The following is a 230,686-nucleotide window of genomic DNA, read 5'->3' as shown; positions in this document are numbered from 1 at the left end:
ATACAGGTTTTTTTGGTGCAGCAGCACCAGCATGATCACAGTGCATAGCACCGTCACCAGTCCGGCGGCACAGATACCGTCTGCCGCCAGCAGGCGCTGGAGCCGCTTGGCAGCGCCGCTGCGCCTCAACAGCCATACCGCCAGTGCCACGCCGCAGCAGGCGATCACACCCCCTGCCGCAGAGGCTCGCATACTCAGATTTACAAAGCTTTGCAGATCCGCCGCAAAAACCAGCGCCATACGGCCACCCATATAATCGGTAAATGCCTTGCCAAAGTCCTGCACCTGCGCCGTAGTGGCGCCGGGAGCTGCCTTGGCTGCCGCCGTTTCTAATGCGGTACGCACCTCTTGGAGCGCCGGCGCCAGCTTGGCCGAGCGATCCTTGCTTTTTAACATAACCCCCGCATAGGTCTGCACCGCCGTGCGCACGCCGTCCTTAGTGACTGCATCTGCCACAGCTGTGTCCAGCCCGTACTCCAGGCAAAGATCCGCCGCATACTGGTGGACCTCCGTATAAAGGCCGTCCACATAAGTATCGCCGCCAAGGCTGCGCACCATACGCGCCGGGTTGCCGAAAAGCGCGCCCACCAACACAGACAGGGTCAGCACGCCGGTAAAAACAAACAGCAAAAACGCACTGCAACAAGCGCGTCGATCGTGCTTTTTGATCTTAATCATCGGTGCTCACCTCCACAGCCGGGCCGGAGGCCTTTTCACAAAACACATACAGCCGCTGATCCGCCAAGTTGCCAAAGGGCGACTGGGGATAGGTACAAAAGAGGATCAGCTTTTCCTTGTCCACCACAGACACATCTACGGATTCGTCCGAGGTGAGCACCTGGCGGGCCGTAACCCGGTAGGAGAAGTGCCCCCAGTTGGTGGAAAAGTCGATGAGATTGCCTTTTTTCAGCTGTGCCAAGTTCCGGAACACCGTTGTATTGTACCCGGTGACAACGGTAGACTTGCCGTAACCCGGCAAACCATAAGCCGTAGACGCGGCCGCACCGGCACGCAGGCACACCCGATTGGCGCCATAATACACCGGGCAATCCAGCCCAATTTGGCTGCATTCCAGCCGACCGAAGTGCATACCGCCGGTCACCGTGGCACCCTCTACGATTCCAAAGGTATTGGGCTGGGGGTCGTACTGCTCCGTCAGCTGCAAGTCGCTGTCTGCCCGGGGCAACTTGGCCTGCACATCATGCACGGCAGACACCGCATAGCGCCCACCCAACACCCATATCGGCGTAAACACCAGCGCAGCTGCCAGCACAAACACCAGCACCACCGCCAGGTGGCGCAGCAGCGCACGCCCTTTACCGGCCGTCCCGTCTTTTTTCATACTCAGTCCTCAAACACTGCGCCCTTAGCGCCGCTGGTCACATGCTGGGCATACCGCTTCAGGTAGCCGGTCAGGTGCTGCTCCGGCGGCTGCCAGGTGGCCTTACGCCGCTCCAACTCCGCATCGGACACATCTACCCGCAGCACGCGCGCAGGAATATCAATCTCGATCATATCGCCGTCCTGTACCAAAGCGATGGTACCGCCCATAGCCGCCTCCGGACTCACATGGCCAATGGAAGCGCCGCGGGTGGCACCGGAGAACCGGCCATCCGTCAGCAGTGCAACCGAGGAACCAAGCCCCATGCCGATAATGGCAGAGGTGGGAGACAGCATCTCACGCATACCGGGGCCGCCCTTGGGTCCTTCATAGCGAATGACTACCACATCACCGGCAACCACTTTGCCGCCGGTAATGGCCGCAATGGCCTCTTCTTCGGAATTATAGCACTTGGCCGGGCCTTTGTGCTGCATCATCTCCGGTGCAACAGCGCCCTTCTTCACCACAGCGCCGTCTTCTGCCAGGTTGCCGGTCAGCACAGCGATACCGCCGTCTGCAGAGAACGGTGCCTCCAGGGTGTGAATAATCTCACCGTCGGCGTCCGGCGCGGCGTCCAGTCGATCCTGTACCGTGCCGCTGACGGTCAGGCAATCGGTATTGATCATACCGCCTTTGGCCAGTTCTTTCATCACTGCGGAAATACCGCCCACATCGTTCAGATCCGTAATAAACACGGAGGAGGCCGGATTCAGCTTGCAGATCTGGGGGGTCTTTCTGCCGTAAGCGTCCAGCCGGGCCAGGTCAATATCATGGCCTGCCGCATGGGCAATGGCCGTCAAATGCAAAATGGTGTTGGTGGAGCAGCCGATGGCCATATCTGTGCGCATGGCGTTCTCAATGGCTTTCTCCGTAATAATATCCGAGGGCTTAATGTCCTCTTTCAGCAGATCCATTACCCGCTCACCGGCCTCTTTCGCCAGGCGCAGACGAGCGCTCATTACAGCCGGAATGGTACCGGAGCCGGGCAGGGACATGCCGATGGTCTCCGTCAGGCAGTTCATGGAATTGGCGGTGTACATACCGGAGCAGCTGCCGCAGGTGGGGCAGGCGGTATAGGCACAGCTCTCCAAAATCTGGTCGCTCATTTTGCCCACTGCATTGGCGCCCACATACTCAAACTGCTCGGACAGGCCGATACGCCCGCCGGTGACGGCGCTCTTGCCGGGCAGCATGGGACCGCCGCTGATGAAGATACAGGGCAGGTTCAGTCGGCAGGCAGCCAGCAGCATACCGGGCACGATCTTGTCACAATTAGGGATAAACACAATGGCGTCCAGCGGGTGCGCGGTGAGCATCACCTCAATGCTGTCAGCGATCAGCTCACGGGAGCACAGAGAATACTTCATACCCTTGTGATTCATGGCGATACCGTCGCAAACGCCGATGGTGTTAAATTCAAAAGGCACGCCGCCGGCGTTGCGGATACCCGCCTTCACCTGCTCGGCGATCTTGTCCAAGTGCATGTGGCCGGGAATGTAGTCGCTCTTGGAGTTCACCACGGCAACGAACGGCCGCTTCATCTCCAGATCATCAATACCCAGAGCACGCAGTAACGAACGATGGGGGGCTCTGCTGGGTCCCTCTTTGATCAAATCAGAACGCATAATTTCACTCCTATGTGTTATATATAAAATACTAATATGGTATTCGCTTTATTATACTCATTTTTCATCCGGTAGTCAAGCCCTGCCGGGGCAGCAAAAAGCGCGCCGCACACCCCGGTGCAGCACGCTTTTTTCAGCTTGATCAAAAATCAAAGGTCAGCGGATCGTGGCTGGTACGACGGTTTTGATCCATACCGCTCAGTGCCGCCATATTCTCCCCTTCCGGCGCAAAATCAAACACGGCAATATTCTCCGCCAGGCGCGCCGGGTTCTTGGACTTGGGAATGGGAATGATCCCCTGCTGCACATTCCAGCGCAGCAAAATCTGTACTGGGGTCTTGCCGTACTTGCGTGCCAAATTCTGTGGCAAAAGCGATCCTTTTTACTGCTTTTTTTGCCGTCTTGGCGCAGGAGCAGTGGAAGCATAGCTTTGATCCAGCAAATCCTGCACCAGCACACGCGGCACACGATCGTCCATCGCAATGGAGATCCAATGGGTTTTATTCATATGGTACGCAGGATAAATACCTTCCATACTGCACAAGGATCCGATCATCAATGGGTCGCATTTTACATTCAGGATCCACACCGGAGCTGTACCCGGACATCCTAATTTATCCCCGGTGACACGCAGCAGCAGTGCAAACCACTTCTTATTTTCGCGATGACGAAACACAGCATTCTCCGGACTGACCGCCCAGGGATATTCTGCCGAAACGCCGTACTGCCTACTTATCCATTGCTCCAATTCCTTTGGTTGCATGCTTACGCCCACCTTATCGATCTTACATCGTTTACAATGCACAGTATACCACAGCCCGCTGCTATTTTCAATGCCAGCCAAACAAACGAATTTGGATATTCTTGTTGACAAACGGTCTGTACCGTGGTACAATTCTCCCACCATCGTTCTAAATAGAACATACGAGAGGGGCTGTTCCTATATATTTTCGAGATCGGCACAAGACCATCACCTGCTGCTATGAATCCTTGATGCGCACCATTTGCAACAAATATGAATTAACACAAATGGAATGTGACATTCTGATGTTTTTGCACAGCAATCCGGAATACAATACCGCTGCAAGCTTGGTACGGATTTGCAAGTACACCAAGTCCCATGTATCCACCTCTCTAAAGAGGCTGGAGCAACGCGGATTGGTAGAACGGCAGCAAAGCCCAACCAATAAAAAGCATATTGAACTGCATTTAACGGCTGACGCGCAGCCGATTCTTGCCGACGGCATTGCCATTCAAAAGGAATTTGCAAAGCATGCACTGGCAGGCATTTCACAAAAAGAAATCGCTGTATTTAAAAGCGTATTTGACCAAATATGTAACAACGCAGAAGCGTATTTGCAGCAAAATAAATAGAATGAGCAAAAAGCACACCAAGCGAATTTTAGGCTATGAGGGCGACCGCCCCTTTTGGCATTTTTTTGACTTAAAAGCGTATTTGATGATGGCCTGTATGATGATCGGCGGCATCGGTTTGCGTGCGGCAGGCATATTTCCGAACACATTTATTGCATTCTTTTATACCGGTCTCGGGTGTGCGCTGGCGTCTGCCGGCATCCTGTTTCTGAAAAATCACATCATCTACCATAAGCTGATTAAAAAGGAGTTTTAATAGAATGAAAAACAATGGGTATAAACCTCGTGTGCCGGACATTATGGAGGCTGTTTTTGACATCGGCTATCTGCTGTTTGACTTGATTGCAGCCGTTTTGTTCTTTGCTTTTTCTAAGGGAAACAGCTTATTTGTGTTGTACGGCATTCTCACCTTGACCCTATGCGGCGGTGATGCATTCCACTTGGTCCCTCGTGTGATTCGTGCATTCCGTGGCAGCAGCGACAAAATAAAAAAACAGCTGGGTATGGGGTTGCAGATTTCCTCTGTCACGATGACCGTTTTTTACATTCTGCTGATGTATATTTGGAAAAATACATTCCCGGAAATGCAAATTCCCGTCGCATTGGAAATCATCATTTGGGTATCCGCATTGGTGCGTATTATCGTATGCCTGCTGCCCCAAAACCGTTGGTGCTCGGATAACGGCAACCAAAAGCTGTCCATTATCCGCAACACGGTATTTGCCGTAACCGGTATCGGCGTCATCATTCTGTACGCCCTGTCCGGCAATGCCCACGATTATCACCTGACCCGTATGGTAGCTGCCATTCTCATTTCCTTCGGCTGCTATCTTCCGGTTACCTTGATGAGTAAGAAATATCCTAAGGTTGGTCTGTTGATGATTCCCAAAACCTGTGCCTATATTTGGATGATTGCAATGGGTCTGGAACTGCTTTTCTGAAGTCTTTTCACCGCACAAAAAACCGCTTGCTGTTGTGATACACAGTAAGCGGTTTTTATTATGGCTATTTACATTTGTACAGCGCAGACAGCCTCTTGCAACCGTTGCAGATCCTGCTCATCCGGATGGGTCAATGCACGGTCAAAATTGGCAATCAGCATATCCAAATTAGGAGCCGGATTCGGTTGTTTTTTCATTTTCTCATACCGTTGCCGCACGGACAAGGGCATTTTGCCTTGGCACATAAATGTGCCAATCACTTGATTGCCGGCATCCAAATTTTCCTGCACGCGCAACAGAATTTTTTGAAAATACGCAGCACTTCCGCCAAATCCGGCGGTACCAAACAAAAAAATCTTTTTGTTCTTTACGGTTTTCAACAATTCCAAGGTGGCGGCATCTGCCGTACCCTTATCGGTCCAAAAGCCGACAAACAATACCGGCGACGACGGCACACGGCCTTGGTAATCTCCAAAATAGTCGCAGCCCGCTGCCGGCAGCGCTTGCGCAATGGCCTGCGCCAGTATTTTTGTGTTGCCGGTTTGACTGCTGAATAGAACAGAATAACGCTCTTGCTCCATACCTGTTTCGCTTCCTTTCTGCTAAGAAACCCCGGAGGGATTCACCGCTTTTATTATACTGCGTTTTTGCTGTTTTTCAAGCGCCGGCCGGCGGCAATCACGAACACAACGCGCTGACCAGTGCCGTGTACCTGGCAGAATGATTTTGTATATCCGCTGCGCTGACGCCGTAAAAGCGGTACAAATCCTCGGCTGTTTTCTTGAATTTTCGCATAGCCGCCCGATTGCCGGAATAAGACAGGCTAAGATCCTGCCAAATGTAGTCGATCCCCATTTGGAGAAGACCGTCGCCCATTTTTATCTTGTACAAATGAAAATCCATAGGGACCGCATCATCGGGCAGTTGGGCGATTTTTCGACTGCGTGCTTCCAGCAGGTCCAAAAACGCCTGCACGGCAGTTTCGTCCGTAAGATCCGGCTCCGGCAGTTCCCCCAGCGAGCCTAAAAGCTCCGGCTTCTGCCGCAAAACCAGGTTCTCTTTTAAGCACCGCATTTGCTCTATGTAGTCGCTATCTGTGGCAGCCGCTTCGGTCAAGCCATACTTATCTTTTGCGTACTGCACGGTTTCTGCAAGAGAATGGGGCGCAACCACGATCCGCTTTTCCGCTCTTTTCCTTTTATATCTATATATGCTGTCCCTGATCCTGGCTTTGAGCGCGCGCTTTTCCCCCGGCCCGGCAACAAAAATGCTTGTAGGACCATCTGCACCGCCGATCACAGAAACAGAAATTGCATTTCCACTGTGCTGCTTCATCGCTTCTCCTCACCAATGCCGCATTTGCCGCAATGCAACAAATCGGCATATATCATACACTATTTTTTCCTAATCCGAGGGGCGGGCAGGTCGTCCACCATGACGTCAAACAGGCCGCAAAGATACGCGCGGTCGTCTACATTGTCCACCAGCAGCATAGGCTTAGCGCCGGGATACGGCAGTTCTTCCGTGGCCGACGGCATATAGGCTGCGGCGCCGGGGGTAGCCTTTACCAGCAGGCGGTCGTCATAGATCCCGCCGATCACCCTGTCCCGATAATAGAGAATGTACTCCCCCATCATCGCCCGGGCGCGCACCCCGTCCAAATCCGCCAGCTGCTCCAATATAAATTCCAAATACCCACGATCCGATGCCATAGTTACTGCTCCTTTTTGTCATTCAATGGACTATGCTTTGCTGCCTAAATCCACCGCGCATTAAGATGATGGTCAAGTAACACAAAAGGGCGCCCTAAAAAGGGTGCCCCTGTTTTGTGGTGATTTATTTGTCCAAAGACTTCATGGTGGGGAACAGCAGCACATCGCGGATAGCGGGGCTATCTGTCAGCAGCATGCACATCCGGTCAATGCCAAAGCCGATGCCGCCGGTGGGGGGCATACCAATCTCCAGTGCCTGCAAGAAGTCCTCGTCCGTATGGTTGGCCTCCTCGTCGCCCTGGGCAAACATCTCCTCCTGGGCGGCAAAGCGGGCACGCTGGTCGATGGGATCGTTCAGCTCGGAATAGGCGTTTGCCATCTCCCAGCCGTTCATAAAGAACTCAAAGCGCTCCACATAGTCCGGATCCTCCGGCTTCTTCTTGGTGAGGGGAGAGATCTCAATGGGGTGATCCATCACAAAGGTGGGCTGGATCAGGTGCTCCTCTACATACGCCTCAAAGAACAGGTTGAGAATATCGCCCTTCTTGTGGCGCTCCTCATACTCGATCTCGTGCGCGTCCGCCGCAGCGCGGGCCTCCTCCAGGGTGTGTATCTCCTTAAAATCAACGCCGCTGTACTGCTTGACCGCGTCTACCATAGTGATGCGGGTAAAGGGCTTGGACAGATCCATCTCAATGCCGTTATAAGTAATCTTGGTGGTGCCCAGCACAGCCTCGGCCACATAGCGATACATCCGCTCAGTCAGGTCCATCATACCGTGATAATCGGTATATGCCTGGTACAGTTCCATCAAGGTGAATTCCGGGTTATGGCGAGTATCTACACCTTCGTTACGGAACACACGCCCGATTTCATACACACGCTCCAAGCCGCCTACAATCAGCCGCTTTAAGTACAGTTCCAGAGAAATGCGCATTTTCAAATCCTCATTGAGCGCATTAAAATGGGTCTCAAAGGGACGGGCCGCAGCGCCACCGGCGTTGCTCACCAGAATGGGGGTCTCTACCTCCATAAAGCCCTCGCCGTCCAGGAACTTGCGAATTTCACGGATAATGGCGGAGCGCTTCTCAAAGGTGTCGCGTACATCCGGGTTCATAATCAGGTCCAAATAGCGCTTTCTGTACCGGGTGTCGGTATCTTGCAGGCCGTGGAACTTCTCCGGCAGGGGCAGCAGGCTCTTGGTGAGCAGCTTCAGCTCCTTGGCGTGAACAGAGATCTCGCCGGTGCGGGTCTTAAACACAAAACCGGTCACCTGGAACAGGTCGCCAATGTCCCACTTCTTAAAGGCACGGAACACATCCTCGCCCACATCGTTCATCCGCACATAGATCTGCATACGCCCGGTGCGGTCGCTGAGATCCACAAAGTTGGCCTTGCCCATATCCCGGCGAGACATCATTCGCCCGCACAGAGTCACATCCGTATTCTCCAGCGCGTCAAAATCGGCGCGCACATCGGCGGTGTGGTGGGTCTGCTCTGCCTTGGTGATCTGGAACGGATCCTGCCCGGCCTCTTGCAGCGTCTGCAACTTGTTCAGGCGGATCTGGCGCAGTTCATTCTCGCTGAGCACCACCTCTGCCATGGCCATCTGCGCGGCGTTGGCATTATTGCCGATCTGTTCGATCACGGCCAGGGCGGCAGCCTCATCCGCAGCCGTACCGGTCAGACAAGCCTCCCCGGTCTGCAAAAACAGGGTAAAGCGGGCGCCGTTCTCCGCCGGTTCCACCAAATACTTGGGATTGGTTTTTTCTTCGTCACCGGCAAAGGCGTTTTGCACCTTCATGCGGCTATTCTTCTTTACGGCCTTTACGCCACGGCGGCAAGCGTCCTCTTTCTCAAACACAGGGCTTTGCGCCACCGGGGTGCCATCAATTAAAAATTCAAAACTGAAAGTACCGTCACCGGCCTTGGTGATCTCAAACTTTCCTGCCATAGTCATTCCTCTTCTTTAGTCAATCTCTTCAATCAAATAATCAATGTTGCCGATGGGAGCCTCCACCGTTACGGTCTCGCCGATCTTAGCGCCCATCAGTGCACGGCCCACCGGGCTTTCATCAGAGATCTTGCCTTCTGCCGGGTTAGACTGGGAAAAGCCCACAATCTCATAGGTCGCGCGCACATCGTCGGACTTGCGCAGCACGGTGACCTTGGAGCCCATGCTCACACTGCCCTTCTCGGTGGCGCCGATAATCTCGGCGTGCTCCAGCTGATACTCCAGCTCGTTGATGCGTGCCTCAATCTTAGCCTGCTCACTCTTGGCCTCATCATATTCGCTGTTCTCGGACAAGTCGCCATAAGAGCGAGCAACCTTCAATTTTTCAGCAATATCAATACGGCCTTCGGTTTTCAGGGAATCCAGTTCCGCTTCCAGCTGGGCTTTGCCTTCTGCGGTCATCTTAAACACTTTTTCTGCCATTTGGAACGACTCCTTAAATCAAGATTTATTCGTTATATTATATATTATAATTTATGCAGTGTCAAGTCATACCTGCAAAAGGCCAAAATCGTTGACCCGCGCCCCGGGGCAAGGTATAATATAGGCAGAAAGAACAGGAGGGAACCCTATGGAGGTTGCTGTCATCACCCGTCACGCCATTGCCAATTACGGCTCACTGTTGCAAGCCGCTGCTACCCAAAACGCCTTAGAGGCGCTGGGGCACAACTGCCGCATCATCGACTATGTGCGACCGGGCGAGGTCTGTACCCAGCTGCATAAATGCCAGTTGCAACAAAGTCCCCGGTGGAACCGCACGCCCCTGCGCCGCCGGGTGTACGGCACCCTGCGCTATACGGAGAATGTGATGGCCGGCCGGCTATTTGAGAGCGCCCGGCGGCAGATGCTGCACTTGACAGCGCCGTACAGCACGGCGCAAGAACTGACTGCCAACGGACCCAAAGCCGATGTGTATATGACCGGCAGCGACCGGGTGTGGGGTCCTATGGAGGACGGCACCTATGACCCGGTCTATCGTCTGACCTTTGCGCCGGAGGGTGCGAAAAAGGTGGCCTACGCCGCCAGCTTTGGATGCACGGAGCTGTCCAAACCCCTGCGGGGGCAGTTCTGCCGGGATCTGCGGCAATATGCCACCATCACCGTGCGGGAAAACAGCGCCATTGCGCTGCTGCACCAACTTGGACTGGAGGGCAAGCAGGTGATCGACCCGGTATTTTTGCCGGATAACGCCTTTTGGCAGAGCCTGCTGGAACCCATCAACGCAGCGCCCGGCAGCTACTTTTTGGTTTATCAAATGCACAAAGACCCGGCGCTGTGCGCCTACGCCAAGGCGGCGGCCAAGGCGGCAGGCAAGCCGCTGCTGCGCCTTTCTGCCAGTGTGCACCAAGCCACCTGGGGCGGCAAGTTTATCTACGCCCCCACCCCCGGCCAGTTCCTGCACTACATCAAAAATGCCGCCTGTGTGATCACAGACAGCTTTCACGGCACCGCCTTTTCTCTACGCTTTGGGGTGCCCTTTGCGGAGGTGCTTCCCACCAACTGTACCGGTACATGCAATCATACTTTACTTACCCTGACCGGACTGCAAAGCCGCCTGGTCACGGACCCGGCCGACACGACCCTCACCGCTACACTCATCAACTACGCCCCGGTGCATAAAAAAATTGAAACGGCTCGAACCGCTTCCCTATCCCTACTGCAAGAGATGATCGAAAAATAAACACAGAAAAACCAACTTTCGTTTGCCCACCGGCGCACTGCAATACGGCCTGTACAATAAAGAAAAATAAGGCAAAAACCACAAAAACGCGCGCATCTGCAACAGATACGCGCGTTTGCTTTTGCTGTTTTGCACAAAAATCAGTCGTTGGGAATGAACTTAGCGTGCACGGCAGAAACCGCCTTGTCGGCATCCTCCTCGGCAACCAAAACGGAGATCTTGATCTCAGAAGTGGAGATCATCTGAATATTGATGTCCCGCTCATACAGAGCCTCAAACATCTTGGAAGCCGTGCCCGGGTGAGACTCCATACCGGCGCCTACAATGGAAACCTTGGCCACCTGGGTGTCGCACACAACATCCTGGAAACCGCCCACTTCGTCATTCAGGATCTCCACTGCCAAGGGACCGTTGTCTTTGCTGACGGTAAAGGTAATGTCCTTGGTGCCGTCGCGGCCGACAGACTGCAAAATAATATCCACATTAATGTTGCGCTGGCTCAGCTTGGAGAAAATCTTAAAGGCAACACCGGGGGTGTCCTTCAGGCCGATCACAGAGATACGGGCCACATCTTTATCCTTGGTTACGCCGCGAATGAGCATTTTTTCCATTTTTGCTACCTCCTTAACAATGGTGCCGGGAATGGGATTCAGCGAGGAGAGCACCTCCAGCTCCACGCCGTACTTCTTTGCCATCTCTACGGAGCGGTTGTTGAGCACCTGTGCACCCAAGGTGGCCAGCTCCAGCATTTCGTCATAAGTGATTTCTTTCAGCTTCTGCGCATTCTCCACCTTGCGGGGATCGGCAGTGTATACGCCCTCCACATCGGTAAAGATCTGGCACTTGTCTGCATTCAGTGCAGCAGCGATAGCCACCGCAGAGGTATCGGACCCGCCGCGCCCCAATGTGGTTAGGTCGTCATAACGGTTCAACCCTTGGAATCCGGCTACCACCACAATATTGCGCTTAGCCAGCTCCGCCTGCAAACGGTTGGGCTTAATATTCTTGATCCGCGCCGCGCCGTACACCGCGTTGGTGTTAAATCCGGCCTGCCAGCCCAGCAGGCTGATCACCGGAAAGCCCATACGCTCAATGGCCATGGCCAGCAGCGAAATGGAGATCTGCTCCCCGGCGGTCAGCAGCTGATCCATTTCTCTGGCTGCTGCGTGGGGGTTGATCTCTTTGGCCTTTTCAATCAAATCATCGGTGGTATCGCCCTGCGCGGACACCACGACAACCACATCATTGCCGGCCTTATAAGTGTCCGTCACGATGCGTGCCACATTGTTTACACGCTCGGCATTGGCTACTGAGGAGCCGCCGAACTTCTGTACAATCAGTCCCATAGTCTATCTATCCTCCGAATTAGTAACTTGCCACCTTGATGACAGCCTCTACCTGGAACCCGGCCAGGCGGCGCTCCAGCTCCTCCTCTGTCATCTCGTCGGTGATAAAGGCTTTTTCGTCAGCAGGCTGCCCTCTGCGAGAGAGGAACTTTACATTATCAAAGGCCTGCTTAATGTGGGTCTCATCGCCCTGTACCCGTACATAGAAGGGCATTTTGATGGCGGTTTTGTAGTCCACCACATAGTCCTCCTCACCGGCGCCCCAGCCAAAGATGCGGCGCTGCTCGGTGTGTGCGGCACAATCCGCCATATCTGCCACCACAGCAGAAGCGGTAGGCAGCTTACCAGCACCCTGTCCGTAGAAGCATACATCGCCCACGGCGTCGCCCCGCACCAAAACAGCGTTGAACACGCCCTTAACGGAAGCCAGCTGAGAGCCGTTATACACCACGGCCGGACCAACAAAGGCAGCGATCTTATCGTTGCCCAGATCCTTGATCTGACCCAACAGCTTAATCACGCCGCCGGCAGAGGCCACATAGGCCACATCTTCCAGGGTGATCTTGGAGATACCTTCCGTCTCCACCTGAGAGGGATACACATGCTTGCCAAAGGCCAGGGAAGCCAAAATGCACACCTTGCGGCAGGCGTCATGCCCCTCCACATCGGCGGTGGGATCCTTCTCTGCAAAACCGTTGGCCTGGGCCAGCGCCAGTGCATCCGCAAAGGACATATCCTCCTCGATCATCTGGGTCAAAATAAAGTTGGTGGTGCCATTGAGAATACCGGCAATGCCCTCAATATGATTGGCCGCCAGGCACTGAGCCATGGGACGAATAATGGGAATACCGCCGCCCACGGACGCCTCAATCAGATAATTTACATTGTGCGCTTTGGCACAGGCCAGCAGCTCCGGTCCCTTCTGCGCCACCAGCTCCTTGTTGGAGGTGACCACGCTCTTGCCGCTGGCGAGCAGCTTCATGGTAAAGTCAAAAGCCGGGTTCACCCCGCCCATGGTCTCTGCCACGATCTGGATCTCCGGATCATTCAAAATATCGTTAAAATTCTTGGTAAAGAGCGCCTCGTGCTTGTCGCCGGGGAACTCCCGCAAATCCAAGATCCGCGCCAGCTCCAGCGCCTTACCGCCGGTGCGCTTGGCTAAGGTGTCCTGGTGGGTTTCAATCACTTCACACACGCCGGAACCGACGGTTCCGTACCCCATAACTGCTACTTTCATTTGAACCTCCTGAAAGAGAAATTTTGCTGCCGGGCAGCAATCCTATAAATTTACTGAATAAATGCGGCGCCAACAACACCGTTCAACTGCTCCAAAAGCGCCGGTAAACGGGCAGGCTCCACAGACAGATCGGCAATGCGCACGGTCACGGTCACATCCGCCGCCCCGTCCTGGGGCAGGCTCTGGTTCACGGAGAGCACATTGCCCCCCACCCGAGAGATGGCGCCGATAAAGCTGGAGAGCACGCCGGCGCTGTCCTGCAACCGGGCCTTGACGGTGGCCACCTCGTCTGATGCAGAGGTGCCGTACTCAAAGATGGCATCCTTGTATTTATAGTATGCGCTGCGAGAAATCCCTGCCAGCTGCGCCGCCTCCTTGACAGAAGCCGCCTTGCCGGTAGCCAGGTACTTTTTGGCCGTTAAAACCTTGCGGTAAACCTCCGGCAAAATCCCGGCGTCCACCAGCACATAACCTGCTTTACTCATTTGATGTGTTCACCACCCGTGCACAAATGTACGCTTGTCAAAAACATTTTGAATATAGTAGCACGATTTCCGCCCATAATCAAGACCTAAATTCAGATTTTTGCAATATTTACAAAAATCCCTTGCAAGAAAGGGCAAAATACTATAAAATGCTTAGTAATGGGTATTGTTTTATAATAATATATAAGGACGGCTCTATGAACGAAAAAGTAGCAAAGCGACGCGACGCGCTGATCAATCTGGCCTATGCAGCAGTGATCTTCGGACTGCTGTTTCTGTTTTTCCGCTACTGCTTTTGGGTGGCGGCTCCCTTTTTGCTCACCTTTCTTTTTGCGGTAATCAATCAGCGCCCCCTGCGCTGGCTGGACAAAAAGACACACCACAAGTGCCACGGCCTGTGGAGCGTGCTTTTGGTTCTCCTTACCATTCTCATTATCCTGGTTCCGGTGGGTCTGCTGATTCAAAAGCTGTTTCAGGAGATCGGCAGTTTCATCTCCTATGTGGGAGACCAAATGAACGATCTGCCCGGCTTTTTGACCACCCTGCAAAAGAATGTGCTTCACTTTTTGCAGTTTTTGCCGGATGGCATTTACGCCTCTGTCTCCACCTCGGTTACGGATTTCTTTAACAACCTGATTCAGGATTTTGATTTGAGCAAGATCGGACTGGATTTGGAAACAGTCAAATCCGGGATCTCCAACGGCGTCAGCGGCGTGGTCAATGTGGTCAAGAGCCTACCCTCTGCCCTTTTGGCCGTCGTCATCGGCATTATCGCCTGGATCCTGTTTACCAAGGACTATGATAAGGTGGTACACTTTATCAAGTTGCAGCTGCCGGCAAAGCATAAAAACCTGCTGAGCGAGACCAAGCAGCTGTTCTCCAAGACCATTGTCAAGATGCTGCGGGCCTACGCGCTGATCATGTTTATTACCTTCTGCGAGCTGTTTTTGGGCTTTACCGTTATGAACACCATAGGCGTTATGCACAATGCCTATGCGGTGGTCATTGCCATAGGCATTGCCATCTTTGACATTTTGCCGGTGGCAGGCTCCGGCGGCATTCTCATTCCATGGGCACTGATTAGCCTGCTGCTCGGCAACACCAAGCAGGGCATCGGTCTGCTGGTGCTTTATGTGGTGATCACCGTGATCCGCCAGTACATTGAGCCAAAGATCGTGGGTCAGACCTTGGGAGTCAACCCGCTGGTAACCCTAATGGGTCTGTACTTTGGTCTGAAGATCTTTGGATTTATCGGTATGTTCTTAGTACCGTTGGCGGTGATGACCGTTAAGGCCTTTAATGACACCGGGCGTATTCATCTGTACAACCCGCCGGCACGGGAACGGGCCGCAGCAGAAGCGACGCTGCGTGCCGCTGACCAGCCGAAAAAGCCATTGTCCAATCCCTTTAAGAAAAAGAAATAATTTGCAATAGGAACAAAAACCGACGGCGTCCATAAGGGGCACCGTCGGTTTTTCTTTATGGCATTGAGCAACTGCTTTGCTGTCTTTTGCCGCACAGCTGCCTCCTTTGCCATAATAAGAAAAGGCACATAAAACAAGCGGCGCAGAAACTGCGCCGCTTGGACCGCGCTCGGTTAGAGTGCGGGTGGCAGACAATGGCCAGTCTGCCGAGAAAGGAGAAGACTCTTTTGCGCCCAAAGGGCACGGAAAAGAGCGTTACCGCAGGGAGCCGGAAGGAGAAAGTACAGGGAGGGGTGTTATCCGTGCAGGCGGGGTTTTGCCCGCCTACTGTGTATTGTAGGCTCCCACTGCGGGTCAAACAAAATCCACAGGGGATTTATTTGTGTAGGGAGGCTTAGTGACCAAACAGGCCCTTTTTCTTGTACGGCTCCGTGTGCACATCCGTCACCATGTAGCCGGTGTCGCCGATGGCCTTACGCAGGGCCGCCTCATCTAAAGGCTCTGCCGAAATGATCTCAGCCTGTTTCTTTTTATGGGAGGCCTTTACGCTCTTTACATGAAAGTTGCGGCGCACGGTATCGTTTACATGGTTTTCGCACATACTGCAAGCCATGCCGTCAATGCCAACAACGGTTCTTGTCATAAAGCATACCTCCTATCTCTTTTTCTTCTTAGGCTGCTGGTGGCAGCAGCCGGCGTTGGCGCAATGGGCGCAGTTGGCGCCGCAGGTGTTGCGCCCGGCTTTTTTGTCTTTCACAATGGAGCAGATGATCCCCACTACGATAGCCACCAGCACAAGAATGATCAGAATGGTTAAATAATTCGCTTTCAGAAAGGCAAGCATAAACACACCTTCTTGTTTTATTATTTGGTTGCCTTGCTCTTCGCTTTCTTTGCGGTCACGGTCAAGGTGTTATTGTCATACTTGTTCTTACGGAACAGCATATACACGATAGCGGCAATCAGCAGGATCGCAACGATCAGGCCGAAAATGTTGCCGTTGCCCATGAACATAGCGCCGATCTGGTTTACAATCAGAGCAATCACATAAGCAAAACCGCACTGGTAACCGATGGCAAACCAAGTCCACTTGGCATTGTTCATCTCTCTGCGGATGGCACCGATGGCTGCAAAGCAAGGTGCGCACAGCAGGTTGAAGATCAGGAAGGAATAACCTTGAACGCCGTTGAATGCGTCAGCAATGGCAGTGTACACATCGGCACCGCCGCCACCGTACAGGATACCCAAAGTGCCTACGATGTTCTCCTTTGCCACCAGGCCGGTAATGGAGGCTACAACGGCCTGCCAATTGCCCCAGCCAAGGGGAGCAAAGATCCACTTGATGGCGCCGCCGATGGCAGCCAGGATGGAGAAGTTAATCTCTTCCTCAGACAGCATACGAAACTGGCCGTCAACCACACCGAAGTAAGAGGTGAACCATACAAAGATGGTGGACAGGGTGATGATGGTACCGGCCTTCTTGATGAAGGACCAGCCGCGCTCCCAAGTGGAGCGAAGCACATTGCCCAAGGTGGGCACATGGTAAGCCGGCAGCTCCATAACGAAGGGCGCCGGATCGCCGGAGAACATTTTGGTTTTCTTCAGCATAATACCGGACATAATAATGGCGGCCATACCAATGAAGTAAGCGGAGGTGGATACGATAGCAGAGCCGCCGAAGATGGCGCCTGCGATCATGGCGATAAAAGGCACCTTTGCACCGCAGGGGATAAAGGTGGTGGTCATAATGGTCATACGGCGATCGCGCTCATTCTCAATGGTACGGGACGCCATAACGCCGGGGATACCGCAACCGGTACCGATCAGCATGGGGATAAAGGACTTACCGGACAAACCGAACTTCCGGAAGATACGGTCCAGTACGAAAGCGATACGGCTCATATAACCGCAGCCTTCCAGGATCGCCAGCAAGAAGAACAGCACCAGCATTTGCGGTACAAAGCCCAGCACGGCGCCAACACCGGCGACAATACCGTCCAGCAGCAAACCGGACAGCCATTCGGGAGAATTGGCCTTCTCCAGCAGGTTACCCAGCAGAACCGGGATACCGGGCACCCAAACGCCGTACTCGGAAGCGTCCGGCGCACCATAGCCCTCTTTATAATCGGTGTTCTCATAGTTGGCAACGGCCTCTTCCAGGGCAGCCTTCTTGGTGCCGGTGTGGTCCGTTTTCTCCAGCGTTTCCTCATCCTCGGTGGTGTAGGTCACGCTTGCATCCGCAGGGGTAGCGGCAACCAGCTGATCCAAAGCGGCCTTTGCATTGGCGTCATTGTAATTCTCGTTCTCCGTATCAATGGCGTTTGCCATATCTTCTGTGCCGTAGGCGTCAATAAAGCCGGCCAGAATATCGTCTGTGTCGCCATAGGTCTTCTCAGCATCCGCAGCCTGGCTGGTGCCGATCCAAAGCAGGTGCCAGCCGTCGCCAAACACGCCGTCGTTGGCCCAATCCGTTGCGGAGGAGCCCACGGTGACCATGGAGATATAATACACCAGGAACATGACCACTGCAAAGATGGGCAAGCCCAGCCAACGGTTCGTCACAATCTTATCGATCTTATCGGAGGTGGACAGCTTACCGGCCTGCTTTTTCTTGTAGCAGCCTTTGATGATAGAGGCGATATACACATAACGCTCATTAGTGATGATGCTCTCCGCATCGTCGTCCAGTTCCTCCTCGGCAGCCTTAATGTCCTCTTCAATATGAGCAGCCACCTGGGCGTCCAAATTCATCTTAGCCAGCACCTTGTCGTCCCGCTCAAAGATCTTGATGGCGTACCAGCGCTGCTGCTCCTCCGGCAAGTTATGTACGGCAGCCTCTTCAATATGGGCCAGCGCGTGCTCTACCACGCCGGTAAAGGTGTGCTGGGGAACGGTGTGGCCGTTCTGCGCAGCCTGTACCGCAGCTTCGGCAGCCTCTTGAATGCCGGTGCCTTTCAGCGCGGAGATCTCCACCACCGGGCAGCCCAGCTCTCGAGACAGCTCCTGGGTGTTGATTTTGTCGCCGTTCTTCTTGACCACATCCATCATGTTGATGGCAACCACCACCGGGATACCAAGTTCCACCAGTTGGGTGGTCAGGTACAGGTTACGCTCCAAGTTGGTACCATCGATGATGTTCAAAATGGCATTGGGGCGCTCACCGATCAGGTAGTCACGGGCAACCACTTCCTCCAAGGTGTACGGAGACAGGGAATAAATACCCGGCAGGTCGGTAATCACAACATCGTTGTGCTTCTTCAATTTGCCTTCTTTTTTCTCCACCGTTACGCCGGGCCAGTTACCTACGAACTGGTTGGAACCGGTCAGCGCATTAAACAGTGTGGTCTTGCCGCAGTTCGGGTTACCGGCAAGTGCGATTGTTATTTTCATCGGTCACATTCCTTTCTGTGCTTAACAATTAGTTATAACTAATTAGTGTCGACTAACGCATTGGGCGAAATAAAAGAGCCTCCGCCCTCTTATTCCACCTCAATCATCTCTGCATCCGCCTTGCGAATGGAGAGCTCGTAGCCGCGCACACTTACCTCAATGGGATCGCCCAGGGGAGCGACTTTGCGCACATGCACATCCACGCCTTTGGTGACGCCCATATCCATGATGCGGCGCTTCACTGCGCCCTCGCCGTGGAGTTTAACCACTTTGGCGTTGCCGCCTACCGGAACATCTCTGAGTGTTTTCATTGCTGTTTCCTCCTCACCTATACGAAAAATTATACACAAAGCAGATGGCTCTGCTCCTTATACCATGATCTTGGCGGCCATTTCTTTGCTGATGGCCACACGGGTCTCCTTCACATTGACGATCAGGTTGCCCATCATATCCGTGATCACCTGCACATCGCCCCCGGCCACAAAGCCCAGGTCGTTCAGATGGGCACGAACCTCCGGCTTGCCGCCTACCTTTAAGATGGTGTAGGTCGCGCCGGTATCTGCTAAAGTTAAAGGCATCATAATACTAAATCCTCTTTTTCTCCCCGGCAAGCTGCCGGGGTTAGCTCTTTCTAACCGTCTATATGTTAGCACTGGCTAACTCATTTGTCAAGCCTTTCCGCCTATTTTTTGGAAAGCGAAATCCACTCTTGCAGATTTGCACAGATTGTTGTATAATATGTTCAATTAGTCTAAACAAATTACACAAAAAATAACGGTGATTTTATGAAAATTCAAGAATCCGCAGAGAACTATTTAGAGACGATTTTAATGCTCAGCCAGCGGGGCACGGACGTGCGTTCCATCGATATTGCCAATGAGTTGGATTTTTCCAAACCCAGCGTGAGCATTGCCATGAAGAACCTGCGGGAGAACGGCTATATTGAGATGGACGACAATGGGCACATCACGCTGCTGCCCCCAGGGGAGGAGATTGCCCAGCGTATGTATGAGCGCCACACCTTTCTTTCCCGCTGGCTTACCGGCCTGGGGGTAGACCCAAAAACCGCTGTGGAGGACGCCTGCCGCATTGAGCATGTAATCAGCGCCGAGAGTTTTGATGCGCTCAAGCGCGCCTGCGCCACGCATACAGAATTAGATTTTGACGCCAACCGAGAATAATGCAATAAGAATAGGAAAGGCACCCCATCTCCTAATGAGATGGGGTGCCTTTTTGTTTGTAATGCAGAAAAGAACCGGTAGGGGCCGATGCGCTCATCAGCCCGTGGGCGGCAGGTTGCCGCCCCTACGGGTATTGAAAAACCGAAACAAAACTTATTTCTTGGTGGTCACGCTCTTCGCCTTGCTCCACCCGGAATAAAGTTTTACATTTTTGCCGTTCACTTTCACGGTCTTGTAGGTGCGTACCCGCACATAATACTTTTTCTTGGCGGACAGCTTGCTGACAGACTTGGAAGTGGTCTTATTTTTGCTTACTGTCACGGTCTTATTGCCCTTTTTGAAGTTAGAGGCTGTGCTGTACTGTACCTCATACCCGGTGGTTTGGGTAGCCTGCTTTTTCCAAGTGACCTTAAAGCCTTTTTTAGCAGCGGTCACTTTAGACACGCTGGTGCCCTTGGGCTTGATGGTAAAGGTCTTGCGCATAGAGCCGCTGTATCGGTTCTTAAACTTCACGGTCACTGTGTACTGCCCCACATTCTTACAACCGCCGGAATAAGAAATGTCGTAATTCGATGCACTGATTTTCTTGCCTTTGCTGTCTTTTACTGTTACCGTAGGCTTTTTCACCTTTCCGTCATAGGTATAAGAGGTAGCAGACAAGGTCATGCTCTTTGCCGCATAAAGAACGGTCTCCTTGGTACCGGCTTTTAAGTAGCCGCAAGCAATGCAGCCGGTTGCCTCATAACCGTTGGCCTTCGTCGTGGCCTTTTTCAGGTAATACTTATAGCTATGGGTATGATCCTTCACGGTGATCACGCAGTCCGTATCCTTGACCGGGCAGCTCATAAAGGCCAAATAGTAGGTCTTGCCTTTTTCCATATATGCGCCCAATACAGCCGTACCGCTCTCCTTGTCCTGCTCATAGCTGTTTTTATAATTCGGATTGTCTGCAATCAAAATTCCACCGTCAACGCAGTTGGTCATACGGAATTCATAGAATTTTGTCTCCGTAGCGGTCATGGTTGCGAACATCAGCCGATGATCTTCGCCGGGCTGAAAAGTCACAGTCAACTTGTCGCCATAATGCAACTCATAAACTCGGTCGGTAGCCGTAGCCGCCTGGGCGGACAGACTGACGCTGCATACGGTGGTAAGCACCAACAGCAGCGCCAAGGTGGTGGATAAAATCTTTTTCATAAGAAGAACTCCTTTCAAAATTCTTTTCCTAACTTTAACTTAACTATATCAAATTCCACTGCGAAACGCAATAAAATCCACAACGGCATAAGATAATAGACAAAAATAGAGGGGGGTGGCGATGAACCACTCCCCCATTGTCGTTTTTTTACAGACCGGCGACCTCTTTAATGTACTTGCGGGCCTTGACCGCGTAGGCAAAGGGATTGGCCTTGGCCGGGTCCTGCTCGGCCTCGACCACCACCCAGCCCTCGTAGCCGGTACGGTCCAAAATATCAAAGATGGGCTTAAAGTCCACATCGCCGTCGCCGGGCACGGTAAACACACCGGCACGCACGGCATCCAAAAAGCTCATGTGCTCCGGCACCACCCGGTTATTGTACACATCCAGGCGCACATCCTTCAGGTGCACATGCTTGACCCGATGGGCGTACTTCTCCAGTACCGGTACCGGGTCAATCCCGGCAAAGGTCAGGTGACCGCTGTCAAACAGCAGGAACACCAGTTCCGGATCCGTCAATTCCATCAAGCGGTCGATCTCCTCCGCCGTCTGCACGCCGGTACCCATATGGTGGTGCACGGTAAAGTACATGCCCTTGGACCGGGCGTAAGCGCCCATCTCGTTAAATCCCCGCGCCACCGTCTGCCACTGCTCTTCGGTGTACACCGGCTTTTCGTCCAAAATGGATTTGTCCAGGCAACCTTGAATGGAATTGCCCTGCTCGGAAGCGCCGATCACCTTGGCGCCCAAGGCGTGCAGCTTGTCGCAGTGCTGCTTAAAGGCGGCGATGGTCTCCTCATAAGGCTTGGAAGTCAGGTAAGATGAGAACCAAGCGTTGCAAATTTGCAGCCCGCGAATGTCCAAATACGGCTTGAGCACCGCCGGATCGGACGGATACTTGTTGCCGATCTCCGAGCCGGTGAAACCGGCCAGCGCCATCTCGCTGATGCACTGCTCAAAGGTATTTTCTGCGCCCAGGTCGGGCATATCGTCATTGGTCCAGCCGATGGGGGCAATGGCCAATTTTACTTTATCCGGGTTTAGCATAGGCTGTGCTCCTTAATAATCAAAAGTCTTGGCGATATTCGCCTGCATATCCGCATAGGCGGCGGCCACGGTCTCGCTCTTCGACACCTCCGCCACGCCCACGCGCCACCAGCTCTCAAAGCCGGGGGTCATGGTCTTGGGCAGCACCTTAATATCAAACAGGCACGCCCGGTCCTGGGTAGCTGCGTCTGCCAGTGCGGCGCGCAGCTCCTCCGAGGTGCGGCAGGTGTAGCCCTTTGCACCGTAGCCCTCTGCGATCTTGGCAAAGTCCACGGCGATCTCCGCCCCGTCCAGCATACCCGTCTTAGGGTTGCGGGCGCGGAACACGGTGCCAAAGGTATCGGTGCCCTGGTTGTTTTGCAAATTCTCAATGCAGCCCCAACCCATATTGTCAAACAGGCACACATTGATCTTCAATCCCTCTTGCAAAGCGGTATACAACTCGCTGTGACCCATCAGGAAAGAGCCGTCCCCGCAGAAGGTGTACACTTCTTTGTCCGGGCAAGCCAGCTTAGCGCCCAGCGCGCCGTTGACCTCATAGCCCATATTGGAGTAGCCGTACTCCATGTGGTAGGTGCCGCGGTCCTTGGGACGGAACAGACGCTGCATATCCCCGGGCAGAGAACCGGCAGAGCCAAGAGCAATGGCGTCGTTGGGCATAAACTCGTTGATAATGCCCAGAGCCAAAGTTTGGTTCAGCCCACCGGGCAGCTCTTTGGTATAGTAATCGTCTACAATGGCTTCCCACTCGGCCTTGGCGGCTGCAATCTCACCGGTATAGGCAGTCTTGTATCCGGCCAAAGCAGGCAGCAGAGCCTCTAAGGTCATCTTCGCATCTGCCACAATGGCCTCGGCATCCATTTTATACGCGTCAAAGGGACAAATATTGATTCCCAGCACCTTGCGGTCCTGGTTAAACAGCCACTTGGAAGAAGTGGTAAAATCGGAGAACCGCGTGCCCACGCCGATGATCAGATCAGCATCCCGACCGATCACATTGGCAGCCTTGCCGCCGGTGACGCCGATACCGCCCAGGTTCAGCGGGTGCTGCCAAGGCACCAAACTGCGCCCGGCCTGCGTCTCCGCAATGGGAATATTATAGGTCTCCGCCAACTTTTGCAGGGCAACCTCTGCCCCGCTGTAACGCACACCGCCGCCGCAAATCAGAATGGGCTTTTTGGCCTGCTTGATCGCAGCCACTGCCCGCTGCAGCTGGCTCTCCGCCACCGGGCGACGATCCAGGTGCCACACCCGCTTTTGCAGGAAGTGCACCGGATAGTCGTAGGCCTCGCCCTCCACATCCTGTGGCATGGCCAAACAAACGGCGCCGGTATCCGCCGGGTCTGTCAGCACCCGCATGGCATTTAGGCAGGCGGTCATCAACTGCTCCGGCCGATTGATCCGGTCAAAATAATGGCACACGCCCTTAAAAGCATCTGTTACCGTGCGACCGTAGTTGTCAAAAAACTCGGCCTGCTGGAGCACCGGGTCCGGCTGGCGGCAGGCAAAGGTGTCGCCGGGCAGCACCAACAGCGGAATGCGGTTGGCAGTGGCGCAGCCGCAAGCGGTAACCATATTGGTCGCGCCCGGGCCGATGGAGGACACGCAGGGAATAATAGCCTTGCGATCCATCTGCTTGGCATAAGCCACAGCAGCCAGCGCCATATTCTGCTCATTCTTGCCCTGATAAAATTTCAGGTTATGGCCCCCCTGCTCCAGCGCCTGGCCCACGCCCACCACGCACCCGTGACCAAAAATGCCAAAGATGCCGCTGACGAACTTGCTTTCTACGCCGTCACATTCGATATATTGATTGTCCAGGAACTGTACTAGTGCCTGGGACATGGTCAGTCTAACTCGCTTCATATACTCAAAGTCCTTTAGATTGAAATTATGCTTCGATCTCGCTGAGCTTTACCGGGCGGTGCTCGGCCAGCGACTTTTTGGCAGCCAGACCCATACGCAGCGCCTGCAAGCCGTCCTCCACCGTGGTCTTGGTGGGCTTATCGTGGAGCACACAGTCGATAAATTCGGTCATCTCGTCGGTAAAGGACTGCATATACCGCTCTAGGAAGAAGTACAGCGGCTTATCCGTCACCTTGCCGTTCTCATCAATAAACGCCACATGGGTGGGGGTGTCGTTGGCAGCGGAAGCCTGGGCCTTGGATCCAAACACCTCCAGCCGCTGGTCGTAGCCGTAAGAGGCCTTACGGCAGTTGTCAATGACACCAATGGCGCCGTTCTTGAATTTCAGGCTGACCAGCGCCGTGTCCACATCGCCTGCTTCACCGATGGCCGGGTCTACCAGCACGGCAGCGTTGACGAACACTTCCTCCACCTCGCCGCCGATAAAGCGAGCCATATCAAAGTCATGGACGGTCATATCCAGGAAGATGCCGCCGCTGACTTTTACATAAGAAACCGGGGGCGGCTCCGGGTCGCGTGAAGTGATCTTAATGGTCTGGAGCTGGCCAATCTTGCCGGCGTTTGCCAAATCTTTAATGGCGGCAAAGTTGTGGTCGTACCGGCGGTTAAAGCCGATCTGCAGCTTTACCCCCGCCTCTTTTACAGCCGCTTCCACTGCCTTGATCTTAGCAACGGTCAGATCCACCGGCTTTTCGCAAAAGATATGCTTACCGGCCTTGGCTGCCTCCACAGCAATATCCGCGTGGGTATCGGTAGAGGAGCAGATCAGCACTGCATCCACCGTAGGATCCTTGAGAATTTCGTGATAATCCTGCACCGCTTTGGGAATACCCAGGTCGTCCGCCACCTTTTGGGCGTTCTCCGGGAACAGGTCGCTAATGGCCACGATCTCCGCCTGGGGAATGTGGTAAGTAATGGATTTGGCGTGCACCTGGCCGATCCGACCGGCGCCGATGATGCCAACGCGCAGTTTTTGCATAAACAGTACCTCTCTTAAAAGCAATTCCGGGCGCCCGCACGAGCGTACCCTATATCAAATTTTAGTTTAACACAGGGCTGATTTTTATGCAATAGAACAAAACTGACAAAGATAAGGGCATGTTTTTAGGCAATGTGCCGATTATTGGACATTCGGGGCAAAACTGTCCTGTGCCTCCGGCGGGATTTACAGAAATGTCACAGACCCTATATTGCAATCCCGAGCAAGAGTATGTATAATAGAGAGTGCAGATATAATAAAGTAATATAGTATCTTAAAATACAGGAGAAACCAAATGAGCTACACTTATAATACCCACGGTACCTGCTCCCGGCAGATCACCTTTGATTTGGACGAGGCGGGCAAGGTACGCAATGTAAAATTCCTTGGTGGCTGCAACGGCAACCTGCAAGGTATCGCCGCACTGGTAGAGGGTCAGCCGGCAGAAGATGTGATCCAAAAGCTGCGTGGCATCAACTGCAACGGCAAGGGCACCTCCTGCCCGGATCAGCTGGCAAAAGCCATTGACGAAGTTCTGTAAAATCCTGCAAAAGGAGCAAGTATATGTTCAGATTGAAGAGCAACGCCCTGCAACGGGAATTTAAGGTCAACGAGGGGTATCTGTACGCCTCCCGCATTCGCAACACCCGCTCCGGTATGGACCTGGTGCCGGACGGCAACAGCACGGAATTCACCTTTCACTTTACGGACGGCACCGAGTTCTCCTCCAAGGGACTGAAGGTGACGGACTCCGCCGAGCGGGACGGTAAGCTGGTGTTTACCTTTGAAGAATTTGAGGGCATCACCGTGACCATGCGCTACTGGGTGGGCCGGGACGGCAACACGCTGAAAAAGCAACTGCAATTTATCCAAGCCACCGAGGACAAGGTGATCGACTACATTGCCCTGGAACACATCGGTGTGATCAACTCACAGACCCACTTCTCTATTCCGGACGACGTGGAGACCAGCATGCAGATCCCGGACGCTATGGCGATCCTGGGTCAGCCCTTTTACATTGACAGCCTGTTCTTCGGCTGTGAGTTTCCGGCCACGGACAACCGTATTCAGTACGGTATCGGTCAAGTCAAATACTATGTAGGTCACCCGGTACACGGCCGCTTTACCTGCCCTGCTACTGTCATGGGCGGCGCCACCGGCAACACCATGGCAGAGGTGCAGGGCGCGTTCTTTGACTACATTGAATACATCAGCACCAAAAGCGACTTCCGCGTGCAGTACAACAGCTGGTACGACCACATGCTGAACATTGACGCGGACAATATTGAGCGCTCTTTTTATGAGATCGAGCAGGGGCTTAGCGATCACGGCGTGCCCCCACTGGACGCCTATGTGATCGACGACGGCTGGAACAACTACAAAGCACCGTTTTGGAGCTTTAACAAAAAATTCCCCAACAAGCTGACGGACGCCACCGACCAGTGCCACAAGCTGGGCTCCACCTTTGGCCTTTGGCTGGGTCCTCGCGGCGGCTACACGGCCGCCACTCCACGCTTTGCCAAAAAGATTGAAAAAGGCGGCAACGGCTACCTGAACAGTGACAGTATGGACATTTGCGTCGGCTCGGAGAAATACCTGCAAAATCTGGAAAAATTTCTCACGGACACCTGCACGGAATTTGACATTCAGTACCTGAAGCTGGACGGCTTTTGCCTAAAGCCCTGCACCAACCCAAAGCATGACCACATCACCGGCGGCGAGAACGATATGTATTTTGTTACGGAAATGTGGCAGCGGTGGATCGACCTGTTCACCCGCCTGCGGGAGAGCAGAGCCAAGGACAACAAGCCCCTGTGGATCAATATGACCTGCTATGTGAACCCCTCTCCCTGGTGGCTGCAATATGTGAACAGCGTGTGGCTGCAAAACTCCATGGACATCGGCTTTGCCAAGAACCTGGAGCAGCAGGCTCAGGTGGACGCGGAGATCACATACCGGGACTCCATGTACTACGACTTTATGTGCACCCGCGCACTGCAATTCCCGGCCAAGAATATTTACAATCACGAACCAATCTACGGCAACACCGCTAAGGTGGAGTATACCGACGAAGAATTTGAAAAGTTCCTGTTTTGGAATGCTTGTCGGGGCCAGGCCTTTAACGAGCTGTACCTGAGCTACAATAAGATGAACAGCGCCAAGTGGCGCATTCTCGCCCGTATGCTCCGCTGGCAAAAGGCCAACCATCACATCTTAAAGAACGCCATGCTGCTGGGCGGCGACCCGGCAGAGAACAACATTTATGCCTATGCCGCCTGGACAAAGGCGGGCGAAGGCATCATTGCCCTGCGCAATCCCACAGACGAAAAAACAGATCTGACCCTGACCCTGAACAAGCTGATGGGCTGCCCGGAGAATCTGCGGGCGGTAAAGTGCTACAATGTGTACAACACCACCGGGGCGGACAGCCTGGATCTGTTCTCTTATGGGGATAAAATGCAGATCACCCTGGCGCCCTTTGAAATGAAGATCTTCCAGTTCGGCGACCGGGACAACCGCTGCCTGGCACCGGAGAATACAAACGACTTCACTTTATCCTTTACGGTGAGCAGTAACGCAGACGCCAATATCTGCAGGGGCAAGGACGCGGCAATTTGGATCGCAAACGGCGTCCTGCACGGCACGTTCGGCGGCTGTAAGATCCAAGCGTCCCTTGAGGACGGTGCCCACTACATCACCTTTGTACGGTACAAAAACAAAATGGTCAGACTCTTTATGGACCGGCAGTTGGTGGACAGCGCGTACGCACCGGAGGCAGCCCCACAGATTGCCACCGACGACCTAGCCTCCAGCGCAGCGGACTTTAGTGTGGCTGACGGCTCCACCCCCTTTGAGGAGCTGATGGACTTAAAGGCGGTACTGTCCGGTTCCCGCAAATTCAAACGAAAGCGTAAATAACCATGGCAAACGAAGAAAATAAAAAGCAAAAAAGCAAGCTGCGGGAGGTCATAGACTTTCTGCTGCCCATTCTCATTGCGGTAGCGGTGGCACTGGTGTTAAAATATTGCGTCATTGCCAATGCCGTGGTGCCCACCGGCTCTATGCTGAACACCATTCAAGAGGGCGACCGGGTGATTGCCAGCCGCCTGGCCTATGTAAAGGACGACCCCCAGCGGTACGATATTGTCATTTTTAAGTACCCGGACGATGAGAAGCAGTATTATGTAAAGCGCATTGTGGGCCTGCCCGGCGAGACGGTGGAGGTGGTCAACGGCGTAGTCTATGTGACCAAGACGGATGGCAAGACCGTTCAGCTGGACGACAGCTTTGTGACCAAAGAGACGCCAACCGGCAACTACGGGCCCTACACCGTACCGGCAGACAGCTACTTTATGATGGGCGACAACCGCAACCACAGCGAGGACTCCCGCTTTTGGCAAAACAAATTTGTCAAGAAGAATAAGATCGTTGGCAAGGTGGAGTTCCGCTACTATCCCAAGTTCTCCACCATTGACTGATAAGGAAAGAATGCAATGAAGTGCACCAAATGCGGCAGCGATGCCGTAATGAAAGACGGCGACTGGCTCACCTGTCTAAACTGCGGCAATGTGATGTTTGACACCCGCCGCCCGGAAGAGACGGCGGCAGAGATCAGCCCCACCAAGCTGCTGGAGCAGATGGAAGCCGCTGCGGCACAGGAAGATGCACCGCCTCTGCGCCGCACCCGCCCGGAGAAAAAGCGCAAGTCCCGGCGCAAGACCAAAGCCAAGGCTGCCGCGGACAAGGCGGAGGAAAAGAACCCGGTCAAGGATATTGTGGACTTTATGCTGCCCATTGTGATTGCCGTGATCCTGGCCCTGCTGCTAAAAACACTTGTGTTTGCCAATGCGGTAGTGCCCTCCGGCTCCATGCTCAGCACCATAGAGATCGGCGACCGGATCGTGGCCAGCCGGCTGGCCTATATCACCAACGACCCCCAGCGGTACGATGTGGTGATCTTCAAATACCCGGACGATGAGCGCCAAAATTATGTAAAGCGCATTATCGGACTGCCAGGCGAAACGGTGGAGATAAAGGACGGCACCGTCTATGTGACCCAAACAAACGGCAAAACCATTCAGCTGCGCGATGACTTTGTCACTTACTGCACCCCGGTGGGCGATTATGGCCCCTACAAGGTGCCGGAGGACAGCTACTTTATGATGGGTGACAACCGCAACGACAGCGAGGACTCCCGCTTTTGGGACCACAAGTTTGTAAAGAAAAAGAAGATCGTGGGCAAAGTCGTCTTTTGCTATTACCCCAGCATCCATAAAATCAAATAGACAATTCGCATGGCGGGAGCTTGCTCCCGCCCCATTCTTTACCATAAAGCTAAAAAAAGGACCTGTTCGTGTGAACAGGTCCTTTGCTTTTATATTCGGAAAAATTATCTGGGATAGCGCTTGACGACACGCAGGCGCTCCATGGCGCGAGCCAGGTTGGCCTGGGAGTGATGGTACTCCATTTGGCTGTGGTGCTGGCGCATTTCTTCCTCTGCTCGCTCCTTGGCTTCCTTAGCACGGCGGGCGTCGATCTCATTGGGCAACTCCGCAGACACGCACACCAAGGTGGCCTCATTGTTAACAAACTCCAAAAAGCCGCTGCCAACAAAGGCGTGAATGATCTTGCCCTGGGTATCCTTAATGCGCATTTCGCCCACTTCCACCGGGGTTACGCAGTTCTCGTGCTGGGCCAGGAAGCCCACCTCACCGCCGTCGATAGCCGGGATCACCAAGGTCTGCGCCCGGCCGTCATAGAACACACGGTTGGACGCCACAATTTTCAATTTGAATGTATTGTCTGCACCCATACGGGCACCTCCTTGCTACAAGGATCACTTCTGCATTTTCTTGGCCTTTTCCAGCACATCGTCCAGGGTGCCTACATTGAAGAATGCCATCTCCGGCACATCGTCTACCTCGCCGTTGATGATGGCCTTAAAGCCGCGGATAGACTCCTTCAGCGGTACAAACACACCGGGAATACCGGAGAACTGCTCGGCCACATGGAAAGGCTGGGACAGGAACTTCTGGATCTTTCTTGCACGGTAAACAGTGACCTTATCCTCGTCGGACAGCTCCTCCATACCCAGAATAGCAATAATATCTTGCAGCTCTTTGTATTTTTGCAGGTACTCCTGTACCTTACGAGCCACCTCATAGTGCTCCTCGCCCACTACATCGGCCTCCAGAATACGAGAGCTGGACTCCAGCGGGTCCACAGCCGGGTAAATACCCTGCTCCACGATCTTTCTGGACAGCACGGTAGTGGCGTCCAAATGGGCGAAGGTGGTGGCCGGTGCCGGGTCGGTCAGGTCATCCGCAGGCACATACACAGCCTGTACGGAGGTGATAGACCCGTTCTTGGTGGAAGCGATACGCTCCTGCACCTCGCCAACATCCGTTGCCAGCGTGGGCTGGTAACCTACTGCGGAGGGCATACGACCCAGCAGAGAGGAAACCTCGGAACCTGCCTGTACAAAACGAAAGATGTTATCAATAAACAGCAGCACATCCTGGTGCTCCACATCACGGAAGTACTCCGCCATGGTCAGCCCGGTTTCTGCCACACGCATACGGGCGCCGGGCGGCTCGTTCATCTGGCCAAAGACCAGGGCTGTCTTTTGCAGCACGCCGCTCTCGCGCATTTCGTTCCACAGATCGTTACCCTCACGGGAACGCTCGCCTACGCCGGTAAAGATGGAGTAACCGCCGTGCTGGGTGGCTACATTGGTGATCAGCTCCTGGATCAGCACCGTTTTACCTACGCCGGCGCCGCCGAACAGACCGATCTTACCGCCCTTTTGATAGGGGGTCAACAGGTCGATAACCTTGATACCGGTCTCCAAAATCTCCACATTCGGGGACTGGTCCTCAAAGCTGGGGGGCTGCCGGTGAATGCCCCAGTGCTTCTCGCCGCTTAGGTCCTCCAGACCGTCCAGGGTATCGCCTACCACATTGAACAGGCGGCCCAAAGTCTTTTGGCCCACAGGCACGGAGATGGAGCTGCCGGTGGCAACCACTTCCATATCCTTGCACAGACCGTCAGATGTTGCCAGCATAATGCAGCGCACACAGTTGTTGCCGATGTGCTGGCTCACTTCCATCACCAGGCGCTTGCCGTCCAGCTGCACCTCCAGCGCCTCCTTAATGGCGGGCAGTTCGTCCGGGAACGCCACATCCACAACGGGGCCCATGATCTGAATGATTTTGCCCTTATTCATAGGATTGCCTCCGATTGTTAGTCAGTTTTCTTCTTTTGCGCCTTGGCGCCGGCGATCACTTCCGTGATCTCCTGGGTAATGGCAGACTGCCTTGCCCGGTTATAATCAATGGTCAGCTGATTGAGCATATCCTTGGCCGCGTTGGTAGCCGTCTGCATGGCGGTCATACGGGCATTATGCTCGGAGCAATAGGACTCCACCAGCGCACCATACACAAACCCGGCCACATAGTTGGGCACAATGTGCTCAAACACTTCGTCCGGCGACGGCAAAAACGCCACCTGATCGTAATATTTCCGATCCCGGTGCACAGAGATCTGTTCCTGCTCCAAAGGCAGCAGTTGGTGACACTCGGCCTGCACATTCAGGGAGTTGATCATCTTGGTATAGATGATATACACCTCGTCCAGCTCACCACTGACAAACAGCTCCGTCACTTGCTCCGCAATATACCGTGCCCGGTTCATATTCGGGTTCTGGGCCGTGTACTTAAAGTCTATGTCAACGGGAATGTTCTTGGTCTCAAAATACCGGCGGCCCACTTCGCCCACCACAAAGAGTTTGTTATGGTTCTCGTTCTCTCCGGTGTGGGTGGCCTCCTCGGCGATCTTGATCACATTGTGGTTGTAGGCACCGGCCATGCCCTTGTCGGCGGTGACCACAATATAGCCTTTTTTTCGATCCTCCGGCGCCAAATCGGGCCGCTGGTCAAAAAAGCGGTTACCGGCATCCGGCGATTCCATCAGGATCTTAGCCAAAGCGTCCTGCATGGTGAAGAAGTACGGCTCCGTATTCTTCAGGTCCGTTCTGGCCTTTGAGAGCTTGGAGGACGAGATCATATACATGGCGTTGGTGATCTTCATGGTGTCCTTAATGCTCTTCATCCGGCTTTGGATCTCTCTTGCATTAGCCATGGTTTACCTTCTTATATTCATCGGTTGCGGCCAGGATCTCCTCCCGCAACTCGTCGGTGAGCACCTGATCCTTTTCGATGGTCGCCACCAGTTCCGGGTACTTGGCGTTTACGAACTCCAGCAGTCCGGACTGGAACGCCTTAATCTTTTTCGGTTCCACATCCATAAACTTATGGCCGATGGCTGCCACCAAAGACACCACCATATCCGACAGGGACAGCGGGTGACACAGTGGCTGCTTTAACAGCTCCATCAAGCCCTTGCCGTAGGTCAGGCTGGCCTTGGTTTCGTCGTCCAGATCTGAGGAGAACTGGGTAAACACTTCCATCTCACGGAACTGAGCCAGGTCGATACGCAGAGAACCGGCGGCCTTCTTCATAGCCTTGGTCTGGGCTGCGCCACCTACACGGGATACGGACAGACCTACATTTACAGCCGGGCGCTGACCGCTGAAGAACAGATCGCTCTCCAAGAAAATCTGGCCGTCTGTAATGGAAATCACATTCGTGGGAATGTAGGCGGAAAGGTCGCCTGCCTGGGTTTCGATAATAGGCAGAGCGGTAAGCGAGCCGCCGCCCAACTTGTCGGACAGTCGGCTGGAACGCTCCAGCAGCCGGGAGTGCAAATAGAACACATCGCCGGGATAAGCCTCACGGCCGGGACTTCTTTCCAGCAGCAGGGACAGTGCACGGTAAGCTACTGCGTGCTTACTCAAATCATCGTACACGATCAAGCAGTCCTTGCCCTTGTACATAAAGTATTCTGCCATTGCGGTGGCGGAATAGGGAGAAATATATTGTAGAGAGGACGGGTCGGAAGCAGTGGAGCACACCACGATGGTATAATCCAAGGCACCGTACTTATCCAGCGTATGCACCAGCTTTGCCACGGTAGACGCCTTTTGACCGATGGCGTTATAAACGCAGATCACATCCTTGCCCTTTTGGTTCAGGATGGTGTCAATGGCAATGGAGGTCTTACCGGTCTGACGGTCGCCGATGATCAGCTCACGCTGGCCACGCCCAATGGGGAACATAGAGTCAATGGACAGAATACCGGTAGCCAAAGGGGTATCTACCGACTGCCGATCCACAATGGAGGGTGCCGGTTCTTCAACCGGGCGGTAGTCATCGGACTGGATCTCGCCCTTGCCGTCGATGGGCTCGCCCAAAGCGTTGACAATACGGCCAATAAAGCCCTCGCCCACCGGCACGCCGGCACGCTTATGGGTACGCACAGCGGTAGAACCCTCGTGGATCTCGCTATCCTGGCCAAACAGGATACAACCGATCTGGTTCTCCTTAATATCCTGGACCATGCCCTTGACCCCGGAGTCAAACACCACGATCTCGCCGTACATGGCGTGGTTCATACCGTAAATGGTGGCAATGCCGTCGCCTACGCGAACGACCTTGCCCACTTCCTCGTCATTTTGGTTAAAGTCGTAATTGGTGATCTCCTCGCGGAGAATGGATACGATCTGATCCGAACTGATTGCTGCCATTACTTCACTTCCCCAGTCAGTTTTTGCTGTAATTTATCTAACTTGCCCTTTACGGAGCGGTCATATTCACAGTCGCCGCAGCGCAGAATAAACCCACCCAGCAAGTCCGGCTGTACCGCAATGTCCAGCTCCACATTGGCGGCACCGAATTTCTTTTTCACAAACGCGCGCATTTTCTCTGTCTGTTCCGCACTGGGCGGCTCCACGCAGAGCAACTGCGCCTGAACCGTGCCCGCTTTTTGGCGGCACAGATCCTGATAGGCCTCAAAAATCTCTGTCAGTGCATACACGCGCTCATGTTTGCAAAGCACCTTCATAAAGGAGGAAAAGGGCGGCGTAAAAATACGGTCCAGGCACTTTTCCTTCTCTGCAAAGCGCACTCTGGGATCAGAGAGCACCTGGGTGAGCAGCGGATTTTCACGCAGCAAGGTTTCTGCTGCTTTGATCTGCTGTTTGTCCAGATTCAGTTCCCCCAGCACCAGCGCATAATTCTGTGCGGTTACGGTCATACCGGATCACCGCCGTCCTGCCCCGCCAGAAAATCGTCATAGATCGCGCTGTTATCCAGCTCAGACGCCTCTTTAGACACCACCTTGGCCGCAGCGTCCATTGCCAGTGCAGCAATGTCATGCTTAACGGACTGGAGTGCCTCATTGCGCTCATGCTCGATGGTCTGGTGCGCATCGCGTACCATCTTGTCGGAGGTGAGCTTGGCCTGGTCTACGATCTTGTCAGCTTTGGCTTTGGCAGTGACCTTTGCGTCTGCAATCAAGCGTGCCGACTCCTCGTCTGCACCGGCTAAGCGACCCTCATATTCTGTTTTCAGAGCGCCTGCGGCTCGACGATCCTCGTCGGCGTCTTTGAATTGTTGGTCTATCTTGGACTGCCGTTTATCCATGGCACCCAGCACCTTGTTCCAGACAAATTTCTTCATCAGGATATAGAAGATCACCAGGTTGATCACGGTAAAGAGCAGATTCCAGTCTAATGACAGCATAGACACTGCTTCCTTTCTGCTTGTGGATTTTCTCGGTTATTTCATAATGAAGATGATCAAAATACCGATAACCAGACCGTAAACAGCCGTTGCCTCTGCCAGGGCGCAGCCCAGGATCAGAGCGGTACGAATGTCACCGGCAGCCTCGGGCTGACGAGCGATGGCGTCTACTGCCTTACCGGTTGCAAGGCCGATGCCGAGACCTGCTGCTACACCTGTAAGTACGGCGATTGCCGCTGCGATTGCTACTGTCATGATAAATTTCTCCTTTTCTGTAAAAGTTCTATTTAATCTTCAATGGCTTCCTGAATGTACAGTGAGGTCAAAAAGACGAACACATACGCCTGGATAAAACCATCGAAAATATCAAAGTAAAGGCTCAATGCCACCGGAATTGCTACCGGCACCACCGATTCGATCAGCTTCATAATAATGAAAGCGCCGATGATGTTGCCGAAAAGTCGGAAGCAAAGAGACATGGGCTTGATGACCAGCTCCAGCAAATTGATGGGCAGTACGATGGGTACCGGCTTAGCAAAGGACTTAAGCCATCCCTTCGTACCCTTTTTATGAATGCCGGCGTACTGAACCAGGATAATGCTGGTCAGCGCCAGACCTACGGTTACATTCAGTTCCTTGGTAGGAGACTTAAATCCGAAGATGCCGCACATATTGCAGGCACCGATATAAACAGCTACCGTCATCATCCAAGGAATGTAACGATCCCCGTCCGGGCCCATAACGTTGTGGAAAAATGTACGCATTTTGTCTACGCACATTTCAATAAACAGCTGGCGTTTGGAGAGCTTGCCCTCCACCTTCAGTCCACGGGTGAGCAAAATACCGGCGATCAGGAACACCGCCATAATGATCCAGCTGACGACTGTGCCCTCGTCGATCTTGAGCTTGCCGCCAAACAGACTGAACACCGTTTCCGTATTCAGTTCTTCGATCAATTTACTTGCCACATCGGTTTTCAGCAGCAACGCCGTCACCTCCAATCAATCCTTATTTCCATTGCTCATTTTACACCCCCGTTTCTCAAAAGTAAACAGGGTTCCGGCGAATTTGAAGACCAAAATGTAAAAAAATCGTCTAAAAAGCGCAAGGAATTTGGTTAAAATTTCCGTACATTTATTACTCTTTGTAAAACGCACTTATACTTTTTGGCGTTGCGTCGGGCTTTTTGCGCATTTTCGCCGGTGTACAAGTTGTATAATTGGCTTGACAAGATCAAAGCCGAACAAAAACCGCCCATGCCACAGAGAAAACTGAACTTTCTTATTTACTTTGGCGGCAAAGGGGTATATAATGAAGTTTCAAGAAAGAACCCCACAACCAAGGAGGAAAAAAGATGGCTGTACTTGTAACAGGCGGCGCCGGTTATATCGGCTCTCACACCTGCGTGGAGTTAATCAACGCAGGCCAGGATGTGGTAATCCTGGATAATTTTTACAACTGCAAGCACTCGTCGCTGGATCGGATCCGCGCGCTGGTGGATCGGGACTTTAAGTTCTACGAATGCGACATTCGGGACCGAGAGGGTTTGAACAAAGTCTTTGAGACAGAGGACATTGACTGCGTCATTCACTTTGCCGGGCTGAAGGCCGTGGGCGAGAGCGTACACAAGCCCCTGGAATACTTTGATAACAATGTAAACGGCACCCTGGTACTGCTGGATGTGATGCGTCAGCACGACTGCAAAAAGATCATCTTTAGCTCCTCTGCCACGGTGTACGGCATGAACAACATTGCCCCCTTTACCGAGGATATGGAGATCGGTGGGGTCACCAACCCCTACGGGCGCACCAAGTATATGATCGAGTGCATTCTCCAGGATCTGTATGTGAGCGATCCCAGCTGGAGTATTTGCCTGCTGCGGTACTTTAACCCCATCGGCGCCCACAAGAGCGGCACCATGGGCGAGGATCCCAACGGCATTCCCAACAACCTGATGCCCTACATTACCCAAGTGGCTGTGGGTAAGCTGAAGAAGCTGGGCGTGTTTGGTAACGACTACCCCACCCCGGACGGCACCGGCGTACGGGACTACATTCATGTGGTAGATCTGGCACTGGGTCATGTAAAGGCAGTGGAAAAGCTGGAAAAGGATCAAGGCCTGTTTATCTACAATCTGGGCACCGGCATCGGTTACAGTGTGCTGGATGTGGTCAAGGCCTTTGAAAAGGCCAACGGCGTGGAGATTCCCTATGAAATCAAACCCCGCCGGGACGGCGATATTGCCACCTGCTACTGCGACCCCTCCAAGGCTAAGCGTGAACTGGGCTGGCAGGCTACCCGCTCGCTGGAAGAAATGTGCGAGGACTCCTGGCGCTGGCAAAAGCAGAATCCCAACGGTTACCCGGACTGATTTTATAATAGTATATAGAAGAAGCGGAGGTGCAAAACGCACCTCCGCTTTTCTTAATGCCTTAGATCATTTGAACTTGGCATACAAGATTGAAGCCAGGATCACATCAATCACAAACAGCACCAAAGATACCACGCCCATGATTTGCGCTCTGTGGCACAGCTGTTGATTTTCCTCTGTCAGCTTCGCGCCCTTTTGCTTAAACACTGCCGGCACTACCATAGCCATAATGCCAAATGCGGGACAAATGCCCAAAAGGCACAGACCGATAATCGCACTGGTCTGGGCAAAGCGTGCCAGCTTATCAATAATCGTTTTATTCATGGCAATTCTCCTTATCTCCTGTGGTGGCTTTACGCTCCAACAGGCCATATTTTCGTTGCAGACGGGTAATTTTTTGCTCCAATGGCGTACCAAACAGCACCAAAAAGACTGCGGTAGACCCGCCAAACACCAAATCAAAAGGTGCGCCGGAGGCATACACCGCCAGCACCGCAGGCCAAGTAAAGTCCGTCACCGTCATTAAAACCGTGCTCAAATCCACCACCAGGCCGTACACCACTGTGGCTAAAAAAAAGCCCACCAGCGCCAGCACCCAGCGGTTCACCCGTCCGGGACGCAGCAGCATGCCGGCCAGCAGCCCCACCAATCCCAGCGCCACCATTTGAAAGGGGGTCCATATGCCTTGTCCAAACAGGAAGTTAGACAAAAAGGCGGACAGCGCCCCCACCATATAACCGGAAAAGGGACCAAGACACATACCGGCCACGATCACCACCGCAGCAATGGGCTTCACCTGAGGGATCAGATAAAACACGGCCCGGCTGACCACCGCCAGCGCCGTTAAGACGGACAGCAGCGCCATCTCTCGGGCAGAGATCGGCTTCCGCTCCAGGTGCAAAAAGAACGGCAGCGCACTGAGCAGCAGCAAAACCGCCGCCACCAAGTACCAAGAGGTCGTGTCTGCAAAGCACACCTGCCACACCACCAGCAGCACCGGCAAAACCAAAAACAACAGGGTCAGCAATACCCGCTTCATAGAACCAGGTCCTCCGGCGATACGGCATCCGGCAGTGCACGGCAGGTCACCCGGCGCACACCGGTGGTGTACAGCTCCATGCCGGCAAAGAAAGCCCGCCGAGGCCGAGGCGGGGTCACCACCCGGTTGCACAGGAAGGCCGCTTCATCGCTGTAAGTACCGGCAAAATCCAGATCGTGCGTCACCAACACCACCGTTTTACCGGCAGCGCACAAGTGGCGTAACCGGGCGCCCAGCTGCGCTTTTGCACCGGCGTCCAACCCGGCGGTAGGCTCATCCAGCAGCAGCGTATCGGCGCCGGTATCCAGCACCATGCCCAACCCCACCAGTCGACTTTCGCCGCCGGACAGATCCAGCGGGTGCCGGGCGGCCAGGTGCGCAATGCCCAGGTGCTGCAATGTTCCCGCCTGCACCAACTGATCTACCCGGTCCCGGGTAAACAGATACTGCACCGTTTGGGGCAGCAAGGCCGTGGGCACCGGGCGCTGCACCTTGCCTGCGTAGGGCTTCAACACACCGGCCATCACCCCCAGCAGGGTGCTCTTGCCGCTGCCGTTGGCGCCTACAATACCATAGCACTTGCCTGCCGTTAAGGTCAGGGACAGGCGAAAGAGCACATCGGCGCTCTTTTTCTCATAAGCAAAGCAAATCTCTTTTAAGGTCAATACCGACTTGCCTGCAGGTTGGGGTGCAGGCGCCGGCTTGCACCGCAGATGGGCGGCCAAAGGCTGAGCCTCCCGCACCGTCAGCGGTACTTCGTCAAACAGGATTGCCCCCACCGGCAGCGCCTGCAACATGGGGTCGCCGCTTTGCCGCAAGGCACGAGCAAAGGCATGGGGATCATCATAACAGGTGCAGCGCCCGGCACGGAGCAACAGCACGCCGTCCGCCTGTGCCAAAGCTGCGCCGGGGGTATGGGTACTCATCAGCACCGTTACGCCCAACTCGCGGTTCAGCCGCAGCAGCACCTGCAAAAATTTTTCTTCCGCCGCCGGATCCAGCGCCGCACAAGGCTCGTCCAGCAAAAGCACCCGAGGCGAGCCGGTCATAGCTGCCGCCAGGGACAGCAGTTGCTGTTCCCCACCGGACAAAGAGGCAGTGGTGCGCTCCATCAACGGCTCCAAATGGAAGAATGCGGCACACTCCCCCACCCGCCGCGCTACGGCAGCACCGTCCAGCCCGGCATGCTCCGGTGAGAACGCCAGCTCCCGCTGCACACTGTCCGTGACTAAACTGTCCTGTGGATTTTGAAAAACAAAACCTGCCGGGCTGTCACAGTGGAGCTGCCCGCGCAAAGCACCGTGAGGCGCGATCTCCCCTTGCAGCAGCCGCAGTAAAGTGCTCTTGCCGCTGCCTGATGGCCCCATCAGCAAATAAAAGCCGCCGGACGGAATGGAAAAGGTTACATCGGAAAGTGCCGCTCTGTCGGCGTCCGGGTAAGTAAAATTCAGTTTTTTCGCTTCAATCGCCGCCATTGCAGTGCCTCCCCTACATTTGAGATCGTCGGGCAAAAACAAAGCAAGCCCGCTGCCGCCGCCCCTAAGGGAGACAGAGTGACCCATTCCAGCTGCGGATCAAAATAAAAAGTAAGGCCGCCGGTGAGCGCCACTGCCAGCACCGTGATACTCAGCAGGAGCACCACTGCCAGCTCTACGCCGTCCGCCACACCGAATGTAAACGGATCGTACACCCGACGACGCCCCTTGCCGTAGCCCCGGGCGCGCATAGCGTCCGCCGTGGTCATACTCCCCTCCAAGGACAAGGTGACCAGCGTAGAAAACTGATCCAGCGCCTCGTGCAGGGGCTTTTCTTTCGCCAGTCCCGCACCGGCACGCGCCAGGCGGATTTGCCGTGCATTCTCCCGAAAGCGGGCAATACACCCTAAAGTCATAGAAAACAAAAGAGAAAAGCGGGGCGCCGCTCGACCGGTAACCGCCAGCAGCCGATCGCTGCCCAGCACGCGGCCAAACACCGCCAGCCACAGCACCACCCCGGCGAATATGCCCCCCTGGAAGCAGCCGTAAATCAGGCTTTCCAAAGTAAACTGGGTGTCGCCCCGGCTAAAAAGGACCGTAACGCCCCAGTGGGCAAACAAAAAGTTAAAACCGCCCACCAGCGCCACCAGCACCGGCACGCACAAAAGACTGCGCAGACTGCGGCGGCCGTCCGTCAGCAGCAGGTACACCGCCGCGCCCAGCAGAGACAACGCCACCGGCACCGGGTGTCGGCTCAGGCAAGTGAGCAGCAATACGCACAAAAGAAAACAGAACTGCACCAATGGGTGCCACTTGGCAAACCGAACCATCAGCGAATATGGGCATCTTCTTTGGTCTGATACCGATAGCCGTACTGATCCAAAAGATGCATTTTTTCCAGTGCCACCACGCAGCCCTTGGCCACGCAGTGCATTTCGTCCGTGGCCTTACGCACCGGCACGCCGCCCAGTGCGTCCGAAAACAAACGATCCATATTGCAAATATTGGCACCGCCGCCGGTCAGCAATACGCCGGTATTGCCGATGTCTGTTACCAACTGGGGTGAAGTGCGCTCAAACAGCGCCCCGGCGTGCTCCGCCACCGTCTCAAAATACGGTTGCAGCGCCAAATACAGAGCGTTGCCGCTGATCTCCACCTCCCGAGGCAAACCGGTAAGCAGGTCCTGCCCCTTCGCATAGGTGGTTACATCTTCCTCTCTGGGCAGAGCACAGGCCACCGTGCGCTTGATCTCCTCTGCGGTGCGCAGACCAACCGCCACATTGTGCACCTCTCGCAGGAACTTGACAATCTCCGCATCCAGGTCGTTGCCCCCGACTTTCAGGGACTCGGACTGGCTCATGGCGCCCTGGCTGATCACAGCCATGTCCACCGTGCCGCCGCCCAGGTCAATCACAAAGGCGCCAGAGGGCTGCATGGGGTCGATCCCGGCACCAAAGGCAGCGCACAAAGGTTCCTCCACCAGGCACACGGAACGGGCACCGGCGTGGATCATCACGGACACAATAGTGCGCTTCTCCACATCCGTGTGCATGGCCGGCACAGACACCACCACACGCGGCTTAAACAGGCTGTTGCCAATCACTTTATTGATAAAATGGCGCATCATCTGCTGGGCCAGCTCATAGTGACCCACCACGCCGGAGAGAATGGGCCGCTCCACACGCAGGCCCTCTGGCTCGCGCCCCTCTAAGAAATAGGCACGCTTACCGGCGTACAGTACCTTCTCTTTTTCCTCATCATAGGCCACATAGGCCGGCTCGTCCAGCCGTATGCCCTTGCCGGGCACACCAATGACAATATTGGTGGTACCCAGATCAATGCCCAAATCATATCCAAACATAAACATCCGTCCTAAACAAAAATCGCTTTTCTATATGCTACTGTATCCCACCGTCATTGTCAACAGATAAAAAATGAACAAGCCCGCTGTACCGCAACATTTTTTTATCATTCTCCACCATGGCCTGTATGCTCTCCCGCGTACCCACCAGGATCAGCAGGGACTTGGCACGGGTCAGGGCGGTATAAAACAAATTGCGATAGCACAGTTTGGGCGATGCACCGATGGTGGGCATCACCACGGCGGAAAACTCCGAGCCCTGGCTCTTATGCACAGTCATGGCGTAGGCCAAATCCAGCTGGTCCGCATTTTGCAGGGAATACATGGCCTCCCGGTCGTCAAACCGCACATTCAGAATATCCTGCCCCCGATCTATGCGGGTAAGAATACCAATATCGCCGTTAAACACCCCGGCACCGCTGTCGCCGTTTTTCTTAAACCAGGGCACATCATAGTTGTTTTTGATCTGCATTACCCGGTCGCCCTCCCGCAGCGTGCGACCCATGGTCACCAGCTCCGTCTTATGCTTGTCCGGCGGGTTCAGCGCCGCCTGCAATTGGGCATTTAGGTATGCGGTACCGGCAGCCCCTTTGCGAGAGGGGCACAGCACCTGAATATCCTTTATGCTGTCCATGCCGTAACCGGCAGGAATTCGCCGGGTCACCAGCTCCACCACCTTGCGAGGCACTGCATAAACGGACGCTGTATTTAAGAAAAAGAAGTCCGAGTCCGGGGTATTGCAGTCCAACTCCGGCATTTTACCGGCCACCACCCGGTGGGCATTGGTGACGATACGGCTTTTCTGCGCCTGGCGAAACACTTTATCCAGGCTGATCACATCGATCCGTCCACCGGCGATCAAATCGGACAGCACATTGCCTGCCCCTACCGGCGGCAGCTGATCCACATCGCCTACCAAAATCAGGCGGCAATGCAACGGCAGCGCGTCTAAAAGCGCGGAAAAGAGCAGCACATCTACCATGGAAAGCTCATCCACAATCACTGCGTCCAAATCCAGCGGATTGCGCAAATTATGAACAAAGGTCGGCTCCGGCTCCCCATCCCGTCGCTCGGTCTCCAGCAGGCGGTGAATGGTCTTGGCCTCGCTGCCGGTGAGCTCCGTCATGCGCTGGGCAGCCCGACCGGTAGGCGCCGCCAGCGCCACCCGCAGCCCCCGGTTCTTCATCATGGCAATAATGCCTTTTACGGTTGTGGTCTTGCCGGTACCCGGGCCGCCGGTCAAAATCAGCAGACCCTTTTGGGTAGCGATTTCAATGGCTCGGCGCTGCTTCTCGTCTAGCTCAATGCCATTAGCGCCCTCATAGGCCAGGATCTCAGAAGTGAAGATCTCGCACTCCCGGGGCGGGTACTGGGTCATCACGCGGATCCGCTGTCCAATCCCCTGCTCCGCCTCATAAATATGGGGCAAAAACAAAAACGGCTTTCCGTCCATCTGTTCTTGCACCAATTGGCGTGCCTCCAAGGCGTTGTCCAACGCCATCTCTGCCCGTTCCTCGGTCATATCCAACCCGGTCACCGCTGTCTGGATCACCTTGCGCCGGGGGAGGCAGGTATGGCCGTTCTTCAAATTATACTGCACCACATAGATCACCGCTGCCTGATCCCGATAGGATGGGTCCGGCGCCTGGGGCAGCTCCTCTGCGATCTCCTGGGCCCGCTCAAAGGGAATGCCCTGATCGTTGCCGGTGATCACAAAGGCATAGGGATTCTCCGCCAGGATCTCCGGTGCTTCCGGCCCAAAAAAGGAAAAAGCCTTAAACGCCTCTCCCTGTGTAAAGCCCATCCCGGCCAGCGCTTCCAGCGCCTGGCGGGAGGCAAACTGATTTTTGTACTCCCGGCTGATCTTCTTGGCCATACTACGGCTGATACCCTTTAGCTCTGCCAGTCGCTCCGGCTCCTTCTCGATCACCTGCAAGCTTTCGGCACCAAAAGCCTCTACAATCTTAGTGGCCGTAGAGGGACCGATGCCCTTAATAATCCCGCCGGACAGATATTGCAAAATGCCGGAGGCATCCTTAGGCAGAGTTACCGTTACCTGTACCGCCTTAAATTGGCGGCCAAAGCGAGGGTGCATGGTCCACTGGCCGCGGAACACCGCCTCCTCCCCCTCGCTGATGGGGGGCATTTCACCGGCCACGGTCTCGCCGTCCCCGTTGGCCTCGCCTGTATTCAGTTGCAGTACGGTATAGCCGTTGTCCGGGTTGCGGTAAACGATCTCCTCCACCCGACCGGCCAAATTCTCATACGCTTCTGCCATACCTTGCTCCAAAGTCTCTGAATTTCATCTTTCAGTATAGCATATTTTCGCAGGAATTGCCACCGCAGAGCACAAAAAAGCCGCAGGTTTTCACCTGCGGCGAAGATCGTAATTACCGCGCCAGCACAAAGTATAAGATCACAGCTGCACCTAAAACAATTCGATACCAGCCAAAAGCCTTAAAGTCGTGCTTTTTAATATACCCCATCAGGAACTTGATGGTCAAAATGGATACTACAAAAGCCACAATCATACCCACGGCCAGCAAGATGGCCTCGGCAGAGGTAAAGTGGAAGCCGAACTTGACCAGCTTCAGCGCACTGGCGCCGAACATCACCGGCACCGCCAAAAAGAAGGTGTACTCTGCCGCCACCGTGCGGGACACGCCAATGAGAATGGCGCCCAAAATGGTAGCGCCGCTGCGGGAAGTGCCCGGGAACACAGCTGCGATCAACTGAAAAGCACCAATGATCAGCGCAGAAGTATAAGTCAACTCGCCAATGGAATGGATCTTGGCGGTTTTGCCTTTGTTCCAGGTTTCCACCACCAAAAAGAAGATACCAAAGAGAATGAGCATAATTGCCACAGTCTGCCAGTTGTAAAACAGCGCGTTCAGCTTATCGTCAAAGAGCACGCCCACTACGGCAGCCGGCACGCAGCTGACCAACACCTTGAACCACATTTGCCAAATGTCTTTCTTGGGCACAATGCGTTTGTTTTCTATACCAAAAGGCCACAGCTTGTGCCAGTACAGCACCACCACGGCCAAAATGGCGCCCAGCTGGATCACCACCAGGAACATCTCCTTGAACTGAGGTGTCACATTCAGGTGCAAAAATTCGTCCACCAGGATCATGTGGCCGGTGGAGCTGATAGGCAACCACTCGGTAATGCCCTCTACAACACCCAGCACAATGGCCTTGAGTATTTCAATAATCAAATTCATATACTGTATTGCCTCCCCAATCGTTTTTTCTATTGTAACAGACCCGCAGCTTCTTGTACAGAAATCTTATGAGATTTAGCACAAATTTATCCTAACAAAAGCGCCGCAGTTGCCCGCAGCGCTTTATGCTCAGAAATTAAAGTTGTTGTAGCCCCAGTGATCCACCTCTCGGTAGCGCACATAGGTACGCTCCGGCGGCACCTGCAAATACTGCTGGGCAATGGCGCACAGCCGGCAGGTCAGGTCATCGTAGGCGTCGTCCGTTGCCGTACCGAAAATGGACACAGAGAACAGGGCGCAGGGCGCGTCACTGCCCTGAAAGTACATTTTTTGTTCGCCTACCAGGTTCACCATCAGCCAACTTTCGCTTTTGCCGGGAATGGCGGTAATGGCGTCGCCCAATGCGCTTTTCAGCTCCGCTGCCACGGCGGACAAATCCTCTGTGGTCTTTACTTCAATAAAAGGCATGGCTTTACTCCTTTACGCCGGACAGCGCTTTCCAGTGAATCTTACAGTATTCCTTGCCGTCAATAGGCGGATACTTCTCATCGTCCACCTTGGCGGCGTTGTAGCACTTGTAGTCCCCTACATAGGCGCAACGCTGGGTGTCTGCGCCTCCTTCGCTGAGGGAGGGAATAAACGCATACAGGAAAATACCAAGAACCGCCACACCGATGCAGGCAAAACCCACCTTGCCGGGCACCTTCTTGAACAGCTTGGCGGCATCCACCTTCTCCAGGCCCTTGCTCTTCATCACCAGCTTCATCAGCAGATAGCCCAAAACGGCGGCGATCACGCCCACCAGCAGACCGCCCAGCACATCGGTGGCGTAATGCACCATCAAGTACACACGGGAGCCCATGGTGCACAGAGCCACACAGGGGAACAACCAGGCAATTTTCTTTTTATCGCTCTTAAAGCACAGGAACAGCGCGGTAGCTACCTCTACGGCAGAGGTGGTGTGGCCGGAGGGAAAGCTGTAATCGCTCTCGCTCAGCGCCCCGGCGCCGATATACCAGGACCAGTAATCCGCGTTCTGCTGCAAAGTGTTGTACGGTCTGATCCGCAGTACCATCGGCTTGGCGATCACATTGGTAATCAGCGTACCGATGATCACGGCAAATAAAATGGAAAAGCCATACTTGCGGGTGCGCTTAAAAAAGCACAGTACCACAGACAGCACCACAATGGGAATGGTGAAATTCTCGTCCCCAAAGGCGGTAAAGAACTTGGCAACGCCGGTCAAAAACCCGCACTGCATGGAGCCGAAGAACCGAAACACCCACAGATCGAAGGCATAAAACGCCTTGTCTATGTTGTCACCGATGGTCAGCAAAATCGGACTGAACATAGAAAAACCCCTTTTCTTTAATTTACACCCCCAGTTTACCAAATTTTGGTCCCAAATACAAGACAAACCGGGCAAAAACAATCCCTTTTTCCATGCGGGTTTACAAATCCTTTACAAGTGGGAGGATTTTCTTCTTCATTTGGTCACAAATTCGTCAAAAATCCGTGGTATAGTAGAAGCAATCTAAGAAAATAAGCGAGGCAGTATGACACAAAATCCTTATCAGGTGCTGGGCGTGCCCAACGGTGCCGATTTGGCGGAATGCACCCGAGCCTACAAGCGTCTGGCCAAAAAATACCACCCGGATCTAAACCCGGGGGATCATGTGGCCGAGGCCAAGATGGCAGAGGTAAACGCCGCCTTTGACGCCATTAAGAACGGCAACACCGCCGACAGCACCTCTACCGGCAGTCGCCGCAGTGCAGACGCCGGCAGCGATTACTATACCGCCGTGGTGAACTTTATCAACCACGGTCAATATGCACAGGCCATTAACCTGCTGGGCAATATGGACAAGAGCGATACCCGCTGGTACTATCTGGCCGCTTTGGCCTATATGGGCTACGGCGATCAGGAAAAAGCTATGGCAAACATTCGCATTGCCGTAAACCGAGAGCCAAATAACGCCAATTACCAAAGCGCCTACAACAGCATTCGCCAGGGAATCAACCCTATGGGCTTCGGTTTTGACCCATTCTCGTTCATTGACTTCTCCGCCTACACCGCCGGCGCAGGCAACACCGGCACCCATCGGCAGCAAAGCCGCCCTGTGCGCCGGCAAGGGGGCTGCCTGCTGACCATTCTGCGCATAGCGCTGGCGATCTTTATCATCCGCCTGGTGATTTTGGGAATCACCTCCTTGGTGAGTTGGAGCACTCAATACCAGCACTACGATGTATCGCCGGGCAATGCGTACAGTTACAGCCAAAGCGCAGACGGCAACCAAAGCAATGACCAAAACGACGACCAAAGCGAAAACGGTCAATATGGTTACAGCAACGGTCAAAACGGCAACAGCGCCTTTGGTCAGGCCCACGGTTCCGCTGCCGGCGCATAACTGTAAAAAGTTTGAAAGGACAATCCGGTTTATGAAAGAAAAACTCAAGCAAATGGGCTATAAAATGCAGCAGAGCATGATCGGCCGCTACGGCATAGACGCCCTGTATAAAGCTCTACTGGTCATCTACCTGATTTTGGTGGTAACGGGCAGTGCCTTGGCCCGGGTGTCCCGCCCGGTCTATACCGTACTGTGGGTGCTCTCCCTGGCGGTGCTGATCTATGCCATTTTCCGTTCCTTCTCACGCAACATTGCCGCTCGGCAGCGCGAGAACGCCCGCTGGCTGGCACTAACCGCCCCCATACGGCGAGAGGGCCGTCTGCTGCGAGACAAATGGACGTTTCGCAAAACCCATGTGTTTAAGAAATGTCCCAGTTGCAAAGCGGTGCTGCGCTTGCCCCGCAAGAAAGGCAAGCACACCGTCAACTGCCCCCATTGCCATAAGAATTTTACCGTGCATGTACACGGATAAAACAAATGCCCTGCCAAGCGGCAGGGCTTATTTTTACAAAATTATACCAAAAAACAAGGACCCAAGGCGGCAAAACCGCTTCGGGTCCGTTTTTTCTGCTTAGATCAGTCCTGATCGGCGTCCTCGTCCTCGTCTTCGTCGTCCTCACAGCTGACCTCAAACTCCAGGGTCTCGCCGCAGGCGGGGCACTCCATAGAGCCGTCCAGCACGGTGTCCTCATCTACCACAAAGGTCTCGTGGCAAGCGGGGCACTCGATCTCAAACTCCTGGCACTCGTCCTCGTCGTCATCGCAGCAACCGCAGTCGCAGTCATCGTCGTCCTCGTCACCGTAGAGGTACTCCTCCACATCGCCCAGATCCTCATCCACAGCGTCCAGCTGATCTGCCATCATCTCTACGCCGTCGGTCAGGTCGTTCACATCTTCTGCCAAGTTCTCCAGTACGCCGATCATGGCTCTGTAAATCTTGGTCTCTTTTTTGGACTCATCCAAGTCCATGCCGTCCAGCAGGCCCTTCAGGTAGCCCAGGCTCTCCGTTGTATCCATCGTGCGATCTCCTTTACTAAATATTGTTATTGGGGTTTATGCTCTTTCCATATACTCGCAGGTGCGGGTATCTACGCGGATTTTGTCGCCCTCGTTAATAAACAGCGGCACGCGGATCTCCGCGCCGGTCTCAACGGTGGCGGGCTTCAAAGTGTTGGTGGCGGTGTTGCCCTTAATGCCCGGCTCGGTCTTGGTAACCTCCAGCACCACAAAGGTGGGCGGCTCCACACCGAACACCTTGCCCTTGTAGGACAGGATACGGCAAATGTCGTTCTCCTTTACGAACTTGAAGTTATCGGACAGATCGGAACCGTTCACCGGCACCATATCAAAAGTCTCCTGGTCCATAAAATAATACAGGCCGTCGTCGTTGTAGGAATACACCATTTCCTTGCGCTCAATATAAGCGGTGGGGAACTTGGCGGTGGGGTTGTAGCTCTTCTCCACCACGGAACCGGTAATCACATTCTTTACCTTTGTACGAACAAAAGCGGCGCCTTTACCGGGCTTTACATGCTGGAACTCCACAACCTGGAGCACATTGCCGTCCTCTTCAAAGGTTACGCCGTTTCTGAAATCACCTGCTGATACCATATAAGTTTACCTCCAAAAGTAATCTGTAATACATAACAAAGATATTTTACAGTATTTCCAATAATAAATCAATACCCATTTTGTAACTGTCTTTGCCAAAACCGCAAATTTGCTTCACGCATACCGGGGTCAGCACGGAAATCCGGCGAAAATCCTCCCGCTGGTGAATATCGCTCATGTGCACCTCCACATAGGGGGTAAAGTCCTGCACCGCCTCAATCGCGTCCCGAATAGCATAAGAATAATGGGTGTAAGCGCCCGCATTGAGCACCACGCCGTCATAGTCGGTGCGGCTGGCATGGATCTTGTCAATCAGCGCGCCCTCGTGGTTGCTCTGGTAAAAATCCACCTGCACGCCCTTGTCCTCGCCATAAGCGGCCAGCTCCCGATTAATATCCTCCAGGGTCTCGGCGCCGTACACATTCTTTTTGCGAATACCGGTCAAGTTCAAATTGGGGCCGTTCATCACAAGAATTTTTTTCATTATCTTACCTCCGTAAAAAAGAAACGGGAGCGTAACACACGCTCCCACAAATAATATGTAGCTTATTTGTACTTTCTTTTACGAGCAGCCTCGCTCTTCTTTTTGCGGGCAACAGAGGGCTTCTCATAATGCTCTCTTTTGCGGACTTCCTGGATGATACCGTCACGAGAAGTCTGACGCTTAAAGCGACGCAGTGCGCTGTCAAGAGATTCGTTCTCTTTAACTCTAACCTGGCTCATTAAATTCCCTCCCTCCGACCTGTTTGGCAGGGGTATTTGAATACTCTTTTCATATCCGCAAAGATTATAAACAATAACCGACGGATTGTCAAGCATAATATCAAAAAATGTCTAAATACTTGCAAAAAGGCCATGTCTCACCGCCTTTTTTGCCGCAAAATCAGATTTTTACGCTGACTGTCTTGGAATAGCTACCGCCGGTCTTGCCGGTATAGCGACAAACCTTGTAATAATAGCGGGCACCCTTTTTCACGGATTTGTCTGTATAGCTCAGAGTCTTGTTGCTCTTCACAGTGATCTTCTTTACATTCTTCTTGAATTTCTTGTCCGTGGAACGGAGAATGTAATAGCCGGTAAAGCCCTGGGACTTGCTCCAGCTGACCTTGGCAGACTTGGCGCTGATCCGCTGCACTTTCACACTGCCGGGGGTTGGGGGCAGCGCTTGCTTGGACACCGTGGCACTGTATGCGCCGGCGCCAAAGGGGCTGACGGCCTGTACCCGGAACTGATAGGTGCTCTTGACCTTCAAATTCTTAAAGGTATAGTTGCAGGCGGTGGTGCTGAAATAAGTCCACTTTCTGCCGCCCTTTAACCGATAGGCAACGGTATAGCGCACCGCGTGCTCCGTGGGATTCCAGTTCATCCGAATGGCAGTGGTGCCGGTGCGGGTGGTGGTGATATGGCCGGGCACACCCAGCTGCAAGCCTACGCCGTCCGTTACAGTTGAGCGATTGGAATAAGCAGCGTTGCCGTCCTTGATATGCACATAACGGCGCACCTTATAATAATAGGTGGTATTCACCTGGATCTCATCGTCTACATAAGTATTCTGTGCAGGATCCGTCACCGTGGCAATCAGGTCAAAGGTGCCGTTCTTCCCAGTGCTGCGAAACACCTGATAACCGTTCACATCGGCACGGGTGGTCCAGCTGACAGCCATGCCCTCGTCTCCGGCGCTGACCCGTGGCTTAGACGGAGCCGGCGGCAGGCAGGTGATGGTTTTGCTGGCGCTTTGACCGCTGCGGTCTGTGGCATTGGCAGCCAGAGTAAAGGTGTACTTCTCTCCGGTGGTCAGGCCGGTAACCGTGGCAGCCGTTTCGGTGGTGGTGCGGGATTTAACCACCTTCTTACCCTTGGTGTCCGTTACGGAATATGTATAGCTCTCCGCACCGTCCACTACGCCCCAGGTGTAGCGAATGGAGGTACAGCTTTTCCGCTCGGTGGAAATGGTCGGCGCCGCCAAGGTGCACTCGTCCAAATAATACTTGCCGGTCAGCTTGCTGTAACGGTTTAAGGACAGGCCCATACCGTTGCCGCAACTCATGGGCGCACCGAAAAATTTATTCAGCGAGGTCACATCTCCGTCTTTCTCCCTGATATTGGTGTTGGGACTGTCCAAAAAGCTGTCCCAGTACACGGTGTCCACATGACAGGCGGCAGGGGTGTAATTGCCACTGGCGTAGTTGGAATGGTAAAGGAGAATTTTCTCTGTGTCTACATGCTGTACCATGGCGGTATGCATGTGGCGGGTGCTGTCGTTGGCACAACCGTAAGAGATCACGTCACCGGCGGCCGCATTGTCCACAATAAAATCCATCACTTGCCGCGCCACCGTCTTTTGCTTGGCAGCAGTAGTGGCGGCAGAAAAGGTCTTGCTGGCCACAGTATAATAATTTCCCGTATGATTATAGCGATAGGAGCCGCGCATTTGCTCATTATAGTAGGTCACGCCGTACAACTCTTTGCACACGGCGGACACAAAGCCAAAGCAGTTACCCACCACCTTGGCAGACTTGCCGGGAATATAGCCGTTCTTGGTCTGCAAGGTCTCCAGCGCGTTCTCCACATGCTGCCGGGCGGCGGCAGAGGCGGTCACAGGCACGGCAAACGCAGTACAGATCACAAATAAAGCGGCCAAAAATACGCTTAGTATTTTCTTCACACACTCACATCCTGTAAAAATCTGCAGAATAGTATAGCACAAATCCCCTTTTCGGTCAAATTCGGCAAAAAATACAGGACGACCGGGGCAGTTCTGCACTGCCGAGGCCGTCCAAAGTCTGTGATTTATTACAATGTGTAATTGCCGTTAGATGGCAACAAAGTTCACCAGCTTGCCGGGCACATAGATCTCTTTTTTAATGGTCTTGCCCTCCAGCAGTGCGGCGATCTTGCTGTCTGCCTTGGCGGCGGCCAGCACTTCCTCCTTGGGCGTATCCGCGCTGATGGTCATACGGGAGCGCACCTTGCCCAATACCTGAAGCACGATCTCCACCGTGTCCTCCTTGGTCTTGGCCGGGTCAAATGCAGGCCACTGTGCCTCGTGCACCATACCGCCGAACTGCTCCACTTCCCACATTTCTTCCGTTACATGGGGGGCAAAGGGGTTCAGCAAAACGGTCAGCGTGCGCAGCTCGCCGCGGGTGATGCTGCCCTTGTCGTACACTTTGTTCAGGAGCGTCATCAGCGCCGCAATGGCGGTATTGCACTTCAGCTGGTCAATATCCTCCGTCACCTTTTGAATGGTCTGGTGCATCAGGGTCTCCAGATCATTGCTGTAAGTCTCCTCCGGAGTGACCATGGTTTGCAGGTTCCAGTACCGCTCCAAAAAGCGCTTGCAGCCCTTAATGGAGTCACTGTTCCAGGGAGCAGCCTTTTCAAAATCGCCAATGAACATCTCATACAGGCGCATGGTGTCTGCACCGTACTGATCCACGATCTCGTCCGGGTTGACCACATTGCCGCGGGACTTGCTCATCTTCTCGCCGTTTTGGCCCAGGATCATACCGTGGGAGGTACGCTTTTGGTACGGCTCCTTGGTCGGCACCACGCCAATGTCATACAGGAATTTGTGCCAGAAGCGGGAGTACAGCAAATGCAGGGTGGTGTGCTCCATACCGCCGTTATACCAGTCCACCGGCGCCCAGTAATTCAGGGCTTCCGGCGATGCCAAAGCATCCGGATTGTGGGGATCCATATAGCGCAGGAAGTACCAGCTGGAGCCGGCCCACTGGGGCATGGTATCCGTCTCTCGCTTAGCCGGACCGCCGCAGCAGGGGCAGGTGGTGTTCACCCAGTCGGTCATTTTAGCCAAGGGGCTTTCGCCGGTGTCCGTAGGCTCATAGCTGTCTACCATAGGCAGGCGCAAAGGCAGTTCGCTCTCCGGCAGCGGCACATAGCCGCACTTGTCGCACTTGACGATGGGGATAGGCTCGCCCCAGTAACGCTGGCGGCTGAACACCCAGTCACGCAGCTTGAAGTTCACTTTCTCATGGCCCTTACCCTCTGCGGTCAGCCATTCAACAATCTTCTTCTTGGCTTCTTCCACGCTAAGGCCGGTGAGGAAGTCGGAGTTGACCATGGTGCCGGTGGCACAGTCGGTGAACGCCTCTTTTTCCACATCGCCGCCTGCAACCACTTCAATAATGGGCAGGTCAAACTTCTTGGCAAATTCCCAGTCGCGGGTATCGTGAGCCGGCACAGCCATAATGGCGCCGGTGCCGTAAGAGGTCAGCACATAGTCGGAAATAAAGATCGGGATTTCCGTATCGTTGACCGGGTTGATGCCCATCACGCCTTGCAGGCGCACGCCGGTCTTATCCTTATTCATCTCGGTGCGCTCAAAGTCGGACTTATGCGCCGCCTCCTGCTGATAGGCGCGCACTGCGTCCAGGTTCTCCAGCTTGTCCGCCCACTTTTCAATCAGCGGGTGCTCAGGAGAAATTACCATATAAGTGGCGCCGAACAAGGTGTCCGGCCGGGTGGTGTACACGGTCAGGGTGTCGCCCATCGTGGTGCCAAAGTCCACCTCTGCACCGGTGGAACGGCCGATCCAGTTCTTCTGCTGCACCTTGACCCGATCAATAAAGTCGAGGTCGTCCAAATCATCCACCAGCCGCTGGGCATAGGCGGTGATCTTCAGCATCCACTGGCTCTGGTTCTTGCGGATCACCTCGCTGCCGCAGCGCTCGCACACGCCGTTGACCACTTCTTCGTTGGCCAGCACGCACTTACAAGAGGTGCACCAGTTCACGGCCATTTCCTTCTTGTAAGCCAGGCCCTTTTTGAACATTTGGAGGAAGATCCACTGGGTCCACTTGTAGTATTCCGGATCGGTGGTATTGATCTCCCGGGTCCAGTCAAAGCTAAAGCCCAGAGACTGGAGCTGCTGCTTAAAGTGTGCAATGTTGTTCTTGGTCACAATCTCCGGGTGAATGTGGTTCTTAATGGCGTAGTTCTCGGTAGGCAGGCCAAAGGCGTCCCAGCCCATGGGGTACAACACATTGTAGCCCTGCAAACGCTTTTTGCGGGCCACAATATCCAGCGCCGTGTAAGAGCGGGGATGACCCACATGCAGGCCCTGGCCGGAGGGGTACGGGAACTCCACCAGGCAGTAATACTTGGGCAGGGAAAAATCCTGCTTGGCTGCAAAGGTGTTGTTGGCATACCAATAGTCTTGCCACTTCTTTTCGATCTGCTTAAAATTATACTCCATTATTCTGCCTCCAATAAACTTGTAATATCCTGTTTTTCGCCGTCGCCCCACAGACGCTCCAGCTGGTAGTAATCCCGCTGCTTGCGCTCCAGCAGGTGAATGACCACCGTGCCGTAGTCCAGGCACAACCAGCCGGTGGCCTTGCCCTCCACGTGGTGTGGCTCTACGCCCGCCTGGCTTAGCTTATACTCCACCTCGTCACCCATGGCCCGCAGCTGGGTGTAAGAAGTGGCAGTGGCAATGACGAAATAATCCGCCAGCACCGTCAGATCCGTAATGCGGATCACCTCTGTGTCCAGCCCCTGCTTGCTGTCTATGGCGCGCACGGCAGTTTTTACAATATCTAAAATTTCCATTAAAAGATCCTTTCTCGCTATTTGATACAGGTACCGGCAAAAGCAGACGATCTTGCCGCTGCCTGCATTATCCCCGGCGCTCCAGCACCCAGTTGTAGGCGTCTACCGTGTCCGGGTGAATGGGCCGACCCTGCCGGGCCAGGTCCGTAATGGTATAAGTCAGGGCGTAGAACATACCCGGCTCCAGCCCCTCGTCCACCTTGGCGCGCATGGTCTCCACATCTTTATAATGCCGATCGGCAGAGATGAAATCTGCCAAGTAAATAATCTGTTCCAGCAGGCTCATACCCCGGCGCGCGGTGGTGTGATACCGAATAGCATGCAGAATATCCGGGTCCGTAATGCCCAGCTCCAGGCGCGCATAAGCGGCGCCGCTCATTTGATGATACACCTTTCCAATGCGAATTTCAAGGTCTGACATCCGTTCGCCGGCTTTTTCTATATATGCCCGCTGCACAGACGGCTCCTCCTCTTTCATCACATCGTGCAGAATACCGGCCACATACGCCTGCTCCACATCGGCGCCAAAGCGCTCTGCCAGCTGCACCGCCGCCTCTGCCACACAGACAGAGTGGTAAAAGCGATAGTCGGACAGTCGACTGCGGATCAACTCCACATATTGCTTGTATTTTGCCTTATCCACGGTAAAGCCCCTTTTCCTGAATATAATCTGCCACGGCTGCGGGCACCAGATCGGCAATGCGCTCGCCCTGTGCCACCCGCTGCCGAATTTGGGTGGACGACACCACCACCGGCTTGGCTACCAGTACACTGATCCCGGCCAAGTCCTTGTTCCGGGTCAAAAAATCCGCCACCGCCTGCCGCTGGCATTCCTGCCGGGTAATGGCTCGCACCTGGGCCAGCTTTAGAATATCTTGATACCTGTACCACTTTTGGAAGTCAAAAAGCTGATCGGAGCCAATGAACAAAACGAATTCCCCATTCGGATAGATCTCTTTCAATTTTACCAGCGTGGTATAAGTATAGCTTTTTTCCCTGCTTTCCAGTTCAATGGTGGAGATTTCAATTTTGTCCGCGCAGGGCAGCGATTCTACCGCCAAGCGAATCATAGCGATCCGGTGCGTCGCCGGGATCAAATCCCCGGCGCTCTTATGGGGCGGATTGGCTGTGGGCACAATCAACAACTTGTCCAGGCCGCCGAAAGGCGTTTGAGCACGATAGAGCGTGTCCAGCAAATGCAGGTGGCCGTTATGGATGGGATTAAACGCCCCGCCGTAAATGCCAATGCGCATTTTATCTGCCATAATACTTGGGTCGGTCATACTTGGCGTAGGGATTTTTTTCTTCTTTCTCCCGCTGCCGCTGGCGCATACCTTTAATGTGCACCTTTTTCTTTTTCACTTTCTTGTCTCCGGCGCGGGCAGCTTTCTTTGCGCGCACCTTTTCTTCATCAATGGGGCGTTGCAGCACGATCATGCCGCCGATCACCTGGATCACATTGGCACCCAGCGCCTCACCCAGCGCCTGCGCCAACGCCTTGGGAGACTGGGGGGCAGACTCCAGGTGCACTCGCACCTTGATCAGCTCCCGCACATCCAGTGCGTCGTCCAGCTGGGCGATCAGGTTGTCAGAGATTCCCTCTTTGCCGATTTGGAAGATGGCCTCCAGTCCGTTGGCCTTGGCACGCCACGCGGCCCGTTCTTTACTTGTCATATCCGTTTCTCCAATTCTGCCGCCAGGGTACGCAGCGCGCGCCCTCTGTGGCTGATTTTATCCTTTTCTTCTGCGGTATAGCGGCCAAAGCTGCGGCCCTCTACCAAAAACAGCGGGTCATAGCCGAACCCGGCGTTGCCGTCCCGCTCAAAACCGATGTGCCCGTGGCATTCGCCACGCACCGTCAGCTCTTCCCCATCCGGGAACACGCAGCAAATGGCGCACACATAATAGGCGGTGCGCTGCTCCATAGGCACGCCCTCCAGCTTTTGCAGCAGCAGGTCGTTGTTGGCCTCATCGTTCCCGTGGCCGCCGGAGAACCGGGCGCTGTAAATGCCCGGCGCGCCGTCCAGATAATCCACGCACAAACCGCTATCGTCTGCAATGGCCGGCAGACCGGTAACCCGGCAGGCACTGCGTGCCTTTAAGGCGGCGTTGGCCTCAAAGGTGTCGCCGTCCTCCACCACATCCGGCAGTTCCAGCCCCAGCATGGCGGCGGTTTTCACCTCGATGCCCAGGGGCGAGAGAATGCGCTGCATCTCTGCCAGCTTCTTTTGATTATTACTTGCTAAGATAAATTCCATTTTAATTTTGCGACCCTTTCTCCGCTTTTTCGTCCGCTGCCGCTTCAGCGCTGCCGATAAAGGAGGCGATTTCCTCCTCGTCCACCTCTGTGGGCGCCTTGTCAAACAGCCCGGCGGCAAAGGCGTCTGCGTCAAAGGGCTGTAAATCGTCGATCTGCTCACCTACGCCTACAAACTTCACCGGCACATCCAACTCGTTATTGATGGCCAGCACCACGCCGCCACGGGCGGTACCGTCCAACTTGGTGAGCACAATACCGGTAATGCCCGCTGCGTCCTTAAAGTCCTTGGCCTGGTTCACGGCATTTTGGCCGGTGGTGGCGTCCAGCACCAGCAGCACCTCCTTAGAGGCCCCCGGCAGCTCCCGCTCAATGACTCGGCTGATTTTGTTCAGCTCATCCATCAGGTTCTTTTTATTATGCAGTCGGCCGGCAGTATCAATAATAATCACATCCGCACTTCTGGCCTTACCGGCGGCAATGGTGTCAAATACCACGGAGGCCGGGTCTGCCCCCTCGGCGTGCTTGATCAGCTCCACATCTGCCCGCTTGGCCCACACTTCCAGCTGCTCAATGGCAGCGGCACGGAAGGTGTCTGCCGCGCCCAGGATCACCTTACGGCCCTGATTTTTCAGCCGCAGAGCCAGCTTGCCGATGGTGGTGGTCTTGCCTACACCGTTCACGCCGATGACCAAAATCACAGAGGGCTTGGTGCGCAGGGACAGATAGCTGCCGCCCCACACGATACCGGACACAATGTCCTTCATCGTCTCTCGCACCTGGGGCACACTGGTGATCTTGTCGTTCTCAATTTTCGCTTTCAGATCCCGGATCACTCGCTGGGCAGTGGGAATACCCACATCGCCCATAATGAGCACTTCTTCCAGCTCGTCGTACAGATCGTCCGTGATCTCCTGATGGCTCTCCATCACATCGTCCAGCTGGGCGGTTATGCCCTCGGTGCGGGTCTTTTTCAGACCCTTTCTGAATTTAGAAAAAATACCCATTCTTTATTCCTCCAATCCCATTTTGGCTGCCAGTTCCGCCGTTTGCAGCTCCAGCAGCTTGGACACGCCCTTCTCCTGCATGGTCACGCCGTAGAGCACATCCGCCTCTTCCATGGTGCCCCGACGGTGGGTAATGCTGATAAACTGGGTTTTGTCCGTCATACGGCGCATATACTTAGCAAAACGCTCCACATTCACATCGTCCAGCGCCGCCTCCACCTCGTCGTAAATACAAAACGGAGAGGGCGTCACCTTCAGCACACTAAAGAGCAGTGCCAGCGCCGCCAGCGACTTTTCGCCGCCGGAGAACAGGTTAATGTTCTGCACCGACTTGCCCGGGGGCTGAATTTTAATTTCAATGGCGGACTCCAAACAGTTGTCCGGTTCCTCCAAAATCAACTCGCCCTTGCCCCCGCCGAAAAAGTCTGTAAAGCAGGCGGCAAACTCGGTGTTGATTTTCTGAAACTGGGTCAGGAACTTCTCGCTCATGGAGGCGGTCAGATCCTCAATGATCTTGTTCAGCTCTGACTTGGAGCGCTCCACATCGTCGATCTGTTCTTTCAGGAATGTGTAGCGCTCGGACACCTCTTTGTATTCCTCAATGGCGCCCACATTGATGGAGCCCAGCTTTTTGATCGCCACTTTGATCTCATGCAGACGCTTTTTGGCCTCGGCCATATTGTCAATTTGAATGTTCAGTGCCTGGGCCTCTCGGCGGGTCAGCTCGTACTGCTCAAAGAGCATATCGCCCAACTCGTCATATTCCTTTTGCATCGCGTTTTTGCGCTCTTCCAGCCGTACCAACTCGGCAGACAGCTGCTGGCGTTCCTGGCTCTTGGCCCGCTCGGCGGCGCGCAGGTCGCCGGTGGTCTTTTCGCCATCCGTTCGGGCAGCGATCTTTTGCTGTACCGCCTCTTCCGCTCGGGCTGCACGTTCCCGCAGTTCCCCAGCCTCTGCCTGCAACTGCTCCGTTTGGGCGGCAAAGCCGGTTTGGGCGGCGCGGATTTGGTCAATCTCTCGCCGGGTGGCAGCCACCCGATCCGCTGCGCTGTTCTTCCGGGCAAGCAGATCCTCAATGCTCATTTTGCCAGCGGCGCTGTCCTTGGCCAAAGTGACCAGATCCAGGTTCAGCTGCTCTGTTTGACGGCGGGTCTCTTCTCGCTGTGCGGTAATGGCGGCTGCCTGGCTGCCTGCCTGCTCCAAGGCGGCGCGGGTGTCTGCAATGGCACTTTCAAACTCGGCGGCCTTGGCGTTGGCAGCGTCCAGGTCCTGCTGCAAGGCCTGCACACGATCGGCGGCATTGTCCTTTTCTTGCTGCAAGGCCTGCTGCTGGCTCTCGGCGGCAGACAATTTCTCGCAAATTAGCTTGTCGTCGCCCTGGGCGCGGATCAGATCCTCCTGGGCCTGTTTCATATCCGCCTGGGCACCTTGCAGCTTGGCAGCGGCAAAGTTGGCCTCCTCCACGGCGGTTTTATACTCTGCTTGCACATCATGCATCTGCCCCTCCAGGGCCTTGACCTCGCTGTGCAGCGCTTCAATCTGATTGGCACGGGACAGCACCCCGGCGCCCTTGGCACGGGAACCACCGCTCATGGAGCCGCCCGGGTTCATCACCTGGCCGTCCAGGGTCACAATGCGAAAGCGGTTGTGGTACTGCTTGGCCATACCGATGGCAGAGTCCAAGTCCTCCACAATCACCGTGCGCCCCAGCAGGTTAGAGATGATCTGGCTGTACCGATGGTCGCAGTCTACCAGCTCCGGCGCCAGCGCCACATAGCCAAAGCAGTCCTCCAGACCCCGCTCCTCTAACCGGCGGCCCTGAATGTTGCTGATGGGCAGGAATGTGGCTCGCCCGGCGTTGTTCTGCTTGAGGTACTGCATAGCGCGCTTGGCATCTGCCTCGTTATCCGTCACAATATTCTGCATGGCGGCGCCCAGCGCCACCTCAATGGCCGTGGAATGGGCGTCCTCTACGGTGATCAGCTGGGACAGCACCCCGTGGATTCCCCGCAGCGCACCGGCTCTGGATTGGCGGATCACCGCCTTTACCGCACCGGAAAAGCCCTCCATATTCTTCTCTAAATCCGACAGCAGATTGGCCCGCTGCCGCTTTTGCTGCACGGCGGCGGCCAGTTCGTCCAGTTTGGACTTGATTTTCTCCGCTGCGGCGGTTTTGCCCTGCAACTTCATTTGATAGCCGGACAGCGCGTTGCTGTTCTCATCAATGCGCTGCTGCAAGAACGCCAGATTCTCCCGGCTCTCCTGCTGCTGGGCAAGGATTCGCTGGGTCTCCTTGCCGCAGGCAGCCAGCAAGTCGTCCACGGAGCCGGAGCGCTGCCCGATCTCCTCCATAGAAGAAGCGGCGGCGGAAGCCTGCACCTTGGCGTCAGACAGCTGCAAGGTCAGGTCACTGAGCTTGCGGTTCAGTTCCGTAGTCTCTTTTGTATTGCTATCGCCGGAGTCCAGCAGTGCCTGGCTCTGGCGGGTGATCTCCTCCAGTTGGCGGCGCTTGTCCGCTCCGGCAGCATCGTTATCCCCAATGGTTTGGCGCAGCCGAGCCAGCCGTTCCTCTAAGGTGGCGCCGGTCTGGTCCGCATCACGGATCTCCTGTTCCAGGCGCTCCACAGTCTCGGTTTGGTGCTGCAAATTGGTCTCCAATACCCGGATCTCTGCATCCTTGCGCAGCGCCTCCTCCTCCAGCTTTTGGGATGCCAGGCGCTGCTCCTCAATCTCCACATTCAGCTGCGCAGCACCGGCGGCGGCTTCTTCGATCTTCTTCTCAATCTCTGCCAGATCCGCCTCACAAATTTGGTAAGAGGCACCGGCGGCGTCAATGCGGTGCTCCTGCTCCCGCAATTCATCTGTAAAGCGGTCCAGCTTTTGCAGCCAAACGCCGATCTCCAGTTCTTTCTTTTCCGCACTCAGGTCTAAAAAGGCAGCCGCCTTTTCGCTTTGGACTTTCAAGGGACCTACTCGGCTCTCCAACTCGCCCAAAATATCCAGCAGGCGCACCAAATTCTCTTGTGCCTGCTCCAGCCGCCGCTGGGAATCTGTGCGCTTGTGGCGGAAGCGAGAGATTCCCGCCGCCTCTTCAAACAGTTCCCGACGGTCCTCATTCTTGGCAGAAATAATCGAATCGATCTTGCCCTGACCAACCAGAGAATAGCCGTCGGCGCCCAAGCCCGTGTCCATAAACAGCTCGCGAATGTCCTTGCGCCGCACCTGCTCGCCGTCAATTTTGTACTCGCTCTCGCCGCTGCGGTAATAGCGGCGGGTGACGGTGACAATCTCGCCCCGGTCCTTTAAGGTGCCATCGCTGTTGTCCAGGGTCAGCTGCACCTGGGCAAAGCCCAGTGCCTTACGGGCGGAGGTGCCGCCAAAGATCACATCCTCCATCTTAGAACCGCGCAGGGACTTGGTGCTGGTCTCGCCCAGTACCCAACGCACCGCGTCGGAGATATTACTCTTGCCGGAGCCGTTAGGCCCTACCACGGCGGTGATGCCCTTGCCAAAGTTCAGCACCGTTTTGTCCGGGAAGGACTTAAACCCCTGCATTTCAAGTGTTCTTAATACCATATTCGATCCTCATTTCGCCCGCCAGGGCGGTATCTGTTTGTAACCGGATTTGATACTGCCTTGCGGCCAGTTCATCCAGATTTTGTTTTTTATTTCCCACAAAGCGAGAGTAGTACCGGGGGTGCACCGTCACGGTGTACGCGCCCGGCGGATACGCCAACACCCGGCGCAGCAGCATACGAGAATACACCAGCTCGCCAAAGCTGTCATGAAAGGCACCGGCCACCATTTTTTCCTTCACCTCCGGGCTGCTGTGCAGTCCCAGGCGAATGATCCGCACCCCTGCCGCAGTAAACAGCGGCACCAGCCGGCTGCACAGGTCCACCGCCTGCGCCACCGTTTGGGGCACATAGTCCCCGCTGCGGTATTGGCGTTCCAGCTCCGTACCTGCCAGCACCACCGTTGGGTAAATCCGCACGGTGGCCGGGCGCAAGGCGATCAGCTGCCCAGCCGTTTCCAAGGCGGTATCGTCCGTATCGCCGGGCAGGCCGGTCATCATCTGCACGCCCAGTTCCAGCCCCGCTCGGTGCACGCACTGGGCGGCGGCAATACTGTCCGCTGCCTTGTGACCCCGGCGGCACCGGGTCAGCACCCGGTCATCCATACTCTGGCACCCCAGTTCCACAGCAGTCACGCCGTAGGATTTTAGCAGTGCCAGCACCGCGTCGTCTACGCAATCCGGCCGGGTAGACACCCGAATGCCTGTGGCCTTGCCGGCCTGCACATACGGTGCGGCGGCAGCCAGCAGGGACTGCATATACGCCGGGTCAATGGCGGTAAAGGAGCCTCCAAAAAACGCAATTTCATAGCTGAAACCGTCTTTTTCAAAGGCTTTCTCACAAGCGGCGCGCACATCTTCCGGCGTAGGCGGCGCCGTTTGGCCGCTGATGGTGCGCTGATCGCAAAAGGTGCACCGGCACGGGCAGCCGATATGGGGCACAAAAATGCTGATATTGCCCTTTCTCATAGGCCCATCAGGTGCAGCGCCTCTTTGGCCGCCTCCTGCTCCGCTTCCTTTTTGCTGCGACCCACACCGGAGCCGATCACATTGGAATTGAGCCGCACCTGCACCTGAAAGCGCTTGTCGTGGTCCGGGCCGCTCTCTCCCACCAGCACATAGGTCACATTCTCCCCCGGGTTCTGCTGTACCACCTCTTGCAGGGTGGTCTTATAGTCCTTAAAGGCGGTGGTGTGATTCTCCAACGCCGGTACTAAAAAGCGGAGAATGTGCCGCTTGGCCGGTTCCATACCGCCGTCCAAATAAATGGCGGCAATCAGCGCCTCAAAGGTATTTTCCAGCGTGGAGGGGCGCTCCCAGCCCTTGGTGTGGATCTCACCCTTGCCCATACGCAGGTAGCTGCCCAGGTCGATCTGGGCGGCAAACCCGGCCAAGCTTTGGGTGCACACCAGCGCCGAGCGCAACTTGGACAGTTGACCCTCCGGCATATCCGGGAACCGGGTGTACAGCAGCTCTGCAGACACAATGGACAGCACCGCGTCCCCCAGGAACTCCATACGCTCGTTGCAACGCACGCGGCCGTGGCGCTCGTTGGCGTAGCTGGAATGAGTCAGTGCCTCCTGCAACAGGCTGCGATCCTGAAAGGTATATCCAATCTTATGTTCCAAAGATTCCATAACCGAACTTCCTCTTATTCTGCCGAGGCAGCAGGCGCTGCCAGGGCGGTTTCTATATGGCCGATCAGGTCGTTTTGCAAAAACCAGACCGCCTGTTTGATGGCATTCTTAAAGGTGCGGGCGTCTGCGGAGCCGTGGGCCTTGACCACCGGCTTTTGTACCCCCAGCATTACGGCGCCGCCGTATTCCTTATAGTCAAACTTGGCTTTCATATTCTTTAGCCCGCCGGACACACCCAGGGCAGACAGCAGCGTAAAGGCGTTCTTCTTGAACAGGCCCTTCATCTCGTTCATCAGCACCTTGGCCACGCCCTCGTAGGTCTTTAAGATCAGGTTGCCGGTAAAGCCGTCGGCCACCACCACATCCGCATCCCCAAAGGGAATTTGGCGACCCTCGATATTGCCCACAAAATTGTACGGTGCGGCAGTCATCAGGTCATAGGCCGCCCGCACGGTTGGGGTGCCTTTGGTGGGTTCTGTTCCGTTATTGGCCAGAGCCACCCGCGGGTTCTTCACATGGAGCACATGCTGCATATACAGGGAACCAAGCAGCCCAAATTGGCACAGGAACTCCGGCTTGCATTCTGCATTGGCACCGCAGTCCATCATCAAAAAAGGCTTGCTTGCAGAGGGCATAACCGAGGCAATCGCCGGTCGCTTAACCCCTTTAATCCGCCCGGCGATCAGCGTAGCGCCTACGGTCACGGCACCGGTATTGCCGGCGCTGACCAACGCGTCCCCCTCCCCGGCTTTCAGCAGTTGAAACGCCACGCCCAGGGATGAGTCTTTCTTACTGCGCAGCACGCTCTTGGCGTCATCCTCCATGGTGATCACCTGGGGAGCGTCCACAATGCGGGTGCGTCGCAGCTGCAAGCGGTTCTCCGCTGCACAGCGGCGAATTTCTGCCTCTTTGCCGGTGAGGATAATGTCCACATCATAGGCGTCCACCGCCTGCATGGCGCCCTTTAGAATCTCCAAGGGTGCGTGGTCACCGCCGAATGCGTCTACAATGATCTTCATGCTCATTTCTCCAAAAAGCGGTCCAGTGCCGCCAGCGCCCGGTTAGACAAAGCCGCATAGCGCTCTTTTTTATCTCGAATTTTCGGCTCCATGGGGGGCAAAATGCCAAAATTGGCGCCCATGGGCTGAAAATGCTTCACACTCTCGTCGCTGATATAGCGGGTCAAAGCACCGCTCATCGTCTCGCCGTTCGGGCAGCCGGTGGGCTTGCCCTCTGCCCGGCGCACTGCATTGCGCCCGGCCAAAATGCCGCTCATGGCGGACTCCATATACCCCTCCACACCGGTGATCTGACCGGCGAAGAAAATGTTGGGGTGGCTGCGCAGCGCGTAATCCGCACCCAGCAGCCGGGGCGAGTCAATAAAGGAATTGCGGTGCATCACGCCGTAGCGCACAATCTCTGCCTGCTCCAGTCCGGGGATCATACGGAACACCCGCCGCTGCTCCGGGAACTTCAGGTTGGTCTGAAACCCCACCAGGTTAAACAGGGTGCCGCCGGCGTTCTCCCGACGCAACTGCACACAGGCCCAAGGACGGTGTCCGGTAGCCGGGTCAATGAGTCCAACCGGCTTCATGGGGCCGAACCGAGGTGCGTCCGCACCACGCTTTGCCAACTTCTCAATGGGCATACAGCCCTCGTACACATCAAAATCATGGGTCACTGCACCCTCGGCATGCACCAGCGCGTTTATAAATGCCTCATATTCCGCCCGATTGAAGGGACAGTTCAAATAGTCGCTGTCGCCGCCACGGTCGTAGCGGGAGGCGCCGAACACCTTGGTATAGTCCACGCTCTCCGCTGTGATAATGGGCGCCGCCGCGTCATAAAAGGACAGCCGACCGGGGCAAAGCCGCTCAATATCCGACGCCAAATCGTCCGCCGTCAGCGGACCGCTGGCCACCACAGTGATCTGATCTGCCCCGCGGGGTACTTCCGTCACCACCCGATGCTCTACGGTGATATTGGGGTGCGCCTCCACTGCCGCCGTCACCCGAGAGGCGAACTGCTCCCGATCCACGGCCAGGGCACCGCCGGCAGGCACAGCGCACTGCCGAGCAATGGGCACCGTCAGAGAGCCAAGCCGAGCCATTTCCTCCTTGAGCAGCCCCGCCGCACTTTCCAGCCGGGCGGCCTTTAAGGAGTTGGAGCACACCAGCTCCGCAAACAATGGCGATGTATGGGCCGGTGAATACTGCACCGGCTTCATCTCCAGCAGGGTGACCGGGTGGCCGGCATTGGCAATCTGCCACGCCGCCTCCGTACCGGCTAAGCCTGCACCGATTACTGTAAATCTCATTTATTCCTCTGCCTGTTCTTTTTTCTTCTTAGGTGCCGGTTTGCTAAAGCCACACTTCTCGTCCAGGCATACCAGCACATTGCCCCGCTTCTTAAACAGGGACTTGCCGCACTGGGGGCACACCTCGTCGGTGGGCACATCCCAGGTCATAAAGTTGCAGTTGGGATAAGCGGAGCAGCCGTAGAAAGAAGTACCCCGGCGGGTCTTTTTCTCGATCACATCGGCGCCGCACACCGGGCACTTGGCCTTGGTCTTAAACACCAGGGGCTTGGTATTCTTACACTCCGGGTAGCCGGGGCAGGCCAGGAACTTGCCGTAGCGGCCTACTTTGATGACCATGTTGCGCCCGCACTTTTCGCAGACCACATCCGTCTCTTCCTCTTTCAGCTTGATCTTCACGCCCTGCATTTCCTTCTTTGCCTTTTCCAGCGGGGCCTCAAAGTCCTCGTAATAGTGGCGAATCATATCAATATAATCCCGATCACCGGAGTCGATCTTATCCAGATCCGCTTCCATCTTGGAGGTGTACTTTACATCCACAATGTTGGGCATACGCTCCTCCAGCAGCTTGGTCACTGCCTCACCCAGCTCCGTGGGCACGAACTGCTTGCCCTCGCGCTTCACATACTCCCGACCCACAATGGTAGAGGTGATGGTCACATAGGTGGAGGGACGACCCACGCCGTTCTCCTCCAGCGCCTTGGTCAGGGATGCCTCCGTGTACCGGGCGGGGGGCTGGGTAAAGTGCTGATTGCCGAGAATACTCTTGAGCCGCAGCTTGTCGCCGGCCTTTACCGGCGGCAGGGGCGCTGCGCCCTCGGTTTTGCCGTCGTCGCCTTTCTCCTCATACAGCACGGTAAAGCCGTCAAACTTCACCGTGTAGCCGGTGGCGTTGAACACATAGCCGTTGGCAACGATCTCAATTTTCATGGTCTCTTGCAGGCAGTTCTCCATCAGGGAGGCAATAAACCGCTCCCACACCAGCTTGTAGATTTTGTACTGGTCGGTGGTAACGCTGCCCTTCACCATCTCCGGGGTAATGGAGGGGGTGGTGGGGCGAATGGCCTCGTGGCCGTCCTGAATATTGCTCTTGGACTTAAAATACCGGGGCTTCTTAGGCAGGTACTTCTCGCCGTAAGTCTCTGTAATAAAGGCGTTGCCGGCAGCCCGTGCCTCCTCGGAGATCCGCAGGGAGTCCGTACGCATATAAGTGATCAGACCCAGTGTGCCGTGACCGGCTACTTCCACGCCCTCATACAGCTCCTGGGCGGCTTTCATGGTCCGCTTGGCCTGGAAGGACAGGCGGCGGGAAGCCTCCTGCTGCAAGGTGGAGGTGATAAACGGCGGGGTGGGGCTCTTCTTGCGGGTGCCCTTCTTCACCGACTGCACCATGTACTCGGCGCCCTCTAAATCGGAAAGGATCTTGTCGCTCTCCTCCTTGGAAGTGATCTTGATCTTTGCCTTATCATCCACCTTACCGGCCAGGGCGGCGGCAAAGCTCTTGCGCTCCGGCGGGTTGGTAAACTTAGCGTCAATGGACCAGTATTCCTCCGGCTTAAAAGCACGGATCTCCTCTTCCCTGTCCACCACCAGCCGCAGCGCCACGGACTGCACACGACCGGCAGACAAACCCCGTCGGATTTTTTGGCTGATAAAGGGCGACAGCTTGTAGCCGATGAGCCGATCCAAAATTCGCCGGGCCTGCTGAGCATTTACAAAGTCAATATCAATGGCGCGGGGGTGCTCCATACCGGTAAGCACGCCGTGCTTGGTAATCTCGTTAAAGGTGACCCGGTTTTTCTCTTTCATATCCAGCCCCAACAGCGTGGCCAGGTGCCAGCTAATGGCCTCGCCCTCCCGATCAGGGTCCGTTGCCAGGTACACATAATCGGCGGCCTGGGCCTTTTTTTTCAGGTCCTTTACAAAGTTCTCCTTGCCGGCGATTACCGCATACTTAGGGGCAAAGTCATGGGCAATGTCCACAGACAGCCGGGCGGCGGGCAGATCCCGCACATGGCCCATAGAGGCCACCACATCGTACCCCTTGCCCAAATAGCCCTTAATGTTCTTCGCCTTGGCCGGCGACTCCACAATAACCAGTTTTGACATTTATTCTATATCCTTTCTCTCTCGAGCTGTTATTTCTTCCGAAAGCGGCTGCCGGGGGCGCTCTCCGCCAGATCCAGCAGTTCCAGTTTGGTCAGCGCCGCCAGCAGCTGCCCCTGGGGCATAGCTGCCTTGGCTGCCACCTGATCTACCGGGGTGAATACCTCCGGCAGTGCAGCAAGCACCGCACTTTCCGCAGCTGTAAGCAGCGCCTGATTTTCTCGTCGCTGTTTCAGCCGCTGCCGCCCCTCCTCCAGCCGTTCAAAATCGTACTCCTTAGAGGTTTGGGGCAAGTTGGCGCCCGGGTCCTGCTCCGCCGCCAGCAGCTGCTGCACGCTGGGCACCCGGTCCAAATCCAGGTGGTAGCGCTCCGCATAACCGGAAAGTAGCTGGACCGGCTGGGTCACCACATAAGCACCGTCGTTGATTAGATCGTTTGTGCCGGCAAAGTCCGTAGACAACACGGAGCCGGGCACTGCGTACACATCGCGCCCCTGTTCCAGCGCGCAACGGGCGGTGATCAAAGAGCCGCTGTGGCTGCCGGCTTCTACCACCAGCAAGCCCTCGCTCATACCACTGATCAAGCGGTTACGCAAAGGGAAGGTGTGCTTCCCTGCCGGGGTAAAGGGTCGAAATTCCGTTACCAGCGCACCGTGGCTGCGAATTTCTGCCCGCAGCGGCTCATTTTGCATCAAATACCGGGTGCCCAGACCGCAGCCCAGCACCGCAACGGTGGTGCCGCCGGCCAACATCGCGCCCTTATGGGCGGTACTGTCGATTCCCAGCGCGCCGCCGCTGACCACAATGGCTCCGGCGCCTGCCACGCCCTTAGCCATAATGTCGCACACCTGCACCGCATAAGCGGACGCCTGGCGGGTACCCACAATGCCCAGGGTCAACTGCCGGTTCCAGTCCGGCACGGTGCCGTCCACATACAGCACCAGCGGCGGGTCCGGCAGATCCCGCAGCAGGCGGGGATAATCCGGATGGTCATAGGGGAGTATCTGCCAGCCCTGCTGCTTGCAGGTGGAAAGCACTTTGTCCGCAGCGGACAGAGGCGTGCTCTCCAAGTGCTGCACCTGATATTTTGTCAGCGCCGGGGTCATGCGCCACTCCATAATGTTGGCGTCGTACACCGCCTTGGCGCTGCCGAATTCTTCTAACAAAGGCTGTACCGCCGCGCCCTCTCCCAGGGCACATTGGAGCCATACCCAGTAGGCCGTCTCGCTCATCGCATCATCTCCCACATGGTAATGGCCGCCGCAACGGAGGCATTCAGGCTCTCGGCCCGCCCTTTCATGGGAATGGTCACCAGATCGTCGCACACCTGCTTGACCCCCTGGCTGATTCCGTTGCCCTCATTACCGATCACACAGATGGAGGACTTGGTAAAGTGGGTCTCCGTAATTTTGGCTGCCGTATCCACCGGCACGGTGCCAAGCACCTGGAACCCCTCTGCCTTATACAGCAGCAGATCCTCCCGCAAATCGTGACTGACGGTCACCGGCAGCCGCAGCAGGCTGCCCATAGAGGCGCGCAGCGCCTTGGGATTATACACATCGCAGCAGTTATACGCCAGCAAACCGGCTATGCCCAACGCCTCTGCGCTGCGGGCGATGGCGCCCAGATTGCTGGGATCCTGCACCCCGTCCAAAGCGATAAAGCGCCCGGTCTCAATGGTAGGGTTCTCCGCCGGCATTTTGCACACACAGAAGATGCCTTGGGTGTGCTCCGTCTCCGCCAGTTTGTCCGCCACCTCGCTGCTGATCTCCACCGCCCGATCGGCCCGATCACACAACCGGGCACATTCCGCCGGGTAGCGCGCCATACAGTCGGCGGTGACCAACACCAGCGCAACGGTATAAAACGAATGAAGGACATCAAAACAAAGCCGTGCCCCCTCCAGCACAAAGGAGCGAGCGTCCCGGCGTGCCTTGGCGGAGGCCAACAATTTTTTGGTGTCCTTGATCAGTTGATTCTGTTTTCCCGTGATTTTATCCATACACATCTCCGTTTTGGCGTGCTACTATGCAGTCGGCACCGGGCCGACCCCTATCTGTTTAACCAAACCACTGGCTTTATTTATTAAATTAAGTCTTATATTACATTATATCGCAAAAAAGTGCAACACCCAAAGACAAAAAATTTTGACTTTTTGAAAAAAACAAAACGGACCGCACCCAAAAGGGTACAGTCCGTCATTGGCAAATCTTACAGAGCAGCCTTAGCGGTCTCGGTCAGAGCGGTGAAGCCCGCCGGATCAGCAATGGCAATCTCAGACAGCATCTTTCTGTTCAGGTCCACGCCGGCCTTCTTCAGACCGTTCATAAAGGTGGAGTAATTCATACCGTTTGCCTTGCAGGCAGCAGAGATACGGGTGATCCACATTCTGCGGAAATCTCTCTTCTTCTGCTTACGGCCGATGTAAGCGTACTGGCCGCTCTTCATCACAGCCTGCTTAGCAGTCTTAAACAGACGGTGCTTGCCGCCGTAATAGCCCTTTGCAGCCTTTAATACTTTCTTTCTTCTCTTGCGGGTCGCCATAGCGCCTTTAATTCTAGCCATTCTTTCTTACCTCCGATATTCTGATAAAACGCGTTGTCTCTTATTTGTAGGGCACCAGGCGCTTGCACTGCTTCTGGTTGGTCACATCTGCAACGGCAGTCTTGCGCAGGTTTCTCTTACGCTTGGTGGACTTCTTGGTCAAAATGTGGGAGGTGTAAGCGTGAGCACGCTTTACCTTGCCGCTTTTGGTGGTCTTGAAGCGCTTTTTTGCGCCGCTGTGCGTTTTGATTTTAGGCATAATCTATTCCTCCGTTTTGTGAATTTACTTTGCTGCCTTGGGGGACATAAACATCAGGATCTGTCTGCCCTCCAGTTTGGGTTGCTTGTCAACAGAGCCCAGCTCGCCGATCCCCTCGGCAAAGCGCTGCATGGTGGCAACGCCCAGGTCAGAGTGGGCCATCTCCCGCCCGCGCAGGCGGATAGATACCTTCAGCTTGTTGCCGGCCTCTAAGAACTTCTTGGCATGGTTGAGCTTGGTGTTGAAGTCACCGATGTCGATCTTCAGGGACAGACGAATCTCTTTCGTTTCCACCGTCTTTTGATTCTTGCGGTTCTCTTTCTCCCGCTTGGCCTGCTCATAACGGTACTTGCTGTAATCCATGATCTTGCAGACCGGGGGCTTGGCCTGGGGAGCGATCTTCACCAGATCCAGACCGCGATCGTCGGCAATCTTTTGCGCGTCACGGGCGCTCATGATCCCCAACTGCTCGCCGTCGGCGGAGACGATACGAAGCTCTTTATCCCGAATTTGTTCGTTGAGTTGGACTGTGTCCTTTTCTCTGCTGATAAATAACACCTCTTTGATAAAGTTGCACCGGCTGAAAAGCCAAAAAGTGCGGACGCAAAACGCCCGCACTTCTCTCAAATCTTAGGAATTGAAGATTGCCCTCTTTGCCGCAGCGGGAGGGGAGAACAGGGTCGTTCTGCTTTGTTGTGGCAATAGTTTACCACACCCGCGCGGATTTGTCAACGGTTTTCTTATTTTTTCACGGTGACAGAGCTGCTCTTGCTCCAGCCGGAGTAGAAATTGGTCTTGTTCACCGTCTTATAGGTACGCACCCGCACATAGTATTTCTTGCCCTTGGTGAGCTTGGAAATGGTCTTGGCGGTGGTCTTGGCGCCCTTTACAGTCACGGTCTTGTTGCCCTTTTTGAAGTTCTTGTCCGTGCTGTACTGCACCTGGTAGCCGGTGGTCTGGGCAGCCTGCTTCTTCCAAGTCACTTTCAGCTGGGCTTTTTTGGGGCTGGTCACCTTGCTCAAAGAAGTGCCCTTGGGATTGATGGTAAAAGTGCGCTTTTCCGTGCCGACATAGTGGTTCTTAAACTTGATGGTCACGGTATATTTGCCTACATTCTTGGCGCTCTTGGGATAAGTCACGGTGTACTCACTCTTGGAGATAGGATCGCCCAACCAATCCGTAACCGTAACGCCCGGTTTTTTCTCTTTGCCGTCATAGGTATAGGAAGTCTTGCTCAATGCGACGGTCTCATAGGCATTGTAATCATTCATGTAGCCCTTATACTCATCGCAATACTTGCACAGCTTATAGTTCTCGCCATCATCGTGATGCGTGGCTTTAATATTGCCCTCTATAACGTCATGTGTGTGCATACCCACATTCACATTAAAATCCACCGGGCGCTCCCATTGCTCCTGGTTATAAGCAGTAAAATAAATCAAATAACGCTCACCTGCTTGTAAAGTCATTGCAGTCGCAAGCGTATCTGAAACACCTCTGTAACGCGCCGCATCTACCTCTCCTGCAGAAGTTAACATCATTGCATAATTGTCCATTATGCCAAAATCCACATCTACATCTTTCAATTTTCTATTTTGAATACGGAATTCGTAGCATCCCGTGGTTTCCGGTGTAAAAGAAAAGAAGGCAGAACTTTTGGTTTTGCTGATGGTAAAAGTACGGCTGCCGTCCAGTTCCAGCACGCCGGGGTTGAAAATGTCGTTCTCCGCTGCCTGGGCAGGGATCGCCATGCCGGTGAGCATGGTTACAGCCAGCATCACAGCCAGCAGGGTGGAAAGTAATTTTTTCATAAAATCCTCGCTTTCTTTGTTTCTTTGTATGAAGGTAAAAATATAAGTGCGCCCCACAAGGGACACACTTATTTTACCATATTTTCAATTTTGCCGTCAACGAAAAGGCCTTTGGCACTTTCTCCAAACTTTGGCTCCGTTCTTTGGTGATAATCGCCAAAAGTCCATTATTTCCAGGGATACTTGGCCTTTAAACTTTCAAATTCACCATAAGTAGCGGCAAAGTGGAAGTTCCCTTTCAGGTCCGAGAAGAAATACAAATAATCGGTACTGGGGTGCTCCACGGTGGCAGTCATAATTTCCGTACCCGGGTTGGCAATGGGACCGGCAGGCAGGCCGGGGCAACGGTAGGTGTAATAAGCGTCATACACCGACTGGGAAAAGCCATGGTCCCGCAACGCCTTGGCGTAGTAATAGGTCACATCGCACTCGATCTTCATGCCCTTGTCCAGCCGATTCTCCAAAGTAGAGGCAATATTGCCTTGACTGGATTTGCTCAGTGCCTCCTTTTGCACAATAGAGCACAGGGTCACAAACTGGTACAGCGTGTAGCCCCGCTGCTTGCAATAGGTTTTCACCTCATCGGTAATCCGCTGGTCAAAGGCCTCTAACATCGCATCTGCAATATCCGTAGCCTTGGAATTCTCCCCAAAGTCATAAGTAGCCGGGAACAAAAAGCCCTCCAAAATATAGCCCACATGGGGGTCATTCTTGGGAAAGTCCGCCAGCCAGTCATAATCGTAGCCCTCGGTGGTGCTGCACGCCTTTAAGAAATCCTTGGCGCTGCACACATTCTTTTTTTCCAGCGTAGAGGCAATATCAAACACCGTGTAGCCCTCGGGAATGGTGACCTTCACCTTCTTATGGCTAATGTCCGGGTTTTGCAGCTTCTCCGCCAGATCCTGATAGCTCATGCCGGCGTTTAGGTAATACTCGCCGTTATAGTATGTAAAATCCGGGTAATTGCGGTCCATCCACCAGGTCCACACCGTATCGCTTTTGATCATACCGGCGTTTTTCAGCTTGGCGCCGATTTCGTAAGCAAAGTCGTTGTCCTCAATCACCAGAGTGTACTTGGCGCTGCTGCCCCGCTCCCCGGCCACATCCGTGCGCACCAGATTGTAGGCATACAGCCCGGCAGCCACCAGCGCCACGATCAGCAGCACCGGCAACAAGATTCGCAGGGATTTATTTTTCTTCTTCGTCATGGTCGTTCTCTCCCAACAGGCGGCGCAGTGCCGCCCCGGTCAATTCCATTGGCAAATGGCGCATACCCCGCTGCTCAAACGGCTGGCCGCAGGGCACAAACCCCAACTTCTCATAAAAGCCCACAGCCTCCAGCCGAGCGTCCACCGGCACACGGTGCGCGCCCTGTTCGGCGGCACGGCGCACCAGCGCCGTTACCAGTCGGCAGCCGCTCCCCTGCCCTCTGGCAGCGGGTAAAAAGGCAATGCGCCCGATTTTATAGTTCTCCGCCGCCCCTTGCAGGCGACCGGTGCCCAGAGGGCTGCCCTCTGCCGTCAGCAGCGCATAAACGGTATCTGCCCCCGGCAGATCCGCCGCGTCAAACTCCTGCTGCTCCGGCACGCCCAAGTCCTGCACAAACACCTGTCGGCGAATGGCACGCACCCGGGCCATATCCGGATCCTCGGCGGTAAAAAAGCGCAAGGGACTCATCGCACCGTCTGCACTTTCAGCATATTCGTTGTGCCGCTGGCACCCAGAGGAATACCGGCGGTAATGACCACAATATCGTCCGGGTGGATCAGGCCGGTCGTACGGCCCACCTCCACCGCGTGGTCAAACAGAGCATCCGTATTATCCTGGCGCACGCAGCGTACCGGCACCACGCCCCAACTGAGCATCAGCTGGTGCAGCACCTTCTCCTCCGTAGTGGCGCCGATAATAGGTACATCCGGGCGGTACTTGGAGATCATGCGGGCGGTGGTACCGCTTTGCGTAACCGTTACGATGGCGGCAGCGCCCAGGTCATGGGCGGTGGTCACCGTAGCGTGACCGATAGCAGAAGTAATATTTTTCGTCAGCGGCGCCGGATACACATTGGAAAAGCGCACCTTGTAGTCAATGTCCTCCTCCGTGGTAGCAGCAATGGTTGCCATGGTCTGCACTGCCTCTACCGGATGGGCGCCCATAGCGGTCTCGCCACTGAGCATAATGGCGGAGGTGCCGTCATAAATGGCGTTCGCCACATCGGTGATCTCTGCCCGGGTGGGGCGGGGATTGGTGATCATAGACTCCAGCATTTGGGTAGCGGTCACCACCACTTTGCCGGCAGAATACACCTTGCGAATGATCATCTTCTGAATAGCAGGGATCCGCTCAAAGGGGATTTCTACGCCCATGTCGCCGCGGGCCACCATAATGCCGTCCGCTTCTTCAATAATCGCGTCAATGTTATTGACGCCCTCCATATTCTCGATTTTAGCAATAATACGCACATCGTTCCAGCCCAGCGCCTGGCAGAAGTTGCGCAGATAGATCACATCCCCTGCGGTACGCACAAAGGACGCAGCGATAAAATCGAAATCATGAGACGCGCCGAATTCCAGATCCTGCATATCTGCCGGAGACAGGTAAGGCATATTCAGGCTGATGTCCGGCACATTCACGCCCTTTTTGTTGGTAAGCAGACCACCGTCCGTTACCCGGCAAACGATCTCGTCCCGGCGCAGCTCCGTCACCTCCATGGCGATCAGGCCGTCGTTAATGAGGATAGAGGTGCCCACTTCTACATCTTCTACCAGCCCGGGGTAGTTCACATAGCAGTGCTTGGCATCACCCAGGCATTTTTTTGTGGTAAGCGTAAAAGTATCACCTTTGTGAATCACAACACCGTTTGGATCTTCAAAGTCCCCGGTGCGAATTTCCGGACCCTTGGTATCCAGCAAGGTAGCCACCGGCACACCCTGCGTCTCACGCACACGTATCAACTGCTCCAGCCGCTTGGACTGGGCATCGTAATCACCGTGACTAAAGTTGAACCGTGCCACATCCATACCGGCCTTAATCATATCCGCCAACACCTGATCGTCATCCGTTGCCGGACCGAGGGTGCAAATAATTTTTGTTTTTTTCATTGATCAAGACTCCTTGTTTCTATGATTCCAAAATTCATTTTACCACAAAACCGCCAAAAGGCAACACCGGCAACCGGTTTTTTACATAATCTTAAAATAACCGGGTTTGGAAGTAAAAATACTGGTAAAAAGCACAAAAATTCGGCGGCAGAATTGTGGAAAATCCCATAATCCGCCGCCGATAAAAGGCTGTTATTTGCGTATTTGTCGATTATTTTTTCTTAGAAGTGCTCTCGTGCTTCTGGGTACTGGCCTGGGTGGTGGTCACTTGATCCAGCCGTGCCTTGTCAATCTGCAGGGTTTTGTACTTGCCGTCGCCCTGGTCGATAAGCAGCGTCTTGCCGTCATAAGCAATATAAAAAGTCTTGTACGACTTCATTTGGTACACCGGCTTGCCGTTCTCATCCTTGCCGGTCTGGTCCATATAGCCCGCCTCGGCGCGAATATACTTCTTGCCCTTGATTTCCGAGCCAATGGTGCTGAGCATAAACTCATATTTTTTCTTGCCCACATTGTCCAGACCCAGTTCTTTTTTAGAATAGCTCTCCAGCAAACGGATCGCCGTATTGCCGGTAATGGCTGCGGACTTGGTCTCTAAGGGAGATGTGGTGGTCTCTGCCGTAGTGGTCTCGCCGCCGGATCCGCCTTTGGTACAGCCGGCAAACACGCCCAGCAGCAACAAAACAGCCATACAAAGGGTAAACCATTTTTTCATGAAAAAAGCCCTCACTTTCTTTATTTGCATTATACTTTAGACACCGGGCGTTGTCAACGCCGCAGACACAAAAAAGGCAAGTTTTTACATCTCGTCCGGACCGTACAGCAAAAGCAAGCGGGCAATGGTCTCCTCGCTGAACAGCTCTACCCCGCGCCCGGCCAGCAACGCCGCTGTCATGCCCTGTCCCGGCACCACCGTTCCGGTAAAGGTGCCATCATAAACAAAGTGGCTGCCGCAGGAGGGACTGCGCTCCTTAAGAAGCGCCAGACCGCAGTTTTCCTCCTCAGCAATATACAGGGTTTTTTCCGCCCCGTCCGCAAAGGCAGCGGTCACATCCACACCGCTTTTGCTCACCACGCAGCCGTCCCGAATTTCACTTGGTTCCCGGGGAATAGGCAGTCCGCCAAAGCACTCCGGGCACACCGGAATCAGCTGAAAATATCGTTCCAGCGCCCGCACCTGCTCATTTCTGTTATTGCCGCCGCTGTACTTGCAGTTCTCCCCCAGCAGGCAGGCGGAGACCAGTAGCTTAGGCTTCGTCATAGTCATAGGTACATACCTCGCTTAAATAAGTCTTGGTCATAACACCGTTGGTATAAGTGATATAAAACCGGGCGCTCACCTGCCCGGTGGCAGAGGAGGAGCCGTACAGCAGCACCTTGCGCCCGGGGGTACAGGCCGCAGGCATTCGCTTAACCGCATAGCCCTGGGCGTTGGTTGTGCCTACCCGCTCCGGCACCAAATCCGTCTCAGCCATATTCTTACCGTACAGGAAGCCGCAGTCCACGACCCGGTACTCGTTAAAGGCGCGCACATTCACCTCAAATTGGCGGCGGTAGGTATCATCCTCCTCTGCCGACTGGCGAATATACAGCACACCGATCTTGGCCTGCACGCCATAAATTCGATCCAGCGTCACCTTCGGCAGCACCCGGTTCACCGACAAGTTGGCACCATCGCTTGGACTGACCTCTTGCCGCTGAGCCAGCACATCGTCCCGTGCGTTTACATAACCGTCGCCGTTCAAATCACCCACCAGTAACAAAACAGCCGTCGGTGCGGTGGTGTTGCCGCCGCTGACAGACAGGGGCACACGGCGGGGCACGCAGCCGTCGCCGCAAAAAGTCAAAGTATAATCCCCGCACGATACGCCCTCAAACAGAAACACGCCGTTCTCGTTGGTCACCGCCACCGGCGTGCCGTCCAACGATACGGAGATGTTTTTCAGCGGCGCACCGGCCTTGTCCGTGACCGTGCCCTTGACAAAATGCCCCTCCGGCTGGGTGGGCGACAAAATGTTCGTTTCCTCCGTACCGCAGCGGGCACAGTAGCGCTGCACACGGCCTGCCACACAGCAGGTGGGCGCCGTATAGGCGCGCTGCACCCAATTGTGACCCAAAGCCGGGGTGTCTGCGGTGTAGCTGTCGCCGCACACGGTGCAGGTGTAGTTGGAACACCCGGTTGCTGTACAGGTAGGCGCCGTTTGCACCGTCTCCGAATAAGTATGACCATTCGGGGGCAGCTCTACCGTGCCCAGGTCTGCACCGCAGCGGGCGCAGGTGCGGCTGTGGGTGGCGCCTGCCGTGCAGGTGGGCGCCGGTCCGCTGTCCGTATAGATTCGGTGCAGGCAGCCCAGCGCCACAAAGGTCAGTCCATGCTGGCGGGCATAGTCCATCACCGAAGTGTCATAGTAACCGTACAGGGTCAGACCGTCCCCCACCCCTGCAAAGACAGCAGCCGGGAACACCGTGTCCGTAGCGGTAACCGTCAGTTCTGTTAAATCCCGGCAATGGGCAAACCAGTTGGCGTCCATTTTTTCTATACCGCTGCCCAGGGTCACCCGGGTCAGGCCGGTGCAATTGGCAAAGCTGCTTTCCGGCAGGGCGGTCACGCCGTCCTCCACCGTCACTTGCCGTATCTCTGCACCAAACAGTGCCCAGGGCGCCACATCAGCAGCAAAATCCGCCACCGGTCCGCTGCCGCTGATCGTAAGCGCCGCTGTGTCCAAATCATACTGCCAAGCAGTTTCCGCACCGCAGGCGCCGCTGTTCACCGGGTAAAAAGGAATCGCCGTGCCGCAGTAGGTCTCCAGCACAGAGCCGGGCAAGCCGTACACCGTCAGCGCCCGGCGCACAAAGCCATCAGAAAAGGCAGTCCCCAGTCCATGGGGCTCCACGGACACGGCGGCCGTGGCGTACACCGTACGCAAGGTATGATTCAGCAAGAACGCGCCGCCGGCGATCAGCACCGCCCGGCGCAGCACAAGGGTATCTTGATGGAATTGAGGCAACGCCATCCACAGAGTGCGCCCATTTTTGCCGTACAACAGGCCGTCTGCCGTAACAGTCAGAACAGCAGAGGCGCTCTCCACCTGTTGCAGCTGCCAGGCAGACAGAAACGCCGCCGCATACACGGCAGTCACCCCATTGGGAATCGTAAAGTCCGTAGCCACCCGACCACCGGGGTAACAGATCAGCTCCGTGCCGTCCCCGCTGTACAACACACCCTCTGCCACCGTATAATCATCGCCGGTGACAGAGAACGCCGTCACCCGCCGCATATCCGCAAAGGCGTAACCGGTTACACCGGTGACGCCCTGGCCGATGAACACGCTGCTCACCGTATCCGCATAGGCAGCCCAGGGCGCAGCGCTGCTGCTGTAAGCAGACAGCCGCCCGGCGCCGGTGATCTCCAGTTGCCCGGTGGCATAGCAGGTCCAGTTCACCCCACGGCCGCAGCTGCCGCTGCCCAGCACCTGCGGCTCCGCAAAAGGCTCTGTATAAGTATCGCCGCACACGGCACAGGTGTAGGTCAGGCTGCCCGGATCCGTATCTGTGGGCCGCAAAATCTGACACACATAGTTATGCACGCAACCCAGGGGTAAGAACGCCGCCCCTGCCGCAGCCGCAGCCCGGGGCGCAGGGGTGTTGCGCCAGCCCCGCACCGTCAGATCGCTACAACCGGAAAAGGCGCCGGTGCCCACCTGCACCACATTGCGGGGCAATGTGATGGTGTGCAGGCCCTTGCAGTTTTCAAACACATAGGCCCCCAGCCGCTGCAAAGTCTCCGGCAGGGTAAACGCTGCATTTTGGCAGCCGGAAAAAGTAAAATTGCCCAGCCCGGTGACCGTATCCGCCACCGTAATCTGCTGTAGTTCTTCCGCCCACAGCGCCCAGGGCGTGGCTGCCGCACGGTCATAATCTGCGCCGTCACCGGTGCCGGTGAGAGCCAGCGTACCCTCCGGCAGAGTCAGGGTATAGGTTAGGTTGCCTTTGGTGCCGGTTTGAGTCAGGTTATCCAGCCGCAGCAGACCGTTGCCGTAAATGGGATCAAAGCCCGGGTCACCCAGATCCTCTGCACTCCCTTGCAGCAGCGCGTTCAGCTGGTCCAGGGTCAAATCCGGGTGCAGACTCAGCAGCAGCGCACAACAGGCCGCCCCATAGGGGCAGGACAGAGAGGTGCCGGAGGCAGTTGTAGCAGCAGGTGCACCGCCGCTGTCCATGGTGGCCACGGTAATGTGGCTGCCGGGGGCGCAGTAATCTACCAGGTCGCCGTAATTGGAAAAACCCGCCACCGTCTTGTCCGCTGTCACTGCACTGACGGTAATGGCCTGGGGCAATGCCGAGGGATAGCGGTTGCTGATCTGTGCACCCACATTGCCGGCAGAGCAGCACACAGCCACGCCCAGTGCCGCAGCCTTGTCCATCATGGCTGCAAAGCCCGCCCGATTTTGGCTGGTGCTCAGGCTCATATTCAGCACCCGTGCACCCTTCGCCACAGCGTCCTCCATGGCGGCCAAAACCGCCGAGGCAGTGCAGGTGTCCGTACCGAAGCGCACCACTTTATAGGGCAATATTTTTACATTCTCATCTGTATTCCCGGCCAGCACCGAGGCCACCGCCGTGGCGTGCCAATAAGTGGCGCCCCGCTGCCGGGTGTCATAGGCCGCATTGGCTCTACCGTCGCCGGACAGATCTATGCCGTCAGACGCCAGCCGCCCTTGCAGCGCCGGATGATCCAGCATAAAGCCTGTATCAATTTGAGCGATGACTACCCGGTGACTCGGGATCTGTCGCCGGGCGCAAAAAGCGGTGGTACCCACCATCTCCCCCGCCCAGGGGCAAAGGTTGCCGGTCAGGTTCGTATCCGTCTCTAATTGGCACAGGCTGTCCGGCTCCGCCGTGGCGCCGTCCTGTGCCAGCTGTGCCGCCGCCTTGCGGGCAGCCAACGGTGTGTCATATTGCAAAATCGCCAAGCCGTCCGTCACTGCCGCTGCCACAGCACCGTAGTCCTTGCCGCCATAGCCGGTAACTACCAGGCGGCACAGACCATAAGGATCACGCTCTAAATCCGCCTGCGCCACCGGGGCTTTCTCCAACAGAGCAGTATAGGCAGCTGCAAAGGTGCCGGAAGCGGCACCCGATTTTTGCATCACAGGCAGAGCCGCCCCCAGCATACTCACCAGGAGCGTCAGTACCAGCAGCAGCGCCGTGCCCCGCCGGGTGTATCTGTGATTCATCGGTTTCGTCTCCCGGCCAGCCAAAAGAACACCACGCAAAACACCACCAGCAAACAGGCCAGCACAAAGGCGATCCACTTGCCGATCAGCGGAATGGCACCAAAAAAGCCGATCCCCAGTACCAGTACCAAAAACAGAATCACAAATATCAGCACGATGGCGGCGATTTTTTTGTTATTCATCCACATTCTCCTTCAGTATCTCTTGCCGAACCACGCGGGCAACACCCTCCCGATCATTGGATGGCGCCAAAAAGCGGGCAGCCGCCTTGGCCGCGTCCGTACCGTTCTCCATGGCATACGACCAGCCGCAGTAGCGCAGCATATCCACATCGTTACCGCCGTCACCAAAACACATCACCTGGGCCGGGTCATAGTCCAGTTGCCCGCACAAGGCAGCCAAGGCCGTGGCCTTGCTGGTGCCCACCTTGCCGGCCTCCACATTGCACCCGATGGAGGAAGTGATCTCCACATGGCCCATGGTCTGCAAAAACGCGCGCAGGGCTCGGTTTTCTTCCATCGGTATAGTAAAGAGATTGAGCTTTTCCACCGTCATACCGACCAGCGCGTCTGCCACACTGTCCCGGTACACCACTTTCTCCAGCAGTTCGTCCACAAAGCTGTCCGGCACTCCGTCCAGCTGCGCCATGCCCTTGCGCCGGGCAGGTGCCACCGGCACCCCATCGGCATAGAATTCATAGTACACCGGACGGCTGTCCAAATAAGCGCAGATCTGCCGCGCGTCCGCCAGCTGCATCGGGTCACTGTGGATCCGCTTTTTGTTCTGCACATCCCACACACCGGCGCCGTTGCTGAATACAATATAATCTAAAAAAGGCAGTTGGGCCTGTACCGGCTCCGTCAGCGCCAAGGTGCGACCGGTGGCCAACGCCAGGCGCACACCCTGTTGGCGGCAGGCGGCCAACGCCCGGCGGGTGGTCTCGCCTACCCGCTGATGGTCCGGCAGCATTAAAGTGCCGTCCAGGTCCATTGCAATGAGTTTGATCTGCATACAAATTCCTTCCTTTGATGATCTTATCAAACCCATTGTAGCATATTTGCGCAGTGTTGACTACTTCCATTCTATGTAAAAATCCGGTTATTTTTATGCAGATTTCTGTACATTTTCATTGACGGCAGGCAGGTGGCTATGGTATCTTAGTATTGGAATATTCTGTTCTAAAAATAAAATACAGAGGGGGGACGGTCACATGAATCATACAAATCATGTGCCGAAAAAAGAATGGATGGCCTACTGCGTCGGAGCACTGGGTCAAGGCATGGTCTATGCCATTATGAGCAGCTATATCTCAGACTTTTACATTAGCGTGCTGAAGCTCACGCCTTTATTTGTGCTGCTGCTGATGCTGCTGGCGCGGGTGTGGGATGCCATTAACGACCCGATCATGGGCTATATTATGGATCACGCCAATCCAAAGAACGGCAAAATGAAGCCGTATCTCATTTACACACCCATTCCCATTGCCATACTGACGGTGCTGCTGTTCTACGCACCCAATATCAGCGACACAGCCAAGATGATCTACGCCGCCGTTACCTATGTGGCCTGGGGTATGATCTACACCGCCTCGGATGTGCCCTTCTGGGCACTGCCCAATGCCTTAACGCCCAATGCAGACGAGCGGGGCGGCATTATCAGCAAGGCGCGCACCGCCAACGGCGTGGGCTCTGCCGTACCTACCGCTTTCTTTATGGTACTGGGCTTTATTCTGCCCAAGTTCAATTTGTCCGGCACGGAGCTGGAAAAGACGAAGTATATGTGCATTGCCCTGTTTTGCGCCATTGTGGGCAATCTGCTGTTTATCCGGGTATATTTTAAGACCAAGGAACGGGTGAACATTCCGATTCCGCCTAAGAAGGACAAGAATCAGCCCTCTGCGCTGAAGCTGATCTTCACCTGCAAGCCCTTAATGCTCACAGCACTGATGGGTATTCTCTCCGCCGCCCGGTATATGTACCAGGCCGGCGCAGTGCACGCCGCCCGTTACAGCTTTTATATCGGCAAGGACCTGACCGGTCTGTCCGCCGCGGAGCAGGAGGCGGCACTGCAAGGCAATATCTCGCTGGTGAGCACCGTGTTTAGCGTGGCCAGCGCCGTGGGTATGTTCGGCGCCATGCTGCTGATGCCGGTGCTGTTTAAGAAATTCAACTACAAACAGATCATTATTGCCACCAGCCTGCTGGGCGCCGTATCCAGTCTGATTATGTGGTGCATCGGGTATCAGCATTTCTGGGCCTGCGTGCCGTTTTTGGTACTCAGCTGCGTGCCCTGCGGCGCCATCAATGTGTGCGCCTTTGCCATGATCGGCGACTGTTTGGACTACATGGAGTGGAAGACCGGCACCCGGCTCACCGGTATGGGCTCTGCCATTCAGAGCTTTGTCACCAAACTGGGGGCGGCGCTCTCCACCTCCTTTATCATTCTCATGTACATTATTGTAGACCTGGATGTAGGCTCCATTAACGCCTCCGTCACCGCCAACCCGCTGCTGATGAGTCACGGGGTGCGGAGCGGTATATTCAGCGTGGTATCGCTGATCCCCGCCATCAGTCTGCTGGTATGCACCATTCCCATGTTCTTCTACAACCTGACCGGCGACTTTAGGGAAAAAATGGAAACGGAACTGGCTGCCCAGCGGGAGAAAAAAGGTATTACCATTACAGACTAAATTCACATAAGGACGAAAAAAATGACGACATACACCAAACGCTTACAAAAAGTGACCGCTGTTCTGTGCACCACTGCTCTACTGGCCGGGTGCGCCGCCGGCACCTCCGACAACACAGAGCCTGCCGCCACCACCGCACAGGTCAAGGCCATCACCATTGAACCAACCGCTGTCTATCAGACAATGAACGGCTTTGGTGCTTCTGCCTGCTGGTGGAGCCAGGAGGTAGGCAATTGGGAGAACGCCAAGGATATTCTCTCCCTGCTGTATGACGAGAACAGCGGCATTGGGCTGAATATTTACCGCTACAACCTGGGCGCCGGTTCCAAGGATGACGCCACCATCACCGACCCGGACCGCCGGGCAGAAGCCTTTATAGACAAGGACGGCAGCTACCACTGGGAGCGGGACGCAGCAGCACAAAATGCCCTGGCCCTGGCAAAAAGTATGAACAAAGACCTGCGGGTGACCCTGTTCTCTAACAGCGCCCCGGTGTTTTACACCGCCAACGGCAAAGCCTACTGCGACTACCTGCCGGACGATGAAAACTATGTAACCAACCTGGAGCCGGAACGGTACGCAGACTTTGCCAAGTACGGCATTGCCTGCGCCAAGCACTTTACGGAGGCCGGGTATCGGGTCACCGGCCTGTCTCCCATCAACGAGCCGGAATGGAGCTGGCGGGGTTATGAAGACGGCACCGCCAAGCAGGAGGGCTGCTACTACTCTAAGACCCAGTGCCGGGATCTGTACAAGGTATTTTTGAAGCAAATGGCGCAGGAAGACGCGCTAAAGGGCTGTCAGCTGGAAGGCTGGGAAAGCGGCCACATCGGCACGGACACCTGTATGGCATACCTCCAGACCATGTTTGGCAAAAGTGGTGTCAACGGACTGAAAAGCAACGCCCTTCGCAAGGGCATGCCCACGCTGGCACTCCATTCCTACTGGGCCAGCCCGGAGGAGAGGCAGGCCTTCGCTGACGCCATAGCCACCACCTACGGCAGCAATTACAAGTTGGCGCTGACGGAATACTGCCAAATGACCGAGGACCAAAACAGCGGCGTGTACGACCTGATCCAAAAGAACGGTATGGACAGCGGCCTGGGCATGGAATACGGTCTGGCACTGGCCGGGATCATTCACCAGGATCTGACGGTGCTAAACGCGGTAGAATGGGACTGGTGGACCGCCTGCGCCTTTGGCGGCTACACCGACGGACTGGTGTATCTGGACAAAGACAGCCATCAAGTCGAGACCTCCAAGCGGCTGTGGGTACTGGGCAACTTCTCCAAATTCACCGACGAGGGTAGCGTACGCATTTCCATTACCCTACCGAAGGAACTGAGCGATGTGCAGTCCGTGGCATTCAAAAACCCCAACGGCACCGTTACCGCCGTGTTCATCAACAACACGGATAAGGCCCGCAGCACCACCCTGGCGCTGGACGGTTACACCCGCCACACCACCTATGTGACCGACAAAGACAACGACTTGGCAAAGACAGACAGCGGCACCGCCGCCGATGCCTTTGCCCTCCCTGCCCGCTCCGTCACCACCCTGGTGCTGGAAAAGTAAAAGCAAAGCAAAAAGGAGCCTCGCTTCATCAGCGAGGCTCCTTTTTTTGCGCGTATGTATGGAGAAGCAGGCGGCAGATTGCCGTCCCTACGAAAGCCTTATTATAACCAGATGACCGTAGGGGCGGATAGCATCCGCCCGCCCTGTGTGTCAACGATGCAGAATACAATACACATCGCACCGCGGCCGATATGGGCATTTGGGTGGCCTGCAATCCATAAAAAAGCCACCCACTGCAAGACAATGGGTGGCGGTGGTGCAAAGCACCTTACTTTTTATTGATCTCTTTGGAATACTTAGCCAAATACACGGTGCGCATCAAGAAGCACTCCACCTTGGGCACATAATGGGGGCGATTGAAAATATCCGTGTCAATCACGGCCTCACAGCCCTTATCCATAATGATCTCCAGCGCCTGCATATCCCCATCGGAATTGCCGGTGATGATGGCGCCGTTGCCCTGAATCAGGATTGCATTGCGGCTGTCCATGGCCTTAGCAATATCTTTGGCACAAGCGTCTGTATCACCGTCGATCCACGGGCGGTTTTTCACATCCACGCCGGCGATCTGTGCAAAGTCGTCGATCATAGGAATCATATCTTCACCTGTGCAGGACACAGCGATCACATCCGGATCGGTCACATGCTTGATGATGGAGCAATCCTGGCTGTCATAAATGGCCTTATGGATCTTGGCGCACTTGGGTGCAATGCCGGTAATGCCCAGCCCAGTCTCCAAATCCACATCAATGGTCTCTCCGCCAACGGTCAAGCTAAAGGTCTTGCCGTTGCGAACGGAGGAGCCCAGATCACAAATGCTCTCCGGCATAGCCACAGCGCCATTCTTTTTCAGGTAAAAGTTGCGCTTACCTTCGTCAGAATATGTCTCTGCCCAGGAATGGCGCAGATAGTTGTCCTTGATCACCCGCTGGCAGCACTTCTCCAGTGCGTCTGCAATCTCAAAGGCCTGCTCATAGGTATCGCCCATGCACAGAGTGCCATGGTGCATCAACATAATGGCACGGCAACCCGGGTTCATCATAATGCACGTCTCTACCTTCTTGCGCAGAGAATTGGTGGTAGACATAGCATAATCGGCGCAGGGCACCTTATTGCCCAGGACCGGCTGAAAATCCTTGTAAACATTGCGGATCTCCATGCCGGTAATGCTGACGATGGTGGCCGCCTTCTGGTGGGTGTGGATCACAAAATCCACGGTGGGATGGTGGCGATACGCCGCAGCGTGCACACCCTTCTCGGAAGAGGGCTTAATATCGCCCTCGTAGGAGCAGTCCTCAATATTAACCACAACCACTTCTTCCGGTGTCAGCGTTTCATACGCCCGACCGGAGGGTGTGATCACAAACTGGGTGTCAGAAATACGGGCGGATACATTGCCCCAGGTACGGGCGATCAGACCGCTTTCCACCAGCTTTTTGCCGGCCGCAACGACCAGCTTTTTTGCTTCTTCTAATTCGTAAGCCATGTGTTTTCCCCTTAAAATCGTATTTTTGCCCCGGGGGCAAAAGCACCAAAAGGACGGCCGGGCATCACTGCCCGGTACCGCCCTTGGTAAAAAATCTTACGCCTCGATGCAAACGCAGTTCTTGAACACATTCTCAAATCTGTTCAGGCAGTCGTCAATCATCTCTTCCGTATAAGCGGCGGAAGTGTACAGACGAGAACCGGCCAAAGTTACCAAGCCCTCTGCCATGTAAGCAGCGCCCATGTGCTCCATCTCGGACTGACGCTTGCCGGTCTCCTTCAAGGTGTGCGGAATGGTCCACGGATGCTTCCAGTCCACCTTAAAGTGCATGGTGCCAACGGTATCCAAGTGGCATACAGAACCCTGGTTGAAGCACACGAAAGGCAGGTCATACTTCTTGATCAGCGCCTGCAAGCCGTGTACCAGACGATCCGCCATCTTACCGGCTACCTGGCAGGCGTTACGCTTCTCGATCTCGCAAATGGCAGTGTAACCTGCGCAGCAGGAGATGGGGGTGGCAGCCATGGTGCCGCCGCACATTGCCTTATGAATCTTCTTGCCGGAGCCGTTGCCCTTATCCAGGCCGGCGCCTAAGTATTTCATAACCTCTCTGTGGCCGCCGATGCCGCCTGCACCCGGGTAACCGCCGGCAATCACCTTACCGAAGATGGTGATGTCGGGATCAATGCCAAAGTAGCCCTGCGCACCGGACACGCCGATACGGAAGCCGGTTACAACCTCGTCGCAAACCAGCAGAGCGCCGTACTTGCGGCACAGTGCCTGTACGCCCTTGGGGAAGTCCTTGTCTACCGGACGGGTACCGGACTCCGGACCAATGGCCTCAATGAACACGGCAGCGGTACCACCGCGGAACTTATTCAGGATCAGCTTGTGCTCCAGGCTCTTCAGATCATTGGGGAAGAACTCCTGGGTGTGCTTGAATACGAACAGCGGTACGCCGTGAGACTGCAAATTCATGGTACCGGGCACACGCATGCCCCATGCCAGCTGATCGGACCAGCCGTGATAAGCGCCGCCCATCTTGATGATGTTCTTATGGCCGGTAGCCAGACGGGCCACACGCACAGCGCACATGCAGGCCTCTGTACCGGAACCCAGCATACGGAACATCTCTACGGAAGGAACACAGTCGGAGATCTTCTTGGCCAGCTTGTACTCATATTCATGGAACAGACCGGTGGAAGGACCGCAATCGTCCAGCAGTTCCTTAACCTTCTCCTTCACCACATCGTCGTTGGAGCCCAGGATGGTGGGACCGCCGGCCTGCAGGAAGTCGTAATACTCGTTGCCGTCAATATCATAGAGTTTAGCACCCTTGGCCTTGGTCATCACGATGGGGAAAGGATAGTTAAACGCCAGGTTGTGCTGCACACCGCCGGGAATGATCTCTTTCGCCTCGGTGATCATCGCCTTAGACTTCGCGCACTTCTTGTCGAAGTATTCTTCTTCATACTTCTTCAGTGCAGCCGGGCTGATGGAATAAATAGGCTTTTTGATGAGCGCGTCCAGCTGAGCGGTGACCTGCGCTGCATCAAGATACTCAGAAATTGCAAATCGGGTATCCATAATGGTCGTTCCTCCTTAAAATTCATGAGTCGTCGCTCACCCCAAAGGGCGTGAGCCATCGCTCACATAAAATACACCTTTAGTATATCACTTTTTAATGATTTGTCAAATAGATACTTGTAATAATTTGTTCAATTTTCCCGCATTTTTATTCAGATTTCTTGCAATAATGGATAAATAATGATAATATAAGGAAAGTGAATTGCGGTTCACGCTTTACAGAGAGGGAGTATTTGTACGGATTGCACAAAGGGCTTTTCCGTTCTTTGTGCAAGGCTACAAAATTTTTTGAAATGGTAAATAAACATCACAAGGACGCATTTGACCGCATTTCCGAGGAGCGACGGGAGCGCATACTGGAAGTGGGCACCGAGGAGTTTTCCTCCAAAGGGTACGAAAACGCCAACATCAATGTGATCGCCAAGAACGCAGGGATCAGCATTGGGCTGATGTACAAGTACTTTGCGACCAAAGAGGATCTGTTCATCACCTGCATTCAGCGGGGCATGCGTATTCTGACCCAGGTGATCGAGGCGATTATGGCCAGCGACGACAAGCTGCTGGTCAAGGCAGAAAAGCTCATTCGCGCCACCTGCGTCCATTCCAAGCGAAATGCCAATTACATTCGGCTGTATAATGAGATCGCCTCGGAGAAGGACAGCGCGCGCACCCAAATGCTGGTGCGGGAGATTGAGAGCGAGACCAGCGGCATCTACACCACGGCCATTGCGCAGGCGCTGGCCAAGGGAGATGTGCGCCCGGATCTGGACCCCCGGCTCTTTGCCTTCTTTTTGGACAATCTGCTGATGTCCCTGCAATTCTCTTACACCTGCGACTACTACAAGGAGCGGTTTAAGTTCTACACCGGCGTAGATGTGGAGGAAATGGACGAGGAGCGGGTGATCGGTCAACTGCTGAAATTTGTGGAGAGCGCATTTACATTTGAAAAGAAGTGACGGTATTTACCGCGTACAACACCATGGGAGGATATTTTATGAGCAAATATGTAATCACCTACGATGTGGGCACCACCGGGGTCAAGACCTGTCTGATTGAGATCGGCGACACCATGCGCATCCTGGCCTCTGACACCGCAGGCTACGGTCTGTATGTGGATGATGAGACCGGCGTAAAGGGCGGCGCCGAGCAGGACGCCGATGAATGGTGGAGCGCCATGTGCAGCACCACCCGCAATGTGTTCAATAAGTGCGTAGGCGTGACCAAAGACCAGGTAGAGGGCATCAGTTTCTGCTCTGCCATGCAGGGTTTGGTCCTGGTAGACAAAGCGGGTAATTGCATTCGCCGCCCCATGACCTATATGGACCAGCGAGCCGGCAATGAGCTGAAGAAGGGCATTGCCCACGGCGTACAAATCGCCGGTGCGGAAGTGACCAAGCTGCTCAAGTACCTGCGCTATACCGGTGCCGTATCCTCCTCTGTTAAGGACCCCATTTGGAAGTACCGCTGGGTGCGGGAGCACGAGCCGGAAAACTTTAAGAAAGTCTATAAGTGGCTGGATGTGAAAGAGTATCTCATCTGCCGCCTGACCGGTGAATTCGTGATGACCCAGGATTCTGCATTCGGCACCCTGCTGTATGACACCCGCAAGGGCCACGAGGGCTGGTGCAAGCCCATTTGCGATATGGTAGGCGTGGATATGAAGCACCTGCCGGAGATTAAAAAGTGCACCGATAAAGTGGGCGAAGTCACTGCCAAGGCTGCCGAGGAACTGGGTCTGGCTCAGGGCACCGCTGTGTACGGCGGCGGCGGCGACGCCTCTTTGATCGGCGTAGGCGCCGGAGCGGTAGAGATTGGCGACGCGCACATTTACAGTGGCACCTCCGGCTGGGTGGGCACCGTTGTGCCGGAACAGATGGTTGATACCGGTGCGATGATGGCTGCCATTGTAGGCGCCAATCCGGAGACCTTTAACTACTTTGGCGAGCTGGAGACCTCCAACAAGTGCGTAGGCTGGGTCAAGGATCATCTGGCGCTGGACGAAATTGGCGTGTTCTTAAAGCGCTACGGCAACGCTACTGACAGCCTGGAGCAGGTAGAATTCAATATGTACGACTACCTGGAAGAAGTGATCGACACCATTCCCGCCGGTTCCAACGGCGTGATCTTTACCCCCTGGCTCCACGGCAACCGCTGTCCCTTTGAGGATCCCAATGCCGCCGGTATGTTCTTTAACATTCGGCTGAATGTAGGTAAAACAGAGCTGATCCGCGCCGTTGTGGAGGGCATCTGCTTCCACATGCGCTGGATGCTGGAGCGCCAGGAGTTAAAGACCGCCAAGTATCAGAAGTCCAAGACCGTGCGCTTCTGCGGCGGCGGCGCTTTGGGCGAAACCACCTGCCAGATTTTGGCCGATATTCTCCAGCGTGATGTGGTGGTGGTAGAGTCCCCGCAAAACATCGGTGCCGTGGGTGCAGCCGCTTGTATCGCCGTAGGTATGGGCGCCATCCCCTCCATCTTTGATGTAAAGAAGCTGATCCCGGTAAAGACCACTTATAAGCCCAACCCGGCCAACAAGGCAGTCTATGACCGCAACTTCAAAGTGTTTAAGAACCTGTACAAGGCCAACAAAGAGAACTTTGCCATTCTCAACGGCTAAGCCCTTACATAAAGGAACAACCCCTGCACCCGGTGTGCAGGGGTTGTTTTTTATCACAAAGCAAAAGCGCCGCGGAAGAACCGCAGCGCTTTGTTTTTTATTTGGCTTTACTCACCCTTGGGTGCGTAGAAGTCTACCAGTGCAGCCAACTTGTTGTACTTTTCAATAGAGTTCTCCGCCGCAATGCTAAACAGCTGCTCCGCCTTGCCGGGGAAGGAACGCTTCAGCGCAGAGTAACGGGTCTCGCCCTCGATGAACTGTACATAATCGGCGCTGGGTGCCTTGCTGTCCAGGGTAAAGGGATTTTTCCCTGCCTTGGCCAGATCCGGGTTAAAGCGGAACAGGTTCCAGTACCCGGCGGCAACCGCCTTCTTCTGCTCTGCCTGGTTAAAGGGCATCTTAATGCCGTGGTTAATGCAGGGGGCGTAGCAGATGATGATGGACGGACCGTCATAAGCCGCGGCCTCCTGGAACGCCTTTAAGCACTGATTGGCATTGGCGCCCATAGCCACCTGAGCCACATACACATAACCGTAGCTCATCGCAATCTGCGCCAGGTCTTTCTTCTTGACCACCTTACCGGAGGCAGCAAACTTGGCCACAGCGCCGGTCTGGGTGGCCTTAGAGGCCTGACCGCCGGTGTTGGAGTACACCTCCGTATCAAACACAACAATGTTCACATTCTCATTGGATGCGATCACATGATCCAGGCCGCCAAAGCCAATGTCGTAGGCCCAGCCGTCGCCGCCAAAGATAAACTGGTACTTCTTGGCCGCATAATCTGCGTCTTTCAGGAAATCGGCAGCCGCCGCCTTGGCGTCACCCTCCAGCGCTGCCGTCTGCAATGCAGCAATCAGTGCCTGGGCAGGCTCCGTATTGGTAGCAGCGTCCTCATAGGTGTCCAGCCAAGCCTGGGCTTTGTCCGCCACCGGGGTATCCAGCAGCTGCTGGGCGTCCATAGCCAGCCGCTCGCGGATCTGCTTTTGTGCCAATAGCATACCGTAGCCGAACTCAGCGTTGTCCTCAAACAGAGAGTTGGACCAAGCGGGGCCGTGGCCGTTCTTGTCTACCGTGTAAGGCGTAGAGGGTGCGGAACCGCCCCAAATGGAGGAGCAGCCGGTGGCGTTGGCAATGTACATACGGTCGCCGTACAGCTGGGTGGCCAGCTTGGCATACGGGGTCTCGCCGCAGCCTGCGCAAGCGCCGGAGAACTCCAAATACGGCTTTCTGTACTGCACGCCGATGGTATTGTTGGTAAGCAGCTCCGGTTTTTCGGAGGTGTCCACCAGCGCATCATAGATCTTTTGCCGATCCAGCTCGCTGGCAATGGGTTTCATGGTCAGGGACTTGGTGGGACACACGTTGGCGCAGGAGGCGCAGCCGGTGCAGTCCAGTACGGACACAATCAGGGCGTACTGATAATCCGCTCTCTTGTGCTTCACCATGGTGGTACCCTCCGGCGCGGCAGCCGCTTCCTCTGCATTCATAGCAATGGGACGAATCACTGCATGCGGGCAGACCATGGCACACAGGTTACACTGGGCGCACTTGGTGCCGTCCCACTGGGGTACGGTAATGGCAATGCCCCGCTTCTCAAAGGCGGCAGAACCGGCAGGATATACGCCGTCCGCCCGATCAGCAAAGGCAGATACCGGCAGATCGTCGCCGTGCAGGCGGCCAACCGGATCCAGAATTTCCTTGACAAACTTCTTCATCTCCGGACGATCGGTGGGTACTTCCAGCCGGCGGGGTGCGTCTTCTGCAGTCTTCCAGCTGTCCGGCACATCCACCTTCACGATCTCCTGGGCGCCACGGTCAATGCCGGCAAAGTTGGCATTCACCACCGCCTCGCCTTTTTTGGAGAACTTCTTAACCACGGCGGCCTTCATCAGCTCAATGGCCTTCTCTACTGGCAAAATACCGGAGATGGCAAAGAATGCAGACTGCAAGATGGTGGAAGCACGACCGGGCAAGCCCACTTCCTCTGCGATCTTAATGCCGTTAATGATATAGAAATGGATATTGTTCTCTGCAATATAGCGCTTCATGGACGCAGGCAGCTGGCTGTCCAGCTGATCCGGGGTCCAAATACAGTTGAGCAGGAAAGTGCCGCCGGGCACCAGATCCTGCACCATGTCATACTTGGTCACATAGGACGGGCAGTGGCAGGCCACAAAGTTGGCCTTGTTGATCAAATAGGTAGAGGTAATGGGTGACGAGCCAAAGCGCAGATGGGACACGGTAATGCCGCCGGACTTCTTGGAGTCATAGAAGAAGTAGCCCTGGGCAAACATATCCGTATTGTCGCCGATGATCTTAATAGAGTCCTTGTTGGCGCCAACGGTGCCGTCGGAGCCCAGACCCCAAAACTTACAAGAAGTGGTGCCTGCCGGGGTGGTGTCCGGGTTCTCGGTCACCGGCAGGGACAAATGGGTCACATCGTCCTCAATGGACAGAGTGAACTCCGGCTTGGGCTGGGGCGCAGCCATATTGTTGTACACAGCGATAATATGCGCCGGTACGGTGTCCTTAGATCCTAAGCCGAAACGACCGCCGTACACCGGCACATCGTTAAAGGCAGAGCCTTTCAGCGCAGCCACCACATCCAGGAACAGCGGCTCGCCTAAGGAGCCGGGCTCCTTCGTTCTATCTAACACGGAAATGTGCTTCACCGTCTCCGGCAGGGCAGCCAGCAGATGCTTGGCGCTGAAGGGGCGATACAGGTGCACCTTGACCATGCCCACTTTTTCGCCGCGGGCGTTCAGAAAATCTACGGTTTCCTGAATGGTGTCGCACACAGAGCCCATAGCCACAATCACACGGTCTGCGTCCGGCGCGCCGTAGTAGTTAAACAGCCGGTAATCCGTGCCCAACTTCTCGTTGATGGTGTTCATATACATCTCAGTAGTGGCAACCGCGTCGTTATAGTAGCGGTTGCATGCCTCTCTGTGCTGGAAGAACACATCACTGTTCTCCGCAGAGCCGCGCAACACCGGCTTCTCCGGGTTCAGGGCGCGGGCGCGGAACGCCTGCACATCGTCCATATCCACCATAGACCGCAGGTCCTCGTAGTCCCAGGTCTCAATCTTCTGCACCTCATGAGAGGTACGGAAGCCGTCAAAGAAATGCAAGAACGGCACACGGCTCTTTAAGGTAGACAGGTGAGCCACAGCGCCCAGATCCATTACCTCCTGCACATTGGCAGAGCAGAGCATGGCATAGCCGGTCTGGCGGCAGGCCATCACATCGGAATGGTCGCCAAAGATATTCAGCGCGTGGGTAGACACGCAGCGGGCAGACACATGAATGACGGACGGAATCAGTTCGCCGGCGATCTTGTACATATTGGGGATCATCAGCAGCAGGCCCTGTGACGCGGTGTAAGTGGTAGTCAGCGCACCGGCAGACAAAGAACCGTGCACGGCGCCGGCGGCACCGGCCTCAGACTCCATCTCCGCCACCTTGACCGTTTGGCCAAACAGGTTCTTGACCCCGCGGGCGGCCATGGCGTCCGTCTCCTCCGCCATGGTGGATGAGGGGGTGATGGGATAAATGGCGGCAACTTCTGTAAATGCGTAGCTGACATGAGCAGCGGCGCTGTTACCGTCCATGGTTTTTTTCTTTCTGTTCATGGAATTTCCTCCTGTATTTTATCTTACAGATAACAACCTCAGTTTGGGCGCAAGCCCACAACTATACCAATTATAGCACTCCGGCATGCGAAATTCAACACAACAATTTAGTGTTTCTGTATAATAATAACAAAAAGCAGCGCATAGACACTGCTTTTTTGTCGATTATTTCGTTTTTTTCACCAATTGTCGCTTAGTCGTCGTCGCCCAGCAGATTCTCAATATTTTCAAAATTGAATTTGGCGGTGTCCGTGCCTTTCTTCACTGTGACTTTGGCGCTTTTTTTCGTATGTTCCAGTTCCACCTGCACCTTTACATCCCCCCGGTACTTTTTCTCCGTGGTGTAGTTAAAGGCGGGGCCGATCTCCAAGGTCACTTCTTTCTCGTCCACCTGCTTGCCGTTAATGGTAATGCGCAGCTTGTCCGTGCGGGTATCTGTGCCGGCAGGCAGAGAAACGGAAATGTGAATTTTTCGATTGGCGGCTACGGTGGTTGTGGTGGTCGTGGTCTTTTTCGTGGTGGTTTCGTTCTTCTTGGTGGCCTTTTCCGTCTTGTCCTTGCCGTCCTTTGCAGCCGAACCGCCGTTACCGGCGGATTTGCCGTCGGCAGCGCTCTCCCCTGCCGCCACGGTGTTGCCCTTGGCGTCCGTTTGGGGTATGGTAACCACCCGGGTTTGGGCTTTGCCGTCCTTATCCGTAACGGTCTTGCCGTTCTCATCGGTCACATCCACCACAGCTGTGACCTCCTGTTCTGTATGTTGCTTTTTGCTGCAAGCAGCGAATGCCAGTACCATGCTGCAAGCCAGCAGCAATGCCATTGCTTTTTTCATTATAACAGCTCCTTTATATCTGTTCATCCGGTTGTAAAAACGCCTGCATCGCCGCATCGCTGGGCATACGCCAGTCGCCCCGGGGGCTCAGCGACACAGAACCCACCTTGGGCGAATCCGGAATACAGGAACGCTTAAATTGACTGATAAAGAACCGGCGCAAAAATTCCGTCAGCCACCGGTCAATGGTGGGGCGATCGTACCGGCCGTCAAAGGCTTTCTCCGCCAGCAGGGCCAGCTTTTCCCGGTCAAAGCCGAAGCGCACAAAGTGATAGAGGAAAAAGTCATGCAATTCATAGGGGCCGATCTTCTCCTCCGTTTTTTGGGCAATCTTGCCATTGGCGTCCGGGGGCAGCAGCTCCGGCGACACCGGCGTGTCCAGCACATCCCGCAAGATTTCTTCCGTGCGGCCACCCAACTCCCCGGCCACATAATCCACCAGGTATCGCACCAGCGTCTTGGGCACGGAGGCATTCACGCCGTACATACTCATGTGGTCGCCGTTGTAAGTACACCAGCCCATGGCCAGCTCGCTCAGATCGCCGGTGCCCACCAGCAGGCAGTTCTCTTTATTGGCCAGGTCAAAGAGGATTTGGGTGCGCTCTCTGGCCTGGGTGTTCTCATAAGTAATGTCATGCACCGACGAGTCGTGACCAATGTCCGCCATGTGCTGCACACAGGCGTCTGCAATGGAGATCTCTCGCCGGGTGACCCCCAGCGCTTCCATAAGATCCAGCGCGTTGCGATAGGTGCGGTCCGTGGTGCCAAACCCGGGCATGGTCACACCCAGCACGGCGCTGGCCGGTTTACCCAGCAGCTCCATGGCGCGCACAGCCACCAGCAGCGCCAAGGTGGAGTCCAAACCGCCGCTGATCCCCAGCACACAACCCTTGGAGCCTACATGCTCCAGCCGCCCGGCCAAACCGCTGGCCTGGAGCAGGAAGATCTCCTTGCACCGTTCTCGGCGCTGGGCGTCCGCTGCCGGCACAAAGGGGTGAGGGTCCACCATGCGGTACGCCAAATCATTCTCTGCATTGGGCACCGGGCAAGACTGTACCGCCGCGCCGGGCCGGTTCTCAAAGGACATATTTTGCCGCCGCTGGGCATTCAATTTCTCCACATCCACATCGGCAACGGTGAGCACGCTTTCCCGGGCAAATCGCTCCCCCTCTGCCAAAATGCCGCCGTTCTCCGCCACTAAGGTGGCGCCGCTGAACACCAGGTCCGTGGTACTCTCATGCACCCCGGCGCCGGCATACACATACCCGACCACGCAGCGGGCGGACTGGCCGGCCACCAGGTCCCGACGATAGGCCGCCTTGGACACATACTCGTCGCTGGCAGACAGATTGGCGATCAAATTGGCGCCTTGCAGCGCCAAAGCACCGCTGGGAGGCTGAGGCACCCACAGGTCCTCGCACAGCTCCACACCCAGCAGCACGCCGCTGCCCAGGTCAAACAGTTGACTGCCCATGGGAACGCCGTTCACCATCTGTACCGTATCGAAATCCGCGCCGGAGGCGAACCAGCGCTTTTCGTAAAACTCATTATAATTGGCCAGATGCACCTTGGGCACCATGCCCTGCACCTGCCCGTCCCGGAGCAATAGGGCACAGTTATAAAGGCTATTCTTATAGGGCACCGGGGCGCCGATCAGCACCGCAATGTCCTTGCCCGCCGTATAGGCAGCCAGCCGCTGCACCGCCCGATCCGCCGCCTGCTGGAGCGCAGCGGTAAAGAACAGATCGGCGCAGGTGTAGCCGGTGACGGACAACTCCGGGGTCACCAGCAGGCGTACCTGCTGCGCCACAGCCCGGTCGATTACTGTCTCCAGCTGTCCGGCGTTATAATCCGGGTCTGCCACGCGCAAACGGGGCGCTGCCGCCGCCACTCTGAAAAATCCGTAATTCATTTCATCTCTCCGCTCAGCATGGTAATTTTATAACCAAAGGTGGCTGTCTCCCCCGGCTGCAAAACGGTCACGCCCCGACGGTGTTCCAGGGTGCCGTCCTCGTCCGTACAATGAGAAATGCCGCTCCATGGTTCCAATGCCACAAAGGGGGCGTCATTCTCAGCGGACCAAACCAGCAAGTTGGCCATATCCTGGTACTCCACCCGCACGCCGTAGCCCATCGGGCCCAGCAAGGTAGCCGCTTTGGCCTCCACCTGATCAAAAATCAATGCGTCGTCATAAAACAGATCGTGCCGCAGGGGCAGCTCCTGCCCATTCACCAGCACATTGTACCGACGCGCCGGATCCACGATCCCGGTTTGGTGATCCGGGCGCAAAGGCGCCTTCGTCACAGGGCGATCAAAGCGCACCTTGTAATCCTCAAACCGCTCCCCTACTGCCAGCGGGCAGTTAAAGGCCGGATGGCCGCCGATCACAAAGGGCATAGGCTCCCCGCCGCTGTTAATAATATGATAAGTCACGGCAACGGTGCTGTCCACCAGCTCATAGCGAATCTCCAACCGATAATCAAAGGGGTACGCCGCCAAGGTGTTGTCATCTGCCACTTGGGTAAAGGTGGCGCCGTTGCGGTGGTGCTCCGTCAGTGTAAAGGGGTTAATGCGGGCCACGCCGTGGCGCTTCATACGGCAGGGCTTGCCAAATGCGGTAGACGCCCCCTTGGGCAGCACCCCCACAATGGGAAAGCAAACCGGCGCCTGACCGGCCCAGTAAGCCGGGTCCCCCTGCCAAAGATATTCTCGGCCGTCCCGCACCAGGGAGCGGAGCATCGCCCCTGCGTCCGTAACGGTGACGGCACAGTGTTCATTTTTTAATGTCAGTTCCATAAGAACCCTCCAGTCCCCTTTATTATAGCTTATCCCTACCGGCATTGCAATAAAAACAGGCGGGGTTTTCAGAGTTTACAAAAAAGCCAAAATCTACCTGCAAAATGTTGCAAATCCCCTGCATATAGTATAGAATATGAGTAGCCTTGCGCAAATGCGACAGACAGAGGAGAACGGCAATGGATATTGATACCTTTATTCACGAAGCCATTTTTGGCGAGAAAGAACAGCACCGCATTTTTTACTACCTGATGTGGGAGAACCTGCAGGAGGTGGGCTATGTAATCACCGATGAGAGCGGCTACGAGATTGACAGTGTGTTCAAGGCGGTGGCACTGCAAAATCTGGTAGGCGAGTTTGCCTACCGGTTATATGATACAGTCAACGAAACCGGATATGAGGATGTACTGGAGTACCTGGGCACCCTGGCTATCGGCGAGGGCGATATTCTGCAATACTGCGAGAGCGACCCGGAAATTCTGGTCGAGCCGGAGGATTTCGAGCTAACGGTAAAGAACGCGCTGGACACCATAACAGAGCGCACAGCGGACAAGCTGTTAGAGGAATTCTCTGCCGATGATCTGTTTGACTACCTGTTTACCGCCACTTATGACTTTGAGCAAGACTTTACCTACGAGTTTGAGGACACGGACGAATTTCAGGCCTTTGTGGACTCCAACGCAGACCAGCTGGATAACTATAAAGAGGAATACCCGGCTGTTATGCGCTGGGTGGAAGGCGGTATGGTCTGCTGAGCGAATGACAAATATCTATAAAAGGGACCTGGATTCAGGTCCCTTTTGCTTTGTATCGTCTGTTATTTATTGCTCTTGTTTCCATTGCCGACTTTGTTCCCGGCAGCGTGTAGCTGCTGGGCAATCTCGGCCAAGCCGGCAGACATGGCGGAGATCATGCGCACCGTCTCTTCCTTGGTATAATCATTGCTGCAATAATCGTTGAGCGCACCGAAAAAGCCAAAAGCCAAAAAGCTCTTGCTCACGGAGGAGCGCTGACTGCGAAAATCCAAAAATTTGTTTTTGCCGATATGATCCGCAATCACATCCGTAATGGCAGCAATATCCAAATACGGCTCAATATTTCGGCTGCGAAACAAGATCCGATATTTTTTCTTGATCCGATTGGCGCTGACAAAAATCGTTAAGAAATACTGGTTAAAGGTGGCTGTGTCCGGCTTCTCCGCCTGGTCGATCACCTTTAATGCCTGCTGGGACAGCTCTTGCACAAAGTCAATTAAAATAGAATTGACCAAATTGAATTTATCGCTGTAATGCAGGTAAAACGTGTTTCGGTTGATCTGGGCTCGCTGGGTAATATCCGTAACGGATACCTTGTCAAAATCGCTCTCCTCCAGCAGTTCAAAGAAGGCGTCCCGAATGGCGCGCTCGGTCTTCACATACCGCAGATCGGTCTCTTTCATTACTTATATCCCCCGTCTCTAATGATCGTATGATGATTATACACCACCATACCAATAAAAGTCAAGTTGGGCGATCTGCTGATTAACTGGTAAGAATGCGGTCTGTTATTTGACCCAGCCTTTCTTAAACATCAGGTGGGCAGACAGCAGCGATACCACCACGCCCACAGGGATCAGTACGCCTACCGCCAAGTCGCCCTTAAAGAGCAACATCAAGCAGACGACGGCAACAGGCACAACAGTCAGCTTAAAGTGCTTGGCAAAATAGCTCATACCCAGCGCGCCGAACAGTGCGGGCACCACCTGCTTAAAAGCAGGGGCAAAAACAGAGTCGTCATTTGTCAAGTACGGCAGCACCGGACTGAACAGCAGCACCCCTGCGGCAATCACCAGGGTGGTCACAATAGAGGATGTGGCGCAGGCAATGGTGGAGAGTACCTCGCCCTCCTTGCTCTGGGCGCGCACCTGGGCAGAGTCCAGGGCAGAGAGCACACAGGGCAGCTTTAAGTTATTAATATTCCCGGTTACAAAAGCCAGGTAGGTTGCCCCGGTACCCAGGAGCGGCGTGTAGGTCATCACTTCAATCACCGCGGTGGGATAAAACAGCAGGGCAATAGGCGCCAACCCCTTAAACACCACCTGGGCGGAGGGAAAAGCATGCAGATGGGCGCTGATCGCAACCGGCAGCATTAAGAAAATAAACAGGGCGGAGATCACCCAAAAGCGACCGTACAGGTGGGTCTTTTCATTATAATCTTTCATATTAGCCCCTCCATTCCAGCCAAGCAATGTGGGTGGGCAGCACCTTGGCCAGCAGCATCACCGCACCCATACCGATAAACATCGCCAGCGGCATAGCCATACTTTGCAGCCAGGCAATCTTTTTCTTTTTCTCAATCTGCATAAACAGCAGCATAGACAGCATAGACACCGCCAAAGCGGTAATGCTCATGATCCCGGCGCCGTCGCCCAGCACCGCCTTGTCGCCCTGGCCCACAATGGCACGGCCCACAAAGGCACTGATCAGACCGATAAACGCCGCGGCGCTCATTACATCCGCCCAGGCAGTATTCTTGCTCACCGCCTTGCCGATACTGTTTTGAATTTTCTTCATGGCAAAGGGAATGATCACAAGAGGCATCACAGAGCCCAGAGTCATCACCCACGCGGCGGTAGAAAAGCCCAGGGGATCCGTGATCTCCGCGGACAGGCCGCCGGTATAGCCCAGTGCCTCCATGGCCGACTCCGCTGCCGGCACCTCATAAGAAATGGCGCCGATCACTGTCAGCCGGATCCAGGGCAGCACAATGCCCAGCGCACCGGACAGGGTAAGGATGGTTGCCACAATCGAGATGGCAGGCGCCAGGCTGAACAGCGCTGACTGGGTCACCGTGCCTCGCATGATGGCGGTGGACAGCCCCAGCTTTTTGCCCTGCTTCCAGGCACGAATGAGAAAAAACAGCGACTGGGCCAACACAAAGACCACAATAAAGCCGCCCAGAACATACATAAATCCGCTTTCTTTAAAATCCATATCACTTTCCCCCTTTACTCTGCGGTCATCAACCGAATATAGCGCTTAAAGAAGGTAACGCCCTGGGTCATCTGACCCACAGGAATGCGCTCATTGGTGGAGTGGGTGGTGAGCAGCAGCGCCGTGTCCACCGTAAAGGGCGCAAAGCGATAAATATTGCTGCACACATTCTCGTAATTATAAGCGTCTGTGCCGCCCATCACCAAATAGGGCGCCACAATATTTTTTTCGTCCAGATGGACGGACAGCCGACGCAGGGTATCAAAAGCCCGGGTGTCCGTGGGTGATACAATGCTGGGCTCCTTGCCCTTGATGAATTCAATCTCCACATTGTCGCCGCCCATATATTTCTCAATATGCCGCTGCACATCCGCAATGGTCTGGCCCGGCATAATGCGGAAGTTTACCGTTACGCTGGCCTTTTGGGGCAGTACATTGGCGGCAGGTGAACCGCTGGCCATAGTCACACCGGTAGTGGTGCGGATCAAGGACGCAGCCGGCGGGATCTGCTTCATCACCAGCTTCAGCACCGGGCGCAGCAGCCACAGGTTGCACAGTACCACCCGCCCCGGGTAGGTGGCGTGGCGGCCGATGTCCGTAAACATATTATAAACAAAGGGCAAAATGGTGCTCTTAAATTGGTGGTTCTCCAGTCGCTCCACCTTCTTTGCCAACTGGCCGATGGCGGTGTGTTTGGGTGGTTGAGAAGAATGGCCGCCTTTGGACTTTACAGTAATCTTAAAGTCCGCATAGCCTTTCTCTGCCACGCCCACGCCGGTCAGGTTGGCGTCCAGCAGCCCCTTTACATGCGCCGGCAGCATAGCGCCGCCCTCGTCTACCACGCTGTCCAGGTGCACGCCCCGGCGTTCCAATTCCCGCGCCAATTCCCGGGCACCGTTATTGCCGCCGCTGACGATCTCCTCATTATGCCCCAGGCACAGGTACACCCCGCGCTTTGGGGTATAGCCCTCCTCCAGCAGCGTCTCCACGCTCTCCATCAGGCAGATCAGGTGGTTCTTCATGTCCAGCGCACCGCGACCCCAAATAAACTGGCCGTCATTTACGCCTTCAAAGGCCGGGTGTTCCCAGTCCCCCTCGGTGCCTTCGCTGATGGGCACCACATCCTGATGAGCCAAAAAGGCAATAGGATCCAGGTCTGGATCCGTCCCCTCCCAGTAAAACAACAGACTGGCAGTGGAAATATGATCCAGTTTCAGATTTTTGTGAATCAGCGGGTAGGACTGTTCCAAAAACGCATGGAAGCGGTCAAACGCACCCCAATCCGTTTGGCTCTCATCCTCGCAGGAGATGGTCTTGATCTGAATCGCCTGACTGAGTCGGTCGCACGCCCGCTGCCCGTTCACCTGCTCCGGCGGGAATTCCTCCCGCTGGGGCTTGGGCGCCGTAAAGAACGCTGCACGGATCAGCGTGATCACGATAAACGCAGCCAGCAAGCCTAAAATAATGTACAGAGCCGTCATTTTCTTTTCCCCTTTCCGTAAAAAACAGCCTTAATCTGCAAAGCGGCACCCAAACCCGGGTACCGCTTATACATTTGTATTGGACTTACACGCTTATTTTGCTGCGCCCAGCCCTTTCTCATCAAAGTTCAGAATGGTACTGAGCACTACCTCGTAACCGGTCTTAAGAGCCTCCGGTACCAGGCGCTCCGCCGTATCCCGGCGATTATGGTAATAGTCGGCCGGTTTCGGGTCCATAGCAGCCAGGCAGGTGGCGTGAATCCCCGCCTGGGACAATGCCGCTGCGTCGGAAGAACCGAAGAACACGCTGGCGAACTTCAAATCGTTATGACCTGCCTCAATGGCACTGTCCATCACCAGCTGGCTGAAGGGCTTAGAGTTCTTCACCGTACCGGTCATATCCTTGCTATACACATTCAGGTATTCCAGATCCGTTAAGGTATCTACACACAGCACGGCGGTCTCAATCTCGTCGCACTCTTTTTTATGGTCCTTGGCCCACTGCTTGCAGCCACGCAGACCGGCCTCCTCGCCGTCTGTGATCATGCAGCACACCTCGGTATTTTCAAATTCCACACCGGCCATATCCAGCATACGCAAAGCACACACCGCCGCATAAGTACCGGTCAGGTTGTCATTGGCGCCGGGAGAAATGGTCTTAAAGTCCACAAAGCAGAACAGGGTGATCATAAACAGCGCGGTGACAAAGTGGAAATAGTAGCTGTAATTCAGCATGAAATCGCCGAAAGCGCCCATATCCGCAAAGTGAGCAATCAGGCAGATCACTGCGATAATAAAGGAGATGATCGCGCAGACAATGGTACCGCCCATAAAAATTCCCATCAAGGGCAGCTTGCCCTTGGCATAGTACAGATGACGCCATTCATAGGCTGCGTCAATATGGCCGCTGATTACAATGCGGCGCTTAACCTCACCGGTGGGCTTGCGGGTGGCGCAAAAGTTGTGGCCCTCTACCTTCTTATAAAGCGGATCCATAAACTGCTTGTAAAACAGGAACTCCATTACGGTGATAAACAGCCCCACAAAAGTCACACCGCCAACAATACACTGGGCGATCCACCAAGGCAGCACACTGGTAAACACCAGAGCGGCACACACCACCACAGCCAGAATGATGGCTACACTGACGATTTTTGTAAAGTGCAAAAAGGCCTTAGGTGCCATTTTGTAGCTTTCAAAGTGGGTCTCGTCACAGAAGGGGTCCATCTCTTTTTTGATGTGCTTCTCGGCAGCCAGGCAGTTGCTGTTGCCGGACTCCCGGGGACCGTACTTCTTAATGATGTTGGTGATCTCCTTGACTGTGTAATCCACATTTTCGTCGATCACCTGCTGGGGAAATTGGCTAAATTTCATACTTATTTTTCTCCTTTTGCTTTGCGTTCTTCGTTGAGCTTCAACTCATAATGGGTATCGCCGCAGTAGAACAAACGGCGGGGCTTTTGCCGCTGGAAGGTGCCCGGCTCCGCCACGCTGGTTACAGCATAACCGATTCCCAAGGCGTCCAGCGTAGGCTTAAAGGCCTCCAGTCGCTCTTTGAAGTCCGCGTATTTTTTTCTCTCTTCGGCCGACCAGGCAACCTCTGCCAGAGCCTGCATACGGGGGTACACATTCAGATCCAGTTTTGGACGCTTGTCGATCCACTCGGTCCATACCTCAGCCTCTACGCCCAGCACATGGTCATAGGAACGAGGCAGAATATGATAACGACCCGGATCGAAATCGTATGTATAGCTCAATGGGTACTGCCCGTAGGTCATATCAAAGTAAAAACTGCGGTGATTGCTCAGGATCACATCGCCGCCGCGGGCAATGTGCCGCTCCACATTCTTATCCCGCTTGGGGGTCCAGTATTGACCGATCACAGACGGGTCCAAATTGCCGGCGGCCAAAATCTCATTCCAGCCGATCAGGCGCTTACCCTTCTGCTTTACATATTCCAGCACCCGGTTGTTGAACCAGCCTTGCAGCTCTTCCACATCGTTTAGGTGCATCTCTTTCATCTTCGCCTGGCAGTGGGGACACTTTTTCCATTCGTCCTTGGGCGCCTCATCGCCGCCAATATGGAAGTAAGGCGCGTCAAACAGTTCGCACACTTCATCAATCACATCAAAGATAAACTGGAAGGTACTCTCTTTGCCCAGGCAGGCAGAGCGGTTCCAGTCCATTACGCCATGCAAGGTAGGCACACGACCGCCAAAGTAGCCGGGCACCTCGCGTTCCAGTTCCCGACAAGCCAACCAGGGATACGCTGCCTGCGCCGCCGCAAAATGGGCAGGCATGTCAATCTCCGGCACAACCATAATGCCCCGGGCGTTGGCATAGGCCACGATCTCCCGAATATCCTCCTGGGTATAAAAGCCCTCATGAGGCTCGTTGACCATATGAGAAGTATGCCAGCCGTCCACCTGGGTGCAAGTGCGCTTAGAGCCGATCTCCGTTAAGCGCGGATATTTTTTGATCTCAATGCGCCAACCCTGATCGTCCGTCAGGTGCCAGTGAAACACATTGAGCTTCATCATAAAGAGCATATCCAGCAGTCGCTTGACTTCTTCTTTGCCAAAGAAGTGGCGGCTCTCGTCCAGGCTCATACCGCGCCAACCCCAACGGGGGGCATCGTGAATGCTGCAGCAGGGCACCGTACGCCCGCCGATATCATAATCCGCCAAAATACGCAGGGATTGCAGCGCATAGTAAGCACCGATAGGCGTAGCGGCAGTGATGTGCACCTTCTCCGCGGTCACATTCAAGGTATATGCTTCCTTTTGCAACGCCGGGTTGCGGGTGACAATAATCCGTGCCTCCCGGGTGGTGGTGCGTACCAAAGGAATACGCAGTTCGCTCTTCACCTTCTCGCCATCCTGCAAGGTGAAGGCGCCGTCCAACGCCTGATATGCGCGGGGATTGGGAATCAAATGCATACTCATTCTCCATTTCTGAAATTCCGACCGGGCGCAGCGCGTCGGATCGGGTAAAGAGTGAAATAAAAATATGTGCGTTTTCACGCCGTCTATTTTACCATATTTTCACCATAATGTAAACGCTTTGAGCCGCGCAAATTGTGAATTTTGTATGTTCGACACATTACTGCATTCGCCGCATAAGAGACCCATGTTCAAAATCCGCGCCTTGACACCGCCGTTCATCGTGTTATAATTAAGTACGTTTAGATTACAGAAATGAGTTGACGACGATGGAACAAAGCAAAGATTTTTTAGCCACCCGGCCCATCGGACGACTGCTGCTCCAGCTGTCCCTGCCCACAGTAGCCGCCCAACTGATCAATATGCTTTACAATGTGGTAGACCGCATTTACATCGGCCACATTCCCGGCGAGGGCGCGCTGGCGCTTACCGGGGTGGGCGTGTGTATGCCGCTGATTCTAATCATCTCCGCCTTTGCGGCATTGGTGGGCAACGGCGGCGCACCTCGGGCCTCCATCGCCTTAGGCAAGAAGCGAACGGCAGAAGCTGAGCAGATTCTGGGCAACTGCTTTGTCACGCAACTGCTGGTGTCTGCGGTGCTGACAGCGGTGGTACTCATCTGGAACCGACCGCTGCTACTGGCATTCGGCGCCAGCTCCAACACCATTGATTACAGTGCGGCCTATATGAACCTTTACGCCTTGGGCACCGTATTCGTGCAGCTGACCCTTGGCATGAACGCCTTTATCACCGCCCAGGGCTTTGCTAAGGTAGGTATGCTCTCGGTGCTCATCGGCGCCGTTGCCAATACAGCACTGGATCCGCTGTTTATCTTCGGCTTCCACATGGGTGTGCGAGGTGCCGCGCTGGCTACCGTGCTGTCCCAGGGACTGTCCTGCCTGTGGGTGCTGTCTTTCTTACTTGGCAAAAAGACTTTTATCCGCATTCGCCGGTGCAATCTGCGTCTGCACGCCAAGGTCATTCTCCCCTGTCTGGCGCTGGGCAGTGCCCTGTTCGTCATGCAGGCCAGCGAGAGCGTAATCTCCGTATGCTTTAACACCTCACTGCTGAAATACGGCAGCGATCTGGCAGTGGGTGCCATGACCATTCTCACCAGTGTCATGCAGTTTGCTATGCTGCCGCTGCAAGGACTGGCACAAGGTGCCCAACCCATTATCAGCTACAATTACGGTGCCGGAAACAGCAACCGCGTACGCCGCGCGTACCGACTGCTGCTCACTTACAGCGTTTGCTACGCCATGCTCTTTTGCCTGCTGATCCAGCTGTTCCCCGGCGTGTTTGCCGCCATCTTCACCTCTAACGCAGAATTGCTGGCCTTTACCAAGCCGATGTTGCGCATTTACACTCTGGCGCTGGGGCTGTTTGGTATTCAAATCGCCTGTCAAATGACATTTACCGCCCTGGGTAACGCCAAGGCGTCCATCATCGTGGCGGTGATGCGCAAGTTTATTCTGCTGCTGCCGCTGATCTACATTATGCCCCACCTGTACACTGCTGACCTAACCAAGGCTGTCTTTATGGCGGAGCCGGTGGCAGATGTGCTGGCCGTGGCCTTCACCGGCGTTCTTTTCTTCTTTGAATTCCGCAAGGCCCTGCGTGCCATGCCAAAAAGCGAGAAAAACAACTAAAAGTAAATGTCGGCTGTACCAGGCAGCGCCATTTCTCTGTCCTATAATTCTCCCTGTCATTTGCACCCGGTGGCTTTTTGTGTTACAGTAAGAGTGCAAGGGAGGTCATGGTATGAAAAAGCAACAGGACAAAAACAACCCGCCGGAGGAATGGGAATTGACCCTGACCCTGGAGCCGGAGGAAGAAGAACAACCGGTACCCGGCAACGGCAGCGCCTTAACGGACGAGGACATTCTGCTGCTGGGCTACTTAGGCCGCCACTTGGGCGGCAAAAAATAAAAAACTGTCCCCCTTTGGCGCTTTGTGCTATACTGAAAGTACCAAGGGGGATTTTTATGCGCGTATTTGATTTTGACAATACCATTTATGACGGTGAGAGCGTCATTGACTTTTACCTGTTCAGCCTGCGCCGCAATCCAAAGGTAGCACGCTATGTGCCGGTGGTGCTGTATCACCTGCTGCGCTATAAATTGGGGCGCACCACCATGGCAGACTTGGAGCAGGCCGGACGCAAGTACGCCGCCCAATACCTCAGCAGCTTTGATGACCCAGAGGGGCTGGTCCGGGACTTTTGGGACGGGCATATGCGCAAGATCAAAGCCTGGTATCACCCGAAAAAAGACGATGTGATCGTCACCGCCTCGCTGAATTTGATCATGGACGAGGTGTGCCGCCGCCTAGGGGTGCAGCACTGTATCTGCTCCGTGGTGGACCGCCAAACCCTGACGGTGGAGTATATCAACTTCAACGCCAATAAGGTGTCCGCTTTTCGCAAATGCTTTGGAGCAAGCGCCGTACCGGACGCATTCTATACCGACAACGCCGCCGACCTGCCCATGATTCATCTCTCCCGCACCGCCTACAAAGTCCGCCACAACCGCATAACCCGAATGAAATAGCGCAACAAACTATTTTTGGTATTGCAAATAGACGGACTGATCGCACCGTCTGTGTTCTTTCAATATTCGGATATTGATAAATGCTTTTATTTCTGAATCCAACAATAAAAACGCAGTGGAAAGATTGACTTTTTATTCAAACTTTCCACTGTGTTTTTCAGCATATCCATCGTCGATCATCAAGTTTTTCTGCCTTATGGATTTACACTATTCTCAAACAAGAGCGGACTGAATGTGAAATATGGAATTGTTTCACTACCTTATAGATTTACACTATTCTCAAACTCTGTCTGTCTCCTTTACGCTTATGCCGTGGTTTCACTACCTTATGAATTTACACTATTCTCAAACAAGGTTCCGGTTGAGGGCGTCAGTTTCAACGTTTCACTACCTTATGAATTTACACTATTCTCAAACAGACATGGGCGAGGCAATGAAGTATGCCGCGTTTCACTACCTTATGAATTTACACTATTCTCAAACCTTCTGCATATCAGCCGGAAGAAGACTTATGTTTCACTACCTTATGGATTTACACTATTCTCAAACGAAAAAAACAAATACACTTCATCATCGGAAGTTTCACTACCTTATGGATTTACACTATTCTCAAACATAAGTCGGCGGACTGAAAACGCAAAGGAGGTTTCACTACCTTATGGATTTACACTATTCTCAAACAGACTTGATGATTTTGTAGGAGTTGCAGACGTTTCACTACCTTATGGATTTACACTATTCTCAAACTTGCGTCGTCGATCACGACAGACCGCTGCGGTTTCACTACCTTATGGATTTACACTATTCTCAAACCGTACCCGTCATATAGTTTTTGAACGGTTTGTTTCACTACCTTATGGATTTACACTATTCTCAAACGATAAATTTGGTTTAATTGTGTCGCAGTTAGTTTCACTACCTTATGGATTTACACTATTCTCAAACTATTATAAAGTGACCGCCGTGGCCACTGTTGTTTCACTACCTTATGGATTTACACTATTCTCAAACAAACACAGCGTCCATATCATCTACGACTTTGTTTCACTACCTTATGGATTTACACTATTCTCAAACCTATTGTTTAATTTAATATGCTGGATTAGGTTTCACTACCTTATGGATTTACACTATTCTCAAACATGTTTTTTTCTTCTCTGGTGGCTCGGCTTGTTTCACTACCTTATGGATTTACACTATTCTCAAACACCCGGCAGCATTTGTTCACCAACTTGTCGGTTTCACTACCTTATGGATTTACACTATTCTCAAACTGTAGTTTGTAGCGGCTCAAAAGTCCAAAAGTTTCACTACCTTATGGATTTACACTATTCTCAAACGGACGACGATACTTATACTGGTCAGATCGCGTTTCACTACCTTATGGATTTACACTATTCTCAAACCATCAACTCGTACACTTCAAAGTGTATGTGTTTCACTACCTTATGGATTTACACTATTCTCAAACCGGCCGTCTTTGCTTCGAGAACCGGCACAGTTTCACTACCTTATGGATTTACACTATTCTCAAACAAAGTGGGGCAATGGTTAGATACGCTTAACGTTTCACTACCTTATGGATTTACACTATTCTCAAACACCGCCGAATATTCAAGCGCAGGTGGCTTGTTTCACTACCTTATGGATTTACACTATTCTCAAACTAAAATCATCATATAGCCGTGCCTTGATTGTTTCACTACCTTATGGATTTACACTATTCTCAAACCTGGCTTTGTTTCATTGGATGTTGAAATTCGTTTCACTACCTTATGGATTTACACTATTCTCAAACGAAAACAAGGGGGGCACCCCCCTAACAACGTTTCACTACCTTATGGATTTACACTATTCTCAAACCTCAAATAAGCTGCGCCCACTATACAGCGCAGGGCAAATCCACAAGATCTAGTACCATAGTACTATGGCGAAACGGAATTGTCAAGGGTACACAAATCCCGATCCAGCACATAGAGTTTGGCGCGCACATCTACGCACGCCGGTGCCTGGCACTCTAAGTCTAAAATCCGAATTTGATGCAAAGATAGAGTATGTAGCAGCTGGCTCACCTCCTCCGACTCAAAATATAAATACAAATTGGATATAGCAAAAATGCGTACCTTTAAATACCGGGAAGTTAAAATCAAAAATCGCGCCAGGCGCTCGGCTGCTGTACTTTCTTCCCGCCGCAAACGGAACTGCAAAAGCTTCACAACGGCAGCCGCTTCTAAATCATCCTGGTAGGCTACATCATAATCAAACCGGGCGGTAAGTGCATCTCCTAACTGTAATAAGTCCTGGCGCACAAGCGCCAAAGGCTCTGCCAGCTCGGTGTTGAGTGTCTGTTCCATAGCAGATGCCACATGGTTCATCAGCTTTTTGGCATCCGCATCCGGCTGCAACGGATTCGCAATATAAATCCCTTGTTTGGAGAAAGCAAAAGGCTTCCACTCCTGGGAAAAGGTCAACACTTCATCTGCACAGTCCTCTAAAAAGGCGTTGACCACCCGGCGAAAAACCGTTTTATTTTCCAGCGTCAAAACTATGGCCGTTTGGTTTTCAAAAGCCAACGGCTCCGGGAAATAGTCCAAAGCGATCCTCATAAAATCAGCAACCTTTCATCCGTGACCACCACATTGCTGTCGTTGCAGCCTACCACCAGTTCCATTTTGGCGTACTGCTTCTCCGTTACGGTCAAGATCTGCACTACGCCGGCCGGGGGCTTACACTTCCGCACCCCGGCACAAATACTGGCTGCGTTATTTTGGTTCAAAGCGATCTTGGAGTACACCGACTGCTGCATCATGATAAATCCGCTCTTGACCAGCTTCTTGCGAAAGCGGGCATACTCACGCCGGTCCTGGGCAGTCTTTACCGGCAAATCAAAAAACACAATCACTCGCATAAATCTATAACTCATACGCAGCTACCGGGAAATGAATTTCTGCCACATCCTGGGCAGCCAAAGCGCGGAACACGCTGGCTGCATACAGGCGAATGGCATTGAGTACTGTTTGCACCCGGCCGTCCAACTGCACCTCTTGATTTAAGAGGGACAGCACGGCCACTTTCTCCGCCTTTTCAAACTGCTTAGGTGCTAACTTATGTACGCACGCATCCACCAATGGGCGGAAAGGCTCCATTAAATCGCAGCTTAAATTATAAGTATTGAACATATTGTCATGGAACAAGCCCAGCTGGGTCAAATACCCGGCTGCCACCACCTCGCGGTTAAAACAGGATAAAATCAAGCTATACCCATAATTTAATGCCGCGTTGGTGGGACAGTCGTCACTGCGGCTGAAATGGGAACCAAAAAGGGCATTAAAATACACCTTGGCCGCATGACCCTCTCGATTGGTCCGGTCCCCAAACTCCAGTTCGTCCAAATACCGGCAGAGCTGATCTGCCCGCGGGGACTGGACCGCTCGGAGCACTAACATTTGGTTCTTGATTTTTTCGCCCACAATGGCGGTCCAAATCAACTGTTTAGCGTCCCGGGTCCAGCTAAGCTGATCCTTGAGCTTTTGGCTGCAATCATGGCAGCCGTAATAGGCCGTCAATTCGCCGCAGGGATTGCGTTTCTCATCACAAAAAATCACCTTGATCTTATGCTGCAGCAGCTGACTCATCAAAGCGGTGGTGATTGCACAGGCGGTATTCTCGATCAAAAGCACCGAAATGTCACCAAGGTGCACCTTGGTGGTGCTCTCTGCATCCCGCACCACCAGGTACTCCATACTGTACTCCAACTTGGCGGACTTGGTCACCACCACAACGCGCCAACTCATGGCAAGCCCTCCTTACGGCAACAGTTCGATTTGCTGCTCAAACAAGCCGGTAATGGATTGGTGAATGAGTTTGACGGAGGTTACGCCTTTGATTTCGGAGAGCTTGCTATTTGTTTTCATAGAACCTGCACCTTTAGCCAAACCAATCAGTGTAAGATCTGCGGTTAGTACATTGGCGTGTAACATCTTCAACAATTCAGACAGCACTACACATTGTTCTTCATCAGTTAAATCAATAAACCGCTCTCTTTTATCAACAATTTTTTCATACATATCAGCAAACCGAAGATGAAAGATCGTGTTGCACATCTTGTCCATCAACGCATTAAACAGCGTAAGGTTTTCATCAGCGGAAATTCCATCATACTTGTTCAACGGCCGATCCTTGTTTTGGCTCAAATACTTGGTGATATTACGCACGTACTTTTCTTGTTCATAACTAAGTACCAGTTGTACACCCGGTTTATATACTATTTGTTTTCCCTTTGAAGCTTTGCTGCTAATATGCATCCGAAAACCGTCAAAAGACAGACAGGCGTTATACTTGATACACGGAATCAGCACTTTCGCCGGAGCACCTACATAACTGCTTACATACCTGTCCGGATCTGCCAAATAAGCCTTTTCCGTTACCGCATCAATGGGCACCAACTGGCGCACCTCTTTGCCCTTTTTGTCCGAATAAGAGATTAGGGCAAAATATTTGGACATAGCGCTATTATATGCGCCGTACTTGGCCATATCGCTTTTGGGTCCATCCTGCTTTAGCGGGATTTGGCCCTTACCCTTCTTCACCGGCATCTGGTCAAACAAACCACCGTGCTGGCAAAACGCATACCGTGTATAGCGAATATTGTTCTTGGCCATCATTTGTTTTACAATCTCCAGGCTCTTGGTTTGTGTTTTCTGGAGTTCGCCGCCCTCTGCTACCCAGGCGCCGGGAATATCCCACTTGAACATGGCGTTCATACTGTAACCCCGCGAGCCGTTTTCCTGCAAGCCGCGGATGAAATTGCGCAGATTATGGGTGCACCGTACATTGTAAACATTGCCCACCACCACATTCAAGTACGCGTCCTTAGCGTGGTGAAAGTCGTTGACCTCACGGCACTTAAGCATATCATAGGTATGGCGAAAATCGGAAGCCAGCGCAGCCTTGACATACACGATCTCTGTCTGCTCTTTGTCATATAGCTGCTCCATAATTTGGGCAACCGCCTTGGTGGATTGACGGGTCTCGACCAGTTGGCGGGAGATAAAGGCACCCAGTTCTTCATCGGTCAAGGGCGTCGTCCGGATCAGGCGTTGGTATTTAACCTTGCTGATCAAGTTCTTAGACAAAAGCAGCTGCCAAAAGCCGTGCATTTTGGCCTGCGTTTCTCGATCCAGAGGGTACACATCCGTTTTCTTTGCATTGTCCACCTTCTTTACCAACACTCGGTTATTCAGACTATCGTCCTTTACCTTAGAGCGCGGAAAAATATGGTCAATATCATAAACATTGCCACTCAGCAAACTGTTCAGGTCAATATGCTCGCCGGTGTACATGCACCGGCCCATTTGGGTATAATATAGGTAAAGCTTATCGCTACGCAATCTGTCCTCCTCGGTCCCCTCCAGTTGCGCATACAGGTCTGCATATTCCTTTTTGCAGCTTTGGTACAGCTCCAACAGTTGGGCTTTTCTGGACTTTTTGCGTTCTTTCTTTTCTTCTCCTCGCGCCACCTCAATAAAGATTTTCTTCGGCGGGCACTTTTGGATCTTTTCGATCTCGCGAGCGATCAGCAACGACTGGTAAATAGGTCGCTTTACTTTCGGTGAAACATACAGATCCTCCACCATTTGGCGCAGGGAAACATCCTTATCGAACTGATTACATGCTGCGACCTGCTCCCCAAATGTGGGCATATAGTCCGCACTATACAGCAGCTGCATTAAGTTCAGGTTGGTATCCCACAACGCGGAAATGATATTAGTCACCTCGCCGGTATTTTTGTCGGTGCATGCCACCTGGGTCAGAAATTCCCGAGACAGACGGCTCCAGCCGGTGTACTTCAATCGAGCCAGTTTGCCCCGCTCTGTTTCTGTCAGTCGATCGCCAAACAGATCTCGCAGCCGCTTTTTCAGCAACTTTTTATCGTCGCCAAAGATCGTAATTAAGCGTACAACTTCTTCCTTCTCATCATAGGTCAAATCATAAGGCGCCAGATCCTGCCAAGGCTTTAGACTGGCCTTAAAGTTTTCATCAAAGCCGCCCATCACCTCATAGGCAATACCCCGGGACTGCAAATAGTTTTTCAGTCCCTTGCCGGTGACTTTGCCGCGCTTTTCAAACAGGTCCCGGTAAATCTCCTGCTTCAGTTTGACCTCAACACGCTGGCCGTCCAGCGTTAAATTGTTTAGCTCGTTGAGCACCATAAACTTGGTGTACAACAAAGAATACTTGGGGATCACATCGTACTGGGGCAAATAGGTACACTTGCTGGTCAAATTCTCAATAAATGCCTCTGCGCTGCGATCCAAATCCACCACTTGGTCAAAATTCCAGGGATAGATTTTTCCCTCTTTCCGCACGATCCAGGCTTTTTTACTATGCTTGTTCAGCGGGCCAACATAGTACGGAATACGGTGCTCGCAAAGGGAAATGATTTTTTCTCGCACAGTCAGGCCGGTCTCATCTTTTTCTGTTAAAAACGGCAAATATCTCTGCGCCCGGTCTAAAATACCTTCCAGTTCTTTTTTCTGCAACTGCATAGGAATCACGCCGTTGTCCTTAGACACCTGCTTGGGCATAAAAGTGCCATTCTCAATGGCGGCGAACATATCCGCATACGCCGGGTCCCCATTGTCGCCCAGCGTCTTTTTCAAATAGGCGCAAAAAGCCTCTTGATTACAAGTCTTTTCCAGCACGCCGGTGTGACCATTTTCCTTGATATGACCGGAATAGGCCACATAGTTGTCGTCCTTGCTGCTCAGCTTAAAAATCTTTTTGTACAGTTCCGAATGATAGGTCTTCACATAGGTTTTCAGCCGCTGCAAATCCGTCTTGTGCTGCTCATAGGTGGCCACTTTGGCCTCGCACAGATACTGATGGCCGGCCAAGATCTCATCCAAAATAGCCCAATCATATAGGGCCTTGATCCGCACCACCAAATCGAACCGTTCTTCCAAAAGAGACTGGTACTCCGGTTCGTTGTCCTCATAGCTGCCGGTAAAGGCGATGCTAGGTTTTTCCGCCTCGACCAAAGTGTCATCGTTAAACAGGTCCTTCAGCTTCACCGTAGCGCCGCAGGCCAGTGCCAGGCAGGCATACAACTGGGGAGCGCTCTTTTTTGTTACACCGAACAGCTCTGCTGCCGCCGCAGTCTTTCTGGACTTAGACAAAGACTTGTCCTTGAGCACGGCGCCAAAGGCTTTTTCGTCCGTGCATTCTACTGCACATTCATATTCTTCTTGCAAATAATCCCGAAACGCACCGTAAATCGAACCAAAGTTTTGCGCCTCTCCTAAGGAGTCAAACAGAAAATGACCGCGGTTTTTGATAATATGATGCACCGCCAAAAACACCAGGCGCACATCGTATGGGCCATCCTCATGCAAAAGCGCATTACGCAGATGATAAATGGTGGGAAATTGGCGATGATAGTCTGTGTCCGTATAATCCGGATCCGCAAACACAGCAAAGGGTGTATTGGTGGTTTTATCCTCTGCATACAGATCGCTCTCCCGCAACCGCTGGAAGAAAGCCGGATCCTTGGTACTCACCGGACCGTCAAACAGCATCTCTAACAGATCCAGCCGCTCCCGACGCCGCTGGGTACGCCGCCGACTGATGCGAAACAGCCGCCGCTCCTCTGCCGTGTTGCTCTCATCAAACAGGCGCACACCCCACATGGCATTGCCCTTAAACTTAGGAACACGGTAATCCATATCTGTTACAGCCCAGCCTACCGAGTCTGTACCCATATCCAGACCTAAATAGTAATCTCCGCGTTTTCTCCCTTGTTCCATAAACTCGCTCCTTTTCTTTTTTCATCAAAATTTTCAGTTGACCTATTGACAAGTGAAACTTTTCGTGTTAATATCAAGTTGTATCAAGACCTTATGAGATTTACACTATGCGTTCAAATACCAATTGATTCAACTCGTTGCCGTTGCGGCAACCTCACAGTGTGTGAGCAAGACCTGCATTTTTGCAGGTCTTTTTTATTGCCCTCAACATTTGCATCATAACACAAATAAATAAGAAAGTAAACAAATTTTGCATATTCTTGCCTATTTTGTCAAGTTTAAGTCCATATTTTCGGACAAGTTGCACAAAAGCACTTGACAAACGAAAAAAATCCCGCCCGAGCAGGCAACACCTGTATCGGGTGGGATTTTTTATATTTCTGCTTTACTCGTCGTCAGAGGAGAGTTTGAGCACTGCCAGGAAGGCCTCCTGGGGCACCTCCACCTGACCGAACTGGCGCATACGCTTTTTGCCCTCTTTCTGCTTTTCCAGCAGCTTTTTCTTACGGGTCACATCGCCGCCGTAGCACTTGGCCAGCACATCCTTGCGCAGGGCCTTTACCGTCTCGCGGGCAATAACCTTGCCACCGATAGCCACCTGCACCGGTATCTCAAACAAATGCCGCGGGATATGCTCCTTGAGCTTCTCCGCAATGCGGCGTCCCCGCTGGTAAGCCTTGTCCCGGTGAATAATAAAGCTCAGCGCGTCGATGGTATCGCCATTGAGCAGCACATCCACCTTCACCAAATCCGAGCGGCGGTATTCCTTGATCTCATAATCGAAAGAAGCGTAGCCACGGGTGCGGGATTTAAGTGCGTCAAAGAAATCATAGATAATTTCATTTAGCGGCAGCTCGTAATGAATATCTACCCGATCCGGGGTGATATAGCTCATATTCTTAAAGATTCCCCGCCGATCCTGGCACATATCCATAATGGTGCCCACAAACTCGCTGGGTACATAAATATTGCAGTCCGCAAACGGCTCCTCGCAGTAGTCAATCAGGGACGGATCCGGGTAATTGGTGGGATTGTCGATCTCCACCATGGTACCGTCGGTCATGTGGATCTTGTAGATCACCGAGGGCACGGTGGTAATCAGATCCAGGTTGTACTCTCGCTCCAGGCGCTCCTCAATGATCTCCAAATGCAGGAGACCCAAAAAACCGCAGCGAAAACCAAAGCCCAGGGCGCCGGACGTCTCCGGCTCATAGCTTAGGGACGCGTCATTCAGCTGCAGCTTCTCCAGCGCGTCTCGCAGGGCCTCATAATCCGCACCGTCTGCCGGGTACACACCGCAGAACACCATTGGGTTCACCTTGCGGTAACCGGGCAGCGGCTCCGCTGCCGGCGCATTTGCCAAAGTGATGGTATCGCCCACCCGGGCGTCGGAAACGGTTTTGATGGACGCGGTAATATAGCCTACTTCGCCGGAGGAGAGCACGCCGGTATTTTCCATGGAAGTGGCCCGCATACGACCCACCTCCACCACGGTAAACTGGGCACCGGTGGCCATCATACGCATGGTATCGCCGGCCTTGATTTTGCCGTCCATGACGCGCACATACACGATCACGCCACGGTAGCTGTCATAAACCGAGTCAAAGATCAGCGCGCGCAGGGGTGCATTGTCGTTGGCAACCGGCGGGCGGATCTCCGTCACAATCCGCTCCAGCACCTCCTCCACATTCTGCCCGGTCTTGGCAGACACGCGGGGGGCGTCCATACAGGGAATGCCCACCACTTCTTCCACCTCCTGGGCCACCCGCTCCGGGTCCGCTGCCGGCAGGTCAATCTTGTTGATCACCGGCATAATGTCCAAGTCGTGATCCAAAGCCAGGTAGGTGTTGGCAAGGGTCTGCGCCTCTACGCCCTGGGAGGCGTCCACAATCAAGATAGCGCCCTCGCAAGCCGCCAGCGAGCGGCTGACCTCGTAGTTAAAGTCTACATGGCCGGGGGTGTCGATCAAGTTAAACTCGTAGTGCTCGCCGTTTTTGGCGTCATAGCCCAAAGTCACTGCATGCGCCTTAATGGTAATGCCCCGCTCCCGCTCCAGGTCCATATCATCGAGAATTTGCTCCTGCATATCCCGCTGCTGCACAGAGCTGGTCAGCTCTAACAGTCGGTCCGCCAAAGTGGACTTGCCGTGGTCAATGTGGGCAATGATGGAAAAATTGCGAATGTTCTCTTTCTTTACAGCCAATGGTCTTCCTCCGAAAGTCAATGAATCAGCGCCCGGGCCCCGAAGATGGCCAGCAGGCACAAGCCTACGCTCAGCAGCGCATACAAGATCGCCGGTGCCGTGCGCCCGCTGCTCAGCAGGTCATAGGTCTCCAACGAGAAGGTGGAAAATATGGTAAACCCGCCGCAAAGCCCCACCTTCAAAAACAGCAGCAGCGGCTGGGAATTGATTTTATGCCTTTCACACAATGCGGCCAGCAGCCCAATTCCAAAGGCGCCCAGCACGTTGATGCACAGGGTGATAATGGGAAAAGGCGTTTGGCGCACCGGGACCAGTCCAAGCAGATAGCGCAGTATTGCACCCACAAAGCCGCCCAGACCTACAAAAAGTACGTTTATCACGGCCGATCCCCTTTGCTGTTCTTTAGCTGGCGAACCTCGCTGCGAATTTCTTTTTTTCGATGCCGCAGGCGGCTGAACAACCGCACAAGATAATAGAAAGGCAGCAAAACGGGGCATTTTTCCAGCACCGGGTAGGTGTTTTTCATAATGGATACTTTGGGAAACAGGCGAGAGAGAATATAGCGTCCTTTGCCGCCGTGCTCGTCCACTTTCTCCGCCATGGTCTTGCCCTTGCCGTAAACGGTACCGGAAAACATATCGTTCAACAGCTGCCGGCCGTCGTCAGTCAGTTCGCCGCCGGCAAACACCGCCTCCGCCAAACCGATCACCGTTTGGTGAAAGGGGGAGATCCTCATCTTCGCCACCATAGACTCCACATATTTCATGTTCATCTGCGGCTGCTTGGCGCGCAGCAAATACATATCGCAAAGGAATCGAACGCCGCAGCCCTCCATAATATAGTGCTTGTACATATGACCCAGAGTGAACAGATAATTATCCTCCGGGGACATACGGTAGCAGCAGGGATGATCCGGGTCCGGCACCGCATGTTGCCACACCAGCGCCGCCGGAAAGGCAGTTTGCAAATCGGCGTGGTTAAACAACTCCCGATGGAACTCGATCAGGCAGTTGGGTTCTTTGTAGTAATCATCTGACTTGTCCGTAGCCACCGTTAAGGTGAACTGGTGCTCACGCATGATCTTGGCCAGATCGCCGCGCCGATCGGGGTCGAACAGAATATCATTATCGCTCATTTGGCGCATCATGGTCTGGGGATAAAGCGCCCGCAGAACCAAGCCCTTTAAAAACATATAACGAATGTTCTGCGCCTCCAAATCCGCACAAACGGCTTGTCGCTGGCTGTTCACATACAGGGTACGCTGCAGCTCCGTTAAGCGATAGTCGTTCCAACGCTGCAGCTGCTCCGGCGGCAGCACCGCCGCCTTTTCCAGCACCGGCAGCACGGTGTTGTATACCTGCTGGCGATTGGCCAACTGCAACAGCGCCTCCCAGTTCAAATCCGTAGGCAGCGCCGGTTTTTCCTCTTTTAAAGCACAATAGAGCAGGTGCAGCAGACTGTCCTGCAAAAGATCGCCGGTGATCGTCTGCATACTCAGTCCAGCACCCCGGCAGCCCGCAGGGTATCCAGCATTTCACGCACATCCGCCCGAGCTGTATCTGCGTCTACATCGTATTTCTCCGTGAGCGCCGCCACCAGGCTGTCCTCCGTCTGCTCCGTCTGGAGCAGCTCAAACAAAAATGCCGCCGTGGGATTGTTGTGAATCACACCGTTAAAGTGCTTCATGGCCTTGCCGGTAGCAATGGCAAAATCCTCGCCATCCACATGCCCCAGCACCATACCGTCTTTCAGTTTCATTTACCTCGTCCTTTCGTCAAGCAATTTGCTTTTTATCAAATTCACACTAAATAGACTTGCTTTCGAGCTTACAAACTTAGCAATTCTTACTGATAATCTCAATTCGACAAACTAATTTCAATTTCCTTTAAAGTTCTTCCATTTTTTGCTTTCCATGATCGAGGTCCACTTGCACTGTAACCCAAAACGAAATCAGCCGCAGCAGACGAACTTGAAAATAAAATGTCCTCAATTGTCGTCAAATTTTCGACCTTAGTTGAATCAAGCAAATCTTTTCGCAATTTCAACATTCCGGGGCTCAACGATTGTGCTGTTGTTTCATTCACTGTAGTTCCGGATAGCACCACAAAGCCCTCAGAAGTTACCATACCTCGTGCGTTTACAGAACCACTTGTAATATAGAGCACCTCATCATCAATTTTACGACTTGATAAATCTGCCTGGACCAAGGGCTCTAACACTTTATATCCGAGTGCATTGATTAATGTTTTGACATTATCAATAAACTCTTCCATCACGGCTTTTTGTGAGTCTTTTAAAACTGTATTCTGATAAGTGTTTTTAGTTAGCACTAAATACCTTTTGCTCTCTCTCGCAATCTGAACAAATTGATTTTCAAGATATCTAATCATCGCTTTATTTAAGTCTCTTCCCACAAAAATAACAGCAGTATTCCAATAATATGTTTCTTTATCGGATTGGTAGTCCCTAACATGCTGTTTAAGTCTTTCTTGAACATTCTCGGCTTCTCCAATATACACAGAATCCGATCCATCGTCCTCTTTACAAAACAGGAAATAAACGCCCGGTTTAGTAATATCGTCATTATTGCAAGAAGAAAGTTCAACACGCGGAATCTTAACTGCCATTCCATTCCAATTTGACAACTCAGCCGTAATCAAACTGTCTGCCGTTCCATTAACTAGAAACAACTCTATTACCTTTCCATAGGTCATTAAAACACCTTCCCATCAAAATATTATTATGCGGTATAAAAAGGCTGAAAAGTTAAATTATAGTGCCATAAAACACGCTATTGATCATCCATTCTTTTCCACCAGCACCACGGTCTCCACATGGGGGGTGCGAGGGAACAGGTCCACGCCGCAGGCGCGGCGGGCGGTGTAGCCCATGGCGGCCAAAAGCGCCAAGTCCCGTGCCAAAGTTGCCGGGTCGCAGGACACATACACCAACCGCTCAATACCCATTTTATCAATAGCGGCGAACACCTCCGGCGCGCAGCCCTTGCGTGGTGGGTCTACGATGGCCACATCCGGGCGCACGCCCTGGGATGCCAACTGCGTTGCCGCCCCGGCTGCGTCCGCACACAAAAATTCTGCATTCTCAATACCGTTGCGCCGGGCATTCTCCCGGGCGTTCTCCACCGCCTGGGGAACCACCTCCACGCCGATCAACCGGCGGCAGCGATCCGCCAAAGTCAGGCCGATGGTGCCCACGCCGCAGTACAGATCCAGCAGCACCTGGTCGCCGGTCAAGTCGGCAAAATCACCTGCCAGCGCATACAAGCGTTCACATTGGTCGTGATTGACTTGATAAAAAGCATGGGGGCCGATGGCAAAGGTTTTGCCGCACAGCTTGTCCAGCAGTTCGCCCTTGCCCCAAAGCAGCCGATCCCGGTCACCCAAAATCACATTGGTACGCCGGGTGTTGCTGTTTAGCACCACGCCCACCAAACCGGGCACAGCGGCACGCAAGGCGGCGCAAAGTGCGTCCCCGCCGGGCAGATCCGTGCCGTTGATCACAATACAAGCCAGCACCTGGCCGGTAGCCTGGCCCTTGCGGAAATACAAGTGGCGCAGCAGGCCGGTGCCGGTCTCCTCATTATATACGGAAATTTGATGTTCTTCCGCCCATTGCAGGCAAGCCGCCACACCGGCGGAAAAATCCGTACACTGGAGCAGGCAATCTCCGGTAGGCACCACACGGTGGCTTTTATAGGCATAAAAACCGGCTGCCGGTCGGCCGTCTTGCAGCTGCACCGGGTACTGGGCTTTATTGCGATAGCGCACGGTATCGGGCGCTGCCAACACGCCCTCCACCTGCAAATCCAGGTGGCCGATCCGCTGAAAAGCATCGTCGATCCGCTGCTGCTTAAAGCGCAGTTCCTCCGCGTAATCCACCGTGCGAAAGGCACAGCCGCCGCACTGGGCGGACACCGGGCAGTCACTCTCCACCCGATGAGGCGATGGCTCCAGCACCTGCTGCAGCCGGGCAACAGCATAGTTCTTTTTGGCTTTAATGATATGCGCCGTAACCACATCACCGGGCACGCCGCCGCGCACAAAAATCGGCACGCCGTCCTTGCGCCCGATGGCGCTGCCCTCGGAAGTCAGGGCGGTTATATTCAGTTGAATCTCGTCATTCTTTTTGAGTTGCACCCAAATCACCGTCCTTTATCATAGCATAAAACCACAGGAAAAGGAAGTGTTAAAATGAAAAAGGCGGCGGGCAAATTTCCTTGCCTGCCGCACTTTATTTGCAGATTTAACGATGGACGGCCCGCTGCACTGCCTTGACCAACTCCACCACCGGAATCACTGCCAGGGCCAGCGCCATCGACGCACCGTAGGCTGTACCGGACAGAGGAACAAAATCAAAGGCCGCAGCCAACGCCGGCACATACAGCACCACCGTGGACAGCACCAAAGACAGCAACATGGCACCCCACAAATAGCCGTTTTGCCCCATAGAGAACAAACTGGCCCGGCGCGAGCGCATATTAAAGCTATGGAAGATCTCCGCCATAGACAGGGTAAAAAACGCCATGGTCATGCCGGTTTTATGGGCCAGCGGGTCCGTAATACGTACCAGTGCCGCCCAGTCCATTTGTACCGGGCAGGTAAGCAGCAGACCGCTGAAGTAGGCCAGCAGGGTCACCGCCGTTACCAGCAGTCCCTGCCAGGCCACATCGAAGCCCATACCCCCTGCAAAAATGCCGTCCTTTGGATCTCGAGGGCGACGGCGCATGATCTCCGGCTCGCCCCGCTCCATACCCAGTGCCAGCGCCGGGAAGCAATCGGTGATCAAATTGATCCACAGAAGGTGTACCGGCTCCAAAATGGTAAAGCCCAGCAGAGTGGCCACCAAAATGGTGAGCACCTCTGCCAAGTTAGAGGACAGCAAAAACTGAATAGACTTGCGGATATTGTCATACACCCGGCGGCCCTCCTCCACGGCCGCCACAATGGTGGCAAAATTGTCGTCCGTCAGTACCATATCCGCCACGTTCTTGGTCACATCCGTGCCGGTCATGCCCATGCCTACGCCAATATCCGCCGCCTGAATGGCCGGGGCGTCGTTAACCCCGTCGCCGGTCATGGCAGTCACAGCCCCCTGCCGATGAAAGGCTTCTACAATGCGCACCTTATGCTTCGGCTGCACACGGGCAAACACACTGCACCGGGCAACGGCATCGTCCAATGCCCGATCGTCCATTTGGCTCAGCTGGGCGCCGGTGAGCACTTCCCCCTCCGGCTCCAAGATCCCCAGCTGCCGAGCAGTGGCCGCGGCAGTATCCCGATGATCGCCGGTGATCATCACCGGACGAATGCCCGCTTGGCGACAAGCGGCAATGGCCTCCACCGCCTCCGGGCGCACCGGATCCATCATACCCACCAGCCCCAGGTAGCAAAGCCCCTGTTCCAGTGCCTCCGGCGACCGGGCAGACGGCAGGGACGGGTACTGCCTGGTTGCAGCGCAAAGCACCCGTAGCGCCCGGTCTGCCATACGCCGATTTTCGTCCAGGATCCGGCGGCGCAGATCCGCAGTCAAGGGAACCACCCTCCCCTGCTGCCAGGTGTGGGTGCACCGCTTCAGTACCACATCCGGCGCACCCTTGGTGTACTGTACCACGCCTTCCGGGGTGCGGTGGAGCGTCGTCATCATCTTGCGGGCAGAGTCAAAGGGCAGTTCCCCCACCCGGGGGTACTGCCGCTCCAGCGCCGCCTTTTCCAACCCCAGGTCTGCCGCGTCCTGCACCAGCGCCACCTCTGTGGGTTCACCCTCCATGCGGTCCCCGGCCCGGTGGGCGTCCGAACACAGCGCCATAGCGGTCATGAGCTGCTCCGGCGGCACACCGGTGCGGGCGGTAACGGTCATTTTATTTTGAGTCAGCGTGCCGGTTTTGTCCGAGCAGATCACCTGCGTACAGCCCAGGGTCTCCACCGCCGTCAGTCGCCGGATCACTGCGTGGCGGCGGCTCATTTTGGTCACGCCGATGGACAGCACAATAGTCACCACCGCTGCCAGTCCCTCCGGAATGGCAGCCACCGCCAGGGACACCGCCACCATAAAGGTGGACAGCGCGCCGCTAAAGGTCAGCCCGCCTGCCAGTAAGCTGCGCCCTACATCTAACGCAAAGATCCCGGCACAGATGGCCAGCACCAGCAGGGACAAAATTTTAGACAGCTGGGTCAATTTCTTTTGCAGAGGCGTGGCGTTCTGTCCGGCGGTGTTCAGGGCGTGGGCAATGCGTCCCATTTGCGTGTCCATACCGGTGGCAATCACCACAGCACGCCCGCGGCCGTACACCACATTGGCACCCATAAATACCAAATTGCTGCAAGCGGAGGGTGGCAGCGCCTGCCCATCGTCCGGCAAAGGGGCCGCGGATTTTTCCACCGGCTGGGACTCGCCGGTAAGGGCGGATTCCTCCACCCGCAGGCCAATGCTCTCCAGCACCCGGCAGTCTGCGGGAATACGGTCACCGGCAGACAGCAGCACCACATCGCCGGGCACCAGAGTGCGGCTGGGCACGGTACACTCTGCCCCGCCCCGCAGCACCCGAGAGGTGGCCGGGGTCATCTCCTGCAATGCGGCAATGGCCTTTTCCGCCTTGCTCTCCTGCACCACACCTAAGACGGCATTCACCGTCACCACAGTCATAATGATCAGCACATCCGCCGGGAATTCCCGGTGCACTACACACAGCACCGCAGACACGGCGGCCGCTGCCAGCAGCACCAGGATCATCGGGTCGGATAATTGCAGCATAAACCGCCGCCACAGGCTGTCTCCCTTTTTCCGCGCCAGCCGGTTTTCGCCATGTTTTGCCAGCCGGGCAGCCGCCTGTTTGCGGCTCAGCCCGCCGGGGGCGCTGTTCAGCTCCCGCAGCACCCGCTCTGCCGTCCATCTGTATGCCTGCATTGCAGAACCTCCCATTTGAAAATAAAAAGACCCGTATATAGGATCACTACATACGAGTCTGTTTTTTATTCCGGGTGGCGGTTCGTCAGGCGCGAGCCACCATTTCGCCGTATTCTTCCTTGCTTTTCTTAATAAAGGCCGCCACTGCCTCTGCGGTGGGCATAGCGTCCGAGCAACTGTGGGCGGAAATGAGCATAGAGGCCGAGGCGGAGCCGAACTCCAGGCACTCGATCATCTCTTTGCCTTGCAGCAGGCTGTACAGAAAAGCGGAACCGTAGCCGTCGCCGCCGCCAAAGCCCTTGAGCACCACCGCCGGGAAGGGCTTAATGGAGTAATAATTGCCGTCGTTGGTGTAGGCGGTGGAACCGTCTTTGCCGTGCTTAATGACGCAAATCGTCGCACCAAAGGACTGCCAGTAGCGGGCGCTCTCCGGGTCGGAGCCTTTTACGCCCACAATGCCCTCCATCAGATCAAATTCCTCACGAGAGCCCATAATAATATCCGCACCGCGAGCCACTAAGCTGTAATACACAGCAATCTCGTCCTTGGACTGCCAGGTGTACGCCCGATAGTCGATGTCAAAGATAATGCGCACATTGTTTTTCTGGGCCAGCATCATGGCCTTTAAGCAGGCCTCTCTGGACGGAGACTTGGCCAGCGCCGTACCGCTGATCACAATGGCCTTAGCAGAAGCAATATACGCCTCGTCAATATCCTCCGGCGCCAGGCAAAAATCTGCCACATTATCCCGATACATTAAGATGGAGGACTGCTCTTTAGACAGAATTTCCGTAAAAGTCAGACCAATGCACTCGCCGTTCTTGGCTCGGGTCACATGGGAGGTGTCGATTCCCTCATTTTGGAAATACTCCACCACATAGTCCCCAAACTGGTCGGCAGACACACAGCCGCAAAAGCCCACCTTGCAGCCCAGCCGGGCCAGGCCTACGGCAATATTGGCCGGAGAGCCGCCTACATACTTGTTAAAGTTAGACGACTGGGACAGCGGCTTATACATATCCGTGGGGTTAAAATCAATGGCAATGCGGCCGATGGGGATAAAATCCAGCGGTTTGGTTCTGTCAAATTCAATGTACTTCATAGTTCCCTCTCCATAAATTTATGCGCAGGCGACAGGTTTATGCCTTGCCGTCTGTGCCGAAAATCAAAATGTGGCGGTGGGCGTTCTTATACGCCCCCTGCACCTCTGCCCCTTGCAGATCGTAGTAACCGCCGATAGCACCGGCGTCGTAAGCGCCCCGCACCGTCTGCTCCACGCTGTCAAAAGTGGCCGTGGCAATGTTGATCTTTTGGATCCCTGTCTGCGCACAGCGGCGGAAATCCTCCGGCGAAATGCCGGTGCCGCCGTGGAGCACCAAGGGCGTGTGGGTATCCTCGGCCACCTGCGCCAAAATATCAAACCGCAGCTTGGGCGTGGCCTTATAATTGCCGTGGGCGTTACCGATGGCAATGGCCAGAGCGTCCACCCCGGTTTCCTGCTCAAAGCGCACCGCGTCCGCCGGGTCCGTGCAATGCATAGCGATCTCCTCAGAGCCATCCTCCGAACCGCCTACACAGCCGATCTCCGCCTCCACGGCAGCACCGTAAGGGCGCGCCATCTCTATAATACGGCAGGTCTCCGCTATATTCTCATTCAGCGGCAGATGAGAGCCGTCAAACATCACGGAGGTAAACCCCAGTTCCAGCGCCTGGCCGATCTTCTTCTCCGTTTTGCCGTGGTCAAAGTGCACCGCCACCGGCACGCTTGCCTGCCGGGCAGCGGCCACCATCAAGGGACCGATCAGCTCCAGCGGCGACTGGCGCAGCCGCACCTCCGCAATCTGGAGGATCACCGGGGCGCGCAGTTCCTCTGCCGCTTGCAGCACACCCAGCACCATCTCCATATTGGCAACGGAGAAGGAACCAACGGCATAGCCGCCGACACGGGCATCCGCCAGCAGATCACGCATATTCACCAGCATAGGCACACCTCAAATACAAATTCAAAAATGCGATGAGTCGGGCGTAAGCCGAGTTCTGTCTTGGGCAATTATCTATCTCGACGCACGGTTGCCCGTGCGCTCCAGCCATCCTTCGAAGTTTTGTGTCGAGCAAACAACCCTTCAGTCGATGTTGCAGCGGATAGGGTTTACATGGCAGGGAATGTCTCCACCCCCTCGGTGAGCTCTTACCTCGCCTTTCCATCCTTACCGCAAAAGCGGCGGTTTATTTCTGTTGCACTTTCCCTAGGGTCGCCCCCGGCGGCCGTTAGCCGTTATCCTGCTCTGTGCTGCTCGGACTTTCCTCACGCAGTAACCTGCGCGCAACTGCCTGCCCGGCTCATCTTCTCCATTTTAATCCATAGCACCGGGGAATGTCAACTGTTTTTCTGCAGGGCAAGAATTTACAGAACAGGTCTTGCATTTCTGTTCTTTTTGTAATACTATGGAGCAAAGAAAGGCAGGTAATCGGAATGCCCAGATTTGAACAGGAAGGCTTTGACCCCCGCCGTCGGCGGGAGAACGACGCCCTGGACCGCACGGTGCCGGAGGAAGACCGGCATTTGGACCCGGAAGTGGACCTGGATTTTAACCGTCGGCAGCGGGATGTGATCGACCGGCAGGACGAAAGCGGGATCAACCCTTGCGACTATCGGGACCCCTACGCCCCCTCGGCACCGTACAACCAAAATAACGACTATGACCCAAACGGTTACATAGAGCCACCGGCGCCGCCCCGCCGGTTTGAGAGCGAGCGCCCGGCCGATTTTTATACGGACCGGAGCAACACGCCTACGCCCACGCGTGCCCACCACCGGGAGCGGACAAGCCGTGATCCCCGCACCATGGGCCGCAGCCATACCCCCACCGACAAGCACGGCAAGCCGCCAAAAAAAGGCAAGGGCAGCAAAAAGGCAAAAGTGGGGCTAAGTATCTTTTGCGTGCTGCTGGCGCTGATTTTCATTCTTGTGGGCTGCGCCACCGGCGTGCTGGGCAAGATCACCTATAATGCGCACAAAGAAAATGAATATGTGACAGCATCGAATCTAAAGAGCGACCCGCGGGTAAAGAATGTGCTGCTGCTGGGCGTAGACGCCAGACCCAAAGACAAGGCCAGCGCCTCCCGCAGTGACACCATGATGCTGATTTCCGTGGACTCTGTGCACCACACCATTAAGATGACCTCCTTTTTGCGAGACACCTGGGTGTATATCCCCTGCAAGGATATGAGCCAACGGCTGAACGCCGCCTGCCAGTACGGCGGTTACAGCGGCGTGGTAGACACCATTGAATACAACTTCGGCGTAAAGATCGACAACTATGTGGTCGCGGACTTTGAGATGTTCCAGGTACTGGTGGACGCCATCGGCGGCGTAGAAGTGAAGGTGACCAAGGCGGAGGCCAAGGAGGTCACCGGCCACCCCAAGCGCTACGGCAATGTGAAGTTAGAGGCCGGCAAGCACAACCTGACCGGCAAGCAGGCCCTGGCCTACTGCCGCATTCGCAAGATCGACACGGACTTTGTGCGCACCAAGCGCCAGCGCACGGTGATGAACGCCATTATTAAGAAAATGAAGTCCTCCAACCCCTTTACCCTGTATAAAATGGCCAGCAACGCCGCCCCGTATATTGAGACGGATATGACCAAAAGCGAACTGTGCAGCTTTGTGGCCAAGGCCGGCAGCTGCGCCACCAGCACCCACCAGGCCCGGGTACCTTTCCCGGACACTTGGTGGTATGACACCATCAACGGCAACTCCGTCATCGCCATCAATAAAGAGGAGAATAAAAAGCAGCTGATCGACTTTATCTACAACAAGACCTCCGAACAGCTGGACAAAGAAGAAGCCGCAGCAGCCAAGAACTGACTGCTGCGTGCAAGGACACCACGGTCATCGGCCTTTATAATACCAACGACCATCGCTTTTGGTACGACGACCTTTTGTAATAATGCACCGGTAAATAGGAAACGCCCTTTGTTTCACTTAAGAAACAGAGGGCGTTTTTTATTGTTTGGTAGGGGCGGATCGTATCTGCCTGCTTTTATCCCCTCAGTCGCATAAATGCGACAGCTCCCCTTGATAAAAACAAGGGGAGCCGTATTGTGTATAATCAGCCTCCCTTGTGTAAAGGGAGGTGGCAACGCCGCAAGGCGTTGACGGAGGGATTGGCGGGCAGCAATGACAAGAATGTATTACTTCTTGGTGGTCACGCTTTTGGCCTTACTCCACCCGGAGTAGAGTTTTACATTTTTGCCGTTCACCTTGACGGTTTTATAGGTGCGTACCCGCACATAATACTTCTTCTTGGCAGACAGCTTACCGACAGTCTTAGAAGTGGTCTTATTCTTGCTGATCGTCACCGTCTTGGCTTTCTTAAACTTACTGCTGGTGCTGTACTGCACCTGGTAGCCGGTAGTTTGCGTCGCCTGCTTTTTCCAAGTGACCTTAAAGCCTTTCTTGGCAGCTTTCACCTTAGACACGCTGGTGCCCTTGGGATTGATGTTATAAGTCATGGACTTACTGCCGCTGTAATTGCCCTTAAGGGTCACTTTCACGGTGTATTTGCCCACATTCTTCATGCCCTTGGGATAGCTGATTTTGTAATCCGTACCATTCTTCAGGGCCTTGCCCTTGCTGTTTTTTACAGTCACGCCGGGGCGCTGCACCTTACCGTTATAGGTATAGGCGGTTTTGCTCAGCTTAATATTGCTGACCTTGTAGTAGGTCTGCGCTGTCTTGGTATACCGCTTACCGCACACGGAACAGCGATAAGTATACACCCGTTTGCCGTCCTTCGTGGTGGTGGCCTTGGTTAAGCTGTTGCCAACTCGCGCATACCGATGGGCACCGTACGGCAAGGTCAAAGACAGTACATTGCCGCCGGTAGAAGTATAAGTCATACTGCCCAGCTGTTTACAAGTGGCCGCCTTATAGGCGGTTTGGGTATAACTGCCGCCGTCTGTATAATCCTTAGCCAGCGCTTTAAAATCCCACAACACATTATAATCCGGCACGCCGGCGGCCATATCACCCTCGGCATACTGCCAAATATCCGCATACACGCCGGTTTTGCCAATCTGCACCGGGGCGGAAAAATCAGTGGTTTTTGGCCGCCAGTTGGCGTACCACAGCTTATAGCCCTTGCTATGCAGCGTCTGCACATTCAAATAATTGGCAAACCAATTCAGGTTGGCGTAAACCATCGGGGTGTAGCCCGCTGCGCGAATGGCGTCGCAAAAAGTAATGGCGTGCTGAATAATGGTCTTTTTGTTGCTGTTGTCCAGGATCAGCTGATCCTCCAGGTCATAAGCCACCGGCAGCACAAAATACTTGTACTTGCCCTTCATCTGAGCCAACACGCTCTTAACATAATTGGCCTCAATCGTGGCCTCCTTGGTATTGAACGCATAGCTGTAATGGTACACGCCAAAGGGCACGCCCGCTGCCTCCGCCGCGTTCACATTATCCCAAAACTGCGGATCCAGGTGGTCGTTGCCGTAGCTCATACGGATCATGGTAAAGGTCTTACCCGCCTTCTTCCATGCGGTGTAATCCACACCTTTTCCGTTATGCTGAGACACATCGGTGCCAAACGCCGGCACCGTAGTGGCTGCCCATACCGGGAACACGGTAGCGCACATCAGCACCAGGCACAACAGAGCGCAAAACAGAGATTTACATTTTTGTTTCATATCACACCTCGTTTGGGTTGTTTATTCGGCCTCATTATAACATAAAGAGAAAACAAAGTCAAATTACCGCACTTTGGTACTTTTTACCGGGGACCAGGCGCCGTACAGCTTGCCGCCCTTTTGCTTTTTATACACCCGAATACGCACATAATATTTCTTTTTACTCTTCAATTTAGTCAGCGTTTTGGCGGTGGTGCCCGCCTTGGTTATCGTTACCGACTTGGTGGTGGATTTGGTAAACTTGGACGAAGTGGAATAGCTGATCTGGTAACCGCTAATGCCACTGCCCTTCTTCCACTTTACGGTCAGCCGGCCTTTTTGGCTGCTTTTCAGCGATGCGATCGCCGGTTTCAGCTGTGCCAGCTTTTCCGTCTTTTTGGCGCCGCAAGCGGTGCACTTATATTTCTTATATCCGGTGGCAAAGTAGGTGGCCGCTTTTTTGGCGGTGCACTTATAGGCATGCACATGGATCTTAAATTGCCGCGTGCTGTTAAAGTTGCCCTTGCCCTGCACCGTTACCGTGCGGGTGGTATCTCTGGTGGCAATGGACACGGTGTAATCCTTGTTCTGCCGCAAGGTCTTGCCCTTATAGGTTGCCTTGATCGTGGCGCCCTTCGCGGTAGGGGTACACCGAACAGACACATCCCTGTCATTCAGGGATTTTTGATGGATCTTAAAGTGCAGCACAGCCGTACCGGTATAATTGCCCTTGCCCTGCACCGTCACATTGGCGGTACCTGCATTGGTATTGGCACTGTAACGGACCACCGTATAGTCCCGACCGGACTTTAAACCGCTTTGACTGTCAAACCAAGCGGTACCGGGGCGCTGGGCACTGCCGTTATAGGTCACCGGCGCGCAAACATCCGACCCGCCGTACCCGGCAATAGACGCCGGGGCGATGGTATAAGTATAGGTCGCGCTGCCGGTCAGGTACTTGGATCCTTCCAGTGCCGTCACGGTATAGGTGCCGCTGCCGGCATGCACCGTGGAGCCGCTGTATGTGAGAGCGTAGTCCTCGCCCTCTTTGAACACCTTTTTGTAAGGCTTGCCGTCTGTGGTGGTGCCAACAAAGGTCATGGCAGACATCACATCTGCAATGCTCTTGCCGGAGTACGGCGCCTGCACATCGCCAAAGCCTGCCCGGTTCATGGGCAGCTTGGCAATTTCAAACCGCAGCCGGTTGGTACTGTTCCCCTCCAACTTGCCGGTATAACGGTCGCTGATAGAAAAATCCAACTCGATGGTGTACTTGCCGGGCTCGGACAGGGTATCCACCTTTTTGCCATTCTCATCGAGGAACAATACGGTGTAGTCCTTATCCCGCACCGCAGTATGGCCGTAGCCATCCACCACATGCACATCCACCTGAATGGGGCAAACATTATAAGTAATGGCACCGTTTTTATCCAGATTGTGCAGTTCGATCTGGTTCTTTTCCTTGGTTACATCAATCTTGTTGAGGTAAAAGGAGCAAGAAAGCTGTGCAGTACCGTCCGTGGCAATAATGGTGTGCTGTCCCGGCGCGTAACGATCGTCGCCGGTCTCATACACGGTGGTGTACTCTCGACCAAACACATAGCCCGGAATCAGCAGAGAGAATTCGCCTTCCTCGCCGACATAATCCAGCCCGGTGCCGTCCGGCAGAGGGATCACCTTGGCTTGTCCGTTCTCGTCCGTCAGCACCGTACCGTTGCCGTCCGTCTGCGCCTTAAAATAGGCACAGCTGCCGTCCGCCGCCCGTTGAATCAGAATAGAATCCCGTATTTGACCTTCGGCACCGCGACGCATCAGCACCATATAGCCCTGTCCGTCAAAATCAGACAGATCCTCGCCGGTAGAGGCAAAGCGGTAGTCCGTCCCAGACAGTAACGGGTACGATTTGGTATCGTCCAACTGCTGATGATCGTTTTCCAAAGTGAAGTATGCATTTTTCGACCCACAAAGGAAATAGTAATAATTGATAAAACCCGGGAACCGCAGGTTGTTGGAGGCGGCAAAGGTGGCGTCCACCTGATACCATTGGTAGCCGCTGCCGGTGCCGTCATCCAAATACACAAAGTTCCAGGCGTGCATATCCTTTTGTAGTTCCCCGGTGATCTCATTGCGTACCATTTTGCTGCCCATCACCGTGTTGCAGGCAATGCCGTTCAAACGGCACAGATAGTAAAACAGTGCCGCATAGCCCTCGCACACGGCCTTGCCCTGGCCGGTGGTGCCGATCACCGTCAGGCTGTTTTTTTGCCGCACGGACCAATCGTAGCCGGTGCTGTCCAAATCCGCAGCCCCCTGCCCTGTAAGGCCGAAGAACGCTGCGTAGGCGGTGTGGGCGTACCAGTCGGTCACTTGATGATTCATAAAATTCTCATAGGCAGCGGTGTTGTACACCGTATTCTCCGCCAAAAAGTCATAAATGGTCTTGATGATCAGGTACTGGCGGCGGTTTGTATCCTGCTCCGCCGCGATGGTGGGATTGTCGGTAACAAACAGTTGGTTCCACTTTTTCGCTGCTTGGCGCAGAATCTCCATTTGCTGTACCGTGTCGCAATATTTGAGGGTGCAGTGCACCTCATAAAAGGCCACCGGGCCGTTCCAGTCGTCATAGCCCTCCACATTGAGCCAAGAGATTTTCAAATCATCTTGCCGGAAGTCCTGGATCTGGGCGTCCAAAAAATCGCCGCCCTCAATGGTGCCCACTTTCTCTGCCAGGGCGTTGCTTCGCAGCCGCTCATACAATGCCGTCCGAAGATTGCCGGTGGTAGGGTCGTAATCGCTTTTTTCCACCGCAATATACAGGGTAAAAGCAGTCTCTCGCCGGAGCATACGGTGCAGCGCGTCTGTCAGCGCCGCATCTATATCCTGCTGGAAGCAGTGCCAGGTCTTGACCTTCGTGGTATCGTCCCCCACCGCCGCCCAAGCGGTACCGTCCGGAGCCAGGTACGGAGCCAGGCCGGTACAGTCCTCTGCGCTCTGCCCCTCGGTATGCACTGTATGGGTCGTACAAACGGTAGCATTTGCCAGTCCATCGGCAGCCGCAGCCGTAACCGGCATAGCGGTGCACACCAGCACCAGCGCCAGCAAAAGAGACAGCAAACGCATTCTTTTCATACCCATACCTCCTGATAAAACAAAAGCCTCTATTCCAATTTGATTATACCCGATCGTGGCAAAAAAGGCAAGAGAAAGCCGAGGACCTGCAAAATACAAGTCCTCGGCTGTTTTTCAGTGTTTATTTCGCCTGCAAAACCGATTTGGTAATAAAGGCATCTATATCCCGGTACACCTCCGGGCTGTTGGTCTCTCGCAGGATCTCGTGCCGGGCACCGGGATACAAAAGAACCTGCACCCGGGTGTGGCCGGTGGCCTTCAGCCGGTCGCTGACCGCCCGAATACCGGCGCCGTAATTGCTCACCGGATCCTCCTGGCCGGACACAAAGAGAATCGGCAGATCCTTTGGTACGCGGGCGTACCAGTCCTTGCTGCCGCACTCCAACATCAGCCGTCCCAGATCGCCGTAGGCGGCCACAGTAAAGGTAAAACCGCAGGCGTCGTCTGCAACATAATCATCCACCGACGCGGTATCTCGACTGAGCCAGTCCACAGAAGTGCGACCCTCAAAATGATCGTTATAGCCCTTAAAGCCGGTATTCTCCAGCCACTTGGAGCGGTAGCGCTTACCCTTAACGGCGCCCAGTACATTGGTCACCGCCACGCTAATATTTGCCAGCGGATTCGGCCCGCCGGTGCCCACATAAATGGCCGCCGCATAGTCCAGATCCGGGTAGCGGGCGGTAAAGCACCGCATAATAAAGCTGCCCATCGAATGGCCGGCAATAACCAGCTTCTTGTCCGGATATTCGCCCCGGGCAATGTCATACAGCCGCCGCACATCTTGCAGCAGAGCATTGTACCCGTCCTTATCGCCAAAGAACCCCCTGTCCTCCGGCGTTTCGCAGGACTGACCGTGGCCCAGCATATCGTGCATAAAGACCGCATAACCCATATCCGCAAAGGCCTGCAAAAAGTCGCCGTAGCGGCCGCAGTGCTCAGCCATACCGTGGTGGAGCAGCAGCACGGCCTTCACATTGCCGTCCTCCGGATACCACTGCCAGGCATGGATGGTGGCCAGCGCGCTGGCGCTGGGATAAGTATACGCTTTCGTTTTCATAGAAAAATCCCCCTTAACGCAGGCAATGCCTGCTGATTCTATGTAAAATTATTGTCGCTACATATTCAGTTTTCGCTGTCGTTACTCTGCCTTTTCGTCCTCCAGCACCGAGGTGCAGTGGGGACAGCGAGTGGCAGCAATGTCAATCTCGCTCTTGCAGTAGGGGCAGACCTTGGTGGTAGGCGCCGCCTGGGCCTCTTTCTCATGGGTGGCGTGCTTCACTGCGTCTGACAGCTTATTCAGCCCCTTGACCATACAAAAGATGATCAGCGCCATAATCAGGAAATTCACCACAGCGGACAAAAACGCGCCGTAGTCCAAATAATTATCTCCCAGCAGATGAATCTTGCCCTGGATCTCCGCTCCGCCGATACAGTTAAGCAGCGGTTTGATGATCGAGTCCGTCAAAGCGGTAACCACGCCGGTAAAAGCGGAACCGATGATCACGCCGACGGCCAGGTCCATCACATTGCCGCGGGAAATGAATTCCTTAAACTCCTGAAAAAATTTCTTCACTTGTACATTCCCTCGTTTTTACACTTTTCGGCGCACAGCGCCTAACTGTATTCTATCACACAATGCCGGTAAAATCAAATGCCGGAATAAAATCTTTACCTACCGCGCTGCGCTGCTGCAAAAACACATGATCCATACCCAGTGCCAGAGCATGATCCACCACCTTGTCGTACTCCCGGCGGGTGATGGCGCGCGTCAGCTCCGGGTAGCGCTCCAGCCCCGGCATAGGGGTGTACTGGGCCATCAGGGACACATAGGTACCCGGCAAATGGCTGTGCAGCCAGTTCAGCGCCTCAATGGCCGAATTGGTATTGCCCGGCAAAATCAAATGGCGCACGATCATACCGGACAGCATTTTATCCCCGTCCCACCGGTCCTGCACCTGGCGGCGCATTTCCAGCAGCGCCGGGCCCACCCGCTCCACATAGTCCGGCGCAGCGCTGTAAGCCGCCGCCTTAGCCGGGCGGGTGTACTTAAAATCCGGCAAATAAATATCGATCAGACCCTCCAGCTGCCGCAGGGTCTCTAATCGCTCATAGCCGCCGGTGTTGTACACCACCGGCACCGGGGGCTTCCATCGGCGCAGCAGCCGCGCCAAGGCCGGTGCGTACTGGGTGGGGCTGACCAAATTGATATTCTGCGCCCCGGCGTCAATCAGCCGCTGCATACCGGCGATCAGCTGGTCCTCGGTTAGGTCCACGCCCTTGCAGCCCCGGCTGATCTCCATATTCTGACAAAACACGCACTTCAGCGGACAGCCGGAAAAGAAGATTGCTCCGCTGCCGGATTTGCCGCTGATACACGGCTCCTCCCAGGCGTGCAGCGCCATACGCGCCACCCGAAAGGCAGCGCCCACACCACAGGCACCCACGGCCGCGGTACGGTCAACACCGCACCGGCGGGGGCAGGCATTACACCCACTCACAGCAGTGCCTTATAGAGATCGCCTTTTTTGTACGGGGTTACCGCGGCAATCTCCTTGGCGGCAGCGTTGACGGAAGCGCCTTTCTCCACCAGCGCACGGGCCTGTTCCACCGCCTGGTCAAAGGTGATGGCGTCCGTTGGCTCTGCCTTTTTGCCGGCCACGATCAGCACGATCTCCCCTTTGATCTTATTTTCCGTATAGTCTTTCTCCGCCTGTGCCAAGGTGGTACGTACCACCTGCTCATGCACCTTGGTCAGTTCCCGCACAATGGCAATCTCCCGGTCACCCAGCACCCGGTGCAGATCCCCAATGGTGTTGATAAACTTATGGGGCGCCTCATAAAAAATCATGGTGCGCTTCTCGTCCTTGAGCTCCTCCAGGTGGTCCCGGCGGGATTTTTTATTGACGGACAAAAAGCCCTCAAAGGTAAAGCGCCCGCTCTCCATACCGGACACCGCCAGCGCTGTGGCAAAAGCCACCGGTCCGGGCACGGACACCACCGGGATCCCCTGCAAGTGGCACAGGTGTACCAGATCCTGCCCCGGGTCCGAAATGGCAGGCATACCCGCGTCCGTTACAATGGCGCAGTCCTCCCCCGCCGCAATGCGGGCAGTGATGATCTCGCCCCGCTCTCGACGGTTGTGCTCATAATAGCTGACCATCTCTTTTTTGATACCAAAATGATTCAGCAGCTTTAAGGTCACCCGGGTGTCCTCTGCTGCAATAAAATCCACAGTCCCCAGGGTGTCAACCGCCCGGGGCGACCAGTCGCTTAAATTCCCGATGGGCGTGCCCACCACATATAAAGTACCGCTCACTTTGCGCCTCCTTCAAAATATGCGCCGTATATTCTTCCCATTTCCGCCTGGCCCGCCGGACTTTCCAAAATCAGCGTAGGCTCTGCCGTTAAGTACGGCTTGGCGCCCTTGCGCCCCTCCATCAGCAGTAAAAAGGGTGCCTCTCCCCCCCGGTGCTGCACCAGCCGCAGCCGCTTAGGCTCCAAATCATGGGCACGCATAGCCGTTACAATATCCGCCAGCCGTTCCGGCCGATGGCAAATGCAAAACCGCCCGCCGAACTGCAACAGATAGCCCGCTGCCGCACAGGCGTCCTCCAAGGTGCAGCACACCTCGTGCCGGGCAATTTGATCCCACGGCTCCGGAGACAAAATGCCCGTGTCCACCGGCTTGTACGGCGGGTTCATACTCACCAGAGTAAAGCTGCCCGCCGGGTACAGCTGCCGATGGTCTCGCAGATCTGCCTGCTGCACGGTTAGCCGCTCTTCCAAATGATCCAGCGCAATGGATTGCTGCACCTGCCGTACCGCCCGGTCCTGAATATCCAGGCACGCCACCGGACTTTGCCGGGCATCTCGCAGCCAAAGCAGAGGAATAATTCCACAACCTGTACCCAAATCCAGCGCCCGATCCCGGCGGCGAATACGGGCAAAATCCGCCAACACCACGGCGTCCGTACCAAAGGTGTGGCGGTCACTGACCACGATTTGCATGTGCTCTGCCAAAGGCATAACCGTCTCGTTCATAGGCTCTCCCACTACCGGGCCGTGCCCGGGTCTTTGCGCTTATTATATACCTACCGCCCCGCTTTGGCAAGCGGACAAAAAAAGACACGCCCAAAGCCAAAGCTCTCGGCGTGTTCCTTTTTGTTTGTACAAAAGCAGAAAAATCTACAAAATCCGCTTATGCCTGGGCAGGCGCACCCACGGGGCAGGTTGCCTCGCACGCACCGCACTCAATGCAAACGTCAGCGTCAATTACAAATTTGCCGTCACCCTCGGAGATGGCGGAAACCGGACACTCTGCTGCGCAAGCACCGCAGGAAATACAATCATCAGAAATCTGATATGCCATGATAAACACCTCCTGTATGTTTCTCAACCTAAATATAACAGCATTGATTTGAAAATGCAAGTGAATTCTAAAAAATTAGTCTTGCCTTACTTCTCCGCCTGGGCGGGCTTGTCCGCTTTTTTCTCATTTTTGCCGCCGCGACGGGGCGCACGCACCACGCGCACTTCTTCCCGATTGACGATCACCGGTGCGCCCTCCGGCGCATTATCCAACTGCACTTTCAGCTTGCCGGTGAGCAGCGCAGCGTCTACCACCGTGCCTCGGCCCTCTCTGCAGTCCACCACGGTGCCGCGGCGGGGAGTGATCTTTGCCAGGTATTCATAAGAGTTCTGCTCATATTTCAGGCAGCACATCAGCCGCCCGCAAGTGCCGCTGATCTTAGAGGGGGACAGGCTCAGTCCCTGCTCCTTGGCCATTTTGATAGACACGGAGTGGAAGTCATTCAGGAAGGTGGAGCAGCAAAACGGCCGCCCGCACACGCCCAGACCGCCCAGCATCTTAGCCTCGTCTCGCACGCCGATCTGGCGCAGCTCAATACGGGTATGGAAAGTGGAGGCCAGATCCTTGACCAGCTCTCTAAAGTCCACACGGCCGTCCGCGGTAAAATAAAACAGAATCTTGGACCCGTCAAAGGCGTATTCCACCTCGGTCAGGTTCATATCCAGCTTATGTTTCTCGATCTTTTGCAGGCACACCTCGTAGGCGCGCTTCTCTTTTTCTTTATTTTCTTCCAGAATTTGCTTGTCTCTGGCGGTGGCAATACGCAGCACCGGCTTGAGGGGCGCAGTGACCTCATTCTCCGCCACCTCTTTGGGCGCATACTGGGCCACGCCGCATTCCATACCCCGGGCGGTCTCTACCACCACCAGGTCGCCTTTCTTAATCTCCAACCCCTTTGGGTCAAAATAATATGTTTTGCCGGTGTCCTTAAACCGAACGCCTACCACTTTTGTCATAATCTATCCTCCTAGCGGCCGATCGCCTGGCGCAAATCGGCGCAAAATTTTGTGATCAGCAGGGCGTTATTGGCATTTTGCAGCGCCCGCTGATATGTGTCCTCAGCCACAGATACCAGTTGCAGCAGTTGTTTTCTTGTACATTTGGATCCAAGCAGCCGGGGAATTTCATCGCTGCCGGAAAGCAAATCGGCGCCGCTGTCCAGCACCAATGCGTCCCGAAACAGATCCCGCAGCACCCCGCAGATATTCAGTACCGCCTGCCTGTCCTTTTGCAGGGGTGCACAGGCGCAAATGAGCGCATACTCATTCTCCGCCACCAGCGCTCGGCACAGTTCTGCGGACAAGGCGCTGTACTTGGCGGCCTCGCCGTCCTCCAGGCTCTCCATGGCCTTTCCGATGTTGCCGTTCCACAGCTGCAACGCCTGGCGCACCCGATCCGGGTCCGCCTCCGGCTGCCGCTGCAAAATATAATCCGCACCGATCTCTACCGGCACGCCCTCCAACCGAAACACCACACTGCGGGACAGCACCGTGGGCAGCAGAGCGCTCTTGTTCTCCACCGTTAAAATGAACCGCACATAAGCCGGCGGTTCCTCCAGCACTTTCAAAATGGCATTCTGGGCCTGCACGCTCATCAAATGGGCGTTAACCAATATGTAGATCTTATAATCCGCCTCGTTGGGGGTCATATACACATCGCCCACAATTTGATCCACCGTCTTTTTGTGAAACGAACGGGCGCCCCCCTCCGGGGCATAGACCAAAATATCCGGGTGCACCCCGGCACGGGCCTTGTGGCACTGGGGGCAGCTGTCGCAAGGGCGGTGCTCGCCCCGGCACACCAATGCCGCAGCCAGTTCACCGGCCAGCGTGCGCTTACCCAGACCGCTCTCCCCCTCCAGCACTACGGCGTGGGGCAGGCGGCCGCCGTCTACCAATGCAGACAGCTGCGCCTTGATTTTTTCATTCCCGAGAAAGTGCTTAAATTCCATACTTGCCTTTACAATTTGCGGAACTCGTCCACATTGATCACAAACGCCACAGCGCCGTATTCCTCCACATCCACCGGCTGGCGCAGCAACGAGCCTTCCAGCGTGCTGGCCACGCCCGCTTGGCGCACCACCCGCTTGGTCACATGCTTGCCCAGCACATCGAACAGCTGCTCCACCTTGTGATCCTCCGTGCCGATAAACAGCGTGGTGTGCCCATCGGCCAAGAACTGACCGGTGGTGGAGATACGGGTGGAGGCAAAGCCCTCCTTCGTAATCGCATCCAAAACTTTGGAAACATCTTTATTGGAAATTACAGCCATAACCAGCTTCATATAAACATCCATCCTTTCCGTTAATGCTTCCTATTATACGCCTTGATTCACAACTTTACAACTATCTGTATTATCACTTCAAATAAAATTTACAATTTGTACTTATTTAGACAAATTTCACCTTTTTGGGGGTTAAATCACCGCTGCCAGCGCCACCACCACCGGCATGGTAACAACGGAAAACAGTGAGGACTGGGCGGCCAACTCGCTGCCCAAGGCGGCGTCATTGTCGTACTTGGCCGCATACATAGCCGTATTGGTGGCCGTGGGAGCAGAGGCGGAGATGACCATAGCAATCAGCAAATCACCCCGCACACCGCACAGGTAAAACAGCCCCACCATACACAGGGGGATCACTGCCAAACGCATCAGGGAGCAAAAGTACAGCTCCTTTTTGGCGAACATACGCTTCCAGTCCGCATTGGCAAGAAAGGTGCCGAAAATCATCATGGCCAGGGGCGAATTACAGTTGCCCACCATCTCCATGGGCCGCAGGATCACCTGGGGCAGCCTGGGCTGCAAAAAGAACAGCGGCAGCCCGATGAGCACCGCCATGGAGCCGGGATTCAGCACCAACCGGCGCAGGTCGATCTTGGCGGTATGGCCGCTGATCTCATAAATGCCATAGGTAAAGGCCACCACATTAAAAACAGCCACATAAACGGAGCAGTAAAACACGCCCTCCGAGCCAATCACCGCCAGAGCCAAAGGCAGCGCCAAAAAGCTGGCGTTGGAGAACAGCATACCGTAGCGGTACACGCCCCGCTCCATGGGACTGCGGTGGCGAAAGCACAGCTGTCCCAGCACGCCGCCCACCAGGTGGGTGGCAAAGGCGCACACAAACGCCAAAAGAATACCCCGCACATGGTCCGGGGTGTACGCCATGGTCATAAATGTATAAATAATGGCAATGGGCAGCACGATATTAAACAGCAGGTCGATCACCCGCTTGGCGTCCGCCTGACGAAACACGCCCAATTTATCCGTCACAAAGCCGATCAGAGAGATCAGGTACAGCATCAGTACCTGACCGGCCACGGTCTTTAAGGTTGCAAAAAACAAAGGCACGCTCCTAATCCGCTGCGCTGCGACGGCGCAGATCCTGCACAAAAGCCAAGGCGAACACACCCAGCAATAAATCCGCCGGGCCGAAATACATGCTGCCGTTCAACAGACCCCGGTGTCCGGTAAACCATACGGACAGTCCGGGCAATGCCAGCACACAGCCGCACACAAACACCAGCAAACCAAAGAACACCACCGCACGCCCTGCATGGCGGGAGGTAACCACCGCCGTTGCAAAGGATAAGAGAAACAGCAGCAGCGCCACCAAAAACAGCACCTCGCACACTGTCTGGGTATCTACCAGCACACTAACCATCTTAGCTAAAATGGTTAGCAAACGGCAAAGCCCCCACAGCGCCGGCACAAAGTGAAAGAAGCGGAACGCGCGAAAATCATACCGTCCGCCCCCATAGCTGCGCCCTACAACAAAATAGTAGGAGCAGCTGAGTAAAGCAAACAATGCCGTCAGCCCTTCGCTGACCAGGTCATTCCACTGTAAATAAACCGCATCGTCCGCCAAGTCGTAGCACAAAAAGCAGCGGTAAATAAAATCAAAAAAGAACGCCACAGACACCAGATAGGACACAACGGTCAGCCTGCGGCTGCCGCCGTTTGCAGCCACCGCCACTGCCGTATGGCTTTGGTGCAGGGCACACACAGTGCAACACACACCGGCACACAGCAGCAAAGCATACAGCCCATAAGTCAACGGCGCACCGGCAGCCGTGACCCGCCCGGTACTGCTGTCCGTAAAAAGGAGGAGCTGAACAAAGCGCAATACCACCGCCGCCCCGGTGATCGCAAAAGTCAGAATCCAAGGGATCAGTTGGGGTCTGGTACGCACTTTTTCGCTCCTCTTTCGTTCAAAATCAGCCCTGAACCTCTCGGTCCGCCGGGGCAATGTACGTTCTGGCGTGGGACACGCTCTTGTATGCCGGACGCATAATTCGGCCGCCGGAAATCAGTTCCTCCAGCCGATGGGCGCACCAACCGGCAATACGGGCGGTGGCAAACAGCGGGGTAAACAGATCCTCCGGGATCTTCAGCACCTTGTAAACCAAACCGGAGTACAGATCTACATTGGCGCACATCACCTTGTTGTCGCCCTTTACCTCGGCAAATACCTCCGGGGTCAGCATCTCCACATTCTCCAAGGTTTTAAACTCTTTTTCAAATCCGGCCTCATAAGCCAGCTTGCGGGCATTGGATTTTAAGATCACCGCGCGGGGATCTGATTTGGTATAGACTGCGTGACCCATACCGTAGATCAAACCGGAGCCGTCACCGGCTTCTTTATTCAGGATTTTAACCAGGTAATCTTTCACCTGCTCCGGCTTGGTGGGGTCTGCCACATGGGCAATAATGTCCTCCATCATGTGCGTCACCCGAATGTTGGCGCCGCCATGGCGAGGACCTTTCAGGGAGCCGAAGCCCGCCGTAATGGCCGAATACGTATCCGTACCGCTGGAGGTAAGCACACGGGTAGAGAAGGTAGAGTTGTTACCGCCGCCGTGGTCCGCATGAAGCATTAAGCAAATGTCCAGCAGTTTGGCCTCTTCGCGGGTAAAAGTCTTGTCCACCCGCAGCTGATTTAAGATATACTCCGCCATGGTCTGCTCCTTGTTAATCGGGTGCAGGAACATGGTCTTGTTGTAGAATGTACGGCGCTTGATCTGATAGGCGCTGTTCATAATGGTCGGGGTCTGAGCGATCAGCTGCAAGGACTGACGCAGCACATTGGGAATGGAGGTATCGTCCGGGTTCTCATCAAAAGAGTAAAGGGACAAAATGCAGCGCGCCATCTTGTTCATAATATCCTTGGAAGCATGCTTCATAATCACATCTTCCACAAACTCGTCCGGCAGTGCCCGGCACTCGGACAGCACCTCGCGGAGAGAATACAGCTGATTGGCAGTGGGCAGATTGCCAAACAGCAGCAGCCACACTACTTCCTCATAGCCAAAGCGGTCCTCGGCAATGCAGTTGTCCACCAAATCACGAATGTCATAACCACGGTAAGACAACTTGCCGTCCGTAGGAATCCGCTCGCCGTCCAGAATATAGTAGCCCTCTACCGAGCAGATACGGGTCAATCCGGCCATCACGCCGGTGCCGTCGCTGTTGCGCAGGCCCCGCTTTACCTGATAGCGTTCAAAATCGTGGGCATTGATATAGTTATTCTTCCCCAGCTCCTGGCACAAATTGGACAGTGCATCCATGGAGATGGGCGAAATATAATTGGAAGCCACAAAATCGCTCCTTTCAAACATACATTTAGAACAATCATTATACAATTATAATAGACAAATGTCAAGTTATCTGAAAGGAGAGATCCGCTTTGAAAAAAGTATTGATCCTGTTTGCTCTGCTGTTTTTGCTCACATTCGGGGTGCCCATGTTCGCCGCGTTTCACACCCAAGGCAGCAGTGATCTGGTAAGCCTGCTCCACTCTGCGGTGCTGACGGCGCCTATTCTCTGATGGAATTATCGTTAATTTTCGTAATCCGGCAATGGCAGACAGCCTGGATCACAGAGGCGGAGAACGCGCGGTTCCAGTCCGCTTTAACCGCTGCATACCCCGCCGGGTCTGACATGGCCAGCCGCGCCCCAACCTGCACGCCGTCGCATCCGGCGGCCTGCAAGCAGGCGTAAGCCCCGGTGCACAGGTCCACCAGCTTTTGCTCCGCCAGGTGCTCTATGACGGAAATGGCGCGATTATCTATGGTACTGATATAGCCCTTTTGCACTTCATCCAGCATCAACTGCGTTCGCACCGTTACCCGAAACACCGGTCGCCCGTTCTCCATGGCGCTCCGTGCCCTCACCTTGCAGGACACCAATTCCACCCCGATATGCCCCAGCTTGTCATTTTGCAGGGTTAGCAGTCCGCTTTTAATCTTACCGTTCATCAGGAGGATGCCGAAAGTATCGTCCATATCCGCCGTGGCGGTCATCTTGCCCCCATCAAACAGCGCCAACCCTTCAAAAGCCGTATGTGTGCCCGCTTTCTTTAACAGCGGCAAATAAATATCCGAGGTAGGACTGGCAAAGCGGCGCAGCGCGTCATTAACGGACACCACCGCGCCCATACCGCTATCCTGCCCATTCTGCAACAGGTGCACCATATTTGCGCTGGGCACCAAAGCGTCGTCTTCCTTACTCTCCAACAGCGCCTTGGCATTACCGTCTGCCACGCACAGCAGCACATCCGGCCGACTGGCGGCGCTGCGCACAAAGTAATCCATATTGTCGCCCACCCCGTGCCGTGCCACGCTGCTGCTGAACACCGTAATCTTGTTTTGTCCTAAAAACAAATTGCGGGACAAGTCCTCGGACAGTTTAGACAGAGCCTGGGAGATACCGGTGCCGCTCTCTGCGGTATTGATGGTAATATTGCCGGACAGAGCCTCTGAGCCGTTGCCGCTCTTGGTCATATTCAAGGTCTGCACCGAGACGGACACTCCATTGGCCGCCCGGTCAATGCTCATGCCCTCCACCACCGCCAAATTGCTCAGGGTGCGCCGTCCGGAGCAGCCGCACAGTGTGGCCGACACCAACAAAAAACAAAGAAGTAGCTTAATTATTCGTCTCATTTGTACCACGCGCCTTTCTGTGCCCCAGCAGCCACACCAAGGGAATGAGAGAGGAAAACACTGCAAAGGGCACCACTGTGATCAACGGCGAGTGCTGACCCACAGTCATCAACCGTCCCAGCGCACAACTGACGGCAAAGGTCGCCAAACCGGCGCCCAGGCACTTGCCCTTGTACCCACCGCTGCCCGGCAGGGTCACTGCCGCACAATAAATCAGCAGTGCCGCCTTAATAAAGATAGCAAAGATCCAAAAGCCGGTGTACAGCGCGTCCATACGCACCATTGAGCCGCTGCCTGCCAGCTGAGAGAGGGTATAAATCGGAAACGCCTGTAACCCGGCCGCGTCCCCCATCACGCCGATGGCAAAGAGAAACAGCAGGCTCGTAGTCAGGTACGAACACCCCATAGCGCCATAAAAGGCACCAAAACGACGTCCGCCGATGACCACCCGATCCGCCAGCACCAAAAAGATCGTAATCTCTGCCGTATTGGCAGACAGCACCACGCCGTTTCGCACCACTTCACCCACGGTATTGCTGCCTGGCGGAAACAGACTGAACCATTGGAAGTGCTGCACATTAAAGCCCAGCACCACCGCTACCACAAGCACAATCAGGCAAAAGGCGAAGCCGGAAAAACGAGACAATCCTTGCAGCCCAACCAACGCCCCATACACCGCAAATAGAAGAATCAGCAAGGCAAATCCCCAACTTTTGGCCTCCGGATTCAACCGGGCAGAGGCGAAGTAGGCAAAGCGGCTCACATTGATCCCCGCCAAAAAGATAAAATTACAGGCATAAAGAGTGCCCATCGTTCTGTGCGCCAACGGTGAGCAGTCCCGCTGCACACAAAGAAGCGCGGGCACCGCAAACAACAGGGAAAGCACCAGCGCTACCCCCACGCTCATCAGCATTTGGGTAGACAACTTACCTGCCATAATAGACTGCACATGGGTCAGGCTCACCACCAGGCGGCTGATATACAGCATGGCAAACAGACTGAACGAAGAAATTTTGCTGTTATTCACACTGGTCAATATGCGCACCCCGCAGATCCTGTACCCGCACCCGGCGGCGGGCCAGCTTGGTCCAACTTTCCCGATAAAACACATCGCCCAGGGAGCGCACATTTAGCGGCGCGATGGGGGCGGCGTACGGCACGCCGTAGGGGCTGAGACTGCAAATATTTACAAACAGCGCCGCCATGCCCAGCATCAAACCGTAAAGTCCGGTGAGTCCCCCGGCCAGGATAAACAAGAGCCGCAGCACCGACACGCTGTCATACAGCGGAAACGCCACATAAGAGGCAATGGCGGTAATGGCGATAATCACCAAAATAGGCGCGCCGATCAGCCCGGCAGACACGGTGGCCTCACCGATAACAATGGCGCCGATGATAGACACCGCGTGGCCGACGACCTTGGGCAACCGCAGCCCCGCCTCCCGCATGATTTCATAAAAGATCAGAGTCATAATGGCCTCATTCATCAGGGACAGCGGGGTACGGAACTCTGCCGACGCAATGGTAAACAGCAAGTTGGTGGGAATCAGTTCTTGATGAAAAGTGCCCAGCGCCACATACACCCCGGGCAAAAACACGGAAATACCAAAGCTGAAATACTTCAGCAGCCGCACAAATCCGCCGAAGAACGGCGGATAATCGTAATCATCCAAAGACTGAAAATTATCGCTGAAAAGATACGGCACATAAAGCACAAAGGGCGTGCCCTCCACCAGTACCGCCACCCGGCCCTCATAAAGCTTGGACGCCAACACATCCGGGCGCTCCGTGGTGCCTACGGCAGAGAAAAAGGAACGCATATTTGTGTCTAAAAAGGGCACCAGTTCGCCGTAATCCGCCACCGTATTCAAATGCGCGTCCTTTAGCCGCTGCTCCACCGCATTCACCAATTCCGCCGCGGCACGGTCATCCAAAAAGGCCAGTACCACCGGGGTTGGGGCGGCGGTGCCCAGCTGGATTTGGCGCAACTTTAAGTGATGGGTTTTCATGCGCTTGCGCAGCAGCGCCTTGTTGTCGTTCACAGACTCCACAAAGCACTCTTTGGCTCCGCGCACATTGCTTTCGCTCTCCGGCTCGTCGGTACTGCGTTTGGTCCAACCCTGAATACCCATGACCATAGCCCGGGGACAGCCGTCCAACACAAACACGCAAAAGCCGCTCATCAAATAATAGTAAGCATCCTCGAAGGTCTCTGCCTCTTTCAGCTCTACCGACTGCACGCAGGTGCGCATCAGCTGGCTAAACTGCTCGTCCGGCGTGCGGGCCTTCACCTGTGCCCCCAGCACCGGTCCCATAATCATCTGCCCCAGCTGCAAAGAATCCACCAATCCGTCCATCACAGCAAAAAAACACTTGCGACCGCCGGTTTCCGCCTCCTTGAGCAAAAAATCCGAGCAGTCCGCAAAGTCCGCCTTAAATTTCTGTACATTATCGTTATATTGGCGCCTAAGGTTTTCCAATTTCTATCACCCGTACTAATTTTGGCATAACCGGGGGATTTATTCACAAAATACAACCGGTGATTGAAATGACAGTAACTCTTATTCGCGCACTGCTGATCTACTTTACCGTCATTCTGGCTATGCGGATCATGGGCAAGCGCCAGATCGGCGAGCTGAACCCACACGAGCTGGTCATTACCATATTGGTAAGCCAGATTGCCTCCATTCCCCTACAAGACAACACCATGCCCCTGGCCAACGCCTTTTTGCCCATGCTGCTACTGGTAAGTCTGGAAATTCTCGCCTCCGTGGCGTCCATGAAAAGCCTGCGGCTGCGAAACCTGCTGCAAGGGCGACCCATCTTTCTCATACGCCACGGCAAACCGGATCAAAAGCAAATGCGTCGCCTGCGCTTTACCGTAGACGATTTGATAGACGCCCTACGCCAAAAGGATGTATTTGATCTGTCCACCGTGGAGGAAGCGGTGGTAGAGACCAACGGCAGCCTGTCCGTGCGGCTGCGTACGGAGGAAAGCCCGGTGACCCCCAAACAGTTGGGGGTACCGACGCCGGACAACGGCTTTCCCATACCCGTAGTCACCGACGGCCACATTGTGCCGGAATATTTCGGTGACCAAGTGCTGGACACGGCGGCCATTGCCAAGGCGCTGCAAAAGGAGAGCCTGCGCCCCGGTGAACAGCTGGTGGTGACCATAGATGACAGCGGCACCGTCTTTGCCGTAAAAAAGGAGAGAAAAAAGTGAAGCGCACTTGGTTTGCCATTTTGTTTTTGCTGCTGGTGGCAGGGCTGTGTATCTTTGAACAGCACACGGTCAAGACCACCTTTGAGAATATTGAGACCCTACTGCAAAGCATGGACGCAGCCGCCGCAGAAGAGAATTACCCGGAGGCAGAACGCAAGGCCCGCCAACTGCAAAACATTTGGACCGCCCGCTACCCCACCCTGTGCGTGCTCATGGAGCACCGCGCTTTACAAGAGGCGGGGGTAACCCTGGGCACCCTGCAACCCTTGGCTGGGGACGAAAGCGACGATCTGCGCCCCACCATTCGCCAGTGCCAAACGGAACTGGCAGAGATCTACGACAACAGCAAGGTAACGGTGGGCAACATCTTTTAGCAACACAAAAGCGAACGATATAAAAATCGTTCGCTTTTTTATCGTTATTCACTTTTGGCGTTCTTATACTTCTCCGCTTGCAGGCGGAACATATAAGCATAGGTGCCGTCTGCCGCCATCAGTTCACTGTGCGAGCCGCTCTCTATGATCCGACCCTGCTCCATCACATAAATTTTATCCGCCTGCACCGTGGTGGACAACCGGTGAGAAATAAAGATCACCGTCTTGTCCCTGGCAGCCTCCAGCATGGCCCGGTTCAGCTGGTATTCCGCCACCGGGTCCAAGTTGGCAGATGGCTCATCCAGGATCACAAAGGGGCAGTCCTTGTAGAATGCCCGCGCCACCGCCACCTTTTGGCTCTCGCCGCCGGAAAGCATCAGTCCGTCATCGTCAAACTCCCGCAGCAGCTGGGTATCCACGCCCCGGGGCAAAGGTCGCTGAAAGCCGCTGTGGTCCAGCGCACGGCGCACCCGCTCCGGGTCAAACTGCGGACTGAGCGCCACATTCTCCCCTACCCGACAGGCAAACAGCTGGAAGTCCTGAAACACCGCCGCAAACCGATCCCGATGGCTTTGCAGGGTGCAGTCCCGAATGTCTTGCCCACCAATCAGGATCCGCCCAACGGAGGGCTCATACAGCCGCAGCAGCAAATTGGTCAAGGTGGTCTTACCGGCGCCGTTGTAGCCTACCAGGGCGATCTTCTCCCCCGGGTGAATCGTCAGGTTAATATCCTGCAAAACAGGCGCCGCCCCACCGGGATAAGTAAAGGTCAGGTGTTCCAGCTTGATCTCGCCGGACTGACTCTTGGGCGCCGCCTGCGCCCCGTCCCGAATGGTGGGTTCGGCGTGGAGAAAGGCCCGGTACTTCTCGATCAGCTTGGCCCGCTCGTCAAACTGGGCAACGCCCCACACGGTGAGGAAATTCAGGCTCATGGCGATGGCATAGGCGCCGTTAAAACTGGCCACAAAATCCCCGGGGCTGATCTGGTGGCGCACCAGCACCAGGTAGCCCAGATACATGGGCAGTACAAACATAAAGCCCAACACCTGCACGCCGGTCTCCTGGAGCAGATAGCGGCGAGTGATCTTGCCGTAATATTTCTTTTGACAGGCGATCACATCCTCCGCCGCTTGGTCGTAGCGCTCCATCAGCAGAGGCGCAATGCCGTTCATACGCACCTCTTTGGCGTAATCCTGCAAGTAAAACAGCCGCTGGAAGTAGTCTGCCCGCCGATGATAGCGGGTGTTCTCCACCTGGCGTTGCACCTGCAAGTTGCTAATGGCCTTGCTTAGGGGCAAAAACAGCAAAATAGACGCCAAAATAATCACCAAACACAGCGGGTCAATGGTCAGCAGCACAGAGGAAATGGCAATCAGCGAGATCAAGTTGCCAAAGTACCGGCGCACCAGGCCCAGCAGGTTTTGGATGTTGTCGCCGGAGGACTCAATGGTGAGAATAAAGCGGTTGTAAAATTCCGGGTCATCATAAGACGCCAGGTCCAGCTCCGCCGCCTTGGCATACAGTCGCCGGTTCAGCCGGTAATAGGCTTTCTCCCTTTGCACATTCCAAAAGAACTCCCGATACAAATAGGACGCCAGCCGGCACAGCGCAAGCAGCGCCACCACAACGGCCACCACGGCGTACAGCCGCTTTAAGTCCCGACCGGAGGTGACAATGTCGATCACATACTTAACCCCCAGCACGCTGACCAGCTGGCCGGGCAGCACCGTCAGCACGCCCCATGCCAGCTCGCCGATCACCAGCGCCGGGGAGGCTGCAAACAGCAGCCGCAAAAAGTAGAATAAATTGGAGAACATGGAGTGCTCTTCCGCATGCTTAGGCTTGCGCACCGGCGGCACCCCCTTCCTGCTTGTAACCGGAGGCTTGCAGGCGAAACATATCCGCATACAGTCCGTTTCGCTCCATCAGCTGCCGGTGGGAGCCGCTCTCCTGCACCTGACCGTCGGCCAGCACCAAAATGCGGTCGCTGAGCACCGCGCTGGACAGCCGGTGCGAGATAAAGATCACCGTCTTGTTCTCTGTCACTTGCAGCAAATTCTCATACATTTTATACTCCGCCACCGGATCCAGGGCGGAGCTTGGCTCGTCCAGCACGGCGATCTGGAAGTCCCGGGCAAACAGCCGGGCGGTGGACACCTTTTGATTTTCGCCGCCGGACAGGCCGGTGCCCGCCTCGTCAAACTCTCGGGTCAGCACCGTGTCCGCTCCCCGGGGCAGCGAGGCAATTTTGTCCCACACACCGCTGTGGCGCAGTGCCCGCTCTGCCAGAGCTTTTTCCGTCGGGGTACAAGCGTGGCCGATCACATTCTCGTTGACGGACAGAGCAAAATTTTTATAATCCTGGAACACGGTGCCAAAGGCAGCCCGCAGCTGCTCCAGGTCATATTCCGGCAGCGGCTTGCCGTTATAGAGAATTTGGCCGCCGGTAGGATCGTAAAACCGCAACAGCAGCTTGACCAGAGTGGATTTGCCGGCGCCGTTAATGCCCACCACCGCCAGGGTCTCGCCCTGCCGCAGGGTAAAGTTCACATCGTGGAGCACCCGTCGATCGGTGCCCGGGTAGGTAAAGTCCACATGGCAAAATTCCAGCGTCTCCAGCGGCGGCACCGGCAGAGGACCGGATACCACCTGGGGCTGATAGTCCAAAAACTCCCGCAAATTCTGAAAATACAACGCCATCAAGGTCATTTCGTCAAAGCACTCGGTGGTGTCCAGAGTAGACTCCCGCACCGCGTTAATGCCGGAGGCCACCACGCTAAAGCCGGACACGGTCAGCCCGCTGCCCTGCACAAAGCTGTGGCAGGCAAAGGCATAAGTGCCCAGCACCGGCAGCAGCTCACCAAGCAGGCTGCTGACTACGCTGTACAAAAACAGCCGCACGCCGTAGTCCCTCAAAATGCGCACATTGGCCTTGGTGGCCGCCTCCATACGCCGAACCATCACGGCAAAGATATTGGAGGTGCGCATATCCTTGGCGTACTCTCGCAGGTACACCGTGCGCTGCACATAGGCTTGCATTCGTTTGTTGGCGGTCATGGACATATCCCGCCGATAGACGCACTTGCTCTTATACACCTCTACGGCGAACACAAAGAACACCGGCACCAAAAACAGCAGATACAGCGGGTGCACCGCCGCCACGGTGGCCATCACGCACACCAGCGCCACCACATCCGCCACAAAGGCAGAAAAATCAAAGCAGATCAGGTCAAAAAAGCTATTGGTGGTCACCATGGTTGCCCGCTGATATTTGTCGTAGAATTCCGGGTTCTCATAACAGGCCACATCCACAGACAGCGCCTTTTCAAAGATCCGGTCGTTCAGCAACTTCAGCACCCGCTTGGTGGCGCACTTCTCCATGCGCATACCCTCCCACTGGGCCACCTTCACCACCAGCGCCAAAAGGGCAAACGCCACCAACTCCCCCACATAAGTGCGAAAGTCGCCGCTGCCGGTGATCACATCCAGCAGGATCTTTAAGAACAAAATATTCTGCAAATAGCGGGAAAACACCGCATACAGCCCCTCTTGCAACAGATAGCCGATGAGCAGGCGCTTGTCCGTCTGCCACACCAGGCGCAGGGCATAGATCACATTTTTTAGCACAGGAACCTTGAACTGCTCCTCTGTCATTTGCATATAGGGCATTCTTTTCTCTCCAAATCACGGGCCGCCGCCCGCCGTTCTTGGTAAAAGGGTAGCATATTCCGCCGGCACTGTCAAACGAAAAGGAACCCGACTGCCAGCCGCGTTCCTTTTGTTTTACTTATTCTGTATAAAGTGCTGTTATTTGCTGTAAGAGTCAATCCGGATCAGGTCCGCCTCGCTAAGGGGCGGCTGTTCCAGCGCAGCCAAATTCTCCAGCAGTTGCGCCTTGGAGTGCACGCCCACCAGCACGGAGGTGACCCCCTTTTGCTGCCACAGCCACTGGATTGCCAGCTGAGAAAGGGTCTCGCCCCGGTCTTTTGCCAGCTGATAGAGCTTTTCAATCTGCTGGGCACGGTGCTGATCATAACCCACATGGGCTTGCAGCTTTTCGTTGCCAAACAGGCGGGCGCCCTCCGGGATGCCTTTGGCGTATTTATCCGACAGTTGCCCCTGGGCCAGCGGTGAAAAGCAGATCACGCCCTTGCCCTTGTCCCGGGCTTCTTTCAGCAGCTTGTTTTTCTCCACCGTGCGGTCAAAGATGGAATAGCGATTTTGGTTGATGACAAAGGGCGCTTGCACATCGTCGCACTTGTGGTACATACGGTGCATGGTCTTGCCGTCATAATTGCTCATACCCACATACAGGGTCTTGCCCCGGCGCACCAGATCCGCCAGGCACAAAGCCGTCTCCTTCAGCGGCGTGTCCGGGGTCATGCAGTGGTGGTAAAAAATATCCACATACTCCAGCCCCATCCGCTGCAAGCTCTGGTCCAGGGAAGCAGTCAGGTATTTGCGGCTGCCGCCCCGACCACCGTAGGGGCCCGGCCACATCTCATACCCGGCCTTGGTGCTGATGATCAGCTGATCCCGGTAAGGGCGCAGATTTTCCTTGAATATGCGGCCAAAGTTGATCTCTGCCCGCCCCGGCTCCGGCCCGTAATTATTAGCCAGGTCAAAATGGGTCACCCCATGGTCAAAGGCCGTTAGAATGATCTCTTTCATGGTATCGTAATCGTTGTTCACGCCAAAGTTCTGCCACAGTCCCACAGACAGCGCCGGCAGCCGCAGACCGCTTTTGCCGCACCGGTTATAGGGCATTGTCTCGTAGCGTGTTTCGCTGGGTTCATACATTTTGCTCACCTCCCCTGCATTTTACCATACCCATCGTTCTCTGTAAAGAGCGCAACGGGCTTTCCTGCCGGGTGTTAAAAAGAGCAGACATCATGTCTGCTCTTTTTGTGCAATGAGTTGCGTAGTTTACACGGTGTGGGTGCGCTTTTTCCGGCAGGATACCAAGCAGATGAACGCACCGCCGCTTAGCAGCAATACGGTCACAACGCCGCTGTCCCCACCGGTTTGGGGTGATTTGGCAGCGCCAGACAGTTTGGCCGTTACGGTATCTGCCTGTTTGATCTCTTTGGTAGCCGCGGCATCGGCAAAATATTTGCCGCAGTCTTCACAGTACCAATACTCGATATTGCCCCCGGCAGTCTTTGTCGCCGCCTTTGCGGGGATATGCTCCAGGTCGGTGTGGTTCTTCGGGTCAGGCTCTCCGTAAGCCTTTCCGCAAACCTCGCAAACCGCCCTTTCGGTGCAGGTGGCTGTGCCGCCGGTATGCCCGTCGTTAACCGTTACGGTCATTTCGGCGGTGTTGCCGGCCTTGTCGGTGACAATGATTTTCTGTTCGCCGTCCGCAGGAGAGAGAACAAAGCTGTTGTTTTCATCGAGTGTGACCTCTGTGCCGTTTACGGTGACGGTGTTCACATACTTTTCATCAATGGTGACCGTCTGTGCTTCACAATAGGTCTTGCCGTTTTCTATGCCGCCGATGACCGGCTGAACATTGTCAACTGTTACGCGGTCGGAACGAAGGTATGTTATATTCAGGTTCGGGTCAACAAGCATTGCATAAACAATGTATTCCCCGTTTCGGTCTATGCGAAACGGCTCCTCATATCCGCTAAATACGAGAGATTGAAGTTCCGCCTCTGAAAGATCTCGATCGGTCACCAAATAGGAGATAAACACGGTTCCGCTGTTGTCGGCGGCGTTTATCGTCACCTCCTGCGTATCCTTAAAAAACAGGCCGAAGGTGAGCTTGTTTAAGAATTTCTGCCATTTGTTGGTGCCTATGACAATTTCGCCCGTGGGCTTTTCACAGTCTTTCCATCGTGCTTTGAGCGTTATATTCTCGGCGGGCATGGTCGTGGGAATTTCCCTGTCCCAGCCCATAAAGGTGTAGCCCTCTCTTGTCGGGTCGGCGGGGGCGGTAATATTCGTGCCGTAGTCCTGCGTTATGGTAATATCCGCTTTGCCGTTTTCGGGTTTGACTGTGATGGTATATTGATTGATCTCCCACTTTGCCCAGTATTCCTTATTGCCCGTTCCTGTACCGCCGATTGCCGTAACAGGAGAGCCGGTCAGATTTTCGTTGACATACCAGCCCTTGAACGTGTGGCCTGTATTGGTCATATCGTCGGCTGTCGGGAGTGTTGCGCCCACGCCATAGGTGTATCCGGTGACATTGCCGCTGTTGATGGTGCCGCCGTTGGGGTGCAGTGTGACGGCATAGGTCGGGACTGTCCACTGCACTGTCAGTGCTGTCACATCAGCAGGAACGCTGTCACCGGGAACGTAGAATTTACCGTTGCTTCCGCGCCACATAAAGAAATTGCCTGTATCTCCGTCCGGGCGGGTCAGGTCGTCGGACGCAGGCGCGGTAAAGTCGCTGCCGGTTTTCACGATGATTTGAATATCCTCGGAGCTATTACCCAGCTTGCCGCCGCCAAGGTCGAGGGTAACGGCTTTCAGCCCGTCAGCGCCCAGTGTGTCAGCGTTCAGGACTTCAAGCACGGGGCGGAAACCGACGTACGGAGTGGAGCGCGTAACATAGTTGTGGTTCCAGAGGCGGGCCGAATTGCACCCGCGAACCGCACGATACCACGATTCGTAACTTGATGTGTCCTGCCCCCACGAATATATGTCGTTCCAGTTTTTGACATAGCCGCTGTTCTTGTCCAGCACTGCGTCCCACTCATTGCTTTGGGGCGTACCGCGCTCTGAATCGTCTGAACCGGTAAACCCACTTCCCACAGACGGTGCGCGCAGGGTATAGTCCACGCCGCCTGCGGCATAGTCCTTGCCGAAAATCAAATCTGCGGTGTTCAGGGCATCCCAGCTTACATCATTTGTTACGGCATGATCCGCAATGAACAGGCTGTGGAGATATTTATTCTGCTGTGCATACGCCTGGGTGGTTGCCGTCTCCGATGTGAGCTTGTAGGCGTTCACCGTGCCCACATAGGTAAACGGCACATAGTGCAGGGTGCTGTCCGGCAGATTGCTGTTTACCGTTCCGGGAATATTCATTGTCGACAGGTCGAAATAGTATCTGCCGCCGGGGGCGAGGGTAAACTGCTCGTCAGGCTGATTTTCCACCGTCAGCGTGCCGTTGACCTTGTTAAGCGAATACCGCTCGCCCCAGCCGGATTTGAGGGTGGCAGCGGGAACAACAGTGTAGGTTCCGGGCATATTGCGGGCAGTTGCCGCCGTGACTTCCTCGTTGTTTGCGTCAAGCAGTTGGTAGCCCAGAGCATTGTCCAGTACGGTATCCCGGTCGTCCTTGCGTCCTTCGCTGTTCAGCAGGCCGGTACAGGTCACAAGGTCTGTTGGCAGCGCATTGCCCTCGGTGATGGTTGCGCTGCCAGCCGTCACGGTGAGGGGGCGCGTACGGACAGCACCGCCGGTGACAGCCCCCCTGGAAACTTTAGACGATGCCATTGTCGTATCGGAAACATACAGAAAGTCGATACAAGTTACGCGTGCGCCTGCCTTGATGGCTCGGATGTGGACGGTGTAGATAGACTTCCCCGGTTCGCTGGTGGTGTCGGTGGTCTCTTTATAAATTTCAAACATCTGGGGGTCCTGTATCAGCGCGGACCAGACGCCGTTTTCACCGGGGTTATTCACCCGGCACGTGTAAGTATAGGTATCTCCGTAGAGCAACTCATCATCGAAATAGACCGGTCCCCTAAAGCCTGCATTGAGATACTGGCGCACGGTCAGCGGAGCGGAAATGGGCGCGTAGTCATCGCTGGTGATGGTGACGGTATAGGTCTCTGATTTGGGTACTGGTTCCGTGGTGTTTTCGGTTTTCGTGCAGTTCAGCGTACCGTCGCTGTTTACATTCACACTAACCGGAATGGAGGGAGAAGTAGGCGGCATGACCGCAGTGATTTTCGCTCCCTTTGGCGCCTTGCCCGGCTGGAAGAAATCCGCCGCCGTCCATGTACCATTTAGAACGTCATAGTAGCCGCCGCCATCAGAACTGAGGTGAATCCAGATCACGGGGTCTACCAGATCCTCCGCGCAGTCCGCGGCAAACGCCGTAGTCGGCACAAGGCAGAACAGCATACATAGGGCGAGCAGGATACTGAGTATTCGTTTTTTCATTTCTTACTACCTCCGTTTTCGTATAGGTCGGCTCAGTCAAGAGCAATAATGGTTATGTTGTACTGACTGTCGGTAAAATTGGTATTCTGGAAGAGCATATTTGTATATTGAAATGTCAAAGCAATATCCGCTTCGGAACGGTATATCGTGTTATACGACATACCAAGTCTTGCACCTTGACCGTCATCTATCATACTCACATAGGTTCGCGTCTCAAGCATCATTTCAGAACTGTTATATCCGTCAATGAGTGATGCACCGCACAACTTATAGGTACCGTTAGCGCTGATCATAACCGTTCCGCTGAACACCATACTGTATGTGTGACCTTTTGAAAGGGTGATTGTTTTGCTTGATGCGTCATAGGAGATCAAATCTCCGCTTTCTTTTTTTACATTGAACGGAAGTGGTGTTCCCCAACTGTATACTCTGCCGTTTGCTGCAAAGTACCCGAAGCTTCCGCCGTTCTGACCGGGGTCGCCTTTGTCGCCTTTGTCGCCTTTGTCACCCTTGTCACCCTTGTCGCCCTTGTCTCCTTTTTCGCCTTTTTCGCCTTTTTCGCCGGGGTCGCCCTTTTCTCCCTTTTCGCCGTCTGTGCCGTCAACACCGTCTGTGCCGTCAACACCTGCGGCTTTTACACCGGTGTCGATTTCTCCGATCCACCAGTTGCCGTTTTCGCCGATAAAAGGTGTTTTACCGTCTTTACCGTCCCTGCCGTTTTGTCCGTTTGTTCCGTCCTTACCGGCGGCGCCGTCTTTTCCGTTTATACCATCCTTGCCGTCAACGCCGTCTCTGCCATCCGCACCTTTTAATGCGGTAAGGTCGTAAAGATTCAGCCATATTTCATCATCGACATAACGCCATTGCAGGATGTTTTCATTTACACGGAATTCCGGCGTTTTTCCGTTTGCACCGTCCGTTCCGTTCTGTCCGGCAGGGCCTTCTATATCGGCGATCGCAACAAGGTTCTGCCACTCGCCGCCCTCGTAACGCCACTGTATGTGCGTTTCGGCTCGCTGTACTTCTATATTTTTGGCGTCCACGCCGTCCTTGCCGTTGACGCCGTCTGTGCCGTCTTTACCGTCAATACCGTTTTGCCCGTCTGTACCGTCAACGCCGTTCATACCATCTTTGCCGTTCGTACCGTTTATTCCGTTCTTACCGTCGGTGCCGTTAGAGCCGTCTTTACCGTCCGTGCCGTTCTTTCCGTTTTCTCCGGCAGCACCCGTAAGTTCGGTAAGCGCCACAAGGTCGCGCCAATCGGTTTCATCTCTGTATTTCCACTGAACCGCTGTGGCGTTGTTCCGCACCTCCGGCAATACTGCGTCGGCTTTTGCCGTCTTGCTCCATCCTATGGCAAGCACGATGCAAAGCACCAACAAAGCGGCACAAAGCGCCAAAAGTGTACCTGTGAGTCGTTTTTTTCCTGTTTTCATCTTCTTACCTCCGTTCAAAATTCAAAAATGGGGGCAAAATCGGCAAGAACGGCACCCGGTCAGTTTTTCCAAAATCTATAGTTATTCGTTTCTAATTTTACTGACCGTTCGTTCATACTCAGTATAACATAGCTTCCGGATGAAATCAAGAACTCTCTTATATATAATGGAAAAGAATCAAACCGCCTATTCACAAAGCTGTCCAGCCTGTCGGCTCTATTATCGTGTACTTTTTTTGCCGATACACGCACCGGCAAGGGCAAAAAAATAAAACGCGGCAAGCATCGTAAAGACGCTTGCCGCGTTTATGGTCCGCCCGGAGGGATTCGAACCCCCGGCCTTCAGAATCGGAATCTGCTGCGATATCCAGCTTCGCCACGGGCGGATGTACTTGCCGTAACAGCACTTCATATTATAATTTGAAAAAGCGTTGCCGTCAAGGCTTTCTTGTGTTAAAATTAGAAAAAAGGCAAAATTCCTGAGAACGGAGAACGAATATGAAGTTGACATTCAAGAACGACACCTTTAAGATCCTGCAAATTGCAGATACGCAAGAGGGCCTCAAGGTCAGCCTGGACACCTTGGCGCTGATCAACGCCGCCTTGGATCGAGAGGAGCCGGACCTGGTGGTATACAGCGGTGACCAGATCTGGGGGCGCGGGTTCCACGGTGATGTAAACCAGGTGCGCCGGGTGCTGAAAGAGCTGACCGCCCCGGTGGTGGAGCGGCATCTGCCCTTTGCCATCTGCTTTGGCAATCACGACCGGCAGGTGGGGCTGGACAACCGTGCCCAGTTTGAAATCTACAAAGAGATTCCCGGTTTTATCGGAGAGGATACGCCCGGCGTGGACGGTGTGGGCAACTGCGTGCTGGAGATCGCCGACGGCGACCGGCCCGGCTATCTGCTTTATCTGATCGACAGTCACTCCAGCCTGAAAGTGGGCTACGACCATGTGCACCAAAACCAGATTGACTGGTATCGGGGCGTACGCGACAGCTACGAAAAACAGTATGGCCACACCATTCCCTCCGTTGTTATTCAGCACATTCCCGTGTGCGAGGTGTTTGACCTGCTCACGCAGGTGAAAAAGTCCACCAAAGGCGCGGTACAGGGCTTCCGCACCCACGCCAAGGAGTGGTTTGTGCTGAACAGAAAACGGGTAAACAAAGAGGGCTTTATGAAAGAGTCCCCCGCCGATCCGCAGGAAAACAGCGGCGAGTTTGATGCCTTCTGCGAAAAGGGCGAGGTAAAGGGCCTGTACTTCGGCCACGACCACAACAACGCCTTCCACGGTGACATTCGCGGCATTGATGTGGGCTACACCCAGGGTGCCGGGTTCCATGTGTACGGCCCGGGACTGGATCGAGGCGTGCGCACCATTACGCTGCACCGGGACGGCAGCCTGTCCACCCAAGACCTGCGCTACCGGGACTTGGTAGGCAAAAAGCTGCAAGAGCCGCTGCATTTTGCTTTCTTCCAAATCATGCCCACCAATGTGTACGACGCAATTTCCCGAGCAGTTAAAATTTTTGCCGCCTTGGGCGGTATTGCCATAGTGGCACTGCTGTTGGTACTCTTTCTCGGTAAATAAAGCATAAAAAAGGACCTCTGTGTTTGGCACACAGAGGTCCTTTTCTGTCTGTTTTCTTGTTTAATCTTCCATATCCCGCACAGCGGCAATGCAGCCCACGCTGATATAGCAGGCAAAAATATACAAAGCGGACACAGCCAGGCAGAACACCCGCTCCCCCGCCGAGGTAGCGCCCAGAGTGGTATAAATGGAAATGCCAAAGAGCACCAGCGGCACCACGACGGTCAGCGGCGGACAAGCCTGCAGCACCTCAAGTGGGCCGTAGCTGCCGTCATTGACCAGTGCCGCCACCACAATATGGATGAGCGTGGTCACCAGGAACACCGCCAGCAAATTCAAATACAAGATCTGCTGGGTGCCCATCTCCACCACCGGGAACAGGGACATAAAGTCCCAATGAAACAACCCCACCAGCTGGGTGTACACACCGGCCACCAGCTGAATGGCACCGATAAAATACAAGAAAATCAGCGCAACTTTTTTATTCTCCACGCAAAAAAGCCTCCGTTCCCTGCAAAAATGCGTCCATCTGCGCGTCGGTACCGATGGTAATACGCACATAATTGTCAATCCGCGGCAGGTCAAAATAGCGAATGTAAATATGTCTTTGCTTCAAATAGAGGAACAGTTCCCGCATAGACGCGCCGTCCTTCGTTGCAAAAAGGAAGTTGGTGCGGGATGGCAATACGGAAAAGCCCATCTGCTCCAGCGCCCGGCGCACCCGCTCCCGGGTGGTTATCACCGCCGCCGTGGTCTTGGCAAAATACGCCTCATCATCCATAGCAGCCGCACCGCACAGCAGAGACAAATTGTCCACCGTGTAGCTGTTGTAGGAATTCTTCACTGCTTCCAACACACTGATCAGCTCTGCGCTGCCGATGGCAAAGCCCAGCCGCAGTCCGGCCAGAGAGCGGGATTTTGAAAATGTGCCGCACACCAGCAAATTGGGATAGTCCGCCAGCAGCGGCACGGCACTGACGCCGCCAAAGTCCGCATAGGCCTCATCAATAATCACCACAGCATCCCGGTTGCCCTCCAAGAGCGCCTGCACAAAGGGCAGGTCCTCACCGATAGAGGTGGGGGCATTGGGATTGGGCAGCACCACGCCGCCGTTAGGCGCCGCGTAATCCGCCGGATCTATGCGAAAATCCGCTGTCAGCGGGTAGGTCACAAAAGGAATGTGAAACAGCCGGCACCACACCGGGTAAAAGCTGTAAGTAATATCCGGAAAGGCAATGGGTTTGTCGCTGTTAAAAAAGGACTGAAAAGCCAGTGCCAGCACATCGTCCGAGCCGTTGCCCACAAATACCTGCTCCGGCGCCACGCCGTAGTGGCGGGCAATGGACGCCTTGAGCAGCCGGGCGTTGGCGTCCGGGTACAGGCACAGCGCTGCCGGGTCGTAACTGCGCAGTACCGCCTCCACGCCGGGGGCCGGTGGATACGGGTTCTCATTGGCATTGAGCTTGATCCGATCCGGGTCGCTGCTTTGCTCCCCGGGCACATACGGCTCAATCTGCCGCAAATTCTGTTTCCAAAGTTGCTCCATAATCAAATACCTCGGCTTTATTTTACCACAAAGTCTAAAGCGGCGCAATAAACGCAAAAACAAATTTTTTTGCATTTGCAGCACAATTTTGCAGCACTTTGCCGTACACAAAACCGCAGCGTATAAACGCAAATATCAAAACACGGCAAAAAACGCAAACAACTTGTCACACTTTGCAAGAAATGATACACTGTTACAGTAGTGGCACCCGGGTCGCTGCCAAATCAGAAAAGAAGGAGATTCTGTTATGAAGCACCGCACTTCCATAGCGGCAGCACTATTGCTGCTTATGTTTTTGCTCAGCAACACCTGCACAGCCTATGCTGCAGAAAATTTAACATTAAAGCGCACCACCGTTGCGCTGGGCTTAGGCGAAAAAGCCGCTTGTATTCAATTCAATAATTCTCGTATCCACCCTACCGACTGCACCTATCGCTCAGCAAACACAAGCGTACTGGCCGTTAGCAAATCCGGCGTGGTTACCGCCAAGAAAATCGGTACAGCCAAAGTGACCGTGCGTTACGGACGCCAAACTGCCGCTTGCACCGTTACGGTTAAGGCCGCTCCCACCAAATTAGCCGTTAAAGGCGGCGATGTGATTATCCAAAAGGGTGCCAACAACCATAAGATAAAGCTGCAATTTGCCCGTGGCACCGCAGCCTACACCGTTACATACAAAACCCGGGATTCTGCCATTGCCACAGTCACTCCGCAAGGCTACATTACCGGCAAAGCCAACGGCAAGACCCAACTGACCGTACGCACCTATAATGGTGTTACGGCACAGATTACCGTTCGCGTACAAAACAAGGCGCTGCCGCTGAATGCAAATGCCGCACAGTTAGCCTTAGACCACAACCATGTGACCCAAGTGGTTTATGGCAAATCCGTACAAAATCGCAATTTGGAAGGCTATATCATCACCCCGGCAAACGGCAAGTACAAAAAGACGCTGTTTATTGACTTTGCCATCCACGGCTTTGAGGACGATTATGCCAGAGACGGGCAGCGTCTGACTGCCATTGCCAACCACTTGATAGCCCACTTTGCTTCCCACCCGAAGGAATTGGGCAATTACCGATTGGTTATTGTACCCTGCGCCAATCCGGACGGTGCCATTGCCGGCAAAAACGCACAACGCTCCGGCAAGAATGCCTTTGGGCGCTGCACCGCCGCGCATATTGATATAAACCGGGATTTTGGTCCGTTTAAGGGCAAAGAGACCCGTGCCCTGCGAGACTTTATTCTCCGCAGCAAGCCCAATGTGTACATCAATGCCCACGGCTGGCTTAACGAAACCTTAGGCACCAAAAAGCTGTGCCAAATCGTCAATCGCACCCTGCACTTAAACAAAATGAAAGACGGCGTCTATGCCGCAAACGAAGGCTACGCCATCGGTTGGGTACACAAAAAGCTGAACATTCCCTGCTGTTTGCTGGAATACAAGGCTCCAAACGCCCTGCACACCAAGGACAATGTTCGTATGATACGGGAAATTATCAAAGCGTATGCGTAAAGCAAAAGGGCGTCTGCTGTAAGCAGGCGCCCTTTTTATCGGGTTTGTTCAGTCAAATAATTCCGGTACCGCTTCCGCTGCCGTCGGGTCGTCCAGGGTCTCCACCCGGCACAGGTGCTTTTGAATGATGTGGTTACGGTGATCCGCCTCGTCCAGCACCTTGCCGGCCTCATCCACCTTTTTGCGTGCCTTTTGCAGCAGGTCGCCGAACTTCTCATACTGCATTTTAGCAGCGCCCAGCACCTGCCACACCTCCGTGGCTTTGCGGTTGATGGCCAGGGTGCGAAAACCCATCGCCAGCGCATTAAGCAGCGCTGTCACCGTGGTGGGCCCGGCCAGCAAAATGCCCTGCTGCTGCAGCTTCTCCGCCAGTCCGCTGCGACTGCCCAGAATCTGCGCATACAGCCCCTCGGTGGCCAAATACAGCACCGCAAAGGGTGTGGTCTCCGGGGCAGAAATGTACTGACGCACCAGCTTGGCCTCGTCACGCACCCGCTGCTCCAGCGCCTTTTGGGCGCTTTCCATGCCTTGTCGATCCCCGGCCTGAGCCGCTGCGGTCAAGCGTGCATAATCCTCCATAGGAAATTTGGAATCAATGGGCAGCCAGGCATGACCGCTGCCGTCCGCCGCCGGGATCCGCACCGCAAACTCTACGCGACCGTTATACTTGGGATTGGTGGCCACATTGGTGTCATACATACCCGGCACCGTCTGGTCTAAAATATTGCCCAGCTGCACCTCCGCCCAGGTGCCTCGGCTCTTTACATTGGTCAGCACCCGATTCAACCCGTTGACGCTTTCCGTTACCCCGGAGGACAGCTTTTGCATTTCGCCCAGGCTCTTGTACACGCTCTCCAGCTGCTGGGACACAGTCTGGAACGAGGCATTCAGCCGTGTGTTCAGGGTGCCGGTCAGTTTTTCGTCCACCGTTTGACGCATTTGGTCCAGCTTTTGCTCATTGCTCTTTTGCATCTCTGCCATAAAGGCACCCAACCGCCGGGTTTGGCTGTCGCTTTGGTTCTGGACCAGCTCCAGCAGCTTCACCTGCTGACGGTAGTTATCCTCCCGCAGAGTCTGCACTGCCGCTTCCAACCGCTCTATTTGGGCACGGCGCTCATTGTCCTGGGCTTGCAGCTGCCGCGCCAGCAGCTCCGTTTGGTGCCCTGCATCCCCACTGCGGCGGCGCAGCAGCAAAATAATGATCGCCACCTGCAGCACAAAAAGCACCGCAAATATAATCAAATTGATTGCATCCATTCCTCTACCTCCTTGGTAAAAAGCATACCATAAAATGCGCCTGCATACAAGCTGCCGTCCGTTTTTTGGGACTTGCACACCCTGCGGCAGCTGTGCTATACTGGAGCCAAAGGAGCTCGCTATGATCACCACGATTTTTTTAGATTTAGACGATACGCTGTTCAGCTTTCAGCAGGCGGAACAAGTGGCACTGGAGGAAACCATGCGCCACTACACCCTGCCCTATTCAGATGAGATTTTGGCTCTGTACAGTGCCGGTAACGACGCCCAGTGGAAGTTGCTGGAGCAAGACAAAATTCAACGATCGGAGATCGGCTACCACCGCTTTGACCTGCTGCTGACCCACCTGGGCAGCGACCTGGATCGGGAGGAAGTGAACCACTACTATATGGAACGGCTGAGCAGCCGCCACTTCTTTCTCCCCGGAGCAGAAGAACTGCTCTCCGCCCTCCATGGGCGCTATACCCTGTGTCTGGCCTCCAACGGCACCGGCTGGGTACAGGAAGGGCGGCTGAAAAACAGCGGCATTTTGCCTCTGCTGGACCGGGTGTTTATCTCCGAGTACCTGGGTGCCAATAAGCCCCAGCTGGGCTTTTTCGACGCTTGCTTTGCCAGCCTGCCTGGCGTAAAGCGCAGCGAGAGCCTGATGCTGGGCGACAGTCTGACCTCCGATATGCTGGGCGGCAAAATCGCCGGTATGCACACCTGCTGGTACAACCCGAACCGCCTGCCCCTCCCCTCCGACGGCACCGTAGAATACCAGATCCACCGCCTACCGGATCTGCTCCCCTTGCTGGAGAAGCTGTAATACTGCACAATCTGCAGGAATGGAACAAAAAAACGCACAGGCAGTTTGTCTGTGCGTTTTTGTATGCCCGGGTTTGGAAGAGCGGAGATTGCATCTTGACAAAGGGGCGGTGAATTGGGTACTATAAGATTGGAAATTTGGCGCGAGCGCGCGGGAATACAGGAGGGGTTCTATGAAGATCACGGTACTTGGCGGAGGCGGTGTGCGCTCCATGTTCCTGGCAAAAAGCATTGCCCAAAAGGCAAAGCGGCTGGGGATCGACGAACTGTGTTTTATGGACAATGACGAGGAAAAGCTGCGCATCTACGGCGGTATGGCGGCGCATGTGGCGCGCCTGCTGTGCCCGGAAATGCGCTTTTCCCTCACTGCCGACCCGGTGGAAGCGGCACAGGACGCGGACTATGTAATCACCACCATTCGGGTGGGGCAGGATGAAATGCGAGCCAAGGACGAGCGCATTGCCCTGGATCACGGGGTACTGGGGCAAGAGACCACCGGCGCTGCCGGGTTGTCCTTTGCCATGCGCAGCGTACCGGCACTGGCTGCCTACTGCGAACTGATTAAGAAATATGCGAAGCCGAGCGTAAAGGTATTCAACTTTACAAATCCGGCCGGGGTCGTGTCCCAAACCCTGCGGGATATGGGCTACGATTTTACCTACGGCATTTGCGACGCACCCTCCGGCATGCTCCGCTCCTTTGCCCTGCTGTACGGGGCGAACCCGGCGAACATTACCGGCGAGGTGTACGGGCTCAACCACCTGTCCTACTTCAAAAGCATCACCATAAACGGCAAAGAGATTCTGCACGATCTGATCGAGAACGATGACGCCTACAAGAACAGCGATATGCGCTACTTCTCTAAAGAACTACTGCGGGATCGGGGCGCGGTGCTCAACGAATATCTCTACTACTTCTACTACCGGGAACAGGCGGTGGCCAATATTCTGAAAGCGCCCCAGACCCGTGGTGAACAGATTTTGGATATCAACCGGCAAATGACCGCCCAGCTGCGCCAAATGGATATTGAAAACGATTTTGAGGGCTGCCTGGCGGTATTCAATAAATGGTACGGTATGCGAGAGTGCAGTTATATGGCCAGCGAAACCGGCGAGAAACGCAGCCAGCCCTGGCACTTTAATATTTATGAAGAAGACGACGGCGGCTACGCCGGTGTGGCGCTGAAATTCATAGAAAACGCCCAAAGCGGCCAAACCGGCCCCATGATCCTGTGCGTGCCAAACGGCAACGCCATAGACGGCCTGCGGCCGGACGATGTAGTGGAGGTCACCTGTGAGGTGGGGCCAAAGGGCTGCACGCCCCATCGGATCGGCGCCGTAGACGAGCAAAATCTGGAGCTGATCCGCCGAGTGAAGAACTACGAGCGTCTGGCCTCCAAAGCCATTCGGGAGAAAAGCCGCGCCGCCGCCGTGCAGGCCCTGACCCTGCACCCGCTGGTAAACAGCTATTCCCTGGCCTGTGCCCTGACCGACGCCTACATTGCCCACAACAAAGACTACTGTGACGGCTGGCACTAAAATCGGAATACAGAAATAAAAGACCGAGTAAACACCTGCGCCTGTTAGACGCCGGCAATACCCGGTCTTTTCCTATTCTTTTTACTTATTCTACTGCGGTCAAGCGGACGATTTGATTATAATCGGCACCACGCACATAGACAGGCAAACCCACTTCCATGAGGAAGGCGCCGCCTTTCTTATACGCCACGCCGTCCAATGTAAAAGCATACGCCCTGTCCGGCGCCAAGCCCGCAAAGCGTAGGTTCATCTTCTTTTTAAAGAACCGGGTGCCCCGGGCACTTAGGAACAAAACCGCCTGCATTTTGTCCCGGCTGACATACTGATTGCAAAGCACCTGGTCCCGATCCGCATCCAGGATCCGATACAGGTCGCCGAACTGCACCAGCGGGCGGATCTCCTTATACAGCGCCACATTGCGGCGGCAGATCTCCAGTTCTTCCGGACTGTACTTCTCCAAATTACCGCCCAGACCCAACGCCCCCTGCATGGCGATATGAAAGCGGAAGTCCAGGGAGCAGGGCTTGTTGATCCCGGCAATATCCGTTACCCACGCTCGCATAGTCTTAATGGGGTGGAGCATGGAATAGCCTTTTTGTATGGTCATCCGGTCAATGCCGTCTGTATTATCGCTGGTCCACACCTGGTCAAAGTGACTGATGGCTCCTAAATCGCACCGACCTCCGCCGGAGGCACAGCTTTCAAATTGCACCGCCGGGTGACGGCGTTTCAGATCATCCACGATCCGATACACTGCCATGGTGTGCAGATAAGAATACATTTTGGGATCCGCCAAATTCTCCGCCCCAACCTGGGAGAACGGCCGGTTCATATCCCACTTGATATAGCGGATATTGTGATCCGTCAGCAGCCGATCCAGGCAATCTAAAATATACGCCTGCACATCGCTGCGGGTCATATTCAGCACCAGCTGATGGCGCAACTCATCTGCGTGACGGTGTGGGAAGTGATAAGTCCAGTCCGGGTGGGCACGGTAAAGGTCGCTGTCCGGGTTCACCATCTCCGGCTCCACCCACAGACCGAAATCCATACCCAGGGCGTTTACATTGCCGATCAGTTCGTCCAGGCCGCCCGGGAACTTTGCCGGGTTCACAAACCAGTCCCCCAGCCCGGCACGGTCGTTGTTGCGGGCACCGAACCAGCCGTCATCCATCACAAACAGCTCCACCCCGATCCCTGCGGCAATCTCCGCCAAGCGGGTCTGGCCCGCCACATTTACATTAAATTCCGTGGCCTCCCAAGAATTATACAGCACCGGCAGCGTCTCTGCCCGGAACCCGGACGGCAACAAATGTTCCAAGCAAAAGCGGTTCATTTGGCGAGACATTTCGCCCAATCCCTCCGTCTTGCCGCAGTACACCGGCGGGGTCTCCAAGTGCGCCCCCGGCTCTAAAGTGTGAGAAAAATCAAAGTCGTTCATACCCAGACTCACCCGGGTAATACCGTACAGATCCCGACCGGCAATTACCTTAAAATTGCCGCTGTACGCCAGGGAGCCAAAGTACACTGCGCCCCGGGTCTCCGTGGCACCGCGGTGGGCGATAAAATACGGCGACTGATTATGATTGGACGCGCCACGGTGGCTCTCATACACCAAATTGCCCCCATCCAGCACCGTGCGGCAGGGCAGAAATTCACCGCCCCAAGCACCGTTGGTATTCTCAAAAGTATACGGATCCATACCGGGCAGAGAGAACCCGGCACTAAACAGCCGCTCAAAGGAAATCGGCGCAGAGCCGGTGTTCTCCACCTCCACCCAGCGCTTGATGATATCCAGCCCCGGATACACCTGGTAGCCCAGGCGCACCTGCAAGGGATAGTACATATCTTCAAACGCAACGCGCAGGGTATCGTCCTCCAGCCGATAGCCGGTGTAGCGCAGCGCCACCTCCCGGCAGCCGTCTGCAAACTGTGCCTTTAGGTCACAGGTGCGGTACACGGTGGATCCAAAGGGAGTCAGCTCCTGTCGGTATTCGTCCAGCATGGAATGATTGGAGTTTTCGTCACCGATCTCCGTAAAAGCATAATCCGCCGGGTCACACTTGGCACCCCAGTGCAAATGCCGATTATACCCTGCCGAGTCAATGCCGAACACATAGTGGGTGTTCTCCGTCTCCAGCACAAAAATGCGATTTTCTTTTAAGTAAAAAATCATCTTTCGCCCTCCGGGTTCTTTTACAAGTATCTACACTATACCATACCTCCCCGTACAGAGCAATGGCAATTCTCCCACTTGCCACCCAAAAGATCCCACTATGTAAAGCCGTACAACCGTTTTGGATTGCAAATCAAAAACTTAGCAAAGTGCACAAATCACAAGCCGAGTATTGACATTTTATACAAAATATATTGTAATCAACTTGATTTTTTGTGCAATATGAGTTATGATGGCATTGGCCGTTTACACGCAAAATTCGCCACGCATGCCCTACTCGGCCGGCACGACGGCTGATGGAGAAAAAATATGAAAGCAATCGGCATTCTGTTGGCAGTGACCGCCGCAGCGGTGGTGCTGCTGTTTTTCGTATGCGGCTTTATTTTTAACCAGCTGGTATGGCGCAAAACCGTGTCCGTACCCCGCTGGATCACAGACCGCATTGCCGGCAACGCCATGCCGGACGCGTATGAAAAAAAGAACAACGCTGCCGTGGCAGCTTTTTCGCAGCTGCCGATTCGATCGGTGGAACTGCACACGCCGGACGGTGCACGACTGGCAGCCAAAGTGCTGACTCCGGAGAAGCCCAACGGCCGCCTACTGATCGCCTGCCACGGCGCACGCAGCTGCGGCACCGGCGAATTTGCCCTTATGGCGCCTTATCTGTATAAAAAAGGCTATACGGTACTGTTTCCGGATCACCGGGGCTGCGGCGAAAGCGACGGCAAATATATGGGCTACGGAACCCACGAGAGCCGGGACACCCTGCTTTGGCTGGACTATGCAAAGATCCATTATCCGGACCTGCCGGTATTTTTGCTTGGGGTATCCATGGGCGGTGCCACAGTTCTGATGATGAGCGACAAGGTGGACCCGGCGCAAGTAAAAGGCATCATTGCCGACTGCGCTTACACCAGCGCCTGGGCGGAATTCCGCTACCAACTGCGCACCTCGTTCCATCTGCCGCCCTTTCCCATTCTGCACATTTGCAATCTATACTGTAAGCTGTTTGCCGGCTATTCCTTCCACCAAGCTGCGCCGATTGCGGCGGTAGCCAAAGCCCGGGTGCCGGTACTGTTTATCCACGGCAAGAAGGACGACTTTGTGCCTTTCTTTATGCGGGATCAACTCTATAACGCCTGCCCCACGGAAAAGGCAAAGCTGACCGTACCGGCAGCCGTCCACGCCAGGAGCTACTACACCGACCCTACTGCCTATCAGTTGGCGCTGGAGCGGTTTACAGAGAATTGCCTGGCACCTAAAGCATAAATCACCGCCTGTGGCGGACAAGAATACAAACCGTTTCCATTCATAAAAAGAAGGGGGATATGCTATGGAACAAACGGAACTGAAAGAGCGACGCTATGTAGGCGTTCGCGAAACCTTGATCTACGGCGTTGCCAACGGCGGCCAGGTGATCGGCTACAACTTGGTGCGTATGCAGCTGACCTTTTTCCTGGTCACTGTATTCGGCATACCCGGCCAGGCCGTGTCGCTGATGATCTTCTTTATGGGGATCTGGGACACCATGAACGACCCGATCATGGGCACCATTGTAGACAAGACCCGTACCCGCTACGGTAAGCTGCGGCCTTATCTGCTCTTTGTACCCATTCCGCTGGGTGTCGCCACCATTCTCTTTTTCGGCGGCGCGGAGTTTTTGCGCGGGGTGGAGTCTACCACCGCCAAGATCGTCTACATGTGTATCACCTATTTTATTTGGGAGTTCTTTTACACCATTGGTGATATTCCCTTTTGGGGAATGTCGGCAGCCATCTCGCCGAACCCCAAGGATCGCAGCCGGGTCATTACCTCGGCCCGCCTGATCTCCGGTGCCATCGGCGGCCTGGTGGGTCCGGTTATCTCCATCTTCATTGACCTGCAAAAGAGCGGCAAGATCGGCATGGATATGCGGCAGCTATTCTTTATCTTGGGCATTGTGGCCGGCACATTCGGTATGGGTCTGTTCTCCCTGGCCGGGCTGTGCACCAAAGAACGGGTGATGCAGCAAAGCGAGGAGCCAAAAATCTCCGACTGCTTTAAGTGCCTGGTAAAGAACAAGCCGCTGCTGCTGATCGTGTGCTCCAATGTGCTGGGCACTGTGGAGAGCATTGCAGACGCCTTTACCCAGTATTTTTATCTCTTTACCCTGGGCAGCGCCAGTCTGTCCATTGTGGCGGGTATTCCCGGCACGGTTACCGGATTTTTGGCCTATACCTTTATTCCGGCGCTGGAACGGCGCTGGACCTCCAAGCAGATCGTCATTCGTGCGGTGATCGTCAAGGCTGTGGTATCCAGCGCCATCTTCCTGATCGGCGCCCACTGGTATCGTGATCCCCGGGTGATCGTGCCGCTGATGATGGTGTGGGGCGTGTTTAACTCCGCCATAAGCAGCATAAAAATGGTGATCCCCACCAAAATGATCGGCGACACGGTGGACTATATGGAATGGAAAACCAAGGAGCGCAGCGAAGGCACCTCTTTCTCTCTGCTCACTTTCGTCAGTAAGCTCACCGGCTCTTTGGCCACCGCCGTGTCCGCAGCGCTGATCCCGGTGATCGGACTGCAACAGGTGAACCAAGATATGGTGCTGCCGGAGGGCGGCGAGTTGAATACCCGTTTCCTGCTTTGGGCCATTGTGACCATCATTCCCGCCGTGCTGAATCTGTTGTCCCTGATCCCGTTTATTTTCTACGACCTGGAGGGCGAAAAGCTGGACACCATCCACCGGGAGCTGGCACAGCGGAGAGAAAACCTGACCGGCGCTGCCGCAGACGCAGAATAAGGAGGAGCTTATGGAAAACAAATGCCCCAAGTGCGGTGCCAAGCTAAGCGTATTCTACTTAAAGCCGGAATGCCCAAAGTGCGGCTGCAATATTATGAACTACAATATGGAAGAGCGACTGGAAGCGGACGCCGACAAGGCAGAGGCCGAGTGGGCCAAGGCGGAAAAGTTGCTGGCCAAATTCAAAAAGAAAAAGAAAACAGATAAGGAGGAACCCAAAGATGAAAACCCTGCGTAACGCCCTGACTGCCCTGTTGACCGCCCTGCTGATTTTGGGCACTCTGCCCTTTACGGCGCTGGCTGCGGACAAAACGGCCGGCGCGCCCCTGCAATTCAAAAACGGCAAATTCAAAATTTTAATCTTAGCCGATATTCAAGACACCAACACCCCCCAGCAGGCCACCGTGGACCTGATGAACAACGCCATTGACCAGACGAAGCCGGACTTTATCGCCCTGACCGGTGACAATATTGCCGGTTGGTGGAAGGGGGTCACCCCGGAGGAGACCAAGGCGGCGGTGGATATTGTGGGCAAAGCCATTAACGACCGCAAGATCCCCTTTGCCCTGGTGTTCGGCAACCATGACCACGAGGGGCTGTGTGACGAGCAAAACGGCATGACCGAAGAGCAGGCCAAAAAGCAACTGATGGCCTGGTTCCAAGCCTACGAATACTGTATGGCGGTGGACGGTGAGGAGATGACCGGCGTGGGCAACTACAACCTGCCCATTCTCAACACCGCCGGGAACAAAACCGTCTTTAATCTGTGGTTTATGGACTCCAATCCTTATACGGACGAAAGCGAGGGCGGCGGCTACGGCTATGTGCACAAGGATCAGATCGACTGGTACGAGCGCACCTCTAACGCCTTAAAGGCGGAGAACGACGGCAAGCCCGTCCCCTCTCTGCTGTTCCAGCATATTGTGGTGCCGGAGGTGTACGATATGTTTACCGAAGTGTCCAAGGGTACCAAAGGCGCCGTGCGAGGCAACGCCAACCACACCAGCCAGTATTATGTGACCAACCCGGATTACATCGATGCCGGCCACCTGAACGAGGGTCCCTGCCCCGCCAATACCGCCAATGACGGCCAGCTGGACAGTTGGGTCAAGCAGGGCGATATTTTAGGCGCGATCTTTGGCCACGACCATGTGAACGACTACGCCGGTACATATAAAGGCATTCGCCTGTTGGCTGCGCCTGCCGTCACCTTTTACAGCTACGGCAATTACCGGGGTGTGCGCACCATTGACCTGGATGAAAGCAACCTGACTACGTTCCAAACCCAGGTGATCCCCGCCGACAAGCTGATGGATTATACAGTGAAGAACCCCTATATCCGAGAGCATGGCTATTATGAATATAAGAGTGTTTTTATTCCCGCACTGTGCGGCGGCATTGCCGGCCTGGCGGCGCTGACCGCGGTTATCATTGTACTGGTAAAAGTCATTAAAAAGCATAAAGCCAAAAAGTAAAATCAATAATATAAAAAAGCAGCAGCCATCGACCAAAAGCCGATGGCTGCTTTTTTACGCCTAAAATCAATCGCAATCCTTATCCATTCCGTCGCAGGCAGGGGGGCACTTCACAGGGTTCGCAGAAATGCCAGCACCAGGTGGGCCAGTTTAGGACTGTGGACGATATAAGTACCATGGCCCTCATGGGGCAATTCTTGCAACCGGGCGCCGGGAATGGCGGCGGCAATAGCGCGGCTGTCTGCCGGGCGGATCATATCGTGGGCGCCGCACAACACCAGTGTAGGCACCTGAATACGCCCTAACATAGCCGGGGAGATCTGGGGCTGACAGAGCATCATTTTGGTCCGCGGTTCCCGGCACACCAGGTAACGAAGCGCCATACCCAGGCGCACCGGCCACTTCAGCCCTGCCGGGGTGGTATTGGCGCCGCAGGCGATCAGCGCACCGGGCAATTCCGGCGCCCGGATTGCTGCCAGCAGCGCCACGATTCCCCCATCCGAAAAGCCGCAGATCACCGGCTTTTCCAACTTTAATGCTTTTGAAAATGCCAGCACGTCTGCCGCCATTAAGTCATAACTTAGGGGCACATTGCGGCTGCTTTTGCCGTGGCAGCGGCTGTCAATGGTGTAGACGGTGTAATGAGGGGCCAATACTTCTGCGGTACGGTCAAAAATGCGTCCATCCTCCCCATTGCCGTGGAGCAGCACCAGCGGCGGCCCGCTGCCCTGCTTTTCATAATATAATATCACGCCGTTGACCTGTACATTCATGACCGATCCTCCAACTTACTGTTGACCTACAAGACAAAGCAAGATATAATAGAGTTACTCTTGCAAACGAGGTCTGTTTATGATTTGGAATGTATTTTTTGTGGTTTTTGCGATTCTTGTTCTGGTAGCCATTGGGCTGACCGTTTGGTTCTTAAAGCTTGGCAAGCGCATTTTTCTGCTGATCCCGCTGCTGCTCTTGGCCGGCAGTGTGGCGTACTTTGCCGTTTACTACACGGCAGACAACAACTTTCCGCCTGCCCAGGTGATGATCGCCTCCAACTTTCCGTCCACGGTGGACAGCGCCTTGGTAGAGGAAAGCCTGCAAAAGGCGGACGGCAACTACACCCGCACAGATGAATACGACACCGGCACCGTGCAGTACACCCTGCGCCTGACCTCCGAGGAGCAGCAGAATGCTACGGCGTTTTTCGACGCCAAACCCACCATCCGCGGCGGCGAATACACCCGCTCGGACATAAAGACCAGTCTGGCCATGAAGTACACGGACATTTGCGCCCAGCGCACCGGCGCTCTCCAGCTGCGCACCGGCCGCTTCCAGCAGGAGTTTTATATACGCGCCGCAGGCTATACCTGCGATGTGGTCATCACCTCAAACGGCAAAGACAACAAGGTGCTCCTCTCTGCTATGAAAAAAGAGCTGGCCGCGCTGCAAAAATAAAGATTCCACTGCCCGCCGGTATTTCCTGTTTCAGTATAGCGAAAATCCGGCGGTTATGCAAGACACTGCGCCAAAAGCCGCATCAATTCGCAAAGAATTCGCCATTTACAAACGCAGCGGATCGTCGCCGCTGCGATGATCCGAATTTTTTGCTGAGAAATTCTCATTTTTTCTTGACAACCTCTTCCGAATATGCTAATATTATTCAGCAATGCGAAACCGCTTTGCCAACTGAATATAGAGGTATAGTGTAACGGTAACACTCCGGACTCTGACTCCGTCATTTAAGGTTCGAATCCTTATACCTCTGCCAAGAGAAAACAGACATCCGCACGGGTGTCTGTTTTTTCTTCGATAGAAGAAGATAAGGATTCGAAGAATCGTTATTACGAGCAGAGCGAGTAACATCGTTCTGTCAAGTCTTTAAGGTGGAGATTTGCGAAGCAAATACGACCGTGACTTGACAGGTTGATATAATCTGCCAATACCTCGGAACATTCGTGTTCCGAGGCTTTTTTATGCCCGAATACTGCTTTTTATGGCGGTATTCAGGCACTTTTTCTTTGCCTCAAAATCTTGTGAGAGTTTTTGAGAGATTCTAAGAGACAGCAAATTTCAAAATTCCAAAGTCATTTTAGTGCGATTTAGGGCATTTATGACTGAGATTTTTGAGAGACATCGCTCAAATCAAAATCGTAACACGAATTGAAATGAGCAAAAAATTTGAGAGACATTTCAAAAAATAATGAGGGCTTAAAGTAATAAAACTTTAAACCCTCTCTTTTAAGTTTGCCCTTTTATATTGTTTATCCATCAAAAATGCAAAGGCAGATCCTTTTTGATGTTGTTATCGAATTTATGTTTGTAATAGTTCGCTTTTTGGGACAATTGCTCTTTATTTGTTGATATTATGCTTTTTCTACGATATAATTAAAATTGTAATATTATAAGGGTTATCATACTGTTACAGCAGAAATTGATGAATTTGTTGCATTTGTCAGAAAGGGTGCAGAGATTATAGAATGCTTTGCGTGAGGAAAATTATGACAATTAAGGAATACTTACAGCAGATAGATGATGTAATCACAAACGGGAAATATAAAGATAGTTGGGAGTCTTTATCCAATCACAAAACACCGGACTGGTATTATAAAGGCAAGCTTGGAATATTTATTCACTGGGGAATATACAGTGTACCGGCTTATGGCAACGAGTGGTATTCGCGTTCAATGTACGATAAAAAATGCAAAGAATATTTATATCACAGAAAAAATTACGGGCCTCAAAATAAATTCGGTTACAAAGATTTTATACCTATGTTTAAAGGTGAAAAATTCAATGCAGATAAATGGCTGGCTCTTTTTAAAGAAAGCGGTGCAAAATTTGTAATGCCCGTTTGTGAACATCACGATGGATTTGCTATGTATGATACAGTATTTAACCGCTGGAATGCCAAAGCAATGGGACCTTGCCGAGATATTACTGGCGAGATAAAGAAAGCGTGTGAGAATAATGGCTTGACCTTCTGTGCATCAACACACAGAGCCGAGCATTATTTCTTTATGAATATGGGCAGAACATTTGACAGTGATGTAAATGATGAAAAGTACAGAGATTTTTACGGACCCGCTGTTTATTGCCCTGAATGGGACAGCCATACAATACATAAAACGACAGCAGATACTTATTCCATCGGTGCAAGCAAAGAATGGCTTGAAGATTGGCTTGTGCGCACCTGCGAACTTATAGATAAATATCAGCCGGCTGACCTTTATTTTGATTGGTGGATTCACAACCATTCATTTAAGCCGTTTCTTAAAAAGCTGTGTGCTTATTACTACAACAGAGCAGAGGAGTGGGGCGAAGAGGTTACCATCAACTATAAGCATGAGGCATTTCCACCTACTGTGGCAACCTTTGATGTTGAGCGCGGCGCTTTAACAGATATATCCCCTATTCCTTGGCAAACCGATACTGCGATAGGCAAACACTCGTGGGGATATACAAAAAACAACGAATTCAAATCAGCAAGGCACATTATTACTGATTTAATAGATATTGTAAGCAAAAATGGAATGTTACTTTTGAATGTAGGCCCAAAAGCCGACGGTACAATTACAGATGAAGAAACTGCTGTACTGAAACAATTAGGCGCTTGGCTTAAACTAAACGGTGAAGGAATTTACAACACAACATTTTGGAAAACCTTTGGCGAAGGAAAAGTCAATAACAAAGCGGGATTTTTCCAAGATTCAAGTGAAAAGAAATTTACAAATAAAGATTTTCGATTTACATATAAAAACGGGTATATCTACGCATTTCAAATGCGCCCTAACGGTAAGGACGCTGTAATAAAAACACTTAAAAAGAAAAACGGACCTGATTTTATAATTAAAAATATTACACTTCTTTCAACCGGCGAAAAGCTCGAATTTGAAAGAAGCGATACTAAATTAACAGTTAAAGCAAACAGCCGATTTAGCGATAACTACCCTATTTGTTTTAAAATCGAAATTGATTAGGAGCAATTTATGGAATATAGTTTTGATATAAATTCTGAAACCGAAAAATTTGAACTGTATTATTTAAAATGTATATGTGCAAGCAGAGCACACGAGGGCTTTTATATTGTTTATCCATCAAAAATGCAAAGGTAGCGCTTTACTGTGTTAAATTTATGATGTTACTTCTTTTAGAATTCTGTGATATATTGTTCATGTTAATTATCGAGAAATCAGCGAACATGCTTTTTCGATAATTACTCTCCCTCGTTCCAAGAACTCGGTCAATTTCTATTTAAAGATTTCTTTTTCCGGTATTTTCTGTCCCTCTGATTTCCTCATGATAGAAATAATCCACGATTACCGGATGTCCCTGCGGGACTCTGCCATAAGGCATTTCATTATCCACAAAGGCACAATCATGCTTCTTAGCCATTTTCTCAGCTTTTACTTCAAGTGCTTCAAAGTAGTTGCGGTTATGCTTGTTATAGATCTCGTCGTAAAGTGGTACAAGATCAGGATATTTTCCGGCTATATAATCCATAATTGTCTTTTTGAAACCGCCTCGAAGATTGAGATTTTCGAGCCAGAACAGATCGCACTGATCCTTTACCCGCTCAAAGATTGCTTCAAAATCCGTGATACCGGGGAATACCGGGGATACGAAACAGACTGTACGGATACCTGCTTCATATACCTGCTTCATAGCGGCGATACGGCGCTCAATGCTTGAAGCAGAGTCCATATCGTTCTTGAAATTTTCATCCAGTGTGTTGATCGACCATGAAACGGTTACTCGTCCAAGCTTCTTCAGCAGATCAATATCCCGTACCACAAGATCAGACTTTGTGCAGATCAAAATATCTGCATCACTGCCGATGAGCTGCTCCAGAAGTTTTCTGGTATTCCCGAATTGCTCCTCCTGTGGATTGTAGCCATCCGTTACAGAACCGATGACCACACGCTGTCCGGCATATTTCTTCGGATTTTTAATTTCCGGCCAATGCTTCACATCAAGGAAAGTGCCCCATTCCTCCTTGTGGCCGGTAAAGCGCTTCATAAAAGAAGCATAGCAATACTTGCAGGCATGTGTACAGCCTACATAAGGATTGACCGAGTAACCGCCTACCGGCAGACTGGACTTGGTCATGATGTTCTTTGTTTCCACCTCATGAATGAGGATTCCATTTATTACTTCTTCCATGATCTCTGTTCCTCTAACACTTTATTAAATTCCTCCGGCATTTCCTGAATCATATTTTCATTCCCTATGATAGGGACAAGGTCTTCCTTCATAAACACCGGAATGTCGAGTGCGTGTGCCTGGTCCGTCAGAGACCATGCCCATTCCGGCTCCGTATGAATCTTCCTGCTCTGAGCCCCGGTCATAGTGCCGACAACGATCCAGTTGATTTGGGAAAGGTCAACTGTGCCGGGATCATCGAATAACGGCTCAAAGGTAACATGGTAATGTTTTGCTCTGACGTTTTTCCGAAGGGCGTCGATACGCCACAGTTCTGCTTTTCTCGTCACCGTAACGCCAAACCATGCGTTTTCCAGATCGGTATCAAAATCCAGCAAATCAGGTCGCTTGGTAAGGAACAGGAACTGATGCTGTGGATTTTCACGGATCTTTGCAAATACCTCGTCTCTCCATTCCGGCTTCCATCCGGAGAAATCGCTCATCCCGGTAAGAAGAAAGTTCTGCGGACGTTTCTTTTCCATCATCTTGAGCTTACCCGGAAAGAATTCAGGGTCAGCGAAGTCATCAATCATATGCCAGCGTTTCACGTTGTTGCGGGCATTGCAATATGCACACCCCAATGTGCAGCCGATGACGAGATTCATGTTCTGAATCTGATCTTTGATACAAATACTCATGACTTCTGCCACTCCTCAAGATTCTTTCTGATGCGGTCAAGGCATTCCTCAAACCGGGTAATTTCTTCCTCTGAAAAACCTTTGTAGTAAATACTGCCCATCTCATCAGATACAGAATCGTACTCGCCCTTTAAGGCATGTGCTTTCTCGGTCAGAAACAGGAGGGTTTTCCTTTTGTCCGTTTCAGACTGAACACGGCTTATCAGCCCTTGATTTTCCATTCTTTCCAGCATCGTCGTAAGAGATGTTATCGCTAATCCGCATTGAGTCGAGAGTGATCTGATTGAGATACCATCCTCCTGCCACAGCACATAAAGAATGCGCCCCTGGGCTCCATTGAACGCATCAATATTCTTTTCGCTGAGAATCTTCTCAAAAATCCGGTCTCCAAGTTGTTTTATTTTGGTGACAAGAAATCCGCCATTTGTTTTCATGCAAAAGCTCCTATATAGTAGTTTGTTGAATTATACTATATAGGAGCTTTATTGTCAACAGTTTGTATGCCTGAATAGAGGTAAATTCCGTTTTTTCCTTCTTTTTAAAAGCATTAGACCCCATGTCTTTTTGCCAAAGGGCAAAACAGACGGAGCAAGTGCAGATGACGGAAGCAGTTATTTACTGTAAATAATAATGCGGATTTAGAGTTTCTTTATACACCTCAGTGTAAGGTTCGCTTGTATGTTGAGCTGCTGACTACCAGCAAGCTGAGCGATTACCATACAGACCTTAACAAGCAGGCAGAAACAATGTTTTCTCGGACGGTTTACCCGCTAAATAGAAAAGTCGCTGTCACAGACGGCGGCTTTTCCTTTTCGGGAAGTATTCAAGAAGTCATACAGTTCCGTGAGTAATGGAAGAAGGCAATGATTTGAGAAAAAGAGAAGTGTAATATTCTGAAAATTTCTTGAAATTTCTGGAAAAATATGCTACAATACTTTTGTATAATTATATAGTGGGGAATTTATATCCTTTTTGCCTTAGGAATTATGGAAGGCGGACTTGTCTATGACAAACGGAAATGCGACAATCATTGTCGGCTCGGCTTGGCTGGGCAGGAGCATAACGCCGTTTTTTCAGCGTATCAAGCCTTATTTCATACAATTTATAACGAACCAATTGCCGGAGACAGGGCGTATTATGCCCTGGCTTCGGCTTTTTGCGTTTGCCGGAAGGATGGTGGTTTGATATTGAAGTCCTAACCACGACCGGCAAATCGATCTTTTCCGGTTAAACCTTCTGTCTTCTCCGGCGTGTCCGCTGTCGGAGAAAGTAAATAGCGGACAATTAAAAAATGGAGGAACTATTATGAAGAAAAAACTATTTGCAATCCTACTCAGCATTGTAATGGTAGCTGGACTCCTGCCTGCCACAGCACTGGCAGCGGAACCCACAGTCTACAACATCTGGGTAGACGGCGTACAGGTCACATCTGAGAATAAGGATAATCTTTTCAGTGGAACAGTAAGTTATGACCCGACCACTCACACCTTGTTTTTGAACAATGCTACCCTTGACAACGACACCATGTCAGACTACGGTATTAAAACGACTATCCCCAGTACGTTGAAGATACGGTTGACCGGGACAAATAGTATTACCCGAACCGATCCCGGCGGAGGAGTGGGAATATACCTCAATTACAGCAATTCTGTCGAGATTACCGGCGATGGAACACTGGTGATCAACGTTATCGGGGAAAACTACGATGGAATTAGCACAGGGGCTGACGTCAAGATTTCCGATAAAGCAAGGGTCATAATAAACTCTGAAGGCGGATTGGGCATAACCGGAAGAATGGTCGAAATTGACGGGGCAACAGTGGATTCCACCGGCTTGTATGCCGGAATCGATGCCCATTGGCTGAAGATTATAAACGGCGCCGATGTTACGCTTAAGGCGACTCAGGACGGACGTAACGGAGCATATATCTGGAAAGATCAAGAAGGGAACGGCGGCGATATTGAGCTTGCTGCATCTAAAGTTAAAGCAACAAGCTATTATCCCGGTCTGTATGCTGCAGGTAATCTGACGGTTAACGGCGGCCAGGTAAACTGTACCTCTACTGCGGACGGCGCGCTATGGGCAAGAGGCAATATTTTGATCAAGGGTGGTGCCAAAGTAACCACTGACGGTAAATACCCCATGGGCGGTAACGGCACCTTCACTGTAGAAGAAGCAGAGATTGATGCAAAGAATACGAATGAGAATAATATCCCTGCAATTTTCGATGAAAGTGTGCCTGTGATTGCCGATGGCTATCACCTGAACTATGCAAAAGCCGTAGACTCGGAAGGAACAGAAATTGACCTGCTTTCCAGCGGAACCCAATATTTTGCACTTTATAAGAATGTCCATTTTATCACAAAGGCTGTCCATCCGGTTTCTTTCGTTGTAACGCCGGACGGTCTGACCAATGTTGTTGTTAAAGTGAATGGTCAGGAGGTTACCGGCTCTGTCAGTTTGGAAGCAGGAACTTACCCTGTTGAGGTAACAGCCGATAACTGCAAAGCATACACCGACAATATAACGATCACCGCCGATGCGGCAACGCATACGCAGACCATTGCAATGACTTATCTACCTGCCGACTACACTAAGGTCGACGCAGCCATTGACAAGGCAAATGCCCTGAACAAGGACGAGTACAAGGACTTCACTGCCGTGGAAGCTGCCGTCAATGCTGTTGTCCGTGACAAGAATATCACTGAGCAGAGCGAAGTTGATGCAATGGCGAAGGCTATTGAAGATGCCATTGCTGCCCTACAATACAAGGATGCTGATTACACAAAGGTTGATGCAGCCATTGCCAAAGCAAATGCGCTAAACAAGAATGACTACAAGGATTTCTCCGGTGTGGAAGCTGCTGTCAAGGCTGTTGTCCGTGGTAAAAATATTACGGAGCAGACCGAGGTTGATACAATGGCTAAGGCTATTGAAGATGCCATTGCTGCCCTGCAATACAAGGACGCTGATTATACTAAGGTAGATGCAGCCATTGCCAAAGCAAACGCTTTGAAGAAGGATGACTACAAGGATTTCTCCGGTGTGAAAACCGCTGTCAAAGCTGTTGTCCGTGGTAAAAATATTACGGAGCAATCTGAAGTAGACAAGATGGCAAAGGCTATCGAAGATGCGATTGCTGCTCTTGAGAAAAAGCCTGCCAGCACCAAACCGGGAACATCCGATAAGAGTCCGCAGACTGGCAATACAAGCAACCTTGCACTGTGGATTTCCCTACTGTTAGCCAGCGGCGGCGCAACCCTTGCTACAACGGTTGCCAGCAGAAAGAAAAAGTACAACAGATAATTAAATAACATTCCCTTGCTCCATCTTCTGAGCAAGACAAAAGCGTCGTAGAAATACGGCGCTTTTTTGTTACCTAATTATTGAATAGAATATACGAGACTTGAGTTTGGATTAAATTTGATTGAATAATTAACTTTTATATTCTTCGTCATTAAATTGCACAGTACCCTGCTGTAAGAGATGATGCGGATTTGGAACTTTTTTCGACACCTCAGTGTAAGGTTCGCAATTCCTCATACGAATTTGCCGTGCTGAGCAAAAATAAAATTCCGAGAGATTTTTGAGAGATTCTAAGAGACAGCAAATTTCAAAATTCCAAAGTCATTTTAGTGCGATTTAGGGCATTTATGACTGAGACTTTTGAGAGACATCGCTTAAATCAAAATCGTAACACGAATTGAAATGAGCAAAACTCCGAGCGAATACAGAAAATCATATTTATAACCGTTGACTTCATAAAAGCTCAGGTGTATAATCAAAAAAATAAAGCTGTCTCGGCTGATGAAGACTATAAATTTTGCTGTTTCTGAACACAACAGCAGAGTTTACAGTCTTATTTTTTTGTAGGTGATCATATGAAATTTAAAAAATATGCAACAAAAACGCTGCTGATCGTTATCGGATCAATAATATCCGCATACGGGATTACGCTTGCAATAGGCGCAGGTTTCGGCGGCGCAACACTTGCGATATTGTGGCAAGGGCTGACGAATGTGACAGGTATGTCAATCGGCACATCGTCGTTTGTTGTGGCTGTGGCAATGATAATTTTTGCCTTTTTCTATGACAGAAAGCAAATCAATGTCGGCACAATTCTTTACCAAATCATTTACAGTTTTTTCGTAGATGTATTCACAAAAATTCAGCATTATACAAATATTAAAGCGGTTAATTTTGTTATAATGCTGCTTGGCATTGCTATATTTTCGTTCGGAACGGGGCTTTACTCCGCCGCTGATTTCGGCAGGGGCTCTTATGAAGCAGTCACATTTTCGCTTGCCGAAAAAAACGGTTGGAAAATCAAAATCGTACGAATGGTTCTTGATATTATAATGGTAATTATCGGCGTTTTGCTCGGCGGTAAATTCGGAATTTGCACAATTGCCACCGTTTTGCTCTCCGGTCCGATAATTCAGGCAACCGTAAGCACTGTTAAAAAATCAAAGATTTTAAAAAACATTTCTTAAAATTCTCATACAAGCCTAAAAGTGATAAGACATACAAAAAGGATGGAATTCGATTTGAACAAGTCCGTAAAAAATGGACAATAGAATAAACGGAGTTAAGATTATATCCGCTAACGAAAACATTAGCGAAGGCTCAAAAAGCATAATTCTTGAATATGTACTTGAAGGTATGGCTGAATATTATTCAGCAGACTTAAGACTTATCAGAGAAAGTTATTCGTGGATTAACATAAAATGCAAGTTTAACAGTGATCCGATTATATTCGGATTCAATTTTGAACCTGCTGCCATCCTCGGAACATTCGTGTTTCGAGGCTTTTTTTATGCCCGAATACTGCTTTTTACGGCGGTATTCGAGCAAAGTGTCTGCGTTCTTTGCAAAATTTCTTTTATATTTTTCAAGGTGTACTCGGTCGGAACTCCTATGCCGATGTCATTCGTTCCGATTAAAATCACAAGATTTTTCGGGCTTATGTTCAAGGCGTTACATTCGAGCCTTTCCAACAATCTGTCGCTGTCAACGGCAAACAATCCCGCACCGATTGCGCCGCAAAATTCAGGCTTATCGGATATGAAAATCTTTGTGTTCAACCGCTTTTGCAACACTTTTTTCAAAAACATGTTTTCGGGCAGATGAAATAGTCCCCCTTGGCTTGCAACTAAACCTAAAAATCGCATAATTTTTAAGGCTTCTGCCCTGTTTTGGGCAGAAGCCTTTTTGCATATTTGATAAGATTTTCTTCTTCGTATAATATTAAATGTACCGGCTGCAAAATTGACAAAGAATTAACAGAATTTTCGTTGACACACATTATTCCTTACGATATAATAAAAGCAAATATATCGCTTATAAAGGAAGTGACTCAATGACGAAAAAAATAACAGCAATATTGTTGGCATTGTGCATGGCAATCTCAATTTTGCCGATGAGCGTTCAGGCGGCATCAAAGCCGGATATTAAAGTCGGTGACTATGTTAAAATGGGCACGTATAACAATGCCTCAATTCTTTGGCGATGTGTAAGCATTGACAATAACGGACCGCTTATGCTTGCAGACAGAATTATTGACACCCTTGCATATGATGCCAAAACAAATGACAACAGCAGTTCAAAATCGCACAGCAGAAGCTATAAGCGTGATGATTACGGTTCTAACTATTGGAAAGACAGCAATATGCGTTCTTGGTTAAATTCAACCGCAGCTGAAGGCAAAGTCGATTGGCTTTGCGGCAACCCTCCGAAAGACGGATATGTAAGCGGTGTGGGAGCGTACAACGAAAAAGCGGGTTTTCTCAACGCTTTTTCAAAATCTGAAATTGCGGCAATGAAAACCGTTACCCAGCGTTCTCTCGTTTCTCATCCCGAATACAACAAGGGCATAGTTAACGGAGACGCAAATTCGGATTTGTTATATTATACCGATATTTCATATGCGGCAATAAATTACGATAGTGCGTATTTTGAAACCACAACCGAAAAGGTATTCCTTCTTGATGTTAAGCAAGCAAATGCCGTATGGAAAAATCTCAACGGCTATTATGTCGCATACAATAATGACGGAATGGCTTGGCCCTATTGGCTCCGTACCCCGGTTACCGACTGCAACCACGATATGCGTTATATCAGTTCATCGGGTCAGGTCGGTCGTTATGCTCCGTGGTATTCCGATTTGGGCGTAAGACCTGCATTTTATCTCGATTCCGAATATTTTGTTACAACTTCCGGCAGCGGCTCACAAAGCAACCCTTATATCGGCTCTGCTCCAAACAAACAAGAGGATGATTATACAATTTCGGAACCTGCCGAGGACGCAAATCCCGATTGGAATGTCAGCACCGAGCAAAGCATTCAGCTCACCCTCGGCCCGTGGTATTCAAATGACAGAAAATATTCTAATCCTACCATCCCGGTTTATACCATCCAAAAAACACGCAGCGACACGGAAAATATGGTTGTTGTCGTTTGCGGCGAGGGATACACAAAAAGTCAGCAGGGCAAATTCATCAATGATGTCAAACGGCTTTGGCAGGACGCTATGAAATATGAACCGTATCGCAGTTATGCCGACAGATTCAATGTTTACGCTCTTTGCACAGCTTCCGAATCGACTTTTGACAATGGTGGAAGCACCTTCTTTGATGTTATAGTCGACAAATATAATTCGCCTGTTATTTCTAATAATCTCCACGGAAGTCAGTGGAAAAATCATATTTTTGAGAGATGTATCGGTCCTGAATTTATCGAGAAAATTCACGATGCTCATATCAAAAAAAAGTGTGATCCAAACACAATTCCGTCCGGTTCGGAATATGAGCCTTATTATTATGTTCACGATTATATTGCCCAGTTCGCTATGGTTGTAAATACAACAAATGATTTCGGCGGTGCTTATAATAACCGTGAATACGGTTTCCATTATTTCATTTCGCCATCAGACAGCTATCGTGCGTCAAAAACTTTTGCACACGAGTTTGGACACGGTTTGCTCGGTCTCGGTGATGAATACAGCGGCGGATATTTGCTTGACGATAAGGAGCTTAAATCACTCAATCTTTCCTCGGTTGAAGACCCGGAAAAGATAAAATGGCGACAGCTTTTAGGTTTTAGAAACACATATACCTGCCGCAATGCTTACGGCTCAAAAATGCTTGTTTCAAGTTATGAGTGCATAATGAGAGACACAAACTATCAATTCTGTGAGGTTTGCCGTTTGCAGGGCTTCAAGCGAATGTCTCAGCTTGTTAAGGATGTAGACCTTTATGTTGCAACTCCCGAGGTTAAGGAATATACGGGTGCTTATTCAAAGCCGTCTGATTTTACCGACCTTGAAACAAGTTCATATTATAATTACACATATAATCGCAATGACCGACTTTTGAGCGGCAACAGCAAAAGCAGATTTAATACTAATATGAACGGTAAAAAAATCGAGCTTAGAACTGTTATTCAAAACATTTCAGATAAAAATGCACGACAATTAAAATTCAAAATGTGGATTAAGCACTCCGACGGAAGCGTTGCGACCGATTCATCGGGGAATCCGCTTCAAACAGTACAAACCTTTGACATTCCTGTTTGGAATGATAAGGCAAATTTCTGGCCGCTCGGTGCTTTGGATCACATCAAAAGCGACTTTAATTCAGGCTTAAAGAGTTGCTCGCTTATTTATCAAATTCCGTCTGATGCACAGCTTAAGAGCGGCGATACCGTGGCATTTCAGGTGCTCGATGAAAACGGAAATGTGCTTGCTGACGACAATACGGAAACACAGCGCTACACAACCGTTTCAATTCAGTATAAATTTGAGGACGGCTCTGAAATTCCAAACACTGCCGGCGGAACATTTACCGTGCCATACGGCACAAAGCTTGATTTAACACCGGCAAAAACACTTTTTGATTACAAATTTGTAAAGGCTGACGGCTTGAACAAGCCTATTGTTTCGGACGGAACGGTTGTTACATATTATTACAAAAATAAAAACGAAGAACACACTCACACTTGGTCTGCTTGGAAATACAATAATGATGCTGTTTATAATTCATCAAGTGATTATAAAGACGGCACGCAGACTCGTACTTGCTCCGCTTGTGGTGAAAGTGAAACAAAAGAGGCACCGAATACAGCTCTTCTTCGTCGCAGAGGTAATGCATTGTCGCTTGAAAGCAGTATCACCCTTGCAACTTACATTACCAAAGATGTAGTCGATTATTATGACGAAGTGTATGCCGAGTTTACCCGAAACGGTAAAACCGAAAAAGTATATCCGTCTGGTAAAACATTAACTTCAAATTCAATTGTTTATTGCATATTTGATTATACGGGTATTTCACCGCAGGCTTTAGGTGATGATGTAAGTATTACATTCTATGGTGTCAAAGACGGTGTAACATATAACGGTAATGCTTATAAATACAGTGCAATCGACTATATTAAGTCAACGCTAAATAAGCCTACATCTTCTGCAAAGCTTAAAACTTTACTGGTGGATTTGGTATATTACGGCGAGGCTTGTCAGGTATATCAAAACTATAAAACCGATAATTTGCTTACCGATATACTTACGGATGAGCAAAAAGCACTTCGCAGCACGGCTGATTTGAATTTAACAAATATAAAGAATGCAAGCTATGAAACCTGCGAAAACAGGCTTGTAAAGTTTGGTACGGCATTAAGGCTGAATAATTCGGTTGAAATTGCAATACCGCTGAATATGACCAATGTTACTCTTGATGACCTTTCATTCAAAGTAAAAATAGGTTCAAGAACATTGACATATACCTATGCCGAAAATCCGGATAATTTTGAAAAAGGCAAAGACGGTTATTGGTATTTCTATTTTGACGGTGTTTATGCAAATCAAATGAGTGATGAAGTATTTATCACTGCATACAAAGGCGATGAGCAAGTCAGCTATACACTTAAGTACAGTGTGGAATCCTATGCCGCAACTGTTACTGATACAAAGTTAAAAGCAGTTACAGACGCAATGATGCGTTACGGCAATTCCGCAAAAGCCTATGCAGGCAAATAATCGGCATATCAGTTTAATTTTAGATATGAAATAATTAAGGAGGTATTAAGATGAAGGAAAAGTATATCAAACCTGATTCAGACATTCAAAAGTTTGCTGCCGTTGATGTAATTACGACATCCGGTGGCGGCGATGAACCGATTGTCACTCCACCTGATTGGAACGACTAAAGAGTAAAGGAGTCAAGATTTTATGTCTTGACTCCTTTTGACTGCTTAGCAATTGATGAACCCCCCGGTTCTACCGGTGGAATCTTTTCTGAAGAGATAAAAACAAACGACAGATGATTTCTCATCTGCCGTTTCAATGTTATCGGGATTCTTTTTTATCCTTGCTTTCTGCTTTTTTCTTTGGCCTTTTGCGGATTTTCTTTGCATACAACAGCGATTTGCATCTGGTGGTTTTTAACGCTTAAAACCTTTATCACAAGCCCTGCAGCAACACAATGCTTTTCAGCGTTGAATCAAAATCGAACAAGGAGAAATCAAATGGACGAACAAGAAAAAGAAATTGAAGAAATACTCAGAACATTTGACAAAGCACCTTCGCCTTCGTCAGAGAATAGTGTTCAAAATCAAGCACAGCAAAACAATAAGCAGCCTCGGCAAATTTCCCAAAAACCAACTGACACCGAACGGACTGCCCGCACATCAAATCAAACAGAATACAAAAGACAAGCTCAGTCAAGCAAAATGGATATTTGGTTTGAAAACAAATAGGAGTGTAATTAAAGGAGAGGCTTATTATGTTTAAGTTAGGTATTTATTTGCCGCCATATATGACACTTTGTTTGTGAAATTAAATGAAGAGCTTTTATATTCTTCGTCACCAAACGGTGCACTACCCTACTGTAAAAGATAATGTGGATTTAGAACTTCTTTCGACACCTCAGTGTAAGGTTCGCAATTCCTCATACGAATTTGCCGTGCTGAGCAAAAATAAAATCCTGAGAGATTTTTGAGAGACGCAAAGTCTGAAAAATGGCTTAAATAGGCAGTTTTGAAAAAAGATTGCGAGCCTCTGACTCCGTCATTTAAGGTTCGAATCGTTATTACGAGCAAAGCGAGTAACAAGGTTCTGAACGCTTGCGTTCAGGTTCTTACACCTCTGCCACAAAAAAAGAGCTGAAAATTCAGCTCTTTTTTTATTTATTTCCCCTATTTTTGCTTGTGTTTATGATATTGATATTTTTAGAATTTTGTGATATATTGAATATGTTAATTATCAAAAAATCAGCGAACATACTTTTTTGATAATTACTCCGACAACCGTAGATAGTAATAGTTGCATTGAATGGTATTTATTATTTATTGTTCGTATTAATTACCCCAAAGGACTTAAAAAAGCTCCTCGGTGAGCGGTTATTCTAATGCATTATTATGTTGTGTGTTTTCACTTCGTTCTACGGAGAAAGGAGCAGACTATGGCAAATAAGAAAAAAGGTGTATCATCGAAAACGCATACACAAAAGCAGTTGGATGATTATGCTAACCAACACAATCCAAACAACAAAGCCTACAAAGCAAATCAGGCAAATATAGCAAAGTCTAAAAAGCACAACAAAGACTATATTGACAATGTCGCTGATTTAGAATGGTTTTGTTATGGTTGGTGTGATGATTAATTCATAGTCTTACACTAAAAAGAATATCAGTTCTTTTGGCACCGTGATTTTTCACGGTGCCTTTCTTATTTTCTGCCTTTTATATTGTTTATCCATCAAAAAGCCAAAGCGATCTGTAATAATCAGATCGCTTTTTACTTGCAATTCATATTAGGTCAAGTTAATATAATTTTAATAGTTTTCATTTGCATTACTTCAAATTTCATATAACTATTTTGTAATGAATTGCGTTTATAATGTAAACACATAACCATACTAAAAAATTGCAGTATACATATAAAAAATTTTGCAACTTTTTTTAGTCAATATGTGTTTCATTTATAGGAGGTGATGAATTATATGTCCATAATTGAATTCGACAATCAGCGTTTTGATGATTTATATCAAAAGTATGCCGGTATCGTTTTTAGAACAGCATACAATTTTCTTTTGAATAAAGATGATGCTGAGGATATTGTTCAGGAGGTATTTATTAAATATTTTATCGCTAATAAAACATTCAACGATGACGATCATGAAAAAGCTTGGATTCTTACAGTAACAGCAAATTTGAGTAAAAATGTTCTTCGTTCAAAATCACGTCAAAATTTGGAATTAGATGATACAATTAAAATTGTGGATAATAAGTTTGAAAAAGAAACAACGAATCATTTAGATTTAGAAGAAGCTATGATAAGATTAACCGCAAATCAAAGACTTGTAATTTATCTGTTCTATTATGAACAAATTCCAATAAAAAATATAGCAAAAATAATGAAAAGCAATGAGAATACCGTAAAGTCTCATTTGTTACGAGCGAAAAGCAAAATGAAAACCTATCTTGAAAAGGAGTAGTATATTATGAATTATACCGAATATAATAATCAATTAAAATTACCGGATGATTTGTATAAAAAAACATTAGCGGGTGTTAAATCAGAAATTTCAAAACATAATCAAATTCAAAGAAAAAAGAAAGTTGCTTCTTTATCATTTGCTGCTTGTTTTATGATACTTGTCACCTCAATATCAACAGTTAAATATTTAAATCATAATTCTTCTGATGCTTTTGAAACTACGCATAATTCATCAACAAATAATAAGGGCTTTTCTACTGATAATAGGACGATAAAAATTAAAATTGAAGACACTAAATATCCGCAAAAAATTATTATTGATAACAAGATTTATTCGCAGTATTATTTTGGAGATGCGAAAGCGGATAAGAATAATACTATTGCATTAAAGCAATCAGAAATAGGCGATTTAGTATGTACGCTTGATTATTTTAATCTTACGAATGACTTGTCAAATTATGTACCAATGACTGTTGAAGAAGCTGAAAACAATAAATTTTATAAAGCGTTGGTTTATAAATATGCCAAAAGTGATCATTTAATTATAGTTCAGACCAATAATGAATATTATATATTCTACTTGAATGGTTTAACTACCGACTATACGATCGAAGATTTATTAAATTTATACACAGCAAAAGGCGATAATGAAATTATCGGTATTGAGATTTGGCAAGATGAATTCTATGATTATACGATTGAATTGCCGGAAGAAGAAAATATTACGGATCGGGACATTCGCCCTTTACTAAAAGGCACTATAACAGACAAGGAAGTAATTACTTCGATAGTAAACACCATTAAAGGATGTAATGAAAATAAAATTGATGATATTAGCAGTTATTTAAGTGATTATGATAAGGGATTAGAAAGTGAAAAATCACTTATGTCTGAGGATGGAGAATATAAATTGAGACTCATTTTTGCAGATGGTCAGAAATTAAATCTCGATAAAAATTCTTTGGATATTACACTAACAAAAAATTATTTTTATTTTGATATCTGTCATAAAGGAAATCCTGTTTATTATAAAATAGAAAATTCTAAATATAATAGAATCGTTGCATTCATTGAGTCAGCATTGTCTTAAAAAATAAAACGCTGATTGCAAAATAAAATAAGGAAAGCAGGCGGTAACAACCGCCTGCTTGTTTCATTATTTCTTAGTGGTCACGCTCTTGGCCTTGCTCCAACCGGAATACAGTTTCACACTCTTGCCGCCGAATTTGACGGTTTTGTAAGTGCGTACACGAACATAATACTTTTTCTTAGCCTTCAGCTTGCCCACACTCTTAGAGGTGGTGCTGTTCTTGCTGATGGTAACGGTCTTGTTGTTTTTCTTAAAGTTCTTGTCTATGCTGTACTGCACTTGATAGCCTGTGGTCTGGGTTTTCTGCTTTTTCCAAGTGACCTTAAAGCCTTTCTTAGCGGCAGTAACCTTAGATACGCTGGTACCCTTGGGGTTAATGCTATAAGTCATGGACTTGCTGCCGCTGTAATTCTCCTTAAAAGTAACCTTAACCGTGTATTTGCCCACATTTTTCATGCCCTTGGGATAAGACACATTGTAGTCCACACCGCCCTTTAAGGCTCTGCCTGTGCGATCCTTCACCTGCCAAATCGGAGACGATCCTAGCGCCAAGCTCCGGCGCACCCTCCATAATGAACCGCTTCTCCCAGGCGTTTATATTTACATATTTCCGCATAAATGGCAAATAAATTTTGCTTACCTATCTAAATACTTTGCGATAAAATCCTCGACTGTACGCCAATACAGCGTGGGCGCAACAGAAGACGAGAGCGCATGGCCTGCGCCTTCTACGGTAAGTTTCTCTTTTTCGCAGGCTGCAGCCGCATACAATTCGCCCAGCATACTGTACGGCACAAGCTCATCCGACGAGCCGTGAATAAACAGCGTTGGTATGCGGCTCTTTTTCACCTGCGCAAGGGCGCTGGCCTGCTTAAAATCATACCCGTCACGCACCTTGGACAACACCGATGTGGCGTTGAGCACAGGGAACCACGGAATATGCAGGGTATCCGCCTCCCGTTGGAACTCATCCCATTCCGACGTGTAGCCGCAATCTGCAATAACAGCCTTCACATTTCCGGGTAAATCTTCACCTGACGCCATCAAAACCGTTGCCGCCCCCATGGATACACCGTGCAGAACGATCCGGGCATTCGGCTCCCATGAAAGGATCCGGTTTATCCACTTTATAATATCCATACGCTCCGGCCAGCCCATACCGATTTTTGTTCCCTCGCTGTCGCCGTGGGCTCTTGCATCTACTGCCAAAACATTATAACCAAGCGTATAAAATTTATGAACAAATCCGGCCATATGCTTGGCCTTGCTTGTGTAGCCGTGGCATACAAGAACATATTTTGTGCCGGTATTTTTGAACCGTTTTCCGTGCAGGCGCAGCGAATCAGACAGAATATACACATCCTCGCCGTGTGTCGCATACCATTCTTTGATTTCCGGCGTGCCTGTCATACCGCTGTATTTTGCACTTGCTTCCTCTTCATTGCCGTCAGTATTCGTGGCTTTTTGAACCAAGTTGTTGAGTTTGCTCATATGGATAGGTGATTTCGTGTTGATTGAGATATCATAGAATATTTCCGCTGCCGTTGCAGTTAAAGCTGCCAGCCCACAAAGTGCGCCAAAAGCTATACCTACATTCTTTCTATTCATAAAAATCTCCTCCTGCCGTCAAAAGCATAACATGGTCGCAAAATGTCATTTTGCAATCTGACACTGTTTTGTGCGCGCCCCGACTGTCTTTACAATACAAAAGCGCTCTGTGTATATCAAATCACATTTTTGGACGGATGTCAACAAATCCTCTGCAGAAGAAAGCCTTTTTATAAGCATATTTTGAATATTACTTGCGTAGCGATCTTGTTTTCCTTTTGCAATTCTGCTATACTGAATTTAAGATAGATATACGCAATTGCAAAGCGAAAGGAGGAACGGATATGAAGGAAAAATATCTCAAGCCGCAAACAGAATTGAATGCTTTTCACCTTGAAGATGTCATCACAACATCCGGTGGCACCGGCGGGGATGACGGCAAAAGAGACCCGATCGAATTGCCGGATCTTTAAAGACAAAACCGCTGCCGCATTTTGCAAGAAAAAAGCAGACATCCACACGGATGTCTGCTTTTTTGCTTTTTCCTTCATTTTTTCGTTTTCGCCGAGAGCGGCATTGTTGTGCTGCTGCAGGCTACACATAATACTTTGCCTGCGCGTTCCAAAGCGCTGCATATTGGCCGTCGGCAGCCAAAAGCGCTGTGTGCGTGCCACTTTCCACCAGCCTTGCGTGATCAAACACGGCGATGGTATCGCAAAAGACGCAGCTGGACAGCCGATGCGAAATGTAAATGGCCGTTTTGCTTTGCACAAAGGAATTGAAGCGGCTGTAAATTTCGTTCTCCGCAATCGGATCCAACGCCGCCGTAGGTTCGTCCAGCACCACCACCGGCGCGTCCTTATAGAGCGCTCTGGCAAGGGCCAGCTTTTGCGCCTCGCCGCCGGAGATCTCTACGCCGCCCTTGTTCAAATCCTTATAAAGATAAGTGTTTTCCTGATGGGGCAGGCATTCCACTCTCTCCTTAATATTGGCATTTTCCAGGCAGGTATACAGCTTGTCCCGGTCAAAAGCGGAACCGGCACAAACCGTATCTCTCAGCGGCACAGAGAAGATTTTGAAATCCTGGAACACTACGGAATACAGTGCGGTAATACTCTCCTTGGTGTATGCCTGAATGTTTTCGCCGTTGATGAGAATTTCGCCGTCGGTCACATCATACAAGCGGCACATCAGCTTGATAAAGGTGGTTTTGCCGCTGCCGTTCCTGCCCACCACGGCCAGATGGCTGCCGTTCTCAATTTTAATGCTCACATTCTCCAGGGCATATTGATTTGCGCCCGGATATTTGAACGACACATTTTTGAACTCGATCTCAAATCGGTCACCGTCCAGGGTCCGGGTACCGTATTGCTTGCTGTCTGTGCACTCCATAATCTCAAAATAAACCCGAGCCAGCGGCAAGATCTCCGCCAGCTTGCCCAGCGTGTTAGCGATGAGCATAACACCGTTTACGATCTGCATAAAAGCGCCGCAGTACATCACCAGCGCACCAATGTCAAACAGCCCCAAATTGCCCTTGACCCCGATAAAAACATACACGCCAAACGCAACAAAGGCACCCATCACCGCAACGATGGAGCTGGTTTTTGCGGTGCGCATGGAAATTTGCTTCAGCGTTTTTTCGCCGTCAGTAAGAATCTTTTCCGTTGCGATCTTGCCGATCAAGTGCTGCTCTTTGTATAGGCGTATCTCCTTACCGGTTTTATAATCGGCAAACAGGTCAATGAGCGAATAGAACAGACGATCCAGCGTGGCATACGCCTCGTTTGCAGCCAGGTACGACTTGTTCATCCGCACGGCAATCAACGCCATAACCGCCGCCATAACAATCAGAGTGACAATCAGCAGGATCAGAAAGACAGGTCTTTCAAAAAATGAATTGCCGGTTTTGGTAAAACCGATTTTCAAAAGCGGCAGGATCATCACCACAGACACCGCCACCGTAAACACGCCCTTAACAAACACCTGGCTGGTCCACATAAAGTACGAAAACCGCGCCCACCGGCTGGCGCCCGCCTCCTCGTGCTTATGGATCGTCTTTCTGAATGTGTTGTCCTCCAGCTTTTCATAATCCATATGAAACAGCTTTTCCGCCATTTTGAAATTTTCTCTGCTAAACAGCAGGTCGGATTTAACATCGTATAGGTCAGATAAAAAACCGCCTGTGTAATCCAGCACAAAATTAAGCGCCACAGCCGCAAGAATATAGGCCAAAAGCCCCTTAAAGTCCGCACCGGCGGTCATCATACCGATGATCTTGGCAGTGAACCAAATGTTCACAAAGGGCTTGGCGCCGGTCAAAATCGCGCAGAAGAAATCCACAGGCAGAATACCTTTGTCCAGGCCGGCAATCTCCCGATACATCTTACCTATCATCTTAAAGTTACGCATGCACAGCCACCCCCTGTTCTCTGTAATAGTAGCTTTGCACCTGAAACATTTTGTAATATGCGCCCTTTTTGGCCATTAGCTCCTCGTGGGTGCCCATCTCGGTGATTTGGCCGCCGGACACAAACAAAATCCGGTCGCAAAAACGGGTGGAAGACAGCCGGTGGGAAATAAAGAAAGAGAGTTTGCCATCGGTCAGCTCACTGTATTTTAAGTACAGCTGATTTTCGGCAATCGGATCCAGCGCCGCCGTTGGCTCGTCCAAAATCAAAATCGGCGCGTCCTTGTACATAGCCTTGGCAAGCAGCAGCTTTTGCTTTTCACCGCCGGAAAAATCCACCGCATCCTTATACACATTCCTGTCCATCAGCGTATCTGCGCCCTTTGGCAAGGCATACACCTTGTCATACATTTCGGCTTTCTGCAGCGCCAGGTCAAATTTTTCCCGATCATAGTCAAGGCTTGCCGTTATGTTTTGCTGAATGGTCATGGGCAAGAAATAATAGTCCTGAAAAATGGCTGAAAACAAATCGAAATAGCTGCTCTTTGCAATGGTGGCAGTATCTTTGCCGTTTAACAGGATGCGACCGCCGGTGGGCGCATACAGGCCGCACAGTAGCTTGATCAGCGTGGTTTTGCCTGCGCCGTTCTCCCCCACAATGGCAATCTTTTCGCCATTTTTGAATGTAAGGTCAATATGCTTCAGCGTAGGTGCATCGGCAGAGGGGTACTGAAAGGACACATGCTCAAACACCACCCGATCAACGGATTTGGAGGTCAGCCGCTCCCCCTCCTCTGCATGATCCGCAAACGCAATATACTCCCTGTATGCCTGGCACTCCTTGCAGCACATCTCAATCTGATTGACCGCAAAGCCCAAATGGAGCACCCAGTTGGAAAAGCCGGTAATGATGCCGAAATAGAAGATAAAATCGGACACACTGAGCGCACCCTTGCCGGTCAAATACGCAAGGTAAATGTAGGCAATGGCCTGGCGCACGGCGCTGAGCAAAGCGGTAATGCCGTTAAACGCTACGCAGGTGTGGGTGTACCGGGCATAGATTTTTTCAATCCTGCAAAGGGAGGCGGCAAGCGCCCGAATAAAATAATCGCCCATATTGTAAAGCTGAATATCCTTTGCCGCCGTGCCATCCTTGCACAGCTTATAAAAATAATCGAACTTCGCCGCAGGTTCCGTGCGTTGATCCAAGTTTTGCCGCTGTTTCTTCGTCAGCGCTCTTTGCAAACAAAACTGGGCGCCGCAGGTGGCAATAATCAGCAAAATCATCCAAATATTGATCTTGTAGATGAGTACGCCGGACGCAACAACACCCACCACCGCAACGAAAAACAAATTCAGCGTGCTTATAAAGTTTGAACCGCCTGCATACCGTCCGTTATAAAAAACCTCTGCGCGCTTTTGCTTCTCGCGCATTTCCAGATTTTCTATATTGGCATAGTCGGTACTGAGATTTTTTTCAAACGCAGCCACCGCATAGCGCATGCGCACGATCCGGGCACCGCCCAGGATCAGCTCCTTCATAAACGGATCCAGCCAAATGGTAATGGTCAGCAGCAGGCTCAGCAGCGCCACCACCAAAATCAGTTGCCGGGTGGTAACGCCCTTTTCGATACAATCGATCATCGCCTTGGGTATATAGGCGGTAACAATGGGCTGGAATACCAGTGCCGGCACACGAATAAAAAAGTACAGCAGACTTTTTTTGTCCCAGGCGATCCAGTTTTTCAGCATATACTTTATGTTCTCTCGCATAACTCCTCCTTACCTAAAAACCAAAATCGCCCCTGCATAGACTTATACAAGGGCTGGATGACTGTGTTCGGAATGGGAACAGATTTCTCTTTTTGATCGGCAACAACCGTCTGTGCTTTTATTTTACCCGAACCAACCGAGGATGTCAATGCAGGATCCCCTGTTTTTGTTGACAACCGGGGGCGTGCATTGTATGATAGTAACATAATGAACCGTGTTCATTTATATAGAAAGGAACATATATACGATCCATTCACTTAGCAAACCACACGCTGATTTGCACTTCCTGTTTAAGTGCCCTGCCGGCAGGGGAAAACGCGCTATATTTTTGTGCACTGCCCAGGGACTTGAAATTGGTTTTCATTCAATATCTTTTCACAAATGAAGGGGGATTTTTATGAGCGAAAAGAGTTTAACACACGGCATAAAGTTTAAGGACAAGATCGGCTACGCCATGGGCGACATGGGCGGCCTATTGACCTTCTCACTGATCGGTGCATTTCAAAACAAGTTTTACACCGATGTGCTGCACATTCAGCCTGCCAAGATCGTGGTTCTGATTTTGGTGGCACGACTTTGGGACGCCATCAACGACCCCATTTGGGGTGCGTTCATTGACTCCAGAAAACCCACCAAGCAAGGCAAATTCCGCCCGTATGTATTTTGGTTTTCCATTCCGCTGGCGGTGTCTGCGGTGCTGATGTTTACGGTCATTCCCAATTTGAGTGCGGCCAAATACCTGCTGTTTGCCTACATCACCTACATTCTGTACGGTATGATGTACACCTGCGTCAACATTCCTTACGGCTCGCTGGCCTCCGTGGTCACCGATGACGAGAAAGAACGCTCCTCCCTGTCCATGTGGCGTTCCATCGGCGCCGGCCTCGGCGGCTTGCCGAGCACCATTCTCTTTCCCATGCTGGTATACAACACCACCGTCGCCGCCGACGGCACCAAAATTCAAACGCTGGACGGTAACAAACTGACCATCGGCGTTTTGATCCTGGCTATTCTTTCCATTGTGATTTTCTTCGGTCACTACAAGCTGACCAAGGAGAGGATCGCACCGATTCAAAAGAAAAAAGGCGACTACAACGCCTTTAAGGCGATTGGCGACCTGGCAAAGAACAGACCGTTTGTGATGCTTTGCCTGGTGTCCATGCTGCTGATCGCGTTTCAGTTCTATTATCAAGCCACCTATCAGTACCTGTTTGCGGACTACTACCACAGCGCGCAGCTGTACGCACTGGTGACCATCTGCACCTACTTGCCCATGGCCATCTTAATTCCTATTATGAACAAGCTGATCGACAAGTTCGGCAAAAAAGAGCTTTGCGCCTTTGGTATGGGCTTTGCGGCACTGGTCAGCTTTATTCTGTTCTTTATCAAAACCGACAATCCCTATGTATTTTTGGTGTTCACCTTCTTCTCCGGCCTGGGCCAGACCTTCCTGGTACTGGAGGTGTGGGCGCTGGTAATGGACGTGATTGACTACCACGAGATTCGTACCCATCGTCGGGAGGAAGGTACCGCCTATGCAGTTGTCTCCTTTGCCAGAAAGCTGGGGCAAACCCTGGCCGGTGTTGGACTCAATGCCCTTTTGGCGGTGATCCACTACGATAGCACCGCTTCTGCAAACAACACGGCGCTGCCGGAGGATGTGCTCAATAAGCTCTATGACATTTCCACCCTTGTACCGGCCATTACGCTGACTCTATTGACGATTTTGCTGGGATTCGGCTACAACCTGTCCAAGAAAAAGCTGGCCGTTTTGCAACCCCAATTGAAAGAAATCCGCGAAAACGAAGAATAACCCACCCAAATAAGCATAAAAAGAACAGATACACCGGCGTGTATCTGTTTTTTTATTTGCCTATTTATAAGTTTGCTCCGGCACACCGGTGCCGACGACTGCGCGAACAGACGCACGGTCGTCGGCTGATTTTTAATACCCCTCGATCCGGTCGATGAGAAATTGGCGGCCGGACAAAATGAGATGATCGTGGCTACCGCAACGGGGGCAAGTGCGGGCACAGGCCAAATGAGCATACAAGCGGGCACAATGCGCACACATGGCAATAGCCGGCAGGTGCTCCAGCTCCAACCGGGTAGAACGAAGCGGCGTATCTCGCACCACAGCATTCCAGCACTCCCGCAGGTACGGACCCTCCACACCGGACAGTTCCCCCACTTGCAGGCGCACCGCTTCCACCCGGTGCAGCCCGGCCTCTGCGGCCAGCTGGGTCACCGTGCGGTACAGCTCATACACAATACTCAACTCGTGCATTCTCTATCGCGCCTCAATTTCTCGTATACTGCATGCATTGCCTTGCAGCAAGTGGGTGTCCCCGCTGCCACAATAGGGGCAGGTGCGCCCCTGGGGCACAGTATCATAGGTCTTGCCGCAGGCGTCGCACAGGGTGACGGCATGCACCGTATCAATCTGCAACCGGGCGCCTCGCAGCATCTCCGATCGATCCGCCGCCCAGCGCCAGCAGTCCATCAAATAGGGGTCCTCAATTCCGGACACCTGACCCACATCCAGCGTAACGCAGCGCACCTGCGTTACCCCGTTCTCGCGCCCCACCTGCTCCACAGTATCAATAATATGGAATACGATGCCCAACTCGTGCATACTTACTCCTTGTTAAAGCGAATTTTGATCTCGCGCTTCAGCATATAAGGCAAAATGCTCTTCATCTTATCCTCCGAGCGCACCATCTTGCTGGCTGCCGGCAGCTCCCGGTGCAGGTGAATGGCGTCAAAGGCGCACTTGGTGGTGCACACGCCGCAGCCGATGCACTTATTGGGATCCACCACAGAGGCGCCGCAACCTAAGCAGCGAGCGGTCTCCGCCTTCACCTGGGCCTCTGTATAGGTCAGATGTGCGTCTCTAAAGGAATGCTTTTGGTCAATGCTCTTGTCCACGCCGGGCACCTGGCGGTCGCCGGTATCGTACTGGGCCACGGAGATATTCTCCTTATCCAGCGCAATAAAGTCCCGGCGGTTACGGCCGATGGTCAGGCTGGTGTTGGGCTGCACGAATCGGTGAATGGACACGGCGCCCTCCTTTCCCGCTGCAATAGCGTCAATGGCAAACTTGGGGCCGGTGTATACATCGCCGCCTACAAAAATATCTTCCTGTGCCGTCTGATAGGTCAGGCTGTCTGCCACAGCGCCGTTGCCGCGACCCAGCTCCACCTTGGAGCCGTCCAGCAAGTGACCCCATTCAATCGCCTGACCAATGCTCAGGAACACATGGCTGCACGCCACAGTCTTGGTCTGGTTCTCGTCATAAACCGGGGCAAAGCGGCCGTTCTCGTCCAGCACGGACAGGCACTTTTTAAACACAATACCGGTGACCTTGCCGTTCTCCGTCAAGATCTCCTTGGGACCCCAGCCGCAGTTCACATCTACGCCCTCCACCCGGGCTTCTTCCACCTCTTCAGCCGAGGCAGGCATAGCGTCCCGGCTCTCCAGGCAGAACATAGACACGCTGTTTGCACCGCAGCGCACGGAGGAACGGGCCACATCAATCGCCACATTGCCGCCGCCAACTACAACCACTTCACCCTCTACCGGGTAATCCGGGTTGCCGCCAACGGTGCGCAGAAAGTCCACAGCGGTCATGACGCCCTGGGCGTCCTCACCGGGAATACCCGCCTTGCGGCCGCCCTGGCAACCAATAGCGATATAAAAGGCCTTGTAGCCCTGGGCGCGCAATTCGTCCAAGGTAATATCCTTGCCCACTTCCACGCCGCAGCGAATGTCTACACCCATTTCACGGATCACATCAATCTCCGCAGCCACTACATCTTTTTCTAACTTGTAAGACGGAATACCGTACACCAGCATACCGCCGGGCTTCTCGTTCTTCTCAAACACGGTGGGGGTATAGCCCTTCTCTGCCAAATAATAGGCGCAGGACAGGCCGGCCGGGCCGCCGCCGATAATGGCGATCTTCTCATCAAAGCCGCCCTTGTTAGAGGGGATCACCTTGGGCGCCACATAGCGGTGCTCTGCAATCAGATCCTGATGGGCGATAAACTTCTTCACTTCATCAATCGCCACCGCACGGTCAATGGTGCCGCGGGTGCAGGCGTCCTCACACCGGCGGTTGCACACATGACCGCAAACGGCAGGAAACGGATTTTCTTTTTTGATCAGCGCCAGAGCGTCCTTGTAGCGACCCTGGGCTGCCAGCTTTAAGTACCCCTGCACGGCAATATGGGCCGGGCAAGCGGTCTTACAGGGCGCCGTGCCGGCGTCGTAGCAGTTGATCCGGTTCTTGTCCCGGTAATCCGGGCTCCACTTTTCCGGGCCCCACTTGATTTTATCCGGCAACTCCTGTCGGGGATAGGTCACCGTGCCGCCGTCCTTGGTGCACAGCTTTTGACCCAGCTTCACCGCACCGGCGGGGCAATACTCCACACAACGACCGCAGGCCACACACTGCGCCTTGTCCACCTTGGCAATGTACGCGGAGCGGGACATATTGGGCGTATTAAACAACTGAGAAGTCCGCAAGGCATTGCAAATATTCACATTGCAGTTGCAGATGGCAAAGATCTTGTTCTCACCGTCAATGTTGGTGATCTGGTGCACAAAGCCGTTGTCCTCGGCACGCTGCAAGATCTCCAGCACCTGATCGTAGGTCACATAATGGCCTTTGTTGGTCTCTACCAAATAGTCCGCCATATCGCCTACGCCGATGCACCAGTCCTCGGCATCATCGCCGCAGCCCTCGCCCAGCTTGGCGCGGCTCATACGGCAGGAGCAGGGACCGGCGGCATACTTGCCCTCATATTTCTTCAACCAGTGGGAAATATGCTCCACATCGACAGATTGATTTTCCGTCTCAATGGCCTTTTCCACCGGGATCACATGCATACCGATACCGGCACCGCCGGGGGGCACCATGGCGGTGATCTTCTCCAGCGGTAAGAAGGTCATACGCTCAAAGAACTTGGCCAACTCCGGGTGAGCGTCGATCTGATCCTTTTTCATATTAAAGAACTCGGCGCTGCCGGGTACGAACATGGGCAGCACATACTGCTTGATGCGGCTGGGGTTCTCCCAATTATACTCCAACAGGCCAATGCTGCTCATCTCTTGCAGCAGCGGCTCCAGATACGCCTTGCTCTTGCCGGTGGCTTTTGCCACCTGGTCCAGGGTCATGGGCTTGCGTACCTTCATCTTCAGCGCGATCTCTGCCATCTCGTCCGTGACTACGCAGGCCAAGCCGTAATACTCCGGATCCTCTACCGTCACCTTGTGACCGATCCGGTCCGTGATTTTTTGACCAAGTTTGAGGATCAATTCTCTCTCTTCAGCCATCGTCTTCTCCCTCCGTACTTATGCGTTCCAGTCCCGGACTTGCTGCCGCAGCCAATCGCACACTGCGTCCATACCCTCGCCGGTCTTGGCAGAGATAAAAAAGATCTTGGCCTGCGGGTTCAACTTTAAGATCCGCTCCTGTACCGCCTGATCGTCAAAGTCAAACACGCTCTTTGTGTCGATCTTGTTGATGAGCACCACATCGGACACGGTAAACATCAGCGGGTACTTTAGAGGCTTGTCGTCTCCCTCCGGCACAGACAGGATCATCATATTTTTGGCAGCGCCGGTGTCAAACTCGGCAGGGCACACCAAATTGCCCACATTCTCCAAGAACACCAGATCCAGATCCGCCGTACCCAGGTTCTCCACCCCCTGGCGGGTCATGCCTGCGTCCAGATGGCACATACCGCCGGTATGCAGCTGAATGGCACGCACCCCGGTCTCTGCAATGGTTTTGGCGTCCACATCCGAGTCAATATCCGCCTCCATTACACCGATGCGCATCTCCTGCTGCAAGCGGCCGATCATGCCCCGCAGGGTGGTGGTCTTGCCGCTGCCCGGGGAGGACATCAGATTCACCAAAAAGGTCTTTTCTGCTTTCAGCTCGGCCCGAAGTTTCTCCGCCTCCCGGTCGTTACTCTCAAACACGCTTTTTTTGATCTCAATGACTTTATACGCTTCCATAAACACCTCTCCGTATTTCGCATATATTATGTATAATATAATATGAACGCCAAAGATTGTCAATCCATTCACAATGCCCCGGTGTTTTTTTGCCGTTTTGCCCACATTGGGCGGTTATTTTTTAGATAAAATGTTTTTGTTTTTGGATAGTTGGTTCGTGGTATGACCAGTTGCCAAAATAAAAAATACGACAGACTACAAAAAGTGTCTGCCGTCATGTTTTCTATTTGCTCCCCGCCTTTTGCTCGCGGCGCCGCAGCAGCCGTTGTAGCCGCGGGCGGTTGTAACGCTGGAGGATGACCGGTATCAAATCCGCCACAGCCGCCAATACAGAGGTGATGAGAAACACCGGCAGGTTTGCCACCGGATCATCGCAAAACAGACAAAACAACAGGGGCACAAAGCTCAGAGCCGCCATCACTTCGTGTGCCAACTCGTTGCGGCACATCTGCATTACCACCGCTTGCAGATCGCCGTGCATATCGTAGGGCTTATAGGAGGGCACCCGGTGCTTCCACCGCTTGACCCCCAGGCGGGCATACAGCCCCGGCTCCCAGGGATGTGGGCGAAACCAGCGCCCTTGCGGGTTCACCGGCACTCGGTGGCGGCCGACGACCCAGCCCATGGCAAAGCGCATGGCCGTGTGATAAGTAAAGGTGCCGCATGTAATTGCCAGCGAAAAACAGACCGCATTATGGCTTTTTACATAAATCAGGGAAAAGCAAGCGGTGCATACTGCCAGCAAAGCTATGCACACACCGCACCAAAAATCTACTTTTCTGTTCATATTCACACCCCCTCTACCGCCATTGTACCAAAGGCGGGTAAAAAGTGCAAGAGCGGTCCTGCCGCAGCAGAACCGCTCTTTATACTTTCAGCGCACTTAGGCCACGCCCTCGCCCTCGGTAGCCACAACGGCCTTTACGCGCTCCTGGCCTTTCCACGCCTGGATCACCTGGGGGTGTGCAAAGATGCTGTCCATCTTCTTCAGGAAGGGGATCACATCGCCGAAGTCCAGCGCACGGTGGTCAAACACCACGGTGATGGGCAAGATCTGGCGAGCCTCAATGGTCTTGTTGCCGAACTTATCGGTGACCACCACCGGCTTATCCTGCACAGCGCCCAGGGCGAATGCGCACACCTGGGGCGGCACAATCTCGATCAAGGTGCCGTAGCCGCTCTGTCCTCTGTACAGAGAGCCCAGGTTAGAAATGGTAACGGTGCCCTGCTCAATATCTTTCTTAGTCAGACGGTCTTTCTCCGGAATGCTGTAATAAGCTTTTTTGGCAGCGCCGCGGAGCGTGTGCACCTTGTGCTTGCCGGTCTTAGAGCCGATCAGCCGACTAACGGTCTGTTTTACTTTCCCCTGTTTCAGACCGGTAATGGTGTTGTCCAGGGACACATCAAACATCACTTCGTTCAGGTTGGTGTTCTCTGCTCTGCGGGTCACATCGGCAATGTAATCGGTCATAGCCAGCAGGGATTTATTCTGAAAGTCCCGCAGGTTGACGGTCATCATTCTGCCGTCCGGCAGCAGCATGGGCATAGAAATGTTAATGTCCTCAAAGGTCTTCAGCTCGCCGCGCACCAGCTTGCGGTTGTAGTTCAGGTGGCTGTTCATCACCGGTGCCGCTTTCAGCCCCTCAATGATGGCTTTCATCAAAACCGTATTCAGGGTGATCTTGGTTTTGCTGGTAGAGCGCAGTTTCTTAAACTCGGTCATCAGGTCGGTTACATCCGCCTCATATACATAAGCCACATGGGGAATCTGCTCCCAGCTCTCGGTGGTCATATTGGCAACAATCTTTCTTTGAATGTCGAAGTGTTCGGTTCTTGTGATTTTCATACTTGTGCATCTCCTTTACTCACGGTGTTTTCAAATTGTATTGCGGAGATCCGCTGCGGGATCTTGCTGACTGTATTGGTGTCCCGGGCTTTCCCCTGAGGACACTCTCATCATACCCATTTTGGTCGGTTGCGGCAACATACTCTGCTTTACATTTGAAAAAATCTTCGCAACTGGCGGTTGCATTTCCCTTGGTTGCGCCATATTTTCGCCTTTTTGCCAATATCTATTGACCGGAGCGGGCATTTTTGCGATAATACCCATAGAGGGGGCTTCGTATGATCGACACCATGGACAAACACAGCTGTGAGCTGTTCTTAGAGGATGCACTGGAGATTGGGCGCCGCCTGGTAGAAACCGGCGCCGAGGTCAAGCGGGTGGAGGACACCGTGCGGCGCATTTGCATTGCCTACGGCTTTACCGACTGCGAAATCTACGCCGTCACCAGCCTGATCGTGGCCACCATTCGGGACAAGGACGGCAATCACTACACCCAATCTGTGCGGGTGCAAAGTTACGGCACGGACCTGGGTCGGTTAGAGGAGCTGAATGCCTTCTCCCGCCGCATTTGCGCCCAGGTACCGGATGTAGAGGACCTAACCCGGCAGATCCGCCAGTACAAAAAAGGCAAGCCCAAACCGGTGATCAAGTGCCTGGGCTATATGCTGGCAGCCGGCGGTTTCTCCGTCTTTTACGGCGGCGATCTGCGGGACGGGCTGGCAGCAGCCGCCATTGCCATTGTGATCTACCTGATGGATTATCATTTGAAGCTGCGGCAGATCCACAATGTGATCTACACCTTTGTGGCCGGGTTCGTCTCCGGGCTGCTGGCGCTGGGGCTCACCCGCCTGGGCTTAGGTCACCAGGCAGACAAAATTATGATCGGTGACATTATGTTGCTGATCCCCGGTCTGCTTTTAGTGAACGCCATTAAGGAGATGTTCAACCGGGATATTGTTACCGGGCTGTACAGACTGATTGAGGCGGTGCTGGTGGCACTGGCCATTGCCGGAGGCTACGCTCTGGCGTTCCTGGTGATGGGAGGTGCAACGGTATGAAAGCAGCACTTATTCAAATTCTCATGGGCGCCATCGGCACCCTGGGCTTTTCCATTTACTTCCGGGTCAGCGAACGCAATGTGGCGGCTGCCACCTTTGGCGGCGCCCTGGGCTGGGGTGTGTATCTGCTGTGCTTCCACCTGTGGGGCAATGTGTTTGCCGCCAATGTGGTTGCCACGGCAGTGGTGTACTTCTGGTCCGTAGCCATGGCACGGGTGCTTAAGGCGCCGTCCAACACTTACCTGATCCCGGGCATCATTCCCTTGCTGCCCGGCGGCCCGCTGTACTACACCATGGCCGGGCTGGTGGGCGGCGATCGCGCCCTGTTCACCAAGAACGGTACCACCACCATTTTGGTCACATTCGGTATGGTCACCGGTATGGTAGCAGCCGCTGTGGTGTTCTATTATATTCTCAAGCTGCAGGAGAAATGCAACCGCAAATCCCCTGCGCCGCCGCAGGATTAAAAACAAACCGCAATATAAAAAATTGCCCCTTACGGCGTTGGCCGCAAGGGGCTTTTGTGTTGCTCGGATCAGTCCGCAGCAGGTGCCGCAGGCTGTTCTTGTTTGTCTTTATCGGTCGGCGAATCAAAGGTAAACGCACCGTCCTTATAGTCCACTGTCACCGTGCCGTGGATCTTATCCTCCAGCAGCAGCTCGGACAGCGGGTCCTCAATTTGGGTCTGAATGGCCCGGCGCAAAGGCCGCGCGCCATACACCTTATCAAAGCCCTTATCTGCCAGCGCATCTACCGCCGCGTCCGTAAAGGTGGCTTGCACATCCAGGTCTGCCAGGCGCTTATTCAGAGCCTTCAACATCCGGCGGGCGATCTCCTGAATGTCCTGCTTCTCCAGCTGGTTGAACACCACAATCTCATCCACACGGTTCAGAAACTCCGGCTTAAAGGTCTTTTTCAGTTCCTCCATCACCAGATCCTCAATGGTCTTGGCGGCGTCCTTGTCATCGCCAAAGCCCAAGGCCTGACGACTGTCGGTAATCTTAGACGCACCCACATTGGAGGTCATAATGATCACTGCGTGCTTAAAGCTGACCTTGCGGCCTTGGGAGTCGGTAAGCACACCGTCCTCCAGGATTTGCAGCAGCATGTTGAACACATCCGGGTGGGCCTTTTCGATCTCATCAAACAGAACCACGCAGTAGGGCTTTCTGCGGACTTTCTCCGTCAGCTGGCCGCCTTCGTCAAAGCCCACATACCCGGGAGGCGCACCGATCAGCTTAGAGACCGTGTGCTTCTCCATATACTCGCTCATATCCAGCTTGATGATGGCGTTCTCGTCCCCAAACATCGCCTCGGCCAAAGTCTTACAAAGCTCCGTCTTACCCACGCCGGTGGGGCCAAGGAAGATGAAAGAACCCATCGGACGCTTGGGGTTTTTCAGCCCCGCACGACCACGACGAATGGCGCGCGCCACCGCCGATACGGCCTTATCCTGACCCACGATCCGCTGGTGCAGGATCTTTTCCAGTTGCAGCAGCCGCTGGGACTCCTCCTTGGTGATCTGCTGTACCGGAATACCCGTCCAGCCGGACACCACGGCGGCAATATCCGCAGGGGTCACTTCTTTTACATCGTGGGAAGAGGTGTTCTTCCACTTCTCCTTTTCCTGATCCAGCAGGTCTTGCAGGCTCTTTTCTTTGTCCCGCAGCTCTGCCGCCTGCTCAAAGTTCTGGCTGCGCACGGCAGCGGTCTTTTCTGCAGCCAACCGCTTGATCTCCGTCTCCATCTCTTTCAAGTTCGGCGGCGCGGTATAAGCGGCCAGGCGTACTTTAGAGCAGGCCTCGTCAATCAGGTCAATGGCCTTATCCGGCTGGAACCGATCGGCAATGTATCGGCTGCTCATCTTCACCGCGTTCTCAATAGCGGCGTCGGTAATTTTCACTTTATGGTGGGCCTCGTACTTATCCCGCAGACCTTTCAGAATTTCCACGGTCTGCTCCTCGGTAGGCTCGCCCACGGTTACCGGTTGAAAACGGCGCTCCAAAGCGGCGTCCTTTTCAATATTCTTGCGGTACTCGTCAATGGTGGTGGCGCCGATCACTTGGATCTCACCACGAGCCAAAGCGGGCTTTAAGATATTGGCAGCGTCCGTTGCGCCCTCGGCAGACCCGGCGCCCATCAAGGTGTGCACCTCGTCGATAAACAAAATAATGTTACCGGCTTGCTTTACCTCGTCCATGGCTTTTTGAATTCGCTCCTCAAAGTCGCCACGGTACTTTGTGCCGGCCACCATAGAGGTCAGATCCAGCGCCACGATCTTTTTGCCTTCCAGCAGTTCCGGCACCTCGTGCTTGACGATCTTCAGCGCCAGCCCCTCGGCAATGGCGGTTTTACCAACGCCCGGCTCACCGATGAGGCAGGGATTGTTCTTGCTGCGGCGGGACAAAATTTGAATGACCCGCTCAATTTCCTTTTCACGACCGATCACCGGATCGATCTTGCCGCCCTCGGCCAGCGCAGTCAGGTCACGACCAAACTCGTCCAGCGTAGGTGTCTTGGTCTTGCCCTTTTTGCCGGCGGTCTTGCCGTCCGGCTGCGTCTCCTGACCGGAGAACAGCTGCTCCACCAGCGCCTCCGGGCGCACGCCCAGTGCCAGCAGGAACTTGTAGCCGTAAGAATCCGTCTCCTTAAGCAGTGCCAGCAACAGGTGCTCCGTGCCTACAAAGGAATGCATCATACCGCGGGCAATCTGAAACGCCAGCTCCAACATACGCTTAAATCGAGGCGTAAAGTCGTCCGGGGTCAACCGGGTAGGCTCCCCTACGCCGATATTCTCCTTGATGAGCTTTTCCACATCTTCGGTCTGCACACCGCTTTCACGCAGCGCCTGGGCGCCTAAGCCGGCGTCTTCTTTCAAGATCCCCAGCAGCAAGTGCTCGCTGCCGATATAGTTATGGCCCAACTCCTCTGCGGAGGTAATGGCCAGGTTGATCACATGGTTTGCTTTTTCGGTAAAATAGTTAAATCTATACATGGTAAATCCTCCTTATTGCCTTGGTGCAAGAGGAAATTCCGCTTTCCTTTTTACGCCAAAGCCTGCCGCACCAGTCCGGCGCGGATCTTATCCACTGCGTCGGCAGTTACTTCTGCCCCGGCAGCGGCTGCAATGGTGGCGTTCTGCACCTTTTGGATCAGTTCGCCTACATCGCTGTATGTTTTGCTGCTCTCGCCAAGAGAAATACCCAGGCGCAGCAGCGACACCAGGTCAAAAAATTCGTCCTGGTTCAAAGCACGAGCCATTTGCAGCGTGCCCATAGCTCGGTAAATACGATCCAAAAAGGCGTCTTGCTGTTGCAGCTGCTGACGCAGATTGCGCTCCTGGCGCACGATTTGGTCGCAAATGGCATTTACATTATCAATGGCCGCTTTCTCGGTAATGCCCAGCGTTACCTGGTTCGTCAGCCGATAAAAGCTGCCGTGGCCGTCATAAAGAGGTTGCAGCGACAGTCCAAGCTTGCCGATCATCACCGTCAGCTGGTCAATGAGCCCTTGACCTGCCAGTGCCGGCAGGTGCAGATCCAGCATGGCCTGCATACCGGTGCCCAAATTGGTGGGCACAGCTGTTAAAAAGCCCAGCCGCTCATCAAAAGCAATGGGTAACCGCTCCAGCAGGGCGTCGTCCAGTTTATCCGCCTTGGCGTAAGCGCCCTCCAGGTCCTGCCCGGCAGCACGCACATGTAAGCGAATATGATCCTCCTCACAAAGCATCACGCTGGCGCTGCCGTCCTTGCTGAGCAAAAAAGCACTTTGATCCTTTTGCCGAGCAAAGCGACGGCTGATCAGCTGTTGCTCCGCGTAGGCATACGCCTGCGCCGAAGACACGGCGCTCAGATCCACCAGATCGAACTCCCCGGCATAGGGAGAATTCTTCACGGCGGCAAAGATTTTCTTCACCGTGTTTCTGCGGATCTCGTTGTTCATACGAATGGGAAAGGGGGCGTCTGCCAAATTACGGGCCAGGCGCACGGTAGCACCCACCACTACATCTGAATTTTTGCCCTCGCCGCTGTACCACTTATTCATCTTTATTCCTCCGGCTTTAGCTCTTTGATTTGGTCACGCAGCACCGCTGCGTCCTCATAGCGCTGCTCCTGCACCGCCTTGTCCAGTTCCGCCTGCAAGCGCTCCCGCTCACTTTGGGGCTTCTCTGCCGCCGGTTCTTTCGCCTTGGCGTTGTTCACCGGTTCCTTTTCCTCGGTGTAAGAAATATTCTTACCAATATGGCGGGTGGCACCGTGGATTTTGCGAATGCTGGGTTCCAGTTTGTCTGCAAACCGGTCATAGCAGTGGGCGCAACCCACATTGCCGGTGTTGATAATATCGTTAAAGGTGGAGCCGCAGTAGTCGCAGCGATCCACGCCTGTCAGGGCGTTCATGGCCGCCAGCCCGGCCCCCAGGAAGTTGCCGAAGAAACTGCCCTCAAACATAGAGCCAAGGCCCATATTGCTGTGCATGGGCTCCAAGACACCTAACTTCTCGGCACAATCCCGACACAGGTGCATCTCGGTCACCTTGCCGTTGATATTCTGTTTAATATAAGTGGTTGCCTCGTTTTGATTGCAATGTTCACAACGCATAACAAATAACCTCCTAATTGATGTATGCAAGCAGCATTTGTTTAAATTGACGGGCGCGTATCTGGTCCAACACCTGCTCGTCTACGCCGTGCTGGTTCCACCCGGTGAGCGCCGACTCCATGATCTTGGCGCTGCGGGCGTCCATCAAGCCCTGGTAGTGCAGGTTGTACAGGTGAGCCTTGGCCGTCTTTTCATCTATGGCAGGACCAATGGAATTGATCAGCGCCATCAGCGCCTGGTTCTTGCTGTCGGCACGGGTAATGAGAATACACCCGCCGCCGCCACGCCTGGACTCAATGCGGTAGCCCTGCTCCGGTGTAAACCGGGAGGTGATCACATAATTGATCTGGCTGGGCACACAGCCCACCCGCGCCGCCAGGTCGTTGCGCTGGATCTGAACGGTGGATTTGTTGTCATCAAACATATCAAGAATCATATCTGCGATCACATCACTGATCTTCATTTTCCAATCACTTCCTATCTAATGAAGGTGGAAAGCCCGGCGAGAGGGATACAGGAGCCATTGTTGATCTTGCGCTCGTTCACACTCTGACTTTGACTTTCTTTGACCTTCTGTCATCATAGTAGCACAAAGGTCAGAGAAAGTCAAGAACTTTTTTGACTTTTTTTGACCTTCCAGGAGAGTATGCCCGATTTTCGGCTTGGTTATGCGGAATTTTAGCATAAATATTTTTTGACTTTCATTGTCTTTGGCAAAAATATGTGCAAAAAAAGCGCCGATCTTTGACCATCGGCGCTATGGGTACTCCCCTATTTTTTGATCTTATTATGTACGGCAAGGCATGCCGTGCACACCTTGCGCCGACCGGATAATCAGCAGCCGCAGCCACAGTCATTACCGCAGCCGCAGTTACCGAAACCGCCGCAGAGCAACAGGATGATAATCAAAATCACGATCCAGGAAGATCCGCAGCCGCAACCGTTATTGCAACCACAACCCATAACCGTAGTACCTCCTTTCGCCTTTCTAAACCATACTATGAAAGACGGCAAAAGGTGTGACAGAGGGCGCAGAAAAGCCGCGCACATTCCCTACGCGGCGCCTCTGCGCCCTACGCTCATTTTATTATATTATACAATACCGCCGTTGACCCCCAACACCTGGCCGGTCACATACGGACTCTCTGCCAGGTACAGCACAGCCTCTGCCACCTCCCAGGGTGTGCCCAGTCGACCCATAGGCACCTGGGCCTCCAGCTCTGCTCGGTCAAAGCAGGCATTCATACGGGTATCAATGATTCCCGGCGCCACACAGTTGACGGCAATGCCCTCCGGCGCCAGCTCCTGGGCCAGCGCCCGGGTGAAGCCGATAACCCCGGCCTTGCTCATGGAATACACCGTTTCACAAGAGGCGCCCACCTGCCCCCACATGGAGGACACATTTACAATGGCGCCGCTGTGGCGGCGGAGCATATCCACCGCTGCCGCCCGGCTACACAGGAACACGCCCTTGCAGTTGACCCCCATTAGGGCGTCATAATCCTCCGGCGTGGTATCCTGAATTTGGCGAATCAGACTGATCCCGGCGTTATTCACCAGCACATCCACCGTGCCCACCGCGGCAAACAACCGTTCCACGTCCGCCGGGTCCGTAATATCGCAAGGGATCGCCGTCACTCCCGGCAGCTCCGCCGCCGTTTGGTGCACCGTCACGAACACGCGGTAGCCCCGTTCCAAAAACACCTGTGCTGTAGCCGCACCAATGCCGGTAGCGCCGCCGGTTATTAAAACTTGTTTCATACAATCACCGTTCCCAGTTTAGCACAAACGGTTGTATTTTTCAACGCAATCCGATATAATAAGGGAGAGAACCAACGGAAAAGGTGATTTTTGTATATGGAAAAAGCATTTTATACCATCTCCCTTTATGTGGACGAAGACGAGAACCTGATCGGCATTCCCTGCGGCGAAAGCGACAAGTACGGCATAGCGGATATTGATAAGGTGCATCTGCTGAAAGCCCCGTACAGCGAGGAACGGCTGGAGCAGTTTATTGAGGAAGTGATCGACTCCTGCTACTCCAAGAAGCACAATGACCAGAGCGACCTGTCCACCATTGAGAAATATACCAAGAAAAAGGGCTTTGTTAACGCCACAGCGGACTACACCCTGATCTCTATTGTAAAGACCGCAGAGAATTATAGTCTAATGCCCACCTTTAACGACTTTGAACGGGGGCCGGTGGTGATCGACGACGACGAGCACATTTTGCCCAACCCCTACTCTGCCGGCGAACTGGCCGAAGTGATCAACGGCTATATTCAAGTGTATGTTAAGGCCAACATGTTCTATAAAGAACAGCAGGAACTGGAAAACGAAAAGAAAAATTAAGAATGTCAAGAGCCGCCCCTGTTGCTACCATGCAGCATAGGGGCGGTTTTGTTTTGTCCGCCTTTTCATACCTTATAAAGCGCAATCAAAACAAAAAAAGCGGCACCCCGTAAAGAGGTGCCGCAAGGCGTTTAGAAAATTAAGAGGCCAGGTCGCCCACAATCATCATGTATTCGCCGATCATGGCGCCGAACTCCGGCGCGCCCTCCATGATGAGCTGCTTATCCTTGGTCATCTGGAGCATATCGCCGGTGCCAAGCAGGATCATCAGCGCGTGCTGGGCGGTGTCGAACTTCATGCAGAAGAACGGCTTGGAGCGCTTATACTCCCCACGGCCGGCACGGGACTTGCCTGCCTTAATGCGCAGGTAAGCGGTGCACTCCGGGTGACCCTCCACAGCCCACTGGTACACGCGGTCCGGGCTCTTGGAAGTCCAATCCCGAATAGCCGGGTGACCCATTTTGTTCAACTGGCTGATGCCGGAGGACAGCAAATAAAAATACAGCTTGGTCAGCAGCAGACATAGCTGCTCATCTTCCGGCGGTTCCTTAATACCCAGCAGAGAACTCATCTTCAGCAGGACCATCATAAATTTGATAAACTTGCCAAAGCTCTTGATCTTCATCTTGGGCAGGGCGCTCATATTGCCCTTAAAAAACGCATTCATCTTCTCCATAGAAGAGAACTGCAATTCGGCGTCAATCTTCTGCTGCCCCAAGTACTCACCCAGTTTGACCGTCCACTCTCCATCCTCGATGATAAAGTGGATCGCCTCTTTGTCCTGTGCGTTAGCCATAGCAGAAACCTGGTACACGGCGTTGACGCCCTCAAATTTCTTCTTCAGCTCCGGCACATCGTTGGCGATGGTCTTCAGCAGCGGCAAGGCGCCGGTCATAAACACCTTGTTGGTGTAGCGTGTGGTATCACTTGCCATACTGGCACATCCTTTCTTGATTTTGAAGTTTTAACATCTGTGCGCGAATTAGAATTCGTCGTCCCAAGCGTCGTCCGCTTCAAAATCGGCGTGCATCACTTCGGCAATGGTGTCGGCAATGCCGTTGGCGTCGATCTTTGCAAGAGACATCAGGTCCTCGTGCAGACCGATGGTGGAGAATTCATCCTGATGGCCCAGCATCCGCATAACGCAGGCCTTGCCGCTCTTGGCAACCACCTCAGCAACAGCGGTGCCCAAACCGCCCATCACGGTGTGATCCTCTACGGTGATAATCCGGCGAGTGTCCATAATGGCGGACATTACAGCTTTCTCATCCAGAGGCTTAATGGTATGCATATTCAGCACACGCACCTTCAGTCCGGCGTCAGCCGCTGCCATCTGGGCAGCCTGCATGGCCTGATACACGCAAGAACCGCAGGCAATCACGGTAATATCTGTGCCCTCGTTCATGACCTTGGCCTTGCCCACTTCAAAGGTGCACTCCTCCAGCTTGGGATAAACGATCTGGTCAAAGCCGCGGTTGATACGAATATAAACCGGGCCGGGATAGCTGTACGCTGCCTTAACCGCGTGATAAGTCTCTGCGCCGTCGCAAGGGCAGATCACGGTCATGTGGGGCAGAGAGCGCATGCACGCCATATCGATCAAAGCATGGTGGGTAGAGCCCGCCTGACCGAATGAAGTACCCGCATGGGTAGCAATAATCTTAACCGGTACATTCTGATAGCAAATATCCGTATGTACCTGATCCAGGGAGCGGGCAGAAGCAAAAATAGCAAAGGTAGAAGCAAAGGGGATCAGCCCGTTCTGCGCCAGCCCGGCTGCCACGCCAAACATATTCTGCTCTGCAATACCCACATTGAAGAAACGATCCGGGAACTTCTCGCCAAACATACCGATCTTGGTGGATTTGCCCAGGTCAGCGGTCAGCGCCACCACTTCCGGGTGCTCCGCACCCAGCTCGCACAGCGCCTTGCCGTAATATTCCGCCGTAGAGAGGGCGGTGGTCTCCGTCATTGTATAAGTCATTCCGCTTGCCATGGCTTAGCCCTCCTGTTCCGCACGCTCGCAGCGTTTCTTGTAATACTTATCCAGGCTCTCGTAGCAAGCCTTCTCTTTTGCCTCGTCCAGTGCGCCGTAATGCCAGTGGTAATCGTCCTCCATAAAGTCAATACCGGCGCCCTTAAAGGTATCCATCACGATACAATAGGGCTGGTCGCCGCCGTTTTTGTGATTGGCGATGGCGTCCTCAATGGCATCGTTAAGCTCCTTCATATTCTGGCCGTCTACGCGCTTTACCTTAAAGCCAAAGGCCTCGAACTTCTTATCCAGCGGCTCCACTTTCATCTCATCGTCCACGCGGCCGTCAATCATGCACTTGTTGTTATCCACAAGCACCACCACATTGGACAGCTTAAACTGAGCAGCGGTCATGGCAGCCTCCCAGTTGGAGCCCTCATTCAGCTCGCCGTCGCCGGTAAGGCAATAGACCATATAGTCCTGACCCTTTACGCGGCCTGCCAGGGCAAAGCCATCTGCCAGGGAAAGGCCGTGACCCAAAGAGCCGGAAGAGCAATCGATGCCCTTGATTTTGTTCTTATCCAGGTGCATACCAAACTTGGAACCGGTCAGGTTAAAGTTGTGCAGCCCCTCCACCGGCATAAAGCCGTAGTCGCAGATCACCGGGCCATAGCCCACAGCCGCATGCCCCTTGGAGAGCACAAAGCGATCTCTGTCCTCCATGTCCGGGTTGTTTACATCCAGCTTCATAAAGCGGTGATAGAGAATGGTCATGGCGTCCATGGCACTCATGGCGCCGCCGATGTGGCCGGAACCGCCCCAAACGGTGGTCTGCACGGTCAGTCGTCTTAACTCGTCCGCCTTTTTCTCCAGGCGGAGCCACTCGGCTTTGTCAAATGGCTTGAAATCAGCAGGCATTCAAAGTCCTCCCTTTCTGTTGTTACCGGGGCCGTGCCCCCTTGCACAGACCCGGCAAAAATGATTGGTTTATTTCACTAATCCCGGGATCTCCGGATGATTGGCAGCCACAACGCCGAAGGCGTCCTCGGCAATGTCGATGGCCAGCTTGATATCATCCTGGGTAACCGCGGCATTCATAAAGTGATTGTGGTGAGACGCCAGGAACAGCCCGCGGCTGACGCACTCGGCGATCCACTCCTGGTGGAGCATCAGGCTTTCATCGTTGGCAACGCGCAGATAGAACAGCGCCGGCTCGCCGGACACCACCAGGTCGAAGCCGTGCTGCTTACCGGCAGCCACAAAGCCGTCCGTCAGCTGGGTGCCCATTTCCCGGAACATCTTAGGCGTGTTGAGCTTCTTCATCTTAGGAATACAAGCCAGGCAGGCGGCGAACGGTTCGGCGCTCATCCAGTAAGAGCCGGTATACACCACGGAAGAAGCGGTATTCTTCATATGCTCCTGACCGCAAACAGCAGACATATTGTAGCCGTTGGCCAGGGCTTTACAGAAGCAGATCAAGTCTGCCTTAATGCCATAGTAATGGTCGGAACCGGCCAGATCCAAACGGAAACCGGTACGCACATCGTCAAAAATCAGCACCATACCGTGGTCGTCGCAGAACTTACGAACCGCTTTCCACTGCTCCGGTGTGGCACACACATTGTCCTTAAAGTTGCCGTGGTCATAGGGCTGGGCAATCAAGCCGGCAAAGTCGCCGCCTGCCTCGTCGTAGGCCTTCTGCATAGCGTCCAGGTCAAACCAGGGCACCACCACATTGTTCTCTACTTCCTCCGGCAAAATACCCGGGTAGTCCACCTTTTGGGCCCACTGGAAATCGCCGTGGTAATAGCCCTTAAAGAACATCATCTTCTTTTTGCCGGTATGCGCACGGGCGCACATCACGGAGAAAGTGGTGGCGTCGGAGCCGTTCTTCATAAAGAACGCCCAATCAGCGGTGTTCACGGTGTCGATCAGCAACTCGGCGCACTCTACCATTTTGTAAGAGGGAGAAGTGGTGCAGTTGCCGGTCTTTAACTGCTCCATGGCAGCGGCGTCCACATCGTCATCGCAATAGCCCAGCACATTGGGGCCGTAAGCGCACATAAAGTCCAAATACTTGTTGCCGTCTACATCCCAAAAATAGGTGCCCTTGGCCTTTTGGGACATCAGCGGCCACTTGGTAATGGGCAGGAACAGACCCTCGCTGGGGCCCAAATGCCCGTACACGCCGGAGGGAATGGCGTTCAGTGCCCGATTAAACCACTCCTGGCTTTTTTCATGCTTATATTCAGGAAATTTACTCATTCTAAAAGACCTCCTTAACCCAGATATACCGCAACTCTGTCCAAAACGCGGTTGATATTATCCACCATAGAAATCATACCCGCCATATAAATATGACCGGCGCACAGCTCTGCCATGGTGGAGGCGGTGCCGTTAAACAGACCGTTTGCCAGATCAATGGTGGCAAACTCCATCACCGCCCGGGGAGACTGGGCCTTTTCTTTAATGGTGCGGAACGTGTGGTTATTGACCCGAATGGTGGCGTAGCACACATCCTTAATGCCCATAGACACATCACCGTCTACCGTATAAAGCGCGGACTGCTTGGACACGCTGTCCGTATTGGCAAGGGCAGAGATGGCTCCCGCAATGGTGTAGAAAGTCAAAACGGTGGACTCCTCAAAAAACGCTCTGTCCTTTAAGTCCGCCTCACTGGGCATCAGCAGCTGAGTCAGCCGATTGGTGAGCTTGGTAAACGGACCCAGCAGGAAAGAGAGCACCTGTACGGCGCCCTTTACCGGCACGCCGGGCTTAGAGTCGTCAATCAGTGCATTAAACTTCTCCGGGCTGGCAAAATTCATCTTGCAAGTGCAGCCGTAAGTACCCTCGCTCATTTTGCAGCCATCCTGGGTGAAGTTGAATGTGCAGCAGGGGCCGTCCGTCACATCAAAGCAGATGGACACCGGCTTTTTCAGCTCACGGAGCACGGCCTTGGCCTGGTCGTCGATCTGGCACAAGTTCTCCAGCGTAGCGAGCACGCCGTACATGTTCACATAAGCCATTGCTTTTGCTTCTTTCAAAATAATTCCTCCTCGTGTTTTGCCTGCGATAGGCAGAGTTCTTGCAGGGGTTGCACAGGGCACCCGCCGGGTGACAGAGATCATTTGTACAAAAAATGACACGCCGCCCGCCCTCTCAGGGCGTATCGGCAATCCGGTATATACGCACTTATTACATACATATATACAATGCAAGTTTATTATAACACACATTTTATAGGCAGGTCAACGGCAAACCGCCCAAAAATATGTTTACAAATTGGTGAAATTGCCCATATTCCCGCATGGACAAAATAAAAGAGCGCACGCCGGTGCTGCCGGTGTGCGCCCTTGCACATTTTTATTTCAGCAAAAAGCCGATCTTCTTCATGGCCTTATCCAGTGTACGCTGGCTGACCCGCTGGGCCAGGTCCGCGCCCTTGGTCCAGCATGCCTGCAAATAGGACTTATCCTGCATAAACTGATTAAAGCGCTGCTGCACCGGCTCCAGCTCAGCGATCACCGCCTCGCCCACAGCGGTCTTAAAGTCGCCGTAGCCCTTACCGGCAAACTCCTGTTCGATGGTCTCCATCGTCTTGCCGGTCACGGCGGCGTAAATGGTCATCAGGTTGTTGATGCCGTCCTTACCCTCGCCGTAGTGCACACTCATCTCGCTGTCTGTCACCGCAGAACGGAACTTTTTCATAATAACGCCGGGCTCGTCCGTCAGGTACACCGTACCCTTGGGGTTGGGGTCGGACTTACTCATCTTGCGGGTGGGGTCTTGCAGGCTCATCACCCGGGCGCCGCTCTTGGGAATGTAGGCTTCCGGCACGGTAAACACCTTGCCGTAAATGCCGTTAAAGCGTTCTGCAATATCCCTTGCAATTTCCAAATGCTGCTTTTGGTCCGCACCCACCGGCACAATATCCGACTGGTACAGCAAAATATCCGCCGCCATCAGGCAGGGATAGGTAAACAGCCCGGCATTCACATTGTCTGCGTGCTGCTTGGACTTGTCCTTAAACTGGGTCATACGGGACAACTCGCCAAACTGGGTGTAGCAGTTCAGCAGCCAGCCCAGCTGGGAATGGGTGGGCACATGGGACTGGATAAACACAATACCCTTGTCCGGATCCAAACCCAAAGCCAACAGCATAGCGTACAGTTCCGTGGTCTGCCGCCGCAGCTTTTGCGGGTCCTGGCGCACGGTAATGGAATGCAGGTCTGCTACGCCGTAAATGGTGTCATATTCTTCTTGAAAGGCGCTCCAGCCCTTCATCGCCCCCAGGTAATTGCCCAAGGTGGGAATGGAGGTAGGCTGAATCAGCGACAGGCTGCGCTTTTTCCGTTCTACTTTTACTTCTTCAGACATAATTCTTTGCTCCTTTATTTGCTGCGCAGATCGGCAGCCACTTCACCCAATCGGTGCACACCGGCCACAATAGCCTCATCGGACGGGGTGGAGAAATTCAGCCGAATATGGTGGCTGACTGCCTTGTCGTCCATCATAAAGGCGTTGCCGGGCACCACAGCCACCTGTTTGGCAATGGCACGCTTACAAAAGTCCAGCATATCCACATCGCCGGGCAGCTTGCACCAAATGAACAGACCGCCCTGGGGCCGCACATACTCTACAAAATCGCCCAGATCACTGTCAATGCAGTTGCACATCAGCTCCAGCTTTTTGCGGTAAATGCCGCAGATCTTTTCAATATGGGCGTCCACATCATACTGCCGGAACCACTGGTACACGATCATCTGATTCAGCATAGCGGTATGCACATCCTCCGCCTGCTTGCCCACGGTCATTTTGGCCAGCACCGGCTTGGGACCCACGCAGTAGGCTACACGCAAACCGGGGGACAAAATCTTGGAGAAGGAACCGGCATAGATCACAATGCCGTCCGTATCCATACTCTTAATGGTGGGCAGCGGCTCACCGGCCACCCGCAGATCGCCATAAGGGTTATCCTCCAGGATCAGCACACCATACTGCTTGGCAAGGGCGTACACCTGCTGCCGTTTCTCCAGGCTCATGGTGGCGCCGGAGGGGTTTTGGAAATTGGGAATGGTGTAGATAAATCGGGCGCCCGGGTTCTCCTGCAACACCCGCTCCAAAGCGGCGGTGTCCATACCGTCTGCCTCCATAGGCACACCGGCCAGCTTACAACCGTAGGAGCGGAAGCAGTTCAGCGAGCCGATAAAGGACGGTTCCTCGCAAATCACCGTGTCGCCCTCGTTGCACAGCACCTTGGTAACCAAGTCCATAATTTGGGTCGCACCGCTGACGATCAGCAAATCATCCCCATCGGTACCGATCTTTTCCCGACGGGCAAGCCAGTCCCGCACTGTGTCCCGCAGGGGCTGATACCCCTCGGACACGCCGTACTGCAAGGCGTCAATGGGCGTTTTTTGCAGAATATCGGCGGTAATGGCCCGAACCTCGTCCACCGGAAAAGCATCCGGCGCCGGGTTGCCCGCTGCCAGCGGAATAATGGCCGGGTCAGCGGTAGCCTTTAAAATCTCTCGAATAGCGCTGGGTTGCAGTGCGGAGATCTTGTTTGAAAATGTGTATTCCATTAAGAATCGCTGTCCTTCTTTTGCAGCAAAGTCAGCACAAAGTTGGCTAAGATGGCTGCGTTATTATTCTTGGTATTCTCCACATATTTGGACTGAAACGCATAAAGCGCGTCATAATCATAAGCCGCCGCGCGCAGGCTGTCTGCCAGCGCATCCGCGTCCGTAAAGGTGGCAGCAGGCATCTCCTGCCGCAAGTCCACATTCAGCCCCCGATCCCGCATATACAGATCATAATCCGGCACAAAGAAATACAGGGGTTTCATTAAGAGGGACGCCTCAAAGGCGCAGGCGGAATAGTCCGTCACGATGGCATCTGCCAACTGCATCAACTCATAGGTGGAGTAGTTGCCGTGGATACTGAATTCCGGATCCGGCTTTACCTTGCTCAGCGGGTGGGTACGCACCACCAACCGGTAGGTCTCCTGCTCCGCAAAGGCCAATTTCAGCTCCTGGGCCACATAGGCCTCACGATCTCGGAAAGTGGGCAGATACAGCACCAGCCGCCGGTCACTGAGACCCGGGTTCTCTGCATAAAAGCGCTGAGCCAGTCCCTCTTTGGGAGTCACAATATCGTCCACCCGAGGCAGGGAACAAATTTTGATCTTCTCCGCCGGGCAGCCAAAGGCTTCCATATAAAACCGAGCGGTGGCTGCCGAGGGGCACAACACATAGTCGTAACCTCGGTGCATGTGCATGGCGTGGCTCAAGCGGGCGTCCCGCCCCTCCTTGGTGCCCAGGGATTGCAAGCCGAATTTCTTAACAGCCCCCAGTGCGTGCCACATCTGCACCACCTGCACGCCGGCTTTATGCCGCAGGCAGGACACGGCGATGGAGTAAGTGTCTACGATCACCACTTTGGAGGAAGCCAGGGCTTTCATATCCCCCACCAAATGGCCGAAATAGCGAAGCTTGCCGGCAAAGCCGTCCTCCATCATTTGCAGCCGAAACACCTGGCGGGTGCCGGGGGCTTTCTCCTCTATGGCCTGTTCCAGCAGCTGCATATCCAGACTCTTCTCGTTGCTTTGGCGAGAGAGATAGACCACCTGATCCTGCACCTTACAAAACGCCTTTAAGGGCAGATAAATCAGCTGCAGCAGCGCCTGAAACAGATAAACAAACAGAATTTTCATAAAATTTTACGCATAGAGCGGGTATTTTTTGCAGATTTCTGCCACGCCCGCCGCAATGTTCTCTTTTTGATTGTCAAAGTCCGTGATGGCCAGGTAAATATACTCGGCGATCTTGTCCATATCCTCCGTATTCAGTCCACGAGTGGTGGCTGCCGGGGTACCGATCCGCACACCGGAGGTGATAAAGGGAGACAGGGGCTCGTTGGGCACGGTGTTCTTGTTCAGGGTGATATGCACCTCGTCCAGCCGGTGCTCCAGCTCCTTGCCGGTCACATCGGTGCCAATCAGGCTCAGCAGACACAGGTGGTTGTCCGTACCGCCGGACACCAGGTTCAGCCCACGGTCGGTAAGTCCCTTCGCCAGTGCTTTGGCGTTGTCGATCACCCGCTGCTGGTAGGCTTTGAATTCCGGCTTCAGCGCCTCACCAAAGCACACGGCCTTGGCGGCAATAATGTGCATCAGCGGGCCGCCCTGGGTACCGGGGAACACGGCGGAATTCAGCTTTTTGATCAAATAGGGATTGTTGCACAGGATCAGGCCGCCCCGAGGACCGCGCAGGGTCTTATGGGTAGTGGTGGTCACCACATCGGCGCAAGGCACCGGGCTTTGGTGCAGACCCGCTGCCACCAAGCCGGCAATGTGAGCCATATCCACCATGAACATAGCGCCGTTGGCATGGGCAATATCCGCCATAGTCTGGAAGTCAATCTCCCGAGGATAGGCGGAGGCACCGGCCACAATCAACTTGGGCTTCACTTTATTCACCTGCTTGGCAAATGCCGCATAGTCAATAAAGCCCTCGTCATTGACGCCGTAGGGCACAAAGTTAAAGTACTTGCCGCTGATGTTCACGGGAGAGCCGTGGGTCAGGTGGCCGCCGTTGTCCAGCGCCATACCCATCACCGTGTCACCCGGCTTCAGCAAAGCAAAATAGACAGCCGTGTTGGCCTGGGCACCGGAGTGGGGCTGCACATTGGCATACTTGGCACCAAACAGTTTGCAGGCGCGCTCAATGGCAATCTTCTCCACCACATCCACATACTGGCAGCCGCCGTAGTAGCGCTTGCCGGGCAGACCTTCGGCATATTTGTTGGTGAGCACAGAGCCCATGGCCGCCATCACAGCGGGAGACACCAGGTTCTCCGATGCGATCAGCTCAATATTATCCCGCTGGCGTTGCAGCTCCTGATTCATTGCCGCAGCAACTTCCGGGTCCGCACCTGCCACCTGGGCAATGGAATCATAGTAATCCGAATACATAAAATCGTCCTCCGTTCTTTGTTTTTGCTTAGAACTTATACGCATTATCATACCATATTTTAGCAGCATATACAACAGAAAGTTGCGATTTCCACCGGGAAGTGACCCGCTCGACGGCTGAATACGGATTTTGCACTTGATATTGGCGGGGCTTTGTGGTAAAATTGACGGGTATTTTAGACTAAGACTGAAGGAGTGATTGGATGAGCGGACATTCCAAATGGAGCACCATTAAGCGCAAAAAGGGCGCCAACGACGCCGCCAGAGCCAAGGTCTTTACCAAGATCGGGCGCGAACTGGCCGTTGCCGTAAAGCAGGGCGGCCCGGACCCCAGTGTAAACACCAAGTTAAAGGACATTATCGCCAAGGCCAAGCAGAATAATGTGCCCGGCGACAATATTGATCGTATGCTCAAGAAGGCGGCCGGCGAGACGGACACCGCCAACTATGAGGAGATCATTTATGAGGGCTACGGTCCCAGCGGCGTGGCCGTGGTGGTAGAGGCCCTGACCGACAACCGCAACCGCACCGCCGGTGAGGTTCGCCATTACTTTGATAAGGCCGGCGGCAATATGGGCACCCAGGGTTCCGTGACCTTTATGTTCAACCGCCAGGGAGTCATCGTCATTGAGCGCGAGGATGTGGACGAGGATCAGCTGATGGAGGACGCACTGGAGGCAGGCGCTGCCGACTTCTTGACCGATGATACGGATATTTTTGAAATTCGCACCGAGCCCAACGATGTGGGTGCCGTGCGGGACGAGCTGGAGGGCAAGGGCTACAAGATCCTTTCCTCTGAGCCGGCGTATATCCCCACCACCTACACCCGCCTGGAAAGCCAGGACGATATGATGAAGATGGCCCGGATGATCGAGATGTTCGAGGACAACGACGATGTGCAGAACATTTGGCACAACTGGGAAAACGAGGACGAATACGAGGGCTAAAGCCAAACAAAACGAAAAGAGTTCCCTTTGATTGGGGAACTCTTTTTTCTATATTGAGGGTTATTGGACAGGACGATCCCGCCACCGTTTACACAAGAGAGGCAAAATTGTAAAACTTGGCTCCCCTTTTATGTAATAAAGGGGAGCTGTCAGCGCAGCTGACTGAGGGGATAAAAAACGAAACAACCTTTTCTCACATCACCGGGGTATGCTGGAGGATAAAGCGCTCCAGTGACGGGGCGATAAATTTGGCATGACCGGCAGCGTTGGGGTGAATGTTATCTGCCATATAGGCGGTGCGAAACGCTTTGCTGCGCATCTGCATGCCACTCTCCCGAGTCAAATCCAGCACCGGAAAACTGTACAGCGCCGCCACCTGGCGAATGGCGTCTGCATAATCAACTAAGGTTTTGGTCGGCTCTACGGTGCCCTTGGTACCATCCGCGCAATCGTGGCGGGGCAGCGGAGTTACCAGGATCACCAGCGCATTCGGGTACTTGGCGCTAAGCAAATCGCATGTATACTTTAACCGGCCGTAAAAGCTCTCCGTGTTGGCGTCGTCTGCCATGGTGCCCAAAGGCATAGCCACCGAACGACCGAAATCATTGGTGCCGGCAAAAATGGTAACCAAATCCGCATCTTCATTCTTGTCTGCATTCACATAAGCCGGCATGCTGTGCTGGCCGACTGCGGTACCTGCAGTCACCGTATAACCCATGCTGTTCATGGCGTGCATGCTGCCGCTGACCAGCTGCAAGCCTAAATCCTTGGCGATCAGCCGAGAGTACAGCTGGGTGTCCGGATCGTCCAGCTGAAAGCCGGCGCTGATACTGTCGCCAAAGGCCACCCACTTTTTGCCCTGCCAGTAGGCTTTTGCGCCGGAAAGCGCCTGCACCTGCTGCTCCAGATCTGTAATTTTTTGGGACTGGGCGGTCACCGTTTGCTGCAAAGACTGCAAGCTGTCATCCTGGATGGCAACGGTCTGCTGCAAGGTCTCCAGCGCGCTTTGCTGATCGGCCAGCAGCTGTTCCTGGCGAAGCACCGTTTGTTGCAGATCGCCCACGGTCTTGCTCTGTTCCAGTGCCGTCACCCGGCGGATCATACCGTCCACCTTGCTGTTCAGGCTTTGCAGGCTCTTTTGGGCGGCGTACTGCACCGCCATGGCCTGCACCACCGCCGTGTAACCGGAATACTGCTTCTTTTTCTTCACCGTCTTATAGGCGCGCACCTTGTAATAATAGGTCTTGCCGCCTTTCAAGTTGCTGTGGGTGTACTTGGTCGCAGATGTGGTGGCCAGCAGGGTATATTTGCCGCTTTTGGACCCGGCGATATACACCTGGTAGCCGCTGACTTTCTTAGCTGCCGTCCATTGCAGGGTGATAGATACATTATCATTGGCCTTGGCGCTGAGCTTGGTGGGCTTAGCCACCCCTGCCGCCTGCACGGTCAGCAGCCCGGTAAAAGCCACCAGCAGCGCCAGGCACACCGCCACCAGGCGGTAAATGCGTTTGCGTTTTCCTTTCATCTTTATCCCTCTTTCTAAAAAGCCCGGCACAAGTGAGGAACTGTGCCGGGTATGTTGCGTATGGCTACGCCGTATTTTTCATTATCTATGCACCGGGGGCGGCAGATCCGGCGGATCGTTGCGGTCTGCGGAGCCGGAGGTCTGCATTTCCTCGTACTGGCGCATTTTCTCTGCCCGGCGCTTTTTCTTCAGCCGGGCGTTACGGATAAACAGGTACAGATACACCAGCACAAACAGCACGGCAGCGCCCAGTACAATCCGTACCACCGTCAAGGAGAAAAACGCTTTAACGGCGTTGAGAATTTTTAAGAATGTGGACAGCTCCACCCGATTGGCAGCCACCAGCTGCACCGTTGCCACCACCTGGTCTGCGTAGACGATCTCCGCCTTGCAGATCTTCTGTCCTTTTTCCACCGGGGCCTGCACGCTCTCCGGCTTATCCACCGCCCGAATGATCACGGCGGATTTGTCCAGCCCGGCGGGCACGATGGTGTTTACATCTTTCGCTGCCATCAGCTGCACTGCGTCCGCGTCCTTGCCATTCTCTACCGGCACTTCGTCGATCACATCATTTGCGCTGACCAGGGTGGTATATTTCAGCGAGTCAAAGGCCCAGTCAAACAAGGACGCGGCGTCAATAAACGAGCATTTCTCCACATAGCCGTCGCTGTTATAGTCGATCACCGGTGCGCCAAGCACCACAGCCAAATAGTTGTAGCCGTCCTTGGATGCCTTAGTGATCACGCAGTAGCCCGCCTCCTCGGTGGAGCCGGTCTTAATGCCGCTGGCGTACTCGTAATAGTAAGACACATAGCCGCTTTGCAGCATTAAGTTGGTGTGGGTAAAGGTGGTATTCTTGTACTTGTACTGCACGGTGGTGCTGATTCTCTCAAAGGTGTCGTTTTGCAGCGCCTTTAAGGTAATCTTCGCCAGATCGGCAGCGGTGGAATAGTGGTTGGGGTCGTGGAGGCCGTCCGGGTTCACAAAATGGGTATTCTTGCACCCCAGGGACTGAACCCAGCTGTTCATCTCCGCCACAAAGGCGTCCGTAGAACCGGAAACAAACTCCGCCAGCACATGGCAGGCGTCACATGCTGAATGGACCATAGTAAGATATAGCAGCTGTTCAATGGTCAGGCTCTCCCCCACTTTCAGCCCGGCCGTCTGTGCTCCGGTGCCCAGCACAGCGTCGTAGGCACTTTGGCTCACCTTGGTCTTTTGGCTCAGGTTCTTCACTTTATTCAGCACCACCATGGTGGTGACGATCTTGGTCAGGGAAGCCGGATACATCCGCTTGTCCTGATTTTTCTCCGCCACCACAGGGAAGGACGGATCATCCAGGCTAAGGAGCATATAGGCCTGGGAATACAGCTTACGGTCCGGCTTATACACTGCGGCAGAGGCAGAAAAGCCTGGCACGCAGAACACGGCGGACAGCAGCAAAACGAAAGATAAAAAGAAAGAGACAGTTTTTTTCATGGAACTTGACACCTGAACCAATTAAAGATATTATAATACTTAGTCTATCATCTTTGGGCCGAATTGAAAAGCCCAAATGCGTAAAAACTTTTTGAATTTTTCGGAGCGAATTATGATTTACATTACCGGGGACACCCACGGGGATCTGTCCCACTTCAAAGACCCTAAACTCAAGCGCCTGGGAGAGAAAGATATTGTCATCGTCTGCGGCGACTTTGGCTTTCTTTGGAACCCCAACGACCCCAAGGAAAAGCGCAACCTGGAGTGGCTGAAAAAGCGCAAGTACACCATCTGCTTTTTAGACGGCGCGCATGAGAATTTTGATATGCTGGACAGCTATACCCCCTACCGCTGGAAAGGCGGCAACACCCACAAGATCGCCGACAACATTTACCACCTAATGCGGGGCGAAATGTTTATGTTTGAGAACAAGACCTTCTTTGTGATGGGCGGCGGCGAAAGCGAGGACAAGGATATGCGAGAGGACGGGGTCAGCTGGTGGAAAGCGGAGCTGCCCACCGCCGAGGACCTGAAAAACGGCCAAGACAATCTGCGAGAGTATAAGTACGCCGTCAACTATGTGCTCACCTATGAGGCGCCGGCCATTGCCAAGGACTTCTTAAAGCTGCACACCAACAAGGGCGTGCACATTACCCCGCTGAACACCTACTTGCAAGAGCTGATGAAGCAGGTGGAGTATATGCACTGGTACTTTGGCAGCCTGCACACCGACCTGGAGGTCAGCAAAAAAATGACCGCCGTGTTTAACGAATTCATCGAGATTTAACCTTTGAGAAAAAGAAATGGAAGAAAGTCAATTCCCGATCCCATCATTCTATGCTTTCCGGTACGCCAACAAAGCCGCTGCCGGGTATCAGCATTGCTCTTATGTGGTAGCTAATTTTATCACGCCTTTTTTGTTTCTCCACATCATAATCAGCATTATGTTTATGGCGGATTTGGATAAATACATATCCTTTGAGCCACTGCTATGGGTTTTGTTTGTCTGCGGTGTTATCGGCCTTGTGTTATCCATCAAATACGCCACCGGCTTTAAGGGTATCACACTGTATAAGGATCATTTAGAGATCACTATGCACTCTCTGTTTACAAAGCGATTCCGCCCCACCGTGTCCATCATGTACAAGGATATTGCCAGTGTGTACAACAGCCGCCTAAACTTGCGCAGCCAGGGGATGCGGCAAAAGTGGAGTATGCTGGTGGACTTTGGCGATTATCAGTATTATACGGAGATCCGCCTGCTAAACGGCAAGCAAATCTGTGTTTCCGTAGAAAATCAGGAGGCCTTTGCCCACGAACTTTTCGCCCGCATTGAGGATTACGCCCACCGCTATGGCCAGACCAAATAATACATCAAAAACAGCCCCCGCATTCGTAACGAATGCGGGGGCTTGTTTATTTTATGAAAATGCGATTGAACCGGTAGGGGCGGATCGTATCTGCCCGCTTTTATCCCCTCAGTCGCAAAAATGCGACAGAGGGGACGGGCACCGGTTAGGTGGTGGCAACGCCGCAAGGCGTTGACGGAGGGATTGGCGGGCGGCAATTACGAGAATATATTACTTCTTGGTGGTCACGCTCTTGGCCTTACTCCACCCGGAGTAGAGCTTTACGCTCTTGCCACCGATTTTTACGGTTTTATAAGTGCGTACCCGCACATAATACTTCTTCTTGGCGGACAGCTTACCGACACTCTTAGAAGTCGTCTTATTCTTGCTGATCGTCACCGTCTTGGCTTTCTTAAACTTGCTGCTGGTACTATACTGCACCTGATACCCGGTGGTTTGGGTAGCCTGCTTTTTCCAGGTGACCTTAAAGCCTTTCTTGGCAGCGGTGACTTTAGATACGCCGGTGCCTTTTGGATTGATATTGTAGGTCAGGCTCTTTGTACCGCTGTAATTGCCCTTGAGGGTCACTTTCACGGTGTATTTGCCCACATTCTTCATGCCCTTGGGGTAGTAGATTTTATAATCCGTACTCTTCAGGGCTTTGCCCTTGCTGTTTTTCACGGTCACAGACGGTTTTTGCACCTTGCCGTTATAGGTGTAGGCGGTCTTATTCAGCTTGATGTTGTTGGCTTTATAGTATGTCTGCAAGGTCTTGGTGTATGTGGCCTTGCAGCCGGTATGGGTACAAGCATAAGTTGCTGTCCGCTTGCCGTCCTTAGAAGTCGTGGCCTTGGTCAAGGCACGGCTTTTTTCTTTGTAATTATGACCCAGCGCCGGTACAATATCCCGGTGCACCTCATCTGCACAAATGGTGCAGAAGTAAGGCGTGTAGCCCGCGGTGGTGCAGGTGGGCAGTACCGAATCCCCCGCCTCGTAATTATGCTCGTGACTGCGGATTTTAAATTTCGCCTCGGCTCGATAGCCTTGGTAGTACACCGCCATGGTATTCATACCCTCGGCGCCGCAGCCGGACATATCCACGATCACATCGACGCCGTTAATGCTCAGCACACCGCCGGCATTTTTATAACACCATTCCAAGGGCTGGGTAGCGTTCTTAAATCCCACCAGCAGTTTCAATTCATTGAGCACCGCCTGGGGATCGTAGCTGTAAAACGTCTTGTCCGGCAAGTAAGCACGCAGCCCCAGCTCCTCCGTCAGCGCGCCGCTTGCACCACTGATAAATGTAATATCTACATCGGAACCCTCACTGAAAGGCGACCAGCCCCAAACATGGTAGGTATATGTTTTGCCCTTTTCCAAGGTGGCGGTTATATAAGGTCTGCTATAATCCTTGGCGTTGGGACGGTATGGATACTCCCCTTCCTGCACCTTTCCGCCCGGGAAAGTCAAACTTGCGTGCGCATTGCGTCCGCTTTCGCCCTTCGGATTGTGTACAAAAAAGCTCAGAGTATACTCCGCCGTGTACTGAGGGGTAAAGGTCAGCGTGGCCTTTTCGCCTTTTGCATAGGAAACTACATTTTTTTGGGTCTCAGCAGAACGAAACAAGGCACGGCTTAAATCATATGATGTTGACGCTGCCCACGCCGTCACCGGCAGGGTGCACACCAGCAGTAGAAACGCCAGCAGAAAACTGCCCAGGCGTATAGTTTTTTTCATAATCGCACTCCTTTGCTGCCCTTATTGTAGCACAGGCCGGGCAGATTGTAAACAGGAAAGGTCTGTCAATAGGTATAGCGCAGCACGGCGGAATACACCGTGTGCAGGGCGCCGTCTGCGTCTGCATAAGTCAGGTACGCCCGCGCGGCGGCAGTGCCCACATGGGCGGAAATGCCGTAGTACAGCACAAACTGACCTTCCGGCTCCGTAGAGCGGTTTTGAGCGCAGCGCACCGTGCCGGCGTCCGTACCGGTGCCCGGCTTACCGGCCATCTCCAGCACCAGGTCATCGTCTGCCAAATTTTTGCCATACAGGAAGCCGGAGGTCACCAGTCGGTTCCCCTCCCCGGCCATGGACCGGGTGGCGGCAAACATCACCCGCCCGGTATCCGACTGCAACTGGGCGGACAGCAGCGACACAGAGGGCACCGGCGTCAGATCATCGGTGCGCTTCTCCAGCGCCAAATCGGCAACCGCATAGAAGCTATACCGGCTGCCATAACCCAGCACCCGCCCATCGGCTGAAAAGCCCTTGGCATCTGCCGCAGACACAGCAACCCGCGCCCCATAGGCAACAGTCAGACTGTCCCGGGCAGTTTGGCTGCCGCACTGCAAGGTGCAGCCGGGGGCGGTGATGGTCAGCTGCTTGGCTCCACCGGCGCGGTACAGTGCCTGCACGGTCAGGGAGCCGGTGGAGCTGTGGATCTGCGTCGGCGTGTAGGACCAGCCGACAAAAGTATAGCCGGTGTAGGTAGGCGGCGTGGGGATCTTTACATCCGCAGCACTGTCCACCTGTTGATAAGACAGCACATTGGAAAACGGGTCAATAAACAAAAAAGTCAGCCGGTCGCTGTCGTCCAAAAACAGCGGCGTGTAGGTGGCGCTGGCCACCGGGGTAAAGGTATAACTGGCATCGCCGGACAGAATCTTATTCCCCTGCTGCCAACCGGCAAAACGGCAGCCGCTATTGGGCAGAGCCAGCAGCGTGCAGTCCTTGCCCCGATCTACATAAATCCGGCCGCCGGCGGTCACGTCCGTATCGTTAAACAGCAGCGCGCCCATATCCGCGCCGGGGGTAGCAATGCAAAAGCCGTCGTAATCTACAAAATTCGCCCGTGTGGTAGCGCTGCACCGGCTGCATCCCAGTAGGTCATAACCGCGGGCAGTGGGCGTAGCCGCCACCCGCTCCAGCAGCACAGAATAGTCGTGGGCCAAATTAAAATCCGCCGTGGCGGTGTAGCCCATATAGTGCACCTGCACCGTGTTCTTACCGCAAGCACCGCAAGCGGACAGATCCACGATCACATCGGCGCCGCCTACCAACAGGCTACCCATCGCATCCTTATACTTCCATTCCAAGTGGGCGCCGGTGCGATCCACAATCAGCAGCTTCATTGCATTCAGCACCGCCTGTTGGCTGTAGGCAGTAAATTCCGTTTGGTCCAGATACAGCCGCAGCCCTACCTCCTTGGAAAGGGTGCCGCTTTCGCCGCTGGTAAAGTCCACGTCTACCGTTGCGCCGGTACTGTTTGCCGTCCAGCCCCAAACCGAGTAGGTATAGGTTTTGCCCTGCTCCAAGGTAGCGGTCAGGTACGGATGGCTATAATCCTTAACGGTAGAGCCGGTACGGTTA

206 protein-coding genes, 2 tRNA genes, 1 other RNA gene, 1 pseudogene, 1 CRISPR repeat array and 1 other annotated feature (2 of these 212 cut by a window edge) are annotated in these 230,686 nt (G+C 53.3%); of the genes and pseudogenes, 51 read left to right on the top strand and 159 right to left on the bottom strand.

From position 1 onward, the window contains the following. From OGM59_01915 to OGM59_01895, 5 genes are all read right to left on the bottom strand, one after another. On the bottom strand, window positions 1-678 hold the 5' portion of the coding sequence (locus OGM59_01915) for a hypothetical protein (GenBank protein ID UYI91252.1). 141 nt of this gene lie to the left of the window's left edge; only the first 678 of its 819 coding nucleotides appear in the window; its start codon is at window positions 676-678; the stop codon falls past the left edge of the window. Next, a complete protein-coding gene (locus OGM59_01910; protein UYI91251.1) occupies window positions 671-1,342 on the bottom strand; it encodes a sortase in 672 nt (223 codons plus the stop codon). The genes OGM59_01915 and OGM59_01910 overlap by 8 nt, the downstream gene beginning before the upstream one ends. Window positions 1,343-1,344: 2 nt before the next feature. Continuing rightward, entirely contained in the window at window positions 1,345-3,006 is a 1,662-nt protein-coding gene (gene ilvD / locus OGM59_01905) for a dihydroxy-acid dehydratase (GenBank protein ID UYI91250.1), read from the bottom strand. Window positions 3,007-3,148: 142 nt separating this feature from the next. Further along, a complete protein-coding gene (locus OGM59_01900) occupies window positions 3,149-3,376 on the bottom strand; it encodes an aldo/keto reductase (protein UYI91249.1) in 228 nt (75 codons plus the stop codon). 12 nt (window positions 3,377-3,388) lie between these two features. After that, entirely contained in the window at window positions 3,389-3,769 is a 381-nt protein-coding gene (locus tag OGM59_01895; GenBank protein UYI91248.1) for an MmcQ/YjbR family DNA-binding protein, read from the bottom strand. A gap of 179 nt (window positions 3,770-3,948) precedes the next feature. Between OGM59_01895 and OGM59_01890 the strand changes: the two genes are divergently transcribed. Genes OGM59_01890 through OGM59_01880 form a run of 3 tightly spaced genes read left to right on the top strand, consistent with a single transcriptional unit; the run spans window position 3,949 to window position 5,321 of the window. Continuing rightward, window positions 3,949-4,380 (top strand): MarR family transcriptional regulator, encoded by a 432-nt coding sequence (locus OGM59_01890; protein ID UYI91740.1) that lies wholly within the window; start codon window positions 3,949-3,951, stop codon window positions 4,378-4,380. Window position 4,381: 1 nt separating this feature from the next. Next, window positions 4,382-4,636, top strand: coding sequence for a hypothetical protein (locus OGM59_01885; protein ID UYI91247.1), 255 nt, complete (start codon window positions 4,382-4,384; stop codon window positions 4,634-4,636). A gap of 4 nt (window positions 4,637-4,640) precedes the next feature. Next, a complete protein-coding gene (locus OGM59_01880) occupies window positions 4,641-5,321 on the top strand; it encodes a hypothetical protein (GenBank protein UYI91246.1) in 681 nt (226 codons plus the stop codon). A gap of 68 nt (window positions 5,322-5,389) precedes the next feature. Here the strand turns inward: OGM59_01880 and OGM59_01875 are convergent, their stop codons facing one another. The 5 genes and pseudogenes from OGM59_01875 to greA form a co-directional block, all read right to left on the bottom strand. Beyond that, window positions 5,390-5,902: a flavodoxin family protein gene (locus OGM59_01875; protein UYI91245.1), complete on the bottom strand. Its 513-nt coding sequence runs from the start codon at window positions 5,900-5,902 to the stop codon at window positions 5,390-5,392. Window positions 5,903-5,999: 97 nt separating this feature from the next. Then, window positions 6,000-6,656, bottom strand: a complete 657-nt coding sequence (locus OGM59_01870) for a sodium ion-translocating decarboxylase subunit beta (GenBank protein UYI91244.1) — start codon at window positions 6,654-6,656, stop codon at window positions 6,000-6,002. A gap of 59 nt (window positions 6,657-6,715) precedes the next feature. After that, complete coding sequence (locus OGM59_01865; GenBank protein UYI91243.1) at window positions 6,716-7,033, bottom strand: TfoX/Sxy family protein; 318 nt, start codon at window positions 7,031-7,033, stop codon at window positions 6,716-6,718. Between the two features lie 136 nt (window positions 7,034-7,169). Further along, window positions 7,170-8,642: pseudogene (gene lysS, locus OGM59_01860) on the bottom strand (lysine--tRNA ligase). Window positions 8,643-9,002: 360 nt separating this feature from the next. Further along, on the bottom strand, window positions 9,003-9,470 hold the full coding sequence (gene greA, locus OGM59_01855; GenBank protein UYI91242.1) for a transcription elongation factor GreA: 468 nt from the start codon (window positions 9,468-9,470) through the stop codon (window positions 9,003-9,005). A gap of 148 nt (window positions 9,471-9,618) precedes the next feature. Between greA and OGM59_01850 the strand changes: the two genes are divergently transcribed. Next, the gene (locus tag OGM59_01850; protein UYI91241.1) at window positions 9,619-10,728 is read left to right on the top strand and encodes a polysaccharide pyruvyl transferase family protein; all 1,110 of its coding nucleotides are present in this window, start codon (window positions 9,619-9,621) and stop codon (window positions 10,726-10,728) included. 140 nt (window positions 10,729-10,868) lie between these two features. Here the strand turns inward: OGM59_01850 and OGM59_01845 are convergent, their stop codons facing one another. Genes OGM59_01845 through OGM59_01835 form a run of 3 tightly spaced genes read right to left on the bottom strand, consistent with a single transcriptional unit; the run spans window position 10,869 to window position 13,796 of the window. Beyond that, entirely contained in the window at window positions 10,869-12,074 is a 1,206-nt protein-coding gene (locus OGM59_01845; protein ID UYI91240.1) for an aspartate kinase, read from the bottom strand. 19 nt (window positions 12,075-12,093) lie between these two features. Then, window positions 12,094-13,311: a homoserine dehydrogenase gene (locus OGM59_01840; GenBank protein ID UYI91239.1), complete on the bottom strand. Its 1,218-nt coding sequence runs from the start codon at window positions 13,309-13,311 to the stop codon at window positions 12,094-12,096. Between the two features lie 50 nt (window positions 13,312-13,361). Then, the gene (locus OGM59_01835) at window positions 13,362-13,796 is read right to left on the bottom strand and encodes an ACT domain-containing protein (protein ID UYI91238.1); all 435 of its coding nucleotides are present in this window, start codon (window positions 13,794-13,796) and stop codon (window positions 13,362-13,364) included. A gap of 197 nt (window positions 13,797-13,993) precedes the next feature. Between OGM59_01835 and ytvI the strand changes: the two genes are divergently transcribed. Then, a complete protein-coding gene (gene ytvI / locus OGM59_01830; GenBank protein ID UYI91237.1) occupies window positions 13,994-15,220 on the top strand; it encodes a sporulation integral membrane protein YtvI in 1,227 nt (408 codons plus the stop codon). A gap of 394 nt (window positions 15,221-15,614) precedes the next feature. Here the strand turns inward: ytvI and OGM59_01825 are convergent, their stop codons facing one another. The 5 genes from OGM59_01825 to OGM59_01805 form a co-directional block, all read right to left on the bottom strand. Beyond that, window positions 15,615-15,863 carry a cation transporter gene (locus OGM59_01825; GenBank protein ID UYI91236.1) on the bottom strand — a complete coding sequence of 83 codons (249 nt, stop codon included), beginning with the start codon at window positions 15,861-15,863 and terminating at the stop codon, window positions 15,615-15,617. Window positions 15,864-15,875: 12 nt separating this feature from the next. Beyond that, the gene (locus tag OGM59_01820) at window positions 15,876-16,064 is read right to left on the bottom strand and encodes a FeoB-associated Cys-rich membrane protein (GenBank protein UYI91235.1); all 189 of its coding nucleotides are present in this window, start codon (window positions 16,062-16,064) and stop codon (window positions 15,876-15,878) included. 20 nt (window positions 16,065-16,084) lie between these two features. Then, complete coding sequence (feoB, locus tag OGM59_01815; protein ID UYI91234.1) at window positions 16,085-18,610, bottom strand: ferrous iron transport protein B; 2,526 nt, start codon at window positions 18,608-18,610, stop codon at window positions 16,085-16,087. A gap of 89 nt (window positions 18,611-18,699) precedes the next feature. Beyond that, window positions 18,700-18,921, bottom strand: coding sequence for a ferrous iron transport protein A (locus tag OGM59_01810; GenBank protein ID UYI91233.1), 222 nt, complete (start codon window positions 18,919-18,921; stop codon window positions 18,700-18,702). Between the two features lie 57 nt (window positions 18,922-18,978). After that, window positions 18,979-19,191 (bottom strand): ferrous iron transport protein A, encoded by a 213-nt coding sequence (locus OGM59_01805; GenBank protein UYI91232.1) that lies wholly within the window; start codon window positions 19,189-19,191, stop codon window positions 18,979-18,981. A 204-nt stretch (window positions 19,192-19,395) separates the two neighbouring features. Here OGM59_01805 and OGM59_01800 point away from each other — a divergent pair, with 204 nt between their 5' ends. After that, the gene (locus OGM59_01800) at window positions 19,396-19,791 is read left to right on the top strand and encodes a metal-dependent transcriptional regulator (GenBank protein UYI91231.1); all 396 of its coding nucleotides are present in this window, start codon (window positions 19,396-19,398) and stop codon (window positions 19,789-19,791) included. Between the two features lie 153 nt (window positions 19,792-19,944). Here the strand turns inward: OGM59_01800 and OGM59_01795 are convergent, their stop codons facing one another. The 4 genes from OGM59_01795 to iolG all read right to left on the bottom strand — a co-directional run bounded on the left by OGM59_01795 (window position 19,945) and on the right by iolG (window position 24,941). Continuing rightward, window positions 19,945-20,988 (bottom strand): fibronectin type III domain-containing protein, encoded by a 1,044-nt coding sequence (locus OGM59_01795; GenBank protein UYI91230.1) that lies wholly within the window; start codon window positions 20,986-20,988, stop codon window positions 19,945-19,947. Window positions 20,989-21,136: 148 nt separating this feature from the next. Beyond that, a complete protein-coding gene (gene iolE / locus OGM59_01790) occupies window positions 21,137-22,036 on the bottom strand; it encodes a myo-inosose-2 dehydratase (GenBank protein UYI91229.1) in 900 nt (299 codons plus the stop codon). Window positions 22,037-22,048: 12 nt separating this feature from the next. Then, window positions 22,049-23,902 (bottom strand): 3D-(3,5/4)-trihydroxycyclohexane-1,2-dione acylhydrolase (decyclizing), encoded by a 1,854-nt coding sequence (gene iolD, locus OGM59_01785; protein UYI91228.1) that lies wholly within the window; start codon window positions 23,900-23,902, stop codon window positions 22,049-22,051. A gap of 25 nt (window positions 23,903-23,927) precedes the next feature. Further along, window positions 23,928-24,941: an inositol 2-dehydrogenase gene (gene iolG, locus OGM59_01780; protein UYI91227.1), complete on the bottom strand. Its 1,014-nt coding sequence runs from the start codon at window positions 24,939-24,941 to the stop codon at window positions 23,928-23,930. 295 nt (window positions 24,942-25,236) lie between these two features. Between iolG and OGM59_01775 the strand changes: the two genes are divergently transcribed. From OGM59_01775 to lepB (OGM59_01760), 4 genes are read left to right on the top strand one after another with little or no spacing between them, the layout of a single operon-like run. Beyond that, window positions 25,237-25,482, top strand: coding sequence for a TIGR03905 family TSCPD domain-containing protein (locus tag OGM59_01775; GenBank protein ID UYI91226.1), 246 nt, complete (start codon window positions 25,237-25,239; stop codon window positions 25,480-25,482). 23 nt (window positions 25,483-25,505) lie between these two features. Continuing rightward, window positions 25,506-27,860, top strand: a complete 2,355-nt coding sequence (locus OGM59_01770) for a hypothetical protein (GenBank protein ID UYI91225.1) — start codon at window positions 25,506-25,508, stop codon at window positions 27,858-27,860. 2 nt (window positions 27,861-27,862) lie between these two features. Next, window positions 27,863-28,420, top strand: coding sequence for a signal peptidase I (gene lepB / locus OGM59_01765; protein ID UYI91224.1), 558 nt, complete (start codon window positions 27,863-27,865; stop codon window positions 28,418-28,420). Window positions 28,421-28,435: 15 nt separating this feature from the next. Then, window positions 28,436-29,227: a signal peptidase I gene (gene lepB / locus OGM59_01760; protein UYI91223.1), complete on the top strand. Its 792-nt coding sequence runs from the start codon at window positions 28,436-28,438 to the stop codon at window positions 29,225-29,227. 104 nt (window positions 29,228-29,331) lie between these two features. On the opposite strand, the gene atpC is transcribed toward lepB (OGM59_01760), so the two are convergent. Genes atpC through OGM59_01720 form a run of 8 tightly spaced genes read right to left on the bottom strand, consistent with a single transcriptional unit; the run spans window position 29,332 to window position 35,568 of the window. Further along, complete coding sequence (atpC, locus tag OGM59_01755; protein UYI91222.1) at window positions 29,332-29,754, bottom strand: ATP synthase F1 subunit epsilon; 423 nt, start codon at window positions 29,752-29,754, stop codon at window positions 29,332-29,334. Window positions 29,755-29,778: 24 nt separating this feature from the next. Next, window positions 29,779-31,167: a F0F1 ATP synthase subunit beta gene (gene atpD / locus OGM59_01750; GenBank protein UYI91221.1), complete on the bottom strand. Its 1,389-nt coding sequence runs from the start codon at window positions 31,165-31,167 to the stop codon at window positions 29,779-29,781. Between the two features lie 17 nt (window positions 31,168-31,184). Further along, entirely contained in the window at window positions 31,185-32,081 is an 897-nt protein-coding gene (atpG, locus tag OGM59_01745; GenBank protein UYI91220.1) for an ATP synthase F1 subunit gamma, read from the bottom strand. Next, complete coding sequence (gene atpA / locus OGM59_01740) at window positions 32,074-33,585, bottom strand: F0F1 ATP synthase subunit alpha (protein ID UYI91219.1); 1,512 nt, start codon at window positions 33,583-33,585, stop codon at window positions 32,074-32,076. The genes atpG and atpA overlap by 8 nt, the downstream gene beginning before the upstream one ends. Further along, window positions 33,585-34,094: an ATP synthase F1 subunit delta gene (atpH, locus tag OGM59_01735; protein ID UYI91218.1), complete on the bottom strand. Its 510-nt coding sequence runs from the start codon at window positions 34,092-34,094 to the stop codon at window positions 33,585-33,587. The genes atpA and atpH overlap by 1 nt, the downstream gene beginning before the upstream one ends. Beyond that, window positions 34,091-34,582 (bottom strand): F0F1 ATP synthase subunit B, encoded by a 492-nt coding sequence (gene atpF, locus OGM59_01730; GenBank protein ID UYI91217.1) that lies wholly within the window; start codon window positions 34,580-34,582, stop codon window positions 34,091-34,093. Before atpF ends, atpH begins: the two co-directional genes overlap by 4 nt. A 36-nt stretch (window positions 34,583-34,618) precedes the next feature. After that, window positions 34,619-34,837, bottom strand: coding sequence for an ATP synthase F0 subunit C (atpE, locus tag OGM59_01725; GenBank protein UYI91216.1), 219 nt, complete (start codon window positions 34,835-34,837; stop codon window positions 34,619-34,621). Between the two features lie 32 nt (window positions 34,838-34,869). Beyond that, window positions 34,870-35,568: a F0F1 ATP synthase subunit A gene (locus tag OGM59_01720; GenBank protein UYI91215.1), complete on the bottom strand. Its 699-nt coding sequence runs from the start codon at window positions 35,566-35,568 to the stop codon at window positions 34,870-34,872. Between the two features lie 368 nt (window positions 35,569-35,936). Here OGM59_01720 and galE point away from each other — a divergent pair, with 368 nt between their 5' ends. Beyond that, complete coding sequence (galE, locus tag OGM59_01715; protein ID UYI91214.1) at window positions 35,937-36,953, top strand: UDP-glucose 4-epimerase GalE; 1,017 nt, start codon at window positions 35,937-35,939, stop codon at window positions 36,951-36,953. 66 nt (window positions 36,954-37,019) lie between these two features. Here the strand turns inward: galE and OGM59_01710 are convergent, their stop codons facing one another. The 9 genes from OGM59_01710 to OGM59_01670 form a co-directional block, all read right to left on the bottom strand. Continuing rightward, window positions 37,020-37,277, bottom strand: coding sequence for a hypothetical protein (locus tag OGM59_01710; GenBank protein UYI91213.1), 258 nt, complete (start codon window positions 37,275-37,277; stop codon window positions 37,020-37,022). Next, window positions 37,270-37,992, bottom strand: a complete 723-nt coding sequence (locus OGM59_01705; GenBank protein UYI91212.1) for an ECF transporter S component — start codon at window positions 37,990-37,992, stop codon at window positions 37,270-37,272. Before OGM59_01705 ends, OGM59_01710 begins: the two co-directional genes overlap by 8 nt. After that, on the bottom strand, window positions 37,989-39,467 hold the full coding sequence (locus OGM59_01700) for an ATP-binding cassette domain-containing protein (GenBank protein ID UYI91211.1): 1,479 nt from the start codon (window positions 39,465-39,467) through the stop codon (window positions 37,989-37,991). Before OGM59_01700 ends, OGM59_01705 begins: the two co-directional genes overlap by 4 nt. Then, entirely contained in the window at window positions 39,440-40,297 is an 858-nt protein-coding gene (locus OGM59_01695; GenBank protein ID UYI91210.1) for an energy-coupling factor transporter transmembrane protein EcfT, read from the bottom strand. Before OGM59_01695 ends, OGM59_01700 begins: the two co-directional genes overlap by 28 nt. Continuing rightward, window positions 40,297-41,328, bottom strand: a complete 1,032-nt coding sequence (locus OGM59_01690; protein UYI91209.1) for a rod shape-determining protein — start codon at window positions 41,326-41,328, stop codon at window positions 40,297-40,299. Before OGM59_01690 ends, OGM59_01695 begins: the two co-directional genes overlap by 1 nt. Window positions 41,329-41,365: 37 nt before the next feature. Beyond that, window positions 41,366-43,606 (bottom strand): ATP-dependent RecD-like DNA helicase, encoded by a 2,241-nt coding sequence (locus OGM59_01685; GenBank protein ID UYI91208.1) that lies wholly within the window; start codon window positions 43,604-43,606, stop codon window positions 41,366-41,368. A gap of 112 nt (window positions 43,607-43,718) precedes the next feature. After that, window positions 43,719-44,552 (bottom strand): undecaprenyl-diphosphate phosphatase, encoded by an 834-nt coding sequence (locus OGM59_01680; protein UYI91207.1) that lies wholly within the window; start codon window positions 44,550-44,552, stop codon window positions 43,719-43,721. Window positions 44,553-44,681: 129 nt separating this feature from the next. Beyond that, a complete protein-coding gene (locus OGM59_01675; protein UYI91206.1) occupies window positions 44,682-45,020 on the bottom strand; it encodes a phenylpyruvate tautomerase MIF-related protein in 339 nt (112 codons plus the stop codon). Between the two features lie 4 nt (window positions 45,021-45,024). After that, entirely contained in the window at window positions 45,025-45,903 is an 879-nt protein-coding gene (locus OGM59_01670; GenBank protein UYI91205.1) for a phosphatase PAP2 family protein, read from the bottom strand. 205 nt (window positions 45,904-46,108) lie between these two features. Here OGM59_01670 and OGM59_01665 point away from each other — a divergent pair, with 205 nt between their 5' ends. Next, the gene (locus OGM59_01665) at window positions 46,109-46,960 is read left to right on the top strand and encodes a J domain-containing protein (GenBank protein UYI91204.1); all 852 of its coding nucleotides are present in this window, start codon (window positions 46,109-46,111) and stop codon (window positions 46,958-46,960) included. A gap of 31 nt (window positions 46,961-46,991) precedes the next feature. Next, the gene (locus OGM59_01660) at window positions 46,992-47,432 is read left to right on the top strand and encodes a hypothetical protein (GenBank protein ID UYI91203.1); all 441 of its coding nucleotides are present in this window, start codon (window positions 46,992-46,994) and stop codon (window positions 47,430-47,432) included. A gap of 104 nt (window positions 47,433-47,536) precedes the next feature. Here the strand turns inward: OGM59_01660 and OGM59_01655 are convergent, their stop codons facing one another. The 32 genes from OGM59_01655 to OGM59_01500 form a co-directional block, all read right to left on the bottom strand. Further along, window positions 47,537-47,977, bottom strand: a complete 441-nt coding sequence (locus OGM59_01655) for a zinc-ribbon domain-containing protein (GenBank protein ID UYI91202.1) — start codon at window positions 47,975-47,977, stop codon at window positions 47,537-47,539. Between the two features lie 36 nt (window positions 47,978-48,013). After that, the gene (gene efp, locus OGM59_01650) at window positions 48,014-48,571 is read right to left on the bottom strand and encodes an elongation factor P (GenBank protein UYI91201.1); all 558 of its coding nucleotides are present in this window, start codon (window positions 48,569-48,571) and stop codon (window positions 48,014-48,016) included. A gap of 46 nt (window positions 48,572-48,617) precedes the next feature. Then, window positions 48,618-49,055 (bottom strand): type II 3-dehydroquinate dehydratase, encoded by a 438-nt coding sequence (gene aroQ, locus OGM59_01645; protein UYI91200.1) that lies wholly within the window; start codon window positions 49,053-49,055, stop codon window positions 48,618-48,620. A 62-nt stretch (window positions 49,056-49,117) separates the two neighbouring features. Next, a complete protein-coding gene (gene rpsU, locus OGM59_01640) occupies window positions 49,118-49,294 on the bottom strand; it encodes a 30S ribosomal protein S21 (GenBank protein UYI91199.1) in 177 nt (58 codons plus the stop codon). Window positions 49,295-49,454: 160 nt separating this feature from the next. Next, window positions 49,455-51,236 (bottom strand): fibronectin type III domain-containing protein, encoded by a 1,782-nt coding sequence (locus tag OGM59_01635; GenBank protein ID UYI91198.1) that lies wholly within the window; start codon window positions 51,234-51,236, stop codon window positions 49,455-49,457. A 147-nt stretch (window positions 51,237-51,383) separates the two neighbouring features. Next, a complete protein-coding gene (gene leuS, locus OGM59_01630; GenBank protein ID UYI91197.1) occupies window positions 51,384-53,789 on the bottom strand; it encodes a leucine--tRNA ligase in 2,406 nt (801 codons plus the stop codon). Further along, window positions 53,789-54,145, bottom strand: coding sequence for a ribosome silencing factor (rsfS, locus tag OGM59_01625; protein ID UYI91196.1), 357 nt, complete (start codon window positions 54,143-54,145; stop codon window positions 53,789-53,791). Before rsfS ends, leuS begins: the two co-directional genes overlap by 1 nt. A gap of 67 nt (window positions 54,146-54,212) precedes the next feature. Beyond that, window positions 54,213-54,788, bottom strand: a complete 576-nt coding sequence (yqeK, locus tag OGM59_01620) for a bis(5'-nucleosyl)-tetraphosphatase (symmetrical) YqeK (protein ID UYI91195.1) — start codon at window positions 54,786-54,788, stop codon at window positions 54,213-54,215. After that, entirely contained in the window at window positions 54,781-55,410 is a 630-nt protein-coding gene (gene nadD / locus OGM59_01615) for a nicotinate (nicotinamide) nucleotide adenylyltransferase (GenBank protein UYI91194.1), read from the bottom strand. Before nadD ends, yqeK begins: the two co-directional genes overlap by 8 nt. Then, window positions 55,400-55,819 (bottom strand): YhbY family RNA-binding protein, encoded by a 420-nt coding sequence (locus OGM59_01610; protein ID UYI91193.1) that lies wholly within the window; start codon window positions 55,817-55,819, stop codon window positions 55,400-55,402. The genes nadD and OGM59_01610 overlap by 11 nt, the downstream gene beginning before the upstream one ends. Then, window positions 55,816-56,403: an RdgB/HAM1 family non-canonical purine NTP pyrophosphatase gene (gene rdgB, locus OGM59_01605; GenBank protein UYI91192.1), complete on the bottom strand. Its 588-nt coding sequence runs from the start codon at window positions 56,401-56,403 to the stop codon at window positions 55,816-55,818. Before rdgB ends, OGM59_01610 begins: the two co-directional genes overlap by 4 nt. Window position 56,404: 1 nt before the next feature. Continuing rightward, on the bottom strand, window positions 56,405-57,409 hold the full coding sequence (ftsY, locus tag OGM59_01600; GenBank protein ID UYI91191.1) for a signal recognition particle-docking protein FtsY: 1,005 nt from the start codon (window positions 57,407-57,409) through the stop codon (window positions 56,405-56,407). 3 nt (window positions 57,410-57,412) lie between these two features. Then, entirely contained in the window at window positions 57,413-60,985 is a 3,573-nt protein-coding gene (smc, locus tag OGM59_01595; GenBank protein UYI91190.1) for a chromosome segregation protein SMC, read from the bottom strand. After that, the gene (locus OGM59_01590; GenBank protein ID UYI91189.1) at window positions 60,966-61,952 is read right to left on the bottom strand and encodes a radical SAM protein; all 987 of its coding nucleotides are present in this window, start codon (window positions 61,950-61,952) and stop codon (window positions 60,966-60,968) included. The genes smc and OGM59_01590 overlap by 20 nt, the downstream gene beginning before the upstream one ends. After that, on the bottom strand, window positions 61,949-62,620 hold the full coding sequence (gene rnc / locus OGM59_01585) for a ribonuclease III (protein ID UYI91188.1): 672 nt from the start codon (window positions 62,618-62,620) through the stop codon (window positions 61,949-61,951). Before rnc ends, OGM59_01590 begins: the two co-directional genes overlap by 4 nt. 14 nt (window positions 62,621-62,634) lie before the next feature. Next, complete coding sequence (gene plsX / locus OGM59_01580) at window positions 62,635-63,639, bottom strand: phosphate acyltransferase PlsX (protein ID UYI91187.1); 1,005 nt, start codon at window positions 63,637-63,639, stop codon at window positions 62,635-62,637. A gap of 2 nt (window positions 63,640-63,641) precedes the next feature. Further along, entirely contained in the window at window positions 63,642-64,937 is a 1,296-nt protein-coding gene (gene trmFO / locus OGM59_01575; protein ID UYI91186.1) for a methylenetetrahydrofolate--tRNA-(uracil(54)-C(5))-methyltransferase (FADH(2)-oxidizing) TrmFO, read from the bottom strand. Continuing rightward, entirely contained in the window at window positions 64,938-67,046 is a 2,109-nt protein-coding gene (gene topA / locus OGM59_01570; GenBank protein ID UYI91185.1) for a type I DNA topoisomerase, read from the bottom strand. It abuts the gene before it with no gap. A 29-nt stretch (window positions 67,047-67,075) separates the two neighbouring features. Continuing rightward, entirely contained in the window at window positions 67,076-68,275 is a 1,200-nt protein-coding gene (gene dprA / locus OGM59_01565; protein UYI91184.1) for a DNA-processing protein DprA, read from the bottom strand. Then, entirely contained in the window at window positions 68,272-69,045 is a 774-nt protein-coding gene (locus OGM59_01560) for an RNA methyltransferase (GenBank protein ID UYI91183.1), read from the bottom strand. Before OGM59_01560 ends, dprA begins: the two co-directional genes overlap by 4 nt. 209 nt (window positions 69,046-69,254) lie before the next feature. Then, entirely contained in the window at window positions 69,255-69,608 is a 354-nt protein-coding gene (rplT, locus tag OGM59_01555) for a 50S ribosomal protein L20 (GenBank protein ID UYI91182.1), read from the bottom strand. A gap of 40 nt (window positions 69,609-69,648) precedes the next feature. Further along, window positions 69,649-69,846 (bottom strand): 50S ribosomal protein L35, encoded by a 198-nt coding sequence (gene rpmI, locus OGM59_01550; protein ID UYI91181.1) that lies wholly within the window; start codon window positions 69,844-69,846, stop codon window positions 69,649-69,651. A gap of 24 nt (window positions 69,847-69,870) precedes the next feature. Next, the gene (gene infC, locus OGM59_01545; GenBank protein ID UYI91180.1) at window positions 69,871-70,404 is read right to left on the bottom strand and encodes a translation initiation factor IF-3; all 534 of its coding nucleotides are present in this window, start codon (window positions 70,402-70,404) and stop codon (window positions 69,871-69,873) included. A 25-nt stretch (window positions 70,405-70,429) separates the two neighbouring features. Beyond that, window positions 70,430-70,543 (bottom strand) — a sequence feature (ribosomal protein L20 leader region). A 43-nt stretch (window positions 70,544-70,586) separates the two neighbouring features. Next, on the bottom strand, window positions 70,587-71,657 hold the full coding sequence (locus OGM59_01540) for a fibronectin type III domain-containing protein (GenBank protein UYI91179.1): 1,071 nt from the start codon (window positions 71,655-71,657) through the stop codon (window positions 70,587-70,589). A 167-nt stretch (window positions 71,658-71,824) separates the two neighbouring features. Continuing rightward, window positions 71,825-72,865, bottom strand: a complete 1,041-nt coding sequence (gene mltG, locus OGM59_01535; protein UYI91178.1) for an endolytic transglycosylase MltG — start codon at window positions 72,863-72,865, stop codon at window positions 71,825-71,827. Next, window positions 72,846-73,334 carry a GNAT family N-acetyltransferase gene (locus OGM59_01530; protein ID UYI91177.1) on the bottom strand — a complete coding sequence of 163 codons (489 nt, stop codon included), beginning with the start codon at window positions 73,332-73,334 and terminating at the stop codon, window positions 72,846-72,848. Before OGM59_01530 ends, mltG begins: the two co-directional genes overlap by 20 nt. After that, window positions 73,331-74,755: a pyruvate kinase gene (gene pyk, locus OGM59_01525; protein UYI91176.1), complete on the bottom strand. Its 1,425-nt coding sequence runs from the start codon at window positions 74,753-74,755 to the stop codon at window positions 73,331-73,333. The genes OGM59_01530 and pyk overlap by 4 nt, the downstream gene beginning before the upstream one ends. Window positions 74,756-74,966: 211 nt before the next feature. Next, a complete protein-coding gene (locus OGM59_01520) occupies window positions 74,967-75,470 on the bottom strand; it encodes a hypothetical protein (GenBank protein ID UYI91175.1) in 504 nt (167 codons plus the stop codon). 84 nt (window positions 75,471-75,554) lie between these two features. After that, on the bottom strand, window positions 75,555-76,016 hold the full coding sequence (locus OGM59_01515; protein ID UYI91739.1) for a DUF523 domain-containing protein: 462 nt from the start codon (window positions 76,014-76,016) through the stop codon (window positions 75,555-75,557). Beyond that, window positions 76,003-79,992 (bottom strand): S8 family serine peptidase, encoded by a 3,990-nt coding sequence (locus tag OGM59_01510; GenBank protein ID UYI91174.1) that lies wholly within the window; start codon window positions 79,990-79,992, stop codon window positions 76,003-76,005. The genes OGM59_01515 and OGM59_01510 overlap by 14 nt, the downstream gene beginning before the upstream one ends. Then, window positions 79,989-80,174: a hypothetical protein gene (locus tag OGM59_01505; GenBank protein ID UYI91173.1), complete on the bottom strand. Its 186-nt coding sequence runs from the start codon at window positions 80,172-80,174 to the stop codon at window positions 79,989-79,991. The genes OGM59_01510 and OGM59_01505 overlap by 4 nt, the downstream gene beginning before the upstream one ends. Beyond that, window positions 80,167-81,003 (bottom strand): Cof-type HAD-IIB family hydrolase, encoded by an 837-nt coding sequence (locus OGM59_01500; protein ID UYI91172.1) that lies wholly within the window; start codon window positions 81,001-81,003, stop codon window positions 80,167-80,169. The genes OGM59_01505 and OGM59_01500 overlap by 8 nt, the downstream gene beginning before the upstream one ends. 199 nt (window positions 81,004-81,202) lie before the next feature. On the opposite strand from OGM59_01500, the gene OGM59_01495 reads away from it, so the two are divergent. Both OGM59_01495 and OGM59_01490 read left to right on the top strand, forming a co-directional pair. Then, on the top strand, window positions 81,203-82,681 hold the full coding sequence (locus OGM59_01495) for an MFS transporter (protein ID UYI91171.1): 1,479 nt from the start codon (window positions 81,203-81,205) through the stop codon (window positions 82,679-82,681). A 21-nt stretch (window positions 82,682-82,702) separates the two neighbouring features. Continuing rightward, the gene (locus OGM59_01490; GenBank protein UYI91170.1) at window positions 82,703-84,256 is read left to right on the top strand and encodes a hypothetical protein; all 1,554 of its coding nucleotides are present in this window, start codon (window positions 82,703-82,705) and stop codon (window positions 84,254-84,256) included. Window positions 84,257-84,524: 268 nt separating this feature from the next. Here the strand turns inward: OGM59_01490 and OGM59_01485 are convergent, their stop codons facing one another. Continuing rightward, window positions 84,525-85,742 carry a class II aldolase/adducin family protein gene (locus OGM59_01485; protein ID UYI91169.1) on the bottom strand — a complete coding sequence of 406 codons (1,218 nt, stop codon included), beginning with the start codon at window positions 85,740-85,742 and terminating at the stop codon, window positions 84,525-84,527. Between the two features lie 96 nt (window positions 85,743-85,838). Beyond that, window positions 85,839-87,329 (bottom strand): aminotransferase class III-fold pyridoxal phosphate-dependent enzyme, encoded by a 1,491-nt coding sequence (locus OGM59_01480; GenBank protein UYI91168.1) that lies wholly within the window; start codon window positions 87,327-87,329, stop codon window positions 85,839-85,841. Window positions 87,330-87,622: 293 nt separating this feature from the next. Between OGM59_01480 and OGM59_01475 the strand changes: the two genes are divergently transcribed. Further along, complete coding sequence (locus OGM59_01475) at window positions 87,623-88,285, top strand: TetR/AcrR family transcriptional regulator (GenBank protein UYI91167.1); 663 nt, start codon at window positions 87,623-87,625, stop codon at window positions 88,283-88,285. 38 nt (window positions 88,286-88,323) lie between these two features. Beyond that, on the top strand, window positions 88,324-89,946 hold the full coding sequence (locus OGM59_01470; GenBank protein ID UYI91166.1) for an FGGY-family carbohydrate kinase: 1,623 nt from the start codon (window positions 88,324-88,326) through the stop codon (window positions 89,944-89,946). Window positions 89,947-90,053: 107 nt separating this feature from the next. Here the strand turns inward: OGM59_01470 and nifJ are convergent, their stop codons facing one another. The 4 genes from nifJ to OGM59_01450 form a co-directional block, all read right to left on the bottom strand. Further along, a complete protein-coding gene (gene nifJ, locus OGM59_01465; GenBank protein ID UYI91165.1) occupies window positions 90,054-93,578 on the bottom strand; it encodes a pyruvate:ferredoxin (flavodoxin) oxidoreductase in 3,525 nt (1,174 codons plus the stop codon). Between the two features lie 193 nt (window positions 93,579-93,771). Beyond that, window positions 93,772-94,407, bottom strand: a complete 636-nt coding sequence (locus OGM59_01460; GenBank protein ID UYI91164.1) for a hypothetical protein — start codon at window positions 94,405-94,407, stop codon at window positions 93,772-93,774. Between the two features lie 13 nt (window positions 94,408-94,420). Further along, window positions 94,421-96,319: an NAD(+) synthase gene (locus tag OGM59_01455; protein UYI91163.1), complete on the bottom strand. Its 1,899-nt coding sequence runs from the start codon at window positions 96,317-96,319 to the stop codon at window positions 94,421-94,423. Beyond that, on the bottom strand, window positions 96,316-97,203 hold the full coding sequence (locus OGM59_01450; GenBank protein UYI91162.1) for an aldose 1-epimerase family protein: 888 nt from the start codon (window positions 97,201-97,203) through the stop codon (window positions 96,316-96,318). The genes OGM59_01455 and OGM59_01450 overlap by 4 nt, the downstream gene beginning before the upstream one ends. Before the next feature lie 179 nt (window positions 97,204-97,382). On the opposite strand from OGM59_01450, the gene OGM59_01445 reads away from it, so the two are divergent. Then, entirely contained in the window at window positions 97,383-97,958 is a 576-nt protein-coding gene (locus OGM59_01445; protein UYI91161.1) for a hypothetical protein, read from the top strand. 62 nt (window positions 97,959-98,020) lie between these two features. On the opposite strand, the gene OGM59_01440 is transcribed toward OGM59_01445, so the two are convergent. From OGM59_01440 to OGM59_01415, 6 genes are all read right to left on the bottom strand, one after another. Then, a complete protein-coding gene (locus tag OGM59_01440) occupies window positions 98,021-98,641 on the bottom strand; it encodes a TetR family transcriptional regulator (GenBank protein UYI91160.1) in 621 nt (206 codons plus the stop codon). A 105-nt stretch (window positions 98,642-98,746) separates the two neighbouring features. Then, complete coding sequence (locus OGM59_01435; protein ID UYI91159.1) at window positions 98,747-99,403, bottom strand: hypothetical protein; 657 nt, start codon at window positions 99,401-99,403, stop codon at window positions 98,747-98,749. Window position 99,404: 1 nt separating this feature from the next. Further along, window positions 99,405-100,175 (bottom strand): DUF5058 family protein, encoded by a 771-nt coding sequence (locus OGM59_01430; protein ID UYI91158.1) that lies wholly within the window; start codon window positions 100,173-100,175, stop codon window positions 99,405-99,407. A gap of 14 nt (window positions 100,176-100,189) precedes the next feature. Then, a complete protein-coding gene (locus OGM59_01425; GenBank protein UYI91157.1) occupies window positions 100,190-101,656 on the bottom strand; it encodes a M20 family peptidase in 1,467 nt (488 codons plus the stop codon). 93 nt (window positions 101,657-101,749) lie between these two features. Continuing rightward, window positions 101,750-103,030, bottom strand: coding sequence for a M28 family peptidase (locus tag OGM59_01420; GenBank protein ID UYI91156.1), 1,281 nt, complete (start codon window positions 103,028-103,030; stop codon window positions 101,750-101,752). 2 nt (window positions 103,031-103,032) lie between these two features. Beyond that, on the bottom strand, window positions 103,033-104,595 hold the full coding sequence (locus OGM59_01415) for a beta-N-acetylhexosaminidase (protein ID UYI91155.1): 1,563 nt from the start codon (window positions 104,593-104,595) through the stop codon (window positions 103,033-103,035). 272 nt (window positions 104,596-104,867) lie between these two features. Here OGM59_01415 and OGM59_01410 point away from each other — a divergent pair, with 272 nt between their 5' ends. The 3 genes from OGM59_01410 (at window position 104,868) to OGM59_01400 (ending at window position 107,147) form a co-directional block, all read left to right on the top strand. Then, window positions 104,868-106,247: an MATE family efflux transporter gene (locus OGM59_01410; protein UYI91154.1), complete on the top strand. Its 1,380-nt coding sequence runs from the start codon at window positions 104,868-104,870 to the stop codon at window positions 106,245-106,247. 112 nt (window positions 106,248-106,359) lie between these two features. Beyond that, window positions 106,360-106,527, top strand: coding sequence for a hypothetical protein (locus OGM59_01405; GenBank protein ID UYI91153.1), 168 nt, complete (start codon window positions 106,360-106,362; stop codon window positions 106,525-106,527). 56 nt (window positions 106,528-106,583) lie between these two features. After that, complete coding sequence (locus OGM59_01400) at window positions 106,584-107,147, top strand: haloacid dehalogenase-like hydrolase (protein ID UYI91152.1); 564 nt, start codon at window positions 106,584-106,586, stop codon at window positions 107,145-107,147. 183 nt (window positions 107,148-107,330) lie between these two features. Continuing rightward, window positions 107,331-109,010: direct repeats of the CRISPR family, unit length 36 nt; unit sequence GTTTCACTACCTTATGGATTTACACTATTCTCAAAC. A 62-nt stretch (window positions 109,011-109,072) separates the two neighbouring features. On the opposite strand, the gene csn2 is transcribed toward OGM59_01400, so the two are convergent. From csn2 to rnpB, 14 genes are all read right to left on the bottom strand, one after another. Continuing rightward, the gene (csn2, locus tag OGM59_01395) at window positions 109,073-109,753 is read right to left on the bottom strand and encodes a type II-A CRISPR-associated protein Csn2 (GenBank protein UYI91151.1); all 681 of its coding nucleotides are present in this window, start codon (window positions 109,751-109,753) and stop codon (window positions 109,073-109,075) included. Then, complete coding sequence (cas2, locus tag OGM59_01390; protein ID UYI91150.1) at window positions 109,750-110,070, bottom strand: CRISPR-associated endonuclease Cas2; 321 nt, start codon at window positions 110,068-110,070, stop codon at window positions 109,750-109,752. The genes csn2 and cas2 overlap by 4 nt, the downstream gene beginning before the upstream one ends. Further along, window positions 110,060-110,941 (bottom strand): type II CRISPR-associated endonuclease Cas1, encoded by an 882-nt coding sequence (gene cas1 / locus OGM59_01385; protein UYI91149.1) that lies wholly within the window; start codon window positions 110,939-110,941, stop codon window positions 110,060-110,062. Before cas1 ends, cas2 begins: the two co-directional genes overlap by 11 nt. A 12-nt stretch (window positions 110,942-110,953) precedes the next feature. Then, window positions 110,954-114,952: a type II CRISPR RNA-guided endonuclease Cas9 gene (gene cas9, locus OGM59_01380; GenBank protein ID UYI91148.1), complete on the bottom strand. Its 3,999-nt coding sequence runs from the start codon at window positions 114,950-114,952 to the stop codon at window positions 110,954-110,956. A gap of 385 nt (window positions 114,953-115,337) precedes the next feature. Next, entirely contained in the window at window positions 115,338-117,155 is a 1,818-nt protein-coding gene (gene lepA, locus OGM59_01375; protein UYI91147.1) for a translation elongation factor 4, read from the bottom strand. 17 nt (window positions 117,156-117,172) lie between these two features. Further along, window positions 117,173-117,535 carry a fluoride efflux transporter CrcB gene (crcB, locus tag OGM59_01370; GenBank protein ID UYI91146.1) on the bottom strand — a complete coding sequence of 121 codons (363 nt, stop codon included), beginning with the start codon at window positions 117,533-117,535 and terminating at the stop codon, window positions 117,173-117,175. Continuing rightward, complete coding sequence (locus OGM59_01365; protein ID UYI91145.1) at window positions 117,532-118,647, bottom strand: nucleotidyltransferase family protein; 1,116 nt, start codon at window positions 118,645-118,647, stop codon at window positions 117,532-117,534. Before OGM59_01365 ends, crcB begins: the two co-directional genes overlap by 4 nt. A gap of 2 nt (window positions 118,648-118,649) precedes the next feature. Beyond that, window positions 118,650-118,913 (bottom strand): PqqD family protein, encoded by a 264-nt coding sequence (locus tag OGM59_01360; protein ID UYI91144.1) that lies wholly within the window; start codon window positions 118,911-118,913, stop codon window positions 118,650-118,652. A gap of 98 nt (window positions 118,914-119,011) precedes the next feature. After that, window positions 119,012-119,869 (bottom strand): GIY-YIG nuclease family protein, encoded by an 858-nt coding sequence (locus OGM59_01355; GenBank protein UYI91143.1) that lies wholly within the window; start codon window positions 119,867-119,869, stop codon window positions 119,012-119,014. Between the two features lie 84 nt (window positions 119,870-119,953). Continuing rightward, the gene (gene rlmD, locus OGM59_01350) at window positions 119,954-121,312 is read right to left on the bottom strand and encodes a 23S rRNA (uracil(1939)-C(5))-methyltransferase RlmD (GenBank protein UYI91142.1); all 1,359 of its coding nucleotides are present in this window, start codon (window positions 121,310-121,312) and stop codon (window positions 119,954-119,956) included. A 106-nt stretch (window positions 121,313-121,418) separates the two neighbouring features. Continuing rightward, window positions 121,419-124,079: a cation-translocating P-type ATPase gene (locus OGM59_01345; protein ID UYI91141.1), complete on the bottom strand. Its 2,661-nt coding sequence runs from the start codon at window positions 124,077-124,079 to the stop codon at window positions 121,419-121,421. A gap of 85 nt (window positions 124,080-124,164) precedes the next feature. Then, window positions 124,165-125,181 (bottom strand): 5-dehydro-2-deoxygluconokinase, encoded by a 1,017-nt coding sequence (iolC, locus tag OGM59_01340; GenBank protein UYI91140.1) that lies wholly within the window; start codon window positions 125,179-125,181, stop codon window positions 124,165-124,167. Window positions 125,182-125,218: 37 nt separating this feature from the next. After that, window positions 125,219-126,061 (bottom strand): class II aldolase, encoded by an 843-nt coding sequence (locus OGM59_01335; protein UYI91139.1) that lies wholly within the window; start codon window positions 126,059-126,061, stop codon window positions 125,219-125,221. A 29-nt stretch (window positions 126,062-126,090) separates the two neighbouring features. Continuing rightward, an RNA gene (gene rnpB / locus OGM59_01330) (RNase P RNA component class A) lies at window positions 126,091-126,422 on the bottom strand. A 130-nt stretch (window positions 126,423-126,552) separates the two neighbouring features. On the opposite strand from rnpB, the gene OGM59_01325 reads away from it, so the two are divergent. Continuing rightward, window positions 126,553-127,947 carry an LCP family protein gene (locus OGM59_01325; GenBank protein UYI91138.1) on the top strand — a complete coding sequence of 465 codons (1,395 nt, stop codon included), beginning with the start codon at window positions 126,553-126,555 and terminating at the stop codon, window positions 127,945-127,947. Between the two features lie 326 nt (window positions 127,948-128,273). Here OGM59_01325 and OGM59_01320 read toward each other — a convergent pair whose 3' ends face one another. The 14 genes from OGM59_01320 to OGM59_01255 form a co-directional block, all read right to left on the bottom strand. Beyond that, window positions 128,274-129,773: a GH25 family lysozyme gene (locus tag OGM59_01320; GenBank protein UYI91137.1), complete on the bottom strand. Its 1,500-nt coding sequence runs from the start codon at window positions 129,771-129,773 to the stop codon at window positions 128,274-128,276. Between the two features lie 63 nt (window positions 129,774-129,836). Next, window positions 129,837-132,881, bottom strand: coding sequence for a fibronectin type III domain-containing protein (locus tag OGM59_01315; GenBank protein UYI91136.1), 3,045 nt, complete (start codon window positions 132,879-132,881; stop codon window positions 129,837-129,839). 121 nt (window positions 132,882-133,002) lie between these two features. Next, window positions 133,003-133,941, bottom strand: coding sequence for a lysophospholipase (locus OGM59_01310; GenBank protein ID UYI91135.1), 939 nt, complete (start codon window positions 133,939-133,941; stop codon window positions 133,003-133,005). Window positions 133,942-134,022: 81 nt separating this feature from the next. Beyond that, a complete protein-coding gene (gene mscL / locus OGM59_01305; GenBank protein ID UYI91134.1) occupies window positions 134,023-134,457 on the bottom strand; it encodes a large conductance mechanosensitive channel protein MscL in 435 nt (144 codons plus the stop codon). A gap of 55 nt (window positions 134,458-134,512) precedes the next feature. Further along, the gene (locus tag OGM59_01300; protein ID UYI91133.1) at window positions 134,513-135,382 is read right to left on the bottom strand and encodes a radical SAM protein; all 870 of its coding nucleotides are present in this window, start codon (window positions 135,380-135,382) and stop codon (window positions 134,513-134,515) included. Beyond that, window positions 135,379-136,200 (bottom strand): 16S rRNA (cytidine(1402)-2'-O)-methyltransferase, encoded by an 822-nt coding sequence (gene rsmI / locus OGM59_01295; protein UYI91132.1) that lies wholly within the window; start codon window positions 136,198-136,200, stop codon window positions 135,379-135,381. The genes OGM59_01300 and rsmI overlap by 4 nt, the downstream gene beginning before the upstream one ends. Then, window positions 136,197-136,925, bottom strand: a complete 729-nt coding sequence (locus OGM59_01290) for a methyltransferase (protein UYI91131.1) — start codon at window positions 136,923-136,925, stop codon at window positions 136,197-136,199. Before OGM59_01290 ends, rsmI begins: the two co-directional genes overlap by 4 nt. A 157-nt stretch (window positions 136,926-137,082) precedes the next feature. Continuing rightward, the gene (locus OGM59_01285; GenBank protein UYI91130.1) at window positions 137,083-137,253 is read right to left on the bottom strand and encodes a 4Fe-4S binding protein; all 171 of its coding nucleotides are present in this window, start codon (window positions 137,251-137,253) and stop codon (window positions 137,083-137,085) included. Between the two features lie 86 nt (window positions 137,254-137,339). Continuing rightward, entirely contained in the window at window positions 137,340-138,209 is an 870-nt protein-coding gene (locus OGM59_01280; protein UYI91129.1) for a stage 0 sporulation family protein, read from the bottom strand. A gap of 11 nt (window positions 138,210-138,220) precedes the next feature. Next, the gene (locus OGM59_01275; protein UYI91128.1) at window positions 138,221-139,204 is read right to left on the bottom strand and encodes an ATP-binding protein; all 984 of its coding nucleotides are present in this window, start codon (window positions 139,202-139,204) and stop codon (window positions 138,221-138,223) included. Window positions 139,205-139,212: 8 nt separating this feature from the next. Next, window positions 139,213-139,536: a cyclic-di-AMP receptor gene (locus OGM59_01270; GenBank protein ID UYI91127.1), complete on the bottom strand. Its 324-nt coding sequence runs from the start codon at window positions 139,534-139,536 to the stop codon at window positions 139,213-139,215. A 132-nt stretch (window positions 139,537-139,668) separates the two neighbouring features. Beyond that, window positions 139,669-140,598 (bottom strand): AEC family transporter, encoded by a 930-nt coding sequence (locus OGM59_01265; GenBank protein ID UYI91126.1) that lies wholly within the window; start codon window positions 140,596-140,598, stop codon window positions 139,669-139,671. Window positions 140,599-140,608: 10 nt separating this feature from the next. Then, window positions 140,609-141,445 (bottom strand): hypothetical protein, encoded by an 837-nt coding sequence (locus tag OGM59_01260; GenBank protein ID UYI91125.1) that lies wholly within the window; start codon window positions 141,443-141,445, stop codon window positions 140,609-140,611. Between the two features lie 25 nt (window positions 141,446-141,470). Next, window positions 141,471-142,850 (bottom strand): citrate synthase, encoded by a 1,380-nt coding sequence (locus OGM59_01255; GenBank protein ID UYI91124.1) that lies wholly within the window; start codon window positions 142,848-142,850, stop codon window positions 141,471-141,473. An 89-nt stretch (window positions 142,851-142,939) separates the two neighbouring features. Here OGM59_01255 and OGM59_01250 point away from each other — a divergent pair, with 89 nt between their 5' ends. Next, complete coding sequence (locus tag OGM59_01250) at window positions 142,940-143,080, top strand: hypothetical protein (protein UYI91123.1); 141 nt, start codon at window positions 142,940-142,942, stop codon at window positions 143,078-143,080. Here OGM59_01250 and OGM59_01245 read toward each other — a convergent pair. From OGM59_01245 to OGM59_01235, 3 genes are read right to left on the bottom strand one after another with little or no spacing between them, the layout of a single operon-like run. Next, window positions 143,070-144,194, bottom strand: coding sequence for a Ger(x)C family spore germination C-terminal domain-containing protein (locus tag OGM59_01245; protein ID UYI91122.1), 1,125 nt, complete (start codon window positions 144,192-144,194; stop codon window positions 143,070-143,072). The genes OGM59_01250 and OGM59_01245 overlap by 11 nt on opposite strands. Then, window positions 144,178-145,221 (bottom strand): spore germination protein, encoded by a 1,044-nt coding sequence (locus OGM59_01240; protein UYI91738.1) that lies wholly within the window; start codon window positions 145,219-145,221, stop codon window positions 144,178-144,180. Before OGM59_01240 ends, OGM59_01245 begins: the two co-directional genes overlap by 17 nt. Further along, window positions 145,214-146,674, bottom strand: a complete 1,461-nt coding sequence (locus OGM59_01235) for a spore germination protein (GenBank protein UYI91121.1) — start codon at window positions 146,672-146,674, stop codon at window positions 145,214-145,216. Before OGM59_01235 ends, OGM59_01240 begins: the two co-directional genes overlap by 8 nt. Before the next feature lie 68 nt (window positions 146,675-146,742). Between OGM59_01235 and OGM59_01230 the strand changes: the two genes are divergently transcribed. Together OGM59_01230 and OGM59_01225 are read left to right on the top strand one after the other, a co-directional pair. Continuing rightward, complete coding sequence (locus OGM59_01230; protein ID UYI91120.1) at window positions 146,743-147,420, top strand: DUF421 domain-containing protein; 678 nt, start codon at window positions 146,743-146,745, stop codon at window positions 147,418-147,420. Beyond that, window positions 147,417-147,794 (top strand): DUF4363 family protein, encoded by a 378-nt coding sequence (locus OGM59_01225; GenBank protein ID UYI91119.1) that lies wholly within the window; start codon window positions 147,417-147,419, stop codon window positions 147,792-147,794. The genes OGM59_01230 and OGM59_01225 overlap by 4 nt, the downstream gene beginning before the upstream one ends. Window positions 147,795-147,838: 44 nt before the next feature. Here OGM59_01225 and OGM59_01220 read toward each other — a convergent pair whose 3' ends face one another. The 6 genes from OGM59_01220 to OGM59_01195 all read right to left on the bottom strand — a co-directional run bounded on the left by OGM59_01220 (window position 147,839) and on the right by OGM59_01195 (window position 157,736). After that, the gene (locus OGM59_01220; protein UYI91118.1) at window positions 147,839-149,644 is read right to left on the bottom strand and encodes an ABC transporter ATP-binding protein/permease; all 1,806 of its coding nucleotides are present in this window, start codon (window positions 149,642-149,644) and stop codon (window positions 147,839-147,841) included. Continuing rightward, window positions 149,631-151,463 (bottom strand): ABC transporter ATP-binding protein/permease, encoded by a 1,833-nt coding sequence (locus tag OGM59_01215; protein ID UYI91117.1) that lies wholly within the window; start codon window positions 151,461-151,463, stop codon window positions 149,631-149,633. Before OGM59_01215 ends, OGM59_01220 begins: the two co-directional genes overlap by 14 nt. A 138-nt stretch (window positions 151,464-151,601) precedes the next feature. Beyond that, window positions 151,602-152,594: an aldo/keto reductase gene (locus OGM59_01210; GenBank protein UYI91116.1), complete on the bottom strand. Its 993-nt coding sequence runs from the start codon at window positions 152,592-152,594 to the stop codon at window positions 151,602-151,604. A gap of 126 nt (window positions 152,595-152,720) precedes the next feature. After that, complete coding sequence (locus tag OGM59_01205) at window positions 152,721-155,810, bottom strand: InlB B-repeat-containing protein (protein UYI91115.1); 3,090 nt, start codon at window positions 155,808-155,810, stop codon at window positions 152,721-152,723. 137 nt (window positions 155,811-155,947) lie between these two features. Further along, window positions 155,948-157,351 (bottom strand): hypothetical protein, encoded by a 1,404-nt coding sequence (locus OGM59_01200; GenBank protein ID UYI91114.1) that lies wholly within the window; start codon window positions 157,349-157,351, stop codon window positions 155,948-155,950. A gap of 308 nt (window positions 157,352-157,659) precedes the next feature. Next, window positions 157,660-157,736 (bottom strand) — tRNA-Arg (locus OGM59_01195). 112 nt (window positions 157,737-157,848) lie between these two features. Between OGM59_01195 and OGM59_01190 the strand changes: the two genes are divergently transcribed. After that, entirely contained in the window at window positions 157,849-158,943 is a 1,095-nt protein-coding gene (locus tag OGM59_01190; protein UYI91113.1) for a metallophosphoesterase family protein, read from the top strand. Window positions 158,944-159,003: 60 nt separating this feature from the next. On the opposite strand, the gene OGM59_01185 is transcribed toward OGM59_01190, so the two are convergent. Together OGM59_01185 and OGM59_01180 are read right to left on the bottom strand one after the other, a co-directional pair. Further along, the gene (locus OGM59_01185; protein UYI91112.1) at window positions 159,004-159,435 is read right to left on the bottom strand and encodes a hypothetical protein; all 432 of its coding nucleotides are present in this window, start codon (window positions 159,433-159,435) and stop codon (window positions 159,004-159,006) included. Continuing rightward, a complete protein-coding gene (locus tag OGM59_01180; GenBank protein UYI91111.1) occupies window positions 159,425-160,489 on the bottom strand; it encodes a histidinol-phosphate transaminase in 1,065 nt (354 codons plus the stop codon). Before OGM59_01180 ends, OGM59_01185 begins: the two co-directional genes overlap by 11 nt. Before the next feature lie 247 nt (window positions 160,490-160,736). Here OGM59_01180 and OGM59_01175 point away from each other — a divergent pair, with 247 nt between their 5' ends. Continuing rightward, window positions 160,737-162,005 (top strand): M14 family zinc carboxypeptidase, encoded by a 1,269-nt coding sequence (locus tag OGM59_01175; protein UYI91110.1) that lies wholly within the window; start codon window positions 160,737-160,739, stop codon window positions 162,003-162,005. A 48-nt stretch (window positions 162,006-162,053) separates the two neighbouring features. Here the strand turns inward: OGM59_01175 and OGM59_01170 are convergent, their stop codons facing one another. Beyond that, window positions 162,054-163,262 carry a DNA recombination protein RmuC gene (locus tag OGM59_01170; GenBank protein ID UYI91109.1) on the bottom strand — a complete coding sequence of 403 codons (1,209 nt, stop codon included), beginning with the start codon at window positions 163,260-163,262 and terminating at the stop codon, window positions 162,054-162,056. A 121-nt stretch (window positions 163,263-163,383) separates the two neighbouring features. On the opposite strand from OGM59_01170, the gene OGM59_01165 reads away from it, so the two are divergent. Both OGM59_01165 and OGM59_01160 read left to right on the top strand, forming a co-directional pair. Then, window positions 163,384-164,070: a YjjG family noncanonical pyrimidine nucleotidase gene (locus OGM59_01165; protein UYI91108.1), complete on the top strand. Its 687-nt coding sequence runs from the start codon at window positions 163,384-163,386 to the stop codon at window positions 164,068-164,070. A gap of 172 nt (window positions 164,071-164,242) precedes the next feature. Then, window positions 164,243-165,607 (top strand): 6-phospho-beta-glucosidase, encoded by a 1,365-nt coding sequence (locus tag OGM59_01160; GenBank protein UYI91107.1) that lies wholly within the window; start codon window positions 164,243-164,245, stop codon window positions 165,605-165,607. Between the two features lie 85 nt (window positions 165,608-165,692). Here the strand turns inward: OGM59_01160 and OGM59_01155 are convergent, their stop codons facing one another. Further along, window positions 165,693-167,783, bottom strand: coding sequence for an alpha-galactosidase (locus OGM59_01155; GenBank protein UYI91106.1), 2,091 nt, complete (start codon window positions 167,781-167,783; stop codon window positions 165,693-165,695). Window positions 167,784-168,092: 309 nt separating this feature from the next. Between OGM59_01155 and OGM59_01150 the strand changes: the two genes are divergently transcribed. The 4 genes from OGM59_01150 to OGM59_01135 all read left to right on the top strand — a co-directional run bounded on the left by OGM59_01150 (window position 168,093) and on the right by OGM59_01135 (window position 172,043). Next, on the top strand, window positions 168,093-169,052 hold the full coding sequence (locus tag OGM59_01150; protein UYI91105.1) for an alpha/beta fold hydrolase: 960 nt from the start codon (window positions 168,093-168,095) through the stop codon (window positions 169,050-169,052). A gap of 64 nt (window positions 169,053-169,116) precedes the next feature. Then, window positions 169,117-170,568, top strand: coding sequence for a glycoside-pentoside-hexuronide (GPH):cation symporter (locus OGM59_01145; protein UYI91104.1), 1,452 nt, complete (start codon window positions 169,117-169,119; stop codon window positions 170,566-170,568). A gap of 10 nt (window positions 170,569-170,578) precedes the next feature. Then, complete coding sequence (locus OGM59_01140; protein ID UYI91103.1) at window positions 170,579-170,806, top strand: hypothetical protein; 228 nt, start codon at window positions 170,579-170,581, stop codon at window positions 170,804-170,806. After that, on the top strand, window positions 170,790-172,043 hold the full coding sequence (locus tag OGM59_01135) for a metallophosphoesterase family protein (protein ID UYI91102.1): 1,254 nt from the start codon (window positions 170,790-170,792) through the stop codon (window positions 172,041-172,043). Before OGM59_01140 ends, OGM59_01135 begins: the two co-directional genes overlap by 17 nt. A 110-nt stretch (window positions 172,044-172,153) precedes the next feature. Here the strand turns inward: OGM59_01135 and OGM59_01130 are convergent, their stop codons facing one another. Beyond that, window positions 172,154-172,816: an alpha/beta hydrolase gene (locus tag OGM59_01130; protein ID UYI91101.1), complete on the bottom strand. Its 663-nt coding sequence runs from the start codon at window positions 172,814-172,816 to the stop codon at window positions 172,154-172,156. Window positions 172,817-172,895: 79 nt separating this feature from the next. On the opposite strand from OGM59_01130, the gene OGM59_01125 reads away from it, so the two are divergent. From OGM59_01125 to OGM59_01115, 3 genes are all read left to right on the top strand, one after another. Beyond that, window positions 172,896-173,495 carry a hypothetical protein gene (locus OGM59_01125; protein ID UYI91100.1) on the top strand — a complete coding sequence of 200 codons (600 nt, stop codon included), beginning with the start codon at window positions 172,896-172,898 and terminating at the stop codon, window positions 173,493-173,495. A 239-nt stretch (window positions 173,496-173,734) separates the two neighbouring features. Beyond that, window positions 173,735-173,808: transfer RNA gene (locus tag OGM59_01120), tRNA-Gln, on the top strand. A 730-nt stretch (window positions 173,809-174,538) separates the two neighbouring features. After that, entirely contained in the window at window positions 174,539-176,017 is a 1,479-nt protein-coding gene (locus tag OGM59_01115; protein ID UYI91099.1) for an alpha-L-fucosidase, read from the top strand. A gap of 274 nt (window positions 176,018-176,291) precedes the next feature. On the opposite strand, the gene OGM59_01110 is transcribed toward OGM59_01115, so the two are convergent. Genes OGM59_01110 through OGM59_01100 form a run of 3 tightly spaced genes read right to left on the bottom strand, consistent with a single transcriptional unit; the run spans window position 176,292 to window position 178,311 of the window. Beyond that, a complete protein-coding gene (locus OGM59_01110; GenBank protein ID UYI91098.1) occupies window positions 176,292-177,200 on the bottom strand; it encodes a radical SAM mobile pair protein B in 909 nt (302 codons plus the stop codon). Beyond that, complete coding sequence (locus tag OGM59_01105) at window positions 177,188-177,877, bottom strand: radical SAM mobile pair protein A (protein ID UYI91097.1); 690 nt, start codon at window positions 177,875-177,877, stop codon at window positions 177,188-177,190. The genes OGM59_01110 and OGM59_01105 overlap by 13 nt, the downstream gene beginning before the upstream one ends. After that, window positions 177,874-178,311 (bottom strand): radical SAM mobile pair system MarR family transcriptional regulator, encoded by a 438-nt coding sequence (locus OGM59_01100; GenBank protein UYI91096.1) that lies wholly within the window; start codon window positions 178,309-178,311, stop codon window positions 177,874-177,876. The genes OGM59_01105 and OGM59_01100 overlap by 4 nt, the downstream gene beginning before the upstream one ends. Before the next feature lie 871 nt (window positions 178,312-179,182). On the opposite strand from OGM59_01100, the gene OGM59_01095 reads away from it, so the two are divergent. Further along, window positions 179,183-181,183: a hypothetical protein gene (locus OGM59_01095; protein UYI91095.1), complete on the top strand. Its 2,001-nt coding sequence runs from the start codon at window positions 179,183-179,185 to the stop codon at window positions 181,181-181,183. Between the two features lie 575 nt (window positions 181,184-181,758). Next, window positions 181,759-182,370 (top strand): YitT family protein, encoded by a 612-nt coding sequence (locus OGM59_01090; protein UYI91094.1) that lies wholly within the window; start codon window positions 181,759-181,761, stop codon window positions 182,368-182,370. A 321-nt stretch (window positions 182,371-182,691) separates the two neighbouring features. On the opposite strand, the gene OGM59_01085 is transcribed toward OGM59_01090, so the two are convergent. Beyond that, window positions 182,692-183,048 (bottom strand): hypothetical protein, encoded by a 357-nt coding sequence (locus OGM59_01085; protein UYI91093.1) that lies wholly within the window; start codon window positions 183,046-183,048, stop codon window positions 182,692-182,694. Between the two features lie 188 nt (window positions 183,049-183,236). On the opposite strand from OGM59_01085, the gene OGM59_01080 reads away from it, so the two are divergent. The 5 genes from OGM59_01080 to OGM59_01060 all read left to right on the top strand — a co-directional run bounded on the left by OGM59_01080 (window position 183,237) and on the right by OGM59_01060 (window position 190,455). Continuing rightward, a complete protein-coding gene (locus tag OGM59_01080; protein ID UYI91092.1) occupies window positions 183,237-186,905 on the top strand; it encodes a M64 family metallopeptidase in 3,669 nt (1,222 codons plus the stop codon). A gap of 488 nt (window positions 186,906-187,393) precedes the next feature. Then, complete coding sequence (locus OGM59_01075) at window positions 187,394-187,624, top strand: hypothetical protein (GenBank protein UYI91091.1); 231 nt, start codon at window positions 187,394-187,396, stop codon at window positions 187,622-187,624. Between the two features lie 704 nt (window positions 187,625-188,328). Beyond that, window positions 188,329-188,529 carry a hypothetical protein gene (locus OGM59_01070; protein UYI91090.1) on the top strand — a complete coding sequence of 67 codons (201 nt, stop codon included), beginning with the start codon at window positions 188,329-188,331 and terminating at the stop codon, window positions 188,527-188,529. A 339-nt stretch (window positions 188,530-188,868) separates the two neighbouring features. Next, window positions 188,869-189,363, top strand: coding sequence for a sigma-70 family RNA polymerase sigma factor (locus OGM59_01065; protein ID UYI91089.1), 495 nt, complete (start codon window positions 188,869-188,871; stop codon window positions 189,361-189,363). A gap of 6 nt (window positions 189,364-189,369) precedes the next feature. Next, the gene (locus OGM59_01060) at window positions 189,370-190,455 is read left to right on the top strand and encodes a hypothetical protein (protein UYI91088.1); all 1,086 of its coding nucleotides are present in this window, start codon (window positions 189,370-189,372) and stop codon (window positions 190,453-190,455) included. Window positions 190,456-190,521: 66 nt separating this feature from the next. On the opposite strand, the gene OGM59_01055 is transcribed toward OGM59_01060, so the two are convergent. Together OGM59_01055 and OGM59_01050 are read right to left on the bottom strand one after the other, a co-directional pair. After that, window positions 190,522-190,977, bottom strand: a complete 456-nt coding sequence (locus tag OGM59_01055; GenBank protein UYI91087.1) for a fibronectin type III domain-containing protein — start codon at window positions 190,975-190,977, stop codon at window positions 190,522-190,524. A gap of 114 nt (window positions 190,978-191,091) precedes the next feature. Next, entirely contained in the window at window positions 191,092-192,063 is a 972-nt protein-coding gene (locus tag OGM59_01050; protein ID UYI91086.1) for an alpha/beta hydrolase, read from the bottom strand. A gap of 284 nt (window positions 192,064-192,347) precedes the next feature. On the opposite strand from OGM59_01050, the gene OGM59_01045 reads away from it, so the two are divergent. After that, on the top strand, window positions 192,348-192,476 hold the full coding sequence (locus OGM59_01045; protein ID UYI91085.1) for a hypothetical protein: 129 nt from the start codon (window positions 192,348-192,350) through the stop codon (window positions 192,474-192,476). Window positions 192,477-192,597: 121 nt separating this feature from the next. Here OGM59_01045 and OGM59_01040 read toward each other — a convergent pair whose 3' ends face one another. Beyond that, the gene (locus OGM59_01040) at window positions 192,598-194,415 is read right to left on the bottom strand and encodes an ABC transporter ATP-binding protein/permease (GenBank protein ID UYI91084.1); all 1,818 of its coding nucleotides are present in this window, start codon (window positions 194,413-194,415) and stop codon (window positions 192,598-192,600) included. Further along, complete coding sequence (locus OGM59_01035) at window positions 194,408-196,186, bottom strand: ABC transporter ATP-binding protein/permease (protein UYI91083.1); 1,779 nt, start codon at window positions 196,184-196,186, stop codon at window positions 194,408-194,410. The genes OGM59_01040 and OGM59_01035 overlap by 8 nt, the downstream gene beginning before the upstream one ends. A 397-nt stretch (window positions 196,187-196,583) precedes the next feature. Between OGM59_01035 and OGM59_01030 the strand changes: the two genes are divergently transcribed. Then, window positions 196,584-197,999 carry a glycoside-pentoside-hexuronide (GPH):cation symporter gene (locus tag OGM59_01030; GenBank protein UYI91082.1) on the top strand — a complete coding sequence of 472 codons (1,416 nt, stop codon included), beginning with the start codon at window positions 196,584-196,586 and terminating at the stop codon, window positions 197,997-197,999. A 132-nt stretch (window positions 198,000-198,131) separates the two neighbouring features. Here the strand turns inward: OGM59_01030 and OGM59_01025 are convergent, their stop codons facing one another. From OGM59_01025 to OGM59_00995, 7 genes are all read right to left on the bottom strand, one after another. Continuing rightward, entirely contained in the window at window positions 198,132-198,473 is a 342-nt protein-coding gene (locus OGM59_01025; GenBank protein ID UYI91081.1) for a hydrogenase maturation nickel metallochaperone HypA, read from the bottom strand. Between the two features lie 3 nt (window positions 198,474-198,476). Next, window positions 198,477-198,821: a hydrogenase maturation nickel metallochaperone HypA gene (locus OGM59_01020; GenBank protein ID UYI91080.1), complete on the bottom strand. Its 345-nt coding sequence runs from the start codon at window positions 198,819-198,821 to the stop codon at window positions 198,477-198,479. A gap of 2 nt (window positions 198,822-198,823) precedes the next feature. After that, window positions 198,824-201,523, bottom strand: a complete 2,700-nt coding sequence (locus OGM59_01015) for an FAD-dependent oxidoreductase (GenBank protein ID UYI91079.1) — start codon at window positions 201,521-201,523, stop codon at window positions 198,824-198,826. An 18-nt stretch (window positions 201,524-201,541) separates the two neighbouring features. Further along, a complete protein-coding gene (hypB, locus tag OGM59_01010; protein ID UYI91078.1) occupies window positions 201,542-202,210 on the bottom strand; it encodes a hydrogenase nickel incorporation protein HypB in 669 nt (222 codons plus the stop codon). Window positions 202,211-202,433: 223 nt separating this feature from the next. Next, window positions 202,434-202,997, bottom strand: coding sequence for a hypothetical protein (locus OGM59_01005; GenBank protein ID UYI91077.1), 564 nt, complete (start codon window positions 202,995-202,997; stop codon window positions 202,434-202,436). A 96-nt stretch (window positions 202,998-203,093) separates the two neighbouring features. Continuing rightward, entirely contained in the window at window positions 203,094-204,056 is a 963-nt protein-coding gene (locus tag OGM59_01000) for a 2-oxo acid dehydrogenase subunit E2 (protein ID UYI91076.1), read from the bottom strand. A gap of 30 nt (window positions 204,057-204,086) precedes the next feature. Beyond that, on the bottom strand, window positions 204,087-204,320 hold the full coding sequence (locus tag OGM59_00995) for a hypothetical protein (protein UYI91075.1): 234 nt from the start codon (window positions 204,318-204,320) through the stop codon (window positions 204,087-204,089). 14 nt (window positions 204,321-204,334) lie between these two features. Between OGM59_00995 and OGM59_00990 the strand changes: the two genes are divergently transcribed. Next, a complete protein-coding gene (locus tag OGM59_00990; protein UYI91074.1) occupies window positions 204,335-205,114 on the top strand; it encodes a threonine/serine exporter family protein in 780 nt (259 codons plus the stop codon). Further along, window positions 205,111-205,581, top strand: coding sequence for a threonine/serine exporter family protein (locus OGM59_00985; GenBank protein UYI91073.1), 471 nt, complete (start codon window positions 205,111-205,113; stop codon window positions 205,579-205,581). The genes OGM59_00990 and OGM59_00985 overlap by 4 nt, the downstream gene beginning before the upstream one ends. A gap of 68 nt (window positions 205,582-205,649) precedes the next feature. On the opposite strand, the gene OGM59_00980 is transcribed toward OGM59_00985, so the two are convergent. The 6 genes from OGM59_00980 to OGM59_00955 form a co-directional block, all read right to left on the bottom strand. After that, a complete protein-coding gene (locus OGM59_00980) occupies window positions 205,650-208,109 on the bottom strand; it encodes an ATP-dependent Clp protease ATP-binding subunit (GenBank protein UYI91072.1) in 2,460 nt (819 codons plus the stop codon). Window positions 208,110-208,159: 50 nt separating this feature from the next. Continuing rightward, on the bottom strand, window positions 208,160-209,158 hold the full coding sequence (locus OGM59_00975; protein UYI91071.1) for an ATP--guanido phosphotransferase: 999 nt from the start codon (window positions 209,156-209,158) through the stop codon (window positions 208,160-208,162). A gap of 2 nt (window positions 209,159-209,160) precedes the next feature. After that, on the bottom strand, window positions 209,161-209,712 hold the full coding sequence (locus OGM59_00970; GenBank protein UYI91070.1) for a UvrB/UvrC motif-containing protein: 552 nt from the start codon (window positions 209,710-209,712) through the stop codon (window positions 209,161-209,163). 13 nt (window positions 209,713-209,725) lie between these two features. Beyond that, window positions 209,726-210,175 (bottom strand): CtsR family transcriptional regulator, encoded by a 450-nt coding sequence (locus OGM59_00965; GenBank protein ID UYI91069.1) that lies wholly within the window; start codon window positions 210,173-210,175, stop codon window positions 209,726-209,728. 371 nt (window positions 210,176-210,546) lie between these two features. Beyond that, window positions 210,547-210,675, bottom strand: coding sequence for a hypothetical protein (locus OGM59_00960; GenBank protein UYI91068.1), 129 nt, complete (start codon window positions 210,673-210,675; stop codon window positions 210,547-210,549). A 129-nt stretch (window positions 210,676-210,804) separates the two neighbouring features. Next, window positions 210,805-211,473, bottom strand: coding sequence for an SDR family oxidoreductase (locus OGM59_00955; GenBank protein UYI91067.1), 669 nt, complete (start codon window positions 211,471-211,473; stop codon window positions 210,805-210,807). A gap of 96 nt (window positions 211,474-211,569) precedes the next feature. Between OGM59_00955 and OGM59_00950 the strand changes: the two genes are divergently transcribed. After that, the gene (locus OGM59_00950) at window positions 211,570-212,064 is read left to right on the top strand and encodes a hypothetical protein (protein UYI91066.1); all 495 of its coding nucleotides are present in this window, start codon (window positions 211,570-211,572) and stop codon (window positions 212,062-212,064) included. Between the two features lie 139 nt (window positions 212,065-212,203). On the opposite strand, the gene OGM59_00945 is transcribed toward OGM59_00950, so the two are convergent. The 9 genes from OGM59_00945 to OGM59_00905 all read right to left on the bottom strand — a co-directional run bounded on the left by OGM59_00945 (window position 212,204) and on the right by OGM59_00905 (window position 222,014). Further along, window positions 212,204-212,998: a hypothetical protein gene (locus OGM59_00945; protein UYI91065.1), complete on the bottom strand. Its 795-nt coding sequence runs from the start codon at window positions 212,996-212,998 to the stop codon at window positions 212,204-212,206. Window positions 212,999-213,046: 48 nt separating this feature from the next. Continuing rightward, on the bottom strand, window positions 213,047-214,060 hold the full coding sequence (locus OGM59_00940) for a transketolase family protein (protein UYI91064.1): 1,014 nt from the start codon (window positions 214,058-214,060) through the stop codon (window positions 213,047-213,049). A gap of 3 nt (window positions 214,061-214,063) precedes the next feature. Next, window positions 214,064-214,957, bottom strand: a complete 894-nt coding sequence (locus tag OGM59_00935) for a transketolase (GenBank protein ID UYI91063.1) — start codon at window positions 214,955-214,957, stop codon at window positions 214,064-214,066. 69 nt (window positions 214,958-215,026) lie between these two features. Further along, window positions 215,027-216,304, bottom strand: a complete 1,278-nt coding sequence (locus tag OGM59_00930) for an aminotransferase class III-fold pyridoxal phosphate-dependent enzyme (protein UYI91062.1) — start codon at window positions 216,302-216,304, stop codon at window positions 215,027-215,029. A gap of 14 nt (window positions 216,305-216,318) precedes the next feature. Further along, window positions 216,319-217,083: a hypothetical protein gene (locus OGM59_00925; GenBank protein ID UYI91061.1), complete on the bottom strand. Its 765-nt coding sequence runs from the start codon at window positions 217,081-217,083 to the stop codon at window positions 216,319-216,321. A 319-nt stretch (window positions 217,084-217,402) separates the two neighbouring features. Beyond that, entirely contained in the window at window positions 217,403-218,416 is a 1,014-nt protein-coding gene (gene trpS / locus OGM59_00920; GenBank protein UYI91060.1) for a tryptophan--tRNA ligase, read from the bottom strand. 14 nt (window positions 218,417-218,430) lie between these two features. Next, window positions 218,431-219,624 carry a PLP-dependent aminotransferase family protein gene (locus OGM59_00915; GenBank protein ID UYI91059.1) on the bottom strand — a complete coding sequence of 398 codons (1,194 nt, stop codon included), beginning with the start codon at window positions 219,622-219,624 and terminating at the stop codon, window positions 218,431-218,433. Next, a complete protein-coding gene (locus OGM59_00910) occupies window positions 219,624-220,754 on the bottom strand; it encodes a CDP-glycerol glycerophosphotransferase family protein (protein UYI91058.1) in 1,131 nt (376 codons plus the stop codon). The genes OGM59_00915 and OGM59_00910 overlap by 1 nt, the downstream gene beginning before the upstream one ends. A 6-nt stretch (window positions 220,755-220,760) precedes the next feature. After that, window positions 220,761-222,014 (bottom strand): serine hydroxymethyltransferase, encoded by a 1,254-nt coding sequence (locus OGM59_00905; GenBank protein UYI91057.1) that lies wholly within the window; start codon window positions 222,012-222,014, stop codon window positions 220,761-220,763. 203 nt (window positions 222,015-222,217) lie between these two features. Between OGM59_00905 and OGM59_00900 the strand changes: the two genes are divergently transcribed. Further along, the gene (locus OGM59_00900; protein ID UYI91056.1) at window positions 222,218-222,961 is read left to right on the top strand and encodes a YebC/PmpR family DNA-binding transcriptional regulator; all 744 of its coding nucleotides are present in this window, start codon (window positions 222,218-222,220) and stop codon (window positions 222,959-222,961) included. 193 nt (window positions 222,962-223,154) lie between these two features. Here OGM59_00900 and OGM59_00895 read toward each other — a convergent pair whose 3' ends face one another. Together OGM59_00895 and OGM59_00890 are read right to left on the bottom strand one after the other, a co-directional pair. Next, window positions 223,155-224,486, bottom strand: a complete 1,332-nt coding sequence (locus OGM59_00895) for a GDSL-type esterase/lipase family protein (protein ID UYI91055.1) — start codon at window positions 224,484-224,486, stop codon at window positions 223,155-223,157. Between the two features lie 81 nt (window positions 224,487-224,567). Then, window positions 224,568-225,965, bottom strand: coding sequence for a D-alanyl-D-alanine carboxypeptidase (locus tag OGM59_00890; protein UYI91054.1), 1,398 nt, complete (start codon window positions 225,963-225,965; stop codon window positions 224,568-224,570). A 112-nt stretch (window positions 225,966-226,077) separates the two neighbouring features. Here OGM59_00890 and OGM59_00885 point away from each other — a divergent pair, with 112 nt between their 5' ends. Together OGM59_00885 and OGM59_00880 are read left to right on the top strand one after the other, a co-directional pair. Then, window positions 226,078-226,752 (top strand): hypothetical protein, encoded by a 675-nt coding sequence (locus OGM59_00885; protein ID UYI91053.1) that lies wholly within the window; start codon window positions 226,078-226,080, stop codon window positions 226,750-226,752. 16 nt (window positions 226,753-226,768) lie between these two features. Next, the gene (locus OGM59_00880; GenBank protein UYI91052.1) at window positions 226,769-227,335 is read left to right on the top strand and encodes a hypothetical protein; all 567 of its coding nucleotides are present in this window, start codon (window positions 226,769-226,771) and stop codon (window positions 227,333-227,335) included. Between the two features lie 210 nt (window positions 227,336-227,545). Here the strand turns inward: OGM59_00880 and OGM59_00875 are convergent, their stop codons facing one another. Both OGM59_00875 and OGM59_00870 read right to left on the bottom strand, forming a co-directional pair. Next, window positions 227,546-229,054, bottom strand: a complete 1,509-nt coding sequence (locus OGM59_00875) for a fibronectin type III domain-containing protein (protein ID UYI91051.1) — start codon at window positions 229,052-229,054, stop codon at window positions 227,546-227,548. A gap of 65 nt (window positions 229,055-229,119) precedes the next feature. Then, window positions 229,120-230,686: the 3' portion of an InlB B-repeat-containing protein gene (locus OGM59_00870; protein UYI91050.1), read on the bottom strand. It continues 296 nt past the right edge of the window; the window shows 1,567 of its 1,863 coding nt (coding positions 297-1,863); its start codon lies off the right edge, out of view — the gene reads right to left on this strand; its stop codon occupies window positions 229,120-229,122.

This window comes from Oscillospiraceae bacterium, from assembly GCA_025757685.1.
GTDB lineage: Bacteria > Bacillota > Clostridia > Oscillospirales > Acutalibacteraceae > CAG-217.
Note: the sequence above shows the minus strand (reverse complement) of the source record. Positions and strands in the feature narration are given on the sequence as shown.

What these genes read in the sequence shown, in the direction of transcription:
- OGM59_01910 (UYI91251.1), bottom strand. Translation starts at nt 1,342, where the DNA reads ATGAAAAAAGACGGGACGGCCGGTAAAGGGCGTGCGCTGCTGCGCCAC.
- ilvD (UYI91250.1), bottom strand. Translation starts at nt 3,006, where the DNA reads ATGCGTTCTGATTTGATCAAAGAGGGACCCAGCAGAGCCCCCCATCGT.
- OGM59_01895 (UYI91248.1), bottom strand. Translation starts at nt 3,769, where the DNA reads ATGCAACCAAAGGAATTGGAGCAATGGATAAGTAGGCAGTACGGCGTT.
- OGM59_01885 (UYI91247.1), top strand. Translation starts at nt 4,382, where the DNA reads ATGAGCAAAAAGCACACCAAGCGAATTTTAGGCTATGAGGGCGACCGC.
- OGM59_01880 (UYI91246.1), top strand. Translation starts at nt 4,641, where the DNA reads ATGAAAAACAATGGGTATAAACCTCGTGTGCCGGACATTATGGAGGCT.
- OGM59_01875 (UYI91245.1), bottom strand. Translation starts at nt 5,902, where the DNA reads ATGGAGCAAGAGCGTTATTCTGTTCTATTCAGCAGTCAAACCGGCAAC.
- OGM59_01870 (UYI91244.1), bottom strand. Translation starts at nt 6,656, where the DNA reads ATGAAGCAGCACAGTGGAAATGCAATTTCTGTTTCTGTGATCGGCGGT.
- OGM59_01865 (UYI91243.1), bottom strand. Translation starts at nt 7,033, where the DNA reads ATGGCATCGGATCGTGGGTATTTGGAATTTATATTGGAGCAGCTGGCG.
- greA (UYI91242.1), bottom strand. Translation starts at nt 9,470, where the DNA reads ATGGCAGAAAAAGTGTTTAAGATGACCGCAGAAGGCAAAGCCCAGCTG.
- OGM59_01850 (UYI91241.1), top strand. Translation starts at nt 9,619, where the DNA reads ATGGAGGTTGCTGTCATCACCCGTCACGCCATTGCCAATTACGGCTCA.
- OGM59_01845 (UYI91240.1), bottom strand. Translation starts at nt 12,074, where the DNA reads ATGGGACTGATTGTACAGAAGTTCGGCGGCTCCTCAGTAGCCAATGCC.
- OGM59_01840 (UYI91239.1), bottom strand. Translation starts at nt 13,311, where the DNA reads ATGAAAGTAGCAGTTATGGGGTACGGAACCGTCGGTTCCGGCGTGTGT.
- OGM59_01835 (UYI91238.1), bottom strand. Translation starts at nt 13,796, where the DNA reads ATGAGTAAAGCAGGTTATGTGCTGGTGGACGCCGGGATTTTGCCGGAG.
- ytvI (UYI91237.1), top strand. Translation starts at nt 13,994, where the DNA reads ATGAACGAAAAAGTAGCAAAGCGACGCGACGCGCTGATCAATCTGGCC.
- OGM59_01825 (UYI91236.1), bottom strand. Translation starts at nt 15,863, where the DNA reads ATGACAAGAACCGTTGTTGGCATTGACGGCATGGCTTGCAGTATGTGC.
- OGM59_01820 (UYI91235.1), bottom strand. Translation starts at nt 16,064, where the DNA reads ATGCTTGCCTTTCTGAAAGCGAATTATTTAACCATTCTGATCATTCTT.
- feoB (UYI91234.1), bottom strand. Translation starts at nt 18,610, where the DNA reads ATGAAAATAACAATCGCACTTGCCGGTAACCCGAACTGCGGCAAGACC.
- OGM59_01810 (UYI91233.1), bottom strand. Translation starts at nt 18,921, where the DNA reads ATGAAAACACTCAGAGATGTTCCGGTAGGCGGCAACGCCAAAGTGGTT.
- OGM59_01805 (UYI91232.1), bottom strand. Translation starts at nt 19,191, where the DNA reads ATGATGCCTTTAACTTTAGCAGATACCGGCGCGACCTACACCATCTTA.
- OGM59_01800 (UYI91231.1), top strand. Translation starts at nt 19,396, where the DNA reads ATGAAAATTCAAGAATCCGCAGAGAACTATTTAGAGACGATTTTAATG.
- OGM59_01795 (UYI91230.1), bottom strand. Translation starts at nt 20,988, where the DNA reads ATGAAAAAGATTTTATCCACCACCTTGGCGCTGCTGTTGGTGCTTACC.
- iolE (UYI91229.1), bottom strand. Translation starts at nt 22,036, where the DNA reads ATGCTAAACCCGGATAAAGTAAAATTGGCCATTGCCCCCATCGGCTGG.
- iolD (UYI91228.1), bottom strand. Translation starts at nt 23,902, where the DNA reads ATGAAGCGAGTTAGACTGACCATGTCCCAGGCACTAGTACAGTTCCTG.
- iolG (UYI91227.1), bottom strand. Translation starts at nt 24,941, where the DNA reads ATGCAAAAACTGCGCGTTGGCATCATCGGCGCCGGTCGGATCGGCCAG.
- OGM59_01775 (UYI91226.1), top strand. Translation starts at nt 25,237, where the DNA reads ATGAGCTACACTTATAATACCCACGGTACCTGCTCCCGGCAGATCACC.
- OGM59_01770 (UYI91225.1), top strand. Translation starts at nt 25,506, where the DNA reads ATGTTCAGATTGAAGAGCAACGCCCTGCAACGGGAATTTAAGGTCAAC.
- lepB (UYI91224.1), top strand. Translation starts at nt 27,863, where the DNA reads ATGGCAAACGAAGAAAATAAAAAGCAAAAAAGCAAGCTGCGGGAGGTC.
- lepB (UYI91223.1), top strand. Translation starts at nt 28,436, where the DNA reads ATGAAGTGCACCAAATGCGGCAGCGATGCCGTAATGAAAGACGGCGAC.
- atpC (UYI91222.1), bottom strand. Translation starts at nt 29,754, where the DNA reads ATGGGTGCAGACAATACATTCAAATTGAAAATTGTGGCGTCCAACCGT.
- atpD (UYI91221.1), bottom strand. Translation starts at nt 31,167, where the DNA reads ATGAATAAGGGCAAAATCATTCAGATCATGGGCCCCGTTGTGGATGTG.
- atpG (UYI91220.1), bottom strand. Translation starts at nt 32,081, where the DNA reads ATGGCTAATGCAAGAGAGATCCAAAGCCGGATGAAGAGCATTAAGGAC.
- atpA (UYI91219.1), bottom strand. Translation starts at nt 33,585, where the DNA reads ATGGCAGCAATCAGTTCGGATCAGATCGTATCCATTCTCCGCGAGGAG.
- atpH (UYI91218.1), bottom strand. Translation starts at nt 34,094, where the DNA reads ATGACCGTAACCGCACAGAATTATGCGCTGGTGCTGGGGGAACTGAAT.
- atpF (UYI91217.1), bottom strand. Translation starts at nt 34,582, where the DNA reads ATGCTGTCATTAGACTGGAATCTGCTCTTTACCGTGATCAACCTGGTG.
- atpE (UYI91216.1), bottom strand. Translation starts at nt 34,837, where the DNA reads ATGACAGTAGCAATCGCAGCGGCAATCGCCGTACTTACAGGTGTAGCA.
- galE (UYI91214.1), top strand. Translation starts at nt 35,937, where the DNA reads ATGGCTGTACTTGTAACAGGCGGCGCCGGTTATATCGGCTCTCACACC.
- OGM59_01710 (UYI91213.1), bottom strand. Translation starts at nt 37,277, where the DNA reads ATGAATAAAACGATTATTGATAAGCTGGCACGCTTTGCCCAGACCAGT.
- OGM59_01705 (UYI91212.1), bottom strand. Translation starts at nt 37,992, where the DNA reads ATGAAGCGGGTATTGCTGACCCTGTTGTTTTTGGTTTTGCCGGTGCTG.
- OGM59_01700 (UYI91211.1), bottom strand. Translation starts at nt 39,467, where the DNA reads ATGGCGGCGATTGAAGCGAAAAAACTGAATTTTACTTACCCGGACGCC.
- OGM59_01695 (UYI91210.1), bottom strand. Translation starts at nt 40,297, where the DNA reads ATGGTTCGGTTTGCCAAGTGGCACCCATTGGTGCAGTTCTGTTTTCTT.
- OGM59_01690 (UYI91209.1), bottom strand. Translation starts at nt 41,328, where the DNA reads ATGTTTGGATATGATTTGGGCATTGATCTGGGTACCACCAATATTGTC.
- OGM59_01685 (UYI91208.1), bottom strand. Translation starts at nt 43,606, where the DNA reads ATGGCAGAAGCGTATGAGAATTTGGCCGGTCGGGTGGAGGAGATCGTT.
- OGM59_01680 (UYI91207.1), bottom strand. Translation starts at nt 44,552, where the DNA reads ATGAATTTGATTATTGAAATACTCAAGGCCATTGTGCTGGGTGTTGTA.
- OGM59_01675 (UYI91206.1), bottom strand. Translation starts at nt 45,020, where the DNA reads ATGCCTTTTATTGAAGTAAAGACCACAGAGGATTTGTCCGCCGTGGCA.
- OGM59_01670 (UYI91205.1), bottom strand. Translation starts at nt 45,903, where the DNA reads ATGTTCAGTCCGATTTTGCTGACCATCGGTGACAACATAGACAAGGCG.
- OGM59_01665 (UYI91204.1), top strand. Translation starts at nt 46,109, where the DNA reads ATGACACAAAATCCTTATCAGGTGCTGGGCGTGCCCAACGGTGCCGAT.
- OGM59_01660 (UYI91203.1), top strand. Translation starts at nt 46,992, where the DNA reads ATGAAAGAAAAACTCAAGCAAATGGGCTATAAAATGCAGCAGAGCATG.
- OGM59_01655 (UYI91202.1), bottom strand. Translation starts at nt 47,977, where the DNA reads ATGGATACAACGGAGAGCCTGGGCTACCTGAAGGGCCTGCTGGACGGC.
- efp (UYI91201.1), bottom strand. Translation starts at nt 48,571, where the DNA reads ATGGTATCAGCAGGTGATTTCAGAAACGGCGTAACCTTTGAAGAGGAC.
- aroQ (UYI91200.1), bottom strand. Translation starts at nt 49,055, where the DNA reads ATGAAAAAAATTCTTGTGATGAACGGCCCCAATTTGAACTTGACCGGT.
- rpsU (UYI91199.1), bottom strand. Translation starts at nt 49,294, where the DNA reads ATGAGCCAGGTTAGAGTTAAAGAGAACGAATCTCTTGACAGCGCACTG.
- leuS (UYI91197.1), bottom strand. Translation starts at nt 53,789, where the DNA reads ATGGAGTATAATTTTAAGCAGATCGAAAAGAAGTGGCAAGACTATTGG.
- rsfS (UYI91196.1), bottom strand. Translation starts at nt 54,145, where the DNA reads ATGGAAATTTTAGATATTGTAAAAACTGCCGTGCGCGCCATAGACAGC.
- nadD (UYI91194.1), bottom strand. Translation starts at nt 55,410, where the DNA reads ATGGCAGATAAAATGCGCATTGGCATTTACGGCGGGGCGTTTAATCCC.
- OGM59_01610 (UYI91193.1), bottom strand. Translation starts at nt 55,819, where the DNA reads ATGACAAGTAAAGAACGGGCCGCGTGGCGTGCCAAGGCCAACGGACTG.
- rdgB (UYI91192.1), bottom strand. Translation starts at nt 56,403, where the DNA reads ATGGAATTTATCTTAGCAAGTAATAATCAAAAGAAGCTGGCAGAGATG.
- ftsY (UYI91191.1), bottom strand. Translation starts at nt 57,409, where the DNA reads ATGGGTATTTTTTCTAAATTCAGAAAGGGTCTGAAAAAGACCCGCACC.
- smc (UYI91190.1), bottom strand. Translation starts at nt 60,985, where the DNA reads ATGGTATTAAGAACACTTGAAATGCAGGGGTTTAAGTCCTTCCCGGAC.
- OGM59_01590 (UYI91189.1), bottom strand. Translation starts at nt 61,952, where the DNA reads ATGAGAAAGGGCAATATCAGCATTTTTGTGCCCCATATCGGCTGCCCG.
- rnc (UYI91188.1), bottom strand. Translation starts at nt 62,620, where the DNA reads ATGGAATCTTTGGAACATAAGATTGGATATACCTTTCAGGATCGCAGC.
- plsX (UYI91187.1), bottom strand. Translation starts at nt 63,639, where the DNA reads ATGAAGATCATTGTAGACGCATTCGGCGGTGACCACGCACCCTTGGAG.
- trmFO (UYI91186.1), bottom strand. Translation starts at nt 64,937, where the DNA reads ATGAGATTTACAGTAATCGGTGCAGGCTTAGCCGGTACGGAGGCGGCG.
- topA (UYI91185.1), bottom strand. Translation starts at nt 67,046, where the DNA reads ATGTCAAAACTGGTTATTGTGGAGTCGCCGGCCAAGGCGAAGAACATT.
- dprA (UYI91184.1), bottom strand. Translation starts at nt 68,275, where the DNA reads ATGAGCGAGACGGCCTACTGGGTATGGCTCCAATGTGCCCTGGGAGAG.
- OGM59_01560 (UYI91183.1), bottom strand. Translation starts at nt 69,045, where the DNA reads ATGGATAAAATCACGGGAAAACAGAATCAACTGATCAAGGACACCAAA.
- rplT (UYI91182.1), bottom strand. Translation starts at nt 69,608, where the DNA reads ATGGCTAGAATTAAAGGCGCTATGGCGACCCGCAAGAGAAGAAAGAAA.
- rpmI (UYI91181.1), bottom strand. Translation starts at nt 69,846, where the DNA reads ATGCCTAAAATCAAAACGCACAGCGGCGCAAAAAAGCGCTTCAAGACC.
- OGM59_01540 (UYI91179.1), bottom strand. Translation starts at nt 71,657, where the DNA reads ATGAAAAAATTACTTTCCACCCTGCTGGCTGTGATGCTGGCTGTAACC.
- mltG (UYI91178.1), bottom strand. Translation starts at nt 72,865, where the DNA reads ATGACGAAGAAGAAAAATAAATCCCTGCGAATCTTGTTGCCGGTGCTG.
- OGM59_01530 (UYI91177.1), bottom strand. Translation starts at nt 73,334, where the DNA reads ATGAGTCCCTTGCGCTTTTTTACCGCCGAGGATCCGGATATGGCCCGG.
- pyk (UYI91176.1), bottom strand. Translation starts at nt 74,755, where the DNA reads ATGAAAAAAACAAAAATTATTTGCACCCTCGGTCCGGCAACGGATGAC.
- OGM59_01520 (UYI91175.1), bottom strand. Translation starts at nt 75,470, where the DNA reads ATGAAAAAATGGTTTACCCTTTGTATGGCTGTTTTGTTGCTGCTGGGC.
- OGM59_01515 (UYI91739.1), bottom strand. Translation starts at nt 76,016, where the DNA reads ATGACGAAGCCTAAGCTACTGGTCTCCGCCTGCCTGCTGGGGGAGAAC.
- OGM59_01510 (UYI91174.1), bottom strand. Translation starts at nt 79,992, where the DNA reads ATGAATCACAGATACACCCGGCGGGGCACGGCGCTGCTGCTGGTACTG.
- OGM59_01505 (UYI91173.1), bottom strand. Translation starts at nt 80,174, where the DNA reads ATGAATAACAAAAAAATCGCCGCCATCGTGCTGATATTTGTGATTCTG.
- OGM59_01500 (UYI91172.1), bottom strand. Translation starts at nt 81,003, where the DNA reads ATGCAGATCAAACTCATTGCAATGGACCTGGACGGCACTTTAATGCTG.
- OGM59_01495 (UYI91171.1), top strand. Translation starts at nt 81,203, where the DNA reads ATGAATCATACAAATCATGTGCCGAAAAAAGAATGGATGGCCTACTGC.
- OGM59_01490 (UYI91170.1), top strand. Translation starts at nt 82,703, where the DNA reads ATGACGACATACACCAAACGCTTACAAAAAGTGACCGCTGTTCTGTGC.
- OGM59_01485 (UYI91169.1), bottom strand. Translation starts at nt 85,742, where the DNA reads ATGGCTTACGAATTAGAAGAAGCAAAAAAGCTGGTCGTTGCGGCCGGC.
- OGM59_01480 (UYI91168.1), bottom strand. Translation starts at nt 87,329, where the DNA reads ATGGATACCCGATTTGCAATTTCTGAGTATCTTGATGCAGCGCAGGTC.
- OGM59_01475 (UYI91167.1), top strand. Translation starts at nt 87,623, where the DNA reads ATGGTAAATAAACATCACAAGGACGCATTTGACCGCATTTCCGAGGAG.
- OGM59_01470 (UYI91166.1), top strand. Translation starts at nt 88,324, where the DNA reads ATGAGCAAATATGTAATCACCTACGATGTGGGCACCACCGGGGTCAAG.
- nifJ (UYI91165.1), bottom strand. Translation starts at nt 93,578, where the DNA reads ATGAACAGAAAGAAAAAAACCATGGACGGTAACAGCGCCGCTGCTCAT.
- OGM59_01460 (UYI91164.1), bottom strand. Translation starts at nt 94,407, where the DNA reads ATGAAAAAAGCAATGGCATTGCTGCTGGCTTGCAGCATGGTACTGGCA.
- OGM59_01455 (UYI91163.1), bottom strand. Translation starts at nt 96,319, where the DNA reads ATGAATTACGGATTTTTCAGAGTGGCGGCGGCAGCGCCCCGTTTGCGC.
- OGM59_01450 (UYI91162.1), bottom strand. Translation starts at nt 97,203, where the DNA reads ATGGAACTGACATTAAAAAATGAACACTGTGCCGTCACCGTTACGGAC.
- OGM59_01445 (UYI91161.1), top strand. Translation starts at nt 97,383, where the DNA reads ATGGATATTGATACCTTTATTCACGAAGCCATTTTTGGCGAGAAAGAA.
- OGM59_01440 (UYI91160.1), bottom strand. Translation starts at nt 98,641, where the DNA reads ATGAAAGAGACCGATCTGCGGTATGTGAAGACCGAGCGCGCCATTCGG.
- OGM59_01435 (UYI91159.1), bottom strand. Translation starts at nt 99,403, where the DNA reads ATGAAAGATTATAATGAAAAGACCCACCTGTACGGTCGCTTTTGGGTG.
- OGM59_01430 (UYI91158.1), bottom strand. Translation starts at nt 100,175, where the DNA reads ATGGATTTTAAAGAAAGCGGATTTATGTATGTTCTGGGCGGCTTTATT.
- OGM59_01425 (UYI91157.1), bottom strand. Translation starts at nt 101,656, where the DNA reads ATGACGGCTCTGTACATTATTTTAGGCTTGCTGGCTGCGTTTATCGTG.
- OGM59_01420 (UYI91156.1), bottom strand. Translation starts at nt 103,030, where the DNA reads ATGAAATTTAGCCAATTTCCCCAGCAGGTGATCGACGAAAATGTGGAT.
- OGM59_01415 (UYI91155.1), bottom strand. Translation starts at nt 104,595, where the DNA reads ATGCATTTGATTCCCAATCCCCGCGCATATCAGGCGTTGGACGGCGCC.
- OGM59_01410 (UYI91154.1), top strand. Translation starts at nt 104,868, where the DNA reads ATGGAACAAAGCAAAGATTTTTTAGCCACCCGGCCCATCGGACGACTG.
- OGM59_01405 (UYI91153.1), top strand. Translation starts at nt 106,360, where the DNA reads ATGAAAAAGCAACAGGACAAAAACAACCCGCCGGAGGAATGGGAATTG.
- OGM59_01400 (UYI91152.1), top strand. Translation starts at nt 106,584, where the DNA reads ATGCGCGTATTTGATTTTGACAATACCATTTATGACGGTGAGAGCGTC.
- csn2 (UYI91151.1), bottom strand. Translation starts at nt 109,753, where the DNA reads ATGAGGATCGCTTTGGACTATTTCCCGGAGCCGTTGGCTTTTGAAAAC.
- cas2 (UYI91150.1), bottom strand. Translation starts at nt 110,070, where the DNA reads ATGAGTTATAGATTTATGCGAGTGATTGTGTTTTTTGATTTGCCGGTA.
- cas1 (UYI91149.1), bottom strand. Translation starts at nt 110,941, where the DNA reads ATGAGTTGGCGCGTTGTGGTGGTGACCAAGTCCGCCAAGTTGGAGTAC.
- cas9 (UYI91148.1), bottom strand. Translation starts at nt 114,952, where the DNA reads ATGGAACAAGGGAGAAAACGCGGAGATTACTATTTAGGTCTGGATATG.
- OGM59_01365 (UYI91145.1), bottom strand. Translation starts at nt 118,647, where the DNA reads ATGCAGACGATCACCGGCGATCTTTTGCAGGACAGTCTGCTGCACCTG.
- OGM59_01360 (UYI91144.1), bottom strand. Translation starts at nt 118,913, where the DNA reads ATGAAACTGAAAGACGGTATGGTGCTGGGGCATGTGGATGGCGAGGAT.
- OGM59_01355 (UYI91143.1), bottom strand. Translation starts at nt 119,869, where the DNA reads ATGACCTATGGAAAGGTAATAGAGTTGTTTCTAGTTAATGGAACGGCA.
- OGM59_01345 (UYI91141.1), bottom strand. Translation starts at nt 124,079, where the DNA reads ATGCAGGCATACAGATGGACGGCAGAGCGGGTGCTGCGGGAGCTGAAC.
- iolC (UYI91140.1), bottom strand. Translation starts at nt 125,181, where the DNA reads ATGAAGTACATTGAATTTGACAGAACCAAACCGCTGGATTTTATCCCC.
- OGM59_01335 (UYI91139.1), bottom strand. Translation starts at nt 126,061, where the DNA reads ATGCTGGTGAATATGCGTGATCTGCTGGCGGATGCCCGTGTCGGCGGC.
- OGM59_01325 (UYI91138.1), top strand. Translation starts at nt 126,553, where the DNA reads ATGCCCAGATTTGAACAGGAAGGCTTTGACCCCCGCCGTCGGCGGGAG.
- OGM59_01320 (UYI91137.1), bottom strand. Translation starts at nt 129,773, where the DNA reads ATGAAACAAAAATGTAAATCTCTGTTTTGCGCTCTGTTGTGCCTGGTG.
- OGM59_01315 (UYI91136.1), bottom strand. Translation starts at nt 132,881, where the DNA reads ATGAAAAGAATGCGTTTGCTGTCTCTTTTGCTGGCGCTGGTGCTGGTG.
- OGM59_01310 (UYI91135.1), bottom strand. Translation starts at nt 133,941, where the DNA reads ATGAAAACGAAAGCGTATACTTATCCCAGCGCCAGCGCGCTGGCCACC.
- OGM59_01290 (UYI91131.1), bottom strand. Translation starts at nt 136,925, where the DNA reads ATGAACGAGACGGTTATGCCTTTGGCAGAGCACATGCAAATCGTGGTC.
- OGM59_01285 (UYI91130.1), bottom strand. Translation starts at nt 137,253, where the DNA reads ATGGCATATCAGATTTCTGATGATTGTATTTCCTGCGGTGCTTGCGCA.
- OGM59_01280 (UYI91129.1), bottom strand. Translation starts at nt 138,209, where the DNA reads ATGACAAAAGTGGTAGGCGTTCGGTTTAAGGACACCGGCAAAACATAT.
- OGM59_01275 (UYI91128.1), bottom strand. Translation starts at nt 139,204, where the DNA reads ATGGAATTTAAGCACTTTCTCGGGAATGAAAAAATCAAGGCGCAGCTG.
- OGM59_01270 (UYI91127.1), bottom strand. Translation starts at nt 139,536, where the DNA reads ATGAAGCTGGTTATGGCTGTAATTTCCAATAAAGATGTTTCCAAAGTT.
- OGM59_01245 (UYI91122.1), bottom strand. Translation starts at nt 144,194, where the DNA reads ATGAGACGAATAATTAAGCTACTTCTTTGTTTTTTGTTGGTGTCGGCC.
- OGM59_01230 (UYI91120.1), top strand. Translation starts at nt 146,743, where the DNA reads ATGACAGTAACTCTTATTCGCGCACTGCTGATCTACTTTACCGTCATT.
- OGM59_01215 (UYI91117.1), bottom strand. Translation starts at nt 151,463, where the DNA reads ATGCCCTATATGCAAATGACAGAGGAGCAGTTCAAGGTTCCTGTGCTA.
- OGM59_01210 (UYI91116.1), bottom strand. Translation starts at nt 152,594, where the DNA reads ATGTATGAACCCAGCGAAACACGCTACGAGACAATGCCCTATAACCGG.
- OGM59_01200 (UYI91114.1), bottom strand. Translation starts at nt 157,351, where the DNA reads ATGAAAACAGGAAAAAAACGACTCACAGGTACACTTTTGGCGCTTTGT.
- OGM59_01190 (UYI91113.1), top strand. Translation starts at nt 157,849, where the DNA reads ATGAAGTTGACATTCAAGAACGACACCTTTAAGATCCTGCAAATTGCA.
- OGM59_01180 (UYI91111.1), bottom strand. Translation starts at nt 160,489, where the DNA reads ATGGAGCAACTTTGGAAACAGAATTTGCGGCAGATTGAGCCGTATGTG.
- OGM59_01175 (UYI91110.1), top strand. Translation starts at nt 160,737, where the DNA reads ATGAAGCACCGCACTTCCATAGCGGCAGCACTATTGCTGCTTATGTTT.
- OGM59_01170 (UYI91109.1), bottom strand. Translation starts at nt 163,262, where the DNA reads ATGGATGCAATCAATTTGATTATATTTGCGGTGCTTTTTGTGCTGCAG.
- OGM59_01165 (UYI91108.1), top strand. Translation starts at nt 163,384, where the DNA reads ATGATCACCACGATTTTTTTAGATTTAGACGATACGCTGTTCAGCTTT.
- OGM59_01160 (UYI91107.1), top strand. Translation starts at nt 164,243, where the DNA reads ATGAAGATCACGGTACTTGGCGGAGGCGGTGTGCGCTCCATGTTCCTG.
- OGM59_01155 (UYI91106.1), bottom strand. Translation starts at nt 167,783, where the DNA reads ATGATTTTTTACTTAAAAGAAAATCGCATTTTTGTGCTGGAGACGGAG.
- OGM59_01150 (UYI91105.1), top strand. Translation starts at nt 168,093, where the DNA reads ATGAAAGCAATCGGCATTCTGTTGGCAGTGACCGCCGCAGCGGTGGTG.
- OGM59_01145 (UYI91104.1), top strand. Translation starts at nt 169,117, where the DNA reads ATGGAACAAACGGAACTGAAAGAGCGACGCTATGTAGGCGTTCGCGAA.
- OGM59_01140 (UYI91103.1), top strand. Translation starts at nt 170,579, where the DNA reads ATGGAAAACAAATGCCCCAAGTGCGGTGCCAAGCTAAGCGTATTCTAC.
- OGM59_01135 (UYI91102.1), top strand. Translation starts at nt 170,790, where the DNA reads ATGAAAACCCTGCGTAACGCCCTGACTGCCCTGTTGACCGCCCTGCTG.
- OGM59_01130 (UYI91101.1), bottom strand. Translation starts at nt 172,816, where the DNA reads ATGAATGTACAGGTCAACGGCGTGATATTATATTATGAAAAGCAGGGC.
- OGM59_01125 (UYI91100.1), top strand. Translation starts at nt 172,896, where the DNA reads ATGATTTGGAATGTATTTTTTGTGGTTTTTGCGATTCTTGTTCTGGTA.
- OGM59_01115 (UYI91099.1), top strand. Translation starts at nt 174,539, where the DNA reads ATGACAATTAAGGAATACTTACAGCAGATAGATGATGTAATCACAAAC.
- OGM59_01110 (UYI91098.1), bottom strand. Translation starts at nt 177,200, where the DNA reads ATGGAAGAAGTAATAAATGGAATCCTCATTCATGAGGTGGAAACAAAG.
- OGM59_01105 (UYI91097.1), bottom strand. Translation starts at nt 177,877, where the DNA reads ATGAGTATTTGTATCAAAGATCAGATTCAGAACATGAATCTCGTCATC.
- OGM59_01100 (UYI91096.1), bottom strand. Translation starts at nt 178,311, where the DNA reads ATGAAAACAAATGGCGGATTTCTTGTCACCAAAATAAAACAACTTGGA.
- OGM59_01095 (UYI91095.1), top strand. Translation starts at nt 179,183, where the DNA reads ATGAAGAAAAAACTATTTGCAATCCTACTCAGCATTGTAATGGTAGCT.
- OGM59_01090 (UYI91094.1), top strand. Translation starts at nt 181,759, where the DNA reads ATGAAATTTAAAAAATATGCAACAAAAACGCTGCTGATCGTTATCGGA.
- OGM59_01085 (UYI91093.1), bottom strand. Translation starts at nt 183,048, where the DNA reads ATGCGATTTTTAGGTTTAGTTGCAAGCCAAGGGGGACTATTTCATCTG.
- OGM59_01080 (UYI91092.1), top strand. Translation starts at nt 183,237, where the DNA reads ATGACGAAAAAAATAACAGCAATATTGTTGGCATTGTGCATGGCAATC.
- OGM59_01075 (UYI91091.1), top strand. Translation starts at nt 187,394, where the DNA reads ATGGACGAACAAGAAAAAGAAATTGAAGAAATACTCAGAACATTTGAC.
- OGM59_01070 (UYI91090.1), top strand. Translation starts at nt 188,329, where the DNA reads ATGGCAAATAAGAAAAAAGGTGTATCATCGAAAACGCATACACAAAAG.
- OGM59_01065 (UYI91089.1), top strand. Translation starts at nt 188,869, where the DNA reads ATGTCCATAATTGAATTCGACAATCAGCGTTTTGATGATTTATATCAA.
- OGM59_01060 (UYI91088.1), top strand. Translation starts at nt 189,370, where the DNA reads ATGAATTATACCGAATATAATAATCAATTAAAATTACCGGATGATTTG.
- OGM59_01050 (UYI91086.1), bottom strand. Translation starts at nt 192,063, where the DNA reads ATGAATAGAAAGAATGTAGGTATAGCTTTTGGCGCACTTTGTGGGCTG.
- OGM59_01045 (UYI91085.1), top strand. Translation starts at nt 192,348, where the DNA reads ATGAAGGAAAAATATCTCAAGCCGCAAACAGAATTGAATGCTTTTCAC.
- OGM59_01040 (UYI91084.1), bottom strand. Translation starts at nt 194,415, where the DNA reads ATGCGTAACTTTAAGATGATAGGTAAGATGTATCGGGAGATTGCCGGC.
- OGM59_01035 (UYI91083.1), bottom strand. Translation starts at nt 196,186, where the DNA reads ATGCGAGAGAACATAAAGTATATGCTGAAAAACTGGATCGCCTGGGAC.
- OGM59_01030 (UYI91082.1), top strand. Translation starts at nt 196,584, where the DNA reads ATGAGCGAAAAGAGTTTAACACACGGCATAAAGTTTAAGGACAAGATC.
- OGM59_01025 (UYI91081.1), bottom strand. Translation starts at nt 198,473, where the DNA reads ATGCACGAGTTGAGTATTGTGTATGAGCTGTACCGCACGGTGACCCAG.
- OGM59_01020 (UYI91080.1), bottom strand. Translation starts at nt 198,821, where the DNA reads ATGCACGAGTTGGGCATCGTATTCCATATTATTGATACTGTGGAGCAG.
- OGM59_01015 (UYI91079.1), bottom strand. Translation starts at nt 201,523, where the DNA reads ATGGCTGAAGAGAGAGAATTGATCCTCAAACTTGGTCAAAAAATCACG.
- hypB (UYI91078.1), bottom strand. Translation starts at nt 202,210, where the DNA reads ATGGAAGCGTATAAAGTCATTGAGATCAAAAAAAGCGTGTTTGAGAGT.
- OGM59_01005 (UYI91077.1), bottom strand. Translation starts at nt 202,997, where the DNA reads ATGAACAGAAAAGTAGATTTTTGGTGCGGTGTGTGCATAGCTTTGCTG.
- OGM59_01000 (UYI91076.1), bottom strand. Translation starts at nt 204,056, where the DNA reads ATGAAAATCACAAGAACCGAACACTTCGACATTCAAAGAAAGATTGTT.
- OGM59_00995 (UYI91075.1), bottom strand. Translation starts at nt 204,320, where the DNA reads ATGGGTATTATCGCAAAAATGCCCGCTCCGGTCAATAGATATTGGCAA.
- OGM59_00990 (UYI91074.1), top strand. Translation starts at nt 204,335, where the DNA reads ATGATCGACACCATGGACAAACACAGCTGTGAGCTGTTCTTAGAGGAT.
- OGM59_00985 (UYI91073.1), top strand. Translation starts at nt 205,111, where the DNA reads ATGAAAGCAGCACTTATTCAAATTCTCATGGGCGCCATCGGCACCCTG.
- OGM59_00980 (UYI91072.1), bottom strand. Translation starts at nt 208,109, where the DNA reads ATGTATAGATTTAACTATTTTACCGAAAAAGCAAACCATGTGATCAAC.
- OGM59_00975 (UYI91071.1), bottom strand. Translation starts at nt 209,158, where the DNA reads ATGAATAAGTGGTACAGCGGCGAGGGCAAAAATTCAGATGTAGTGGTG.
- OGM59_00970 (UYI91070.1), bottom strand. Translation starts at nt 209,712, where the DNA reads ATGCGTTGTGAACATTGCAATCAAAACGAGGCAACCACTTATATTAAA.
- OGM59_00965 (UYI91069.1), bottom strand. Translation starts at nt 210,175, where the DNA reads ATGAAGATCAGTGATGTGATCGCAGATATGATTCTTGATATGTTTGAT.
- OGM59_00960 (UYI91068.1), bottom strand. Translation starts at nt 210,675, where the DNA reads ATGGGTTGTGGTTGCAATAACGGTTGCGGCTGCGGATCTTCCTGGATC.
- OGM59_00955 (UYI91067.1), bottom strand. Translation starts at nt 211,473, where the DNA reads ATGAAACAAGTTTTAATAACCGGCGGCGCTACCGGCATTGGTGCGGCT.
- OGM59_00950 (UYI91066.1), top strand. Translation starts at nt 211,570, where the DNA reads ATGGAAAAAGCATTTTATACCATCTCCCTTTATGTGGACGAAGACGAG.
- OGM59_00945 (UYI91065.1), bottom strand. Translation starts at nt 212,998, where the DNA reads ATGGCAAGTGATACCACACGCTACACCAACAAGGTGTTTATGACCGGC.
- OGM59_00940 (UYI91064.1), bottom strand. Translation starts at nt 214,060, where the DNA reads ATGGCAAGCGGAATGACTTATACAATGACGGAGACCACCGCCCTCTCT.
- OGM59_00935 (UYI91063.1), bottom strand. Translation starts at nt 214,957, where the DNA reads ATGCCTGCTGATTTCAAGCCATTTGACAAAGCCGAGTGGCTCCGCCTG.
- OGM59_00930 (UYI91062.1), bottom strand. Translation starts at nt 216,304, where the DNA reads ATGAGTAAATTTCCTGAATATAAGCATGAAAAAAGCCAGGAGTGGTTT.
- trpS (UYI91060.1), bottom strand. Translation starts at nt 218,416, where the DNA reads ATGTCTGAAGAAGTAAAAGTAGAACGGAAAAAGCGCAGCCTGTCGCTG.
- OGM59_00915 (UYI91059.1), bottom strand. Translation starts at nt 219,624, where the DNA reads ATGGAATACACATTTTCAAACAAGATCTCCGCACTGCAACCCAGCGCT.
- OGM59_00910 (UYI91058.1), bottom strand. Translation starts at nt 220,754, where the DNA reads ATGAAAATTCTGTTTGTTTATCTGTTTCAGGCGCTGCTGCAGCTGATT.
- OGM59_00905 (UYI91057.1), bottom strand. Translation starts at nt 222,014, where the DNA reads ATGTATTCGGATTACTATGATTCCATTGCCCAGGTGGCAGGTGCGGAC.
- OGM59_00900 (UYI91056.1), top strand. Translation starts at nt 222,218, where the DNA reads ATGAGCGGACATTCCAAATGGAGCACCATTAAGCGCAAAAAGGGCGCC.
- OGM59_00895 (UYI91055.1), bottom strand. Translation starts at nt 224,486, where the DNA reads ATGAAAGGAAAACGCAAACGCATTTACCGCCTGGTGGCGGTGTGCCTG.
- OGM59_00890 (UYI91054.1), bottom strand. Translation starts at nt 225,965, where the DNA reads ATGAAAAAAACTGTCTCTTTCTTTTTATCTTTCGTTTTGCTGCTGTCC.
- OGM59_00885 (UYI91053.1), top strand. Translation starts at nt 226,078, where the DNA reads ATGATTTACATTACCGGGGACACCCACGGGGATCTGTCCCACTTCAAA.
- OGM59_00880 (UYI91052.1), top strand. Translation starts at nt 226,769, where the DNA reads ATGGAAGAAAGTCAATTCCCGATCCCATCATTCTATGCTTTCCGGTAC.
- OGM59_00875 (UYI91051.1), bottom strand. Translation starts at nt 229,054, where the DNA reads ATGAAAAAAACTATACGCCTGGGCAGTTTTCTGCTGGCGTTTCTACTG.